This window comes from Planococcus sp. PAMC 21323 (assembly GCF_000785555.1).
Lineage (GTDB): Bacteria > Bacillota > Bacilli > Bacillales_A > Planococcaceae > Planococcus.
In genome coordinates, this window is the sequence record NZ_CP009129.1 from 1 (window position 1) to 230,686 (window position 230,686).

A 230,686-nucleotide genomic window follows, 5' to 3' on the forward strand; every position below is an offset into this window, starting at 1 on the left:
GTGTTTTCACATAAACTCAAAGTAAGTTTAAAAAATTAAAAGATAGAATATCGAACCCTTTATGTGTTTAAGCTTGAAGGATTTTTTATTGAATTAATAATTTTGATACTTACTATTTGATATGTATAAAAAGCTTGTTGTATAATTAAGTCAAATATAGTCAAAGTCAACTTTTTCAAATTATGTATCGAAGAGGTGAAAGTGATGCGGAACATTTCGGATGTAATTGAAGGTTATTTGAGGCAAGTTATCGAATTAAGCGAGAGAGACCATATTGAAATTAAACGCAGCGAAGTGGCTGAAAAATTTCAATGTGTTCCATCTCAAATAAATTATGTCATCAATACTCGATTTACTGTTGAACGCGGATACTTGGTAGAGAGTAAACGAGGTGGCGGTGGGTACATTCGCATTAAAAGAATACGACTGCATCATAAGTCAGATGTTATAGCAGGAATTATTGAGCGATTGGAACAAGGTGCCACGCAAGTAATGGCAGAAGACATCGTGTTTAGATTACTTGATGAGGAAATCATTTCTAAACGAGAAGCAAAACTGATACTTAGTGCCATTGATCGTGGGACTTTGCTTCTGCCTCTTCCGACACGTGATGAAGTTCGAGCGCGTATTCTTATAGCAATGCTCTTTACAATTAAATATCAAACGAACACATAAAGAGGTGAAAAGATGATTTGTGATCAATGCGGAGAACGTTCTGCATCAGTTATTGTTAAACAACATCAAAAAGGACAGATAGTTGAATTAAATTTATGCCATATCTGTGCTGCTGAAAACCATAGTATTAACATTGCTTTTGAACAGGATCCATTAGCTATTCACCAGCTATTATCAAATTGGTTCCCTAATTCGCAAGCATCCATTAACCCGATTAAAAAAGAAGTCGCAACTTGTCCTACTTGTGGTTTTACATTCTCTAAATTTTTACGATTAGGCAAGTTTGGGTGTGCTTCTTGTTATGATGCATTTTCACCCCAACTGAATGAAGTCTTCAAACGATTTCATAATGGGAATACCGAACACACTGGGAAAATTCCCGCTTCTTATGGAACAACTTTAAAAATAAAAAAAGAAATTGAAGAACTTCGAAAGCAAATGCAAATATCGATTCAAGGTGAACATTTTGAAGAGGCTGCTAGATTAAGAGATAAAGTAAAAATTTTAAATGCAAAGCTTGAGGGGGGTATGCCAAATGGCAGTTGAACGTTTTCTTCAACCCCGTGCAAGCAGTTGGATGGCTAACGATGGCAAAAATGTCGATATTGCTATGAGTACTAGAATCAGATTGGCGAGAAATTTGAATAATTTTAAATTCCCATATGCTTTTACAGAAGATGAAGCACTTAAAGTGGATAAAGAAATCTCTTCTGTATTATTAGATAAAGGAAATGAATTAGATTATACTTTTAGCCATATCAGTATTGAAGAGCTAACTCAGTTACAAAAAGAGATATTGGTAGAAAAACATTTAATTAGTCCATATCTAATTAATAGTCAACATTCGGGCTCTGTATTGTTATCTAATAACGAAGAGCTAAGTATTATGGTAAATGAAGAAGATCATTTGCGAATTCAAAGTCTCCAGTCAGGGTTTCAACTTCAACAAGCTTATAAAATAGCAAATGAATTGGATTCTCTGTTAGAAAAGAATTTATCGTACGCTTTTCATGAAAAGCATGGTTATTTAACTAGTTGCCCGACAAACGTAGGTACCGGAATGCGGGCATCCGTTATGCTTCATTTACCTGCATTGACTATGTCTCATCAAATTCAACGAATCATCCCTGCAATTTCTAGACTTGGGATGGTAGTCCGAGGTATTTATGGTGAGGGTAGTGAAGCTTTAGGAAATGTTTATCAAATATCTAATCAATTAACTCTTGGTAAATCAGAATATGAGATACTTCAAGATTTGGAAAATATGACAGAACAAATTATTCAACAAGAACGCAAAGCGCGTGAGGCGATTTCGTTAAATTCGCCAGTAGTATTAGAAGACAGGATATATCGCTCACTTGGTATCCTTACCCATTCGAGACTGCTGACGACAGAAGAAGCTGCAACTTGTCTGTCAGATGTTCGTTTGGGTATAGATTTAAAGTTGATTCAAGATGTTGATATGTCAATTTTGAATGAGTTAATGATTTTTATGCAGCCGGCATTTCTGCAGCAATATGCAGACAAGCCACTGCAACCGAAAGAACGTGATTTTGCTCGGGCCAAGTTGTTCCGAGAGAGGTTAAATAAAAACGGTATAAATAGTGAAGGAGAGGATCTTGCATGATGTTTAATCGATTTACACAACGCGCACAAAAAGTTCTTCAGTTAGCTCAAGAAGAGGCCATTCGTATGAAACATGAATCAATCGGTACAGAGCATATTCTTCTCGGTTTGATTCGTGAAGGTGGCGGGATTGCTGCTAAAGCTCTTGAGGCAATTGAAGTAAATACACAGTTGATCGAAGAAGGTGTTAAAGAATTGGTTGGAGTCGGCGAAAAAGAAGTCGGTCCGATTGTTCATTACACACCAAGAGCCAAAAAAGTTATTGAATTGTCAGTTGATGAGTCCCGTAAATTGGGGCACTCTTATATAGGTACAGAGCATTTACTATTAGCGCTTATTCGTGAAGGAGAAGGCGTTGCGGCTCGCGTGTTAGGAAATGCGGGTGTGAGCTTGAATAAAGCTCGTCAACAAGTGTTGCAGCTTCTAGGCAGCAATGAGCAGACGTCAACAGGCACGAGCCCGAATGCTTCAGCAAACACACCGACGTTAGATGGATTAGCTCGTGACCTGACACAAGTTGCTCGCGAAGGCGGATTAGATCCTGTAATCGGTAGAAGTGATGAAATTACACGTGTGATTGAAGTGTTGAGCCGTAGAACGAAAAACAACCCAGTCTTAATTGGTGAGCCAGGTGTTGGTAAAACGGCGATTGCTGAAGGATTGGCTCAACAAATTGTTAATAATGAAATTCCAGAAACTTTGCGTGACAAACGCGTTATGGTTTTGGATATGGGGACAGTAGTTGCAGGAACAAAATACCGCGGGGAATTTGAAGATCGTTTGAAAAAAGTGATGGATGAAATTCGTCAAGCAGGTAACGTGATTCTGTTTATTGATGAGCTTCATACATTAATCGGTGCTGGCGGAGCAGAAGGTGCGATTGATGCATCTAATATTTTGAAGCCATCATTGTCACGCGGAGAACTTCAATGTATTGGTGCGACAACTCTAGACGAGTACCGCAAGTACATTGAAAAAGATGCAGCACTTGAGCGTCGTTTCCAACCGATTCAAGTAGATGAGCCTTCAGTTGAAGAGTCTATTCAAATTATCCGTGGCTTACGCGATCGTTATGAAGCGCATCACCGTGTGAAAATTACAGATGAAGCAATTGAAGCAGCAGCTAAAATGTCAGATCGTTATATTTCGGATCGCTTCTTACCGGATAAAGCGATTGACTTGATCGATGAGGCTGGATCGAAAGTAAGACTTCGTTCTTACACGACTCCACCAGATCTAAAAGAGTTGGAATCTCGATTAGAAGCAGCACGTTCTGAGAAGAACGAAGCAGTTCAAAGCCAGGAGTTTGAAAAAGCGGCTTCGCTTCGTGATGCTGAACAAAAACTACAAAGTCAATTAGATAAAACGAAAAAAGAGTGGAAAGAAAAGCAAGGCAAAGAAGAGTCTGAGGTAACAGTAGAAGATATCGCGAAAGTTGTGTCTATGTGGACCGGTATTCCGGTTTCGAAACTGGCACAAACAGAATCAGACAAGCTATTGAATTTGGAAGCGATTCTTCATAACCGAGTCATTGGTCAAAATGAAGCCGTTACGTCAATTTCGAAAGCTATCCGACGTGCGCGTGCAGGATTGAAAGATCCGAAACGTCCAATTGGCTCGTTCATTTTCCTTGGACCAACAGGTGTTGGTAAAACAGAATTAGCACGTGCACTAGCTGAGTCTATGTTTGGTGATGAAGAAGCAATGATTCGCATCGACATGTCTGAATACATGGAAAGACATTCGACTTCACGTTTGGTTGGATCACCTCCAGGCTATGTTGGCTATGAAGAAGGCGGACAGTTAACGGAAAAAGTACGCAGAAAACCGTATTCCGTAGTACTTCTTGATGAAATTGAAAAAGCTCACCCAGATGTCTTCAATATTCTATTGCAAGTTCTTGAAGATGGTCGTTTGACGGATTCAAAAGGTCGCAGAGTCGATTTCCGTAATACGGTCATTATCATGACTTCAAACGTTGGAGCAGAAGAGCTGAAATACAATAAATACGTTGGCTTTAATTTGGATGACGCCAAAACGGATTACAAAGACATGAAAGGGAAAATGCTTGCTGAATTGAAAAAAGCATTCCGCCCAGAGTTCTTAAACCGTGTCGATGACATGATTGTCTTCCATTCTCTTGAAAAAGAAAACTTAAGAGAAATTGTGAACTTGATGACCAAACAATTGGTTGATCGTTTGAAAGAACAGGATATCGATTTGGAGTTAACAGATGCAGCGCTTGAAAAAGTAGCGAACGAAGGATATGACCCAGAATACGGGGCGCGTCCACTACGTCGTTCCCTTCAAAAACACGTCGAAGATCGTTTGTCAGAAGAGCTATTAAAAGGTACGGCTCTGTCAGGTCAAAAAATTATCTTTGATGTTGAAGGCGATGAATTTATCGTTCGAACAAATAAGCCGGAAAAAGTAAAAGAAATCGCAATCGAAAAACAATAAGAACATGCCGCTCTCCGGAGTTATTTTCCGGTGAGCGGTTTTTCTATTTAAGGAGGTACACATGGCTAAGAAAAAAACCAAATTTATTTGTCAGTCGTGTGGCTATGAATCGGCCAGATGGATGGGGAAATGTCCAGGTTGCGCATCATGGAATACCATGACAGAAGAGGTTGAAGTTCAAGCTCCTAAAGGGACGCGTGGTGCTTTTCAACATAGTGCAGCTGTTCCACAAAAAGCGACGCCGATTAATGCCATTGAAACACAAGACGAACCACGAGTAGAAACGGAACTAAGTGAATTAAACCGTGTACTTGGCGGGGGAATTGTGCCAGGGTCACTCGTGCTTATTGGGGGAGACCCAGGTATCGGGAAATCGACATTGCTGTTACAAGTTTCAGCGATGCTTGCAAATAGTGGAAACCGGGTATTATATATTTCCGGAGAAGAATCAATTCGCCAAACAAAATTGCGTGCAGAGCGTTTAGACGCATCGTCATCAGAGTTATTTATTTATGCTGAAACGAACTTAGAGTTAATTCACCATACGATAGAAGAGGTAGCACCTGACTTTGTCATTGTCGACTCTATACAAACTGTTCATCACCCGGAAGTAACTTCAGCACCAGGTAGTGTGACGCAAGTAAGAGAAAGTACGGCAGAATTAATGCGAATCGCCAAGACAAAAAATATTGCGATTTTCTTAGTTGGGCACGTAACAAAAGAAGGACAAATTGCAGGGCCTCGAATTTTAGAGCATATGGTAGATACGGTATTGTATTTTGAGGGCGAACGTCATCACACATACCGCATTTTACGCAGTGTGAAAAACCGGTTTGGTTCTACCAATGAAATCGCCATTTTTGAGATGCTTCAAGGTGGATTAAAAGAAGTGTTAAATCCATCAGAATTATTTTTACAAGAGCGATCGAGTGGCTCGGCAGGCTCAACTGTTGTTGCTTCAATGGAAGGAACAAGGCCAATTTTGGTTGAAATTCAAGCCTTAGTCACACCTTCAAGTTTTAATTATCCAAAACGGATGGCGACAGGAATCGATGTTAACCGCGTTACGCTGTTAATGGCGGTTCTAGAAAAGCGCGTAGGTATGCTTTTACAAGCGCAAGATGCTTATATCAAAGTAGCGGGTGGTGTGAAGCTTGACGAACCTGCAATTGATTTGGCAGTGTTAGCAAGCATTGTTTCAAGTTTCCGTGACAAAGCGCCAAATGTTTATGATTGTATTATTGGAGAAGTCGGATTGACTGGTGAAGTCAGACGCGTATCGCGTATCGAGCAGCGTGTTCAAGAAGCAGCGAAGTTAGGCTTTAAGCGTGCCATTATTCCGGCATCTAATTTAGGCGGCTGGGATTATCCGGAAGGAATTCGTGTAGTTGGTGTAGAAAGTGTTAACGATGCATTAAAAGAGATCTTTCCACAGTAAGGAGGCAATGTTGCCTCCTTTTATTTCTAGAAAAGTTTCTTTGGAGCGTTCTTGTTTTAAAATGTGTATAATTAAAAAAAGGAGGTGGAGCTCGTGTTAAGACCTATTATTCAAATAATGTTTTTACTTATTGGTGCGACGATTGGAATTTTATTATTACCATCAGCATTTGAACTTATTCCCCTTCTCGACAATCCGTGGATCAGTAATCCTTATGTAGCAGCTATTGTTGGTGCTCTTGTCTTTTTCTTATTGTCTTTATTATTTGTCGATTCATTGATTAACTTTATGAAATGGATGGAAGAGAAGTTATTGCGTGCCCCAACCCCAGACCTATTATTTGGAACGGTCGGGATGGTTATTGGTCTTGTAGTGGCGTTCTTAATTGGATTTGCATTGAGTACAGTTGATATTCCACTCGTAGCAACCGTAGCGCCATTAGTACTTTCTGTAGTGCTCGGTTATTTAGGATTTCAAGTTGGTTTTCAAAAGCGCGAAGAGATGTTGACGATGTTGACGCCTGCCAGATTTGTACCTACGAAAAAACAGGAAATAGAAGAACCGATTGAAAAAACGTCTTATAAATTGCTCGATACGAGTGTGATTATCGATGGTCGAATTGCGGATATTTCTGCAACTGGCTTTATGGAAGGTACATTTGTTGTGCCTCAATTTGTTTTGTCTGAACTGCAACATATTGCGGATTCGTCAGATACATTGAAAAGAACACGTGGTAGACGCGGGTTAGATATTTTGAAACGTCTTCAAAGTGAACGTGTTGATGCGATTATGATTACGGAAGAAAGTTTTGATGAAGTGAGCGAAGTCGATTTGAAATTGATGCGCGCTGCGAAAAAAATGGGCGGCAAAGTAGTAACCAATGATTTTAATCTCAATAAAGTATGTGAACTTCACAATGTTCCTGTATTGAACATTAATGATTTAGCTAATGCTGTAAAACCTGTCGTTATTCCAGGAGAAGATATGCACGTCGTGGTCATTAAAGACGGCAAAGAGCAAAATCAAGGTGTTGCTTATTTAGATGATGGAACGATGATTGTTATTGAAGGTGGCAAAGGATTTATCGGCCAGGCCATCAACGTTACAGTAACGAGTGTGTTGCAGACTTCTGCAGGCAGAATGATCTTCGCGAAACCGCGTGAAAGTAAATAACGTGCAACATATGATAAGGATGTTTTTTTATGAATTATACAGTCGTCTTACCTGCTGCTGGCAGTGGGAAACGAATGAAAGCTGATAAAAATAAATTATTACTCGAACTTTTTAATAAGCCTATTTTTCTTTATACATTAGAAGTTTTTCAACAAGATCCAAATTGTAATGCAATTTGGTTGGCGGTAAAAGAGCAAGAACAAGAGTTGATTGAAGGATATGTGAAACGCTATAACATCACAAAAGTTCAAGGGTACGCTACAGGGGGAGCAGAGCGGCAAGATAGTGTAAGAGCCTGTCTTGAAGCGATTCCACCTTGTGGCGTTGTTTTAGTTCATGATGCGGCGCGGCCTTTTATTGACCAAGCCGTCATAGCTGATTTAGTAGATACAGCGCAAACAACAGGAGCGGCAATAGCGGCTGTTCCGGTGAAAGATACGATTAAAAAAGCAGAAAACGGCATCATTTCAGAAACAGTAGACCGCAATCAATTGTGGATGATTCAAACGCCGCAAGCCTTTCGTTATGCGTTAATTTTAGAAGCAGCACAAAAAGCCCATCAAGACGGGTTTATGGGGACAGATGAAGCAATGCTTGTTGAGCGCTTAAATTACCCTGTCGCAATTGTAGAGAGTACATATGAAAATATTAAAATGACGACACCGGATGATTTGATTTATGGAAAAGCCATTCTGGAAAGTCGCTTACAGGAGGAACAGAAATGATTCGAATTGGACAAGGATACGATGTACATCAACTAGCAGAAGGACGTCCATTTATTTTAGGTGGCGTTGAAATTGAACACGACCGGGGACTTCTTGGTCATTCAGATGCAGACGTACTGTTGCATACCATCACAGATGCGGCACTGGGCGCAATTTGTGGAGGCGATATCGGTAAGCATTTTCCAGACACAGACCCGGAATTTAAAAATGCTGATTCGCGCAAGTTATTAACGCATATTTGGCAATACGTAAAAGAACAAGGTTACGAGCTCGGTAATGTGGATTGTACAGTGATTGCGCAAAAGCCAAAATTGGCTCCTTATATTGAACAAATGCGTGAATCGATTGCGAACTTGCTTGAAGCAGATATTTCACAAGTCAATGTTAAAGCCACAACTTCAGAACATCTTGGATTTGTTGGACGTGAAGAAGGAATTGCTGCACTTGCAGTAATCTTATTGACGAAGCATCCAGTTTCTCTTGATGTTCCAGAGTGATAGAATAGTAGAAGGATAAACGATATTTTAGGAGGAAATAAAATGACACAAGAAGTTCGCGTACGTTACGCACCAAGCCCGACAGGCCATTTGCATATCGGGGGCGCTCGTACAGCTTTATTTAACTATTTATTTGCGCGTCACAATAACGGGAAGTTCATCGTTCGAATTGAAGATACAGATACAGCTCGTAATATTGAGACAGGCGTTATGTCTCAACTGGATAACTTGAAATGGTTAGGCATTGAACACGATGAATCGATTGATGTTGGAGGGGAATACGGACCTTACCGTCAAATGGAGCGTTTGGATACGTATAAAAAACATTCAGACGAAATGCTTGAAAAAGGATTGGCATTTAAATGTTTCTGTACTCCTGAAGAATTAGAAGTAGAACGCGATGCACAAAAAGCAGCGGGCATTGCAGCTCCTCAATACAGCGGAACTTGCCGCAACTTAACGACTGAAGAAGTCGCTGAACGAGAAGCATCAGGTAAGACGTATAGTATTCGTGCAAAAGTTCCTACGAACGTAACTTATGAATTTAACGATTTAGTACGTGGCCCGATTTCATTTGAATCAAAAGATATTGGCGACTGGGTAATGGTTAAAACGACGGGTATTCCGACATATAATTTTGCCGTTGTTATCGATGATTATTTGATGAAGATTTCTCATGTTTTCCGCGGAGAAGAGCATTTGTCAAACACGCCAAGACAAATGATGATCTACGATGCATTTGGTTGGGATTACCCGAGCTATGGTCACATGACATTGATCATTAACGAAGACCGCAAGAAATTATCGAAACGTGACGAGTCAATTTTACAGTTTATTTCACAGTATAAAGAATTGGGTTATATTCCTGAAGCTTTGTTCAACTTCTTTGCGCTTCTTGGCTGGTCTCCAGAAGGAGAAGATGAGATCTTCTCGAAAGAAGAATTTATTCGCATTTTTGATGTAGAGCGTTTGTCTAAATCGCCATCGATGTTCGATAAGCAAAAGTTAATGTGGATGAACAACCAATACATTAAACAATTGCCGCTCGAAGAAGTTGTGAAGTTATCACTTCCTCATTTGCAAAAGGCAGGAAAATTGCCTGAAGAGATGACACCAGAACAAACAGAGTGGGCAAACAAACTTGTTGCTTTGTACCACGATCAAATGAGCTACGGTGCTGAAATTACCGAGCTATCAGAACAGTTTTTCACTGACGACTTAACATACGGCGAAGCTGAAAAAGAAGTGTTAGCTGGAGAACAAGTACCAGAAGTGATGGCTTCATTTAAAGAGCAATTAGCTGAATTAGAAAACTTTGAGCCGGCTGAAATTAAAGCAGCAATCAAAGCTGTTCAAAAAGCAACCGGTCATAAAGGTAAAAACTTATTCATGCCAATTCGTGTTGTCATTACTGGGCAAATGCACGGACCGGAACTGCCAGATGCGATTTCGTTATTAGGAAAAGACAAAGCGATTGCTCGCGTTGCACAGTATGCAAGTGCGTAACGTTGACTTATTGGGCTGACGGTGTAAAATGAATTTACTATCATTAAAACGTTGACGAGAAGAAGTACGTGCAGCAAGCTCTCTAGAGAAGATCCTCACCGGCTGAAAGGGATCTGTGCCACTGCTGCATCGAAATGCCTCTCCGAGTGCTGAGTCGAAAACAAGTAGACCAGACGTTTTGCCTGCGTTAGAGGCTTTCGAGAGAAAAGGGCGTGTTGTCCTTTTAATCAGAGTGGAACCGCGCAACTATGCGTCTCTGTCATTTACATGACAGGGGCGCTTTTTATTTTGGAACAGAAAGGAAGCGAGAAAAATGTTTAAATTACTAAAAGATGATGTTGATGTCATTTTCGAACAAGACCCAGCAGCGCGTAATTATTGGGAAGTTATCCTTACGTATTCCGGACTTCATGCCATTTGGTCGCACCGGCTGGCACATTTTTTCTTTAAAAATAAATTATTCTTTATTGCCCGCGCGATCTCGCAGATTAGTCGATTTTTCACAGGAATCGAAATTCATCCAGGTGCCGTAATTGGTCGTCGCTTTTTTATTGACCACGGCATGGGAGTTGTAATTGGGGAAACATGTGAAATCGGCGATAACGTTACGTTGTATCAAGGAGTAACATTAGGCGGCACAGGAAAAGAGCGTGGCAAACGTCACCCAACATTAGAAGATAATGTATTGGTTGCGACTGGAGCTAAAGTTTTAGGGTCTATCGTAATTGGTGCCAATTCCAAAGTTGGAGCGGGTTCAGTTGTTTTGAAAAATGTACCCGTAAACTCTACAGTAGTTGGAATTCCAGGAAAAGTGGTTATGCAAAACGGAGTCAAAGTAAAGCAAGACTTGAATCACCAAAATATGCCAGATCCTGTCATGGATAAATGCGATGGCATGGAAGCGAAAATTGCTAAGTTGCAACAAGAAATAGAACAGTTAAAAACATCAACAAAGAAAGAAGGGCGAGATTTATGAGTATCCAGATTTTTAATTCGTTGTCACGAAAAAAAGAAGCGTTTATCCCGTTAGAAGAAGGCAAAGTAAAAATGTATGTCTGCGGCCCGACTGTTTACAATTACATTCATATCGGTAACGCCCGTCCGGTTATCGTATATGATACGGTGCGCCGTCATTTGCAATACCGGGGTTATGATGTGAAATATGTCTCCAACTTTACAGATGTTGATGATAAATTGATTAAAGCAGCTAATGAACTTGGTCAAGAAGTTCCTGAAATTGCAGAGCGATTTATCGCTGCTTATTTTGAAAATACAAAAGCGCTTGGTTGTGCAGAAGCGGATGTTCATCCATTAGTAACCGATCATATGGCGCAAATTATCGAATTTATCGTAGCGTTGATCGAAAAAGGCTATGCTTATGAATCGCAAGGCGATGTTTATTACAGAACGCGTAAATTTGAAGGCTATGGCAAATTGTCTCATCAATCCGTCGACGAATTAAAAGTGGGGGCGCGAGTGGAAACGGGCGACAAAAAAGAAGATGAACTAGATTTCGTTTTATGGAAAGCTGCAAAACCAAAAGAAATTTCATGGGAAAGTCCATGGGGCAAGGGACGTCCAGGCTGGCACATTGAATGCTCAGTGATGGCACGTGAGCACTTAGGTGATACGATTGATATTCACGCAGGTGGACAAGACTTAACATTCCCGCATCACGAGAATGAAATTGCTCAATCCGAAGCGTTTACAGGAAAACCGTTTGCGCATTATTGGATGCATAATGGGTATATCAATATTGATAACGAAAAAATGTCCAAGTCATTAAATAACTTTGTGTTGGTGAATGACATATTGAAAGAACTAGATCCACAAGTACTGCGCTTCTTCATGCTGTCTGTTCATTATCGTCACCCAATTAATTACTCGCAGCAATTGGTAGAAGATGCAATAGCTGGACTCGAGCGTTTACGTACAGCTTATGCAAACTTAAAGCACCGTTTGAGTGCGTCTGCTGACTTGGGTGATCATTCGGATATTTGGGTTCATAAAATTGAAGAGATTAAGACTGCATTTATTCAAACAATGGATGACGATTTTAATACGGCCAATGCGATTTCAAGCTTGTTTGATTTGTCTCGTCTGTCGAATACGTATTTACTCGAAAAACAAACAGCGACATCAGTTTTAGAAACATTTATTGCAGTATTTGATGAATTAGCAGGTATTTTAGGATTGCCATTTAACCAACAAGAAGAATTACTGGATGAAGAAGTTGAAGCTTTGATGGCAGAGCGTATTGAAGCACGTAAAAACCGTGACTTTGCTCGTGCTGATGAAATTCGTGATTTATTCAAAGAGAAAAACATAATTTTAGAAGATACAGCGCAAGGGACACGCTGGAAGCGAGGGCAATAAATTGAATGTATTACGAAAAAATGATGTAGATCAATTAAATGCACTGGCTCTTGCTTATATGGGCGATGCGGTTTACGAACAAGCAGTACGTGAGCACTTATTGCGTTCAGGGCGTTCAAAACCAAATATTTTGCATCGTCAATCTACTACTTTTGTTTCGGCTAAAGCACAAGCAGTGGTGTTGAAGCGATTTACAGAAGAAGAATTTTTAACAGATGCGGAACTTGCGGTCATGAGGCGTGGACGCAATGCCAAGTCTGGATCTGTTCCAAAAAATACCGATGTGCAAACGTATAATTTCAGTACTGCGTTCGAAGCGGTTCTAGGTTGGTTGTATTTAAAAGAAGAGCAAGCGCGTGTAGACGAATTCATTTCTTATGCGATTGAGATTATCGAAGAGCTAGGGGGCGTATTGAAATGACAGAAGAAGAGTTGGCACCAGAAATTATTGGCGGAAAAAATCCAGTGCTTGAAGCATTAAGAGCAGACCGGGATATCAATAAAATCTGGATAGCTGAAGGCGTTCAGAAAAAAGGCATCACCGAATTATTGCAATTAGCGAAAGATAAAGGCGTCATTGTTCAATCAGTACCGAAGAAAAAAATCGATGGCTTAACAGACACCAATCACCAAGGCATTGCAGCAGCAGTGGCTGCTTATAACTACGCAAACTTGGAAGATTTGTTTGCAGCGGCGACGGCGAAAAATGAAGACCCATTTTTCTTGATCTTAGATGAATTAGAAGATCCGCATAATTTGGGATCTATCATGAGAACAGCGGATGCAATTGGCGTCCATGGGTTGATTATTCCAAAGCGCCGTGCAGTTGGTCTAACGGGTGTTGTGGCGAAAGCTTCGACGGGCGCGATTGAGCATGTGCCGGTCGTGCGTATTAATAACTTGTCACAAACTGTGGATGAGCTAAAAAAACGCGGGGTATGGATTGCCGGTACTGATGCAAAAGAATCGGTTGATTACCGAAGAATGGACGCATCATTGCCACTCGCCGTTATTATTGGCAGCGAAGGTAAAGGAATGAGTCGGATTTTACGTGAGAAATGTGATTTCTTGTATCAATTGCCGATGGTTGGGCATGTAACGTCGTTAAATGCTTCTGTAGCAGCAAGTTTATTAATGTACGAAGTTTATAGAAAGCGCAATCCATTAGGTTGATGCGATGAATATTCTGCTAGTTGATGGATACAATATCATTGGAGACTGGGTAGAACTACAAGAACTAAAAAAAGATAAATTAGCAAATGCCAGAGATCGCCTGATTGAGCGGATGGCTGAATACCGGAGCTATAAGGGATGGCGCGTCATTATTATTTTTGACGCTCATCTTGTTCCGGGTATTGAAGCCAAAAACCTACAGTACGATGTGGAAGTCATTTACACAAAAGAAAGCGAAACAGCAGATGAACGAATTGAAAAGCTGGCAACTAGTTTACATACGCGCCGCGATCAAATTTATGTAGCGACCTCAGATTTAACTGAGCAATGGGTTATTTTTGGTAAAGGTGCGTTAAGAATTTCAGCACGTGAGTTAGAAATTGAGATGGCTGAAATCCAGGAGAACATCACTAAAAAAGTAAAAGAAATCCAAGAACAGCGCGGGATTTCTAAAATACCACTGTCTGGAGAAATAGCGGAAATTTTCGAAAAATGGCGAAGAGGCTTGAAATGAACGGTTGACGCTCATTTTTTTCTTCATGTATACTGAGGATATCGAGGCTCACGCAATCGGAGGGATCACCCGTGGAAAATTATGATCAAGTTCAGACCCAACGATTCACCGACATGACAGATGAGGAACTTGTCAGTTTAGTCCACAGTGGAAACACAGAAGCACTGGATTTTTTGATAACAAAGTTCCGTCCTTTTGTACGAATGAAAGCCCGGTCGTATTTCCTGATTGGTGCTGATAAAGAAGATATTATTCAAGAAGGCATGATTGGTTTATACAAGGCGATACGGGATTTTAAGAGCGATAAATTATCTTCATTCCGTGCGTTCGCAGAATTATGCATTATCCGGCAAATCATTACCGCCATTAAAACGGCAACACGCCAAAAGCATATTCCACTGAATTCATATATTTCCTTGGACAAGCCGATTTACGATGAAGAGTCTGATCGAACGTTAATGGATGTATTAACCGGAAACGGCGTAGACGACCCGGAAGATTTAATTATTCATAATGAAGAGTTTCAGTATATGGAAGAGAAAATGGGCGAAGTACTCAGCGAGTTAGAACGAGAAGTGCTCGCGCTTTATCTTGACGGTCAATCCTATCAAGAAATCTCAGAAAAGCTTGAGCGTCATGTGAAATCGATTGATAATGCCTTGCAGCGAGTCAAGCGGAAACTAGAACGTCATTTGCAGGTTAATGAGATGCCAAGCTCTTGATGGGGCGGTTGACAGGGCTGTTTTAAGGTGATAACCTTGAAAAAGCTGTAAACTTGAATAAGGTGATAAAATGGCTAAAAAAATTGCATTAAGCTGCTCAACATGTGCATCTCGTAATTATACGGTTCCTGCGAAAGCAGAATCTAGCACACGTTTGGAACTCAAAAAATTCTGTGCTCATTGTAATGAGCATACCGTGCATAAACAAACGATATGAATTTTAACTGAATGCCGGACGATATAGAGTGATTTTGAAATTCGGAGGTTTTTAAAATAATGGGTAACATTGGCAGTTTCTTCAAAAATGTCGTTTCGGAAATGCGGAAAGTTAGCTGGCCAAAACGAAAAGAACTTACACGTTATACAATCGTTGTTCTTGCTACTTGTATTTTTATGGCTCTATTTTTCACGGTAGTCGATGCAGGTATTTCTAAATTATTCCGTTGGTTCGTAGCGCTATAAGATCGATAAGAATAATGCATAAAAAATAGCCCGTCATTCTATGAGAACGGGTTTTTTCATTTGGTAAAAAAGGAGGGATGGACGTTTAGTCCGCACGATTATGGAGAAAAATTGGTATGTAGTCCACACCTACTCAGGATATGAAAACAAAGTTAAAGCGAACTTAGAAAAGCGAGTAGAAACAATGGGTATGGAAGATCTGATCTTCCGTGTCATCATTCCTGAAGAGCAAGAAACAGATTTTAAAGACGGCAAGAAACGCACAGTTATGCGCAAAACTTTCCCGGGATATGTTTTGGTTGAGTTGATCATGACAGATGAGTCTTGGTATGTCGTTCGAAATACACCAGGTGTTACTGGATTTATCGGTTCATCAGGTGGAGGAGCAAAGCCAACACCATTGTTAGATGAAGAAGTTGAATTCATCTTGAAACAAATGGGAATGACAGAACGCAAAGTAGATATCGACTTTGCAGTTGCTGATACAGTTGAAGTAATGGAAGGGCCGTTCGCTAACTTCCAAGGGAAAGTGGAAGAAATTGATGATACAAAAGGCAAAGTTAAAGTGTCGATTGACATCTTCGGACGCGAAACCAAAATGGAACTGGATTTCGAGCAAGTTCAAAAAGTATAAAAGCCACTTGCTATTCTAAATTATTAATGGTATTATTTCATAGGTCAGACTGTCATAGGACACTCTGTACAATTTAGCTAATTCTATCAACATCGTTGACAGACAGATATTGAGTGGGAGGGGAAACCCTATTACCACATCACGGACTTAAGGAGGTGTGTTTCGTGGCTAAAAAAGTTGTTAAAGTTGTAAAATTGCAGATCCCTGCAGCAAAAGCTAACCCAGCGCCACCAGTTGGACCAGCATTGGGCCAAGCAGGTGTGAACATCATGGGCTTTTGTAAAGAGTTTAACGCGCGTACGGCAGATCAAGCAGGACTGATCATTCCAGTTGAGATTTCAGTATTTGAAGATCGTTCATTTACATTCATTACGAAAACTCCACCCGCAGCTGTTCTATTAAAAGTAGCAGCCGGTATTGAATCAGGTTCAGGCGAACCGAACCGCAATAAAGTAGCGACTGTGAAACGCGACAAAGTTCGCGAAATCGCAGAAACTAAAATGCCCGACCTAAACGCTGCTTCTGTAGAAGCTGCAATGTTGATGGTTGAAGGTACTGCTCGCAGTATGGGCATCACAATCGAAGATTAATTCGAGTAGTTGTTTTTGGATGGGTTGCGCAGTTCATCATGAGCCGCGCAGCCTTTAATCGTGGGAGGTTTAAACCGTTAGACCACAACAAGGAGGACGTTTAAAATGGCTAAAACAGGCAAAAAATTGCAAGACGCAGCAAAATTGGTTGATCGTTCTAAACTATACGAAGCGAAAGAAGCTATCGAACTTGCTAAAAAAGCAAGCACTGTAAACTTTGACGCTACAGTAGAAGTGGCTTTCCGTTTAGGAATTGACACGCGTAAGAACGACCAGCAAATCCGTGGGGCAGTAGTACTTCCAAACGGAACTGGTAAAACTCAAAGCGTTTTAGTTTTCGCTAAAGGCGAAAAACTAAAAGAAGCTGAGGCAGCTGGCGCAGATTTCGTAGGCGACGCTGAATATATCCAAAAAATCCAACAAGGATGGTTTGACTTCGACGTGATCGTTGCAACTCCTGACATGATGGGTGAAGTTGGTAAACTTGGACGCGTTTTAGGACCAAAAGGCTTAATGCCAAACCCTAAAACAGGCACAGTTACATTTGATGTAACTAAAGCTGTTCAAGAAATCAAAGCTGGTAAAGTGGAATACCGTGCAGACAAAACAGGTATCATCCATGCGCCAATCGGGAAAGTTTCTTTTGATGACAGCAAACTTGCTGAAAACTTAGAAGCAATCTATGACGTAGTATTAAAAGCGAAGCCATCTTCTGCTAAAGGTACTTACATCAAATCACTAAACGTTACTACTACAATGGGACCTGCTGTTAAAGTAGATCCATCTAAAGTAGTTGCTAAATAAAATATTGACATCGCATTTTTGCTCTGCTATACTAGCGGAGTTGTGAAATACCCATTTGTACCGCAGACAGTAGGGGCGCTAGTCGCTTAATTTAGCCCTGCCGAGGACATGATGAATTCAGTAAACATCTTTTTGATGCTGATTTTATGCCTCTGTGTCTGTAATGGACCAGAGGCTTTTCTTATGGACGGTATAAATGAAAAATCTATAGGAGGTGCCAAAATGAGCAAAGCAGTTGAAACGAAAAAAGTTGTCGTGCAAACAATCGCTGATAAATTCGGGGCTGCAGCGTCAGTTGTAGTTGTTGATTATCGTGGATTGAACGTTGCACAATTAACAGAACTTCGTAAACAGCTTCGTGAAGCAGGCGTTGAGTTTAAAGTTTACAAAAACTCAATGACTCGTCGTGCGACTGAAATGCACGGACTTGAAGCAATCAACGAACACTTTACAGGACCAAACGCAATTGCATTTTCTAACGAAGATGTAGTAGCACCAGCACGTATCATCAACAACTTCGCTAAAGCAAATGAAGCGCTTGAAATTAAAGCGGGCGTTATCGAAGGTGTAGTTGCATCAGCTGAAGACATGAAAGCATTGGCAGAACTTCCGTCACGCGAAGGCTTGCTATCTATGCTACTCAGCGTACTACAAGCTCCAATCCGCAACTTTGCAGCTACAACAAAAGCAGTTGCAGATCAAAAAGAAGAACAAGGCGCTTAATAAGTTAGCCGGCTAAGCACGACAAAAAAATTACCTATCAATAGGAGGAAACTATAATGACACAAGAACAAATCTTAGAATCAATCAAAGAAATGACAGTTCTTCAATTAAACGACCTAGTAAAAGCAATCGAAGAAGAGTTCGGCGTAACTGCTGCTGCTCCTGTTGCTGCAGCTGCTGCTGGCGGTGCTGCTGAAGAAGAACAAACTGAATTCGACGTAGTACTTGCTTCTGCTGGCGATTCAAAAATCAAAGTAATCAAAGCAGTACGCGAAATCACTGGTCTTGGTCTTAAAGAAGCGAAAGCACTTGTAGACGAAGCTCCTAAAGCAATCAAAGAAGGCGTATCTAAAGAAGACGCTGAAGAAATGAAGAGCAAACTTGAAGAAGTTGGCGCATCAGTAGAAGTTAAGTAATTTAATGACTTTATAAAAAAGGAGGAAAGTTCGTCAGTGTATACCGGCGGGCTTTTCTTCTTTTTAATTTATTTTGAAGATAGGCGATTGTCTATAATAAGGTGAATGCAAGGAGGGCTCGATATGTCTCAACATTATTATTCCAAAAATCCTCAAACAAAAAGCAATCCTCGAGAGTGGACAGACGTACTGCGAGGCGAGAAGTTCCGATTCCAGACCGATGCTGGCGTTTTTAGTAAAAACGAAGTTGATTTTGGTTCGCGACTATTGATTGAGACATTCCAAGAATCTGCTATAGATGGACCGGTACTAGATGTTGGTTGCGGTTATGGGCCAATCGGAATGACGGTCGCAAAAATATCTCCTCAAAAACAAGTTCATATGGTAGATGTCAATATACGGGCCATTGAGTTGGCCAAAATAAATGTAGAGAAAAACGATATATCAAACGTTAAAATCTATGAAAGTGATGGGTTAAGCGCTGTTGATGTTAGTGGTTTTTCTGCAATTTTAACAAACCCGCCAATACGGGCAGGAAAAGAAACGATTTTTCGTTTTTATGAAGAAGCAGCTGAGAAACTAGCAGATGGTGGATCGTTGTGGGTAGTTATCCAGAAAAAGCAGGGTGCTCCTTCTACGCAGGTGAAATTAGAAGAACTTTTCGAAGAAGTAAAAGTGGTAGATAAGAACAAAGGTTACTTTATTTTTGAAGCTCGAAAAGTTTGACTTGACAAAATCGCTGTGGTATTATAATAAAATGCAAAATTTATTATTTTGAGGTCGTTTGCCCTTTTTTGGGCTCCGCATGGCGACATAGCTAATCACGTGTAAACCGAAAATGAGCTAATATTAGTCTCGTTTTCTTTTTGTCTTTTCGATATCATACACTATTTTGTATAAATCGCAAAGACCTATAATCGTTTTATTGAGGGGTGAATAAGTTGGTAGGTCAACTAGTTCAGTACGGTCAACATCGTCAACGCAGAAGTTTTTCGAGAATCAGTGAAGTGCTGGATCTTCCGAACTTGATTGAAATTCAATCATCATCTTATGAATGGTTTCTCGAAGAAGGACTTCGCGAAATGTTCCGAGATATCTCGCCGATTGAAGATTTCACAGGAAATCTATCGCTCGAGTTTGTTGATTACAGTCTCGCGGAACCGAAGTATCCAGTCGATGAATCGAAAGAGCGCGACGTAACTTATGCAGCACCTTTGCGTGTGAAAGTACGTCTGCACAACAAAGAAACAGATGAAGTAAAAGAGCAAGATGTCTTCATGGGAGATTTCCCGTTAATGACAGAAACAGGTACGTTTGTTATCAACGGAGCAGAGCGCGTTATCGTTTCCCAATTGGTTCGTTCTCCAAGTGTTTATTTCCATGACAAGACAGATAAAAATGGTAAAAAAGGCTTTGGAGCAACTGTTATTCCAAACCGTGGAGCATGGTTGGAATACGAAACAGATGCAAAAGATGTTGTCTATGTCAGAATTGATCGCACACGTAAATTGCCGGTAACGGTTCTTTTAAGAGCGCTTGGTTTTGGATCTGACCAAGAAATCATCGATTTACTTGGAGATAACGAATTTCTTCAAAACACACTTGAAAAAGATAATACAGAAAGCACAGAAAAAGCGCTTCTTGAAATTTATGAGCGTCTGCGCCCTGGTGAGCCACCGACAGTTGAAAGTGCAAAGAGCCTGTTATACTCACGCTTTTTCGACCCAAAACGCTATGACTTAGCAAATGTTGGTCGCTATAAAATGAACAAAAAGCTTCACATTAAAAACCGTCTTTTCAATCAAACAATTGCCGAAACGTTGGCAGATCCTGAAACAGGCGAAATTTTAGTTGAAGCAGGCACATTAATTGACCGTCGTGTACTTGATCGTTTAATTCCAAACTTAGAAAACGGTGTTGGTTTCCACACAGTTTCTCAAGTAGGTGGGGTTTTAGAAGGTGAAGTTACTTTGCAATCGATTAAAATTTATGCGCCAAACAATGAAGACCAAAAAGAAATCACTGTTATAAGCAATGCTTATATAGAAGATAAGATTAAAAATGTAACACCAGCTGATATCATTTCTTCTATCAGTTACTTCTTTAACCTTCTTTACGGTGTTGGAAACACAGATGATATCGATCATCTTGGTAATCGTCGTTTACGTTCAGTAGGCGAACTTTTACAAAACCAATTCCGTATTGGACTATCTCGTATGGAACGCGTAGTGCGTGAACGTATGTCGATTAATGATACACAAGCAATCGTTCCTCAGCAATTGATCAATATCCGTCCGGTTATTGCATCAATTAAAGAGTTCTTCGGTAGTTCTCAGCTTTCTCAGTTCATGGATCAAACAAATCCATTAGCTGAATTGACACACAAACGCCGTCTGTCGGCTCTTGGGCCCGGTGGTTTAACGCGTGAACGCGCAGGCTTTGAAGTACGTGACGTTCACTATTCACATTATGGTCGTATGTGTCCGATTGAAACGCCTGAGGGCCCGAACATTGGATTGATCAATACACTTTCGACATTTGCGAAAGTAAACAAGTTTGGTTTCATTGAAACTCCTTATCGTCGCGTAGATTCTGAAACAGGTCTTGTTACTGAACAAATTGATTACTTGACCGCTGATGAAGAAGATAACTATGTAGTAGCTCAAGCCAACTCGAAATTGAATGACGATGGATCATTCGTCGAAGAAGGCATTGTGGCACGTTTCCGCGGAGAAAACACAATTTACAAACGCGGCAGCATTGACTATATGGACGTTTCTCCTAAACAGGTCGTTTCTGTAGCAACAGCTTGTATCCCGTTCCTTGAAAACGATGACTCTAACCGAGCATTAATGGGAGCGAACATGCAACGTCAAGCGGTTCCGTTATTAAATCCAGAAGCTCCTTTCGTAGGAACTGGGATGGAACATTTGGCGGCGCGTGATTCTGGTGCAGCTGTCGTAGCAAAACATGATGGTATTGTAGAATTTGTGGAAGCTAAAGAAATCTCAGTACGCCGCATTGAAAATGTGGATGGTAGTGAAGTCCGAGGCGACCTTGATACGTACCGATTGCAAAAATTCGTTCGTTCTAACCAAGGAACAAGTTATAACCAACGCCCAATCGTTAAAGTTGGAGACCGTATTTCTAAACGCGATATTCTAGCCGATGGACCTTCAATGGAACGCGGAGAGATGGCATTAGGAAGAAACGTATTGGTTGCCTTCATGACATGGGATGGTTTTAACTACGAAGATGCAATTATCATGAGTGAACGTTTAGTGAAAGACGATGTTTACACATCTGTTCATATTGAAGAGTACGAGTCTGATTCACGAGATACAAAACTAGGACCAGAAGAAATTACGCGCGACATCCCGAACGTTGGAGAAGACGCATTACGTAATTTGGATGACCGTGGAATTATCCGTGTCGGAGCTGAAGTAAAAGATGGAGATATTCTTGTTGGTAAAGTAACACCTAAAGGAGTTACAGAACTAACTGCTGAAGAACGTCTTTTACATGCTATTTTCGGCGAAAAAGCACGCGAAGTTCGCGATACTTCATTGCGAGTGCCTCACGGTGCTGGCGGTATTGTATTGGATGTTAAAATCTTCAACCGTGAAGATGGAGATGAACTACCACCGGGTGTTAATCAGTTAGTCCGCGCATACATCGTTCAGAAACGTAAAATTTCTGTTGGTGATAAAATGGCCGGACGTCACGGAAACAAAGGTGTTATTTCAAGAATTCTACCTGAAGAAGATATGCCGTTTATGCCTGATGGCACGCCAGTCGACATTATGTTGAACCCACTTGGTGTACCTTCTCGTATGAATATTGGTCAGGTACTTGAATTGCATCTTGGAATGGCTTCTCGTTCACTTGGAATTCATATGGCTTCGTCTGTATTTGATGGAGCGAATGAAGAAGATGTGTTGGAGACAATGGAAGAGTCAGGTATGCCACGTGATGGTAAAACGATTCTCTATGATGGCCGTTCTGGTGAAGCATTCGATAACCGTGTGTCTGTAGGAATCATGTACATGATCAAACTTGCCCACATGGTTGATGATAAATTGCACGCTCGTTCAACTGGGCCGTACTCATTGGTTACACAACAGCCATTGGGTGGTAAAGCACAATTCGGTGGACAACGTTTTGGTGAGATGGAAGTATGGGCACTTGAAGCATATGGTGCTGCACATACATTACAAGAAATCTTAACAGTGAAATCGGATGATGTTGTAGGTCGTGTGAAAACTTATGAAGCAATTGTTAAAGGTGAAAGTGTACCGGAACCAAGTGTACCGGAATCATTTAAAGTTTTAATCAAAGAGCTTCAAAGTTTAGGTATGGACGTTAAAATGTTAACGATTGACGATGAAGAAATTGAGTTGCGCGATTTGGATGAAGAAGAAGATCTTCAACCAGCAGACTCATTAAATATCTTGCCGATTGCAGATACAGAAGCACCGGTTGGAACAATTGATTAATAATACTTGGAATCGAACGGCTTTAATCGGCCGTTCTCCAGTTATTCATTCAGCCATTACCGAGGAAGAGCCGTACAGAAACTCGAGACAAAAGGGAGGTAGGCTCCTTGATAGATGTTAATAATTTTGAGTATATGAAAATCGGATTAGCGTCACCCGATAAAATTCGCTCATGGTCTTATGGAGAAGTCAAAAAGCCAGAAACAATCAATTACCGTACATTAAAACCTGAAAAAGATGGTTTGTTCTGCGAACGAATTTTCGGTCCTACAAAGGATTGGGAATGTCATTGCGGTAAATACAAACGTGTTCGTTATAAAGGCGTTGTCTGTGATCGTTGTGGCGTTGAAGTTACACGTTCAAAAGTTCGTCGCGAGCGCATGGGACATATTGAATTAGCAGCTCCTGTTTCACACATTTGGTATTTCAAAGGGATTCCGAGCCGTATGGGACTTATCTTAGATATGTCACCGCGTTCACTTGAAGAAGTTATTTACTTTGCTTCTTACGTAGTAATCGATCCTGCGGATACACCGCTTGAAAAGAAACAGCTTTTATCTGAAAAAGAATACCGCGCATACCGTGATAAGTTTGGTAAGAAATTCCAAGCTGCTATGGGAGCAGAAGCAATCAAACGTCTATTACAAGAAATTGACCTTGAACGCGAAACGGATTCTTTAAAAGAAGAGTTGAAAACAGCTCAAGGCCAACGTCGCACACGTGCGATCAAACGTCTTGAAGTCGTAGAATCATTCCGTAATTCAGGAAACAATCCTGATTGGATGATCTTAGATGTGCTACCTGTTATTCCACCTGAACTTCGTCCGATGGTTCAATTAGACGGCGGTCGCTTTGCGACTTCTGATTTAAATGATCTTTATCGTCGCGTAATCAACCGGAACAACCGTTTGAAACGTCTTTTGGACCTTGGTGCACCAAGCATTATTGTTCAAAATGAGAAACGTATGCTTCAAGAAGCTGTTGATGCTTTGATTGATAATGGCCGTCGTGGTCGTCCGGTTACTGGACCAGGTAACCGTCCGTTGAAATCTCTTTCTCATATGTTAAAAGGTAAACAAGGACGTTTCCGTCAAAACCTTCTTGGTAAACGAGTAGATTATTCAGGCCGTTCAGTAATTGTTGTTGGACCTAACTTGAAAATGTACCAATGTGGTTTACCAAAAGGAATGGCAATCGAATTGTTTAAACCTTTTGTTATGAAGGAATTGGTTGAACGTGGATTGGCTCATAACATCAAGAGTGCAAAACGTAAAATTGAACGTCTTCATTCTGAAGTTTGGGATGTATTAGAAGATGTAATCAAGGAGCATCCGGTTCTATTGAACCGAGCACCAACTCTTCACAGACTAGGTATCCAGGCATTTGAACCGACACTTGTTGAAGGTAAAGCAATCCGTCTACATCCGCTTGTATGTACTGCATACAACGCCGATTTTGATGGTGACCAAATGGCTGTTCACGTACCTTTATCATCTGAAGCACAAGCTGAAGCGAGATTACTAATGCTTGCAGCTCAAAACATTTTGAATCCAAAAGACGGAAAACCTGTTGTAACACCATCTCAGGATATGGTTTTAGGAAACTATTACTTAACGCTTGAGCGTAAAGGTGCTACAGGAGAAGGCGCTACTTTCTCAGGACCTGAAGAAGTCATGATCGCTTATCAAACAGGCCATGTGCATTTGCATACACGTATTGCGATTCAAGCTGGAGCTGTTAACAACCCGACGTTCACAGAAGAACAAAACAAAATGCTTTTATTGACATCTGTTGGTAAAATTATTTTCAATGAAATTCTGCCGAAGTCATTCCCATATATTAATGAACCGACTGACTTTAACTTGCAGGTGGAAACACCAGCGAAATACTTTGTTGCTACAACAACGGATATTCGCAAGCATATTGAAGAAGCAGAACTTGTAACGCCATTTAAAAAGAAAATTCTTGGTGAGATCATCGCAGAAGTATTTAAACGTTTCCATATTACGGAAACTTCGAAAATGCTTGATCGCATGAAGAGCCTTGGATTTAAATATTCGACTCAAGCCGGCATCACTGTTGGTGTGTCAGATATTGTAGTTCTTCCAGACAAGGGAGAAATTTTAATTAGCGCGCAAGAAAACGTTGATAAAGTAATGAAACAATTCCGCCGTGGATTGATTACAGAAGAAGAGCGATATGCACGCGTCATTTCATATTGGAGTAATGCAAAAGATATCATTCAAGGTAAACTGATGGCATCTCTTGATAACTTAAACCCAATCTTTATGATGAGTGATTCCGGTGCTCGTGGTAATGCTTCCAACTTTACGCAGCTTGCGGGTATGCGTGGATTGATGGCCAACCCGGCTGGACGTATTATCGAACTTCCGATTAAATCTTCTTTCCGTGAAGGATTAACAGTACTTGAGTATTTCATCTCTACCCACGGTGCTCGTAAAGGTCTTGCCGATACAGCATTGAAAACGGCCGATTCTGGTTACTTAACTCGTCGTTTAGTAGATGTTGCACAAGATGCAATCGTCCGCGAAAATGATTGTGGAACAGATAGAGGCTTATTGGTTGGAGCGTTGATGGAAGGTACAGAAGTAATTGAAGAGCTTGATGAGCGTATTGTTGGTCGTCATGCTAAGAAAACAATTCGCCATCCAGAAACAAAAGAAATTATTGTAGCAAAAGACGAATTGATCACGCAAGACTTAACTCGTCTGATTGTAGAAGCGGGTATTAAAGAAGTTACCATTCGTTCTGCATTTACATGTAATACAAAACACGGTATTTGTAAGAAATGTTACGGCACAAACTTAGCAACTGGAGACGAAGTTGAAGTGGGCGAAGCAGTAGGTATTATTGCAGCTCAATCAATCGGTGAGCCAGGAACTCAGCTTACGATGCGTACATTCCATACAGGTGGGGTTGCAGGAGACGATATTACTCAAGGTCTTCCGCGTATCCAAGAAATATTTGAGTCGCGTAATCCTAAAGGTCAAGCGGTTATTTCTGAAATTACAGGGACAGTTACTGAAATCGAAGAAATTCGCGAAGGTCAGAAGGAAGTAACGATTCAAGGTGATGTTGAAACACGTAAATATCTAGCTCCATACAATGCGCGCATCAAAGTTCAAGTAGATGACGCTATTGTACGAGGCGAAGTATTAACGGATGGTTCAATCGATCCGAAACAATTACTTCAAGTAAAAGACGTTCAAGCTGTTCAAGTTTATCTATTGAAAGAAGTTCAAAAAGTATACCGTATGCAGGGTGTAGAAATCGGTGATAAGCACGTAGAAGTTATGGTTCGTCAAATGTTCCGTAAAGTTCGCGTAATTGAAGCCGGTGATACAGAATTGCTACCAGGTTCACTATTGGATATTCACCAGTTTACTGAGGCTAATGTTAAAGCGGTTCTAGAAGGTAACTTACCAGCGACAAGTCGTCCTGTAATTCTAGGGATCACAAAAGCTTCTCTTGAAACAGAATCATTCTTATCAGCCGCATCTTTCCAAGAAACGACTCGTGTCTTAACAGACGCAGCAATCAAAGGAAAACGTGATGAGCTTCTAGGATTGAAAGAGAACGTTATTATCGGAAAACTTGTTCCAGCTGGAACAGGAATGCAACGTTACCGTCAAATTAAAATTGCTCAAAGTGAAAAAGCGGCGCAGCAGGAAATTGTCGGTACAGAATCATAAAATAGATTTCTTGGATTCCGGGGAGCTACAAAAATCTCCCCGGGATTTTTCAAGAACTTTGTTGACAGCATTATCATAGGATGATAATATGTTAAGGGTTGATGGTTAACGGTTTGGATGCTTTGGAAGATATGCAAATGTCTAATGAAAAAGTAAAACAGACAAGTGAAATAATCATCGGTACAAAGCAGACAGTAACAGCATTAAAAAGCGGTATTGTCCAAGAGGTAATAGTGGCAAAAGACGCGAACGATCGAATGACCGAACAGATCGTCCATCTAGCTTTAAAAGAAGGTATTCGGATCGGATTGCAGATTCACGATTAAAGCTTGGCAAAGCACATGACATTAATGTCGGTGCAGCTGCATTAGCTATTACTGGATAACAGTTTTTGTGTATAAATCACAAAGACTTTGTTTTTTACCCAAAAATGAACCACCTGGATATGTGGTATTAGAACACCTTTTGAGAGGAGGAAAAATCGATGCCTACAATTAACCAATTAGTTAACAAGCCTCGTAAACCAAAGAGCACTAAATCAGGTTCACCAGCCCTAAACAAAGGGTATAACAGCTTTAAAAAGTCTCAAACTAACGTTACATCACCACAGAAACGTGGAGTATGTACTCGTGTTGGTACGATGACACCTAAAAAACCAAACTCCGCATTGCGTAAATATGCGCGTGTACGTTTGACGAACCAAATTGAGGTTAATGCTTACATCGGCGGCGAAGGTCACAACCTTCAAGAGCACAGTGTAGTTCTTCTTCGCGGCGGACGCGTAAAAGATTTACCGGGTGTACGTTACCATATCGTACGTGGAGCACTTGATACAGCTGGAGTTACTGGCCGTATGCAAAGCCGTTCTAAATACGGAACTAAACGCCCTAAAGCAAAAAAATAATATCTTAAATTAACGAAGTGACTTCGTTGAAAGGAGGAACATACATGCCTCGTAAAGGTCCTGTAGCTAAACGCGACGTGTTGCCAGATCCAATTTATAATTCGAAATTGGTGACACGCTTAATTAATAAAATGATGGTTGACGGAAAAAGAGGTACTTCACAAAAAATCTTATACGGAGCGTTTGAGTTAGTTAAAGAACGCAGCGGTAAAGATCCAATTGAAGTATACGAACAAGCATTAACTAATGTTATGCCAGTTCTTGAAGTACGCGCTCGCCGTGTTGGTGGAGCTAACTATCAAGTACCGGTTGAAGTTCGTCCTGAACGCCGTACAACTTTAGGTTTACGTTACCTTGTTAACTATTCACGTCTTCGTGGAGAGAAAACAATGGAAGAACGTTTGGCTAATGAAATTTTAGATGCTGCTAACAACACTGGTGCAGCTGTTAAGAAACGTGAAGATATTCATAAAATGGCGGAAGCAAACAAAGCATTTGCTCATTACCGCTGGTAATTTCTTTCGAGATGTTTACATCTTAATCCGAAACGGAAGGAGAAAAACAACATGGCTAGAGAGTTCTCCTTAGACAAAACACGTAATATCGGGATCATGGCACACATTGATGCTGGTAAAACGACTACTACGGAGCGTATTTTATACTACACAGGTAGAATCCACAAAATCGGGGAAACACATGAAGGTGCTTCTCAGATGGACTGGATGGAGCAAGAGCAAGAGCGTGGAATCACAATCACTTCTGCTGCAACTACTGCTTCATGGAAAGAACACCGCGTTAACATCATCGATACTCCTGGACACGTAGACTTCACTGTAGAAGTTGAACGTTCATTGCGCGTACTTGATGGTGCAGTTACAGTTCTTGATGCTCAATCAGGTGTTGAGCCTCAAACTGAAACAGTTTGGCGTCAAGCTACAACTTACGGTGTTCCACGTATCGTATTTATTAACAAAATGGATAAAATCGGTGCTGATTTCCTTTACTCTGTAGGTACATTGCACGAACGCCTACAAGCAAATGCTCACCCGATCCAATTACCAATCGGTGCAGAAGATGAGTTCTCAGCTATTATCGATTTAGTTGAAATGAACGCACGTTTCTACGCAAATGATTTGGGAACTGAAATTACTGAAGGTGAAATTCCTGAAGAATACAAAGAGCTTGCTGAAGAGTGGCACACTAAATTAGTGGAAGCTGTTGCTGAGCTTGATGAAGAATTAATGGAGAAATACCTTAGCGGTGAAGAAATTACTGTTGAAGAACTTAAAGCTGGTATCCGTAAAGGAACATTAGACGTTGAGTTTTATCCAGTAGTTTGTGGTACTGCATTTAAAAACAAAGGGGTTCAATTAATGCTTGATGCAGTAATTGATTACCTACCATCTCCATTAGATGTACCACCGATGACTGGTGTTCTTCCAGACTCGGACGAAGAAGTATTACGTAAGCCTGACGAAAGCGAACCATTCTCTGCGTTAGCGTTTAAAGTAATGACAGATCCATATGTAGGGAAGTTAACTTTCTTCCGCGTATATTCTGGATCACTTAAATCTGGATCATATGTTCAGAACTCTTCTAAAGGTAAGCGTGAGCGCGTAGGACGTATTCTACAAATGCACGCAAACTCTCGTGAAGAAATTGCTGAAGTGTATTGCGGAGATATTGCTGCTGCTATCGGTCTTAAAGATACATCTACGGGTGATACTTTAAGTGACGAGAAACACCAAGTAATTCTTGAGCGTATGGTATTCCCAGAACCAGTTATTTCTCTTTCTGTAGAACCTAAGTCAAAAGCAGACCAAGATAAAATGGGTCAAGCTCTTGCTAAATTACAGGAAGAAGATCCAACTTTCCGTGCGCATACTGACCAGGAAACTGGCCAAACAATCATCGCGGGTATGGGTGAACTTCACCTTGATATCCTAGTTGACCGTATGCGTCGTGAATTCAACGTAGAAGCTAACGTGGGTGAACCTCAGGTATCTTACCGTGAGACATTCCGTCAGTCTGCTAAAGTTGAAGGTAAATTCGTACGCCAATCTGGTGGACGTGGACAATTCGGACACGTTTGGATTGAATTCTCTCCAAACGAAGAAGGAGCAGGTTTTGAATTTGAAAATGGTATCGTTGGTGGTGTTGTTCCACGTGAATACATCCCAGCAGTTGAAGCGGGTCTTCGCGACTCTCTAGACAACGGTGTTATTGCCGGATATCCATTGATTGATATCAAAGCTCGTTTGTTCGACGGATCTTACCATGATGTTGACTCGAATGAAATGGCATTTAAAGTAGCTGCATCTATGGCGCTTAAAAATGCAATCTCTAAAGTAAACCCGGTTCTTCTTGAGCCAATTATGCGCGTTGAGGTTGTTATCCCTGAGGAATACCTTGGAGATATCATGGGTGACATTACGTCACGCCGTGGCCGTGTAGAAGGTATGGACGCTCGTGGAAACGCGCAAGTTGTTCGTGCTATGGTACCACTTGCACAAATGTTCGGTTATGCAACTTCATTGCGTTCAAATACGCAAGGTCGTGGTGTGTTCTCAATGCACTTTGATCACTATGAAGAAGTACCGAAATCAATTTCTGAAGAAATCATCAAAAAAAATAAAGGTCAATAATTGAATTTTGATCTTTAATCAAGTATAAATAGTTTGTATGCCTGGAATAATAGGGCCCTATTATTCCGGCACATCAAATGAACAATCACTTACATTTCGAGGAGGATTTTTCTAATGGGTAAAGCTAAATTTGATCGCTCTAAAACACACGCAAACATTGGTACAATTGGTCACGTCGATCACGGTAAAACAACTTTAACTGCAGCAATCGCTACAGTTCTTGCTAAAAAATCAGGTGGGGAAGCTCGTTCGTACGCACAAATCGACAACGCTCCTGAAGAAAAAGAACGTGGAATTACTATCAACACTTCACACATTGAATATGAAACTGACACTCGTCACTACGCACACGTAGATTGCCCTGGTCACGCCGATTATGTTAAAAACATGATCACTGGTGCTGCTCAAATGGACGGCGGGATCTTAGTAGTATCTGCTGCTGATGGCCCAATGCCACAAACTCGTGAGCACATCCTTCTTTCACGTCAAGTTGGTGTTCCTTACTTAGTAGTATTCATGAACAAATGCGACATGGTAGATGACGAAGAACTTCTTGAGCTAGTTGAAATGGAAGTACGCGATCTTCTATCTGAATATGACTTCCCTGGCGATGACATTCCTGTTATCAAAGGTTCTGCTCTTAAAGCTCTTGAAGGAGAAGCTGAGTGGGAAGAAAAAATCGTTGAATTGATGGATGCAGTTGATAGCTATATCCCAACTCCACCACGTGATACTGAAAAACCTTTCATGATGCCTGTTGAGGATGTATTCTCAATCACTGGCCGTGGAACAGTTGCTACAGGACGTGTTGAGCGTGGACAAATCAAAATTGGTGACAACGTTGATATCATTGGTATCACTGAAGAGCCAAAATCTACTACTGTAACTGGTGTAGAAATGTTCCGTAAATTACTTGACTATGCTGAAGCTGGCGACAACATTGGCGCACTTCTTCGCGGAGTTTCTCGTGATGACGTTCAACGTGGACAAGTATTGGCTAAACCAGGCACAATTACTCCACATACTGAATTCAAAGCTGAAGTTTACGTTCTTTCAAAAGAAGAGGGTGGACGTCACACTCCATTCTTCACAAACTACCGTCCACAGTTCTACTTCCGTACAACTGATGTAACTGGTGTTTGTAACCTTCCTGAAGGTGTAGAAATGGTTATGCCTGGAGATAACATCGAAATGATCGTTTCTCTAATCTCTCCTATCGCACTTGAAGAAGGAACTAAGTTCTCTATCCGTGAGGGTGGACGTACTGTAGGCGCTGGCGTTGTTGCTACAATTACTAAGTAATAACTGCTGAGTGTTAATTTAAGACCCTGTCTCATTTTTATGAGACAGGGTCTTTTTTGTGTTTTTTTAGTCGAAATAAAGAAGAAATAAACGAAAATAGTTCTCGTTCATAAAATATTCAAACTTTTTAAAAATTCTTTTAAACCTAGTAATAGCAACAATGAAAACGGATACAAAAATATAGAATGTTCATAATTGATAAAAAACTTACTAAAAGTAGATTGACACGTTCTTCAATAGGCGATATGATAGCAACAATTTACAAAACACATACAGAATTCGATATATTGCATATTATAAAACATTCGAGAAAGAAGTGGACATCATGAATGAACAAGTAATTTATATGAATGGTGAATTCGTGAAAAAGGAAGACGCTAAAATTTCAGTTTATGACCACGGTTTTTTATACGGTGATGGAGTATTCGAAGGAATACGTTCTTATAACGGAAATGTCTTTCGACTGGAAGAACATCTTGAGCGACTTTACGATTCAGCAAAATCTGTGATGCTCGAGATTCCACACACTTTTGATGAAATGGTTGAAATTGTTGTCCGCACTTTGAGAGAAAATAAGTTTAAAGATGCTTATATCCGACTTATTGTTTCACGAGGAGTAGGTAACCTTGGATTAGACCCTTATAGTTGTTCGCACCCTAGTGTAATCGTAATCGCCGAACCTTTATCGCTGTTTCCAAAATCAATGTATGACACGGGATTAGAGATTGTTTCTGTAGCTACACGAAGAAGCAGATCGGACGTATTAAGCCCGAAAGTTAAATCATTAAATTACATGAACAATATTCTAGTGAAGCTTGAAGCTAATTTAGCAGGTGTTTCTGAAGCTCTTATGCTAAATGATCAGGGCTATGTAGCTGAAGGTTCAGCAGACAACATCTTTATTGTTCGCAAAAATAAAATAATCACACCTCCAGGTTATGTAGGAGCCCTTGAAGGAATTACGCGTAACGCAATTATAGACATAGCGAATCAAAAAGGGTATGACATTCAAGAAGGTGTCTTCACAAGACATGATGTGTATGTAGCAGACGAAGTTTTCCTGACAGGAACGGCTGCTGAAGTTATCTCCGTAGTAAAAGTAGACGGTCGAGTAATTGGCGAAGGAAAGCCAGGACCGGTTACAAACGACTTGCTAGTATCATTTAGAGAACTTGTTCAAAATGATGGCGTAAAAGTATACTCAGATCAATTAAATGTAGTTTAAGAAAACCGAATATTAGTTCAACTCAATGACGAGGTTAAAGTAAATGGAAGCTGTATTCACAGAGAGCCGGTATAGGTGGAAGCCGGTAATACAACCATTTACGACATCCCCTCTGAGTGGATTGCTGAAAGGCTTCGGCTGTTTAGGTAGTCCCGGTGACTTGCAAGTTAAAAGTGATCGTTATCAGCGGATAAGCATTGCTTATCTATGAGGCTGCGGTTGCGCAGTGAAATAGGGTGGTACCATGAAACTTTTTCATCCCTATACAAAGAACAAGTTTCTTTGTGTAGGGATGAAAAAGTTTTTTTATTTCATAAAAGTTTTAGAAAAGGAGGCGGAAAGATTGGGAGTAAACGTAAAGGTTAGAGAAGAAGTTAAACAAGAATCAACAGGCAGCGGGGCAGATGTGCTAATTCAATCTTTGAAAAATCAAGGAGTAGAAATCATTTTCGGATATCCCGGAGGCGCGGTGCTACCAATTTACGATGCCTTGCACCAAAACCCGATACGGCACATATTGGCGAGACATGAACAAGGTGCAATCCACGCAGCTGAAGGTTACGCAAGAGTGTCAGGTAAAACCGGTGTTGTACTTGCTACATCGGGTCCAGGAGCAACGAATTTAGTGACGGGTATAGCTGATGCCATGTTGGATTCCTTGCCATTAGTCATCTTTACAGGACAAGTTGCAACTTCAGTAATTGGAACGGATGCATTTCAGGAAGCTGACATCGTCGGAATCACTCAGCCGATTACAAAACATAACTATCAAGTAAAGAAAGTATCGGATCTACCAAGAATTGTGAAAGAAGCATTCTACATCGCTTCTACCGGACGTCCGGGACCCGTTCTCGTAGACATCCCTAAAAATATAGCTACAGAATTATTTTTAACTACAAAAGATGAAGAGGAAGTAAACTTACCGGGGTATCAACCAACAACCAAACCAAACTTCCTACAAATACAAAAAGCTGCTCAATTATTGTCGCAATCGAAAAAGCCGTTAATCCTAGCGGGGGCGGGAGTGCTAGCAGCAAAAGCAACTGCAGAGCTTAAAACTTTTTCGGAACAGTATCAAATTCCAATTACCAACACGCTACTCGGACTGGGAAGTATCTCAGGGGAGCACGAACTATTCTTAGGAATGGCTGGAATGCACGGAACGTATACAGCGAACACGGCGATTTGTGATTGTGATGTGCTACTAAATATCGGTGCCCGGTTTGATGACCGGTTAACTGGAAATCTAGCTCACTTTGCACCAAATGCTCAAGTAATCCATATCGATATCGATCCTGCAGAAATCGGCAAAAATGTTCCAACAGCTATTCCGATTGTCGCAGATGCGAGAGAAGCGTTAAATCAATTACTCGACCAAGCTTTTGAAAGTCCAGACACAACAGAGTGGTTGGCAAAACTATCTGTAGATAAAGCAGAATATCCACTTCAGTATCATGTGAAGGGCCGAGAAGGAATTCTTCCTCAGCAGGCTGTGGAATTGATTCATCGTTTGACTAAAGGAGATGCTGTAGTAACGACGGATGTCGGTCAACATCAAATGTGGGCGGCACAATATTACCGCTTTAACAACCCGCATAATTGGGTAACTTCAGGTGGTTTAGGTACGATGGGCTTTGGTTTTCCGGCGGCTATTGGAGCACAGCTAGCAAAACCAAATGAACAAGTTATTTCCATTGTAGGAGATGCCGGCTTCCAAATGACGTTGCAAGAGTTGTCATTACTCCAAGAACTACGCCTTCCGGTAAAAATTGTTATTTTAAACAATCAAAGCCTTGGAATGGTAAGACAATGGCAAGAAACATTTTACGAATCGCGTTATTCCCAGTCACTAATGCCTGTTCAACCTGATTTTGTTAAGTTGGCTGAAGCTTATAACGTTAAAGGTTATAAAGTAGAGACGATGGAAGAGGCAGAGGCAGTTTTTACAGAAGCATTTAATTCAAACGAGCCGGTCTTGATCGATTGCCGCGTAATTCAATTGGAATGCGTGTATCCAATGGTTGCACCTGGAAAAGGCTTGAATGAAATGATCGGAGTGAAAGGCGAATGAAGCGAGTTATTACAACAACAGTAATCAATCAAAGCGGAGTATTGAACCGCGTTACTGGATTACTGATGAAACGACAGTTCAATATCGAAAGCATCTCGGTTGGTCACACTGAACAGCCAGGCATGTCGAAAATGACTTTTGTCGTCAATGTTGAAGATAAAGGGAAATTGGAACAATTATTAAAGCAACTTCAAAAACAAATTGATGTTATCAAAGTAAACGATATTACAGATAAAGCAATGGTAATGAGAGAGTTGGCGTTGGTAAAAGTAGTCGTCCCACCAGCAGTCAGAAGTGAAATTCTCAGTATCGTTGAACCGTTCCGAGCAACAGTTGTAGACATGAGCAAAAATGTAACAACATTCCAAGTTACTGGCGACCCAGAGAAAATCGAAGCATTTATCGATTTGATGAGACCTTATGGTGTGAAAGAGTTGACCCGAACCGGAGTATCAGCTTTTGTCAGAGAAACACAAAAAGCTCAAGCACCACAATTAAACATACTTTAAAAACCCAAACTCGAGGAGGAAATTAAAAATGGCAAAAATGTATTATAACCAAGACGTAAACGAACAGGTACTTAAAGGAAAGACAATCGCGGTAATCGGCTATGGTTCACAAGGTCACGCACACGCACAAAACTTAAAGGAATCTGGATTTGATGTAGTAGTTGGCGTACGTCCAGGTAAATCATTCGAGCAAGCAGAAAATGACGGCATGAAAGTAGTAACAGTAAAAGAAGCGGCAGAAGCGGCAGACGTAATCATGCTTTTAGTACCGGATGAAAAACAAACACAAATCTATAACGCAGATATCAAACCTTCATTAAAAGCAGGTAAGTCACTTGTTTTTGCTCATGGTTTTAATGTTCACTTTAATCAAATTGTTGCACCTACAGATGTAGATGTATTCCTAGTAGCTCCTAAAGGACCGGGACACCTTGTGCGTCGTACGTACGAAGCTGGTGCTGGCGTACCTGGGTTAATCGCTATCCACCAAGACGTGTCGGGTCAAGCTAAAGAAGTAGCACTTGCTTATGCAAAAGGAATCGGAGCTACACGTGCAGGTGTTTTAGAAACAACATTTAAAGAGGAAACGGAAACAGATCTATTTGGCGAACAGGCAGTTCTTTGTGGCGGTGTAACGTCTCTAGTAAAAGCTGGATTTGAAACGCTTGTAGAAGCTGGGTATCAGCCTGAACTTGCATATTTCGAATGTATGCACGAATTGAAATTGATTGTTGATCTAATGTATGAAGGTGGCTTGTCAGGAATGCGTTATTCAATTTCAGACACAGCACAGTGGGGAGATTTTGTATCAGGTCCACGCATTGTCGATGCAGATACAAAAGCGCGTATGAAAGACGTCCTTACAGATATCCAAACAGGGAAATTTGCAAAAGGCTGGTTGCTTGAAAACCAATTAAACCGTCCAGAATTCACAGCAATCGAAAAAGCAGAAGAATCACATCAAATCGAACAGGTTGGACGCGAATTGCGTGCGATGATGCCATTCGTTAACGAAGGCAAAAAGACAAAACAAAAAGAGGTGGCTGCTAATGTCACAAATTGATATTTTCGATACGACATTGCGAGACGGAGAACAGTCGGCCGGGATCAACTTGAATACAGCAGAGAAAATCGAAATCGCCCGCCAGCTTGAACGTTTGGGAGTGACGATTATCGAATCAGGATTTCCTGCTTCATCCCCGGGAGATTTTGATGCTGTGCAACGCATTGCAGGCACAGTAAAGAATTCAATTGTAACGGGCCTTGCTCGTTCGATCCAAAGTGACATTGACAGAACGTGGGAAGCGTTAAAAGGAGCGGAACAACCGCATATCCATATCTTTTTAGCGACATCCCCTATTCATATGGAAACAAAATTATTTAAAACACCCGAGCAAGTGGTTGAACTGGCTGTGGAATCGGTAAAGTATGCGCGTAAGTTCTTCCCGCTCGTCCAGTGGTCGGCGGAAGATGCTTCTCGTTCAGACCCTGAGTTCCTAGCACATATTATTCGTAAAGTAATTGAAGCGGGAGCAACAACTATTAATCTTCCGGATACGGTTGGTTATGCGACACCTCATGAATACGGTGCGATGTTCAAATACATGACCGACAATGTAGCAGGAATTGAAAAAGTAAAACTATCTGCGCATTGTCATAATGATTTGGGAATGGCGACAGCGAATACGTTAGCAGCTATCGAGAATGGTGCAACGCAAATTGAAGGAACGATCAATGGAATCGGAGAACGTGCTGGTAACGTTGCGCTTGAAGAAATTGCTGTTGCCTTGCATATCCGCAAACAGATTTTCAATATCGAAACAGGCATCAAACTAAATGAAATTAAACGTACAAGCCAATTGGTGAGTCAATTGACAGGTAGCTTGATTCAACCGAACAAAGCTGTAGTTGGTAAAAATGCGTTTGCTCATGAATCTGGTATCCACCAAGACGGCATGTTAAAAAATCCGTTGACGTACGAAATCATTACACCGGAATTGATTGGCGACGCAGCAACTGAATTGGTACTAGGTAAACATTCGGGGCGTCATGCTTTTAAAGATCGTGCTGTAAAAATGGGCTTTGATTTGACAGAAGAAAAGTTGAATAAAGCATTTGTTGAATTTAAAAAACTAGCAGATAGCAAAAAACAAATCGTAGAAGCGGATTTGTATGTATTGCTAACCGATCAACAGATTCACGATAACGAAACACCGGTTTACAAACTAGAAAGCGTTCAAGTGCAATACGGCACAGCGAACATTCCAACAGCTACAGCTTCTGCTTATCATCCAAATGGTGAGTTAATTAACGAAGCAGCTACGGGAGCAGGTTCTGTTGAAGCGATTTTCAACACGCTCGAGCGAATTGTAGAAGGTGAAGTTCATATATTGGACTACCGAGTGACCTCTATTGGTAAAGGACGCGATGCATTGGGTGAGGCAGTTATCAACATGAGCTACAACGGAGAAACAGTTACAGGTCGAGACGTTGCACAAGATGTATTAGAAGCAACGGCAAAAGCATACTTAAATGCAGTCAATCGTCAAATTGTTCAAGTAGGTAAGAAGGTTAGAATCCCAGCCATTTAAGTGAACAAATCGAAAGAGGAGGAATTTAAAATGAAAAAAACAATAGCGGTATTGCCAGGAGACGGAATCGGACCAGAAGTAACAGATGCAGCGGTAAAAGTGCTGCAATCCATTGCAATGCGTTATGGACATACTTTTCATTTAAAGCACGCGGTAATCGGAGGTGCAGCGGTTGATCAATTTGACAATCCGCTTCCCGAGCAAACGATTGAAGTTTGTGAAGCGAGTGACGCGATTCTCCTTGGTGCGGTCGGGGGAACAAAATGGGATAACAACCCAGCTCATTTGCGTCCTGAAAAAGGGCTTTTGAACATCCGGAAGCATTTCGATTTGTTTGCAAATATTCGTCCAGTAAAAGCAATCCCGGCATTGCTAGCATCTTCCCCGTTAAAAGAAGAAGTAGCGAAAGAAGTAGATATGGTTATTGTTCGTGAATTGACGAGTGGATTGTATTTTGGTGAACCAAAACGTCGTTCTGAAAAATCGGCTGTGGATACTTTGGTTTACACGAGAGAAGAAATTGAGCGCATTGTGAACCAAGCGTTTGAAATCGCTCGAACTCGAAGAGGCAAAGTAACTTCTGTTGATAAAGCCAACGTACTAGAAACAAGTAAACTCTGGCGCGAAGTTGTAGAAGAACGCAAAGCGGCATATCCTGATATCGAAGTGGAACATATGCTAGTTGACTCAGCAGCAATGAAGCTAATCACAGACCCGCGGACTTTCGATGTTGTCGTAACAGAGAATATGTTTGGAGACATCCTGAGTGACGAAGCTTCTGTTATTACCGGTTCACTGGGGATGTTACCATCTGCTAGCGTTCGTTCAGACGGTTTTGGTCTTTACGAACCTGTACATGGTTCAGCACCTGACATCGCTGGGCAAAACAAAGCGAATCCATCAGCTGCTATTTTGTCAGCTGCGATGATGTTGAAGCATTCGTTTGGACTGCATACAGAAGCTGCTGCTATTGAACAAGCTGTAATGGGTGTGCTAGAAGATGGCTATTGCACAGGAGACTTGGCTGGTAGTGGGAAACGTGTGGTTTCAACAGAGCAATATGTAACAAAAGTGATCGAAGAGCTGGAAAGAGAATTTGTATCAGAACACATTATGTATTCTTATGTGTAAGTAAAAGGAGCGGTTCGCATGGCAAAAACAATCATAGAGAAAATTTGGGAGCAACATATCGTCTTCGAAGAGCAAGGGAAGCCGGACCTGCTCTATATTGACCTTCACTTATTACATGAGGTGACATCTCCACAAGCATTCGAGGGACTTCGGTTAAACGGACGCAAAGTTCGCCGACCGGACCTTTGCTTTGCGACAATGGATCATAACGTACCGACGCGAAACCGGGACACGATTACAGATCCGATTTCGCGTAAGCAAATCAAAACTTTGCAAGATAATTGCGATGAGTTTGGAGTTCCGCTTGCGGGCATCAACCATCCGGACCAAGGAATTGTGCATGTCATTGGACCGGAACTTGGGTTGACGCAACCAGGCAAGACGATTGTTTGCGGAGATAGTCATACTTCGACGCATGGTGCGTTTGGCGCATTGGCTTTTGGTATTGGAACAAGTGAAGTCGAACACGTTCTTTCGACGCAAACATTATGGCAATCAAAGCCTAGAACGATGGAAGTTCGAATTGATGGCAAGTTGGGCTTTGGTGTAACTGCTAAAGATGTCATCTTAGCGATTATTTCGAAGTTCGGGATCGATATGGGAACTGGATATGTGATGGAGTATACGGGCGAAGCGGTTCGTAACTTAACAATGGAAGAGCGTATGACGATTTGTAATATGTCTATTGAAGCGGGTGCACGTGCAGGCTTAATTAGCCCAGATCAAACGACAATTGAGTATTTGAGAGGGCGTAGACATGTCCCTGAAGGAGAAGCATTTGAACAGGAAGCTAATCGTTGGTTAGCGCTTGCAACAGAAGAAGGTGCGCAGTATGATGCGACTGTTTCGATCCATGCAGATGAAATTTCTCCATTCGTTACATGGGGCACAAATCCATCAATGGGCTCGGGGATTGCTGAACGTGTTCCATCTGCTGCTGATTATGAGAAGCAGTCAGATAAAGATGCATTAAAACAAGCCTTGGCTTATATGCATTTAGAAGAAGGGATGCCGCTTTCTTCAATTGCGATCCAACACGTTTTTATTGGTTCTTGTACCAATGCACGCCTAGGAGATTTGCGTGCTGCAAGTAGAATCATTCAAGGAAAGAAAGTGCATCCGTCTGTAACGGCGATTGTTGTTCCAGGATCTGAAACGGTAAAACGTGCAGCTGAACAAGAAGGACTAGATCAAGTATTTCTTGAAGCTGGTTTTGAATGGCGTGAGACAGGTTGCAGTATGTGCTTAGCGATGAACGAAGACTCGGTTCCGGCCGGTGAACGTTGTGCGTCTACTTCTAACCGGAATTTCGAAGGGCGACAAGGAGCGGGCTCAATGACGCATCTAGTAAGTCCTGTCATGGCAGCTGCCGCTGCGATTGAAGGTCATTTAACAGATGTTCGCAACTATATGGAAAGACCTGTAGCGACTGTATGATGAATGAAAGTGAGGAGACCCTTCGATGAAACCGATTAATAAAATTTCAAGCATATTGACGCCACTAGAACGAAAAAACGTAGATACGGACCAAATCATTTCAAAAGAATTTCTAAAGCGTATTGAGCGAACGGGATTCGGCAAATATTTGTTTTATCATTGGCGTTTTCATGCAGATGGTACACCAATAGAAGACTTTGTTTTAAATGACCCTCGATTCGAAAACTCCGAAATTCTAGTCGCACAAGAAAATTTCGGCTGCGGTTCTTCTCGTGAGCATGCTCCGTGGGCAATTTTAGATTATGGATTCCGTGTCGTAATTGCGCCTAGTTATGCAGATATCTTCTATAATAACTGTGTTAAAAATGGAATTTTGCCAATCCGCTTGAAAGGCCAAGAAGTAGATGAGTTGATTAGTAAAGGTCAACAACAAGACTTTAAATTAGAGATCAACTTGGAAGACCAGTCTGTTACCGGGCAAGATGGTACGCGTTTTAACTTTGAAATTGATCCTTACTGGAAAGAAATGCTGTTAAAGGGCTGGGATGAAATTGCGTTAACCTTCCAGTATGATTCGTATATTGCAGCTTATGAAGAAAAACAACGTGCTTAATATTTTAAGAGACCTTTTACGTAACCGTGAAAGGTCTTTTTTCTTTTTGAAATAAAAGCAGTAATCGTCTGTTGACAACTATTTTTTATTTTGTTAATTTTAAAAGTGTACTTTAACGCTTTAGCAAACTAAAGGAGAGTTTATTTATGAATGCAGTTATTATTGCCGTCTTAGTTATGCTCGTATTGAGCTTATTGCGTGTGAACGTCGTCTTTGCTTTATTGATCGGCGCACTTGCAGGGGGATTAAGTGGCGGATTATCACTTACTGATACAATCGCATCGTTTACAGACGGTTTAGGCGCGGGAGCGACCATTGCATTGAGTTATGCCATGCTTGGTGGATTTGCCGTAGCTATATCACGTACAGGGATTCCAGAGTTACTTGTCTCAGGAGTGCTGAAGCTAGTGAATAAAGATGGGAAAGCAACGCGTCAAAATTTAGCAAAGGCTCTCATAGTTTTAGCTTTGTTAGCAATGGCTATCTTCTCGCAAAACTTAATTCCGATTCACATTGCTTTCATACCTTTATTGGTTCCACCGATTTTGCATATTTTAAACGAACTACGAATTGACCGGCGTTTAATCGCAGCTGTCTTGACGTTCGGTTTAACAGCTCCATATATTTTATTACCATATGGCTTTGGGTTGATCTTCCATGAGATTGTTTTTACGCAAATGGAACTGGCGGGATTGTCGATTGACATGGCGGATATCCCAAAAGCAATGGCGATTCCGGTGTCAGGCTTATTAGTAGGTTTAATCATTGCGGTGTTCGTTTCTTATCGTAAGCCACGTGATTACAAAACAATTAGTTCTTCTTCTATAGAAGGAACACCGAAAAAGGCCGCTTCAATAAAAGATGTACTCGTAACGATTGCCGCGTTAGTTGCCGCATTGTTTGCTCAAGTGCAAACAGATTCAATGATCATGGGCGCACTTGCGGGTATCTTGGTACTGTATATCTTTGGTGCGATGAAATGGCGTGAAGCTGACGAAGTATTAACAGAGGGAATGCGCATGATGGCGTTTATCGGCTTTGTTATGATCACAGCGAACGGCTTTGCTTCGGTTATCCAAGCGACAGGAGCTATCTCGCCATTAGTCGATAGCGTATCCGATTTATTTGCTGGCAATAAAGGCATTGCTGCAATGGCAATGCTAATCGTTGGCTTGTTCGTTACGATGGGCATTGGCTCATCGTTCGCAACGATTCCAATCATTGCCGCAATCTTCGTACCGTTGAGTCTTGAGTTTGGATTTTCAACGATGGCCATCATCGCGTTGATCGGTACAGCGGGTGCATTAGGTGATGCTGGTTCACCAGCTTCAGACTCAACGCTCGGGCCAACAGCTGGACTAAACGTAGATGGGCAGCATAATCACATCTGGGATACATGCGTACCGACCTTCCTTCACTACAATATTCCGTTGGTGATTTTTGGTTGGGTAGCGGCGATGTTCTTAGGGTAAGCTTGAAGTGTTCCGACTATTATCATCTGGCTTGAAGTTCTAAAATATCCTGTTATACTAATAAAAGCGAATTAAAAAGAATTTCGTGGAAACACTTGCGGAATTCTTTTTTATTCTGTATAATATCTAATGTTGGTCTTTTGACTGCGATGAAGCGAGAGGTTACCGATACACCCGGCCGCTTTGCCATGGCGAGTGATTGGAAAATTTTCGTGGAGAATGTCTATCAAAAATAGGCGAAAAGGAGGGAAAATAATGGCAAAACAAAAAATTCGTATCCGTTTAAAAGCATATGATCATAGAATTCTTGATCAGTCTGCCGAGAAAATTGTTGAAACTGCAAAACGTTCAGGTGCTAGCGTATCGGGTCCGATACCGTTACCAACTGAAAGATCGGTTTACACAATCTTGCGTGCTGTTCATAAATACAAAGATGCTCGTGAGCAATTTGAAATGCGCACACACAAACGTCTAATCGATATCGTTAACCCAACACCACAAACTGTTGATGCGTTAATGAAACTTGATTTACCGTCAGGCGTTGACATTGAAATTAAACTTTAATCGGCAACGAAATAGAAAAACACAAATAATCACAGGAGGTGTGACAACATGACCAAAGGAATCTTAGGTAGAAAAATCGGTATGACGCAAGTTTTTGCTGAGAACGGTGATTTAATCCCTGTAACTGTTATTGAAGCTGCTCCAAACGTAGTACTTCAAAAGAAATCAGTTGAGGTGGACGGCTACGAAGCGATCCAATTAGGTTTTGAAGACAAGCGCGATAAGCTTTCTAACAAACCTTCTAAAGGACACGTAGCAAAAGCTAACACTGCTCCTAAGCGCTTCATTCGCGAACTTCGCAATGTAAACTTAGCTGATTACGAGATTGGTCAAGAAGTCAAAGTAGATGTATTCGCAGAAGGCGATGTAGTAGATGTCACAGGAACAACAAAAGGTAAAGGTTTCCAAGGTGTTATTAAACGCCACGGACAATCTCGAGGACCAATGACACACGGTTCGCGTTACCACCGTCGTCCTGGTTCAATGGGTCCGGTTGCTCCTAACCGCGTATTCAAACAGAAGAAATTACCTGGTCAAATGGGTGGAACAACAATTACGATTCAAAACCTTTCAATCGTGAAAGTGGATCTTGAGCGTAACTTGCTACTTATTAAAGGTAATGTTCCTGGTTCTCGCAAAGCGTTGATCCGTGTTAAATCGGCAACTAAAGCGAAATAATATATTTTTAGAGAAAGGAGGAAACAAGAATGACTAAAGTAGCTTTATTAAATCAAACAGGTTCACAAGTTGGCGAAATCGAATTGAACGATCATGTATTCGGTATCGAACCAAATGAATCAGTGTTATTCGACGCAGTAGTGTCTCAACGAGCTTCACTTCGTCAAGGTAACCATAAAGTAAAAAATCGTTCTGAAGTTGCTGGTGGTGGTAAAAAGCCATGGCGTCAAAAAGGAACTGGACGTGCTCGTCAAGGGTCGATCCGTTCACCACAATGGCGCGGAGGCGGTATCGTATTCGGACCAACTCCACGTAGCTACAGCTACAAACTTCCTAAGAAAGTACGTCGTTTAGCTCTACGCTCTGCACTTTCATCTGCAGTAGTTGGAGAAAACTTGATGGTACTTGAAGGATTAACATTTGATGCACCAAAAACAAAATCTTTCAACCAGTTGATCGCTGATCTTTCAATTGGCAAAAAAGCATTGTTTGTAACTGCTGACCTTGATGAGAACGTTGCAAAATCTGCACGTAACCTTAAAGGAATGACAGTAGTAGCAGCAGATGGTATTAACGTATTAGACTTGCTTGGACATGACAAAATTGTTATGACTAAAGCAGCTGTCGAGAAAATTGAGGAGGTGCTTAGTTAATGGAAGCACGTGATGTAATTAAACGTCCGGTCATTACTGAGCAATCATCTGAAGTAATGGCGGAGAAAAAGTACACTTTTGAAGTGGACACTCGCGCAAATAAAACACAAGTAAAACAAGCCGTACAAGAAATCTTTGGCGTGAAGGTTGAGAAAGTCAACATCATGAACTACAAAGGCAAATTCAAACGTATGGGCAAACACGCAGGATACACAAACAAACGCCGTAAAGCGATTGTTAAATTGACTGCTGAATCTAAAGACATCGAGTTATTCGAAATTTAATTTTCTATAAGTTCTTATAGGACTGTTAAAGAAGGAGGGAACTAACGTGGGGATCAGAAAATACAAACCTACCACTAACGGTCGTCGTAACATGACGAGTTCAGATTTCGCTGAAATCACTACGAACAAGCCTGAAAAATCGCTTTTACGACCTGTAAAGCGCAAAGGCGGCCGTAATAACCAAGGTAAAATTACTGTACGCCATCACGGTGGTGGACATAAACGTCAATACCGCGTGATCGATTTCAAACGTAACAAAGACGGCATTCCAGGACGCGTTGCTACAATCGAGTACGATCCTAACCGTTCTGCGAACATTGCATTGATTAACTATGCTGATGGTGAAAAACGTTACATCTTAGCTCCTAAAGGAGTAGAAGTTGGAACTCAAATCATGTCAGGTATTGAAGCAGACATCAAAGCAGGTAACGCTTTGCCGTTATCAAACATCCCAATGGGTTCTACAATCCACAACATTGAATTGAAGCCAGGTGGCGGCGGACAACTAGTTCGTTCTGCAGGAACTTCAGCTCAAGTATTGGGTAAAGAAGGTAAATACGTAACAGTTCGTTTGCAATCAGGCGAAGTTCGCATGATCCTTGCTACTTGTCGCGCAACTATCGGCGCAGTAGGAAATGAGCAACACGAATTAATCAACATTGGTAAAGCAGGCCGTAACCGTTGGAAGGGCAATCGCCCAACTGTACGTGGATCTGTAATGAACCCTAACGATCACCCACACGGTGGTGGTGAAGGACGTTCGCCAATCGGACGTAAATCACCAATGTCTCCTTGGGGTAAACCAACTCTTGGATACAAGACACGTAAGAAAACGAATAAATCCGATAAATTTATCGTACGTCGTCGTAAAAAATAATTTGATTCCGCTACGGTTCGCCAAAAGAACCGTGGTGCGATCACGAAGGGAGGATCCCACATGGGCCGCAGCTTGAAAAAAGGACCTTTTGTTGATGATCATCTTATGAAAAAAGTTGAAGCACAAAAGGACACTGAGAAAAAACAAGTGATCAAAACTTGGTCTCGCCGTTCTACAATTTTCCCGACATTCATCGGACAAACAATCGCAGTATATGATGGTCGCAAGCACATTCCTGTATACGTGACTGAAGACATGGTGGGCCATAAACTAGGCGAATTCGCTCCAACGCGTAAATACGCTAGTCATGGTGCAGACGATAAGAAAACAAGACGTTAATTGAGAGGAGGATTTCCCTATGCAAGCAAAAGCTGTCGCTAGAACAGTACGTATTGCTCCTCGTAAAGTCCGTTTAGTAGTAGATTTAATCCGAGGCAAGCAAATTGGCGAAGCTGTTGCGATTTTAAACCACACTCCAAAAGCAGCATCTGTTGTTGTTGAGAAGTTATTGAAATCTGCAGCTGCTAACGCTGAACACAACTACGAAATGGACCTGAATGACTTAGTCATCAGCGAAGTATTCGTTGACGAAGGACCAACACTTAAACGTTTCCGTCCACGTGCAATGGGACGCGCAAGCGCAATTAATAAACGCACAAGCCACATCACACTAGTGGTATCTGACCAGAAGGAGGGATAATTCGTGGGACAAAAAATACATCCAATTGGGATGCGTATCGGAATCATTCGTGATTGGGAATCTAAATGGTACGCTGAGAAAGATTATGCTACGCTTCTTCACGAAGATATTAAAATCCGTGAATATGTTGAAGCACGTTTGAAAGAAGCTTCAGTTTCTAAAATTGAAATTGAGCGCGCTGCAAACCGTGTTAACGTAACTATTCATACTGCGAAACCAGGTATGGTAATTGGTAAAGGTGGATCTGAAGTAGAAGTACTTCGCACACAGCTTAATTCTATGACTGGCAAGCGTGTACACATCAACATTATTGAAATCAAACGCGCTGATCTTGATGCAAGATTAGTAGCTGAAAGTGTTGCACGTCAATTGGAAAACCGAGTGTCTTTCCGTCGTGCACAAAAACAAGCGATCCAACGCACTATGCGTTCTGGCGCTAAAGGAATCAAAACTCAAGTATCTGGACGTCTAGGCGGCGCTGACATTGCGCGTGCTGAACACTACAGTGAAGGTACTGTTCCGCTCCATACGCTCCGCGCTGATATCGATTATGCGCATGCTGAAGCAGACACAACTTATGGTAAGCTTGGCGTAAAAGTATGGATCTACCGCGGTGAAGTCCTTCCAACTAAGAAGAAATCTGAGGAAGGAGGCAAATAATATGTTAATGCCTAAACGCGTTAAATATCGTAGAGAGCACCGTGGCAAGATGCGCGGAGAAGCTAAAGGCGGTAAAGAAATCGCATTCGGCGAATTTGGTCTCCAAGCATTAGAATCATCTTGGATCACTAACCGTCAAATCGAAGCAGCACGTATTTCCATGACTCGTTACATGAAACGTGGCGGTAAAGTCTGGATTAAAATTTTCCCGCATAAACCATATACGAAAAAGCCTCTAGAGGTTCGTATGGGATCTGGTAAAGGTTCACCTGAAGGTTGGGTAGCCGTTGTCAAAACTGGTAAAATCATGTTCGAACTTGGTGGAGTATCTGAAGAAGTGGCACGCGAAGCATTACGCCTTGCATCTCACAAACTTCCAATCAAAACGAAGTTCGTAAAACGCGAAGAAATTGGTGGTGAATCGAATGAAAGCTAATGAAATCCGTGACCTAACCACTGCTGAGATCGAACAAAAAGTGAAATCACTGAAAGAAGAGCTTTTCAACCTTCGCTTCCAATTGGCTACTGGTCAATTAGAAAACACTGCTCGCATCCGCGAAGTACGTAAAGCGATTGCCCGTATGAAAACTGTGATTCACGAAAGAGTACTCAGTGGCAATAACTGATAAATCGAGAGGAGGTTTGCAAGTATGACTGAGCGTAACCAACGCAAAGTATACACAGGCCGTGTTGTGTCTGACAAAATGGACAAAACCGTTACAGTAATGGTTGAAACTCAAAAGAAGCACGCATTCTATGGCAAACGTGTTAAATACTCTAAGAAATATAAAGCTCATGATGAGCTAAACGAAGCGAAAATGGGCGACGTAGTTCGCATCATGGAAACTCGTCCGCTATCAGCTACAAAACGTTTCCGCGTATTGGAAATTGTAGAAAAAGCGGTTATCATATAATTTAAATTATTTCGGAATCTAAGAAATTCCGGAGGGAGGTTACCTAAGTGATCCAACAGGAAAGTCGTTTAAAAGTTGCAGACAACTCGGGTGCTCGTGAAGTATTAACGATTAAAGTACTTGGTGGTTCTGGTCGTAAGACTGCAAACATCGGAGACGTAATCGTTTGTACCGTGAAAAAAGCAACACCAGGTGGCGTTGTTAAGAAGGGTGAAGTCGTTAAGGCTGTCATCGTTCGCACGAAAAGCGGAGCTCGCCGTAAAGACGGTACTTATATCAAATTTGATGAAAATGCATGTGTCATTATCCGTGACGACAAAGGTCCACGCGGAACTCGTATTTTCGGACCTGTTGCCCGCGAACTTCGCGATAACAGCTTCATGAAAATCGTATCACTTGCTCCTGAAGTTCTTTAATAAATCAATGTGCCATACCAAGGAGGTGCGACAGAATGCATGTTAAAAAAGGCGATACAGTTAAGGTAATCTCAGGTAAAGATAAAGGCAAAACAGGTGTTGTTTTGACAGCTTTACCTAAGAAAGACCGTGTGCTTGTTGAAGGTGTAAACATCATCAAAAAGCATACAAAACCGAACCAGGCAAATCCACAAGGTGGAATTGTCAGCCAAGAAGCAGCAATTCACGTTTCTAACGTAATGTTACTTGACCCTAAATCAGGCGAGCCGACTCGTGTGAGTTACAAGGTTGAAGATGGTAAAAAAGTTCGTGTTGCAAAAAAATCCGGCGAAAAATTAGATAAATAAAATTCCTGAATGAAGGGAGGTACACACATGAACCGCCTAAAAGAAAAATATGTCAATGAAATCACTCCTGCTCTAGTGAGCAAGTTTGAATATAAATCGGTAATGCAGGCACCTGCAGTAAACAAAATCGTCATCAACATGGGTGTAGGCGAAGCTGTTCAAAACACTAAGTCACTTGACTCTGCTGTTGAAGAATTACAAACAATTACTGGTCAAAAACCAGTTATTACTAAAGCTAAAAAATCAATCGCTGGCTTCCGTCTACGTGAAGGTATGCCAATCGGATGTAAAGTTACATTACGCGGAGAGCGTATGTACGACTTCCTGGATAAATTGATTGCTATCTCACTTCCACGTGTACGTGACTTCCGTGGCGTCTCGACTAAATCGTTCGACGGACGCGGTAACTACACACTTGGTGTGAAAGAACAATTGATCTTCCCTGAAATCGATTATGATAAAGTTACAAAAGTACGCGGTATGGACATCGTGATTGTAACAACTGCGAACTCTGATGAAGAAGCTCGTGAGTTATTAACACAATTCGGAATGCCGTTCCAAAAGTAAACGTGAGGGAGGCGTAAACGTGGCTAAAAAATCTATGATCGCAAAACAAAAACGCACGCCAAAGTTTAAAGTACAAGAGTACACACGCTGTGAACGATGCGGACGTCCGCATTCAGTATTACGCAAATTTAAACTTTGCCGTATTTGTTTCCGTGAACTTGCATATGTGGGACAAATTCCTGGCGTCAAAAAAGCCAGCTGGTAATCCCCTAATTTGGGAAGGAGGTAAAAGTAATGACAATGACAGATCCGATTGCAGATATGCTGACACGCATTCGTAATGCAAACATGGTTCGTCACGAGAAATTAGAGCTTCCAGCTTCTAATGTGAAAAAAGACATCGCTGAAATCCTTAAGCGTGAAGGTTTCGTTCGTGACGTAGAATACGTTGAAGATGATAAACAAGGCATGATCCGCATTTTCCTTAAATACGGAGCAAACAACGAACGCGTTATTACTGGATTGAAACGTATTTCAAAACCAGGATTACGTGTTTACGCTAAAACTAATGAGGTGCCACGTGTACTAAACGGTCTTGGAATCGCTTTAGTCTCAACATCACAAGGTTTAGTAACTGATAAAGAAGCCCGCGCGAAACAAATCGGCGGAGAAATCATAGCATACGTTTGGTAATAAGCAACAAACGAATGGAGGTGCAAAAGAATGTCACGTGTAGGTAAAAAACCAATCGAGGTTCCTGCTGACGTTACAATCACTCTTGGAGACAAGAATGCTGTAACTGTTAAAGGACCTAAAGGCGAGTTAACTCGCGAATTCCACAAAGATATTACAATCGCTCTTGAAGATAACGTGCTAACATTGACACGTCCTTCAGATTCTAAAGATCACCGCACAAACCACGGTACGACTCGTGCTTTGCTTGCAAACATGGTCACTGGAGTTTCTAAAGGATTCGAACGCACACTTGAACTAGTGGGTGTAGGTTACCGTGCTCAATTGCAAGGTGAAAAGTTGGTTCTTAACGTAGGTTACTCTCACCCGGTTGAATTCACACCGGAAAACGGAGTTACTGTTGAAGTTCCTGCTAACACTAAAGTTATTGTTAAAGGTATTGATAAAGAACGTGTTGGAGCTCTTGCTTCGAACATTCGCCAAGTACGTCCACCAGAGCCATATAAAGGCAAAGGGATCCGTTACGAAGGAGAAGTTGTTCGTCGTAAAGAAGGTAAAACAGGTAAATAATGCTGCTTAGGCAGGCTGAAAGGAGTGACCTCAGTGATTACGAAACTCGATAAAAACGCATCTCGTAAAAAACGTCATGCACGCGTACGTTCTAAAATTGCGGGTACAGCACAACGCCCACGTTTAAACGTATTCCGTTCAAATAAATATATTTACGCTCAATTGATCGACGATATGAATGGCGTTACACTTGCAAGTGCATCATCTATGGAGAAAGATTTCTCTGTAGAATCTACTGGCAACGTGGAAGCAGCAACTAAAGTCGGCGAAACAATCGCAAAACGCGCTACTGAAAACGGCTTAAAATCGGTTGTTTTCGACCGCGGTGGTTATTTATATCATGGACGTGTAAAAGCATTAGCAGAAGCTGCACGTGAAAATGGTTTACAATTTTAAAAGAAGGAGGGACACATTTCATGCGTCGTATTGATCCAAACAAACTTGAACTTGAAGAACGCGTAGTTACGATTAACCGCGTAGCGAAAGTTGTAAAAGGTGGACGTCGTTTCCGTTTCTCCGCATTAGTTGTTGTAGGCGACAAAAATGGTAATGTTGGTTTTGGTACTGGTAAAGCACAAGAAGTACCAGATGCTATCCGCAAAGCTATTGAAGATGCGAAGAAGAACCTTATTGAAGTACCAATGGTTAAGGGTACAACTCCACACTTAGTAATCGGTCGTTTTGGTGCAGGCCAAATCCTTATTAAACCTGCTTCTCCAGGTACCGGTGTTATTGCTGGCGGACCTGTTCGTGCGGTACTTGAATTAGCTGGAGTACAAGATATCTTATCTAAATCTCTAGGTTCAAGCACACCAATCAACATGGTACGTGCTACTATTAACGGTTTAACTCAATTGAAAAGTGCTGACCAAGTTGCAAAACTTCGCGGCAAATCAATAGAAGAACTGTTAGGATAGGAGGGAAAATCACATGGCAACTAAATTGGAAATTACCCTCACAAAATCTGTGATCGGTTCTAAACCGGCACAACGTAAAACTGTTCAGTCATTGGGATTGCGCAAAATGCATCAAACTGTTGAGCACCAAGACAATGCAGCCGTTCGCGGAATGCTTGATAAAGTCGCTCATTTAGTAACAATTAAAGAAGTTTAATTACGGATTTCTATAGAAGGAGGTGCCAACCAAATGAAACTTCATGAATTAAAACCAGCAGAAGGTTCACGCAGCTCGAGAAAGCGTATCGGACGCGGTATCGGTTCAGGTACTGGTAAAACAGCAGGTAAAGGTCATAAAGGTCAAAACGCACGTTCAGGCGGCGGTGTTCGTCCTGGATTTGAGGGTGGTCAAAACCCATTATTCCGTCGTTTACCAAAACGTGGATTTACCAACATTAACCGTAAAGACTATGCAGTCGTGAATATTGAAGTGTTAAATCGTTTCGACGAAGGCACAGAAGTAACACCTGCATTGTTGATTGAAACAGGTGTTGTGAGCAACGAACGTTCTGGAATCAAAATTCTCGGCAATGGTAGCTTAGAAAAGAAATTGACAGTAAAAGCTCACAAATTCTCTGGATCAGCTAAAGAAGCGATCGAAGCTGCCGGCGGACAAACCGAGGTGGTTTAATGTTTCAGACAATCTCTAATTTTATGCGCGTGACTGATATTCGAAATAAAATATTCTTTACATTATTGATGCTCATCATTTTCCGTATTGGAACTTTTGTTCCGGTACCAAATGTTGACGCATCGGTTTTGCAAGCTACTGACCAGATGGGTCTGGTTGGATTCTTAAATACTTTCGGTGGAGGTGCCCTTGCTAACTTTTCGATTTTAGCGATGGGAATTATGCCTTACATTACAGCGTCGATCATCGTGCAATTATTGCAGATGGACGTTGTTCCGAAATTTGCAGAGTGGGCGAAACAAGGTGAAGTCGGAAGACGGAAGCTTGCTCAATTCACTCGCTACTTCACAATCGTCCTTGCCTTTATTCAAGCAATCGGCATGTCTTATGGATTTAACCAAATGTACGGCGGTTCTTTAATCCAGAATGACACGATTTCAACTTATGTTGTAATTGCAATTGTTTTGACTGCTGGTACGGCGTTTCTACTGTGGCTTGGTGAGCAGATTACGGCAAAAGGTGTGGGGAACGGTATTTCGATTATCATCTTCGCAGGGATTGTCGCTGCAGTACCAGGTGCTATTAACCAATTATATGCACAGCAGATCCAAGGAGCTGGAGATCAGCTTCCGATCAATATTGCCATCATGGCATTGCTTGCATTAGCTGTTGTTGCAATTACTGTTTTAGTTATTTACGTTCAACAAGCGTTGCGTAAAATACCTATTCAGTATGCAAAACGAGTTGCTGGCCGTGGTCAGACGACAAGTGGGCAACAAACGCATTTACCTTTGAAAGTGAACGCGGCCGGAGTTATCCCGGTAATCTTTGCAGTAGCGTTTATTATTACGCCACAAACTATTGCTTCTTTCTTTGGTGCCAACGCGTTTACAGAAGCGATTCAGAATACGTTTGATTATACGCGCCCAGTCGGCATGATTATTTATGTCGCTTTGATCGTAGCATTTACGTACTTCTACGCTTTCATTCAGGTTAATCCTGAGAACGTGTCGGATAACTTGAAAAAGCAAGGGGCATATATTCCGGGAATCCGTCCGGGTAAAAATACGCAGGATTATTTAACAAGTGTGTTATATCGATTGACATTCGTTGGCGCTATCTTCTTGGCAATTATTGCTGTTCTTCCGATTTTCTTCATTAACGTAGCTAATTTACCGCAATCGGCGCAAATCGGTGGTACAAGTCTTTTGATTGTTGTAGGGGTAGCACTTGAAACGATGAAACAATTAGAATCACAACTTGTAAAACGTCATTACAAAGGCTTTATGAAATAATCAGTAGGATTTAAGGGGCGTGAAAGCGTCTCTTGTCCAATTGTTTGAGGGGGAAAACGTATGAATATCGTATTAATGGGTCTACCGGGTGCCGGAAAAGGTACTCAAGCAGACGAAATTGTTGAGAAGTACGACATCCCTCATATTTCTACAGGTGACATGTTTCGCGCTGCTATAAAAGGTGGAACGGAACTGGGCTTGAAAGCTAAATCATTCATGGATCAAGGTGCACTAGTGCCTGATGAAGTGACTATCGGCATTGTCCGAGAACGATTAAGTGCGAAGGATTGCGAAGAAGGCTTCTTATTAGATGGCTTTCCACGTACTGTCCCTCAAGCTGAGGCGTTAGAATCTCTTCTGGCCGATCTTGATAAGCGAATCGAGCATGTCGTAAATATCCAAGTCGAACAAGACGAATTGATTGCACGTTTAACAGGCCGATGGATCTGTAAAGTTTGTGGAACTGCTTACCATACTGTGTTTAACCCACCGGCAACAGCCGGAGTGTGCGACAAAGATGGCGGAGAACTCTACCAGCGCGAAGATGATAAGCCTGAAACCGTCACGAAGCGTCTAGAAGTAAATATGCAACAAACACAGCCGCTTCTTGATTTCTATGAAAGCAAAAACGTGCTGCAAAATATAGATGGACAGCAGGACATCAAAAAAGTATTTGCTGACATTGATGCTCTTCTAAAGGGCGACCGAGGATAATCCCCGGCGCCGGGCGCAGTTAGTTGCCTCCATGTGGCTTTAAGGAGCACCGGAGATATGAATTTTCGAGAGCTGCAAAAGCAAACAAGGCTCAGTATATGAAAGTCGATGTAAACGCACTTTAGTGCAATTCTGTATCGAAACTAGTATAATGGGTTTCGTGGAAGCATCTGTGTAACGGGTTTGGAACTCATCCAAGGCAGTCCGGGCAGTCGAGGATACATGAGACAGACTGGCTTTGCTGGATTAACGCCGGCCCGCTAATCTGCGGAGCTCGGATAATGTCTTTCAAATGTCACTCATGCATTTCTCGTGAATGAATGTACTACTACTATTCAATCAGCAAATACTGTTTGAAGATGAGATCCTGATTTGTATACAGAAGGGAGACTGGGTCGATGGCGAAAGACGATGTAATTGAAATCGAAGGAACTGTCGTTGAGACTTTGCCTAACGCGATGTTTAAAGTAGAATTGGAAAACGGTCACACGATTCTCGCGCACGTATCTGGCAAGATCCGCATGCATTTCATCCGCATTCTGCCAGGAGATAAAGTGACAGTGGAACTTTCTCCTTACGATTTAACACGCGGTCGTATCACATACCGTTTTAAATAATCTTTTGCACTCCGGACTACTAAGGAGGTTGGGTTAGATGAAAGTGAGACCATCTGTAAAACCGATCTGTGAAAAATGTAAAGTTATTCGCAGAAACGGTAAAGTAATGGTAATCTGTGAAAATCCGAAACACAAACAAAGACAAGGCTAATATGAAGGAGGTGCATCGCACACATGGCACGTATTGCTGGTGTTGACATTCCGCGCGACAAACGCGTTGTTATTTCATTAACATATATTTTCGGTGTTGGTAAAACAACTGCACAGAAAGTTCTTTCTGCTGCTGGTATCTCTGAAGAAACACGAGTTCGTGATCTTACAGAAGATGAGTTGAACAATATCCGTGAACAATTAGATCAATACAAAATCGAAGGTGACCTTCGTCGTGAAGTTTCAATGAACATCAAACGCTTGATGGAAATTGCAAGCTTCCGAGGAATTCGCCATCGTCGTGGACTACCTGTTCGCGGTCAAAATACGAAGAATAATGCGCGTACGCGTAAAGGTCCTCGTAAAACTGTAGCTAACAAGAAAAAATAATCAGTAAAGGAGGTTTCTTCTTAACATGGCACGTAAACAACAAACTCGTAAGCGTCGTGTGAAAAAGAATATCGAATCTGGTATTGCTCACATCCGCTCAACATTTAATAACACAATCGTTACTATCACTGATATGCAGGGTAACGCTGTTTCATGGTCAAGTGCTGGTGCATTAGGATTTAGAGGTTCACGTAAATCTACTCCTTTTGCTGCGCAAATGGCTGCAGAAACTGCTGCTAAAACATCAATCGAACACGGTCTTAAAACTCTAGAAGTTACAGTTAAAGGTCCTGGTTCAGGTCGTGAAGCTGCTATCCGTGCGCTTCAAGCTGCTGGACTAGAAGTTACAGCGATTAAAGATGTAACTCCAGTACCTCATAACGGTTGCCGTCCGCCAAAACGCCGTCGCGTATAATCGTTAATCTGAATAGGATTTTTGAACATCACGACTTACTGGATGGGTTCTGAATCGTAGCGAAAGTCTGTGACTATCGAATTCTTGATGACACGAAAAAAAACCGACGCTTTGAAGGAGGGTAAACTGAATGCTCGAAATAGAAAAACCAAAGATTGAAACGGTTGAGATCGATAATAATGCCAAGTTTGGTAAGTTTGTTATTGAACCTCTTGAGCGTGGATATGGAACCACTTTAGGAAACTCCTTACGTCGAATCTTACTTTCATCTTTACCTGGCGCAGCTGTTACTTCTATTCAAATTGATGGCGTACTACACGAATTCTCCACTGTTGAAGGTGTAGAAGAAGATGTAGCAACAATTATCTTGAATATTAAGAAGCTTGCTTTGAAAATTTACTCTGACGAAGAAAAAGTCATTGAAATTGATGTAAAAGGTGATGGAACGGTTACGGCTGCAGATATCACGCACGATAGTGACGTGGAAATTCTGAATCCGGATCTATATATTGCAACAATCGCTAAAAATGGTCACTTACGTATGCGTATGTATGCGAACAGAGGCCGTGGATATGCTCGTGCAGATCAGAACAAACGTGAAGATCTTCCAATTGGCGTTATCCCGATTGACTCTATTTACACTCCAGTTTCACGCGTAAATTTCCAAGTGGAAAACACTCGTGTGGGTCAACTTGCTCATTTTGACAAATTATCTCTTGATGTTTGGACAGATGGCAGTATTGGTCCAAAAGAAGCGATTGCACTAGGAGCAAAGATTTTTACTGAGCATTTAAATATCTTCGTAGGATTAACTGATGAGGCACAAACGGCTGAAATCATGGTTGAAAAAGAAGAAGACCAAAAAGAAAAAGTATTAGAGATGACTATCGAAGAACTTGATCTTTCGGTTCGATCTTACAACTGCTTAAAACGTGCGGGTATCAACACGGTACACGAACTAGCGAGCAAGTCGGAAGACGACATGATGAAAGTACGCAACCTCGGACGCAAATCACTTGAAGAAGTTAGAGTGAAGTTGGAAGATTTAGGCCTTGGCCTTCGCAAAGAAGACTGAGTGTTAAGATCGGATCCGAACTATTGAACAAAGGAGGGAAACTTCAATGAGAAAGCTTCAACGTACAAGTTCTCAACGTAAAGCACTATTACGTGACCTTACAACAGACTTAATCGTACATGAACGCATTCAAACGACTGAAGCTCGTGCGAAAGAAGTGCGTTCGACTGTAGAAAAAATGATTACACTTGGTAAACGTGGAGATCTACATGCTCGCCGTAAAGCAGCAGCTTGGATGCGCCGTGAGTTGGTAACAACTGCAGACGCTGAAGGCAACGAAACTACAACTTATGCATTGCAGAAATTGTTTGATGATGTTGCACCACGTTACGCTGACCGTCAAGGCGGTTACACACGCATTATGAAAATGGGGCCTCGTCGCGGAGATGGCGCACCTATCGTTATTATCGAATTGGTTTAATCAATTGAAGGGGGTTAATAGCCCTCTTCTTTTAGCATTATGATTTATACGACAATATGAAAAGCTGAGTGTTATGATGAGCGAGCCGAAAGGCGGCGTCTCGTCTAGCTCTACGCACCTCATTCAACCCTGGCTTAAGCAACCGGGGAAGCCATAGAGACAGAAAAGCGCATTTCTCTGAATGAGGTGCGCGCTTTTTTTATTTATTTTTAGTTTTACAAATGCGCATAACAACCAGTAGAGTAGAGAAGAGCCAAGCACGTGTTAGAGGAGGTCAGCTTAGATGAATTCGATTATTTTGTCATTCGAAAATGTGACATTTACATATACGCAAGAAGACGAGTCGGTAAAACCGGCCGTAAAAGATTTGTCATTTTCCATTCAAGATGGAGAGTGGATTGCTTTAGTGGGCCATAATGGTTCAGGAAAGTCGACTATCGCCAAGTTAATGAATGGATTGTTGTTTCCGCAAGCTGGAAAAGTAGAGGCGATGGGCAAGTTAATGTCAGAAGAAAGTTTGTGGGATATTCGTTCCCAAATGGGTATGGTGTTTCAAAATCCAGACAATCAATTTGTAGGAGCAACGGTTCAAGATGACGTAGCTTTTGCGTTAGAAAATAATGGTGTGCCGCATGAAGAGATGGTTGTCCGTGTTAAAGAGGCGCTACATCAAGTGAAAATGTCTGATTACCTCGATCACGAACCGCATCATTTATCAGGTGGCCAAAAGCAACGCGTGGCAATTGCGGGGGCACTTGCTTTGCGTCCGCGTTTATTGATATTAGATGAAGCAACATCTATGCTCGACCCGCAAGGCCGCATGGAAGTCATCGAAACCATTCGTGAACTTCGAAAAGAGACAGGGTTAACGGTCATCTCGATTACACATGATTTAGAAGAAGCTGCGCTCGCTGATCGTATTTTGGTAATGAATGCGGGCGAAAAGCAATTAGAAGGCAAGCCGAAAGAGATTTTTCTTTCTAGTAACGAACTAACGAGTTTAGGCCTCGATTTGCCATTCTCCATGCGCATGACACATTTATTGCGTGAAGTTGGTATTGAGTTACAAGGAGAACATATGACAGAAGACGAATTGGTGGATGAACTATGGACATTTTACTCCAAGAAGTAGGATATAGTTATGCAAAAGATACACCGTTTGAAAAACGAGCATTAACGGATGTCTCATTGCATATTCCTTCTGGTTCCTATACAGCAATCATTGGCCATACTGGGTCTGGTAAATCGACGGTTCTTCAGCACTTGAATGCGTTGTTAAAACCAACAGAAGGGTCGGTCATGATTGGTAAGCGTAAAATTGAAGCGGGAGTGAAAGCAAAAAATTTACGTGATGTGCGTCGGCAAGTCGGAATTGTCTTTCAGTTTCCTGAACAACAGCTTTTTGATGAAACGGTATTAAAAGATATTATGTTCGGGCCATTGAATTATGGAGTACCTGAAGAAGAAGCAAGTCGTCGTGCGCATGAGTTAGTTGAACAATTAGGCTTACCACCTGAAGTATTATCGAAATCTCCTTTTGATTTGTCAGGTGGACAAATGCGCCGCGTAGCAATTGCCGGTGTTTTGGCAATGGAACCGGATGTCTTAGTACTAGATGAACCAACGGCGGGGCTAGACCCGCGTGGTCGTCGCGAAATTATGGACTTGTTCCACCGGCTTCATATTGAAAAAGGGCTGACAACGGTCCTCGTGACTCATAGTATGGAAGATGCAGCGCGTTACGCAGATAACGTTGCCATTATGCATAACGGACACTGTGTAGTTACAGGCGAACCTGTAGATATCTTTTCAAATGAAGAGCAGTTACGAGATTACCGACTAGAACCGCCACGGACGATCCGTCTCCAACAGAAGTTTGAAGAAAAAATGGGCATTAAGCTCGGCGCCATTTCATTAACAGAAGAAGCATTGGCTAAAAATATTGCACTTGTTTTGTCGGAAGGACGTGATTCCGAATGATGGAGAAAATGATTTTTGGCCGTTTTATTCCTGGAGACTCATTGATTCATCAGATGGATCCGCGAGCAAAAATTGCATTTGTTTTCGTGTTTATCGCCATCGTCTTTATTGCAAATGACGCAGTGACCTATGGTATTCTTTTAGGCTTTACACTATTAGTGGTGTTTTTATCAAAAATTCGCTTGTATTTTTTAATAAATGGATTGAAACCGGTCTTTATTTTACTGATTTTTACGTTTTTCCTTCATCTATTCTTTACACGTGAAGGCGATTTACTAGTGGATATCGGGTTTATTAAAATTTATGAAGAAGGATTGAGGCAAGGGATATTCATATCAATTCGCTTTTTAGTATTGGTATTTATCACCAGTATTTTAACGTTGACGACTTCACCAATCTCGATTACAGATGGTATTGAAGTGTTGCTTGGTCCACTTAAGCGAGTTAAATTGCCTGTTCACGAACTAGCATTAATGATGTCTATTTCTCTGCGGTTTATCCCGACATTAATGGATGAGACAGGAAAAATCTTGAAAGCACAAATGGCTAGAGGATCAGACATCGGCTCAGGGCCGATAAAAGAGCGCATTAAAGCGGTTGTACCTTTACTGATCCCTTTGTTTGTTAGTGCCTTTAAACGAGCAGAAGACCTTGCCACAGCCATGGAAGTGCGCGGTTATCGCGGAGGAGAAGGTAGAACGCGTTATCGTCAATTGAATTGGCGCTTACTAGATAGTTTGAGTTTGGTGGTATTGGTGGGGCTTGCCGGAGTACTTGTCTACTTCCGTGTATAAGGGAGAGTAATTATGAAACGATTAAAAGCGACAATCTCATACGATGGTTCGGGGTTTGCGGGTTACCAAGTGCAGCCCGAAACACGCACGGTGCAACTTGAATTAATGAAAGTCTTAGAGACCATCCATAAAGGAAAAGTGGTTCAAGTAGTTGCGAGCGGACGAACAGATGCTAAAGTTCATGCGACGGGTCAAGTGATTCATTTTGATACAGAATTGTCGATTCCGATAAGTGGTTGGTTAAAGGCGCTTAATGTTTTATTGCCGGAAGATATTCGGGTCAACTCGATTGAAGAAGTGGATAGCTCTTTTCATGCGCGCTATCATACATCGGGCAAAACATACCGTTATAAATGGGATCGTAGTCAAATCATTAGTCCGTTCACGCGCAGTTTAATGGTTCACGTTAAACAGCCATTAGATGTAGAAGCTATGAGAAAAGCGTCGTTGGCCATTATTGGTACACATGATTTTTCTAGTTTTTGTGCAGCGAACACAGCGGTAGTCGATAAAGTCCGAACCATAAAGCGGTTAGATTTTGAAGAATACGGCAATGAATTGCATATGGTAATAGAAGGAACTGGTTTTTTATACAATATGGTGCGCATTATTGCGGGAACTTTGGCGGAAGTCGGCATGGGCAGAAGACACGCTGAGGAACTCGAAAAAATTGTAGCCGCAGCTGATCGAGATGCTGCTGGAATTACGGCTCCGGCGCATGGTCTATACCTAGAAAACGTGATGTATCAGAGCTGAAGCAACTTTTCCTGGTGTTTTTAGAAAAGCGCTTGACTTTTGTTGGTTTTCGTTATAACATGATGTATGGTATTTTCATTACCCCCACGATATGCCCCGGAAGGTTATTTGTGTTAAGGGATAACGAAAAAACGGAACAGCGGAACACTGTAATAGAACTTAAAAGAGACGATATATTAGGAGGACAATATACATGCGTACAACATTCATGGCTAAAGGTCACGAAGTAGAGCGTAAATGGTTAGTTGTCGATGCAGAAGGGCAAACTCTTGGACGTTTAGCTTCTGAAGTCGCTTCAATCTTACGTGGTAAATACAAACCAACATTCACACCAAACGTTGACACTGGTGATCACGTGATCATCATCAACGCTGAAAAGATTCACCTTACAGGTAACAAACTTGCAGACAAGATCTACTACCGTCACACTCAATACACTGGTGGATTGAAACAACGTACTGCACTTGAAATGCGCACAAAATACCCAACAAAAATGCTTGAAATGGCTATTAAAGGGATGCTTCCTAAAAACTCTTTAGGTCGTCAAACGTTCAAAAAGCTGCATGTCTATGCTGGCCCAGAACATAACCACCAAGCACAACAACCGGAAACTTACCAGCTTCGCGGGTAATCATTAGTAAATAAGAGGAGGATACACCTTTGGCACAAGTTCAATATATTGGCACAGGTCGTCGTAAAAACTCAACAGCTCGCGTACGTTTAGTACCGGGTGACGGCACAATTACAATTAACAACCGTGACGTAGCAGACTACGTTCCTTACGAAACACTACAACAAATCATCAAACAGCCACTAGTTGCTACGGATACTCTAGGAAGCTACGACATCCTAGTAAACGTAAACGGCGGTGGATTCACAGGCCAAGCCGGAGCAGTCCGTCACGGTATCGCACGCGCTCTACTAACTGTAGACCCTGCATTCCGTCCTGCGTTGAAATCTGCTGGGTTGTTAACACGTGACCCACGTATGAAAGAACGTAAGAAACCAGGTCTTAAATCAGCACGTCGCGCACCTCAGTTCTCAAAACGTTAATAGACTTATTGATACACCAGCGTTTACGAACCTTTATTGGTTCAAGTTGGTTCAAATCAATAATTTGTATTACAACGAATTTAAAAGATTTAAAGCATCGGCATCCTGCTGGTGCTTTTTTTCTGGCATTAATTCGAGGTAATAGTTTTGAGTCGTTTGAATATTGATATGTCCGAGTCTTTGGGAAACATAGGCAATATCAATGTTTTGGGAAAAAAGGAATGATGCGTGTGTATCCCGTAAGCCATGGAAGGTCGTTTTTGGGATCTTTAGCTGTGCTAATAGGTCTGAGAGTAATTCAGACTGTTTGAAGCCGCTAAAGCCAAAAATATAGCCATTATCCTTTGGAGGGATCTTCTTTACAAGATTGTATACTTCCTGATTAATGGAAACATCTCGTTTAGCATTTTGGGTTTTTAATGACGTATCAGCAGAGGTCGGACTAATTGAATGTCTAACTTCAATACCGAACTGATACAAGCTCTCAGGGCGTATAGCCAATAACTCACCGCGTCGCATACCTGTTTCCAATGCAAGTAATACTAATAGGTTAAATTCGTCTACTGGATGCTGTAAGAGATAGTTCCGAAGCTTTTTAAGGTTAGTGATAGATAAGGCCTTATTACGCTTAGGAAGCGTCTTACCGCGCGTTTTTACTAAGCGGGCAAAATCGTTTGCAATGTATCCCCGAGCATAAGCATCACGTAAGGACGTTTTAATCTTAAGAAGTACTTCATGTGTTGTTTTGCGTGAATGAGTTTTAGCATATTCGTCAATTTTCTTCTGAACGACAATATCATTTAAATCTTTTAATCGAATATCTTGAAACAAATTTTTCACTACTTGAGATGTCCGAAGGTAATTTTGAAACGTTGTTTCTTTTACGTCATTAATTTTTACGAGGTAAATCCATCGCTCAAAAAAGTCTGCAAATGTCGTTGTTCTCTCTGCTAGTTCTTTACCTCCTCCTTTGGCTAACTCCATTTCCAACGCCCAAAGTTCTGCTTCTTTTTTCGTTGAAAACGTTTGAGATAACTTATTATGTTTACCGTGCTTGTATAAAGAAATTTGTGCTCGATATGCTTTTCCTCTTTTTACAATGCTAGCCATACTATCAAATCCTCTCATAAAAATAGTTGATAGGATGCTAGTTGAATACAAGTGAATTGTATTCTGTACTTAGCATATTATCAACTATTAATTGTTTAAATAGATTGTTTCTCGATGAACTTTATTAAAGACTCTATGGTGTATCGTTCTTGTCGACCAATCATAAAACGATTAAGTTTATCGTGAGAGCGTATATATTTGTCAAATGACTTTGGGTCTACGCCAAGAAAGCTTGATGCTTGTTCTCGGGTTAAAAGATACGGATAATCTTTCAATATACTTAGCGTGTTCATTAGCATATCTTCTCCTTATGAAATATTTATTTGAATGGATAACCTTGCTTCGTATACAGGACAGAATACTTTTTAAGCCATGATAAAACTTCATCGGTAGGCTCGTAATTTTCAAATTCATCTTGAAGAAATGCAACGCAATTTTTAAGCCCTTCATCTCCCCAGATACGCCGGACTTTAAATAAGTAAGGAAAGAGTCCAGAACCACTTAAAATATGCATCTGTGACTGTTCGAGCAAGTTGTTCCGTGGCGAAGGGGTGTTAAATACAAAACTCCTTTGATTGAGTAAATCAATCATCTTTTTTGTATACGTGGTTGGTTTTTCTGATTTGCCATAATAGAACTGGTAACGATCAGTTAATGCTGAAACGAGTAAATCTTTTAACTCAACGTCCGTTTTTATAGTTTGCAGTTGCTCTGACAACCCATGCGCATAAGTCCCTTTAAAGACCGCTTCAAAACGCACCCAGTTTTCACATTGGATTGCTTCTTCATAACGAACACCTAATGTTTCAACTTGTTCCTTTTTCTTATCATAAACTCTCAATAGTGACTTAATATTTTTGCCTTTTGAACCTACATAAAAAGTTGATGTTATATTATTTTTTGTAATAGCTGATAGATCTGAGTGATTCTTTCTTCCAGCAGAGGTTTTAATAATTTGATTTTTTTTAGAAATTTGATTGTAAATAGTGTTTACATTCAATTTTTCATTAATAAAATCAATTGCAATATCAATTCTCGAAATTCTGGAAGTGTATAAACTGTTATTATTTACGTTTGTGAGAAACTGATGAATCTGTATGGAACTATTGAACAGTAATTCATTTTGCTCTCTGTATTCCATCCATGCTTGCGCAGAAAATTTTATGCAAATTCCCATCTGTATAAAGTCCTCGTGGTAAGCGATAGCGAAGTAATATGGCTTATTGTCGCAAACAAAACCATTTGAATATCCTTTAGGCAAAGAATATGCCACTTCTTTTAGTTCGCCTAACAAAGTTTCTAATTTTGACAGGTGAATGAATTCATCAATGAGTTTGAGAGCCATACTTTCCCAACCTTCGATATAGTCTGGTCTTTTGGTAGGCTGCAAAACTAAAGTAAACTCATCGATTTGAACATCCAACAAAGTAATCACTCCTTTCAAGACCTGAAACGTTGATAAATCAGCATTGCTGAGAATTTTATTGTTATGCGGAGCGGGGGTTATTACATAACCCCCGCTCACGATTTTAAGAGATTCACAGCCTCTAGGATGTCAAAATCCAGATAGCTGAAGTGGCAAATTTTAGGTGAGTTTGCTATGATCGGACAAGTAAAGACTCCTTGACCTAATGAAAGTTCTTTTTCGGGTACATCTACTCCTGCGCCAAATGCTGTTGTGTAAGTCTGTTTTTCAGCGTTACCAAGTACAAACTTTACTGGTAAGTTTTCACGTAAACTAGTTGGCAACAATGTAGCGTCAGACTTCTGCATAACAATCCAAATAAAAAATCCTAATTGTCGTCCCTGTAAAACTACTTGAGATAGAAGCTTCATTACTTCATCACGCTTTTTTTTATCCATCGTCTGCAATATTGTCTGAAAACTAGCAAATTCATCAAATATAAAGATATACGGCTCGTAGTGGAAATCAGCGTATGTTGCTTCCAATTTCGTACTAAGATCTTTTTTTATATCTTTTTTTCTAACTTCCATAGCTTCGTTAAAGACTTGCAGTAATTTAACAATGTCGTCTATAGAAGTGGCGGTATTTTCTTGTGAAAGTCGTTCGCCAAGAACTGCAAGACTCGAATTTTTGGGATCAGCAAAGTAAATATTGTATGGCACATTTTTAGTTAACATTTGTAGGATAAGCGAATAAAGTGCATATGTTTTACCTGAACCAGTTTGTCCGACTAACAAAGTGCCATATAATGAGATTGAGACAGATTTGTCAATAAAAAGCGTGTAATCATTTGATTTAGAAGAGTGGTTCCTTAGTTCCTGAATATTCCGGAATTTGAGCTGCTGATCAATGTTACTGTCATAAATTTCAAAGATGTAATAAAGTTCATCATTTGATAAATATGCTCTATCAACTATGAAATTATCCAAGGCAAAGGAAATGTTTACAACACTTATATCTTTGTTGAGGTTGATGTTTTCAACAAATAACTTCGCTTTTGAATATTCGTTGAAAAACACTAATTTAATTTTTGGTAGTTCTGCCACATCTGTATTAAAGTAAACTCTCTTGTTGTAATAGTTAGCGTCAAGAAAGGCTTTACGCAGCTTTAGAAGGGTAAGGTAGTGGGATATAGCGTATTTCATACCTTTATAAGCCTTGTTGCGAAATAACCATATAATTACTTGAAACATGAATATGACTGCTACAAGTGTCATAAGCGGTCTACTTAATTGTATAAAGACTCCCAACTTTAGTTGGGAGTCAATATAGTTTAGGGATAACACCAGAATACTAAGCATTAAGTAAGCACTGTTTATGAAAATACCATTCTGGTGTCGCTGCGTTCTTAACTTACTTCGTTTGAACATTAACTTTTTCCACGTTTTTAAATCGGAGGAGCAAGTCGAATCCTATAACAAACGATTTTTCTGGAACAAAATCAACTAAACGTACAAAATCGCCTTTTTGAATATCCACGTGATCTTTTCCGTTTAATATCGTGACTCCAAAATTACTTAGCGTGTTATCATCACGCTTCATGCCAGTTTTTTTATCATAACCGTAATCTGTATCGTCTTTGACAACTAACAAATTTACAAAAACTCCTGTTTCACTAGGGTCTTTTTTATTTGTATATGGTCGCTGTGAAGCAAACTTGTACAGATTATGTGTCTTTTTTAAAAATTCGTCTGCTTTAAATTTTGTTTCTGTAAATACCCACGCATTATTAATCGGCATAGTGCATAACCTCTTTCTGTCAATTTTTTAAATACTCTTCTTCAATTACGGTGAGTTCATTTAAAGTAGTTGCAGCATTATCTACATTTTCGATGATCAACTTAATATTTTCGAAATTAAGAGTAATGGGATCGAAATAGAATTCAATCAAACATTTTTCTAAAACTTTTTTAGCTTCTTCAATGTTCGTTTTATTTAAGTGATCTTTAAAATCTTGGAAAAATAATCCCACATTACTAACTTCTTTATATTTCCAATTATCTTTATGCCCATGTAAGTTCGGGTAATTAGATCGCATAGTTTTCTCCTCCTTTCTCAACTGTGACTTAAGTATATCATTTATCTAGGTTTTTATAAGGAAATTCATGAGGAAAAATTGATGGGGAAAATTAAGCGATACTATAGTATTAAAGGTGATTTTGTTATATAATTATTAAGATTCATGAGGAAAGAGGGATTAAGATGATTTGGAATTTAGATGAAGAAGTAAAACAAAAAGAAATACTTGAATATTTTGAGGGGAAATATGAAGAAAAGAGGATTGTCACTCAAAGAACAATAAGGAATTGGATGAAAGAGTTAAAAATCGAGTGCATTCAGCCAACTCCTAAAAGAAATGCAGATAGACGTTATAAAAAAGAGGATGTTTTAAAGTTAGAACAACTAAAAATGGATTTTTTATTTAAACAGAAATATAAAAGACAAGAGAAAGAATATGAAAAGCAAACATCTAATCATTTGAAACAAAAGGCGATAGATGAATTTGCAAAAGGTATCAAGCTTGAGGAAGATTATTTTAGATATTTAAATCTTCCTTCACATGAAAGAATGTCGGAAGATTTTGAACTTCAGATAGAAATTCAGGCAGATAATATAATTAAACAAGATATGCTAGAGCTGTGTTTTAAAAAACTATTTCCAGATATTCTTCTTGATAAAGAAGAGTTAAAAATGAATTTATTAATAGTAGATTCAAGTATCGATTCAAATGATACTGAGAGAGGTATTGCGTTAGATTATTTAGAAAGGAAATTATATATTAAACATTAAAAATAAAAATTATATCTAGTTATAAAATGTTATTATATTGCTAACACTACATTCAGGAGGGCTCTTTGTGAAAAATGAAACACAAACAGATATATGGGTTTATAATATGGCGAAAGAAGCTAAAATAGAATTATTTCCACAAGGTTCAAGCATAGTTCAAATTGATAAATCATTAACAAAAGCTAGTAAATCAGGTTCTGGAAATGTTGGAAGACCAGATTTTACTAGTTTAATAGAGACAGGCAATGATGAATTTTTAATATTGATTGAAAATAAAAAAGATACATCAAGACATGTTAAATACAATAGTGACGGTGTAATTGATTTAGATAGTAAGTCAGTTCAAGAGTTTGCTGTTAATGGTGCTTTGTATTATGCATTACATTTATTAAAAGATGAAAAAGTACCATTTAAAAAGATATTCGCTGTAGGGATTAGTGGAGGAGAAAAGCGCCACCGTATTACCCCTATTTTTATTGACGACAGTTTACAATATAAAGAGCTAGAAGAAGTAGAAACATTAGTTAACTTTTCAAGTAAAAATATTCATACCTATTATATGAATAATGTTCTCGACGAAGAAACTAATGTACAAAAAGAATCGACTCAGATTTTGCAACTTGCTAGGGAATTACATGAAGCACTCCGGACTTATGGCAACTTACAAGAACGTGATAAACCTCTAATAGTAAGCGGTATTTTATTGGCTTTGCGCGAAGGAGAATATGGAGGGTTTAGCGTTAGTCAGCTAACTGGAGATAAGAATAATCCAGATGGTTATAAGATCTATCAAGCTATCGAAAGTAATCTAAGACGTTCAAATATTTCTCCGGAAGCAAAACGAGATAAATTGATGGCTCAGTTTTCTATATTTAAAACGGATGCACACATAAATAATAAAAATGATGAATTAGGTATGACTTCATTAAGGTACTTCGCAGAATTTCTATGGGAAAATATATATCAAGATATTAGATTTACTGGATCTCACCATGATTACTTGGGGAATTTTTATAGTGAGTTTATGTCTTATAGTGGTGGAGATGGACAAGGGTTAGGGATTGTTTTAACGCCAGCCCATATAACACAATTATTTTGTGATTTAGCAGATTTAAAAGTAGATGATGTAGTATTTGATCCGTGTTGTGGAACAGGAGGGTTTTTGATTGCTGCTATGCATAATTTACTGTCAAAAACAGACGAAGATGATGAAGTGAAAAAAAGACAAATTCGTCAAAGGCAATTGCATGGGATAGAATTACAAGATTATATGTTTACAATTTCGACTACAAATATGATTTTACGTGGAGATGGAAAATCCAACTTAAGAAATGAAAATTTTCTAATTCAAAACTCAGCTAAAATACAAAGTGAGATCATGCCCACGATAGGCATGATAAATCCTCCTTATAGTATGGCAACGCGAACTAAAGACAAAGAGCAGTATGAGATTAACTTTATTAGTCGTATGCTTGATAGCCTTGTCGAGGGAGGGCAAGGTATAGCTATCGTTCCTCAATCTACGGTAACTGGTAAAACAAAAATTGAAAAAGAAATTATGAGAGATATCTTAAAGAAACACACACTTAAAGGGGTTATTACATTAAATAAGGAAACGTTTTATGGTGTAGGTGTAAATCCTTGTATAGTTGTATTTGTCGCCGGTATTCCACATAGTAAAAATTTCAAAAGTAAATTTATAGATTTTAGTAATGATGGATATAAAGTGGCGAAGCATATTGGTTTGATTGAAACTCCGGAAGCTAAAGATCGGAAAAATTTATTGCTAAATGTATGGAGTGGAGAAATAGAAGCGCAAAATGAATTTTGTGTAGAAACAATTATCGAACCTGAAGATGAATTATTACATAGTTTCTATTACTTTAATGAAGAACCACCTACGAGTGAGGAATTTGAAGAAACACTTGCTGACTATCTATCATTTCAGTTAGATATGGTTCTTCATGGTCGTGATTATCTTTTTGGAGGAGATGATGATGACGATGATGATAAATAAGTTTGAAACATGGGGAGAATTTGAAATTGGAAATATTTTCGATATAAAATCTTCTAAGAGTGGTATAGATAAAAACAAGTTAGTAGAAGAAAGTGGAAATGTACCATATATCACTAGAACTAATTTAAACAATGGCGTAGAAACATTTATTGGAGAAAGGCAACGAAACAGATTTCAAAAAGATAAAGGAAACGCTATTATTATTGGTTTGGATACTCAAACTATTTTTTATCAAGAAAAATCATTTTATACTGGACAAAATATTCAAGTTTTAAGAAACTCTCGTTTAAATAAATACAATGCTTTCTATATAATTCCTTTGTTGAAAAAGCAAATGAAAAAATTCAACTGGGGTGGAAATGGGGCAACCTTAACAAGGTTGAAACGTACTAAAATTATACTGCCTGTAGATCAAAGTAATGATGTCTGTTGGGGTTACATGGAGAATTATATAGAAGAAAAAGAAAATAGAGTAAGAAAAAAAATAATAAATTTTCTTGGGCAAGAATTAGCAAAGATAGATAGTGTAAATGAAATATCACTAGATGGTATAAAATGGAGCAATTTTATAGTAGAAGATTATTTTGATAATAGAATAGGGAAAAGCTTAGATGCAAACAAATTAGATGTTAAATCGGGGAGAATGTCATACGTAACCAGAAAAACAACTAATAACGGAATTGATGGGTTTTTAGAAGCACAATCTAAAAAATATCTAAATGAAGATTTCCCTGTAATTACAATAGGTAATGAAACTGCTAAACCTTTTTTGCAAAACTATCCATTTTATACTGGTACTAAAGTTAATTGTTTAAGACCCAAGGAAGAATTATCGGAATACGCATTATTATTTTTTATTAGATGCTTAGAAAATGTATGTAAAAAATATAGTTATTCATTTACTATAAATTCAACTAGGTTGAAAAAGCAGAAGGTATTACTTCCAATCAATGATGATAATGAACCTGATTGGGAATTTATGTCCAACTATATGAGATATATTATGAGTAACAAGATAAAACAAACTATTAAAGCGTGGGAAAATATAAGTGTATTCAACTAACATCTGTAAGTCTGGTTCAAAATGGTTCAAATTGCATCAATTTTCATCCTGAATTGTACTTCTGTATCCATATAATAATATCTTTCGTGACTGATACAGATGGTTGCAAACGGATGAGGTATACTCAAATTTTATAAGAGTATTTCTCAAAACGTTAATTTCGATTTTCGTTTACAAAGCACTTTCCGAAGAAATTCGGAAGGTGCTTTTTTTATGTTCAAATGCAAAGCAAGACGGGTAAAGTAGAAGAAAAGAGGAGGGGGAAAGATGAACCGAATCAACTTGATTTGTCTAGGTGTAAAAGATATGACAACAGCGGTTAAATTTTATCGGGATGGCCTTGGCTTTCAAACAGCTGAAAGAGAGAGCGATCCAGCAATTGTTTTCTTTAATTCATCTGGAACAAAATTAGAATTGTATCCATTAGAGGAGTTAGCGAAAGACATTGATGAACAAAATCCGCCGACTGGCACGGGGTTTGCAGGTATTACATTAGCGTACAACGCGAAGTCTAAAGAAGAAGTAGATCAAGTCATAGATTTGGCAAGAAACGCTGGAGGGAAAATTGTAAAAGAACCTCGAGAAGTTTTCTGGGGAGGTTATTCAGGTTATTTCACAGACCCGGACGGTTATTACTGGGAAGTGGCTTGGGGACCAGAATTTACGTACGATGACCAAGATATGTTGATCATTGACTCTTAAGTGGAGTAGCTACTCAAGTTAAGCTTAAAAAAAGAAGCCACTCTAGATCTTTCGCGTCAGGAAGAGAAGAGTGGCTTATTCATTTTTCTTATAAGACCGAATACATTAAAAATAAGATTTGCTGTGCTATACTTTATGGTGAGCAAAATTGATAGGGAGTGTATCGATATGTTAACTGAAGTACAAGTACGCGAATTACTCGGAGCGTTAGAAGATCCGTTTTTACATAGATCGTTGACTGAAACAGAGGGCATTACATCTGTAACGATCAAGGAAGAGAAAAAACACGTGAGTGTGAAGTTGGCAATTGCCAAAACAAACACACCAGAACAAATGCAACTACAAATGAAAGTAGTTGAGTTATTAAAAGGAGCGGGAGCGGATTCTGTCGGTATTCGTTTTGAAGAGTTGCCACCTGAAGCGTTAGCGAAGTTCCGCGGAACGGCAACCGAATCAGAAGCGCAAGATTTATTGTCTCCATTAAACAAAGTAGAATTTATTTCGATCGCTAGTGGTAAAGGCGGCGTTGGTAAATCAACCGTCTCTGTCAACTTGGCGATCGCGTTAGCGCGTCTCGGTAAAAAAGTTGGATTGATCGATGCGGATATCTACGGCTTTAGTGTGCCGGACATGATGGGCATCGATAAATCTCCAGTTGTTCGCGGCCAGACGATTATTCCAGTTGAACGATTTGGTGTGAAAGTTATCTCGATGGGCTTTTTCGTAGAAGATAATATGCCAGTTGTATGGCGTGGTCCAATGCTTGGTAAAGTGTTAGATCAATTCTTCCGCGATGTAGAATGGGGAGATTTGGATTATCTTCTATTAGACTTGCCACCAGGCACAGGAGATGTTGCACTCGACATTCACCAAATGCTTCCGGCTTCTAAAGAAATCGTCATCACGACGCCGCACCCGACTGCAGCATTCGTCGCAGCACGTGCTGGAGCGATGGCAATTCAAACAGATCACGAAGTATTAGGTGTTATCGAAAACATGTCATGGTACGAAAGCGCAGAGACGGGCAAGAGAGAATACCTCTTTGGTCAAGGAGGCGGACCGAAACTTGCAGAAGAATTACGTACGCCGCTACTTGGACAGATTCCAATGGGTCAGCCTGACTGGAACGAAGAAGACTTTGCTCCATCTGTCTACTTGGAAGATCATCCGACAGGAAAAATTTACGAAGACATTGCGAATCAAGTCATTAAACAATTCGCCGATAAAAAATAAAAGCTTGATCAGTCCGGAAGCCTCTATTGGTTTCCGGACTTTTATTTTGGAAGGATAACAATAGGATGTGGCGATTCAGTAACAAAGGATTCGATATTCGTGATTTGTTCACAGTCTATTGGTTACAGTGAATGGATTTTTCAATAGCCGGTTGGTACAATCTTAAAAGAACTTTAAATAACGGAGGCATTCAATTGACAATACGAAACTGGGTTAAGTTTTTCTTTAAAGCTCTTTTAATAGGTGGAATTGTAACAGGGGTACTAGGATTATTCGTTCGCTGGGAAGATGTATTTGCAGAACCATTCAGCAACGGGCAATGGGGAGAGTTTTTAGCAGGATTTGTTTGGCTCGTCATTATCGGGTTGACGATGAGTATCATTAGTCAGCTTTGTTTCTTTGCTTACTTGACGGTGCATCAAATCGGGATGAACATTTTCCGCACATTGCGCTTATGGAACTGGATACAGCTTTTAATTATTGTCGTAGTTATAACAGATTTGATCCTATTCCGTTTTGCGCCAAATGCACAAACAACAGAACAAGTTTGGTTATATGGAACATTATTGACAATTTTGATTGTTACAGGAGTCGTTACGGCTTATGTTAAAGCGAAATGGACAAACAAAGAAACTTTTATTTCTGCGTTGTTCTTTATGATTGTTATTACAACAGTTGAGTGGCTTCCTGCCTTGATGGTAGAAGCAGGAAATATCGACAGCTGGGTTACGTTGTTATTGTTCCCATTCTTAGCGGTAAACGCTTATCAACTATTGGTATTACCAAAATATAACGCACAGTCCGACGTGGATCGTCAAAAGCTAGAAGAGCGACGTGCTGCAAGAAAAGCAAAATCAGAATAATGTTTTTTTAAGAAAAGATCATTTGTCCACTGGTTTCAGCAGAGTGGACAGGTGATTTTTTATTCTTTGAAAAGTTAGCTTGATCTGAAGGGGGCGCAGGTGGCTGTAGGGGTGGAGGGTTTTTGGTGGGGTTGAAAAAGTAGAAGTACAGAAGGAAAAAGCAGGTTTCGAGAAAAACTTTCGCGAAAGTGTTGACAGGAGTCTAATCATGCTTTAATATAATAAAAGTCGCCAAGCAACGACGAACAACATAAACAAAACGGCGGCACTTAATATTAACAACTTGAACCTTGAAAACTGAACAGCAAAACGTCAACAAACAGCAACGGTCGCGCAAAACGGCCCGCGCAAAACTTACTGATCAGCATTGCGCAGATCAAAGCGAATCGTGCGTCTTTGGACGGCGATACGCCAGCAGTATTGAGCAATCAACACTACTCTATAATGGAGAGTTTGATCCTGGCTCAGGACGAACGCTGGCGGCGTGCCTAATACATGCAAGTCGAGCGGAACTTTGGGAGCTTGCTCCCATTGTTTAGCGGCGGACGGGTGAGTAACACGTGGGCAACCTGCCCTGCAGATCGGGATAACTCCGGGAAACCGGTGCTAATACCGAATAGTTTGCGGCCTCTCCTGAGGCTGCACGGAAAGACGGTTTCGGCTGTCACTGCAGGATGGGCCCGCGGCGCATTAGCTAGTTGGTGGGGTAATGGCCTACCAAGGCGACGATGCGTAGCCGACCTGAGAGGGTGATCGGCCACACTGGGACTGAGACACGGCCCAGACTCCTACGGGAGGCAGCAGTAGGGAATCTTCCGCAATGGACGAAAGTCTGACGGAGCAACGCCGCGTGAGTGACGAAGGTTTTCGGATCGTAAAACTCTGTTGTGAGGGAAGAACAAGTACCAAGTAACTACTGGTACCTTGACGGTACCTCACCAGAAAGCCACGGCTAACTACGTGCCAGCAGCCGCGGTAATACGTAGGTGGCAAGCGTTGTCCGGAATTATTGGGCGTAAAGCGCGCGCAGGCGGTTCTTTAAGTCTGATGTGAAAGCCCACGGCTCAACCGTGGAGGGTCATTGGAAACTGGAGAACTTGAGTGCAGAAGAGGAAAGTGGAATTCCATGTGTAGCGGTGAAATGCGTAGAGATGTGGAGGAACACCAGTGGCGAAGGCGACTTTCTGGTCTGTAACTGACGCTGAGGCGCGAAAGCGTGGGGAGCAAACAGGATTAGATACCCTGGTAGTCCACGCCGTAAACGATGAGTGCTAAGTGTTAGGGGGTTTCCGCCCCTTAGTGCTGCAGCTAACGCATTAAGCACTCCGCCTGGGGAGTACGGCCGCAAGGCTGAAACTCAAAGGAATTGACGGGGGCCCGCACAAGCGGTGGAGCATGTGGTTTAATTCGAAGCAACGCGAAGAACCTTACCAGGTCTTGACATCCCACTGCCCGGTGTAGAGATACACTTTTCCCTTCGGGGACAGTGGTGACAGGTGGTGCATGGTTGTCGTCAGCTCGTGTCGTGAGATGTTGGGTTAAGTCCCGCAACGAGCGCAACCCTTGATCTTAGTTGCCAGCATTCAGTTGGGCACTCTAAGGTGACTGCCGGTGACAAACCGGAGGAAGGTGGGGATGACGTCAAATCATCATGCCCCTTATGACCTGGGCTACACACGTGCTACAATGGACGGTACAAAGGGTTGCCAACCCGCGAGGGGGAGCCAATCCCATAAAACCGTTCTCAGTTCGGATTGTAGGCTGCAACTCGCCTGCATGAAGCCGGAATCGCTAGTAATCGTGGATCAGCATGCCACGGTGAATACGTTCCCGGGCCTTGTACACACCGCCCGTCACACCACGAGAGTTTGTAACACCCGAAGTCGGTGAGGTAACCCTTGTGGAGCCAGCCGCCGAAGGTGGGACAGATGATTGGGGTGAAGTCGTAACAAGGTAGCCGTATCGGAAGGTGCGGCTGGATCACCTCCTTTCTAAGGATAAATTCGGAACCGAGTTTTCTCGGGGTTGACGTTTTGCGTTCAGTTTTGAAGGTTCACCTTCAGGCGGCAACGCCTTTTTTTGTGACTTTCAAACTTGTTCTTTGAAAACTGGATAAAACGACATTGAAACAAATGCAAGAAATTCAAGTACGCGTGACCATTGGTCACAACTTTTTAATTAACCATTGGTTAAGTTAGAAAGGGCGCACGGTGGATGCCTTGGCACTAGGAGCCGAAGAAGGACGGCACTAACACCGATATGCTTCGGGGAGCTGTAAGTGAGCGATGATCCGGAGATTTCCGAATGGGGGAACCCACTACCTTTAATCGGGTAGTATCCATGTGTGAATCTATAGCACATGAGAAGGCAGACCCAGGGAACTGAAACATCTAAGTACCTGGAGGAAGAGAAAGCAAATGCGATTCCCTGAGTAGCGGCGAGCGAAACGGGATCAGCCCAAACCAAGAGGCTTGCCTCTTGGGGTTGTAGGACACTCTATACGGAGTTACAAAAGGTAGGATTAGGCGAAGCGACCTGGAACGGTCCGCCACAGCGGGTAACAGCCCCGTAGCCGAAAACCCTACCCCTCCAGAGTGGATCCTGAGTACGGCGGAACACGTGAAATTCCGTCGGAATCTGGGAGGACCATCTCCCAAGGCTAAATACTTCCTAGTGACCGATAGTGAACCAGTACCGTGAGGGAAAGGTGAAAAGCACCCCGGAAGGGGAGTGAAATAGATCCTGAAACCGTGTGCCTACAAGTAGTCAAAGCCCGTTAATGGGTGATGGCGTGCCTTTTGTAGAATGAACCGGCGAGTTACGATTACATGCAAGGTTAAGCTGAGAAGGCGGAGCCGCAGCGAAAGCGAGTCTGAATAGGGCGCCAGAGTATGTAGTTGTAGACCCGAAACCAGGTGATCTACCCATGTCCAGGGTGAAGGTAAGGTAACACTTACTGGAGGCCCGAACCCACGCACGTTGAAAAGTGCGGGGATGAGGTGTGGGTAGCGGAGAAATTCCAATCGAACCTGGAGATAGCTGGTTCTCTCCGAAATAGCTTTAGGGCTAGCCTCAAGATAGAGAATCCTGGAGGTAGAGCACTGTTTGGACTAGGGGCCCATCCCGGGTTACCGAATTCAGACAAACTCCGAATGCCAGTGATTTATGCTTGGGAGTCAGACTGCGAGTGATAAGATCCGTAGTCAAGAGGGAAACAGCCCAGACCACCAGCTAAGGTCCCCAAATATCCGTTAAGTGGAAAAGGATGTGGCGTTGCTTAGACAACCAGGATGTTGGCTTAGAAGCAGCCATCATTTAAAGAGTGCGTAATAGCTCACTGGTCGAGTGACACTGCGCCGAAAATGTACCGGGGCTAAACGGATTACCGAAGCTGTGGATGGATCTCGTAAGAGATCCGTGGTAGGAGAGCGTTCTAAGGGCGTAGAAGTCAGACCGGAAGGACTGGTGGAGCGCTTAGAAGTGAGAATGCCGGTATGAGTAACGAAAGACGGGTGAGAATCCCGTCCACCGAATGCCTAAGGTTTCCTGAGGAAGGCTCGTCCGCTCAGGGTTAGTCGGGACCTAAGTCGAGGCCGATAGGCGTAGACGATGGACAACAGGTTGATATTCCTGTACCACCTCCCCGCCGTTTGAGCAATGGGGGGACGCAGAAGGATAAGGAGAGCGTGCCGTTGGTTGTGCACGTCCAAGCAGTGAGGCGTGGAATGAGGCAAATCCCATTCCTGATACGTTGAGCTGTGATGGCAAGAGGGTTTACCCTTAGAGTCCCTGATTTCACACTGCCAAGAAAAGCCTCTAGCGAGGCGGGAGGTGCCCGTACCGCAAACCGACACAGGTAGGCGAGAAGAGAATTCTAAGGTGAGCGAGTGAACTCTCGTTAAGGAACTCGGCAAAATGACCCCGTAACTTCGGGAGAAGGGGTGCTCTGGTAGGGTGAATAGCCCGAGAGAGCCGCAGTGAATAGGCCCAGGCGACTGTTTAGCAAAAACACAGGTCTCTGCAAAACCGTAAGGTGACGTATAGGGGCTGACGCCTGCCCGGTGCTGGAAGGTTAAGAGGAGTGCTTAGCGCAAGCGAAGGTGCGAATTGAAGCCCCAGTAAACGGCGGCCGTAACTATAACGGTCCTAAGGTAGCGAAATTCCTTGTCGGGTAAGTTCCGACCCGCACGAAAGGCGTAACGATCTGGGCACTGTCTCAACGAGAGACTCGGTGAAATTATAGTACCTGTGAAGATGCAGGTTACCCGCGACAGGACGGAAAGACCCCGTGGAGCTTTACTGTAGCCTGATATTGAATTTTGGTGCAACTTGTACAGGATAGGTAGGAGCCTGAGATTCCGGAGCGCCAGCTTCGGAGGAGGCGTCAGTGGGATACTACCCTGGTTGTATTGAAATTCTAACCCACAAGCCTGATCGGCTTGGGAGACAGTGTCAGGCGGGCAGTTTGACTGGGGCGGTCGCCTCCTAAAGAGTAACGGAGGCGCCCAAAGGTTCCCTCAGAATGGTTGGAAATCATTCGTAGAGTGTAAAGGCAGAAGGGAGCTTGACTGCGAGACGTACATGTCGAGCAGGGTCGAAAGACGGGCTTAGTGATCCGGTGGTTCCGCATGGAAGGGCCATCGCTCAACGGATAAAAGCTACCCCGGGGATAACAGGCTTATCTCCCCCAAGAGTCCACATCGACGGGGAGGTTTGGCACCTCGATGTCGGCTCATCGCATCCTGGGGCTGTAGTCGGTCCCAAGGGTTGGGCTGTTCGCCCATTAAAGCGGTACGCGAGCTGGGTTCAGAACGTCGTGAGACAGTTCGGTCCCTATCCGTCGCGGGCGCAGGAAATTTGAGAGGAGCTGTCCTTAGTACGAGAGGACCGGGATGGACACACCGCTGGTGTACCAGTTGTTCTGCCAAGGGCATCGCTGGGTAGCTATGTGTGGCCGGGATAAGTGCTGAAAGCATCTAAGCACGAAGCCCCCCTCAAGATGAGATTTCCCATTGCGCAAGCAAGTAAGATCCCTCAAAGACGATGAGGTAGATAGGTTCGAGGTGGAAGCGTGGCGACACGTGCAGCTGACGAATACTAATCGATCGAGGACTTAACCAACAAATTGTAGGCGAAAATCTTGCACGTTCCAATGTCGTTTATCCAGTTTTGAGTGAACAAGCACTCAACCAAATAGTCCAGTGATGATGGCAAAGAGGCCACACCCGTTCCCATCCCGAACACGGCAGTTAAGCTCTTTTGCGCCGATGGTAGTTGGGGGTTTCCCCCTGTGAGAGTAGGACGTCGCTGGGCTATTCTATGTTTATTTTTTATTCCTAATGATTCTTTTACCTTGCTTCCATAGCTCAGCAGGTAGAGTGCTTCCATGGTAAGGAAGAGGTCACCGGTTCGAATCCGGTTGGAAGCTTTTGTTTTTTTTACAGAGTTTCTCTAAATGGAAATTAAATAAACGATTTTATTAGGCAAGGCCCCTTGGTCAAGCGGTTAAGACACCGCCCTTTCACGGCGGTAACACGGGTTCGAATCCCGTAGGGGTCACCATATCGGAGGATTAGCTCAGCTGGGAGAGCATCTGCCTTACAAGCAGAGGGTCGGCGGTTCGATCCCGTCATCCTCCACCATTTTTTCATAACTTTATACGGTGGGGTAGCGAAGTGGCTAAACGCGGCGGACTGTAAATCCGCTCCTTCGGGTTCGGCAGTTCGAATCTGCCCCCCACCACCAGTTTTCTTATCATAATTAATGGGGTATAGCCAAGCGGTAAGGCAACGGGTTTTGATCCCGTCATGCCCTGGTTCGAATCCAGGTACCCCAGCCATTTTTATTATGAGCCATTAGCTCAGTTGGTAGAGCATCTGACTTTTAATCAGAGGGTCGAAGGTTCGAATCCTTCATGGCTCATTCTTTTAACATCCTTGCGCCTGTTCAGCGCGGGGCCTTAGCTCAGCTGGGAGAGCGCCTGCCTTGCACGCAGGAGGTCAGCGGTTCGATCCCGCTAGGCTCCATTGTTCCATGTGTATTTGTACTATCCATGTGTAAAAAACCCGTATCCATTCATTTGGATACGGGTTTTTTTTAGGTTTTGATGTATTCGGATTGTGGTCTGAAGATGACGTTATTTTCTTGTTGTTCGAGTGTGTGCGCTGTCCATCCAATGATGCGCGCCACACTAAAAGTGGGTGTAAACAATTGAGTCGGCATTTTGATAGATCGCATAATCGCCGCTGCATAAAACTCTACATTGGTGTACAGTGCACGTCCGGGCTTGTGTTCGTTAAGCTTTTTAACAATATAGGCTTCTGCTGCAACTGCTAAATCGAGCCACGGATCTTCTCCTTGAAGTTCTAAACATTTTTCTCGCAAGATTACAGACCGTGGATCTTCTGTACGGTAAACTCGATGACCAAAGCCCATAATTTTTTCTCCGCTATTTAACTTGTCTTCAATAACCGGAGCAATCTGGTCTTGTGTTTTTATTTGGTCGAGTAAATCAATCACGCCTGACGGGGCACCCCCGTGAAGTGGACCTTTCATCGTGCCAAGCGCTGACGTGATGGCGGATACTATATCGGATTCGGTTGAAATGGTCACACGTGCTGCAAAAGTCGAAGCATTCATGCCGTGTTCCATTGTTAATTTTAAATAAGTTTCGAGCGCTTCTGTTTGTACAGCAGAAGGTTCTTGTTCGTTGATCATCCAAAGATAATTGGCGGTGTGACCTAAATCATCTCGTGGTTTTACGGGTTGTTGTCCGTTTTGAATGCGGTAAAAAGCAGCGGTCATTACTGGCAATGCTGCTGTTAATGCAATGGCTTGTTGTTGAGAAGACAATTGTTGAAATTCGGTATGCGTATATGCGGATACTAAGGTCCGCATTGCGTCCATTAAAGAAATCTCCTTTGGTAAAAGCTGTGAAATTAGAACAAGATGTTCTGGCAGTTTGCGATAGGAAAGCAATTGTTGTTTGATATGTTGCAATTGACGAGTGTCAGGTGACACTCCGTACCAAAGAAAATAAGCAGTTTCCTCAAATGACTTTCCTTGAATAACTGTGTTTACAAGTTCGCCACGATAGCGCAATTCACCTATATCTCCATCCACAGAAGCAATCGCAGTTTGAACAGCTACTACACCTTTTAATCCTTTTTGAAACATGTAAAACGCCTCCTTTTCTTTTAGTTTACTCCTCTAGATTGATAAAAAAAATTAAAGATATATAATTAAGACAATTAAGAATATTAATCGAAATGAGGGGTGTTATGGAAGTTCAATGGTTGAGAACCTTTGTGGATGCGGCAGAAACCTTGAATTTCAGAAAAACGTCAGAGCGTCTGTTAATGTCGCAGCCTAGTGTGACCGTTCATATTCGATTATTGGAGGAAAGTTTAGGAATTTCTTTATTCAAGCGGAGCCATAACCGAGTTTCTTTAACAGAAGAAGGGCGTCATTTTAAAGAGAAAGCCGAAAAAGTAATAGCGCAATTAGATGGTAGTGTGGAAGAATTACACGCTTACGCTCAAGGGTACCGAAAAAAATGGACATTGGCGATTTCTCCTTTAATGGCCGAAACGGTTTTGCCTTATGTACTGCGGTCTTTTACAGAACAACATCCAGAAGTCGAGTTTATAATCCGTGTGGAAGAATCAGAAGCTATAGAGGACTTAGTTGAATCAGAAGAAGTGTCTGCTGGAATTTCTGCTCTAGCACCTATTGGTCGGACGATTGAACCACTTGTGGTTTATGATGACCCTTTGTTATTTATTTTGCCAAGAGATGCTTATGATGATGAAACGGGACCAGCGATTTCAGTCGAAGACACCTTGCGGAACTCGATCTTGTTTACGCATCATCATCCTGTTTTTTGGGAAGAGTTGTTAGAGAAGTTACGCTTACACATGCCCGGTATTCGAACAATGAAAGTCACACAAGCGCATATTGTAAAACGTTTTATTCAAGAAGGGCTCGGCACATCATTTTTACCCAAATCAATGGTGCGACGAGAATTGGTGGAAGGCCGTTTAATGGAAGCGCATTTCGATTTATTTCCACTGCCCACGGTCTCTACTTATTTTTTAGCCAAACAAATGGGAGTGCTAGAACAAGATTTTTTGGAGCGCATTCAGTCAGTATACTTTACTTAAAAAGGAGAGGTCAGCATGATTATAGAAGCAGATGGCGTTCGATTGCGGTTATTAAAAAGAGATGATTTTGAAGCGTTATGGGCTTTGTATACGCCGAAAATTTTTGAGCATATGCTCAATCAAGTTGAGGTGTTTGAAGATATGGTGGCGTGGTTAGAAGCGGGGATGAACCAGTCGAATGTACTTATTTTTGCTGTGGAAAATCCTGAAACGTCGGAAATCGTCGGAACTACACGTATATATGCAATTGATGAAACCAATAAAAGCTGTGAGATGGGTGCAACATTTTATGCACTGTCAGCACAACGGACACATGTTAACACAACAGTTAAACGCGCATTACTCAGCTATTGCTTTGAAGAACGGGGCATGATTCGTGTTCAGTTTAAGACAGATGCTGAAAATATACGGTCGCAGAAGGCGATTGAACGCATTGGGGCAGTTAAAGAAGGTGTGTTGCGAAACGAGCGAATTCGCTCAAATGGCAAGCCGAGAGACGCAGTTGTCTACTCAATTATTGATAAAGAGTGGCCAAAAGTGAAAAAAGATTTGACGAAAAAAGCGAATAAATATACGTAAAATTGTGCAGTTGAGCCAAAGAGACCTTAGCGGTTACAATAAGTCTATCTTGCTAAGGGGGTATAAAATAATGAATAAATTAAATATTTCTATTATCGGAGTTCCAATGGATCACGGTCAAAATCGTCGTGGTGTTGATATGGGACCAAGCGCTATCCGTTATGCAGGTGTTGTAGACCGCATCGAAGAGTTAGGCCATCGCGTTACAGATGAAGGGGACATCCAGATTGGTCAAACAGACGGCAGTGTAGATACTGATACAAACTTACGCAACTTGAAAGCGATTACTGAAGCAACAGAAGCACTTGGCGATAAAGTATTTACCGTAGCAGAAGCGGGTAATTTCCCGTTAGTACTAGGCGGCGATCACAGTATTGCAATCGGTACACTTGCTGGGATTTCAGAACGCCACGAAAACTTAGGCGTTATTTGGTATGATGCACACGCAGATATGAACACAAGCGATACGTCACCATCAGGCAATATCCACGGCATGCCGCTTGCAGCAAGCTTTGGACATGGTCATGAAAAGTTGACGAATATTCGCGGCTATTCACCAAAAGTAAAACCTGAAAACATCGTCATCATTGGAGCACGTTCAGTTGACCCAGGCGAGCGTGAATTGATCAAAGAACACGGAATCCGCGTTTACAGCATGCACGAAATTGATAAAATGGGTATGCATGCAGTCATCGAAGATTCGATCCGTTATTTGAAAGAAGAACGCAAAACAGATGCGGTTCACTTGTCACTCGATCTTGATGGCATTGATCCAATGTACACACCAGGCGTCGGCACACCAGTTCCAGGTGGCATTAGCTACCGCGAAAGTCATTTAGCAATGGAAATGTTGTATGATGCAGACATTATTACTTCTGCTGAATTCGTAGAAGTTAACCCGATTCTTGACGAGAAAAACAAAACTGCTGATGTAGCTGTTGCGTTGATCGGTTCATTGTTCGGCGAAAAATTAATGTAATAGCAAGTAGGTGAAAGCCTATTAGACTGTAGATTGACTCAATTGAGTTGTCTGCAGTCTTTTTTGTTTTTCATCGTTTTTGGTTATCAAAATAAAAATAGCAAAAACTAGCAACTTTTTAAAGTGACAATCGTTTAAAAATAAGATGGATTTATTTGGGTATTGTCTGATACGATAGAATAAGAAAAAATAAGTGAAACTTTTTCAATAGAGATACGTATATAAAGTACAGCCGCATAGGCGGAGGGAAATGAGATCATGGATGCGTTAGTTAATAAACGAATAGCGAAAGTAATAAAAGGCGATCAGAACGCATTCGCCGAAATCGTGGAGCTTTACCAGCACCAGCTTTATCATATTTGTTACCGTATGCTTGGCAATAAGCAAGAAGCAGAAGATATTGCTCAAGAAGCTTTTATGCGTGCGTATGTTAATATTCGCACGTTTGATCAGAATCGGAAATTTTCAACCTGGTTGTACCGGATCGCTACCAATTTATGCATCGACCGAATCCGCAAGAAAAAGCCGGATTATCATTTAGATGCTGAAGTGCGCGGGACGGAAGGCTTGAATATGTATTCGAAAATTGCCAATGATGACGAACTTCCAGAAGAAGAGCTAATGAGGATGGAAGTTCAAGAGCGTGTACAGTACGAAATCAGTCGCTTGCCAGATAAGTACCGTGCCGCTATTGTATTAAAGTATATTGAAGAATTGCCACTTGCGGAAATCAGTGAAATTCTGGATTTGCCATTAGGAACGGTAAAGACGCGTATACACCGAGGGCGAGAAGCTCTTCGCAAGCAATTGAGCAATTTGTAGGAGGCGAGCACGATGAATACGTGTCCGGAAAACGTGTTAGAGTTAATGAATCATTACCTTGATGGGGATATTAATCCAAGCGAGGAAAAACAATTAAAAGAGCATTTGGAAAGCTGTAGCGATTGCAGAGAGCAGTACCAGGCTTTAAGTAAAACTGTTGCGTTTATCCAAAGTGCTTCCCATATACAAGCGCCTTCTGACTTTGTCCAAAAGACAATGGGCCGCCTACCGAAAGAAAGACAGCGTGCGGGTGTTCAGCGTTGGTTAAGAAGACACCCGATGCTTGCTGCTGCCGCGCTGTTTTGTCTGTTAATGAGCACAGCGTTGTTTTCAAACTTTAATGACGATCAACAGTTTTCATTTACGAAGCAACCGAATTTAGTTGTAGAAGGACAGACTGTTATTGTTCCTGAAGGGGAAACAGTGGTAGGCAATTTAACTGTACGTAATGGTGATTTACGAGTAGAAGGTGAGCTTCAAGGCGATGTTACAATCGTTAATGGTCAGTATATGGCATCGAGCGGTGTTATTACCGGAGAAGTAGAAGAAATTGATAAAGCTTTTGAATGGTTATGGTATACCATTAAAGAAGGATTTAAAGATGCAGCCTCTATTTTTGAAACAAATGACAATCAAACAAACGAATAAACCTCAGGTGGTAGACAAAAGAATTGTTATGTTAGTTAACGAACGACTATTCATCTTATCCTCTATACGGGATCCTTCGCTCCATGCGGACGCTTTCCGCGGACGAAGCGCTGAGCCTCCTCGTCGCAAGCTCCTGCGGGGTCTCATCACTCCGTTTTTCCGCAGGAGTCGCCGCATTGCGCTTCGGATCCGTGTGTGATTACTCATTAATCTTCTTGAAAAGTAGATTCGCTGGTTACTCTCTCTAATTAGAGCTATATGCCAACAGCCGTTCTGGCCACGAAGACTCCCGTGGGATAGCGAAAGCTGAAGACCCCGCAGGAACGTTAGTGACGAGGAGGCTGAAGCTGAGCCCACAGGAAAGCGTAGTGGCTAGAACGGTTGTGGGTATACACAACGATACATTTTGAATAGACTTTGTCTACAATCTATAAACCCATCCTCTCCTAAAGGATGGGTTTTTTCTATGAAGGCAAGCCCAATTCACTTGTGATATACTAAATGTATATGCAGATGTAGAAAAGCGAGGGTTGCAGATGCCTTTTTTTGAAAGTTTAACAGACCAAACATCATTTAGACTTCTAGGGAATATCATCGACATTTTATTGGTTTGGTTCGTTGTTTATAAATTGATAACAGTCATCAAAGGGACAAAAGCCGTTCAATTGCTGAAAGGAATCTTTGTCATTATTATTGCACGCCTCGTGACGCAAGCGCTCAACCTAGAAACACTGGGTTGGATTATGCAACAGGTATTGGAATGGGGCTTTTTAGCAATCATTATTATTTTCCAACCAGAGCTGCGTCGTGCACTTGAACAGCTTGGTCGTGGGAGATTGTTCTCCAGCAGTACGTTGAACGAAGAATCTGAACGCAACCGATTGATCGAAGCAATGTCCAAGTCTGTTAGTTATATGGCCAAACGTCGAATCGGAGCATTAATATCGATTGAACGCGAAACTGGTTTGAGCGAATATATTGAAACGGGAATACCGATGAATTCAGACCTGACATCTGAACTGATGATTAATTTATTCATTCCGAATACGCCGTTGCACGATGGAGCGGTAGTTGTTCAAAAAAACCGGATTGCCGCAGCCGCTTGTTATTTGCCGCTGTCTGAAAGTCCGTTTATTTCAAAAGAGCTTGGAACACGTCACCGTGCCGCTCTTGGCATTAGTGAAGTAACCGATGCGATTACAATAGTCGTGTCAGAGGAAACAGGCGCCATTAGTTTAACAGCAAATGGTGATTTGCACCGTAATTTATCACTTGAAGACTTTGAAGTAAAGCTGCGCCGGATTTGGTTCGGCGTAGCACAGCAAGAAGTCGCTTCTTCTTGGTGGAATTGGAGGAGGAAAAAGAATGGATAAGATGATGGACAATCGCTGGTTTTTACGTATTACGGCGCTGTTGTTAGCCTTCCTTTTGTTTTTCTCCGTTCAAGCGGATGACAATTCCACGGGGTCAACGGACACGAGTCGCGTGTCGGAAGTGATTGAAGATGTAGAAATTGAGGTATACCATGATAATGATCTCATGGTTAGCGGTGTGCCAAAAACGGCTGACTTGCATTTAACGGGTGCAGTTAGCATTGTTCAAGCTGCTCGACAGTTAGAAGATTTTACGTTGTTTGTGGATTTGCGTAATTTGCCGCTCGGCGAACACCAAGTCCCGATTCAAACTGAAAATGTCTCGGAACAATTAACAACGCGTGTAGATCCAGCTTTTGTCAATGTAGTAATTGAAGAGCGGGTCTCGCAGGAATTCCGGATTGACCCAGATATTAATGATCGCATGCTGGCAGAAGGCTTTGTTTTAGATAAAGTCACGGTCGACCCAGAAACTGTTATTGTGACAGGACCTAAAAGTATGATCGACGCAATCAGCTTTGTAAAAGCCACGGTTTCCGGAGAGCAAGGTGTAAGTGAATCTTTTACAACCCCGGCAAGTGTACGTGTACTAGCAGAAGATTTAACGAAACTGGAAAATGCGGAAATCGAACCGGAAGAAGTTGAAGTCTCTGTGAAAGTTGTCGAATACAGCAAAACAGTACCTGTTAGAATTGAACCAACTGGAGAAGTTCGAGCAGGAATTCGTATCAACAACTGGACTACAGCCACCAACGAAATCCGGATTTTCGGTCCGAAAACAGTGGTCGATGAAATTACAGAATATGTAGTGGAAGCGGACGCAAAAAGCATCACAGCTGAAGATAGTACAATAGACGTCGAGTTAAAAATTCCGTCTGGCGCTTCAGCAGTTTCACCAGCTCAAATAACGGTAGAAGCAGAAGTGTTAAGTGATGATTCTGCACAGCTACCAGTAGACTAATAAATAAAAAAACAACTAAAAAAATAGTAGCAACTGACTGAAGGAGCGAATAGTTAAATGGGAAAATATTTTGGAACTGATGGAGTACGAGGAGTTGCCAATAGCGAGCTAACACCTGAACTAGCTTTTAGATTAGGACGTATAGGTGGATATATTTTAACACAAAGCGCGAAAGACAAACCGAAAGTACTGATTGGCCGTGATACACGAATTTCAGGTGAAATGTTAGAAGGCGCTTTGGCTGCCGGACTATTATCTGTTGGAGCGGAAGTGATGCGCCTCGGCGTTATTAGTACTCCAGGCGTTTCGTATTTGACGCGTGTCATGAGTGCAGAAGCGGGCGTGATGATTTCAGCTTCACATAATCCTGTAGAAGACAATGGCATTAAATTCTTCGGTTCAGACGGCTTTAAATTGTCGGATGCACAAGAAGCAGAAATTGAAGCATTACTAGATAGCGATGAAGACACTTTGCCACGCCCAACTGGCGGCGATCTTGGAAGCATTACGGATTATTTTGAAGGCGGACAAAAATACCTTCAATACTTAAAACAAACAGTTGATGAAGAATTCGACGGCATCTTAGTAGCGCTTGATTGTGCACACGGTGCAACGTCTACACTCGCGACGCATGTATTTGCTGACTTGGATGCAGACATCACATCAATGGGGGCTTCACCAAACGGCTTGAACATTAACGCTGGAGTAGGTTCTACGCATCCTGAGAAATTAGCAGAGCTGGTCCTTGAAAAAGGTGCAGATATTGGCTTAGCATTTGATGGAGACGGCGATCGCCTGATTGCAGTAGATGAAAAAGGAAATATCGTAGACGGCGACCAAATTATGTACATTTGTGCGAAGCATTTGTATTCAGAAGGTCGTTTGAAAAAAGATACAGTTGTTTCAACGGTAATGAGCAATATGGGCTTTTACAAAGCATTGGAAAGCCATGGCATGAAGAGCAACAAAACAGCTGTTGGTGACCGTTACGTAGTAGAAGAAATGCGGAAAAATGAATACAACTTGGGCGGCGAACAATCAGGTCACATCATTTTCCTTGATTACAATACAACGGGTGATGGCTTGTTAACAGGTCTTCAGTTGGTTAATATCATGAAAATTACTGGCAAGAAGTTGTCTGAATTGGCGTCTGAAATGACGATTTTCCCACAAAAGCTTGTAAATATTCGTGTGACGGATAAACATGCGGTAACAGACAATGCGAAAGTGGCAGAAGTTATTGCAGAAGTTGAAACAGAAATGAATGGCAACGGCCGTGTGCTTGTGCGTCCTTCAGGTACCGAGCCATTGGTACGTATTATGGTAGAAGCAGCTTCAGCAGAAGACTGCGAAAACTATGTAGAACGCATTGCAGTGGTTGTACGCAGCGAAATGGGTTTAAACTAATCAAATCAAAGGTTTCTAGTCCGTGAGCATCTTTGCTTACGGGCTTTTGTTTGTCTAAGAGTGTTGGATAAACGTATTTTCCGAAGCTTATCGCACGACTCCGTGGGGTGGGAATCGAGCGATATGTTTCTCCAAATACGAAGGTAGCTTATTTTTTTAGTTATGTTGGTTCTTTAATCGAGTTTTTGGGTAAATGAGTGGAAAGGGTAAACGAAGAAAGCGCTCCAGGCGGACGCTTTCTTCTGAGTGTAGCTCTCTAGCTATTCCGCAAAGTAGCTACGCTTTCCTGCGGGCTTGCGCCGAACTAACTCGGGCTATGCGCCCGAGTGGATTTCGGCACTTCGCTATCCCGCGGGAGTCTCCGCTATTTTGCTACATAGCTTTTAGGAGAGTGGTTTTAGAAATAGCAAAAGCGATAAAACTAACAACAATCCATATTACATCAAATTTTTAAAGTGGAGATAATGGATATAGGCAGACAAATAGACCAGTATACGGAAAAAGGTGATAAAATAGACCTAAATGACTATCTGCTTTAATTGACGTGATTGTGTTGAGACTGTATGATAGTAAAGTCGGTTTACGACCACTGGAAAAGGAGGATAGAAGTTGAGTGAGAGAAAAACAATTATAGCGCCTGTACTGGAGAAATTGGACGGACAAGTCATCTCTAGTAGACGAGGAGAAGGAGTATCGAATTTTCGGCGGATCCCTTCCGGCCATGAAGCCTGGTCGTGATGTCCATTCTTAAAACAATCGAGCGATCGATTGGACAACAAGATGGATAGGCTCAAACAAAAGTGTTTGCGAAAGACATAAACACTTACTTGATTTAAACAAATGGAGGAATTTAATTATGTGTGGAATTGTAGGATATATTGGTGAAAATGATTCAAAGGAAATTTTGTTAAAAGGCTTAGAGCGTTTGGAATACCGCGGTTATGATTCAGCAGGAATTGCAGTTCGTAACGGCAGTGGCGTAAAAGTATTTAAAGAAAAAGGACGTATCGCGGATTTACGCGGCGTTGTCGAAAATGATGTTATGGGTTCAACTGGAATCGGCCATACACGTTGGGCGACTCACGGTAAACCAACTCGTGCGAATGCTCACCCGCATCAAAACACTTCTGACCGTTTTACACTTGTGCATAACGGCGTAATCGAAAACTATCACCACATTCAGCGCGATTATTTGGCTGACGTGGAAATGGAGTCAGATACGGATACAGAGATTATCGTTCAATTGATTGGTAAATTTGTTGAAGAAGGCATGACAACTCAAGAAGCATTTACTAAAGCTCTTACTTTATTGAAGGGTTCATATGCGATTGCGTTGCTTGATGCTGAAGAAGAACAAACGATTTTTGTAGCGAAAAACAAAAGCCCGCTATTAGTTGGACTTGGCGAAGACTTTAACGTTATCGCATCAGATGCAATGGCAATGTTGCAATTGACTGATCAGTTTGTTGAATTGATGGACCAAGAAATCGTTATCGTTCGCAAAGACAGTGTCGATATTTTAACAATGGATGGCAAGTCGGTTAGCCGTTTGCCGTTCACTGCAGAAATTGACATGAGCGATATTGAAAAAGGCACATACCCGCATTATATGTTGAAAGAAATTGACGAGCAGCCAGCAGTTGTCCGCAAAATCGTTCAAGCATATCAAAATGAAAATGATAAATTGACAATCAAACCTGAAATTTTAGAAGCGATGCAAGCGGCTGACCGTATTCACATTATTGCGGCTGGAACGAGCTACCACGCTGGATTAATTGGTAAAGAATATATTGAAAAACTAGCAGGCATTCCGGTAGAAGTGCATGTATCAAGTGAATTTGGTTATAACATGCCATTGTTATCGGAAAATCCATTGTTCATCTTTATTTCTCAATCAGGTGAGACAGCGGATAGCCGTCAAGTGTTGGTGAAAATCAAAGAGATGGGTCATGCGTCATTAACAATTACAAACGTTGCAGGATCTACACTTTCACGTGAGTCTGACCATACGTTATTGTTGTTTGCAGGCCCTGAAATTGCGGTTGCTTCTACAAAAGCATATACAGCGCAATTGGCTGTGTTGTCGATTTTAGCAGCTGTAACAGCTGAAGCACGTGGCATCGATATCGGATTTGACTTGGTGCAAGAACTTGGAATTGTTGCCAATGCGATTCAAGCACAAGTCGATTCAAAAGAAGAAATGGAGCAAATTGCGACAGATTTCTTGTCGACAACACGCAACTGCTTCTTTATCGGCCGCGTAATGGATTATTTCGTTGGACTTGAAGGTTCATTGAAATTAAAAGAGATTTCGTATATCCAAGCAGAAGGATTTGCTGGTGGCGAATTGAAACACGGAACAATTGCATTGATCGAAGAAGGTACGCCAGTAATCGCACTTGCAACGCAAGAAGCGGTAAACTTGAACATCCGTGGTAACGTGAAAGAAGTAGCGGCACGCGGAGCAAACCCTTGTATCATTTCAATGGAGGGCTTACAAGAAGAAGGCGATAGCCTTGTCTTGCCAAAAGTGAACGAATTGCTATCACCGCTTGTATCGGTTATCCCGATGCAGTTGATCAGCTATTACGCAGCGCTTCACCGCGACTGTGACGTTGACAAGCCACGTAACTTAGCGAAATCAGTAACAGTTGAATAATAGCTTTTGTAAAATGCCCTTTTGGATACATTCCAAAAGGGCATTTTTTTGATACCCAATATTGGTGATTAATTGCCATTCTTTGTCTTAGTAAATGGTATAATTAAAGCAACATAAGAAAAGGTGTGAAACAAATGTCCTCTTTTAATGATTTTTCCAGGTACATAAGTGAAAACGCTGAATCGTTGTCAGCGGAAGTGGTTAAATCGGTTGTGCAGGAAATGAACCTGACAATTCCGGAGTGGGAAAAAGAGCGGGCTGCGGCTATGTATGTTCAGTTGCTTGGATTTTTTGGACAAGCTCTTCTCGACGGTGGACAAATTAAAGTTCCTGAAGCTTTAATTGCGTGGAGTAAGGAAAATGCGGAAATGCAAGTAGCTTCAGGTGGCGCCATTTCGGCGATTGTCGTTCGCTACCCAGCAACGCGCCAAGTGTTTTCAGAGATCTTTACGCGTTTGAGCGTGGAATTTGATTTAACGGTTGTCGAAAGCGCCAAAGCGATTCGTGCGATCAATGCAGTTCTCGATGTCAGTTTAAACGAGACTTTTTATGCGTACGAACGACTTTCGGAAAGCAAGCAAGCGGAAACGCGTGTCGAGCTATTAAATCTATCAGCACCCATTGTGCCGGTGTTAGACGATGTTGTAGTGCTGCCATTAATCGGGGTGATGGACAGTTACCGGATTGCCCATATTATGAATGATGTCATTCCAAGAGTTGCGGAGAAAAATGTGAGTCACGTAATTATCGATTTTTCCGGTGTTTTGACGATTGATGATCATGTAGCTCTATCGCTTCAGCAAATTGGCGGCACGCTTCAATTGATGGGCATTCATGTTATTATAGCGGGACTGCGACCAGACCTTGTCCAAGCAATTGTTCGGAGCGGGATTGATATGCTCGATGCAGAGACGTATGCTACGGTGAAACAAGCATTAGAAAGTGTGAATAAATAAGTAAAGCCACGTCCTTCAAGCGAAGGAGGTGGCTTTTTTTAGTCAGTTTGCGAAGCTGCTGGTTGATAGAGCAGTTCGATTTCTTCGGGTGGCAGCGGGCGGTTAAAGAAATAGCCCTGCGCTTGATTGCATTTTTTTTGTTTCAAAAATTCGAGCTGCTCGATTGTTTCAACACCTTCAGCGATAACGTTCAATTGTAAGTTATCGGCCATTTTGATAATGGTATCAACGAGTGATGCATCTTTTGGATCTGTAATAATATTACGAATAAAGTACTGGTCGATTTTCAACGTATCGACTGGGAATAGTTTTAAATAACGGAGCGATGAAAAGCCGGTTCCAAAATCATCGATCGATAAGTGAATGCCCATGGCTTTTAGTTTTTGCATCGTCGCAAGGGCGCTAGTAGAACTTTGAATAATGCTCTCAGTCAGTTCAAGCTCTAAATATTTAGGATCGAGTCCAGATTCAGAAAGTGCCACATCAACTGTTTCCATCAAATTGCATCGGGAAAATTGATGAGACGAAATATTAACCGCGACGCGAAAATATGGCAAACCTGCCTGTTGCCATGACTTGTTTTGAAGACAAGCCTCGCGCAATACAAATTCGCCTATTTGAATAATGCTACCGGTATCTTCTGCCACAGGAATAAATTCACCGGGTGAGATATTCCCAAGTTTCGGATGGACCCAGCGAACTAAAGCTTCCACACCGACTAGTTTTTCCGTTTTCAAATCAACTTGCGGTTGATAATGGATAAAAAATTCACCGTTGTCCAAGCCTTTGCGAATATCAATGGCCAGCTTCGATTTTCGAAGGGCAATTTGGTTTGATTTTTCTGTGAAAAACTGAAAATTATTTTTTCCTAGATTTTTTGCTTGTGAAAGGGCGATATCCGCATTTTTTACTAAGCTATCCAAATCAGTTCCGTCAGTTGGGAAAATGCTAATGCCGATGGAAGGGGTTACAAATAAATCTTCTTGTTGGAAGCGAAACGGTTGTTTAAACAACTCTATTATTTTTTGTGCATGAACGCTTGCTTTAAAACTATCAGTATTCGGCAATAACAATATAAACTCATCTGCACCAAGGCGAGAAATTGTATCATCAACATGAGCAATGCTCTGGAACCGCTTGGCCACTTCGATCAGCATTTGATCACCTGTGTAATGTCCATAGGTGTCATTGATCAACTTAAAATGGTCTAAATCGATATACAATACAGAAAAGTTGTGGATGCTGTCAGTTACTTTTTGGAGCTCTGATTCTAATTGATCGCTAAACAAACGACGATTCGGTAAGCCGGTTAAAGGATCTAAGTACACAAGACGATTAATTTTTTCTTCCGTTTCTTTTCGTTCTGAGATGTCGCGAATGATATTGCTGAAAAACAATCCGTCATCTGTTTTCCATGTACCTATAGACATTTCAATCGGAATCTCTTGTCCATCTTTGCGACGGCCGACCAATTCAATGCTTTCGCCAACAACAGTAGGGACACCCGTATCGATATAACGTTGTAAGCCCTTACGATGACCTTCGATTAAAGTTTCCGGAATGATAATTTCTAGGTTAACGCCAATTACTTCTTTTTTACTAAAACCAAAAATTGTCTCAGCACCTAAATTCCACTGCAAGATAATGCCATGTTGATCAGCAACGATCACAGCATCGGAGGTAGATTCGAATACCGATTCGAACTTTAACTCTAATTCAGTGGAATTATGTTTAAGTTTGAGCTTCTGGATATTTCGAATATATACAAAGAGTAATATAAGTAATAAAAGGAGTGCTAAACAAATAAAGGATAAGAGCAATATAAACAAATCACTAGAAGGTAAAAGCGATACCATGAAAAAGAAGAGCCTCCTTTACGAAATGATGTGTGATGAGCTTAGTTTAGAAGGTTAACCAAATTGCTGTTTATTGTTTACATATCATATCATAAAACTATCTATAAACTAATAATATAGCATGAGATATAACAGTGTAATACTAATTTTAGAACAATAACTATTTCGATTAAGGTTTGTTGGAAAAGGTTGTAGAAGAGAAAAGTATAAAAGAGATAAATTCCTATCTGTTACAAAAACAAGTATAGCTTAAAATGATTTTAAAAAGTCAAAAAATCTTAACTATAAAAGCAAATAATTTACTATATTTTTTATTTTTATTAAAAAATAGGGATTATTGCATAAAATTATGTATCAAGCTATGATCGACAAGATACAATCAAGATAAAAGCTATCGGAGGAGTTTCATGACACAAATAAAAGAGTTAGAATCCAAAGTGCAAGAATTGGTGATGTTACTAGAAGCCTCCAAGCAATTAAATTCAAATTTGGAAATGGGCGAGGTGCTCCAAAGCATTTTGCTTCAGATGGTGCAAGTAGTCGGTGCCGAAGCAGGAACGTTATGGGTAGTCGACCAGGAGCGAAAAATGATCAGAGTAGAGGCTGCGTACGGGCCGTCCTCTTCAAATATTCTTAACATTGAACTAGCAATCGATGAAGGCATTGTCGGCAAAGTTATTGGCTCAGGCGAAGCTCAGCTAATTGAAAACGTTGCGATTCATCCCAACTGGGCAAATCGTGTAGATCATTCTAGTGGATTTGTCACCAAGTCGATGATCACTGTCCCACTAACCGTAAAAGGACGAGTAATCGGTGCTTTGCAATTATTAAATAAAAAGAACATTGCTTTTTTCTCGGAACAAGACATTAGTTTAGCCGTAGCGCTTGCCAACCAATCGGCGCTGGCCTTACACAATAGCCAAATGTACGACGAATTGCAGCGCATGTTGCTGAGCATGATCCGGACACTGGCAAAAGTATTAGATGCGCGCGATCCGTATACAGCGGGTCATTCAGAGCGAGTAGCAAAGTATTCGTTGTGGATTGCTGAGGCGCTCGGGTATGACACACCAACTTGTGAAGAATTGTATAAAGCGGCGTTATTGCACGACATTGGAAAAATTGGTATACCGGATGACATTTTGAGAAAGCCTGATCGTTTAACTAATGACGAATACGACGCAATTAAACGTCATACCATTATCGGAGCGGATATTTTATCTAATATCGAACCAAAAGGTGCCATGGTACACGCCATTCAAATTGCCATGTCGCATCATGAACGATTAAATGGTTCCGGCTATCCGCACGGCTTAATAGGAGAAGACATTCCGTTTTTTGCACGAATTGTTGGAGTAGCAGATGCGTTTGACGCAATGACAACAGCACGTTCGTATAGTAAAGGTGCATCTTTTGCCTCTGGTGTGGAAGAATTGCTTCGCTGCAAAGATACCTTGTTCGACAGCCGAGTAGTCGATGCATTTGCCGGCATATTGCAGGGCTGTGATTTTAAAATCGATCAATATGAAGCGCATCAAGGAAGAGGCTACCATCTATGAATCAGTTTGATTTATTATTGATCGGCCATTTAATCGGCGATTTTTTACTGCAAACAAGTTGGATGGCGAAGAATAAAGCAACCAAATGGCTGCCGTTATTAACGCATGTATCCATTTATACAGCGGTTATTGCGATCTTTGGCATGCTGTCAGGTGGATTATCTTTTTCTGCTCTCGCCATCGTATTTCTAGGTCATATTGTATTAGACCGGAAAACCTTTGTTATGTTCTGGGTAAAACAGGTTCAAACCGCTAAAGGCCCCGAGAAAGTGTGGCTGTCGATTATGGCAGACCAAATTTTCCATATCCTATTACTAGCCATTGCCATCGCGATTTCTTAGGAGTGAAAACATGAAATTCAACACTAAAACTTACGTACTTGAAAAAACAGTGGCACTCGACCGAAAAATGGTTTGGCAGCTGTTAGCAGATAATAACCGTATGAACGCTTATGTTGGGTTATTTCCCGTAACATTCAGTCCAGCCACAAAACAAGGAGCGGAAGTTTTTTACCGAGAAGCACAAGCCAAATTATTGGGGTTGGTGGCATTAAAGTGGCAAGAGTTTCCGTTTCAATGGCAAAAATACGAAAGCTATATTGTGGAGCGTCGCTATTTATCAGGTCCTCTAAAACAGTACAGCATGCAAGCAGAGTTATTTGATACAACAGATGGCGGCACGCGTATAAAATTAACCGCAACATTTTTACCGCTAAATCTGGCAGGCTACGTTGGTGCTTTAGCAAATGGCGTTCCCGCTGTTAAAAAAATGATTGTTTATTTAAATGACTATTTGGCGTCCGGAGCGGAAAGAATATCGGAAGCTCCACAAAAGCCAAACGATGCCAAAGTCAATTTACCTGAATTAGAGCGATTATCAGCGCTACTTGCTAAGTCACCGGTAGATCAAAACTATGTGAAGTTGTTGCATCATTATTTAATCGACCGTGAAAACAGAGACGTTGCACAAATCGAACCGGTGCAACTCGCAAACCATTGGCGAGCGGATGTAGACGAAACCTTACGTGTTTTGCTGTACGCCACAAAAGTGGGGATGTTAAACCTGAGTTGGAATGTCATTTGTCCGAATTGCCGCGTTTCAAAAGAGGAACACAGCTCACTGTCAGAACTAGAAGAGCAATTTCACTGTGATTTATGCGGAGTCAATTACGATGCGGATTTTGATCAATTTGTCGAACTTAATTTTTCAGTACACCCTGCTGTGCGAACAGCGTATGCAGAAGTATATTGTGTGGGTGGCCCTACCATCACGCCACATATCCAAGCGCAACAAATTATCGTGTCAGGCGAAACCAAGAGTTTCAAGGTTCCTCAAAATGAAGAAGCCTTTCGTTTACGTGTGATTCAAGCCAATCACCAAGTGGCCATCAAACAGAACGGAGAATCCCATCCGCTTGTTTACACCGACCACGGGTGGTCAAAAGAGCTAGTGTCTGGAGAAGCTGACATTGCTGTGACCAACTCGAGCAGCGCAGACATCGTCGTGGCGTTAGAAAACGCAGACTGGACGACGCAAACCGTAACCGCCGCGAAAGTCACGGCGATGCAGGAATTCAGAGACTTGTTTTCATCGGAAGTCTTGTCACCCGGTCAGAAAATCAGCGTGGGACACGTGACGATCTTGTTTACCGATTTAAAAGGCTCGACAACGCTGTACGAGACAGCAGGAGACTCGAGTGCTTACGGGCAAGTTCGCAATCATTTTGACTTTTTAGCTGACCATATTGCTGGAAATTCAGGAAGTATCGTTAAAACCATTGGTGATGCGGTCATGGCAATTTTCCATAGGCCTGAAGACGGGTTGAAAGCGGCGCTCGCCATTCAGAAAAATTTAGCAGTATTTAACGAGACAGCAACAGAAGCACTCGTCTTGCGAATTGGGTTATACAGCGGAGCGGCGATTGCTGTGAATTCCAACGACCGCCTCGATTACTTCGGACGCACCGTAAACATCGCGGCGCGCATTCAAGGGCAAGGCGAAGGCGGAGATATTGTACTTAGTAAAAGAGTACTCGCACAACCCGAATCAGCGATGTTGCTTGCGAGCGCTGGTATAGAGCTAGAAGAGTTTTCAGCCGAGTTAAAAGGCATTGATGCCGCAGTGGAGTTGGTGCGGGTTCGGTTAGCGAAAGGTTTAGTAGTGGAAGAACTCGCGAGTCAAGTAGTTTCCAATAGATAAAAATTGATTGTTACTAAATGCCTGTTGAGATATCTTTATTGTAATCGGCATTTTTTGTTAGTGAGGTCTTGTTAGGTAGATATACAGAATGGAGCTATCTAAGTGGAGAAGCAATCCTTAAATTTAATGCAGTTTTTCGAAGGTTATGTTCGGAATTATCGAAGAATGAACTTGTCCGAGCAGCACAATCTTTCGATGTTTACTCAGAGAGAAATAAACCATTTTGCTGAGTTAGGTGAAATGTTGGGGTTCGATGCTTTTGTTGAAGATGGTAAGAAGGATAAACTCAAAGGATTTTCAAGACCGATGGATTTATCTTGGTGGAAATGGGATGCAAGAAAAAGTAGGGAAGAATATCAATATCTGGCTCTGCATCTCGAAAGAGAAAACTTATTGAGTAAAGATGTCGAAACGATAGAAAAGCTTTTCGCGGAAACAGAAGAAGGTTTTGTTCCTCACAATGTAATAGGTATTCAATTTGTAGAGTCTGTTGAGCGGATACATATACTCAACGAGTTAGTGAAAAAAAAAACAGCACTCAAAATTCAACCGTTTTAATGATTTATCGCTATTTTGATCTTGAGGAAAAGCTTCAACGAGTTGATGCTTATTATTCTAGTCCCAATCGACAAGAATATAGAAAAGCATTTTGCTTAGTGGACGATTATGATTATAGGTTTATGATATTTGAAGAAGAACATTTGTCAAAAGCAGTTAACAGATAAATCCAATATAAAAAAATCGCTTTAAGGGTAAGGAGAGTATCATATGAAAATTCAAACAGAGCAATTTGGGGAAGTAGAAATCGCAGAAGAACGTGTCATTACATTTGATAAAGGCATTCCAGGATTTGAAGAGGTTAAAGACTATATATTAATCCCAGCAGACGCAGAAGGCGAGTCGCCATTCTTTTTCTTACAGTCAGTAGAGCAGATGGAAGTCAGCTTTTTCTTAGTCGATCCGTTTACGTTTTTCAAAGACTACGACATCAAGCTAGAAGAGCAAATGGTGGAGCGGCTTCAACTAGAAGAGCCGACAGATGCCATCGTCTTAACGACAGTAACAGTTAAAGGCGACATCAGCAGTGCCACGACCAACTTAAAAGCACCCCTCATCATCAATAACAAAAAACAGCGAGGCATGCAAATTGTCTTGAACAACAAAGACTACGAGATCAAACAGGCGTTATTCCAAGCAGACAACACCGCTGCAAGGCAGGTGTAGAAGATGTTAGTACTCGGACGCAAAAAAGGCGAAACCATCGTCATCAACGACGACATTGAAATCACAGTCACGTCAATTGAAGGCGACATGGTGCGTCTTGGCATCAACGCACCAAAGCAAATCACCATCCACCGAAAAGAAGTGTATTTAGAAATTCAAGAAGAAAACAAACAAGCCACGTCAAATGTTATCAACTTGAGTGATTTTTTGAGTATGCGAAAGAAATAGCTCGAAGCCTGCAGAATTTGCAGGTTTTTTCTATGCCTATCGCTCCACGGTGGCAGACTTAATTGTTCCTCAAATTGTGGCTGCCGCGCGGGCGCAAAAAAGTTTCTAAATCTTTTTTCAAAAAACACTAAACATTTGGTAAAGCCCTCCGATAATAACTTATGTAAGGCAGTGCAAAAGGATTTGGACGCTTACAAAAAACAAAAAAACATTACACGGAGGTAATACACAATGATTATCAATCACAATATCGCAGCACTTAACACACACAGACAAATGGGCTCGGCTCAAAGTGCACAAATGAACAGCATGGAGAAGTTGTCCTCAGGACTTCGCATTAACAGCGCAGCGGATGATGCGGCTGGACTTTCAATTTCTGAGAAAATGCGCGGACAGATTCGTGGGTTGGAGCAAGCTTCAACAAATGCTCAAGATGGAATTTCTTTAATGCAAACTGCTGAGGGAGCTTTGAATGAAACTCATTCCATTCTTCAGAGAATGCGCGAATTATCTGTTCAATCTGCAAATGATACGAATACAACAGATGATAGAGACGAAATTCAAAAAGAAATACAACAATTAACAGCGGAAGTCGACAGAATTGGTAATGCCACGGAGTTTAACTCTAAAAAGTTATTGAATGGTGGAGCTGGAATCGAAGCTACTCAAACAACTGGCACAGGTTTAAAAGTTTTAGAAGGATCTGAAGGTGTTAGAGCTGGAGGAGACTTGGTATTGACAGGTGTTGCTGCTGCTAAAGCTGCTAGCGTTACAATTGATGGTGCTTCGGCCATGACTGTAGGTTCGGATACTGATATCTCTATTAATGGAGTCACGGTTTCTTTTACAATAGGAATGACTGGATCACAAGTTGAAGAGGCTATTAATGCAGTATCGTCTAAAACAGGTGTTACCGCTGCTTACGATACGAGCGCTTTTTCATTAACATTTTCAACAACCGATACTGGTTCAGACGCTAAACTTGAGATTACGGATTTGACATTGAATAGTGGTGGGGCTGCAAGTGATACATTTGTAGGTGGAGCTATGACAATGGTAGATCAAAATGCTAATGACTTGCTTACTGGTCCTAGAACAGATGCAAGTGTAGCAACAGTTATGGGTAATGATGCTGCAGTTACTGTAAATGCTGCTACAACTGGTGCTACAGATCCTACTTTCTCTGCAAATGGAAATAAAGTAACTTTCCATGGCGGGCAGTTTGATGGGCTAGTATTAGATGTGAAAAATGCTTCTGCAGCTAGCACTTTGCACATTGATGCTAATAATTCATTAGGTCTACAGATTGGTGCAAATGAAGGACAAGACATTAATGTTTCAATTAGTGATATGAGATCTTCTGCATTAGGAGTTGATTCACTTGATGTTACTTCTACAGCTGGAGCTTCTCAATCAATCACGACAATTGATGCTGCAATTAAGTCGGTATCTTCAGAACGGTCGAAATTAGGCGCTGTTCAAAACCGTCTTGAGCACACAATCAACAACTTGAATACATCTGCAGAAAACCTAACAGCTGCGGAATCACGTATCCGCGACGTTGATTATGCCGAAGCCGCGTAAGCGAGTGGAGGTACAGTCGTCCTGGCCGGTAACAGCCAGAGATTACGACCGGGTGAATTGCTGGAAAGCCCTGATAGCTTTTATTGCCACAACGTAGTTGGAAACGACAAGCGTGACGGCCTGAGAAAATAAAAGATTGGGCAATCAGCAGCCAAGCTCCTGTCTCGAAAGAGTGGAGAAGGTTCAACGACTAGGATAGACCATCTAAGGCGCAAGCTATGGTGATGAAATCCGTAGGTGAGACAGTATACATCAGTACTGTGGATCCGAAGTGCCCGGCCCCTACTAACACTAGAGGGTGAAGATATAGTCTAGTCATTTATGAAAGTAAATGTTCGCACGATGGCGAAAGAAATGATGGAACAAACAAAGAACTCGATTCTTGCACAAGCATCACAAGCAATGTTGGCTCAATCCAATCAAATGACTCAATCAGTATTACAACTATTGAGATAATTGATTTTAGGGCGTCTAACCGGGTAACGGGTTAGAGTATAACTGGGTGAATTGCTGGAACTTCCTAAAGCCCCATCAACCACAACGTAACTGGAAACGGTCGGCGTGACGGTTTGAAAATGATGAGGATACACCAATGGATAATCAGCAGCCAAGCTCCTGTGAGGAAACTCTGGGGAAGGTTCAACGACTAGGATAAACCGTCTAAGGCAAAAGCTATGACGATGAAATCCGTAGGGTGGCAAGCGCCATTCGAAGTGCCCAGCCCCTCAAATGTGAGGGTGAAGATATAGTCTATTCTATGATCGAAAGACATAGTGGCAAAGCAAGCCAACCAAGCACCACAGCAAGTATTACAATTACTACGTTAATTTTAAGAAATCGAGGAGCCTGAGTTTAGGCTCCTTTTTCTATAAGGAGACGCGTCTATGGATATCGCTGCGTTATCAATGGCAATGAGTCAGGCGAGCGTAAAGACTGAAGCGAATGTTTCGGTGATGAAAAAGACGATTGATCAAGCGGAGACGAATGGTCAAGAGGTTGTGAAGATGCTCGAGCAATCTGTTCGACCTCATGTGGGAAGTTCGATTGATTTTAGAGCTTAATATGAAAAGAGTTTCCTCAAAAGGTCATGAAAAATGACTTTTGTAGGAAACTCTTCTTTCTTCTTAAAGTAGTGGCTCATGTCCATTGCGCCGGACGCTTTCCGCGGGCACGGCCTCAGCCGGTTACACCGTCTTCACCGCGGGCTGTTCCCACTGGAGTCGCCTTCTCCATTACCATTCGCTATATATGTCTTACAATCTGATGGTATGAGGGTGACGCTGTTTTCACGTAACTCTCTCCATTTGTAAACAATAGACCAGTACGTGCGGTTCAAGTGAAGGGCAATTTCTTTATCTGTTTTTCCTTCTTTTTTCATTTGGTATAGTATTTCACATTCTTCGTTTGTATAATTTTTTCGCCGATCTGAAGAACTCGCAATCACTTCGTATCCAGGGTGAGATTCCTCGTACCGATCAATTTCTTTTTGAAAACGAAAATCCCAATCGGTTTTATAATACATAGAAGGACAGTCCTTTGAGGCATCGCCGACTACTTTCAGGAACTTCATAGTTTCACTAACTTTGGTCGTTTTTAATATATATCCAAATCCATCAGACCTTTTACTAGTATTAAATTCGACTCCGAAATAAGTGCTTATGTGTAATTTTAATTTGCATAAATCTTCAAAAGACAGAGACTGTAAATATAGATAAATGTGTGGTGTCAAATAGATGGTTTTCTTTAATTCGTTTCGATTCATAGAAATGCATAGTGAACCGTCATCTAAATACAAAGTCGTGAGAAACAAAGGGGATTTACATAACTCAAGCATTGTTAAAGAGACTATCTTATCTCCGCTAGAATTGTAAAAGTGGTCAAACATTTGTGTTAACAAGGGGAGCGATGGAGAAAGTAGTAAAGAACGTGATTGATTAAAATAGAAAGCAGATGGCAATAGATTTCGTTTCCAAATACGATAGTCTAGTTGCTGGATGCTAAAGTGTTCTCTATAACTATTATTTTTTCGACGAGATCCTGGATATCTTTTTGTGATTTCACCGTCTCCTAAAATACTTGCGATCAAGACATTTTGTTCAGTTGATGTTAGTGAAAGTAAATTCATCCCATCACTCCTATCTAAAATAAGAACGTTTGTTCTTTTTATTTTACGACGAAATAGTTATAGTGTCTATTCCTGCTCGAGTTTTCAGATATTAATATAAAAAAGGCTTTCTTCCCACAATTATCCTATTCTTTTTTCTCTCAATATCTTGTACACTAAACAAGATTACTCTAACAAAGGGTGTGAGAACCGATTGACCAGTCCAATTTCTTCGAATTTCCTTTTATATAATACAATCGCGACGATGGCGAAATCGATGCCGGCTATGGGGCAAACTGGCAGTGATAGTAATTCTATCGGCAGTTCGACTAGTCCAAGCACGTTTTTTGCGTTGCTGATGAACGCTATGATGGAAAGCATGCAAGAAGCGAATACCGGTGTGATTCCGCAAGCAGGCGCTCAAGTTTCATTGCCTACTTTGACGACACCGTTAACTGCTCCATTATCCAATTCTTATAATCCTGCAATTCCTCCGCTCAACACGCAAGAAGTGCCAACAGCTGCGAGCGATACGAGTGATTTGAAGTTTAAACCGACACAATTTATTAAATTAGACAATACATTAGACGGCAAACTGAGTGGAACAGCTGCTCACTTTATCAATGCAGGAAAAAAATACGATTTGGATCCGAACTTATTGTCCGCAATTGCCATTCACGAAACGGGCAATGGTTCATCGCGTGCAGCACATGATAAAAATAATGTGGCCGGTATGATGGGAAAAAACGGTTTACGTAGCTATGCTTCTGTAGAAGATAGCATTTTTGATATGGCGCGTAACTTGCGTCAAAATTACTTGAACCAAGGCAAAGACACCATCGCTAAAATCGGAGCGAAATACGCGCCAGTTGGAGCAGCGAATGATCCAACCGGGTTAAACAACCACTGGACAAACGGTGTCAGCAGTCAATATTCTAAATTGACATAACATAGATTTTCGAAAATATGAGCGTGTAAACAAAAGAGGTATTGGGACGAACTTGTTCCAATACCTCTTCTTTATATTTTTTAACCCAGACGCTAGCGGTGGCGCATCTACGGGGTAGACGGAGTAAGAAGACAGGTGGTTTTCCTGGCTTCTTGCGGGAGTCATCCCCAAAGCGACCAGCGCGGTTCGATTTTCACAAACCTGTCTTATTTTTTTTTGCTTTTTTACTAAAAAAATCTGCTTTTCTGCCGATAACTATTATATAGAGCCCTTTAGTCGATTTGAAGGAAGAGGAGTGTAACCTACATGGGAATAAATGGATTGCCTTCGATAGAATTCCCGAAAGTTAGCGAACCAACATCAATCGTATCAAAACAACCTATCGCTTCAGAAGAAAACAAACACCAAGAAGCGGACAAACACATCACGAAAGAAGCACTTACCGATAAAGTCGACAGCATGAACAAGTTTTTAGAGTCAGCTGCGACAAATGTGAAGTTTCAATTTCACGAAGACATGAACGTTTATTATGTTCAAGTCGTAAATTCATTAACAGAAGAAATTTTACGTGAGATTCCAAATAAGAAGTTTTTAGATATGTACGCCTCGATGGCCGATTTTGCAGGCCTCATGGTGGATGAGAAATTATAAGATTGGAGTGAGTCAACTATGCGCGTGGGTGGATTAGCATCAGGTATGGATACCGAATCAATCGTTAAAGATATGATGAAAATCCAAAAGCTACCTTTAGATAAATTAATGCAAGAAAAGACATTTACTGGTTGGCAGCAAGAAGCAATTCGCGAAACCAATTTGTCTATGTCGAGCTTGCGGACGAGTGCGAGTAGCTTACGACTACAATCGTCGTTTAATGCTTATAGTGCCGTGTCGCCGAATCCAACAAGCTTTACCGTTGCCACTACTCCTACTGCGATGAGTGGATCGTATAAAGTAGAAGTAGTGAGGGTCGCGAGTGCGGCGAAACTGACTTCGACTAATGCGGTACAAAACTCTGCGGGGACCGCTGCTAAGTCGACAGACCAAATTGGAACGGCTGGAAAAATAACAATAGCTAGCGAAGGAAGAAATATCGTTGTTGATGTTAATAGTACCGATACCTTTGCAGACATAGCTAAAAATATTCAAGACCAGACAGCAGCCTCAATTCCAGCCTTAAGAGCAAGTTTTGACAATACAACTTCTCGCTTTTTCATCGCTACAAAGGGGATGGGAAGCGAACAAGCTTTTAGAATGGACTTTACGGCAGAGGATGGAACTACTGCTAACGCAGATCTTGCTAACAAAATCATTAATAACGGTACTGCTACAGCGACGGCTGATGGAGCTACAGACGGCGCCATTAAATTTGATGGCATTGAAGTAAATGGACTAAAAACTAACCAAACAACAGTAAACGGTTTAACAATTAATCTATTACAGGCTGGAACAGTTGAAACAATCAATGTTCAATCAAACCCTGAAAAACCACTAGCGATGATCAAAGAGTTTGTTGATAAATACAACGAAACCATCGATACCTTGCAAAAACAAATTATCGAAAAGCGCTACCCAGATTTCCAACCCTTATCTGATGAACAGAAAAAAGAGTTAACAGAAACGGAAATTGAATTATGGGAAGAAAAAGCGCGTAGTGGATTGTTACGCAACGACCCGATAATGAAGTCGGCCTTACAAGATTTGCGAAGAGCCTTTATGGATACAGTATCAGGAGTGGCAGATGGCAACCTCAATCATTTATCGCAAATTGGTATTAATACCGGCTCTTATACAGAGGGTGGTAAATTATTCATCGATGAAGAAAAGTTAAAAGATGCACTAACGAAAAAACCAGAAGAAGTTATGGCTTTGTTCACGACGCGAGACGCAGCAGGAGACGGCGTAGGCGCACGCGTTTATGACACCCTAAACTCAATTGTTACAAAACTCAGCGCAAAAGCGGGAAGCTCTTCAAGCTCGGTCGATAACAGTACACTTTCTCAAAAATTAAAACGAATGGATACGGAAATTAGTCGCTGGCAAGACCGGTTGTCACGCGTTGAAGATCGCTACTGGAAACAATTTACCGCGATGGAAAAAGCGTTAAGTAAAATGAACTCACAAAGCACATGGATGCAGCAAAGCTTATTCGGTGGATCATAATGAGTGATTCTAAACCAATTATGTATGCCTTTTTAAAACAGACACGTGAGCTATACGAAAGAGCGCAACACATCAATGCTCGAATGGAAGACAACGAAGAAGGAATCGTCGAATCACTAGAAACTTTATTCGACAACCGGCAAGAATCTATCCATCAATTGGATACCTTCATGAAACAACGAAACTTCCGTTGGTCAGAAGAAGAGCATTCCATCATCGAACAACTAAAAGAAATCGATCAACATTTACAACCATTGATCAATAACTTGCATCAATCATTTTTTGCACAAATTCAACGCATTACACAAACAAAGGAAATATCCAAAAAATACAGCGGAGCCTATCAAGAAATGGCTACTGCCGGTTCATTTATCGACAAGCGTAATTAAGCAAGGGGGAAATTGAATGGCAATTATCAATCCGTACCAAACTTACCAACAAAACTCAGCAATGACCGCATCACCACAAGAACTGACGTTAATGCTTTACACAGGTGCTGTGAAATTTATGAAAATGGCAAAACGCGCAATGAACGATAAAAATTTCGAAGAAAAAAACACCAACATCATCAAAGCACAAAACATCGTCCAAGAACTGCGTAGCACATTAAACACAGACATCGACATGTCGGCAGGCCTTGAGCAAATGTACGAATACATGTACAACCGTCTGGTAGAAGCAAACATGAAAAACGATATAGAAGCATTAGAAGAAGTAGAAACACTTATGGCAGATATGCGCAACACATGGAAACAAGCGATGGCGTTAGCGAAGAAATAAGTAAATCTAACAAGCCGCATCTGCGCTTTGGGCATAGCTCCCGCAAGAAGCCAGGCAAAGAACGCCCGTCTTCTTGCTTTGCTTAGCCCGTGGACGCGCCGATGCTAACTATACCTTTGGAAATTAGAATAAAGAGCGTAAGGCGGCGACTCCTGCGGGAACAGCACTAGCTGCATGACCCACATCCTGTGGGCCCGAAAGCGTCCACCTGAAGAGAATTCTTTAGAAACTTTGCACTCTAACTTAAAAATATGAAATTTATTATTTTTGAAAACTAGATATGGAGTTAAACAACGGAGACTCCCGCGGGATAGCGAAGTGTCGAAATCCACTCGGGCGGTGAGCCCGAGTTAGTTCGGCGCAAGCCCTTGGCAGCTGGTATCGCGACGTCCTGTCGCACCAGCTGCATGACTCACATCCTGTGAGCCGGAAAGCGCAGTTGTTTAACGGAATATCAATGAAACTACACCCGTAAAACGAAATGAGGTATAAACGTGGACAAGACATCTTGGATAGGAGTCATCATGGGATTTGTCGTGTTGATTGGTGGAATGATCTTAAAGGGTTCTAATCCAATCGCTTTATATAACCCGGCGGCATTGGTAATTATTTTTGCAGGGACGGTCGCCTGTATCCTCGTTGCTTTCCCAATGGAAGAGGTTAAGAAAATTCCGAGTTTTTTCAAAGTAATCTTTGGTGAAGACAAAATGGTAACGGTTAAAGAACTGATTCCCATGTTTACTGGCTGGGCTACATTAGCTAGAAAAGAAGGATTACTTTCACTGGAAGAAAAAGCAGATGCGGTTGAAGATCCATTTCTACAGCGGGGACTAAAAATGATTGTTGATGGACAGTCTCAAGAATATATCCGTGAAATGATGGAAGAAGAAATTGCAGCTATGGAAGAGCGCCATGAATTGGGAGCGAAGATTTTTTCGCAAGCTGGAACATATGCGCCAACACTCGGCGTACTAGGAGCAGTTATTGGTTTAGTTGCTGCCTTAGGACACCTAGATGATGTGGCTTTGTTAGGTAAGTCTATTTCAGCAGCTTTTATCGCTACATTGTTTGGGATTTTCTCGGGATATGTACTATGGCATCCTTTCGCCAACAAACTCAAGCGGAAATCCGAAAAAGAAGTGAAAATGAAAATGATTATGCTTGAAGGATTATTATCTATCCAATGTGGACTTCCGGTCCGAACTGTAGAAGAAAAACTATTAACTTACTTGTCAGCAAAAGATCGAATTTTTGATGCAGAACCAGAGGTACGAGAAAAAGAAGGTGTTCGCGTTGAAGCGTAAAAAAAAACACGAAGAACATGTGGATGAAGCTTGGTTACTGCCATACGCTGATATTTTAACATTATTATTAGCTCTTTTTATTGTGTTATTTGCAGCAAGTGAAGTAGATTCTAGGAAATTCCTAGCAATTTCTAGTTCATTTAATAGCGAGTTGCAAGGTGGGACCGGAGTTTTGGAAAACGAAGCACCAGTTGAAAGTATAGAACCAACCAAGCCGCTGCAAGATTTGAAAACTGAAGATCCTATAGAAAAAGATGAAATCGAAATCTTGGAGAAAGAAGACCAAGAAGAGTTAGAAGAGTTTAAGAAAAGAATTGATCGTTATATAGATGAAAAAGGACTCTCGCCAAAACTTAAAACAGAACTTACGTCTAAAGGGTTAATGTTAACGATTACTGAAGGTGTTCTATTTCAATCAGGAAAATCCGATATAGTTGAACAATCTAGGACAATTGCTAAAGAGATTTCTGAATTATTGACTACAGATACGCCGCGAATGATTTATATAGAAGGCCATACCGATAACGTTCCAACTGGAACAATGGAATTCCCAAGCAATTGGGAGTTAAGTTCAGCTAGAGCTATTACATTCATGAAAATTCTTCTTGAAAATAAAGAACTAGATCCGCGAAAGTTCAGCGCTACCGGATACAGCGAATACCATCCCATTGCTTCAAATGATACGAAAGCAGGGAGGGCGAAAAATCGCCGTGTAGAAGTGCTGATCTCCCCTTATCAAGAAGAAACTAAAGACTAAGAGGTGTATACAGCATGAAAAAATTCAAGAACATTTTGATTATCCTTGTTTTAGCGCTAGCAATTGGGGGCGGGGGAGCTTTTTTCTTTTTAAAGAAACCAGTAAGTTCAGAAGATGCTCCGTTGACTGCAGAAGAATTAGTAGAGTTAAGCATTGATACAGACACAATTACTACTAACCTAGCATCTGTTGGTAGTTTCGCAGTTGTTCAGTTCAATATCGCATTAAATAATAAAAAAGCAAAAGAAGAAACAGAGAAGCGTACTTCAGAAGTGCGAGCGGCTGTTATTTCTACAATTGCTGGTTTTCAGAAAGAAGAATTGATTAGCAAAGAAGGTATTGAGTCACTAGAAAAACAACTAACACTAAAGTTAAATGACATGCTTGAAAAAGGAAAAGTTGAACGAGTATTAGTTACAGAATTTAAAGTGCAATAATTGCAGATTTTACTTAACATTTAGCAAAAGTTGCCGATATAAAACTATAGAAGAGAACAGGTGAAGTAAATGCAGGTAGGTCAATTGGGAAATTGTAGTGTTTGCGGCATGTTATTTAATAAAAGTTATTCGGACCATTGTATGGAGTGTCATAAAGAAATCGAAGAAGATTTTAAACGTGTAGCGGACTTTCTAAGAAACGTTCACCATCATGGGGCAACCATTGATGAAGTTAGTGAAAGTACAGAAGTCTCGAAAAAGAGAATTAAGGACTTTATTCGCAACGATCATCTTTACGCAGTAGATTATCCTAATCTGGGTTATCCATGTTCTCGTTGTGGTAAAGTAATAAAAAAAGAGGATTTATGCACAGAGTGTTCTAATGAATTTTCAGCGGAGCTTAATAATTCGCTTGAAGCAGATAAGGGTATAAAGCAAATGAGTACAAAGACAACGACGGTTAGTAATAAGTACTGGAAGTTAAGGAAATAAAAATAGACGACTGGGTGGTGAAGGAATGAATATCGATAAAACAAATAGTTCTTCCTTTATTCAATCTTATCAAAAAATGCAAGTAGCTCCGGCAGCTAAAACAAAGTCGTTGCAAAAAGAAGATGAGCTACAAATTTCAAATGAGGCGAAAGCGATGTTCGAAAAAAATGCCAGTGTGGACATTGAAAGACAAGAGAAAATCCAGCTGTTAAAAGCGCAAGTGGCATCTGGTGAATACCAAGTAGATGCAGGAAAAGTAGCCGATAAAGTTCATCAATTTTGGTTCGATAAATAAAAGAATGTTTTTTAAAAAAGAGGAGGATATCGGATGCTGAACTTAGTAGTAAATACGCTGGACGAATTGATCAGCATACAAAAACAGCTTATCCGTTATGCCGAACGCAAGCAGACGGTGTTGATCGAACGAAAAGTCGATGAACTAACAGAGCTTGTGAAAGAAGAAGCAAAGCTGGTTAAGCAGCTTGGCCAATTGGAAGACGAACGGCAACAACTCGTGGCCGACGTATTGGAAGAGCACCCTGGACTGACATTCAGCCAGTTTGCCGAACAAATTCCAGATGAACAAGTAAAACAAGAGCTTCACTTACAATTGAAAACTTTACAAATGCTTTTAACCGAGCTTCAAGCGAAAAACAAGACGAATGAAACACTACTTGAAGACTCGATGAGCTTTGTTCAACATATGATTACTGAAGTGACAAAGTCTAAGCAACAGCACTTCAATTATCAGTCACCGCTAGATCAGAAAAAATCACAAACAAACAATCAAGGCTTTTTTGATACAAGAGCTTAGAAATTGTTGGGGGGAAAGGAAATTATGGTTTCTACTTTTCACGGATTAGAATTAGGAAAACGCGGGTTATCCGTTGGCCAAGCGAGCATTGCGACGACTGGACAGAATATCGCCAACGTCAATACAAAAGGCTATTCACGCCAGCAAGTAAACTCAAGTGCTTCCAAATCGGTTGATATATGGACAAATAGTGGAGCAAACTCCGGTCAACTGGGAACAGGTGTTAATCTAGATTCGATTACTCGAGTTAGAGACCAATTTCTCGATCAACAATATCGTGACCAATCTGGGAACTTAGGGCAGTGGGAAGCAAAGCAGGCGACCCTTGATCGACTTGAGACCGTGATTAACGAACCGAGCGATACTGGCTTAAATTCAGCAATGGATCAACTATGGAATGCTTGGCAGGATTTAGGAAACGAACCAAACAACTTGTCCGCGCAAGCAGTTGTCAAAGAACGCGCGCAAGCTTTCATAGAAGTTGCTCAAACAATGGATACATCGATGGTAAATTTAAAAGAAGACCTAGTTCAACAATCTCAAGGAGCAATTTCAGAAGCCAATGAATATTTAAAGGAAATTGCCGATTTAAACACTAGTATTCTTCGTAGCGGAAGCCAATCAAATGATTTGCGAGATAAGCGAGACACAGCAGTTGAAGGATTATCGAAATTAATGTCAGTAAAAATTAAAGAAGAAGTTGATGGTTCTTACAGTATTAAGTTGAAATCGACAGATGCCGAATTGGTTACAAAAAGTCAATTCGACAAAATCATATATACAGATGACAGTGTTCAAAACAAAGCATACGGAGGCAAGCTAGCGGGTCTAAGTCAATCATTGGAAATTGCCGAGAAATATCATGAAGAATTTAAGGCAGTAACAGAAAGTTTTGTTAAGGCTAATGGTATATCAGCAACAGGTGGTATAGACAACCCGCTGTTTGTTGGGGACTCTGCCAATTTTAATATCACGAATATAACTGTCAATGACACGATGAAGAATCCCAAAGCGCCTTCTACAATGGAAAGTGGTTCAGAAACTGCTAAACAAAGCTTCCGTAAGTTAGTTAGTAAACTTGGTGCCGAAAGCCAATCTTCAACTAATGCGGTTACTAATCACGAAACGACTTTGCTAGCAACTGAAAATCGTAGACAGTCAGTGACAGGTGTATCACTTGATGAAGAAATGGCTAATTTGATCAAATATCAACATTCATTTAATGCAGCAGCTCGCCTGGTTTCGATGACAGACCAAATATTGGATACCATTATCAATCGTATGGGTAGCTGATAGTTGAAGGAACATGGAGGGAAGCAAAATGAGAGTTACGCAACAAATGCTCCAGCAAAATTCGATTCGCAACATGAATCAAAATTTGAGTCGATTTGAAAAAATGAACAATCAAGTTTCGACTGGGAAATTGCTTCATCGTCCGTCCGATGATCCTAACGGTGTCAGTAAATCAATGAGTTTAAAAAGTTCATTAGTTGCCAATGAGCAGTTTGAAAGAAATACTGGGGCGGCAAAATTATGGATGGAAGAAACAGATCAAAATATTAATGCAACAGTTAATGTTATGCAGCGGGTAAGAGAACTTGGCGTTCAAAGCAATAATGATACCTTGTCCGACTCAGACCGAAATGCAATTGCTGCAGAGATCGAGCAATTGACAGAACAGGTAAGAGAATTTGCTAATACGAAAGTAAATGGTAATTACTTGTTTAATGGGCAGCAAACAGACCAAGCGCCGTATCCGCAATCGGATTCCTATCTTACAACGACGTTTGCAGTTAATCCAAAAACTATTTCTATCGGAGATAAAGTGACAATTGAAGTCAGTGTTACACCGGACAAGTTGTTTGGGAATGCAGGAGATTCAAACAATTTATTCACAACGTTAAACGACATGGTAAATAGTCTTAAGTCTAATGGAAAAGTCGATTTGGAAAAAATCGATGCTGGTATTGAACGATTACTGACCGTCTCAGCAGAGAATGGTGGGCGCCAGAATAGAGTAGAGGCAGTAGAAAATCGGCTATTAGATAGCAATCTTGAACTAAAATCAATGTTATCAAAATTGCAAGATGTCGATTATGCTGAAGCAATTATTAAACTAAAGAGTGAAGAAAGTGTTTACCAAGCAAGCCTCGCTGCCACATCAAAAATTATCCAACCAAGTTTAATGGACTTTTTGAGGTAACGAGTGAGTAGAAATCGCTCCAGGCGGACGCTTTCCGGGGGGCACGGCTTCAGCCGCTTCCCTCGCTCTGCTCAGTCCAGGGTCTTCAGCTCGTGTCGCTCTGTCGCTTTGCTCCATCACTGCTCCCCCAGGAGTCGCCGCCTTCCGCTCTTTCTTCTAAGAGTGATAAAATAATAGAAAAGTATAACTTCAAACTAGTAGGATATGGAGCAAAATAACGGAGACTCCTGCGGAATAGCGAGACCCTTGGCAGCTAGAAGCGTGACTTCCTGTCACACTAGCTGCATGACCCACATCCTGTGGGCCCGAAAGCGTTCGCCTAGAGCGATTTCTTCCAAATAGAATACATAGAAAAAAGCAGGCACCCCGCGGGGTGCCTGCTTTTTTTTGTTATCCTTTAATTGTATTAACTAAGCCCATCATATCGTCTGCATAAGAAATGGCTCTTCCTTGTGATTGGAACAGGCGTTGAGTTGTGATCAATTCGGTCATTTCGTCAGTCAAATCGACATTGGACATTTCCAAAGCATTTTGCTTAATTTGGATAGATCCATCATTTGGTTGTGACAAATTAATAAGTTGTAAATTGCCGTTCGCAATTTGTTCAGCTTCCGTACCTGTTAGGCGGAACTTATTTTCACCGACTTTTGCTAGTGAACTTTGTCGGTTAATTTGTGCCAGACCCATTTGGATTTCAGTCGGTTGCTTGTCTGGGTCTTTATAAGAAATCTCCAAAGCGCCACGTCCATTTAAGTGGATATTGTCAAAATCAGCATCGAATACAATCGGTTGGTTATTCGCGCCTAATACCGCATCCCCATTCGCTGTTACTAAGCTCACTTGTGGAGAATTCAAAATTGGTTGTACTTGGAAAGATCCATCTTTTGTATAAAGGGTATTGCCATCTGATTCAATACGGAAGTAAGCAGATTCTCCTTGAATCATAAAATCTAGTGGTCGATCGGTTTGTTTAACGGAACCTTGATCATTGCGGACAGCTGTTTGTGAAAGAATTGCACCAGCACCAATGCGCAAACCGTAAGGCGTAATTCGTCCAACTTCATTTTTTTGACCCACTTGTTTTTCGAGAGACAAGACAAGTGCATCTGAGAAACTAGCTTCTTGTCGTTTGTAACCATTGGTGTTGACGTTCGCGATATTATTGCTAATCAAATCTAGTTTTTTTTGTAATTCGCTCATCGTGTTACTGGCTGTATTCATCTGGATATTCAACTCGTAAAACTCCTCCTTATACGCGTCCGATTTCATTGACGGCTTTTTCCATGCTCCGATCATAGGCTTGAATTACTTTTTGGTTAGATTCAAATCCGCGGTATGTCGTCATCATGTCTGTCATAGTTTTTGTTAAATCCACATTCGATTGTTCGATAAACCCTTGTTTCATAAAGCTCGGTGTTCCATCAAGTAAATCGACGTTGTCGATAAATTGAGGAGCTGCTTCAGGATTGCCGGTCCAACGTAAAAGATTCTGTCCTTCTTTTACAAACTGTTGAGGATTTTCTGAATACCCAACCCATAAGCGATTTTCTTGTGTGCCATTAGCTAAAAGAATTTCACCATTATCTTGTACTGTAAAGTCGGAAGACCCCACTTGGATTGGTTGTAAGTTTTCACCTAAAACAGCAAAACCGTCGCTCGTTGTTAAAAAGCCTTGGGTATCGACAGCAAACGATCCATTTTTTGTGTAACGCACTTCGCCATCTTCTGCAGCTACCGCAAATACCATCGAACCTTTTTGTTGGGTCTCAGGATTTGTTGGCAATAACTCATCTAGCAATGCCACATCTGTCTGATTTCCCGTTTCTTTTAAAGGACCTTGAAGAAAAGATGGAATTCCTTCTTGCGTGTACACTCCAGTAGTTAAAGAACCGATATTCTGTGGTACTATTGTACCTTTTTTGCTGTTTTCAATTGCTTGAATTAATTGTTTAGGAAAAGCGCGAAAAACAGTTTGATCTTCTTTAAATCCAGGAGTATTCGCATTTGAAAGATTATTCGTTAATACTTGTTGTTGTCTATTATTTGCCATCATGCCTGATGTAGCAGTATATAATCCACGAAACATGTAGTTTCTTCCTCTCATAACCGAATCTTATATTTACCGCGTATCATAACATTTTAAATATAAAAAAAATAGTGATTTTTATATTAATATGGAAAAAATATCATTAAAAAATCTAAAAAGAAAAATATACAAAATTATTGAAACATGATACTATCACTTTGATATATCCTTTTTGAAAGTAGTACAAAATAATTAGTTTAATAGTAAAATAGGTCATTTTCGTTACATAAATGGCAAAAAAATTAAGTGATGAAAGCGTAATCTATATTCCTCATTTTAGATTATACTAAACAATAGGATTGCAATGAGTGGTAGATTTTTGATCCATCTTTTCCTATAGATGGATTTTTATTTTAATGATAAATGTTAAAAAAAGGAGTTTATCAATGAATATATTCCCTAAATCAATTGAATCAATGGAGCAAGCTTTATCAGCTGCAACACTTAAACAGCGCGTTCATTCGGCAAATATTGCTAACGTGGATACAGCTAATTACAAAAGTAAAAAAGTTGATTTTCAAGCAGCTTTAGACACAGCGATCTCCAAGCAAAGTCTTTCAAGTTATAAAACAAATAGTCGCCACGTGTCGTTTATTAACGAATCGTTAGTAGGCACTACGCGAGTTGTGACTAACAATTCAACTCAATATAATCACGATGGCAATAATGTCGATATGGATGTAGAAATGGCCGAACTGGCGAAAAACCAATTATGGTATAACGCTGTGACGGAACGAGTCAACGGTAAACTCAACAGTCTCAGTTCAGTAATTAATGGAGGGAGATAAACCAGATGGGCTTATTTACGGGCTTTAATATCAGTTCGTCAGGGCTGACAGCAAACCGCCTTCGGATGGATGTTGTATCTGCCAATATTGCCAATGCCAACACAAATCGCGCCGAGTTAGTAGACGGCGAATGGATGCCTTACCGCCGAAAAACGGTGGAATTGTCTCAAAGCGGCACATCACCTTTTGCTAACCAATTGCAATCTGCCATTAATAGAGGAAATACGGGTGTGACGGGTGTCAAAGCTTCAGGAATTAAGGAAGATCAAACGCCTTTCACATTAAGATATGATCCAGAACATCCAGATGCCGGAGAAGATGGATATGTCCGCATGTCCAATGTCGATCCGCTTCAAGAAATGGTGGATTTGATGTCAGCAACTCGTTCATATGAAGCAAACGTCACCGCATTAAACGCATCAAAAAGTATGTTCATGAAAGCTTTAGAAATCGGGAAGTAATTCACTGGTTTTCGTCATCGATATTCCGCAACCCAGCTGCGCTTTCGGGCCCGCAGGATGTGGGTCATGCAGCTAGTGTGACAGGAAGTCACGCTTCTAGCTGCCGAGGCTTTCGCTATCCCGCGGGAGTCTACGCTGGATTGCTCCATATCTTTGTAAAGTAGTAATAAATAGTTATCTCTAAGATTCATCCAAATCTTTAAGCGCCGGCGCGTCAACGGGCTAGGCGTAGTAAGAAGACAGGCGTTCTTTGCCTGGCTTCTTGCGAGAGCCATGCCCAGAGCGACCGAAGCGACATGTAGAAAGAAGATTTATCCTATTATAAATACCTAGGAGGCATCATGGAAAAAATTAGCGGGATTCAAACGCCTTTTATTCAAAACCAATTGTTCAATAATGTGAAACCTGAAAATAAAGTGGAGGGATTTGGACAAGTACTGAAAGATGCTTTAAAAGAAGTAAGTGCAGCACAAAACGAATCCGATAAATTGACTAACCAGTTGATAACGGGAGAAGTGCAAGACGTCCATGAAGTCATGATTGCTTCGCAAAAAGCCAGTTTGTCATTGCAAATGACGATGCAAGTACGCAATAAAGTGGTTGAAGCATACCAAGAAGTTATGAGAATGCAAGTATGATTAAGACTGGTAGGATGATGATGAAATGAAAGAGAAGTTTTCAACATATAAATTAAAAATGAGTGAATCGTGGACCAGTTTTTCTCCTGTAACAAAATGGTCTGTTATTGGCTCATTTTTTATCACCTTAATTATTCTTGGCGTCTTTGTTTTTTTCAGCAATCAATCGAATTTTTCCGTATTATATTCCGACTTGACGCCAGCTGAAGCAGGAGAGATCAAAACAGCCATCGAAGCTCAGGCCATACCGGTAGAAGTGTCGAGTGACGGCAAAACGATAAGTGTGCCAGAAGAACATTTGGCTAATCTGAAAGTGAGTTTAGCTGCAGAAGGCATTCCGAAAAACGGGAATGTCAATTACGGTACATTTAGTGAAAACATGGGGCTTGGTATGACCGATCGTCATTTTGACGTGGTTGAGCGAGATGCTATGCAAAATGAATTGGCGTATTTGATCAAGCAAATTGACGGGGTAACAGAAGCGAATGTCATGATTACGTTGCCAAAAGAAAATATTTGGATCACAGACGAAGAGCAAACTTCGACTGCTTCTATTGTTGTGAAAGGCGATTCGACGCTGCAATTAGACCAAAAGCAGATTAACGGTTTGTATCACTTGATCAGTAAATCTGTTCCAAGCTTACCGCCAGATCAAATTGTTATTATGGATCAAAATGGTCAAGTGTTTGAAGTGCAAGATGAGAACCAGTTAGATACGAATTTATCTGTTTATCAGCAGCACCGTGAAATTCAAAAAGGCATTGAGCAAGATATTCAGCGTGAATTGCAACAAATGCTTGGTTTATTGCTTGGACAAGATAAAGTCGTCGTGTCAGTTATGACAAATATCGATTTTACAAAAGAGAAGCGAGAAGAGCAATTGGTTGAACCGGTTGATGTTGAAAACAATGAAGGTTTGGATATTAGCGTGGAACGAATTATTGAAACCTATTCAAGTGAAGGTGTCGTGATTGAAGATGCTGCGGGTACTGGTGAAACTGAAATTGCAAACTATCCAGGTTTGGATGGTGCTGGAAACAGTGAATCTGAACGCACTGAAGAACGTATCAACAGCGAAGTAAATCGGATCAATCGTCAAATCGAGATGAGTCCATATGTGATTGATGATATTACGATCAATGTAGGGGTAGAACCACCAATTGCTGATAATCCAGCTAGTTTGTCTCAGGAAAATATTACGGATATCAGCAACTTATTAAAAAATACAGTGAGTACATCATTGAGTATGAGTGGCGTTGATGCAAATGAGATGGCACTTGATGATCGGATTTCTGTTTTTGCAACGGAATTCCAAGGGCGTCCAGAGATTGAAGACGAGAAGCCGGAAGTAAGGTTTTTTAAAGATATTCCGAATAATCTTCTGATGGTAATCGGTGCAGCTGCAGTTTTGTTGATGGTGATTATAATCAGTGTGTCCATGTTAGTACTTAGAAGAAAAAGAAAGAGAAAAGAAGAAGTGGAAGAATATGATTATGAAGGGTTTGAAGCAGCGCTAGCAAAATCAAATCAAAAAGATCTTGAGGATATTGATTTAACTAGTTTTGCATCAAAATCAAGTCCTAAACAAAAAACCATTGAAAAACTTGCCCAAGGAAGACCGGAAGATTTTGCTAAGTTGTTACGAACATGGATGGCAGATGATTAGGAGCGAAACCAATGGTTAAAACTAAAAGAGAATTAACCGGAATACAAAAAGTAGCTGTACTATTGGTGGGCCTTGGTCCTGATACAGCAGTGAATTTATTTAAACAATTGACTGAAGCAGAAATTGATTTATTAACAATGGAAATTGCGAATGTACGCCAATTACCAAGCAGTGAAACTGAAGCAGTGATTAATGAGTTTTATGACATGATGATGGGGCAAGATTATTTAAATGAGGGAGGGTTGGTTTATGCCCGAGGTATTTTAGAAAAAGCCCTTGGAAAAGAAAAGGCTATTGAAACTATTGGACGATTATCAAATCGTCTACAAGTAAAGCCTTTTCATTTTGCTAGAAAGGCAGACCCCAACCAACTATTAAATATCTTGCAGCACGAACACCCCCAAACCATTGCACTTGTTCTTTCATATCTAGAAGCAAAGCAGTCTTCGGAAGTGCTGTCACAACTTCTACCCGAAAAACAAGCAGAAGTTGCACGAAGAATTGCATTAATGGAAAGTGCTTCTCCTGAAGTTATTTTTCAAATTGAACAAATATTAGAACGAAAACTATCTGCAACAGGAACCCAGGATTATACTGCCGCTGGGGGGGTTGAAGCTATTGTTCGGGTGTTGAATAAAATTGATTTGGGAACTGAAAGAGCGATCTTATCAGAATTAGAAAAAGAAAATCCGGACTTAGTTGCTGAAATTAAAAAACGCTTATTTGTGTTTGAAGATATCATTAATTTAGATTCTCGCTCAATTCAGCGTGTTGTTCGAGATGTTAACGACTCGAATCTTACTTTCGCATTAAAAGTGGCAAGTGATGAAGTGAAGGATTCCATATATGCAAATATGTCAACAAGACGTGCAGACCTTATTCGCGAAGAAATTGATGTAATGGGACCAGTGAAGCTAAAAGATGTGGAAAATGCTCAAACAAGTATAGTTTCACTTATGAGAAGTTTAGAAGAAAAAGGTGAAATTACAGTTTCTCGCGGTAAGGGAGATGAGTTGATTGTCTAATATTATTCGTAATTATGCTCAAGAGACATCACCAAACTCTAAAAAAATTATTGAAACAAGAAAAGTTGAAATGAGAAAAATAGATTATATCGAAAGAGATATAGATCCTCAACAAGAGAGGTTGAACATAAAGAAAAGTATTGCGCAATTGAACGCGGAACAAGAGCGATTAAAAATACAGTTAGAAGTTCAAAAGCAGGAAGCTAGTGAAATGATTGATCAATGGTGGATAGAAAGAAAGGAAGAAGCAGAGCAAGAGGCACAAAGATTAGCTGAAGAAGCAGCTATTGAAGGATTTCAGGCAGGTTATGATAAGGGAATGGTAGCAATAAAAGAGCAATTTGAACAAAAAAATCAAGAAATGACTCAGCTACTAGAACTGGCTTATTCAGAAAAAGCAAATATTATCCAACAAGCAGAACCTTTTTTACTGTCTTTAAGCGTTACCATTGCTGAAAAAGTGATTCACAATGAATTGCAACAAGATACACAACAAGTGATTCACATAATTCAACAGGCATTAAAGCAAGTAGAAGAATCAGAAGACGTGACAATGCAAGTTTGTCCAGAAGATTATCCATTGATTATTCCATTTTTAGAAGAACTAAAAACCTATATTAAAGCAGATTCGGAATTGAAAGTGATTCCGGTAGCAAATTTAACACCAGGTGGCTGTCGAATTCATACAGCGAGCGGTTCTTACGATGCTATGGTCGACAATCAGCTAGAGGAAATCAAAAACAAATTGCTCGCTTACTGTGAGGAGAAAACCAACGATGAACTTGTGGGAAGATGAGTACCTGGAACTGCTAGATGAAGTTGAGCCGATCAAAAAGCATGGCAAAGTCATTCAAGTCATTGGTTTGACGATTGAATCGCGCGGGCCGAATGCGAAAATTGGAGAGCTATGTTTGTTGTATCCTAATCGCAACGAGCCACCTATTGAAGCAGAAGTGGTTGGCTTTAAAGAAAATAAAATCATGCTGATGCCGTTGCAAGATTTATCACAAGTGGGACCAGGTTGCTTGGTCGTTGCAACAGGTGGTCCACTTCAGATTAAAGTGGGTCCTTCTATATTAGGGAAAGTTTTGGATGGAACGGGCATGCCGCTGGACGAAAGTTTATTGCCGCGTGGACTGAAAAAGTATTCAACTAACAATGCACCTCCTAATCCGTTAAAACGGCCTAGAATTGATAAGCCGCTAGAAGTTGGCGTTCGCGCGATTGATGGGTTATTAACGGTCGGACAAGGTCAGCGAATTGGGGTATTTGCCGGAAGTGGTGTTGGAAAAAGTACGTTGATGGGCATGATTGCTCGTAATACTGAAGCAGATATTAATGTCATTGCTTTAGTTGGAGAGCGTGGACGTGAAGTGCGTGATTTTATCGAACGTGATTTAGGTCCTGAAGGGCTGAAGAAATCAGTAGTAGTTGCCGCAACGTCCGATCAAACCCCAATGCAGCGTATTAAAGCAGCGCTCACGGCAACCGCAATTGCCGAATATTTCCGAGACCAAGGAAAAAACGTCATGTTGATGATGGATTCGGTGACACGCTTTGCGATGGCACAACGAGAAGTTGGTTTGGCGGTAGGTGAACCACCAACGAGTAAAGGCTATACACCGAGCGTTTTTGCTTTGTTACCAAAACTACTCGAGCGATCAGGTACATCAAGTAAAGGCACAATCACTGCTTTTTATACCGTGTTAGTTGACGGGGATGACATGAATGAACCGATTGCAGATGCAGTACGAGGAATTTTAGATGGCCATATCGTTTTAGACCGAAAAATTGCTCAAAAAGGTCAATTTCCGGCAATTAACGTAATGGCTAGTGTAAGTCGTGTTATGCACGAGGTAGTCTCAGAGGAACACCAACTAGCCGCAAGAGATTTCAAGCGCTTGTTGGCCGCTTATGAGACGTCTGAAGACTTGATCAATATTGGAGCATACAAGAGCGGTGCCAACAAAGAAATTGATGATGCCATTCGGGCATACCCAGTGATTAAAGAATATTTGCAACAAGACATATATGAAAAAGCGAAGATCGAAGAAAGTGTAGAACGGCTATCAGCACAATTTGGGGGGATTTAAACTGACACAATTCAACTTTCGATTTCAAAAGATATTGGATTTAAAAGAAAATGAAAAGGGCTTTGCGCAGATCCAAATGGCTGAAGCCATGAAACAACAAGAAGTAGGACATCAGCGAAACCGCGTGATTCAAAAGAAAATTAACGAAGCTGAGCAATTGAGAAATAGTAAGCAACAAAGCGGAGTCAATATTTCAGAACTGAGGATGTTAGAAGATTATTTATACCATCTTCAAGATGAATCGCTTTCTTCTAAGCGAGAGTTAGAACATTTACAGCATAAAGTTTCCACTTCCCAGGGATTATTGCAAAAAAAAGCACAAGAAGAAAAGACATGGGAAAACTTAAAAGAGCAAAAGTTAACGCATTTCCAAGAAGAAAGTAAAGCAGCTGAACAAAGCTTTTTTGACGAAATGGCCAGCACACGGTTTTACCGCTTAGCCAAAGCAAATAATTTAGTAGAAGGAACATAAGCGGATGGAAGCATTGAAACCAGCACTTCAACAACCCATTATCCCTCCTAACAAAGCTGCTACTGCACTAACTCAAGGTCAAACGATATTTGCTTCTTTATTTGAGTCATTGCATTTAGGAGTAGAGTTACCGAATACGGAGCAGGAGCCTGCCGAAACTGTGTTAGAAAGTCTAGAGTCGTTAGTAGAATCTTTGCAAAGATTGACTGTTGAAGAGCAGCCAGCTGAATTACAAGAAATTCAGTATGCAGTTCTTCAGCTAGAAGAACTGCAAGTCCAAGTCCAACAGCCGATTTTTGCGGTAAGCAATCAAACGACAGAAAGTGTAGAAAACACAACAGATGTTAACAGTAAGATAATTGAGTTGCTCGAAAAAATTCAACAGAAGTTGCAGACTTTAACAGAAGCAATGACGAGAGAAGTTCAAAAAGCTTCAGGGTTTGCTGAGTTTGAAGAAAATAAAGCTATAAGTTTTATCGAAATAACGCAAATTTCTAAGCAACTTGATAAACTGCTTGGCATGCTTGAGCAAGGTGCGCAAACTAAAAAAGGAATTGAAGAAAGCATAGTATTGCCGGAGATTCCAAGGTTTATTAGTGAAATGCTAAAGCCTGTGAAAGAAACATCAAAAGTACCTGTCGACATACAAGAAACTCCTGGAAAATCAGCTGTTCACTCTGTTTCGAAAATCAATACAGGAGAAGAACTTCAAGCTCCTAAAATACCGGCTGAAGTGAGAGCTACACAAGAGGCACCTTCTCAAGCTTTAGCTTCATTAACAGGTGATGTTAGCAAAGCGACAGCAAATATTGCCCGCACAGAAGCTAGTTCGCAAACCGCGCCATTTGTTCGCTTAGAAAATTTATTGGATGATTTAGGCGGGATGATGAAAAGCTCGATGCGTTTAGCAGAAACTCAAGAAGGCATGAAGATGCGCATCAATATTTTTCCGGAACATTTGGGGCATTTAGAAATTTTATTAACGTCTACAAACGGTAAATTGGCCGCTCAAATAATGGCAAGCACGCCGATGGCAAAAGAAGCACTTGACCTTCAGTTAAACCAGCTAAGAATGTCATTGTTTCAGCAGGGTGTCGAAGTAGAAAAAATTGAAGTGCTTCAACAAACGTCTCAACAGCCTTTTAATCAGCAACAACCACAATCCGGACAACGCTTTACACAGCCGCAACAAAGAAACAGTAAAGCAAATGACAGCAACGGATATTTACAGGTTGAAGATGAAAAAAGAGCAGAACAACAGCCGTTAATAGGTGACATGATAAAAGTGGATTATACCGTATAAAAGAGAGGGTGTTTTAATGAACATCACGACAGTAACAACCGCAGCTGCGACTGCACAATCGCCAGCCGCTAAAACGGAAACAAGTAATGCACTTGGTCAAGATGCTTTCCTAAAAATCTTAGTAACTCAAATGAAGCACCAAGATCCAATGGAGCCTTTAAAAGACACGGAATTTATTGGTCAGATGGCACAGTTTACAAGCCTCGAGCAATTAACAAATTTAAATAAAACAATGAGTCAATTTGTGACCAACCAATCAGCTTCTTCTTTAGCAGATTACGCGCATTTAATCGGAACATCCGTTAAATGGGAGTCAGAAACGGGGTCAGGTGAAGGAATCGTGAAAGCTTTGTCTAGCAAAAATGGGGAATTGTTAGCTGAGCTTGAAGGGGCTGAAGTAAAAGTGCCGATCAACTCGATTATCCATATTGAAAAAAATACAAGCTCATCAAATGAACAAGAAACTGTTTAATCCATTTTGGATCTAATGCAGTTCTTGAAAGGGGAAATTTAAATGTTACGTTCAATGTATTCAGGTGTGTCAGGTATGAAAAATTTTCAAACGAAATTAGATGTAATCGGGAATAATGTTTCTAACGTAAATACTGTAGGTTATAAAAAAAGCACAGTAAATTTCCAAGATCTTTTAAGCCAAAATATGTCGAATAGTGGGGCAAATCCGATGCAAGTTGGGTTAGGATCGTCAACTGCTACGATTGGCGTAAACCATAATGGAGGATCATTAATGTCTACGGGAGTTGGAACAGATCTTTCCATGATGGGAGACGGATTCTTCATTGTTCAAGATCCAGAAGCTCAAGGAACGGCGGGAAGATACTTGACGCGTGCAGGGAACTTTACTGTAACAGCTGGCGGAGAATTAGTTACAGCACAAGGTTATAAAGTTTTAGATAGTGTTGGGAATGCTATCGACGTATCTGAGTACGACTCATTTACTATCAATCGCTCTGGGGAAATAACAGGGAAAATGGCCGATGGAAGTATAATTGCAGGTCAATCCATCGGTGTTTCTAATCCTCCAAATCCAGAAGGTCTTCGCAAGTTTGGTGGATCGTTATATGAAATGACTGGGGCTGCTGGCGGAGCTATTACAATAGGAAGTGCTGCTGCCAACAACACTGAAATCGGTTCAGGTATGCTTGAAATGTCGAACGTTGACTTAACTGAAGAGTTTACAGAAATGATTATTGCGCAGCGTGGATTCCAAGCGAACTCACGATCGGTGACTACTTCTGATGAAATACTACAAGAAATTATGAACTTGAAACGCTAATAGAGGAGGCTTAGGTTGAGAAAAGTATCAACTTTTCTCGACACGGCAAATATGATCCAATTAACTAGGTTAAACCGGTCAACTATTGTATTGAATGCAATCTATATTGAACGACTAGAATCGACACCCGACACAGTGGTGACATTAACAACAGGTAGGAAAGTTCATGTACTTGAAACAATAACCGAAGTGACTGAAAAAGTAACGAACTACTATCGAAATATAAATATTTTGCCTTGTTTGAATGAACCAAACTTGATGGAATGAGGAGGGTAATACCCTTGGCTGGGAGTTTGAATGATAAAAATATGAATACTATTCTTTCAGCAATAGAAGCTGAAATACCGTCTCAAAAATTAAAAAATCGAAATGTACGAACATATGATTTCAAAAAAGCATTACGTTTTTCTCAGGATCAAACACGTACATTAACAAGAATACATGAAAATTTTGCGCGTTTATTAACTTCATATTTTTCAATCCAATTACGGACATTTGTTCAAATTACAGTGTCAGCTGTTGAGCAGATTTCATATGAAGAGTTTGTTCAAAATGTGCAAAAAAAGTCAATACTTGGTGTGTTCGAAGCGGCACCTCTTCAAGGAAGAATGGTCATGGAATTTTCACCTGATGTTGCAAACGCGATGTTCGATCGTTTACTCGGTGGACAAGGTAACGCACTACAGAAAAACAGTGACTTAACTGAAATTGAAATCACTATAATTGAAAGAATATTTGTAAAGGCACTTGAGAGCTTTCGAGAAGTTTGGGAGTCAGTAATCGAATTAACTCCTGAATTGAGAGAAATAGAAATAAATCCACAATTCTTAACAATATCTCCACCTAATGAAACCGTAATATTGGTTTCGTTAATGACAAAGATTGGAGACATAAACGGAATTATCAATATTTGCCTACCACATGTAGTGTTAGAACAAGTATTACCAAAATTGTCTGCCCGACATTGGTTAGCTAATCAGAAAAAAGAAATTGAAAATCATGAGTTAGAAGCTTTAGAACAAAAATTGCAAAGCACAAAGTTAGAAATTAAGGCTATTTTAGGAAAGACAAAAATTGATATAAACGACTTTTTGGATCTTAAAGAAGGCGATGTCATTCGCTTAAACGAATCATACAACTCTTTAGTAACCGTTCTGATTGATGGAAAGCAAAAATTTCTTGCGCAGCCGGGAGTCTCTAAAGGTCGATTGGCAATCCAAGTAACAGACGTTTTTACAGAAGGAGCTTTATTTGATGACGATTGAAAAATTATCTCCAGATGAAATCAAAGAATTGCTAGGACAAAAAAACAGAGAGGTTAAGTCTAAAAACACGAACTCATTATCTCAAACTGAAATGGAAGCACTGACAGAGCTAATGAGTGTATCGTTAGGTGGAGCTGCAGCTGTAATATCTCCTATGTTTAATGAAAGTGCAAAGGTAACTTCACCTAGACTTGCCATCATCCAAAGAGAGAAATTATTTTCAGAAACAGTGGCGCCTTTTTTTATTGTTTTGGGAGAATATACCGGTGACGTAAAAGGGATCCAATTGCTTTCTATAAACCAAGAAGAAATGTCGGCAGTAATAGAGTTGATGGATGAATATGTGACAGAAAATAAAGATAAGCAATTTGAAGTAGTTCAAAACTTTATACAGCATATGTTTGAATCTGTCTCAAGTTCCTTGGCAACTATATTAGAGTGCGAGGTTACTTATTCGTTATCTGGAATGGATTCGGTTGAGAGACATGAAGATTTTCGAGTAGCAAATTTTACTAGAGAAGATTGGTTCATAGAAGTTGCGTTTGGAATAGCAATCGGTAGTCATCATAAATTAAACCTCCACTTATGTATCCCTGTTCAGTTAGCGAAGCAGATGATCGGAACTTTGGCTGATACATTTGAAGAGGAAGATATAGAGGAGAATCAGGAAATGTCATTCTCAGAAGATAGTAAACTTATCGGTCAAGAAACCTCAACAGATGTGAATAATGTGAAAGCCCAAGGGACTAATCATAAAGTCCAAAACGTCCAGTTTTCTAGTTTCGATCATACGGAATCTACTCAATCTGAACCGAATAACTTGAACATGCTTTTGGATATTCCGCTTCAAGTAACAGTAGAACTGGGACGCACAAAACGTATCGTTAAAGAAATATTGGAAATTTCACAAGGGTCTATTATTGAGTTAGATAAATTAGCCGGGGAACCTGTTGATATTTTGGTCAATAATAAGTTGATCGCAGTTGGAGAAGTCGTTGTCATCGATGAGAATTTCGGTGTCCGCGTAACGGATGTACTAAGTACGGCTGAACGCATTTCGAAATTGCGTTAATGCTTGATAGAAGGGGTTTACCAAGAGTGAACAAATCAATGTATTTACATATTATGCTGCTCGTGGCTGTTCTATTTACTGGCCTCATATCGGAGCCTCTTCCTGTTCAAGCAAATCCCAACGTTGTGGACTGGCTGAATAACGAAGAGCCGGTAGAAGAGACACCTGCAGAAACTACAGAAACTGCACCGATAGAAGAAAAAAGCTTAGCTGGAATTCTTGTTCAATTGGCACTTTATACGCTGTTGATTGTGGTGATGATTTACGGACTGATTAAATTTTTGGCGGCACGTCAGAAAAATCTTCAGCCTAATCATGGAATCCGCTTAATGGGCGGCACGCCGCTAGGCAATAATAAGTCGCTGCAAGTCGTCAAAGTTGGCGGACAAATTTACTTGATCGGTGTTGGAGATGAAGTAACGCTGATAAAAGAGTTTTCAGATGAGGCAGAAATTAATAGCATCGAAGAAGATTTTGAACAACAACCGGCACTTTCTAAAAGTTTACGAGCCTTTTCGAAAAAGAAAGAAAAAGCGACACAAGCATCAAAAGCAACTAGCTTTGATGAGTTATTTAACCAAAGCATAGACAAACAAAAAAACAAGCAACACCAGCTCGAAAATGAGTTTGGCAGTAAATCGCACAATAAGGAAGGGCGTCCGTTATGATTCCGGAAATTTTATCATCAATCAATATTCCGGGCATTGATTTTGGCGCAGAGTCACCAGAAGATGTCTCAACAACACTGCAATTATTTTTCTTATTAACGGTGCTTTCATTAGCTCCAGGCATCTTGATTATGATGACCAGTTTTACACGAATTATCATCGTTTTGTCGTTTGTCCGAACGGGACTTGGGACACAATCAATGCCGCCAAACCAAGTGTTGGTAGGTCTTGCATTATTTTTAACATTTTTCATTATGTCGCCAATCGTTACAGAAATGAACGAGACGGCGTTGCAGCCTTATTTGGACGGTGAAATGGAACAACAAGAAGCATTAGACACAGCGATTGTGCCGTTAAAAGAATTTATGGCAAAAAACACGCGTGAAAAAGATTTGGCGTTATTTTTTAAATACGCAGAACTTGAAAAACCGAACAGTATTGAAGAAATACCGCTAACTTCACTCATTCCGGCATTTGCTATTAGTGAGATGAAAACTGCTTTTCAAATCGGCTTTGTTATTTTCATTCCTTTTTTGATCATCGATATGGTTGTGGCTAGTACATTAATGGCGATGGGAATGATGATGTTACCGCCAGTCATGATTTCGTTGCCATTTAAAATCTTACTATTTGTTCTTGTAGATGGCTGGTATTTAATAATCGAATCGCTGCTGGTCAGCTTTTGACGAAAGGAAGAAAACGATGACTCCAGATATGGTGATCAAACTAGCCGAACAATCGATTTTTACTGTTATTCTTATATCTGCTCCGATGTTGCTCATTGCGCTAGCTGTTGGTTTGTTGGTCAGTGTCTTTCAAGCGATGACACAAATTCAAGAGCAAACGCTGGCATTCATCCCCAAAATATTGGCAGTGTTTATCGCACTCGTCGTTTTTGGACCTTGGATGCTAACCTTACTGCTAGATTACACACGAGATTTGTTTGAGCAATTGCCGAGAATTATCGGGTAAGCGGACATGGAGAATATTTTTGACATACTGCCTTACTTCTTACTCATGCTTATTCGTTTAACTGGTTTTTTTCTGCTCGCTCCGATTTTCTCGATGCGTGGTGTACCCAATCAATTTAAAGTGGGCATCGCCGCATTTTTAGCCTTTGTCGCGGTTTCGACCTTGCCAATGGGAGAAACCATTCTTTTAGACTCAACGTATCTGTTGTTAATCATAAAAGAGCTTGCCATTGGTTTAGCACTTGGCTTCACAGCTGCTTTAATCTTATATACAGTTCAAATTGCAGGTGCTTTTATCGATTTTCAAATGGGCTTTTCTATGGCCAATGTATTGGATCCTCAAACAGGGGCACAAGTACCGATTATTGGTCATTTCAAGTACATGATGGCGTTATTATTTTTACTCACGGTAAACGGTCACCATTTAATGCTCGATGGTGTCATGCAAAGTTTACGTATTTTTCCGGTAGAGCGATTAGCTGTTTCTGTAAAAGCTGAAGATATTGCACAGTTTATGACCAGTTTGTTTGCGGAAATGTTTATGATTGCGCTGCAAATTGCGTTGCCGATTGTGGGTGCGTTGTTTTTAGTAGATATTGCGCTTGGAATTTTAGCAAAAACAGTGCCTCAGCTAAACATATTTGCTGTTGGTTTGCCGTTAAAGATTTTTGTCGGTTTTATCATGCTTTTCCTGACGATGCCTGTGTTTTTCTATATTTTGCAGATTCTCTTTGAGAAACTCTTGGAGAGCATGGCGCAACTGATCAGTATATTAGGGGGAACGTAAGTGGTGAAACGATATCCATTGGATCTGCAATTTTTTGCCGGTGAAAAAACTGAAAAAGCAACGCCGCAAAAACGTCAGGAATCCAAGCGGAAAGGACAAGTTGCTAAAAGTCCTGAAGTCGCGGCCGCTATGATTATTATCGGTGGGATTGTACTCTTAAACTCACTGGGCGGTTGGATGTTGGACCGGATTTTGGCCATTTACCGCATTCATTTTACCCAATATATTTCCTGGGAAATAACACCGGCCACGATTCGGACTTTGTTTGAACAAATGGCCATGAATGCCTTTTGGTTAATGGTCCCGATCATGCTCGTTGGAATGGTATTTGGTTATTTAGGAAATTTTATTCAAGTGGGTGTCATTTTTTCGTCAGATCCCATTATGGCAAAGTTTGAACGATTAGATCCTATTAAAGGCGCGAAACGAATATTTTCAGTACGTGCACTTGTTGAACTAGGGAAATCGCTCTTGAAAATTGCTATTATTGGTGGCGCTGCATTTGGCGTTTTGTGGATTGGCAAAGATGAATTATTTACCTTGTCACAAAAGAGTGTTGGGCATTCGTTTTCTTTTATCGGCTCGTTAGTTTTTCAAATGGGCTTGATTGCAGGACTTATTTTACTTAGTTTGTCGATTCTCGACTATATTTATCAAAAGTACGAATTTGAAAAAGGCATTAAAATGTCGAAGCAAGACATTAAAGATGAATACAAAAAAGCGGAAGGCGATCCGCTCATCAAATCTAAAATAAAAGACAAGCAACGCCAAATGAGCATGAACCGAATGATCCAAGATTTGCCAAGCGCAGATGTATTGATCACCAATCCAACTCATTACGCTGTCGCCATCAAATACGATGCCGAAACAATGGAAACCCCAATCGTCATTGCGATGGGGAAAGATCATCTCGCTTTAAAGATTAAAGAAAAAGCGAAAGAATTTGGAATTGTGACGATGGAAAATAAGCCTCTTGCACGTGCCTTGTATGCCCAAGTTGAAGTTGGGGATGCTGTACCGGAAGAACTGTTTCTCGCCGTGGCTGAGGTTTTAGCATATATTTACCGTTTAAAAGGAAAAGTTCGATAATTAGGAAGAGGAGGGGACCCGCGTGAAATTTAGAGATTATGCCATCATGGTAGCTGTCATTATGATTGTGGTGATGATGGTCATCCCTCTTCCGCCGCTCTTATTAGATGTATTAATCATGATCAATATTAGTCTCGCTTTAACAATCTTGTTAGTAGCGATGAATACAAAAGAACCCCTGCAATTTTCTATTTTCCCTACCTTACTGCTATTAACAACTTTATTTCGTTTAGGATTGAACGTATCAACAACCCGATCGATTTTAACCAACCAAACCGGTGGACAAGTTATCGAGACATTTGGTTCGTTTGTGGTCGGCGGCAGCGCGATTATCGGTATTTTAGTGTTCTTGATCTTGGTTATTATTCAATTTCTTGTTATCACGAAAGGATCAGAGCGAGTGGCAGAAGTTGCTGCACGTTTTACGCTCGATTCGATGCCTGGTAAACAAATGAGTATTGACGCCGATCTTGGCGCTGGTATGATTTCAGATCAAGAAGCTAAAAACCGTCGTGAAAAAGTCGGCTCAGAAGCGGATTTCTACGGAGCTATGGATGGTGCTAGTAAATTCGTTAAAGGAGATGCCATTGCCGGCATTATTATTACCATCATCAATATTATTGGTGGATTGCTAATTGGAGTTATCGTCCACGGCTTGCCGTTTGGAGAAGCAGCTCAATTGTTTGCGCTATTATCTATCGGAGATGGGTTAGTTTCGCAAATTCCGGCATTGTTGATTTCAACGGCGATGGGTATTGTTGTGACACGTGCGGTATCAGACGGCAACTTAGGGTCTGATATCACAAAACAACTATTTGCTTATCCGAAAATGCTTTATATTGTTGCTGGAACTTTAGTGATGTTTGCGGTCTTTACACCGATTAGCCCAATGTTAGTGGTACCGATTGCGGGAGTGATCTCCTACGGTGCATTCCAAATGCAACGAACTTTGAAGTCGGAAGAAAAACAAGAACTTGAAGTAAGTAAAGACGATAAAGAAATCGAAGGAATGAAAAGTCCTGAAAGCGTCATTGATTTATTGCATGTAGATGCCATTGAATTTGAATTTGGCTATGGACTGATTCCGATTGCGGATAAAAACCAAGGAGGCGATTTACTCGATCGCGTCATCATGATTCGTCGACAATGTGCAATGGAGCTTGGCATTGTCGTTCCGGTTATTCGCATTCGTGACAATATCCAACTACAACCAAACGAATACATGATAAAAATTAAAGGCAACCGCGTAGCGTCAGGCGAAATTATGCTCGATCATTACTTGGCTATGAGCCCGGGCGTTGACGACGAATCAGTTGAAGGCATCGAAACTATTGAGCCGGCTTTTGGCATGCCAGCGTTATGGGTTGATGAAGATATGAAAGAAGAAGCGGAAATGGCGGGCTACGCGATTGTCGATCCACCTTCTGTCGTATCAACGCATTTAACCGAAGTGATTAAACGTCATGCGCATGAATTGATCGGTAGACAAGAAGTGAAATCGCTTATTGAAAACATGCGTGAAACGGCACCAGCGGTAGTAGAAGAATTAGTGCCAAACTTGATGACCATAGGTGAAGTGCAAAAAGTACTGATGAAGTTATTGAAAGAAAAAGTATCGATTCGCAATTTATTAGCGATTTTAGAAACCTTAGCTGATTATTCGACTCAAACAAAAGATAGTGATTTATTGACGGAATATGTTCGTCAATCGTTGTCTCGTCAAATCACTTTGCAATACGCAATGCAAAAAGAGCCGCTGCAAGTTATAACGGCAGGAGCAAGTTTAGAGAAAAAATTCGCAGATTCTGTTCATCGCACAGAACAAGGCAACTATTTGTCAATCGACCCAGAATCTTCGCAAACCATTTTCCAAAAGATTACAGAACAAGCATCACAGCTTCAACAAACCGGCGTTCAGCCAATTTTGCTAACGTCTCCGGCCATCCGTATTTACATGAGACAGTTTGTCGAGCGATTTGCCCCTGATTTACCGGTACTTTCTTATAACGAGTTAGAGCCTGACGTTGAAATTCAAAGTGTTGGAGTGGTGAATATCTAATGAGACTGAAAACATATATTGTCAGTACGATGGCCGAAGCAATTCCGCTAATCAAAAAAGATCTTGGCCCAGATGCTTTAATATTGAACACGAAAAAAATAAAAACTGGTGGATTTTTAGGGTTTTTCCGTAAGGATAAACTGGAAGTTACAGCGGCAATTGACCCAGTCGCTTCACCAAAATACGAAAAGCCAGAATCTCCAAAACCAGAGTCGCCTAAAGAAGTTGAAATTCAAACAGATTCATCAGCTGAACTGATCAATGAATTAAAAAACATCAAACAGTTTATGGTGCAGCAAATAAAAGAAGAGCATCTCCCTAAAGCACTTCAAGTACTAAAAGAACAATTGGTGCAACAAGAAGTAGCAGCAGATATCCAAGCAAGCTTGTTTGAAAAATTGATGGCAAAAATTGATTTAAATAAAGAGCAATCACCAGAAGTGATGTGGCAAACGAGCCGCGAAGAATTAGTGGCGATGATGAAAGAGAACCAAACAGACCCTTTTAAGGATGACCCAAAAATTATTTGTTTTATCGGACCTACAGGAGTCGGGAAAACAACGACTATCGCAAAAATTGCAGCCGGTCATATGTTAGCGAAAAATAAAAAAGTAGGATTAATTACCGCGGATACATACCGTATTGCAGCAGTTGAACAACTAAAAACCTACGGAAGCATTTTAAACATCCCAGTTAAAGTTGTAGAGTCTTCAGCAGACCTTACAAAAGCAATTGCCGATTTTCAAGACTGTGACATCATCTTGATGGATACAGCAGGACGAAATTATCAGCAAACGCAGTATATCGAAGAACTTAAACGATTATTGCCACCAAATAGCGATGTACAAATTCATCTAGTCTTGAGCCTGACTGCAAAATATGAAGACATGAAAAAAATCATTGAAAATTTCCGGTCGATCTCTATGGATGAAATACTTTTAACCAAAAAGGATGAAACTGGTTCTGCAGGAGCCATCATGAACTTGATTTGTCATTACGGCATTCCAATTCGCCACATTGCGAATGGACAAAATGTACCGGATGATATATTGCCCTTAACTCCTGAATTGGCAGCGGACTTTATTATGGGGGAAGAAAACCATGCTTGATCAGGCGAATCAGTTGAGAGAAAAGATGAGAGCGAAAAAGTTGGAAAAAGCTGAAGCGAAATCTAATAAAAAAACGCGCGTATTAGCCGTCACAAGTGGCAAAGGCGGTGTGGGCAAGACAAATTTCGCCCTGAATTTTGGTTTAAGCTTAGTCGAACAAAATAAAAAAGTATTGATTTTTGATGTAGATCTTGGTTTTGCCAATATTGATGTCTTGCTTGGCCGGATGCCACGGGAAACGATTGCTTCCATGATTGAAAAAGATTTATCAGCCCATGACATCATTGAAGAAGGACCCAATGGCTTGTTATTTATTTCAGGTGGAAACGGCTTTAATGATATGTTCCGAATGGATGATTTTAAACTGCAGAAGTTTTTCCAAGAACTAAGTACGTTACAAGGAAAAGTAGACTATATCATTTTGGATACAGGAGCGGGTTTATCTTACGAGAATCTTCGCTATATACTCGCTGCCGATGACGTCATTCTTGTAACGACGCCCGAGCCAACATCTGTTACCGATGCTTATTCGATTGTAAAGATGGTTCACGGAAAAGATCCAAATGTTCATATGAAGCTAGTAGTAAATCAATGCACGAGTATTAAAGAAGGACAGCGTACTGCCGAAAACTTTAAGCAGGCAGCTCACCAATTTTTAGAAAAAGAAATCGGTATACTCGGATCTATACCGAGCGATTCGCACATACCAGAAGCTGTGAAAAAACAGCAAGCTCTAATGCTCGCTTATCCAAATAGCGAATCAGCTATAGCGATTCGTAAAATGACTAATGAGTTTTTAGAACTTCGTATGCCGTATAAATTAGGTCTTAAAGGGTTTATCATGAAAATTCTTTTTAAATAAGAGCGGCTTGGCTGCTTGGAAATGGTGGTGAAAATCATGCTGAATCATAAATTATCAAAAGAAGAGCTTGGGTACTGGAGCGATTGGCAACAACATCAAGATCCAGAAGCTGGCGAATACTTGGTTGAACAGTATCTTCCTTTGGTCGATTACGTGATTCAACGCTTCATGATCAGTTTGCCTAAAACTGTGGAAAAAGACGATGTCCGCAGCTATGCCTATGAAGGGTTGCTCGATGCATTAAGCAAATTCAATATTGAAAGAGATTTAAAGTTTGAAACGTACGCTTCTTGGCGTATTCGAGGAGCGATTATAGATGGCTTACGACAAAGCGACTGGCTTCCACGCTCAGTAAGAGACAAAGTTAAGAAAATCGAAAAAGCTTATCTCTTGTTAGAACAACAAAACAGCACCTCAGTGTCCGATGATGAAGTGAGTGCGTATTTAGGCATCACCAAGGCCGAGCTGAATAAAACGGTCTCTGAAGCCGCTTTATCGACAATGATTTCAATGGACGACGAACATTTTGAAGAACGGGGCTCAGGCGAACATTATCATACCGATTCACCAGAACGTCATTTATCCGACCAATTAACAAAAGAATCGTTAGTACTCGCCATTGAACGCTTACCAGAAAAAGAGAAAATCACCGTTTCCCTATGTTATTTTGAAGAAATGAAACTTACCGAAATCGCAGAAATTTTGGGTGTCAGTGTCTCAAGGGTTTCACAACTACATTCAAAAGCAATGCTTCGTCTACATGCTTCAATTTTATCTGTTCATGATAATTACTAACGGTTAACGAACAAACTGGAGGACAGAGTGATGACCACAGAATGGCTATTGATCGGAATCAGTGTTTTCTTATTGTTGGGGAACATGATCTTAATACTAATGCTAACAATTACTAAAAAGCGAAAAAGAAGAGAGACTTCTGAAGTATACGAAAGTATGTCTCGATTTGTAGCGCAGCTTGAAAATGAAAACGATGAACTTTACGATAAATTAATTGCCTATATAAAAAATAGCGAAACACAGCTGTCAGATCGACTCGACCGATTAGAAAAAAGCAATACGCCCGAATTTCAAGAAGTAGAAATTCCACATGAAACTTCTATGGAAATTGATAAAATTATGCAGCTATCTAAACAAGGTTTTTCTTCTAGACAAATCGCTAAAGTTCTTCAAATCGATTATGGCAAAGTGGAATTGGTCATTCATATGAATAATATGCGACGCGATAATTTTATGGAGAACGGGGTGTTGTAAGTGCGCATCGACAGCCAAAACACAATTCCAAACGACCGATTTTCAAAACAAGCTGTAGGCAATAAGGCGAGTGAACTTTTCTCGAATGCGATGAAAAACTCTCAGTCCAAATTGCAAAATGATTCATTAAATCATTTAATGGCACGTGTAGGGGCGCAAGGAGAAAAATTAGCAAACCAACGAACATTTGAAAATTTAGTGAGTTATAAGCAAGCAGTAAAACAATTTATCACTGAAACCGTGCGCGGTGGATTGTATTTATCAGATGAACAAAGCCATTCTCCAGGTGGAAGTATGAAGCCTCAACAAATTATTAAAGTAATTGATGAGAAATTGATTGAAATTCAAGACCAAGTGTTGAATAATGAAGAAGATGGTATTGGTACTTTAGATCTAGTAGGTGAGATTAAAGGCTTACTGATCAATTTGTATATGTAATTAAGGATGGAGGGGCCGAATGTCAGAAAATCGTCGCGAGTTTTTTCGGGTAATTTTCAATCAAGCTGTAAATGGAAAAGTTTCAATTTCTAGAGGCGCATTTTTGCCGATTGAAATTTATAATGTTAGTGCTGGAGGACTTTTCTTCATTTCTTCGCTTAATATTCCCTTAGAAGAAAGCCTCTACTGTAGCTTTGAAATACTAGATAGTTCCTTTTTGCTAGAGGGTACTGTTGTTCGGAAGTCAACAGGAGCAGAAATGATAGAATACGGCGTTGAATTTTCTGTAGACCAAGGAACATCTTCAGAATTATTTAAACAACTTAATTACTCACAAATGCGTAAGCGTAAGCGAAAAGGTTCTCGAGTTGAGTAATTCCATAACCTTACGAGAAAGAGCAGGCCTTGAGCCTGCTCTTTTTCTATTTGTAAAACAAATTGGGGAGTGCTTGTTAGGAAGAGAAGGAATTTCCAAAGAAAAAATAGAAGTAATAGCCAAGCGAATAAGAAAAAAGAAGATAGAGACGATAGAAGCACCGAGAGCAATCAATACGAATGCATCTAAAAACGAAGTACAGAAAGAAAAGGTAGGTGAACCACGCATGGAACTCAAGACGCAATTGCAATTTGAACTGACAGAGTTTGAAGGAAACCGAGGAGAAGATCGAATACCAGTTAGCGGAAATTACGATTATTGGCTCTTGCTAATGGAATATTTTTTAGCCAAGTCAGACACGTTTGAAATTCATTGTTGGAATGAAGAAGCGGCTAATATAGATGAGCTGACATCTAAACTTCCAGGGCTATTCGAAATTACGAAAGAAAGCCAAATGACAATCTTTATAGGGTTATTAACTGAAGAAATTGTTGATTTTTTATTAACACATCACGTAGGTAAAGATGGAAGACTAGCGTGGTTTTCGGTGTTTTTAAGTAAAAAAGAGCAACATATTTTTTCTTCAGAGCATTGGGGTACTGAGTTTTTTGTGCCAGATGTTACAGAAGAAGATTTGGTATTTATCAAACACGTTGCACCAGACGAGACAAATTTTAATCGGTACACATAATACGAAAATGAGGCAATGAGTATGGAGACCGAAAAACTACGTATTTACGATGAACATAGAGTGGCACAAGGTGTAGCTAGTCGACAAACGGTTCATGAAAAAGGATATTGGCATGAAACGTTTCATTGTTGGGTAGTGAGTCGTGAAAACGATCAGGACCTTATTTATCTGCAGTTACGCAGTAGAGACAAAAAGGACTTTCCTGGTCTGTTTGACATTACAGCAGCTGGACATTTATTAGCAGACGAATCGGTAGAAAATGGCGTACGAGAAGTGCGCGAAGAGTTAGGGCTAAACGTGAGCTTGAATGAGTTGGTCGCTCTTGGCACCATTAAAGATCAATTAAAAAAAGACAAATTCATCGACAACGAGCACTGCCATTGCTTCTTATACCACAAAAACGACAACAATGACGCAAGGTTTGAGTTGCAAAAGGAAGAAGTATCCGGCATAGCAAAAGTTGATTTTGAGGAATTTGCTGCTTTGATCGCAAGAGCAAAAGACCGAGTAGAGGTTGAAGGGTTTATATCAACGCTAGAAGGCAAAGAAACTTTCAAGAAAGAGATTAGCTTAACGGATTTAGTACCGCATAGCGCTCTTTACTGGCAGAATATTATTGAGCAAATCGAATTGGTGTTGAGACGAATTTGATTGGATACCACTTCTATCCCATCAACACTTAATCATCTGAAATACGCCTATTTATAAGGACGTTAGCGATGGCGCGTCCACGGGGTAGACGGAGCAAAAAGACAGGTGGTTTTCCTGGCTTTTTGCGGGAGTCATCCCCAAAGCGACCAGCGCGGTTTTACTATCTTATCCTATAAAAGCAGACAAACCTAGGGCACAATCTCTTAATAGCTTGTGCTCTTTTATCTAGCTAACTAACTCAAGAAATAGATAGCGGAAGAAACGAGTAAGCTACCAATGGAAAAAAGGAGTCCTATTTGTAAAAAAGCTGAGCGGTGAGGAAATTCTCTGCGAAAACTTACGGATTCTAACGAACGTTTTTCACTTTCTCGAATAAGTTGATCTTTTTTATTTGTTTTTGCAAAAAAGTTTCTAGTGCTTTTTAAAAACGCTGAAAAAAACTCACCTTCAATCAATATCATCCCCGAATAAATCATCATCAATAGAAGTCCTATCAAAAATAAAGCGTCGAACCAAGTTGCGAGAGTCCATTGCTCATATAGAAGGAACGGCAAAACAAAGGAGATGCTTAATGAAACGAAAAACAAAATAAGCTTAAAATTCATGTGGTTTATTCCTTTCTGTGCTTATTTAAAGATTACCATGCATGATATATATTTGAAAATTTGAACATCTTGTTGCCTAATTGTGAAATAACAATTATGATTAATAGGAATTATCAAAATAATTGGGGGTAGGAATATGTGGAGAAATAGAAAAACGCAAATTTTCATGGTCATGATTGCATTTGTTTTATTCTTAGCAGGTTGTAACTTTAACTCTTCGGATAGCTCGAAAGAAGAAAGTGGCGGCTCAGAAGGAGATGCTGGACAAGTATTAAATATCTCAACAACAGCAGACATCCCTACTTTAGATTCTACAAAAGCACATGACGGCATTGCCTTTACGGTACTGAATAACGTTAATGAAGGTCTTTATCGTCAAGATGAAAACCACGAACCAATCGAAGCTTTAGTAACAGAACATACAGAGAACGAGGACAAAACTGTCCATACATTTACATTGCGCGATTCAAACTGGAGTAACGGAGATCCTGTTACGGCACAAGATTTCGAATACGCTTGGAAACGTGTAATGAAAGATGCAAGCCCTTATAATTTCATGTTTGTAACAGCGGGTATCAAAAACGCTGAAGCCATAATGAACGAAGAAATGGATGCAGAAGACTTAGGAGTTAAAGCAATTGACGAGAAGACATTGGAAGTGACATTAGAAGCAGCAAACCCATTGTTCCAATCGTTAATGACGTTCCCAACATTTTTGCCTCAAAATCAAAAATTTGTTGAAGAACAAGGCGATCAATATGCACTAGAAGCAGAAAACATCCTGTTCAACGGACCATTCACTTTAGTGGACTGGACGCATGAACAAGGTTGGAAATATGAAAAGAATGCTGACTACTGGGATGCAGATGCAGTTAAGTTAGATACGATCAATGCATACGTTGTAAAAGACCCAGCAGCTGGTATCAACCTTTACGAAACAAACAAAGTTGACCGTATCGTGTTAAGTTCAGAAGCGGTTGATCAAAACAAAGACGATGAAAACTTTGAAACTATTTTAGAGCCAGAAATTCTTTTCCTACGCTTTAACCATACTCACCCGGTATTAGGAAATGAAAATATTCGTAAAGCTGTTAACATGGCAATCGACAAAAAAAGTTTAACAGAAGTTATTTTGAAGAATGGATCAACGCCATTAAATGGTGTCGTTCCAAAAGGATTCTTTAAATCTCCAGCGGGCGAAGATTTCCGTGACATAAACGGAGATTTTAACACCGGCACAGTTGAAGAAGCACAGAAACTGTGGGAACAAGGACTTAAAGAAACTGGAGCTACAGATGTGACAGTCTCAATCAACATTGCAGACTCAGAAGATCATAAAAAAGTAGCTGAGTATATTCAAGCACAATTAGAAGACAACCTTCCAGGATTCAAATTAGACATTAAAGCCGTTCCATTCGCTCAACGTCTAGAAATCGAAAAAGCAATTGAATATGATCTATCTCTATCTTCATGGGGACCCGATTACAGCGATCCAATGACTTACTTGGATATGTGGTTAGAAGGTGGATCGGCTAACCGTATGGATTATTCAAATGAAAAAATTCAAGAATTAGTCGCATCAGCAAGAACGGAAACGGATCTTGAAAAACGTTACCAAATGTTATTGGACATTGAAAAAGTCTTGCTAGAAGAAGATGCAGCAATCGCACCTCTTTACCAAGATGGAACAGCAGTATTAATGAGAAGCAAAATTAAAAATCTATTAGTGCACCCAACAGGCGCTTCATTCTCTTACAAATGGGTGACGATCGAAGAATAAAACAGGTTTGCAGCTTATAGATACGAGGGTGTAGCCGGTTTACCGGGCATCCTCGTATTTTTGATGGTTGCGAGAGATTGTTATTACTGCAGTTTTCTTTAATCATTTTCCCGCATCTTGCTTGTCTAGCTCCAGCTGCCAGGTTCTCGGGGTCATAAGCCACCTCGGCTATGCGATTGAAAACACATCGCTTCGCCGAGGCGCCTTATGCCCGTCGAATCTATCGGGCAGCTTGCGCTTTTCATTTCACCCTATAGAACTGAGGTGTTCACATGAAACGTTATTTACTGCAGCGAATTGGCTTTATGCTTCTTACACTTTTCATAATTGTGACAGCAACATTTTTCTTAATGCAGCTATTACCAGGTACACCGTTTACCAATCCTGAAAAATTAACCGATAGCCAATTGGCGATTTTGAATGCCAAATATGGACTAGACCAACCAGTTGCCATGCAATACATACAATACATTGGAAACTTGCTTCAAGGGGACTTAGGATATTCGTTCCAGCACGAAGGACGGACCGTTACAAGCATGATCAGTGACCGTATTGGGCCATCTGCGTTTATTGGCTTACAAGCATTAGTATTTGGTGCCATTGTTGGTCTGTTACTTGGAATTGTTTCTGCTTTAAAACATAACTCTATTTTGGATTATGGTTCTGTGACATTGGCCGTACTAGGAATGTCGATTCCGTCATTTGTCTTTGCGGCGTTGTTGCAGTATTATGTGGGCGTTAAATTAGGCTGGTTGCCTGTTGCCTTATGGGAAGGCTACTCCAGTACGCTATTACCATCCATCGCTTTATCGGTGACCGTCACAGCGACTGTTGCCCGGTTTATCCGCAGTGAGATGCTTGAAGTAATCGGACAAGATTACATCATCACGGCTAGAGCAAAAGGATTAAAAGAAAACCAAGTAATCGTCAAGCACGTCATCCGCAATGCGCTTATTCCGGTAGTGACTATGCTTGGTCCACTAGCTGTATCGATCATGACGGGGACGTTAGTTATTGAAAAAATCTTTGCTGTGCCTGGACTGGGTGAACAATTTACGTTATCGATCTTAGTGCTTGATTATAGCGTAATTATGGGGATTACCATTTTCTATAGTGCATTATTTATTTTCGTCGTCTTTGTTGTCGATATTGTCTATAGCCTATTAGATCCACGCATCAATTATAAAGGGGGAGCAGCATGACAAAAAATACACCGCATCTTCCCCCGCACCAAGATTTGCAGGTGCAAAACCAATATGCTTATGATGACATTCCATCAGATTTGTTTGTAAAGGCACCACTCGATCAACGAAAAAGTGAAGAAATCGGAACGCCTGCTGTTTCTTTTTGGAAAGAAGCGTTTCAGCGTTTACTTAAAAACAAAGGCGCGATGATTTCGTTAATCTTGCTTGTTTTCTTAATTATTCTTGCGTTAATCGGACCTGGAATGAACGAGTTTTCTTACCGCGAACAAAATTTAACGCATTCGAATTTGCCTCCGAAAGTTGAAGGCTTGGAATGGATGGGCTTTAATGGCTTGAACTCGCAAGGCACTGATGAATATGCAGAGCGAGATGTACAGATCAATTACTGGTTTGGAACAGATGAATTTGGACGTGATCTTTGGACACGTGTATGGAGAGGTACTCAAATTTCGCTATTTATCGCGTTAGTAGCAGCGGCACTCGATTTAGTGATTGGAGTTATTTACGGCGGCATCTCTTCCTTTTACGGAGGACGAATAGATAACGTCATGCAGCGAATCATTGAAATATTGATGGGGATTCCAAATTTGATCGTGATTATTTTATTTATATTAGTTTTAGAGCCGGGGATTACGTCCATTATTTTGGCAATGGTCATCACTGGATGGGTCGGAATGGCACGTGTTGTGCGCGGACAAGTATTGCAGTTAAAAGGGCAAGAGTTTGTTTTAGCTTCACGGACATTAGGTGCTTCAAACCCAAGACTCATTTCTAAGCATCTTTTACCGAACGTCATGGGACCGATTATTGTCACAGTGATGTTCACGATTCCAACAGCCATTTTCTTTGAAGCGTTTTTGAGTTTTATCGGACTTGGCTTACAGGCGCCGCTGGCATCTCTTGGTGTACTGATTGAAGATGGCTACAAATCCATGCGTTATTTCCCATATAAATTGATTTTCCCGGCTTTGGTGATCAGCATCATCATGATTTCTTTTAATTTGCTTGGCGATGGACTGCGTGATGCACTCGATCCGAAAATGAGAAAATAAAGGAGTTCCGACCATGACCAATACCATTTTGACAGTCGAAGACTTGCATGTAGCGTTTAAAACTCAACACGGTAAACTGACAGCGGTACGGGGCGTGAACTTTGAGTTAAAAAAAGGGGAAACACTCGCGATTGTTGGGGAATCGGGTTCCGGTAAATCAGTAACAGCGAAATCTATTATGCAATTATTACCTGCAGCCACGACCGAAGTAACAAAAGGCGATATTAGCTATAATGGTGAAAGTTTATTGAAGATGACAAAAAACCAAATTACTGATTTACGTGGCTCAGAAATCTCAATGGTGTTTCAAGATCCAATGACTTCCTTAAATCCGACAATGAAAGTCGGTAAGCAGATTATGGAAGGCGTTCAGCGTCATGAGCGTTTAACAAAAGCTCAGGCGCGTCAACGTGCGCTAGATATGTTAAAGCTAGTTGGAATTCCACAAGCAGAAAATCGACTTGATAATTATCCACATCAGTTTTCGGGAGGCATGAGGCAGCGTGTTGTCATCGCGCTCGCACTTGCTTGTAATCCGAAAGTGTTAATCGCGGATGAACCAACGACTGCACTCGATGTAACAATTCAAGCACAAATTCTTGAATTGATGAAAGACTTACAAAAGAAAACCGAAACCGCCATTATTTTGATTACGCATGACTTGGGTGTGGTGGCCAATATGGCAGATCGGGTAGCGGTGATGTATGGCGGAAAAATCGTCGAGCAAGGAACGCTAGATGAGATTTTTTATAACCCACAGCATCCATATACGCTTGGACTTTTACGTTCTATGCCAAAACTAAACGAAGATCGCGGGCAGCCGTTAATGCCGATTGCCGGATCACCACCAAATTTAGCGACTCTTGGAGAAGGCTGTTCATTTGCTGCAAGGTGTCCACATACGATGGCGGTATGTCATACGTACACTCCACAAGACATCGTTACAGAAACAGGCCATTCCGTGGCGTGTTGGCTTCAGGACTCACGAGTATCAAAAGCACCTGCTGGAGCGAAAGCTGTAGACTCAGGAAACTTTTCATCTTGAACACAAAAAACCAGTAAGGCCAACTATGGCTTTACTGGTTTTTATTTTGCGTTTTTATTTGAACAAGGCTGGAATGCCATTCATTAAGGTGTAAATTCCCATCCATGCCATAGAAACCACAATGATGAGTCCGAAAATAGTCATCCATAGCGGATGTTTATAGTCGCCAACAATTTTAACTTTATGTGCAGCGATTAACATAACACCGAGCGCAATCGGTAAAATCAAGCCATTTACGGAACCGACAAGTACTAGAATTAGCACAGGCTTACCGATGAAGACGAAAACAGCTGTAGAAATAATGATAAAGCTAATAGTCATCGCGCGATGGTATTTTTCAAGAGTTGGGCTGAATGTCCGAATAAATGACACAGATGTGTAAGCAGCACCTACAACGGAAGTAACAGCTGCAGCCCACATAACAATCCCAAACATTTTGTAGCCGACGTTTCCAGCAGCTAATTGGAAAACAGAAGCAGGAGGGTTGTCTGGGTCTAGCGAAAGCCCTTGAGAAACAACGCCCAGAACTGCAAGAAACAGAATGATGCGCATAAGTGAAGCGATGACGATCGCGTAAATTGAACTTCTTGTAACTTCGGGCAGTGCTTCTTTACCCGTTAGTCCGGCATCAATTAAACGGTGACCACCGGCAAAGGTGATGTATCCGCCAACTGTACCGCCGACTAAAGTGACGATGGCAAAAATATTAATGTTATCGGGAATAAATGTTTTCGTAATGGCTTCACCAACAGGTGGTTGAGCTGTAATCATGACATACACGGTTAAACCGATCATAACAAAGCCAAGAATTTGTGCAAAGCGGTCCATCGCACGTCCAGCTTCTTTGACGACAAAGATTCCGATGGCAAGCACGCCGCTCAAGATGGCACCGGTTTTAGGGTCGATTCCAAATAAAACATTCGTACCGAGTCCAGCGCCACCGATGTTTCCAATATTAAAAGCAAGGCCGCCCATTACTACCAGCAAGGCGAGGAAATACCCAAGACCAGGTAAAACATCGTTAGCTATGTCTTGAGCGCGTTTGCCGGATACAGCGATGATGCGCCATATATTTGTTTGCGCACCGATATCAATAATAATCGAAATTAAAATAACAAATCCAAAAGAGGCGAGTAAGGTTTCTGTGAAAACAGTTGTTTGTGTTAAAAATCCAGGCCCAATCGCTGAAGTAGCCATTAGGAAAGCGGCGCCAAGCAAGACACTACGATTGGTATTTTTCATTTTTGGTGTACTCTTCATCAAACTCCCCCTAAATATGTGTTAAACAAATTCTCCTACTTTGACCATGTTAATGTCTGCTCTTTTTAATGATTTTGAAATTTGAACTGCAAAATCGAGTGCATGAACACCATCACCATGAATGCAAATCGTATCTGCTTGTAGCGAAGCATCTGTTTGATCAACAGTTGTGACTTTATTTTCTTTTACCATGCGAATAACTTGATCGATCGCGATTTGAGAATCAGTAATTAAGGCATTGCTTTGTGTTCGTGGTGTTAACGAGCCGTCTTGTTGGTACGTACGGTCTGAAAATACTTCATTTGCTGTGCGCAATCCGATATTCTTTCCGGCTTTTACAATCTCACTGCCAGACAATCCAAACAGCACAAGTTCTGGATCAATTTTGTAAACAGCTTCTGCAATTGCTTCTGATAATGCGGCATCTTTTACAGCCATATTGTACAAAGCACCGTGCGCTTTGACATGCTGCAAGTGACCGCCTTCTGCTTTCACAAAACCTGATAAAGCACCAATTTGATAAACGACCAAGTCATAAGCTTCTTGAGGTGATAATGCAAGGTTACGGCGTCCAAAGCCAACTAAATCTTGAAGTCCTGGATGTGCGCCGATGCCAACATTTTTCTCAAGCGCTAATTTGACCGTTTTGCGCATCGTGGTTGGGTCACCCGCGTGAAATCCGCAAGCAATGTTTGCAGATGTTACATAATCAAGAATTTCTTCGTCGTTGCCCATTTTATAAGCACCAAAACTTTCTCCCATATCACAGTTTAAATCCACTTTAAAAGTCATTTCCATTCCTCCTGTTTTAATCGGATTGAGGCTTTTATTTCACGAATGTGTTGTTCTTGTTCAATATAACGTTGTTGTGCATCGGCTAAAGAAATTTCCTTAAAGCGTAAACCTTGTCCTTGCTTTAATTGAGCAATAAGCGGCAAGTCGATAGATGCAACTTGGCCGATTTTGGGATAACCGCCAGTCGTTTGGCGATCGGCCATTAAAACAATCGGATTGCCATCACTCGGCACTTGAACAGAACCAAAAGCGACCGCTTCTGAAATCAATTCAGTTGGATTTTCTAACGACAAATTCGGACCATTTAACCGGTACCCCATGCGGTCAGAGTTGCCGGATACATGGAAAGCTTCCGTGAAAATCCGTTCTTTACTAGAATCATTAAACAACTCGAATTGCTTTCCTTTAATCATCCGGATCATCGGTTCTTCAAAATAACGCACAGGCGGAATTAGCCAATCAAATCCATTATCGCTGTTTCGTTCTAAAGCTTTACGTTGTATTGGCGTTGTCTCGCCAGTATGTATTTCATCGCCTTTAGTTAAAGAACGTCCTTGAAAGCCGCCGATTCCAGCACGTAAATAAGTAGAGCGGCTACCCATTAATTTTTCGACTTGAATCCCACCTGCAACGGCTAAATAACAGCGTGCACCTATGCGAGGCTCACCAAACGTTAGGGTACTATCTTTTTTTACTACGAGCATTCGCCACATTTGAATTGGTGTGCCATCTACTTTGGGGCTTAAATCTCCACCACATAAGGCGATAACCGTATTTTTAGTAAATTGAATTTGAGGTCCAACTAATGAAATTTCAAGCGTTGCCCACTGCTCATCATTCCCGACTAATAAATTAGCTAATCGGTGCGCGACAGGATCCATCACGCCGCTCGCAATAACGCCATATTTTTGAAATCCACTACGTCCTAAGTCTTGAACCGAGGTTTGCAAGCCACCTTTACGTATTTTCAGCATTTGGCTCTTCCTCCCATGCATGATACTCTGTTTCTGAAATTTCCTTAAAAATAATTTTGTCGCCTGCTTGAAGCAAACTCGGGATATCGTCTTCTGGTCGGAACAGTCGAGTCGGTGTTCTCCCGATTAATTGCCAACCACCAGGAGTTTCAATAGGATAAGCACCGGTTTGATTGCCAGCAATGCCGACCGTTCTTTCTGGAATGCGGAGACGTGGTGAATCGCGCCTTGGTGCTGAAATTTTTTCAGACATGCCTCCGATAAACGGAAAGCCTGGAGCAAAGCCAATCATATGTACGGAATAATTACCGGATGTGTGAATATCGATTACTTCACGTGTCGTTAAGTTGTTATGTTGTGCGACAAATTCCAAGTCGGGGCCGAAATCGCCGCCGTAACATACGGGAATTTCAATGGTTCTTGATTTGATCGGGAGGTCTTCACCCAAGTGTTCAAGGAGTTGTTCGATTTCTCTTTTTACGACATCGTATGTTGCGATACATGGATCGTAAAACACAGATACCGTAACAAAGGCTGGAATAACTTCAATCAACCATTTCGGTTGCCGATTTTCTAGAAGGACAGAAAGTTTTCGTACTTGTTTTTCAGTTTCTTCGTCGATTTTATTGCCAAGTTCAACAGCAATCGCCTGGTCACCGAGCGGCGAAAAAAGAGCTTTCATCAACATTCCTCCATATCCAGATAATTCTTACTTATTCATTCTAGTATACGAGTTAGCTAGGTGTACAGGATAGATTAGAAAGGCGCATATTAGGTTTGGACAGTATTTTCTAGGATCTGGACAGTATTATAGCCAATTTGGATAGTATTTTATTGAAATGGACAGTATTTGAACGAACTCCGACAGTATATCCAAATAAATGGAAAAATACATATAAAAAAGCTGCTCAAACGATGAGCAGCTTTCCACGATTATTCTTCAATATCTACTTTTTGAGTTACATCGGCACCGTTGAAGAATTCAGCTGAGATTTCAGCGATTGTGCCGTCTTCTAGCATTTCGTCAATCACACGGTCTACGTTTTCTGCTAGTTCAGAGTTGTCTTTGTTCATCACAACGCCAACTTCAGAAGGGCTGTATTTCAAGTCTGGGTGGATCGTAATTTCTAGCTCTGGAAATGCAGCTAGCGCTAAAGTTTGTAAGTAATAGTCATTTAAAATGACGTCTGTACGCCCGATTGCTACATCGCGCAAGTACGTTTCGTTTGTTGCGTTGTCGTATACTACTTCTTCAGCACCGTATTCACGAGCCATTTCCATATAAACAGAAGTTGAAGCACCTGCAGCTTTTTTGCCTTCTAAATCTTCCAATGTCTCAATGCCTGACAAATCTCCTGAACGCACAATGGCTGTTCCGTAAGAATATTTGATTGGCGTTGAGAAGAGGAAGTTTTCTGCACGATCTTCTGTAATTTCGATGTCGTTCGATGCAAGGTCAACTTGACCTGTTTGAACAGATGTTAACATTTCATCAAAACCAAGTTCTGTAAACTCAATCTCCAGTTCAAGACGATCTCCGATTTCACGTACAACTTCTACTTCAAATCCAGTTAGCTCGTCAGATCCTTCAGAGCGGTAAGATGTAGGGAATAATGTACCTGATGTAGCGACCGTTAAGCTGCCGTTTTCTTGGATTTCATCCCAAGCCGATTTTTTGTCTTCTGTTGCTGTATCTTCGTCATTTCCACAAGCGCTTAAAAGCGATAACACCGCTAAACTGGCAATTATGGACAATTTTTTACTCCAATATAATTTTTTCAACTGTAATTCCCCCTATAGTTTTTATAGCTAATAAAACATAGCATTATTGCCGAGCGGAGACAAGATGTTCATGATTAACTATCCATAATATAAATATAAACAGAAAAATCAGATAACTAAGACTGATCTGTGGACTGCCGTATCTAATGGTTGTATTCTAAAATAGAAGACTTCTGTGAAAAAGTGACCGGGTTAGGTTTGGAATCATATTGGTTAAGTTTTACGAATATCAAGATATTCGGCAGAAAAGCTTTTATACCAGTAAGGAGGAAGAATCATGACAGTTTTAAGAACCTTTGATTTGACGAAAAAGTTTGGTGATTTTTCGGCATTAGATAAAGTGAATATTGAAGTAGGCGAAGGTGAAGTATATGGCTTTATTGGACCCAATGGTGCAGGGAAATCGACAACATTGCGCGTTCTTCTTGGTATTTTAAAAGCGACAGAAGGACGAGCTGAAATTTTTGGTAAAGATTCATGGAAAGACGCGGTGGAAATTCATAAGCGTGTTGCTTATGTGCCAGGAGAAGTAAGTCTATGGCCAAACTTAACAGGCGGAGAAGTTATTGATTTATTGGTTAAGTTGCGCGGCGGCAACGATTACAATCGCCGAGAAGAGTTGATCCAAAAGTTTGATTTGGATCCAAGCAAAAAATGTCGAACGTATTCCAAAGGGAATCGTCAAAAAGTAGCATTGATTGCGGCGCTGTCATCAGATGTCGATTTATATATATTAGATGAACCCACTTCTGGTCTCGATCCGTTAATGGAACGAACCTTTCAAGAATATATTATTGAAGAAAAAAAACAGGGAAAAAGCATTTTATTGTCCAGCCATATTTTATCTGAAGTCGAAAAGCTTTGCGACAAGGTAGCAATTATTCGTGAAGGGAAAATTATTGAAACAGGGACATTAAAAGATCTGCGCCATTTGACTGGCACGATTTTATTGGTGGAAACAAAAGAGCCGATTTTGGATTTGGCAGGAGTAAGAGGTGTGAGTGGGATTCAACCAAGAGAAAATGCAGTGTCTTTTCAAGTGGATAGCGGGGAAGTGGCTGGTGTCATTAGTTATATTAGCCAGTTTGGAATTGTCCGCATTGAAAGCTCGCCGCCGACATTAGAACAATTGTTTATGCGTCATTACGAAGTTACGGATAAAACGATGGGAACAGGAGCAGGGGGCGAAGCTTAATGAACCGGCATCTCTTTGAAGGTACAGGTACACTGATTCGATTTGTTTTGCGTCGAGATCGATTGAGGTTACCCATATGGCTCGCCTCGTTTATTGCGATATCCGTGATAGTGGCGCTTGCCTTTGCTGGGTTATATCAAACCAATGCAGAAAGGCTAACTATAGCTGAAACTATGCAAAATCCGGCCGTGATTGCCATGCTTGGTCCAGGATACGGCTATGGTCTTGAGAATTATCCGATTGGAGCGATCACAGCTCATGAAATGCTGTTAATGACTGCGATTGTGGTTGGGTTGATGAATATCTTACTGGTGATTCGCCATACGCGGACAGATGAAGAAGATGGCCGTATCGAAATGGTCCGCTCATTACCAGTAGGACGCTTGTCTAATTTGTTATCAGTTTTAATTGTATTGACCGGCGCAAATATGTTGTTGGCATTATTACTAGGAGTTTCATTAACGATACTTGGTATAGAAGGCATGGGGCTTGTTGGGTCACTCGTATACGGTTCAGCTTTGGGAGCAAGTGGGCTAATTTTTGCGGGAGTCGCCGCGGTGTGTGCGCAATTGTCTTCTAATGCCAGAACCGCATTAGGGCTATCTTTTACCGTTTTATTAATGGCCTATATCATTCGTGCAATTGGTGATTTGAAAAGCGAGACCTTATCATGGTTTTCTCCACTTAACTGGGTTTTGAGAACAGAAGTGTATGTCAATAATTATTGGTGGCCAATTTTATTAACGGTATCGGCAGCGTTGTTATTAATGGGATTGGCTTTATACCTAAACTCGATTAGAGATTTGGGTTCAGGTTTTATTGCGTCACGATCCGGAAAAGGCGAGGCTTCAAAAGCGCTTCTTAGTTCGTTCGGTCTTGTCTTCAGGCTTCAACGTGCCGGTTTGATCGTTTGGGGAATGGGACTATTGGCTGTCGGGGTTATATATGGTTCACTTTTTGGAGAGTTGGAAACCTATTTTAATCAAATCGATTTGATGCAGCAAATGATTATTTTAGTAGAAGGATTTTCGCTAACCGAACAATTTATCCCGTTACTAATGTCCATCATCGCTATTTTATCTACTATTCCAGTATTAACTTCTATTTTAAAAATGAAAACCGAAGAGAAAAACGATCGACTCGAGCACATTATCAGTCGAGCAGTTTCTAGAAATCGACTGATGGGCAGTTACTTGGCGATGTCAATTTTAACAGGATTTATCATGTTGACCTTATCGTCTATCGGTTTGGGCGTGATGGGAAATATAGTAATGGAGGAAAACTTGTCACTTGGCATCTACTATGGCTCGGCAATGATTTACTTTCCAGCAATTCTTATGATGATTGGAATAGCTGTAATATTATTTGGGTGGATTCCTAAGTGGACAGGTCTAGTATGGCTGTATTTGGCTTTGGCATTTTTCATCGTCTACATGGGAAGTTTGTTCCAATTTGCAGACTGGGTGGAAAAACTAACACCATATGGCTATATCGCTAAATTTCCGATTGAAAATATGGATTATCCGAGTGCAGCTATTATGGTTTTATTAGCAGCTTTTTTAATCGTAATAGGCATGATTGGCTTTAACCGGAGAGATATTGGAAGATAAAAAAGGCCCTCTTTTGGTAGTGACCCCTTAAAGTTAGAGTTTTAGTTTATGCAGCTAATTGGCTGGCATGCGTTCGGTATTCCACCGGACTCATGCCGGCCAATTTTTGTTTGATGCACTCATTGTTGTAATAGAAGATGTATTGGTCGATCCGGCGCTTCAATTCGTCGTAGGGTACCCATGGTTCTCCATAATACATCTCCTGTTTCAAGAGGCCGAAGAAATTTTCCATGGCTGCGTTGTCGGCACACGTCCCTTTTCGGGACATGCTTTGGAAGATCTGTTGCTTCTTCAACGCCTTCACCCAAGCTGCGTGCTGATAATGCCACCCTTGGTCGGAATGGATGGTGGTTCGGTAGACAGCCTGCCCAGTAATCGTTGGCAGGGCTTCATGAAGCGATTCCATGACGAAGTCGAGGGTTGGCCGTTTTGCCATACTCAACCCGATAATTTCGCCGTTATACAGGTCCATGATCGGACTCAAATAAAGCTTTTCCTCGCCTGTACATTTGAATTCGGTGACGTCTGTCGTCAGTTTCTGCAAGGCATGTGGGGTGGAAAACCTGCGGTTCATTCGATTTTTAGCGATGGTTCCGACTTTGCCCTTATACGATTTGTAGCGAGACTTCCGAATGAATTTCACACATTTCAACGCCAGTACACCCATGAGCCGTTGAACTTTCTTGTGATTGATGACGTATCCCTGTGCTTGTAATTCCAAGTGAATCCGTCGATACCCGTAACGGCCTTCGTGTTTCTCAAATAGCGATTGGATCACGGTTTTCCACTCGTGGTCCATGTCTTCCGAACCGAATCGCTGGCGGTGGTAATGGTACGTCGCTTCCGGAAGATTAACAATCTTCAACACGTCCTTTAGTCGGAATCCTTCTTCGTGGAGTTCGAACGCCAGCGCTGCTTGTGCTTTTCGAGGAAGGCATCCGGATTCTCCTGGAAAGCTTTTAACTTTTTTAAATACGCCACTTCTAAACGGAGAAGCTCATTCTCCCGTTCCAGTTGTTCTTCTCGGGATAGCGTCTTTTCTGGTTTGATGGGTTTCTGTTTCGGTTTTTTTGACATGGAGGGTCGTCCTTTCGCTTGTTCTTCCAGGCCTTTTACCCCTTTCGCCAAAAATTCACGATTCCACCTCGCAACGATTGATGGCTCGTTCATCTCAAATTCGATCGCAGTATCTTGGTAGGAAGCACCTGTTTGTTTCATAAAGTGTAATACATCCACCTTGAATTGAACAGAATACACCTGTTTCGTCTGCTTCCTCCGCAAGCCGTTTTTTCCAAAAACCCTCCACATTCGAACCCACTGTTTGATTGGCGTGCTGCTTGGAATTCCATGTTTTTCGGCTAACCGATCATAACCTAACCAGCCATTCAGATACTCATTCACAATCATCCGTTTAAATTCTTCACTGTACTTTGCCATATAAAAAACACCCCAAAAGTTAGATTTGAACTCTAACTTTTGGGGTGCACTACCTTTCCATGTGAAAATGGAAAAAAGGGTCTTTTTTGTTATAACAGCAATAACCATGCAGCAACCGGTCCTAGTAAGGCCCCGAGAACAGCGCTTAACGTCATCGCAACAGAACTCATCGAAGCTTCTTGTTGTCCGTATTCAAATGCTTTTGCTGTGCCCATACCATGAGCAGAAGTACCGAGGCCAATGCCTCGACCAATCGCCGAATCAATATGCAACCAATTTAATAATACGGGTCCAAAAATATAACCTGTGAAACCAGCTACCATAACAAAAACGGCTGCTAAGGAAGGAATGCCTCCCAGATTGCTAGCTACTTGCATTGCTACTGGAGTCGTTAATGATTTTGGTAAGACAGTCAGAACAAGTTGTTCTGAAAATCGAAATAATTGAGTGAATAAGACGCCACTTGTCATACCTACTGTTACTCCAGCGACAATGCCTGAAAGGACAGGGATCAAGTTCGTGAAAAGCAAGTCGCGTTGTTTATATAAGGGAATCGCTAACGCTACTACTGCCGGGCCTAGCAAGGTTCCAATCCAACTACCACCTGTCATATACGTTTCGTAAGGGACATTGGCGATTACTAAAATAATGGCGAGAATGGCAGTAGAAGCAAGTACAGGATTTAGCAAAGTTTTCCGATACCGCAAATAAACGATATTCGTTAGAAAATAAGTAGCTACAGTTAAAATAGCAAAAAAAGCAGCGAGTAAGTTAAATTCCATCAATCGGAGCGCTCCTTTCGTTTGGCAACATATTGACTAACCCAGCCAGCTGCAGCCATAGTGAAAAGCGTACTAACACCGACGATGGGAATTAACAACATCCCTTTTCCCGAAAATAGCTCGCCGTATTCAATAACACCGACAGTTGCCGGGATAAAATAAAGCGGCAAAAAAGCTAATACGAAATGAGCACCGGATTCAATCCATTCTAAACGATAAACTTTCAGCATTAGCGCGGCAAAAAGCAAAATAAAACCGATAATGCTGCCAGGTAAAGGAATATTGAAGAAGCTCTGTAATAGTTCACCTATCAGGTAAAATCCAATAATGACAAAAATGTGGAGAGAGATATACATATATTTCAAAAGAGACGCCACCTTTCGGATAGAGTAAGGTAAATCCCGATTCTTTCCGTAATAAATTATTTTACAGCATTATGCTTGAAAAGCGAGAGCCGAGGAAGAGCTTTTAGGATTTGTTGAAAAATTGTTGTAAAAAATCGAACAAAAAATAAAGAATTTTAATAAAAATAATGTAATTTTGAAAATGAATATGTGATGAATAGTATTTTACCTTTTAAACAGTTAATCCCTGTGATGACGAACCAAAAGGGGTGGGAAAATAAGTAATATTTCTGATTTTTATGCATTTAAAAGTATATGTAGTATATCGGGATAACAATTGCATAATAATGAATTGATAAAATAGCAAGAAATTTTAAAAATTACCCAGTAGAATACTTGCATTTAGAATGACATATTGTATTATTACTTTATGCAATATATCGCAATCTTTTTTGAAAAGATAAATGTATTATATTGGAATAGATAAGGTGTGCGTTTTATCGTTACAATTTTAGGAGGAAATAGCAGTGGATAGTAAATTATCATTTAAGTCATATGCAGTAGTAGGAATGATGTTGTTTGCGCTGTTCTTTGGAGCAGGTAACTTAATCTTCCCTGCACAGCTAGGACAATACGCAGGAACAAATGTCTGGATTGCCATTTTTGGCTTTCTAATTACGGGTGTAGGTCTACCTTTACTTGGTATCTTAGCAATTGGTTATTCGAAAAGTAATGATCTACAGGACTTATCAAGTCGTGTGCATCCAGTTTATGGACTGGTTTTCACAGCGATGTTGTATTTAACAATTGGGCCATTTTTCGCTTTACCTAGAACCGGCGCAGTGTCTTATGAAGTCGGTATTGCACCATTTATTGGTGATGGCAATGCAACAATCGGTTTACTTATCTTCTCTCTCATCTTTTTTGGTATTTCACTTATTGTTTCATTAAATCCAACAAAAATAGTGGACAGTATCGGTAAAGTTTTGTCACCCGCTATTTTAGTAACTCTAGGTGTGTTGTTGGTCGCCGCTTTTGTAAAACCAATGGGCAATCAACAAGCACCGCAGCCAGCGTACACAGACGGGGCTTTCTTTACGGGGTTTACAGAAGGGTATAACACAATGGATGCGCTGGCTTCTCTTGTTTTCGGGATAATTGTGATTTCAGCGGTTCGTAAAATGGGTGTAACATCACCTAAAGGCGTCTTAATGGCAACCATGAAAAGTGGTGTTGTCGCGTCGGCATTATTAGCCATCGTCTATACAGGGATTGCTTATTTAGGTTCAACAAGTACGTCGACTTTAGGTGTTATGGAAACCGGTGGTCCTGTGTTGAGCGGCGCTTCAACTTATTATTTTGGAACATTTGGTGCTACTTTGCTAGCTGCCATCATCATTCTGGCATGTTTGACAACAGCTATTGGTTTAACAGTAGCCAATGCTGAATTTTTCAATAAATTAACGCCAAAAATTGGTTATAAAACATATGTGGTTATTTTCTCTGTCTTTTCATTGATTGTAACCAATGCAGGACTTGCAAATATCATTACGTATTCGATTCCGGTATTAATGTTCTTATATCCATTAGCTATCGTATTGATCATGTTAGCGTTCTTGTCGCCGTTATTTAAACATGCTCAATTGGTATATGTATCAACCATTATCGTTACTTTCTTTATTAGTATTATCGATGGATTGAAAACACTGACTTCTTCTTTAGGTGTTGAAAATCCGGCATGGCTTCAGTCAATAGTTGATTTTTACTCAGCTATATTGCCGCTTTATAGCAATGGACTTGGTTGGCTCTTACCAGCGATTATTGTCATCGCCATCACGACGATTATTGCTCGCAGTAAAAAGAATGTAAAAGTTCAAGCAGCTCAGCAAAACTCATAATTTCAGTAATAAAAGTAGGCTCGGAAAACCGGATTTGCTTCAAAAAAAGCTGTATCAAAAGCGCTAGCGCTTTTGATACAGCTTTTTATAATGGCTTATAAACTTTTCTCTGTTGAAAGTTCAGCTATTGTTCGATCCCAGTTTGTCTTCATCAGATGTGCGACTTTTTCCGGATTTTTTTCTTTTAAGGTTTGGATAATCTCTACATGTTCGTCGTAAGAGCTTTTCGTCAGCATTAATGAATGATGGAAAAATTGTCTTCTAACATGAGATTGAAGACTGCTGAGTATGCTGTATATATAAGGATTATTGGCTGCATCAACAATGATTTGGTGGAATTCTTGATCGATCTTTAAAGCTGAAAAACCATCTTGTTTTTCAATGGCTTCAAGGAATCGTTGGTTTGTTTCTTCTAATAAAGCGAATGTGTCTTGGTCGAGATTAGGGATAGCGAGTTCTGCTGATAGAGCTTGCAAAACAGCAAGAGGCGGAAGTAAGTCTTTCAAGTCACCTTTTTTAACGTTAGTGACTCGTGTAGCTTTGCCAGGGAACATTTCTACAAAACCTTGTACTTCAAGTAATTGCAATGCTTCACGGATAGGGGTTCTACTTAAGCTCAATGCTTGTGCCAAATCCGTATCGATTAGTTTTTCTTCAGGTTGTAGCGTGCCGTCTATAATCCATTGTTGCAGTTGAAGATAGGCACTTTCTTTAGCTGAGACGCGGACAGGCTTCGTGTAATTCACTGGAATAGGCATTGCGAACTCTCCTTTTCTACTGCTTTATTCCTCCTATTATACAGTATTTTAAGTTTCCGACAAAATATATTATGCAATATATCGGTATTTACCTAAAAACAGTCTGCATTTGGCTGTTTGTCGTCGTTCAAATTGGGAATAATAAAAGTATGAATAGATTAATACACTGAGGGGGAATAAGAATGCTATCAATTGTTCCAAGCAAGGACGTTGAAACTATTGCAATTGAATTTGAAGGTGCTGTAACACATGAAGATGCCATGAAAGTTGATAAAATCATTCAGGACAAATATGTGGATAAAGGACAGTTTAATATTTATGCAATTATAAGTGAAGAAAAAGGTGCTTCTTTTGAAGGGCTTGAAGAAAGTATGCGCATGCATACAGAGGCTTGGGATCACTTTCACAAGTTTGCTGTTATTAGCTCGAATCACGGAGAAGAACAATTGGTCGAGATGAAAAGGTTATTACCGAACATCGAAGTGAAATACTTTACGCTTGATGAAATGAACGATGCATGGGAATGGATTCAAGAGTAGAAAACCATTCGAAAAGAAGAGGTAATGGAACAGATCTGTTCCATTACCTCTTTTGTCTACCAGCTCATCGTTTTTTACAATAATTCTCTACAGAATCGTGTAAGGAAATTCACATGACAAGGGTGGGCATCTGTTCGGCTATCGTATACACTAATTATAAAGCAAAACGATGTTTTACAGATAGGATGAGAGACGATGAAATCGGAAATGTCTATAAAAATAAATGATAAGTTTAAAGCGGATTATGCTAAAGGCTATCCGTTGATCACAAAAGAAGCGTTAGAAAATCCAGATACGTTGAATTCGGAAGGTAGCATTCTAAAACTAGTAGATAAGCAAGGTCGATTCTTAGCAAAGGGTTACTATGGTCGTCAAAACAAAGGATACGGATGGGTTTTAACAAACAATGAAAGTGACACGATTGATCAGGGCTTTATTGAACAAAAGCTAGCGACTGCGATTTCTCGTCGCCAAGCATTTTTTAATAACCCAGAGACAACGGCTTTCCGAGTATTTAACGGAGAAGGTGATGGGTTTGGCGGATTGATCATTGATTATTACGATGGCTTTTATTTGTTGAGCTGGTATAGCGAAGGGGTATATACGTTTAAAGATCATGTGATTGATGCACTTCAAAACGTTACGAAATGCAAAGGCATTTACCAGAAAAAACGCTTTGATACAAAAGGTCAATATATTGAAGAGGACGACTTTGTTGCGGGCGAACGTGGTGAATTTCCATTGGTCGTTAAAGAGAACGGCGTAAACTTTGCCGTTTACTTGAATGATGGGGCAATGACGGGCATCTTTTTAGATCAGCGCGAAGTGCGAAATACCATTAAGCAAAAGTATGCTAAAGGAAAAACTGTACTCAATACGTTTTCCTATACGGGTGCATTTTCAGTAGCTGCGGCACTTGGTGGAGCGACGAAAACGACGAGCGTTGACTTGGCGAAAAGAAGCTCGAGCAAAACCATTGAGCAGTTTAGCGTGAATGGTATCGATTTCGAGAGCCAAGATATTTTGGTTATGGATGTCTTCAATTACTTTAAGTACGCCAAACGAAAAGAATTGAAATTCGATTTAGTTGTTTTGGATCCTCCAAGCTTTGCACGCTCGAAAAAATACACGTTTAGCACATCAAAAGACTACACAAACTTGATGAAAGAAGCGATTGCCATTACAGAAAAAAATGGCGTCATTGTAGCTTCAACAAATAGTGCTTCTTTCGGAATGAAAAAGTTTAAAGGGTTTATTGATAAAGCTTTTAAAGAAATTGGAGGAAAGTACAGCATCGTTGAAGAATTTACATTGCCAAGTGATTTTCGTGTGCAAAAAGAATTTAAAGAAGGGGATTATTTGAAAGTGCTTTTTGTGAAATTGGGTTAATTCGAAATAAAAACGACTAGTTTGTGACGAAATGTTTTGTGTGCTTATAAAAACAATCGAATCGCCTTCCCAATCTCTGTACAGTGTTCGTTATGACTTCTATAATTGATAGCAGATTGAGAGGGATAATTGATGTTTAAAGACCCATTACGTACGTTTCGTTTTATGGGACTTCTTGAAGGAAGTTCATTGTTAATCTTACTTTTCTTAGCAATGCCGCTAAAATACTTTTTTGACTTTCCAGAAGCAGTTAGTGTAATTGGACCGATTCACGGTGCTTTGTTTAGTCTTTATATTTTAATCACAATTTATATGACATTTGTCTTTAAATGGCCATTTCGTTTCTCAGTAGGAGCTGTTGTTTCTGCGTTCTTACCATTTGGAAACTTCGTTTTAGATAAACGTCTCGAACAATGGCAACAGGTTAACACTTCTGCTGCATGACCTAACACTTGTGGAATTTTCTGCAAGTGTTTTTTTTATGGAACCATAAGGAATTTAATTATAATGAAGTTATAAAAAGAATAAATCTGTATTGAAAAGTATATAGATATAATGAACAGGAGTTTTTAACATGAAAAACAAAGAAGTCGGTTTGAAACCGTTTTTGTCCTTATTATTAACATTAAAGATTCCGAAATGGGCACTAGCTATTGGGTTAGTTGCAAGTTTGATCACGACGCTTGTTGGCTTGGTCGTTCCATTGCTGACGAAAAACTTAGTTGACGGGTTTTCATTAGAATCTTTAAGTGTGCCGTTAATGGTGGGAATTGCTGTGGCTTTTATTGTACAAGCTGTAATTAATGGTGTTTCGATTTACTTACTCAGCATGGTAGGTCAGCGTGTCGTTGCAGGGTTAAGAGAACGAATGTGGGCTATGTTAATCCGATTACGTGTTGGCTATTTTGATCAACATTCGAGTGGAGAAACAGTAAGCCGTGTTGTAAATGACACGGGGATTGTACGGAATTTGATTACGGATCATTTTCCATCGTTTATTACCGGGATTATCTCGATAATTGGTGCAGTGATCATTTTAGTTGTTTTGGATTGGAAGATGACGCTCTTCATGATGATTTCTGTTCCGTTGACGATGGCGGTTATGTTTCCTTTAGGACGCAAAATGGCGAAAATTTCTCGGAATTTACAAGATGAGACGGCTCATTTTACAGGTCACGTTCAGCAAACCTTAGGTGAAATTCGATTAATGAAATCTTCGACAGCAGAAGATACAGAAGAAGCTAGAGGCGTAGAAGGCATTGGTAAACTATTTAAGCTGGGTATGAAAGAAGCAAAAATTTATGCGTTGATTGCACCGCTCATGTACTTAGTCGTTATGGTGGTTATCGTGTCGATTATTGGCTATGGCGGAATTCGTGTTGCGAACGGTGAAATGTCAACGGGATCGCTCGTTGCTTTTCTATTGTATTTATTTCAAATCATCGTTCCAATGGCAACATTTGCACGGTTTTTTACAGAACTGCAAAAAGCCAAAGGAGCAACAGAACGCATTATTGGCATTTTAGAATTGCCACTTGAAGAGCAGACGAAACAAGCAGCCATAGACATTTCAGGAAAAACATTACGTGTAGAAAATCTGAGCTTTTCGTATGATCAAGGAGAGCCTGTACTACAAGACGTATCGTTTAAAGCAAAGCCTGGTGAAATGATCGCTTTTGCAGGGCCAAGCGGAGGCGGGAAAACGACCGTTTTTGGTTTACTTGAGCGGTTTTATGAACCAACATCAGGAACGATTTGGATTGGTGAGATTCCGATTCAAGACATTTCTATCGCTTCTTGGAGAGATCAAATCGGCTATGTGTCACAAGAAAGTGCCATGATGGGTGGAACAGTTCGAGAAAACTTAACGTATGGTTTGTCAAAAACTGAGACGATTCAAACGGAAGAACTATGGCGTGTTGCGCGTATGGCATATGCCGAAGAGTTTATTCGTGAATTTCCAGATGGGCTAGATACAGAAGTTGGAGAACGTGGGGTTAAGTTATCAGGTGGACAGCGCCAACGAATTGCTATTGCGCGTGCTTTTTTACGAGACCCTAAAATTTTGATGATGGACGAAGCGACTGCGAGTTTAGACAGTCAGTCAGAAGGCATTGTGCAACAAGCATTAAGTCGCTTGATGGAAGGGCGTACTACTTTAGTGATTGCGCACCGCTTATCGACAATTGTAGATGCAGACAAAATAGTCTTTATTGAAAAAGGACGGGTTACCGGAATCGGTACGCACCAAGAATTGATCGCCACGCATTCACTTTACCGGGATTTTGCAGCACAGCAATTAACTTGACCTTGACGCAACGTCAAGGTGTAAGCTGTGTTTATCAGGGGGTGGAGAAATGGAGTACACCGTGAAAAAACTCGCGAATCTATCTGGAATCAGTACGAGAACATTGCGTTATTACGATGAACTTGAGTTGTTAAAGCCAGCTCGGAAAAATTCCTCGGGCTACCGACTATATGGCGAGTCAGAAGTCGATAAGCTGCAGCAAATTTTGTTTTACCGTGAACTGGGACTTGAGCTCGAACAAATCAAACACATCGTCAATGATCCTAAATTCGACAGCGCACATGCTTTAGTAGAACACCGAGAAAAGCTTCTCGATAAGCGAATGCAACTAGACCTCTTGATTACTAATGTGGAAAATACCATTTCCGCAAAAAAGGGAGTGAGCATCATGGCAGACAACGAGAAATTCCAAGGCTTTAAGCAAAAGCTAGTAGACGATAACGAAAAGCAATATGGCAATGAAACCCGCGGTAAGTATGGAGACGAGTTAGTCGATCGATCCAATGCGAAAATGTTAAATCTCAGCGAGGAAGACTACCAGGAGTTTATGCGTCTCGAGCAAGAAATTTTGAGTAGTTTGGTTGAGGCGATGAAAACCGGTGATCCAACGAGTGAGGCCGCGCAAAAAACGGTGGATTTGCATCGTCAATGGTTGAGTTTTACATGGCCAACTTATAGTAAGGAAGCGCACCGAGGCTTAGCGGAAATGTATGTAGCAGACGAGCGGTTTGCTGCGTATTATGACAAAGTCCAACTAGGTGCTTCTCAATTTTTACGAGATGCGATTAGGGTGTATACGTCGTAGAATGAGCTTTTTTAGCAGGTAGTCCGTTGTTTCGGGCTGCCTGTTTTTTTGTGGAAATTTGTACTGTGCGCGCGTAAACTTTTTTTACCGCGCATAAATTCTGTGGAGCGCGCGTATATTTCGTCAAGTGAGCATAAATTTTCTGGAACGCGCATAAATTTCGACCAACGCGCGTAAGCCTAAAATTCTACAGAAAATAGTACGGGAGGCGTCTGTTTTTCATGTTTACAAACCTTTAACAAATGTTTACACGCATGTCACAGCAACTTCATAAACACTTGTTATACTAAAGCCAATTAAGCAACTGCCAACGATTCGTTTTAGTCGAAAAGGAGAGGTTTGCATGAACGGAAAGAATAAGAAATCGCCAATTGTAAAGGTCATGTCGTTCAATATAGCTCATGGATTAGGGATGAATGGGAAAGTCGATTTAGAGAAAACAGCACAAGTGATTGAAGATTCGTGTGCAACCATCGTCGCCTTGCAAGAAGTCGATCGTCATTTTTCAATCCGTAGTTCGTTTGTTGACCAAGTGGGCTGGCTCAGTGAAAGACTAGGTATGTATGCAGCATATGGAGCCAATATGGATGTTGCACCTCTTGATTCTGAACGTCCGAATCAGCAATACGGCAATGTGATTTTGAGCAAATATCCAATCAAGTACAGCGAAAATCATTTGTTAACACAGGTGCATTGTCCGTTCGGCAATAATGAACAACGAGGCATATTGGAAACGGTCATCGAAGTGGACGGCAGTTATGTAAGTATCTTTAATACGCATTTGGCGCTCAAAGATGAAGAATTAGAAGTGAGCATCGATGAAATTTTAGCCATTACTGGGAAAAGCCATTTCCCGCGTATTCTAACAGGTGACTTTAATGCGCCTCCTTCAAATAGATATGTCCAAAAGCTCAACCCACATTTTCGAGATGCTTTTCTTAAAATGAAAAGAGGGGATGCCTACACGTATCCTGCTCCTTATGTAAATAAAGAAACGGGTGAAGTTTACCGACCTGCTACGCGTATTGATTATATTTTTGCTGATTATCATTTAGATGTCGTACAAGCGGCGATTATCGAAACGGCGGTTTCTGACCATTTGCCGATAGCGGTTGATATGATCTTATCGGATGTTAAAGCGCCCGATAAAGTTCATGCTCGCAAAGCGCGTGTAACTATATAGGTTTATTCAAATAACTAAAAAACCGGAAGCTCTATAGGAGAGCTTCCGGTTTTTGAACTATCGAAAAAGTCCTGAATAATTGTATTTTCCGAAGCTTATCGCTCGCTTTCCGTGGGGCGGGAATCGAGCGAACGCTTCTACAAATACGCAGATAGTTTTCTTTTTTCGTAGTAAAAGTTCATATTTTTTGTGAAATATAGTAGGAGATTAACTTATTCGACAATCTGAATCGGAAGCTCTATAGGAGAGCTTCCGGTTTTTGATATCCATACAGTTTTGGGTCTTCTTGTTGGCGTCTGCACAACTTTACGAGTAAATAAACAATAGGTGTGTCGGCAACTGCAACAATCCATTTAAAGATGTACTGCGTTAAAATCATGCCTAGCAATACACTTGTTGGCATCGTACCGTAAAAGGCGATGGTGATAAAAAGACTCGTATCGACCAATTGGCTTGCCATTGTTGAAGCGTTATTGCGTAACCATAATCGAGAGTTGCCATGTTTATTTTTCAGTTTGTGAAAAATACTGACATCAAGGTTTTGGCTAATAAAATAAGAAATGAGGCTAGCTAAAGTTACTCGGAAACCTGCTGAGAAGATGGTTTCAAATGACTCTTGATTTGCGAAAAAAGGTGCAGCGGGCAAATGAATCGCAAAGAAAATAAAAGCCAATGCGCAAAGTTGTGTGACAAAGCCAGCGGTAACGGTTTGACGCGCGGCTTTTTTGCCGTACACTTCTGCAATTGTATCTGTTATCGGGAACGTGAAGACATAAACGATAACAGCGGCCGGTAACACAGCCCATTCACCAATGCTAAATAATTTGACTGCTAAAATATTTGAAAGGATTAAGAGACCGACAAATGCGCCGTTTAAGTAAAGTAACATGTGCGGGCTCCTTTAGCGATTAGTAATCGTTTCAGGATTTAAATCATGATTCATCATCCGGTACGATGCCATTTCTTCGTATTTTGTTCCGGGCTTGCCGTAATTTGTGTAAGGGTCAATTGAAAGACCACCGCGTGGCGTGAATTTCCCCCATACTTCAATATAACGAGGATCCATCAATTTGATTAAATCGTTCATGATGATATTGACGACATCTTCATGAAAATCGCCGTGGTTACGGAAGCTGAATAAATAAAGCTTAAGTGATTTACTTTCTACTAATGTTTTATCAGGGATAAAGCTTAAGTAGATGGTCGCAAAATCAGGTTGCCCAGTTTGGGGACACAGTGAAGTAAATTCAGGGCAATTAAATTTCACAAAATAATCGCGAGTGTGTAGATTATCAATGGGCTCTAACACGCCTGGATCGTATTCAAATTTATACTTTGTGTTTTGGTTGCCGAGCAATGATAAATGATCTAATGTATCTTCGTTTCTTCCTGCCATAAAAAACGGCCTCCTTTTAGATGAGCGACTGGGAAGAGGACTATAAAAAAACGGACAAAAGAAAAAGCCAAATCGCATGTGGATTTGGCTGAGTTTCGACAATCCATAGTTTTTTATAGAGGGTGAAATGCTATGAACCTCTCCCGTTGCCGGGTTATTAATTTTTTTACTAATTTATCTTATAAGACATCCTATTCGTTGTCAATCAGTCAAATTTGTTAAAATAACAGCATGAATATAAGGAGCTGATAGCATGAGTCACGATCACGATCATTTTGAAATCACGCGGAACAATAATAGAAAAGCATTAACAATCGCGCTTGGCATAACAGCTGGAATTATGTTCCTAGAATTTTTTGGTGGAATTTTCACGAACAGCCTTGCTTTGATCGCAGATAGCGGTCATATGCTGTCGGATACGGTATCGCTCGTACTCAGCTTGTCCGCAATTTGGTTTGCTGGAAAAGCAGTGTCTACTCAAAAAACGTACGGTTATTACCGCTTTGAAATCCTCACTGCTTTTTTTAACGGCATTACTTTATTTATTATGGCAGGTTTTATTATTTATGAAGCTATCCAGCGATTATATGAACCTTCGGAAGTTCAGGGAGGCTGGATGCTCGTTATTGCAGCAATAGGTCTCATCGCCAATGTATTGAGCGCTTGGGTGTTGAATCGGGGAGCGGATGTTCATGGTAACTTGAACATGAAAAGTGCTTATATGCATATTATTGGTGATGCGTTAGGTTCAGTCGGAGCCATAGTAGCCGGACTATTAATCCTGCTATTTGACTGGACGATCGCCGATCCGATTATTTCTGTCGTAGTTGCTTTGTTGATTTTGCGAAGTGCATGGAGTATTCTCCAAAACAGTTTGCACATTTTGATGGAAGGAACACCGAGAGATCTTGATTTAGAAGAAATAACAACCCATCTCCTCAAAATTGATGGGGTGGTGGATGTTCATGACCTGCACATTTGGACCATTACGTCCGGCTTGGATCAATTTACGTGTCATATTGATATAGATGAGAACGTCAACGAACAACAAGTTTTGCAACAGGCAATAAAATTGGTACATGAGATTTGTGACATAGAACATGCCACGATACAAATTGAAAAACCAGGCACTGACCACGCTTCATTAAAGGTGTAAAGTTGTCATAAAGAAGACTTTTATACAAAGAAAAGTACGCGGTTTTGGCTTATTTGAGAAATGATGGAACCTCTATTTTTTCATGGTAAACTAAAGCTAAAAGCAACGCAGAAAGGAGCGACAAGGATGGCAGAAAACGATGGGCATGGATTGCAGGAGCAATCCGTTGAATGGGTAAAAGCACAATTTGACGAACCAGTAGAAGTTAAGAACGTTAAGCCGCTGACAGGTGCAACTTCCTCAACGCTGTATGAATTAGTTGTTAGTAAGGAAAGTTTAGAGTGTTCTTATGTATTACGACTTTTTCACAAAGCAGATTGGTTGGCAAAAGAACCTGATTTGGCAAAGCATGAAGCAACTAGCCTTCAATACGCAGAAAAAATGGGTCTACCTACTCCACATTTAATAGCTTATGACGAAACTGGAGAAAAAAGTGGGATTCCTTCTGTATTGATGTCTAAAATGCCTGGGTCTGTCGTTCTTCAACCTTCGAATGATGAAATCTGGTTAGACCAATTAGCTGCTGCTTTAGCTATGCTGCATCAAAAAGATGCAACCGAATTTCCTTATGAATACTCTCCTTATAATGATGCGTTTCTTTTAGAAAAACCGACATGGTCTAAAGTTCAAAATGATTGGATGCGTGCTTTTTACATCGTTTCTGGTAGCCGCGCAGTATCCCGAGAATGTTTAATCCACCGCGATTTTCATCCGGCTAATGTGCTATGGGAAAATCGACAAGTGAGCGCCATCGTCGATTGGGTAAATGCTTGTCGAGGACCAGCGGGAATTGATGTAGGACATTGTCGCGTTAACTTGGCACAAATGTACGGTATTTCTGTGGCCAATGATTTTTTAGCGGCTTACGAACGTTATGCAGGCAGTAACTTTACGTATGATCCTTATTGGGATCTTGTCTCGTTGACAGATATTTTAGATGGATCGCCTACTGTTTACCCCGGATGGAAAGCTTTCGGGATGAAAGGTTTATCTAATGAGTTAGTACGCCACCGATTAGATGATTATTTATTGAGTTTACTAGACCGATTTGATGATTTTTAAGTCGTTCTCTAAAGGTGTTCATTAAAATTCTAGGTTTGATTTCTCCAATAAAGGCAATATACAACAATAAGTGAGTTTTTGAGGAGGAAATCAAATGACAGATGGTCAATTAGATCAATTAAAAAAACAATTAGAAGAACAAGCGGCATCTTTAGAAGAACGCGTTGAACAAACAGAAGAATATGAGTCAACAGAGCTTTCAAATTATGACAATCATCCAGGTGATAATGCAACAGAGCTATATGACCAAGAGCGTGATTTAGCGATGGCGCAGTTTAAAGAAGGCGAACTGGAAAAAACAAAAGCAGCACTGGCTGCAATTGAAGACGGTACTTACGGAAAATGTGCAGTTTGCGGTAAGGATATTCCGTTCGAGCGCTTAGAGGCATTGCCAACAGCGCTTACGTGCATCGATCACGCAGACCAAGAGCCTGATTTGGAAAGCCGCCCATCGGAAGAGGATGTACTGCAAGCCTCTACAAAACAGCCCGTTGAAAAAGAAGACGGTGCTATACGAGATTACGAAGATAGCTTTGAAGATGTTGAAGATTTCGGCTCATCAGATACGCCGCAAGATCAGCCAAATGAAGACCCACAGAAATTTTTCAAAGACGAAAAGTAATAGCAATCCCCTCCTGCCTATAGGTATGGAGGGGTTTTAGATAATGTTCGTATTTCCCGGGAAATACGAACGGAGGAGAGTGCTAATGGATACGTTAGAAAAAGAAATTTATGTCTTAGAATGCAGTCATTTAAAGCCGGATGTTCGGGTGTCAGCCCAAAAACTTGCTAAAGTGTTGGATGATGAATTTTTTGAATTTGGTAGTTCTGGTGGCGTCATCAAACGTTCAAATTATAATGGCGATCATGCGTTAAATCCAGACCCAATGGAGATTAAGTTCTTTACTATGCATCCATTAGGGCCGGAAGCTGTGTTGACGACTTATCAAGTACATAATCATAAAACAGGAAGGCTGACGAATCGGAGTTCAGTGTGGAAGAAAAGGCAAAATGGATGGAAGTTGTTTTTTCATCAAGGAACCGTTTCAAACAGCGAGGTGTTTGAATAAGCGGTGAATAGGCTATTCACATAACAGTACTATTTATTGGTGAAGGAGGAAACGATATGGAACATGCCATCGTATTATTTGATGGAGATTGCAATTTTTGTGATTCGAGCGTTCAATTTATCATAAACCATGATTCGGCGGGTTATTATCAATTTGCATCACTGCAAAGTGAAATTGGCCAAGAACTCTCTAAAAAGCACAATGTACCGGATGATGTAGACAGCTTAGTATTGATAGAAGATGGTCAAGCCTATGTAAAATCTGAAGGTGCCTTAATGATTTCACACCATTTAACAGGTCTTTGGAAATTAGCGCATTATTTGAAGCCTTTTCCTCGTGCACTGCGAGACGGGGCATATGATGTCATCGCTAAAAACCGTTATAAAGTGTTTGGGAAATTAGACAGTTGCATGTTGCCACCGCCCCACATACGCAAACGATTTTTAGATAAGTAAATGCAAAAACCCGAATCTGGAAGTGCACCAGTTCGGGTTTTTTTGTAACTATTTTAAAACTAATAAAAGTTAGATAGTCGCCAATACTTATTGGCGGTTGGCCCAGCCATAAAAGTAAGACCTTCACTTTCAGATTGATGAATTTCTGTCCATTGATGATCTTCCCCGTACTTTAAATAAACTTCATGATTTGGTGATTGATCATGCATGCCCATAATAGTGTAGGTGCCATCACGGTAAAAATCAGCCGAAAGATTATAGTCGATATTCGGTGAAGTGGTGAGTGGATTTCCTACGCAATGTGTTAGCGCGACAGAAATTTTCTGGTCGGACTCGACAGTTTTTGTTAACTCAATTTTTTCCGCTGAAGCAACGTCTGATTTGCTGAATTTTTTAAGCCAATTGTAACCAATCGTCGGACCCACTTGTTTGTCCCAAGATAGTGGGGGCTCGTTGTCATTAAACGACACTGTGAAATTCACATGAGTTCGGTACTCGAGTGAATCGGGGTCAAATGCTCGATCATCGCCTTTGAAATAATGAAAAGGAGAGAGCAGGTTTGGATTTTTCAACAAAGTATCCGGTAAAAAAGTATTATAGCGGAAATGCCATACAGGTTGAATCTCTTTTGTATTTTGATCAGCTAAAAGTGAGTGCAAAGGAGCTAGTTTTTGTGTAATCCAAAAATCTTCCATTGCTGCTTTTTCTTTAGAAGAGTTATGTTGCAATGCACCAAAAAGCTTATGCAACGACAAGTTTTGTTTGCTAAACTTTCTGCCTGCCCGTGAAACGGGACGTTTGCCACGAATCCAGTACGTGCATGGTTGCTCGTTTGGAACTCCGTAATCTGTATACTGATTTTTTTCAACGGACTCAATAAATTGACCATTGCGGTAAATATCAAATGCAGTAATGCCTTCAATTTTCCCCCATGCTAAAGAGATCCGACTATCGGAAACAATTGTCGTCAAAACGATTTCTGCTAAAAGGTTTTCACTATTTGTTTTCCTATTTTCTGTACCGGTTTGCAACTTAATTTTATCTGTCCAATTGCCTGAAGAATCCAGACGTTCAAGGGTATACGTGTATAACTCACCTTCATCAACTTCTTCATCTTTAAGAAGGTTTTGGGTGCCAGTATAAATAATTTGCTCGTCTCGTTTGACTCGGCAAACGTCTTCTGTAGCTGTCCATGTAAAGGAAATCATTGAATTGGATTGCTCCAAAAGAAGTATATCTAACACAGTCATTTCCACACCTCCCGTTTCTACTGTTAGAGATATACCCTTTTGCACAGAAAAATGAACATCCTTTTGCAAGATTAATAAATCGTGAGAAATTTAAAAAAGCTCTTTTCAAAGCTGACAATTAGGAAGTTAGAAATTTAACTGTATAATTAAAATAGTGAAAAAGAGAGTAGATAAAAGTGGAGGAATAGTAGTGGAAAATACGCATCAAATAAAACGTTTTGCTGATTTTGATGAAGCAGCTGCCTATATATTAGAATTGCTAGGAAAACATATTGATATTAGTACTTTGTTTATTGCTAAAAACGATGGAAAGACAAACAATATCATTAAGGCACGTAATACGAAAGCAAAGCTAGTAGAAGAAGGAAGTGCCATGCCTCTTCCTCAGTCCTACTGCAGTTTGAGTCTTAACCACGGTCCTAAACCTTTAGTGATCGAGGATTTATCCCGAAATGAGCTAACACAATCTATGGAGATTACTAAAAGTTTTGGCCAAGGAACGTTCGTTGGCGTACCGGTTTATTATAGTGATAATACGATTTATGGAACAATTTGTGGACTGGATGATCAGTTCTATAAGCTTACAGAAGAAGATCTGTCCACTTTTGAAACAATGTCGACATTATTAACTTACGTACTTGAGCTCGAAAAAGCAAATCAACAAATACAAACATTGACTGCTCCTATTGTTCCTGTTGCTAAGGGGATAGCTATCGTTCCTGTGATTGGCGATATTACAGCTTCTCGCGCACAAATGATTATCAAGCATGTACTTGAAAAATGTAGCGCTGAAACAATGGATCATTTGATTATTGATCTCTCTGGGGTTTTAGAAATCAATGCGGTAGTCGCAGAATATTTATTAAAACTAGTAAATATTTTAAAAGTGGTTGGTGTTACACCGGCAATTACAGGAATTCAACCTCTTATGGCCATAAAAGTTCCTCATTTTGCAGCTGAATTGAAAGACGTAATGATCGAAGTTAATGTAGAGGTAGCTTTAAAAAAGCTAGGGCTTATATTAGTAACAGAAGACATAAAAAAACCAGACTTTCGTTGAGAAAGTCTGGTTTTTTGTCAAATGTATAAAACGATTCAACCTTTTACTCTACTAGCTTTCTTTATCAAAAAAAACATGTTTGAGTTCCCAAGAGTCACCAATCTCCAACACACCAAACGAAAATTGTGCTTGTCGTCTTTTATCAGTGGGCGATCCTGGATTGAATAATGTGACACCGTCAACTTTTTTCATGACGGGTGTATGAGAATGTCCGAAGACAATAATATCAACATTATCACTAGCAAATGTATCATACGCATGTTGTTCAGTAGGTTTTTGGTTACTATCCCCATGAACAACACCAATTTTCAACTCACCAAATGTTAAAATCTTTGTACGTCCAAACTTATCTAGTATATCCCATGGATCAACGTTGCCAGTAACACCGTCGATTTCCGCATATGCAGCAAGTTCGTGATAAACGTCCATTGTTTGCCAATCCCCCGCATGGATAATGAAATCTGCTTTTTCACATGCTTCTATTAATTGTTTCGGCAGTTTTTTGGCGCGGAATGGAATGTGAGTATCTGAAACAATAACAATGTTCTTCATCTAAACGCCTCCAGTCTCTTTCTTTCACTTTACCAAATAAAATCCTCAAGGTCGAAATCTAACTCTAGTTTTTCGTCAGCAGTATAAAAGAGCTTAAGCCTGCAGTCTTGTGTGTGAAAAGACCTGTTATTTAGAAAAATAAAAACCGTATTTTTTGCAAAATATCAATAAAATATTGAAATCAGCTATTTTTCTGCAAGTTAAAAGTAGTTATGAAGGATTGAATTCATATAGTTCCAATTATATACTAGGAATAAGAATCTTTGGTTGATTCTTGGAAAAGAAGGGAGAGAGAGCATGAAGAAGTTTAAAGTTTTGTTATTTGCCTTATTTACTATTTTATTCTTAGGTTTTTCTCAAACCTCTGCTGAAGCACATTCTCCAAATTTGCATGTAGGTGTTTCTGGGGAAGATGTAAAAGAGCTTCAACTTAAATTGAAAAAACTAGGTTATTTCAATACAACTGCTACAGGCTATTATGGTCCCATCACGGAAAAAGCAGTTATCCAGTTTCAACGTGATTTTAATGTAGTGGATACAGGTTTTACCGGTCCATTAACACGTGGGAGACTTGCAGAAGTTGATATGATGGCTCATGTTGTCAATGGAGAAGCGCGAGGAGAAAGCTATACAGGACAAGTAGCAGTAGCGGCTGTCATTTTGAACCGTATCGAATCGTCTAAATTTCCAAACAGTACATACAATGTTATTTTTCAGCGTAATGCATTTACTGCAGTAAATGACGGACAATACAATTACGAGCCGAATGCTTCGGCTTATCAAGCTGTAAAAGCTGCTTTTAAAGGGTCAGACCCTTCTCTTGGAGCGACTTATTACTACAATCCAAGAGGCGTTACAGATACTTGGATTTTCTCACGTACAACAATTACAAAAATCGGCAAACATGTATTTGCAAAATAACTTCTTGAATCGTCCTGTTTTTAAAGGACGATTCTTTTAATACGTGAATAGTAGTAAGGAATAAGGTTATACTGAAACAGAATAAGGAAAGGTGGAATAATAATGACTGAAAATAATGCGCAGCAATTGCCGCCAAAAACATGTAGTATCGAAAGACTAGTAACGAATAAACAAGACGTGGAGAAAGTGTTACTCGGTAAGAAAGTAGCGACACGTCGAAATGGACGTTATGCAGATGTTGGAGAAATTATGGTACTTGAAGATAAAAAATTCATAGTAGATCGGGTGTACCAACAAACACTTGGGGAGTTAACGGATGAAATCGTAGCAGGAGAAGGTTATGCGACGGTTGAGGAATACAAACAAGCGATCTTGTCTACTCACGCGGGTATGCCTTGGTTGCCACAGATGACTGTTTGGGTTCACGAATTTCATTTAATGGAACAGTAAATACAAGATGTACACAATCATTTTGTTTGCTCATATCCTAAGTGCGGTTTTATCGATTGGACCGTTCTTTGTGCTCCTTCCTTTAGTCAAGCGAATGGAGACTGCCTCCGGCGATGTTCTTCTGTCACATATCATTACGTTTAAATCGGCAACACGTCTTGTCAAACATGCAGGTCATGTATTAGTGACAACAGGTGCTTTGTTGATTTGGCAAGGCCCATGGGGATGGGGAACTTCGTGGATAGTAGGCACTATAGGAGTCATGGTGGGATCTGTGTTTTTCTTAGCACGTGCATTTACCCCGACTCTTCGGAAATTTAATGATGAAAAATTTGACCATTTATCATTGGTTAAAAAGTTAAATCGTTCTTTATGGATTTATATCTTTTTATTATTGCTGATGATGTGGTTTATGGTAGATAAGCCAATGTTGTGGTAATAAATCGGACGGCTCTATAGAGTCGTCTTTTTTGTGTTAAAGAAAAGCTATCAACGCTCTTAGAGTTGACAAATGTCTCTGGATTTAATACGATGGGCACAACCTTTTTGTACGGATTACGGTAGCAGGTGTCGGGAGCGATGCCGCCGAATTCTAGTTGAGAAGAGCATAGCAGAGCTAAATCGATGAATAAGAAAAGTAGCGCAGGTGTACCTCTCAAAGAGAGCCAGTGGCAGGTGGAAACTGGTGGGGTATCTGAGTGAATGGGCTTATGAGTGATTCTTTGAACCGCAAGTAGAAGAATCCGTTCCCCCACGTTATCAGGGATAGAGTAAAAGCTGTAATAGCTTTAACATGAGGTGGTACCACGGTCAATCCGTCCTCTGTAAGGAACATGTCTGTTTCTTGCAGGGGACTTTTTTGTTTTTTAATAGGTGCGGAAAAATACGGTATTCGTAGCATTTTTCAGAAATGGAGATGAGTTGAGATGAGTAAAAAGATGAAGACGAGAAAAATTGATGGAGATTCGTTAACACCCATCGCGGTGTTTAATCGATTAGCAGGAGAGCGCAAATTTCTACTTGAAAGTTCATTAAAGACTAGTATGACAGGTCGTTATTCTTTTATTGGCGCGAACCCAACGGCCGGTTATATCGGCCATGGCCATCAATTGCGAGAAATAGATTTCCGGACCGGTACGGAAACCATACATGAAGGAAAACCGTTAGAACTCATCAAGAAGTTAATGCCGCGGTATGATGCAGAAGTAGAGGGACTTCCCTTTACGGGTGGAGCTCTTGGCTATATTGGGTATGATGCGATTCAGGTTTACGAACCAATTAAAGCACCAAAAGTAGATAGTCTTCAAATGCCGGATATTCATCTGCAAATTTACGAAACAATTGTCGTATTTGATCATGTAAAAAATGATGTCACCATTTTGTCGTTTGAAGACAAATTAGATGAAATTGAACAGCAATTAGCAATTCCTGAAAAGTCAGCGGTAACCGATCAACAATCACTCCAATTCCATTCCAAAACAAGTGATGCCTTTTTCCGCAACCAAGTAGAGCAAGCAAAAGACCACATCCGTAAAGGTGATGTGTTCCAATTGGTCTTGTCTCAGCGTTTATCTGCTAGTTATAAAGGAGACGCATTTACTCTGTACCGTAAATTGCGCAAGCAAAACCCATCGCCTTACCAATTTTTCATTGATTTTGATGGCTACGCAGTTGTCGGAGCTTCGCCAGAGAGTCTTTTGACGATACGTGATAATCATATGATAACCAATCCAATAGCTGGTACTCGTAAACGTGGAAAAACAGATAGTGAAGACAACCGTTTGGCAGAAGAACTAGCTGGCGATGAAAAAGAACAAGCGGAACATAAAATGCTTGTCGATCTTAGTCGTAACGATGTGGGGCGAGTTGCACAAATTGGAACAGTAGAAGTGCCAAAGTATATGGTCATTGAGAAGTATCAACATGTCATGCACCTGGTGTCAGAAGTAACAGGAGAGCTCAATCAAAAAATGCATCCATTAGATGCGTTGGTATCGTGCTTACCTGCTGGAACGGTTTCGGGGGCACCTAAAGTTCGCGCCATGCAATTGATCCAAGAGTTTGAAGAAGAACGAAGAGGCGTATATGGGGGAGCCATTGGTTATTTAGGCTTTAATGGCAATCTTGACGTTGCACTAGCTATCCGGACTTTTGTTGTTAAAGATGATATGGTTCATGTTCAAGCAGGAGCGGGTATCGTGTTTGATTCGGACCCGCAAGCAGAATACGAAGAAACGCTTCATAAAGCACGTTCGCTTACGGAGGTGTTCGGATGATTTTACTAATCGATCATTATGACTCATTTACGTATAATATTTATCAAGCTATCGCGGCAATGGACGTCGAAGTCGAAGTGGTGCGTTACGGTGTTTTAACACTCGAAGAAATTAAAGAAAAAAACCCGCAAGCAATTATTCTTTCACCTGGACCTGGTCATCCAAGAGAGCTGCCAGAATCGATCGCGTTGATTCAACAGCTGCATAAATCTGTTCCAATTTTGGGTATTTGTCTGGGCCAACAATTAATTGGAGAAGCATTTGGTGGGAATATTGTTGAAGCGCCGTTTATTCGCCATGGCAAAGTATCAGATGTAACACATAGTCAGCAGGGGCTGTTTAAACACATGCCGTTGCCGTTGCCGGTCATGCGCTATCACTCATTGGTGTTAGAACCTGAAACATTAGCTGATTGTTTAGAAGTACAATCACGAGCACTTGATGACGATACGATTATGGCAGTGAAGCATAAAGAGTATCCAGTTTATGGTATCCAATTTCATCCGGAGTCGATCGGTACGCCAGATGGAGTCGAGTTAATGAGAGAATTTGTTGTACAAAGTTGTCAAGAAGCGACGAATCAGCGATAGAACATAAATATCCCTCAAGCCAAATAGGCTTGAGGGGTATTTTTTAAGATCGAATTAATGGCATTGTACAGCAACGAAAAGCGCCGCCCGATTTAATGATTTCAGAATAATCGACTTCGATAACGTTAAAACCGCGAGCGATCAAATGCTTATTCACTTGCACATTTTGTGGTTGGCTAAATACTTTTCGATCGCCAATCGACAACACATTTGTACCTAGTGCAAACTGTTCTTTCTCGTTAACGCGTATTAACGTATAGCGTTCGGCAAGCAGGCGAATCGTAGCTGCATCGAGTGCTTCAGGGAAAATTAAAGCCTCAGTTGGAGATAAAATATTGAACACACAATCTAAGTGTAAGTATTTTTCATTAAAAGAAACAGGGATGACTTCGAAATTAGGTAATTCAAGCTGCAAATCACGGATTGCTTGCTTAGAAGTCCGGCTACTGATTCCAACAAAGACGGTGTCGCGATCGATGATAACGTCGCCACCTTCAATGCGATGACCGGCTAGTCGCTTGAAACTGACGTGATGTGCTTCCATCCACTTCTGAAGTTCTTGTTCTTCGCCTTGTCGAACATCAGAAGCCATTTCACTAATGAATACCGTGTCACCGATGGTAAATCCAATGTCGCGTGTGAAAACTTGTTCTGGGTAATTTTCTGAAGGCTCGATTAAATCTGTCTGAACACCGTGAGAGATTAACGCCTGAACAAATTTATTGTGTTGATCAAGTGCTTTGTCGACATCAATATTTTCATCTTTGTATCTTTTTTGAACGTCATTGATGACGTCTTTGATCTCCATAAAGCGTGGAGGACATAACAAAACCCGTCGAAGCGGATCGTATTCACTTTGGCTATGAGCAGATAAACTTTCTTTTATTATTGAAGACATATGATTTCCTCCAAAGAACATAGTTGGTACTTCACTATTCCTTTTGATTGGAGAATTAAAACATTTTAAGTAACGCGACTAAATTTATTTTAAATAATAACAGGGCAATAAAAAAAGAAAGCCCGCGGGCTTTCTTTTTTTATTATTCTTGATCTTTATAAAACACTTTATCTACATTGTAGAGTGCTTTTTCTGCGTTGATCAAATACGTTTCGTAAATTTCTCGTTCCATTGGATCTTCAACAAAAGAAACCGTAATGCGGTAAACTTCGTCGCGGTGGTTTTTCAATGGTGATACCGAATCTTCGAAATGCTTTTTCACACGTTGGCGTAGCTTGCGGGCTTTTCCGACAAACAATAGCTCACCGCTATGGTTAAAGAATTGGATGATGCCGCCTTTATCGCGTGGAATATCGTGCAAATCGATAAAGCCGAATAATGGTTTGATGACAGCTTCGTCACCTGTAATTTCTTGTTTGCGCTGTGTAATCGTCACATCAGCTTTTGGTGGTTGAATATTAATCATGCTTATCACGTCCTCTAATTATCGTATTGCCTATTTTAACATAAAAAAGAGCGAAAATCCATTCGCTCTTTTATACTTTAGATTCGAGTCTTTCCTATAAGGAATTTAATTGGTCGCTTGCAGGTTGATCGCCTTGCAGCACTTCAAATACTTTGCGATAAGTGTTGTTGCGATCTAGTACATCTACTAGCACATGTGCAACATCGGCTCTTGGAATCGATCTTCCTTCCAATGAACTAAAGCCATCGAGAGAGACTTCAATCTTGCCAGATTTTTCTTCATCAGAAAGTGCACCTGGGCGGACAATTGTATAATCTAAATCAGTTGTTTTCAACAAATCATCAGCTGTGCGTTTAGCGACAAGATACGGTTTCATTGCTTCGCCACCGGCATCTGGATTGTCTGATCCGACTGATCCGAGTTGAACAAAGCGTTTTACACCTTTTTCTTGTGCGTATTGAGCTGCTTTTACAGAACCCCATAAATCAATGGTTAAAGTTTTGTCTGCGCCTGTTTTTGGCCCTGACCCTGCTGCGAAAATAACGGCATCTACGCCATCGTATGCGCCGCTAAAATCTTTTTCTAGATCTCCCAATACCACATTGGTAGCGCCTAGTTTTTTCATTTCATCTATTTGTTCTTCTTTACGAACCATTGCAGTTGCTTTGTGGTTTGTTTCAGCTAGTTCTTTGACAATGTTGCGGCCGACTTGACCGTTTGCTCCAATAACTAATACGTTCATTCGATTCCACTCCTTTTATTGTCTTCACTTTCTTTATGTTCCCTTTTAGTAGTAGAGTAAACGTTTTATTTCAACATGTAACTGTCCAAAAAGCGTGAGACAAGCTAGAATAGAAGAACGGAGGTGTTACAATGCAAATTACAGATTACGTATTTCACAAAATTAATGACCCAACAGGTATTATGGTGGGAGATCGCTATGAATTCTTGTTAAACGTCGAAGTGGACGAAGATGATGAACTATATACGGAAGGCGGCTTAGAGCTGCGCGTTATTATCGCTGCAGAAGAAGCTGGTACCCGCATCGCACATTATAACTTTATCGATAAGCAAACAAGAGGCGCACTTGAATTTGGACTTGAAGATGAGGAAGAAGAAGAAATCCTTGCTTACTGTTCAGAAAAATTAGCTTAACAAAAAACATCCTGCTCAATACGAGCAGGATGTTTTCGTTTATATTTGAACATCAATTTCATTAAATGCCGCGTCTTGTGTTTTTTGATCTTCTAAAGATTGGCGGATTGTTGGTTCCATTTCTTCCATTAATCTGTCTGTTTAACAGTTAACCACATTATTTTATCCGATACAAATACTGTGTATGTTTGTGCAAATAATGTTGCAATTCTGTATAATGGGAGTGGGAAGAAGCTAGATACATTTATACTTGGAATAACGTAAAGACAATTGGATTTGAAATGTTTTATGACAATGGTATGATTATAAAAATACATAGATAAAAATACATTTTTTATACTTTTGGAGGAATCCCTATGACAAGCTCAAGCAAAATTACAGCACGTAAAACCTTGGAGAAAATCCAACCTTACTCACCTGGAAAACCAATTTGGGAAGTGCAAAAAGAATTAGGATTAGACCGTGTTGTTAAGTTGGCGTCTAACGAAAATCCGTTAGGACCTTCACCTAAAGCAGTAGCCGCCATCCAAAATGGATTAGCAGAGTTAAACCGTTATCCTGATGCGGATGCTAGCGCATTAAAGAAAGCGATAGCGGAAAAATATCAAGTAACGCCAAAACAAATTATTACCACAAATGGTGCGGATGAATTGATCACGTTAATCTCTGAGGCTTTTCTAGAAGCAGGAGATGAAGTCATCGTTCCATCACCATCGTTTAGTGAATACGATTTTGGCGCACATATCATGGGTGCTACAGTTGTACCCGTTAAATTTAAAGAAGACTTTGAGTATGATGTAGACGCATTAATTTCTGCAGTTACAGAGAAAACTAAAATTATCTATATTTGTACGCCGAACAATCCAACAGGTACGTATATGCCGAAATCAGATTTGGATAAATTGGTAGAATCAATTGGTGATGTATTAGTAGTGATTGATGCAGCATATGATCATTTCGCAGATGCAGCAGATTACACAAATGGTGTTGAATACGTTAATGCCGGGTACCCGGTTGTCACATTAGAAACTTTTTCGAAAATATACGGTATTGCTGGCGTACGCGTAGGTTTCGGAATTGCTCCTGAATCGATTATCCAATCGATTTTGAAAGTAAAAGAGCCTTTTAACGTCAATACATTAGCGCAAACTGCAGCAGTTGCAGCTATTGGCGATACGGAGCACGTAGAAACTTCTCAAGAAACCAATAAAGCGGGTCGTCAACAATTATATAAAGCTTTTGACGAGCTAGAATTGCCGTATATTGAAAGTATGGCCAATTTTGTATTGGTGCAAATAGGTGAAGATGGTGAAAACCTATACAAACAACTAATGGCAAAAGGTGTTATCGTCCGTCACGGAAAGATTTGGGGATTACCTGATTACGTGCGTGTTTCCGTTGGGACAGGAGAAGAAAACCAATTCTTCATTGATGCGTTAACGAGCTTATTAGTTAAACAAGCATAAAGAAAAAAAAGCTTCCGTAATGGGAAGCTTTTTTTGTGCTTACTATTACATTACGTCATTCTTGGTGAATCGCATAGTGGGTTCACGAACGCTTAACGAATTTATGAAACAGTACGTATTGGATGAAAAATAACGCAAAAGTGGTTAAGCAAAGATTAATGTAATACCAGATACCTTCCCCAAAAAAGTCTAACGGAGAAGTAGTTGTAGGACGCTGCATTAGAAAAAGAAAATTAGAATCAGTCCATGGATTGATAAAAAAGCCAACCAAAGCAGCGTAAACAAGAAGTAAACTATAGACTCCGAAAAAAGAGCGAATCGTAATAACTTGTGGTCGACTTAAAGCAAGAAACAGACAAGCCCATGTTATAGCCATATGGTGAATAAAGAATTTCCAGAAACGAAAATGTTGATAATCATAAGGCAATTCAGGAGTGAATAGCGCTAAAAAAGCAGGTAGTATGCCGATGAAAAAAGCAAGTTGAATCCAGAAAGGGCGCATAGTTATTAACCCAATTATGGAAACCACAGAAGCGACCCCGCATAAATGAAAAGGCATTTGGTTATGGAAGCGCCACACGTCATTAACGATCGCCCAATAATGAAAAGAGAATTCCGATAGGACGAGTAAAGCTAATAGGATCCAGCGTAACCAATTCCTCCCTTTGCTACTATCTCTCAACTTATTTTTAAACAAAAAAAGAAGAATAGTTCCGATAAGAGCAATAGTGAGTACGATTAAATGACTCGTAGAAAAAAGATTAAAATAATGAGTAGATGTCGCACCAAACCAGCTTTCCATAACACCTCTCCTTTATCCAGAAGATATTGTGAGAATAGTTTAACATTAATAGTGTGTTTAAGTTACTTGAAGATATTTATTTTTACATAGACATTTAGTAGTCTTATATATGCCTATACACAATAGTCACTAGTGTGGTTTTATTACTTTAAACACTGTAGAAGCGGACTTTGTCTTATAGCCTCTATAAACAGATGTTTTGCTTTAAGTATGCTTTTTACGATAAACTGCTTTAAAAGTTCTTTAGGAGGAATGCCAACGTGGATCACTTAAAGTTATTGTCATCCATCACTTACATTGACACAGAGCGTTCCATTGAGGCTGGTGAAATGAAGGTTGTTGAAACTGAACGCAATATAGATTTATATAAAGATACATTGATAACACCAGGTACACAATTTCATGTTGAAAATGTATGGGATATCTCTTACAAATCTTTTTCTTCAGAAGCCAGATTGCTGTATCTTCATACGCACCGTGGTGTATTGACCTATATGATCTACACGGATCCAGATAAATTTGTAAAAACGTTTAAAAAATTGAAAAACGAGAATTACTAAAGAAGATAGGTTTTTCCTGTCTTCTTTTTTGACTTTATAGAGCTGCATGGGAAGCGTGGATGCAATTTATAGGAAAGGAGAAAAGAACATGGAGAACACCATCGATATTGCAAATCAATGGATTGCAAGAGTTAACGATAAAGACATTAAAGCCGTGCTAGAAGTTTCAGATCCTCATATTGAATTGGTCGGACCAAGAGGTGTCGCAGAAGGCCATGATATTTTGCAGAAGTGGATTGAACAGTCGGGCATTCATATGGAGACTCAAGATTATTACGCTAAAGATGAAGAAGTGATTTGCGTTCAAAAAGCCACATGGGAAAACCAAAGTGGTCATGTGACGATATATACGTATATGCAAATAAGAAATAAGAAAGTTCATCGCTTAGGGAGATACGATACATTGGATGATGCCTTCGGACAATGTCTGTTAAGTGAAGAGGATTTAGTTAAATAAAAAGAGGCTATTACCAAAGGTCAGTACAACTGATATTTGGTGATAGCTTTTTATTTCCAAGGAATTGAGACTTTTAGAGTGTTTCGACAATTTATATAAATTATCTGAAAAAACTATTGATTTATAAAATTATTTCAATTATACTTTCCTAAACAGCTTACTAAACCGGTTTAGTAATAGGAGGAAACATGAAGAAAATAACAATGCAAGATGTAGCGCTAAAAGCGGGTGTTTCCAAAAGCACTGTTTCCCAGTATATAAATAGCCGTTTTGAGTTTATGAGTGTGGCGACCAAACTTCGAGTTGAAGAAGCGATTAAGGAATTAGGTTATATTCCCAATCATATAGCTAAAAGCTTAAAACAGAAAAAAACGGGAACAATTGGTGTAATCGTAGCCAATATCCTTCATACATTTTCTACAGAAATTATTCGAGCAATCGAAGATGAATGCGAAAAAAATGGTTTCCACTTGTTTGTTTGTAACGCAGACGATCAACCAGCAAAAGAACGTTTGTATATCGATATGTTAGTGGCGAAACAAGTTGATGGATTAATCATTTTTCCAACAAACGGTAATAACGATTATTATAAACAATTAAAAACTGCAGAATTCCCGATTGTGTTTGTTGACCGAGTCATCAATGAGCCAATTTTCCCCACATTATTGCTAGACAATGAAAGCGCTTCACAGATTGCGGTGGATTTATTGGTGAAAAAAGGGCGAAGCAAAATCGGTTTAGTATCAACTTCTATTGCGGAAAACGTAACACCTCGTGTCGAGCGAATCAAAGGTTTTAGAAAGACCATAGCTTCGCATAGCTTGAGCATAAAAGAAGATTGGATTATAGCTGCGAAGCGGCAAGAGATTGGAAGTAAGCTTCAAGAGCTATGGGACTCTGGCAATCGGCCAGAAGCATTTTTTGCTACAAATGATTTAGCTTTAATTGAGTTATTAAAGTTTATCAAAAGCAATAACTTGGCCATTCCTGAAGATATCGGTGTAATAGCGATTGATGACTCACCGTTTCTAGAAATTGCCACAACCCCGATTTCAGTTATTAAGCAGCCAACTTTTGAAATAGGGCAAAATGCAGCCGAGACCTTGCTGCAACTAATTGTCAGTAAAGATTTCAAAAACCAATATGAAGAACGACGGTATCAGCCGATTTTGATAGAAAGAGAATCCATATAAAAAAGGGAGGTGAGATTTTGCTTAAAGAGTTTGGCGTATTAACAATTGGAGATGCCATGATTACGATGAATCCTATGACGACTGGACCACTAAAGTATGTAACGCAGTTTGAGCGTAAAGTCGGTGGTGCTGAGATGAATTTCGCGATTGGCTGTGCACGATTAGGGCTTACTAGCAAATGGATCAGTAGGTTGGGCAAAGATGAATTCGGGCAAGTTATTTATAATTTTGCTCGCGGAGAAGGCATTGATGTATCATCAGTCGGCTTTGTTGAAGGCGTTGCAACTTCAGTGAACTTTAAAGAAATCCATGCAAGTGGCTCGGGGAAAACCTATTATTACCGGAGTCCATCTCCTATCGAGTCGCTTACAGAAGAAGACATCACAGAAGAAATGTTCGACGGCATTCAAGTTGTTCATTTAACAGGGGTTTACTTAGCCCTCGGGGAACGAAACTTAACGATTGCTAAAAAAATACTAACGATAGCGAAACAAAAAGGAATTACGGTGTCTTTTGATCCGAATATTCGCTTGAAACTATGGAGTATTGAAAAAGCACGTACAGCTTATGAAACGATTTTTCCAGAAGTTGATATTTTATTAACTGGTTTAGATGAAATTCAAATGATTTCAGGCAAAGAAAGTTTGGACGAACTTGTAGCATACACTGCCAAGTTTGCTATACAAGATCTTGTCATTAAAGACGGAGAAAAAGGATCGAAACTGTATCGAAACGGACAATGGATTGCGGCACCCGGATTTTCGGTAACGCCTGTTGATACTGTCGGTGCTGGAGATGGATTTGACGCAGGATACATATATGGGGTTTTAAATCATTTTGATGAAGAAACCTTATTGCGTTTTGCAAACTGTGTAGGCGGACTTGTCACTACCGTCACGGGAGATAATGAAGGGCTGCCTTATTTAGCGGAAGTGGAAAACTTTCTTAACGGCAGCAAAGTGATTGAACGCTAACCTAAACATACTGAGAGTAGATTTTCTTGGAAAAGGAGGAACGCTGTGGCGACAGTAACTGTACCGTTTCAAGAAGTTCAAGAATTAATCGAAGAAAAGCTAAAAAGCGCTGGCGTTAGCTCAGCACATGCTGCTAAAGTTGCTGAAATTCTTATTCATGCAGATTTACGAGGTGTGAACTCGCATGGCGCACTTCGGACAGAGCATTACATGAAGCGTCTCAATGCAGGTGGGATCAATCCTAATCCGACTATTCTATTTAACCAAACCGGTCCAGCAACGGGTGTAGTCGATGGAGATGATGGGTTTGGTCATGTTGTAGCCGACTATGCGATAAAACATGCGATCGAAATGGCTAAGGAAAATGGGGTAGGCATGGTAACGGTGATGAACAGCAGTCATTGTGGAGCACTTAGTTATTTTGTAGAAACTGCGACAAAACATAAACTAATTGGCATAGCAATGACCCATACCGATAAAATTGTAGTTCCATTCGGAGGAAAAGAATCCTTCCTCGGTACAAACCCAATAGCTTATGGAATACCTGGAAAGCGTGAAAAGCCGTTTATTTTGGATATGGCTACTTCAAATGTTGCGTTAGGTAAAGTCCTTCAACATAAGGAAGAAGGCAAAGAAATTCCCAACGGATGGGGAGTCGATGAAACAGGTGCATCCGTCACCGATCCGGCAAAAGTAGTTTCTTTAACGCCGTTTGGTGGTCCGAAAGGTTCTGGCTTGTCTATGGTTATTGATATTTTTTCAGGACTGCTGGCAGGTATGGCGTTCGGTCCTCATATTACTCCAATGTACCAAGAATTCGAGAAAAAAAGAAAGTTGGGCCATTATTTCTGTATGGTTAATCCTTCTTACTTCACGAATACGGAAGTCTTTTTGGAGCAAGTCGACAAGATGATGAAGGAAATCCGAGAGGTGCCAGCTGCAGAAGGGTTTGAAAGCGTTCTCGTACCAGGGGAAATCGAACAAAGGAACGAAGAGCGTAATAGACAAGAAGGCGTTCAGATTGCTGCAACTACGTATGCGTATTTAAAAAATATTAAACACAAAAGGGGAGAATAGAAAATGAAAAAGAAATGGTTAACAGGAATTTTTGCATCTGTATTGGTATTGGGAGCTTGTGGTTCAAATGAGGGAGCAGAAGAAGAAGGCGGTTCAGAGTCAGGCGATAAAGTTGAATGGCGTTTTGGACATTTAGCTGATGAAAATCACATTTGGCATAAAACAGCTTTGAAATTTGAAGAGCTAGTAGAAGAAAAATCAGATGGTCAAATGGAAATTACCATTTACCCGAATAACTCGCTTGGTGGCGAAACAGATACAATCAACTCGATTCAAGCAGGGACAGCGGACATGGTTATTTCAGGTGAAACATTGCAAAACTGGGCTCCTAATGCGGCTTTGATGGCAGTACCTTATGCTTTCCGTGATTTAGATCATGTAAAGTCTGTGGTTGAAGGTGAGATTGGCGAACAAATCAAACAAGAAATTGGTGAAGAAGCGGGATTGAAAGCTCTTTACTACCATACGCGTGCTCCGCGTAACTTAACATCGAACAAAGCGATTACTTCTCCAGATGACTTGAAAGGATTTAATATGCGCGTGCCAAACGTTCCATTGTTCTTAGATGTATGGCAAGCTGCTGGTGCATCTCCACAAGTAATGGATTTTAACGAAGTATTTACTGGATTACAACAAGGTGTAATTGATGGCCAAGAAAATCCAGTAGATTTAATCAAAAGTGGTGGGTTAGCTGAAGTTCAAGACTTCGTGAACCGTACTGAGCACGTTTACTCATGGATTTACATTTTAGTAGGAAACGATCAATACGATGCACTTTCTGATGAGTTGAAGCAAGTGGTTCAAGATGCTGCTGCAGAAGCACAAACTTTCGGTGATGATCTTTACGAAACGGAAATTGCTGCAGTCGAGCAAGACTTGATGGATGCAGGTATGGAATTTGTAGACGTTGACCAAGATGCTTTCCGTGAAGTCATGACACCAGCTGTTGAAGCTTCGTTATCAGAAGAGCAATTAGAATTATACAAACAGATCCTTGCAGTTGAATAATATGTGAGTAGGGCATATTTGGCTGCGATAGCCAAATATGCTTTTCCATTGAGGAAGGAATGAGTTCGGATGTCACAATTCCGGAAATTAATCGACCAAACGCTCGCTTTTTTGACAGTCCTCAGTTTTGCGGGCGTTATCATCATTGTTACCATTCAAATCATTTCACGCTTTACTCCAATGTCCTTTATTTGGACAGAAGAATTGACGCGTTATCTTTTCTTGTACGGTATTAGTTTTGGTGCACCATTGGCTTTAATGCGCAATGAATTTATCAATGTAGATATGATTCTTAACAGAATGCCAGACAATTTCCGTAGATATTATGAAGTCGTCATATACATGGCTGTTATATTATTGAGTTCGGTAATGGTTGTTCAAGGATATAATTTTACACTGCTTGGTGACAAGCAAAGTTCAGCTACGATGCCTTTCCAAATGTCCGTAATCCATGCATCGTTATTGATCATGAGTGTATTCCTAGTGTTTTATGCCGTTATAAAAATTATCGACCTCATAAAAAATAAACAAGACTATAGTCAGAATTACGGAGGTGACGATAACTAATGGCTACACTTCTCTTTGTATCCTTTATCGCTTTGATTTTTCTAGGTGTACCGGTTGCTTTTAGTTTAGGATTGGCATCGTTTATCTACCTAATGATAGCAGGCATTCCACTCAATATTATTCCACAGCGAATGTTTGGGGGATTAAATTCATTTGTGTTGTTATGTATTCCAGGATTTATCTTGGCGGGAAATTTGATGAATGCGGGTGGTATCACGCAAAGAATTATTAAATTTGCTAACGATCTTTTTGGTCATATCCGCGGTGGATTAGGGCTTGCAAACGTAGGAGCTTCGATGGGCTTTGCTGGGATATCAGGTACAGCACTTGCAGATACAGCAAGCATTGGTTCTATTTTAATACCAGCGATGAAAAAAGAAGGTTATGGTTCAGGATTTTCAGCAGCTGTAACTGCATCTTCTTCAACTGTTGGTCCAATTATTCCACCGTCTCTTCCGATGATTATTGTTGGAACCTTGGCATCGTTGTCGATTGGAGATCTGTTTTTAGCCGGAGCACTTCCGGGACTGCTCCTTGGTATAGGCTTAATGATTCCTACTTACCTTATTTCGGTTAAACGAAACTATCCGAAAGGTGATCGTCAGCCGATTAAAGTCATTTGGAAAAGCTTCACGGGAGCTTTTTGGGCATTATTAATGACGTTTATCATTCTTTACGGAATTTTAGGCGGTTTCTTTACACCAACAGAAGCATCTATTATTGCTGTTCTTTATGCATTTGTTATTGGTATTTTCGTATACAAAGAATTGCCAATTAAGAAAATACCAGAAATTATGTTGTCTTCTATGACAGCGACAGCGTCGATTATGTTGTTAGTCGGCTTTGCTAATTTATTTGGCTGGATTATGGTGCGTGAACAAATTCCACAATTGGTTGCAGAATCGATTTTGGGCATTTCAACAAATGCGATTATTGTTATCTTATTGATCAACCTCTTGTTATTGTTTGTTGGGACGTTTATGGAAACGATTGCGGCTTTAGTTATTTTGTTCCCTGTCTTGTTGCCAGTTGCGCTAACAGTTGGGATGGATCCTATTCAATTCGGCGTTATGATGGTCTTGAATTTGGTGATTGGATTGGTAACTCCGCCGGTAGGTGTGTGTCTCTTTGTGGCTTCTCAAATTGGGAAAGTATCTATCGGGAAAACCTCAAAAGAATTGTTGCCATTTTTAGGAGTCAGTTTAGCGGTGCTGATGCTAGTCGCATTTGTACCTCAAATTACGTTGTTCTTACCAAATTTATTTGAATAGGCGGTTGTAAATATGAAAGCAGTGCAAGTTCCAGAAGCACATAAAATACAAATTATTGAACAAAAAAAACCGGAAATTCAGCAAAGTAATGAGGTTTTAGTGAAAGTGAAACGCGTAGGTATATGTGGTTCAGATATGCATATTTACCACGGTACGAACCCACTCGCGACTTTGCCACGCGTTGTTGGACATGAAGTAACTGGTGAAGTAGTAGAAGTTGGTAATGCTGTTGAACAGTTGAAAGTGGGCGATCATGTCGTAGTAGAGCCGATAAATTATTGCGGCGAGTGCTACGCTTGTAAAAAAGGTCGTCCAAATGTTTGTGGGAAATTATCTGTTTTTGGTGTTCATGAAGACGGAGGCATGCGTGAATTTATCGTCTTACCTGAAAAACAATTGCACGCTGTGGACAAAGAATTGGATTGGGACGAAGCTGTTTTGGCAGAGCCGTTTACAATCGGGGCTCAAGCAGTATGGCGTGGAAATGTTGAAAAAGACGACACCGTATTTATTCAAGGATGCGGCCCAATCGGAATTTGTATCTTGAAGCTTGCGAAAATAGCAGGAGCGACCGTTTACATGACGGATTTAAATGAAGAGCGTTTAGCTTTTGCGAAAAAGAGTGGAGCAGATGAAGTCATTCATGCGGGCAATGAATCGATAAAAGATCGTCTTCTCGAATTAACTTCTGATGAAGGAGTCAATGTCGTAATTGATGCAGTTGGGATTCCGACTACAGTAGAACTGAGCATTGATGTAGTTTCGCCAGCAGGTAGTGTGGTCATTCTTGGGTTTGACGAGCGACCTTCTGCAATTGCACAATTACCAATTACCAAAAAAGAAATTAACATCGTTGGTTCAAGGTTACAAACCAACCAATTTGGAAAAGTCGTAAGCTTGATGAACAGTGGTGCATTAAAGTCAGATGGATTAATCACGCATAAGTTTTCATTAGATGACGTACAAGAAGCATTTACATTTGTTGAAAATAATCCGGATAAAGTAAGAAAAGCATTAATCGTATTTGAGTGAGGAGAAATGTAGATGATACCTAAAATGGAAGTGTACCAACAACTTTTAGATGCAAAAATCGTTGCGGTCATACGCGGAAAAGACGCAGACGAGGCAATTGCGATTGCAGAAGCTGCTGTTAATGGTGGGTTAAAAGCAATCGAACTAACGTATACAACGCCTAATGTTGCTCGCGTTTTTGATAAACTAGCGGGTTCTTCATCTGCATTAATTGGTGCAGGGACAGTACTAGATGCTGAAACAGCTCGACATGCATTGTTACACGGAGCAGAATTTATTGTAAGTCCAAATTTTAATCCGGAAATTGCTAAAGTCTGCAATCGTTATAATGTGCCTTACTTACCAGGCTGCATGACGATTAAAGAAATGGTACAGGCTACTGAGTGGGGCTGCGATATTCTCAAACTGTTTCCCGCTAACGGATTTGAGCCATCTTTTGTCGGTTCAGTCAACGGCCCATTACCTAAAGTTCGCATCATGCCGACAGGAGGCATCAATATTAACAATATGAATGCTTGGCTGGATGCAGGTGCGGTAGCAGTTGGAATCGGTAGTGATTTAACAAAAGCCTATCGTTCAACTGGAGAACAAGGTGTAACTACATTAGTTAAAGATTATTTAAACGAGCTAACTTAACAGAGGAGGGCACTCATGGATATTACATTTCGTTGGTATGGACGCGATAATGATAGCGTGCAACTAGAACAAATTAAACAAATTCCAGGAACGAACGGCATTGTTTGGGCACTTCATCAAAAGCCTGCTGGAGAAGTTTGGACGAAAGAGGAAATAGCTTCAGAAGTAGACTATATTAAGTCTCACGGCTTTCATGCGGATGTTGTGGAAAGCGTTAATGTTCATGAATCCATTAAATTGGGCAATGAAGAACGCGATCAGTATATTGAAAATTACAAAGAAACGATCCGCAATTTAGGCGATGCTGGCGTTAAAGTCATCTGCTATAATTTCATGCCAATATTCGACTGGACACGTACTTCTTTGTATCATCCACTACCTGATGGATCAACGGCTTTGTTTTTTGAAAAAGAAAAGATTGAATCTCTAGAGCCAGCAGAACTGATTGAAACAGTTGCTTCTGCTTCTGATTTAACACTTCCAGGCTGGGAACCAGAAAAAATGGCACGGATTCAAGAACTTTTTGCTGCATATGAAGGAATGGATGAAGAAAAGTTGTGGGAAAATCTCGCATATTTCCTAAAAGCGATTTTACCAATAGCGGAAGCGAGTGGTATTCAAATGGCGATTCATCCGGACGATCCACCATGGTCGATTTTTGGATTACCACGCATTATGACAGGAGAAAAAAGTTGGGAACGACTGATTTCTATTTCGGATTCTCCTGCTAATGGCATCACATTCTGTACAGGATCGATGGGTGCGAATCCAGATAATAATATGGTCGATTTGGCTTCAAAATATGCTAAACATTCACCATTTGCACATTTGCGGAACGTTAAAATTTTCGATAATGGCGACTTTATCGAAACCTCCCATTATACACAAGACGGCTCAATTGATTTGAATGGTGTGGTTCGTGAATTGTCGAAACAAAACTATACCGGCTATGCGCGTCCAGATCATGGGCGTCATATTTGGAACGAAGAATGCAGACCGGGATATGGTTTGTATGACCGGGCACTTGGAATTATGTATCTTCTAGGCTTATGGGATGCATACCAAACAAAGTAGAGGAGGGATATCATGTTTTCATCTCATGAAAATATCGCAGGACGAACAGCCGTAATTACAGGAGGGAGTGGCGTCCTTTGTTCAGAAATGGCGCGTCAGCTCGCTAACCAAAAAGTAAATGTGGCGATTTTGAACCGGACTGTTGAAAAAGGTCAAGACGTAGCAGATGAAATCAATAAAGCGGGCGGACAAGCAATTGCTGTAGCTGCTGATGTGTTGAACCGAGAATCTTTAGAAGCGGCAAAAAAGAAAATTCTTGAAGCTTATGGTCGAATCGATATCCTTATTAATGGTGCGGGAGGCAATCATCCAGACGCTGTGACAGATATTGAAATTCATGAAGAGGAAGCATCAGGAAAATCATTTTTTGAACTAGAAGAAGATGGGTTTTCGCGCGTATTCGCAAGTAACTTCACGGGTACGTTCTTAGCTAGTCAAGTTTTCGGTAAAGAATTATTGAAGCAAACTTCACCCGTCATTTTAAATGTTTCTTCAATGAGTGCTTATGCACCGATGACAAAGGTACCGGCATATAGTGCTGCTAAATCAGCGGTCAACAACTTTACGATGTGGATGGCTGTTCATTTTGCAGAAGAAAACTTACGCGTCAACGCAATTGCACCTGGTTTCTTCCTGACAAAACAGAACAAAGACTTATTGACCCATCCGGATGGATCATTAACGCCGCGTTCTGGAAAAATCATGGCGAGTACGCCTATGAAGCGCTTTGGCAAACCTGAAGATTTAATAGGAACGATGCTATGGCTAATCGATGAAAATTATTCCGGTTTTGTAACAGGAATTACAGTTCCTGTAGACGGCGGATTTTTAGCTTACTCAGGAGTATAATAACAGTATTTTAGTGACTGTACAAAGGGGTGTTGGAATTTATTCCAACACCCCTTTGTTTTTGTTATCACCAAAAAAAGACTGTAGAAACTCGATTTAAACGAATATCCTACAGTCTGAACATAAAATTACTTTATTTCACTATTCATCAAATCGCCTAGCTCATCCCAATTTTTAACGCGTGGTAATTCTAAATGACGGTTATAAGATTGATCTTTAACAATTACATTCACAGGTTCATGTACTAACGTATTTAAAACGGCAGGCTTGTCATCGAAATAATAGTCTAGTTGTAAATCTTTAATGATATCCACTTTTTCCGAATCTTTCATGCCGCAGAAAAAGTTTTCCCTTATGATCGGGAAACCTTGTTTAACCATCCAGCTGAATGTATCTTCCGTGTACGCGATTGGACGCGATGTGATATAGAAGATTTCATGACCATCCGATTCGAGCTGCTTTAATAACTCAAGTGCCCCGGAATACAGCGGGCATTCAGTGAAATACAAAAAATCTAAAGAGCGATTCCACATATCCTTACCTTCTTCGTCACTCAAACCGAATGCCTCATGTATTTCTACACGATTTAACTCATGGAAAATCGCGCTATCTACTTGTTGACCAAATTGCTTTTGGTAATAATGAAACGCGTATTCACGCAAATTAATCAATGTATCATCTATATCAAAACCGAATTTCATTTGCTGCTGCCTCGCTTTTCAGGATAGCCTGTAAATTTAAAGTCTTTGCCTACTTTACTAAACTCACCATCACGCAAATCAATGGCATCTTTCATCCATTCCACACCTGTTCCTTCAATAAAGGTAGGAGCCATTTTCCCACCCACTATTTTAGGGGCAAAGTAAAACACGACTTTATCGATTAAGTCATTTTCTAAGAATGCGGCGTTGATCGTACCGCCACCTTCGATAAACAGAGAAGAAATGCCTTTTTCACCAAGTGTCCGAACAACATCTAAAACATCGACTTGCGTGTCGTGACTTGTTTCGAAAATAGAAACACCTAACTTCTCTAATGCTTGTCGTTTATCGGTATCATAATTTTTACTGGTAAAAATCCACGTGTCAACAATGCCATCTGTAACGAGTTTGGAAACGAGGGGGATACGCAATGTGGAATCTAGTACGATGCGTATTGGATTGCGGCCATTTGAAATGCGTGCCGTCAATTCAGGGTCGTCTTCAATAACCGTACCGACGCCAACTAGAATGGCCATGTTTTGACTACGCATCAAGTGAACATCTAATCTTGCTTCTTCTGCTGTAATCCATTTACTGTCCAGAGAGTGTGTAGCAATTTTGCCATCAAGTGTAGATGCTGCTTTTAATGTCACAAAAGGAGTTTTGCTTACGATGAATTTATTAAAAACTTCATTCATCTGTTGTGATTCTTCTTCGCGAACGCCAACAATTACTTCGATGCCTGCTTCTTTCAACATCCGAACACCATTTCCTGCAACAATTGGATTAGGATCTAAAGTGGCGATTACTACTTTTTCAATTCCTGCATCGATAATGGCTTGTGCGCAAGGACCAGTACGACCAAAATGAGAGCAAGGTTCAAGTGTTACGTAAATTGTAGCGCCACGACTCATAGCACCTGCCATGCGAATCGCATGAATTTCAGCGTGTGGTTCACCAGCTTTTAGGTGAGTTCCGATGCCGACTATTCTATTGTCGTTAACAATCACGGAACCAACGAGAGGGTTCGGATCTGTTTGTCCTTTTAAGGTTTTCGCATTCGTAAGTGCAAGGTCCATATAAAAGTCATGGTTTGACATGCAAAATATCCTCCTCGTCCTTTAGGTGTCCAGAGCGTTCTATTTTTGTTTTTAAGTAGTCTTTATTGTATTTGGATTCATCTCCCCAAAGAGAGATTCTTGAAGCAATTTGTAACCCTGCTTTTTCGATAGCCGCGACTTTTTTAGGGTTGTTCGTCATCAACGTTACAGGCTTAGTACGGAGTGCTTGTAAGACAGCAATCGCGTCCCCGTAATTTCTAGAGTCATCCACGTAGCCCAATTGTTCATTTGCTTCGACTGTATCATAGCCATTTTCTTGTAGCACGTATGCCATTGCTTTACTGAATAAACCGATGCCGCGTCCTTCATGATTTGCTAAATAAAACAATGCGCCTGTGCCGTGGTCGGTAATTCGCTTCATTGATTGTTTTAATTGATAGCCGCAATCGCACCGTTTACTGCCAAAAATATCACCGGTATGACAAATAGAGTGCATGCGAACCAATGCTTCTTCATCATTTTGAAAATCTCCGTAAACAAGAACACTCGATTGCTGGTATTCAGCAAGGTTTGCTGAGTTAAGTTTTTCGATAATGCTCTCGTAATCTTCCGTAACCTCGTCAAGACTCAACCAGCAATACCAATTGAATACAAAGGTTTCTTCGTATAAATTCACAGGCAACCGAATTGGACCTACTAAGTAAACGGCACTCTCGTCAGTTTTAATCATTTTAATTTTTTCTTTTAAAATCGCGAAAACTTTTGGATCTAATTTCATATCTGTCATTCCAGTTGCCCCCTATATGACTATCTAGTTAATATCGTACTACATCTGGTTACTATAAGTAATTCATTAAGCTCGGCCTGTTTTTAATGATAATAATTATTGTTTAGAAAAGGGTGTTCACTGTTATAGTTGATATTAGTTATCAATTAGAAAGATAAATTCTCATTTGACTTGAATGTTCATTAAAGCTGTGTTATATTAACTACATTATAATAATTCTAAATAAGAAATAGGAGGAATAAACATGTTATCAGAAAAACTAACAAATGCATTGAACGACCAACTCAACAATGAATTGCAAGCGGCACATGCGTATACCGCAATGGCAGCCTATTTTTCGGAAAAAGGATATCATGGTTTTGCAAACTTCTATTTAATCCAATCAAAAGAAGAGCATTTTCATGCCATGAAGTTTTATCAGTACTTAGTGACGATGGATAAAAAACCAGTATTACAGGGATTGACTGAACCGAAAAACCATTTTAACAGTGCATTAGACGTTCTTGAGAATTCATTGGCTCAAGAGAAAAGTGTGACGAGCAATATTTACGCATTGGTCACATTGGCTAGCGAATTAGAAGAGCATGCGACATTATCGTTCCTCGATTGGTTTATCGAAGAACAAATGGAAGAAGAAAAATCGTTCCGTGATATTATCGCGAGAGTAAAAGCCATTGAAGAAGGCGGAGAGTACTTCTTGAAAATGGATGATGAATTTTCACAACGTAAGTTAGAAGCTTAATAGCAACAAAGCAGCACACCATAAAACGTGTGCTGTTTTTCTGCCTGAAAGGAAGTGAACTGTATGTCTGTAAAATATAAACCGGCTATTCATTTTAATCATGTGGATTTTTCATTTGGAACAACGCCTGTATTAAATGGTATTACCGGTTCTTTTCCAGAAGGAAAAATAACTACGTTAGTTGGTCCATCGGGAGCAGGGAAAACAACTTTATTGAAATTGTGCAACGGATTATTATCGGCACAATCCGGGGAAGTCTATATTAAAGACCGCGCTATTGAAAGCTACGAGCCAGTTGAATTGCGTCGTTTAGTCGGTATCGCACTTCAAAGTGCTCCTATGATTACAGGTAGCGTGTATGAAAACTTAACTTTGCCTTTAGAACTTCAAGGAGAATCGCTGTCGAAAGACGATGCGCTTGAATTACTACATGATGTTGGATTGGAAAAAGAACTTCTGGAGCGGAAAGTGAAAGATTTATCCGGTGGTCAACGTCAAAAAGTTTCCATTGCTAGAACCCTTGTTAATAAGCCTGAAGTTTTGCTGCTTGATGAAATTACTTCTTCTTTAGACCGTACTTCTTTAAGAGAAATCGAAGAATTAATTGTTAAAATCAATCGGAAATACCACACGACCATTATTTGGATTACCCATAACTTGCAGCAAGCGCTTGAAATTGGTGATTACACATGGGTCATGATGGACGGCGAAGTAGTAGAAACCGGTGAAAGTGAATTGCTTAAAGATCCGGTAAATGACAAGGTCAAACGGTTTGTCAGGGGGGAATCTGAATGAGCTATTTGACGTTATCGATTACCTTAATTTTTGTGTTGATCCCGCTGCTATTATCTAAAACTTTAAAGCTTGGATTAGAGAAAGACACCATTATCGCAACGCTACGTTCGATTGTTCAATTATTGGCCGTTGGTTATGTATTGAAATTTGTATTTGACTCAGACAGCTTGCTTTATATCTTTATGATGGTTGGTTTGATGGTCGCAGCAGCTACGCATAACGCGCAGAAAAAAGGAGCGGCAATTCAAGGCATTACAACGAAAGTTGCTGTTACTTTAATCTCTGTAGAGGTGCTTACGCAAAGTATTTTACTTGGCTTTAATATTACGCCAGCGACTGCACAATACATTATCCCAATCAGCGGCATGGTCATTGGTAACTCAATGGTGCTGTCGATTTTGTTCTTAAATCGTTTTACAGCTGAAGTCGAGTCAAACCAAGATCAAACAGAGTTGATCTTGTCTCTCGGTGGAACACCTAAACAGGCGATCCATAGACAATTAATCACATCGATCAAAGCGAGTATGATTCCGACGATTGAAAGTCAGAAAACGGTAGGACTTGTTCAGTTACCGGGGATGATGAGTGGTCAAATTATTGCTGGGGCAGACCCGATTCAAGCAGTTCAATTTCAGTTGCTCATTATGTTCTTACTCTTAACAACTGCTGCCGTGACGAGTGTCATGCTTGGGTTTTTATCGTATCCGACTTTATTTAATCAGCGAATGCAATTAATAAAAGATAAATAAATTTAACGAAAAAAGCCAAATTCGAATTACTCGAATTTGGCTTTTTTTATTAAGGATAAAACGTATCGATTTCAAACGCTCCTGAACCAGGTAATTTTTCTACTAAACTTGAACCGAAAAGACCGGCGGGCGTATAATAGCCGCCATCGATTTTTTCACTCAACAGACGACGAACGATATCAAGTGAACCATATACGGTTAAATCATAAACATTAGCGGTTTGAATACGAGCGACTTTCACAATACCCTCCGCATTTCTGGCCTCACCCCAAATATAAGCAGGTGTGTTAGCCCGGAATTCATTATCCGGACCTTTTACTCGTTTTGTTACTTGTTTCTGCAGTTTTTCTTTCATCCAATCGGACGCAAACAAAGGACCGGCTACTCCCATTAAACGAGCGCTTCGAACTTTTGATTTGCTCATCGGAATCCAAGTGGAAATGGTTGGGATACCAGTTGTATAGAAAGCGGTCGAAACATCCCCCCAAGGAATTCCCATAGCAGAACGCGAACCACGCCCAAAATCAACGGTTCGGTGTTGGCTGCCAAGTGCGACAGGTTCAAGTACGCCATTTTTTCGATGCATGCCGCTTGAGCCGAGACCTTGGATCATTGTTTTAAACGTACCCGGTGAAACACCAGAATCTGAATCGAACCCAAGAGATAATTCAATCGCATCGGGCAATTCTTCTTTTAACTTTAAAGCGGTACAGTCTGTTGGAATAACGTCAAAACCGACGCCAGAACAAAGAATAATATCTTTTTCTACTGCTTGAGCATGCTGGGAATGTGTATATTCAAACACAGAAATTTCACCTGTAATATCTAGGTAATGCGTCTTAGCTTGTAAGCACGCTCTAATCATTGGGTTACTCGTCTGTTCAAAAGGGCCTGCACAGTGAAGCACCAATTCAATGTCCTTTAATTGATCTACGGCCTGTTCATCTAACGGGAATACTTGGAATGCTAGAGACAGTTCCTCAGCTAAGTGCTTAACTTTATTGGCATTGCGTCCTGCAAGTATAGGTGACAATCCTCTCTTTACAGCTTCTCTAGCAATCAATTCTCCTGTATAGCCATTTGCTCCATAAATCATCCATTTTTTCATTTTATCGACTCCTTGTATTTCTCTATCTTACTTCATTCAATAAGAAAGATTAAAATCCTTTGTTTAATAATGATGCAGACAATTACTGGGAGAAAAAAGGATTCAGCGAAAATAGATCGAATTAGGAAAGGAAGAATAAAATCGGAAACTAAAGGGAGCGAGTTAAATGGCAAAGCTAAAGTTAATTCCTTACCGAGTAGAAGAAATAGCCGATCAAGCACCGCGAATTCCTAGAGGGGTACGGATGATTCAAGCGCCAGAAGTATGGCAATGGGCAGAGAAAGGAAAAGGGAAGGTTATTGCCATTCTAGATACGGGATGCCAGCCAGATCATCCCGATTTAGATGGTCAAATTATAGACGGCAAAAACTTCACGCCTGATTACAATGGAGATACGACGAACTTTGATGATAATAATGGCCACGGCACACATGTCGCAGGGACAGTTGCTGCTTCTTATCGAGAAAGCGGAGGCATAGCAGGTGTCGCTCCAGAAGCGCAGTTACTCGTTTTAAAGGTATTGTCTGGTGAAGGTGGCGGGGAGTATCAAGGAATTATCGACGGTATTCAATTTGCAATTGATTGGAGAGGTCCCAACGACGAACGTGTGCATGTGATTTCCATGTCTTTAGGTGGTCCAGAAGATGTTAAAGAATTACACGCAGTAGTGAAGCGGGCCGTAGATGCAGGAATTCCCGTCGTTTGTGCAGCAGGAAACGAAGGCGATGACAAATACGATACAAATGAATACGCTTATCCTGGAGCTTACGGGGAAGTGATTCAAGTAGGGGCTGCAGATTTTAACCGTAAGATTGCCAACTTCAGCAATACGAATGATGAAATCGATTTGGTAGCTCCAGGTGTCGATATTTATTCAACATTTCCGGGTGGCAAGTATGCTAGCCTTTCAGGAACTTCAATGGCGACACCGCATGTTTCAGGAGCGTTGGCACTAATTAAGAACATTGCCGAAAAAGAATTTGCTCGTGAACTGACAGAAGCTGAACTATATGCACAACTCGTTCGGCGTACCATGTCTATCGGCTACCCGAAAACCGCAGAAGGCAATGGTTTATTGGCATTAGATATATTGAATAAAATCGAACAATTATTTAAAGTGATCAACCAATCGTATAATACCGATGAAAAAATGGACCCAAGAAAATTTTAATCAGAGAAGCCACCCAACTTAAGCAAAAAGGGTGGTTTTTTTGATTCAAAAGAAATTACTTAATGTCAATTCTGATTCGAATGTTTGTAATTATTTGATTTGCGTAAAAAAACTAATAACTGTTTGATATATTGTATACAAGCGTTTATAATTGAATCTATATTACTTTTGTTCGTTCTTTAAACATAAGTTCGAGGAGATTATAGAGGAGGGAATAATGTGCAGAAAAAATTACATACTTTGTTGTATTTTTTACTTGTTTTTGTTTTATTGTTGTCAGCGTGTTCCGGAAATACCGAAACGACAACTACAGAAAACAATGGAAAAGAAATGACGGAAGAAGATAAGCACGGAGGTACATTAATTTATGGGCGTGGAGCGGATTCTGTTGGATTAGACCCGATCAATGTCACAGACGGTGAATCGATTCGTGTTACGCATAATATCTTTGAAACTTTATTGGAATACGACCACAATTTAGAATTACAACCAAAACTAGCAACAGAATACAGTTCGAGTGAAGATGGTTTGACTTGGACATTCCAATTACGTGAAGGCGTTAAATTCCATGATGGAACTGATTTTAATGCAGAAGCTGTTGTTTTTAATTTTGACCGTTGGATGGACCCAGAAAACAAATATCACCAAGGAGATTTTCCTTATTACCCATTTCTTTACGGTGGGTTTAAAGGAGATGAAAATCATTTAATCGAACATGTCCTAGCGACAGGCGATCATGAGCTTGAGATTAAATTGAAACGAAAAACAGCACCATTTCTTAGTTATTTAGCAATTTCCATGTTCGGGATTGCGAGTCCAGCTGCGATTGAGCAGTATGGAGCGGAATTATATGAACACCCTGTAGGAACAGGGCCATTCATGTTTGAAGAATGGAGTCGCAACAGCACCATTACATTGGCGAAAAATCCAGAATATTGGATGGATGGAAAGCCGTATCTAGACAAACTTGTTTATCAAGTCATCCCTGAAAATTCAGCGCGTTTAAACGCATTGCAAACAGGCGAAATTGATGTTTTAGATGGCATGAATGCAGGGGACACTACTATTGTAGAAGAAGCACAAGGATTAGAATTGCAAAAGCGTCCAAGTTTCAATATTGGTTATATGGCTTTTAATATGGAGAAAAAACCTTTTGATAATCCATTGGTACGTAAAGCGATTAATTTGGCCATTAACAAAGAAGAAATTGTCGATGCATTTTATAACGGCATGGCTGATTCGGCAACAAGTCCATTGCCGCCATCGTTATGGAGCCATGATGATACGTTAAAAAAATATGATTATAATGTCGAAGAAGCGAAAAAGCTATTAGCTGAAGCCGGCTTAGAGGATGGCTTTGAGACAGAATTATACACAATGAGCAATCCGCGTCCTTATTTGCCCGAACCCGTTAAAATAGCTGAAGCGATTCAATCGGACTTAGCCGAAATTGGCGTCACAGCAAAAATTGTTTCCTCAGAATGGGCAACATATTTAGATGATACGAAAAATGGCAAGCACAGTATGGCGATGTATGGGTGGACGGGTGTAATGGCTGATCCTGATAATTTCCTATATCCCAACTTAAGCAAAACAAACGCGGAAGTTCCAGCACAAAATATTGCCTTCTATAAGAGTGATGAGTTTACTTCTTTAATTACAGAAGCGCGTGAAACAATTGATCATGAAAAGCGGACAGAGCTTTATAAGAAAGCACAGCAGCTATTTCAAGAAGATGCACCTTGGGTGATGTTGGCATATACAACGCCTCCACTTGCGCAAAGTGATTATGTAAAAGGCTACAAGCCGCATCCAATGAGTAACGACTTAATGACAGATGTGTATTTAACAAACTAATAAGTTGAGGTGGATGGTCTTTGTACAATTTATTGAAAAAGCTATGTGAACTGGTAGGACCAAGTGGATTTGAACAGGACGTTCAACGTTTTATCAAAAATGAAATACAAGACAAAGTGGATAAAATTGAAGTAGATGCTTTAGGAAATCTAATCGCTGCTATAAAAGCGACTGATCCACAGATGCCATCAATTTTACTAGCAGCACATGCAGATGAAATTGGTTTTATCGTCAAAAAAATTGAACCGAATGGCACATTACGCTTTGAACAGCTTGGGGGATTTGATAATCGAATCTTGCTAGCACAACCTGTTACGATTAAAAGCTCTGAAGGTTATATCGAAGGTGTCATTGGTGCTTTAGCTGTCCATTACGTAAAATGGGATGATCCGAGCAGAATTGCTTCGCATCGTGATTTGTATATTGATGTCGGTGCAAGCTCGGCCACAGAAGTTCTTGAGATGGGGATCAAGGTTGGTCAACCGATAAGTTATGGGAGTGGCCTAAAGTTGGCAGGTGACAAAAAACGCAATCGAGTAATCGGAAAAGCATTAGATGATCGCGCCGGTTGCGCTGTCTTAATCAGTCTGATTAATAAGCTTCAGGCTAACCCAAAAGCACAACATGGTGAGATTTACTGTGTTTTCACAGTCCAAGAAGAAGTAGGATTACGAGGAGCTTCTGTATTGTCGCAAGGCATTAAACCAGATTTTGCATTAGCCGTAGATACAACACCAACAAGCGATACTTACGATGTATTGATGACAGGAACTAGGAAACTCGGTGAAGGACCCTGTATTAAGATTGCAGATAAGTCATTGATTTCGCATCCACTTGTGACAGGCCTTTTGGAAGAAGTTGCAATTGAACAAAGCATTCCATACCAACAAGAAATTTTTATGGGCATTGGTACAGACGCCGGAGCTATTCATATGACATCAACCGGAGTGTCAACTGGAGTCGTATCTATTCCTTCGCGTTATACACATACACCAACTGAAATTATCGACTTAGAAGATCTTGAAAATACGGTTCTTTTAGTAGAAGCATTTATTTTTGCTTCAAAAAAATTAAAAGGGAAAAACTTTTTAGATACATGAATAGAATGGAGAAAAACCGAGTGCCCACAAGGCATTCGGTTTTTCTATTGGTAGTTTTAAATAACGATTAAGCAATATGAAATAATGAATTCAAATTAATTTCAAAAAAGTGATCTAAAGTGAATCCCTTTGCGTTATGCCTGTATAACGAAAAAAAAACAAAACAAAGGGAGCGATTTTAGATGAAATTAAACAAAGTACTTTTAGCCTTACCACTCAGCCTAGCATTATTGGTACCAACGGCGGCACTTGCCGACAGCCACGGAGGACATTCAACAGCGAGCGAAGCTTCAATGGAAATGGCCACAGCAACACCGGCTGGAGAACTACGCATCGCCCTTGATACGACGTTAACCGAGCATGCATTCCTTGCAATCGAAGCGATGCGTAAAGGCGTCGACGGCGCAGAAGATTTTGACCAAGCAGCAGGCGCGTTACTAGCGAACGCTGACGACTTATCAGCAGCAGTTGGATCGGTTTATGGCGAAGAAGGCGCAGCGCAATTTGACGAAGTATGGAAATCACATATCGGGTATTTCGTGGATTACGTAACAGCAACTGCTGAAGACAACCAAGAAGGCAAAGACCAAGCACTAGCAGAACTGGAAAAATACAAAGTTGAACAATCTGAGTTTTTTGACACAGCAACAGGTGGCTTACTGCCAGCGGCAGCTGTTCAAGAAGGATTGGACATGCACGTTGATCAGTTGATCATGGCATTTGACGCATACGTGGCGGGCGATTTCGAAAAAGCTTACTCATTAGAGCGTGAAGGAATTCAACACATGAGCATGTTCGCAGAAAGCTTGTCTATTGCGATCACAACTCAATTCCCAGACAAATTTGAAAACACAAGTGCGGATACACCGGCAATTGACTTGCGTGCGACCTTGAACCAAACGTTCACTGAACATGCAGGACTTGCGGTAATGGCAATGCAAGACGGCGCTGACGGCGCAGAAAGTTTTGACCAAGCAGCAGGCGCGTTACTAGCGAACGCTGACGACTTGTCGGCAGCTGTTGGTTCGGTATACGGCGAAGAAGCCGGTGCACAATTTGACGAAACATGGAAGTCGCACATTGGCTACTTTGTGGATTACGTAACAGCAACAGGTGAAGGCAACAAAGAAGGGCAAGAACAAGCACGTGCAGAACTTGACCAATACATCGTCGACCAAGCCGCATTCTTAGATGCAGCAACAGAAGGACGCGTACCAGCCGATGCACTTGAAGAAGGCTTGACAGCACATGTTGGCCAACTCCTAGCCGCATTTGACTCATACGTAGCCGGCGATTTTGATGCAGCGTACAGCTCGATTCGCGAAGCATACGCACATATGCAAATGCCAGCAGCTGGCTTGTCAGCAGCAATCGTAGATCAGTTCCCAGACCAATTCGGTGCAACTGAAATGCCATCTGAAATGCCAAAAACAGGCATGGGCGGAATGGCTGACGAAGGTTCATTCCCAATCATGTGGGTACTAATCGGCTTAATGCTTGCGACATTGACAACAGTTGTAGCAGTTCGTACACGCAAACAATAATTAGACAGATAACAAAAAAGCTAGCCTTTTTGGCTAGCTTTTTGTTTGTCTAAATAATGGATAAGAGACGTTTAGTTTTTACTATATTGTGTCGGAAACTCCGAAATAAGTAATAGTTTTGGATTTAGAAATAAGTTAAAGAAAAATATACCTGAAGTTATTGTAAGATAGAAAAAAGAAATGGAGATGAATTGTATGAAAAAAATAATGATTTTATTCGTATTGGCTATTTTTGCATTACCAGTAGTTGGACAAGCACACACGACATTATCTTCCTCAACACCTGCACAAGGTTCTGTTGTTACTGAGAGTTTAGAAGAAATAGTTCTGACTTTCGGAACGGTTATAGAACAAGGAAGTACAATGACTTTGGAAAGTGCAGGAGAAACTTATGATTTTGAAGAAGTCACTCTTTCAAGCGAAATTATGACTGGAGTTATAAAAGAAAAGCTGCCAAATGGCTCGTATACAATTCAGTGGAAAATCATTGGAGTAGACGGCCATCCAATTGAAGGAGAAGTTCCATTTGAAGTAGCTGTAGAAGTAGTTGAAGAAGAACCAGTAGAAGAAACAGTAGTCGAAACTGAAGAAGAGCCTGTTGTTGAAGAAGAATTAGCTACAGAAGAACAATCTGTTCAAGCTACAGAAAGCACTGAAGAAGCTGGCGGCAATATGCTAACCACCATCCTTCTTATTTTAGCAGTTGTGGTTATTGGATTTGTTGTCTTCAGATTGATGAAGAAGAAATAAGGTTATTATTGAAAGAGAAGACTTCTGAGGAAGTGTTTCTCTTTTTTTATTCTCAGAAGTAGAAAGACGTATTATTGATGAAATTGTAGCCGCATATATGTTATAAAGGAAAAGGAATAGATATGTCTTAATTGCAAGAGAAAATGGGAAGGATGATTTTTTGTTAGACTTAGGAAATTTTGAATGGGAAAAGCTTCTTATTGGAGCAGGAGTCATTGCTGCACAAATAATTGGAATTTTAATCGCTTTTCTTTTAGTAAGAGCAATTGGGAAAAAATTGATCAATCGCTTTTTTGAAAGGTTATTGGAGAAGAAGGACGTTACGAAGGGGCGTGCTTTAACACTTCAAAGCTTATCGGAAAATATTTTATCTTATGTTTTGATCTTTATCCTGATCACAACAATTTTTAATATATTTGGTTTGTCCGTAGCAAGCTTGATTGCAGGCGCTGGAATTATCGGATTGGCAATAGGTTTTGGGGCACAAGGCTTAGTGAGTGACGTCGTAACTGGTTTCTTCTTACTCCTAGAAAAACAGTTGGATGTGAACGACTATGTAACGGTTGGAAGCATTGATGGCATTGTAGAAGCAGTTGGTTTGAGAACAACTCAAATCCGCAGTTTTGATGGTACATTGAATTACATTCCGAACCGGGACATTTTAACAGTGAGCAATCATTCGCGTGGGAATATGCGTGCACTTGTAGATATCGGGATCTCTTACGATGAAAATATTGATGAAGCCATGGCGGTTATACAAGATGCTTGTACGCAAATGGCGGCAAAAGACATTGGTATTGTTGAAGGACCAGATGTAATTGGGGTACAAGCATTTGGTGCGTCAGATGTTACGTTACGAGTGATTGCAAGAGCGGAAAATGGCGAGCAATGGGCCGTAGAGCGACAATTGCGTAAAGCTATCAAAGAAGCACTTGATGCAAAAGGAATTGAAATTCCATTCCCGCACCAAGTTAATATTCAAAAAAATGTAGGTGTTTTAGAAAGTTAATCATTTACTAAATAACTGAACATAAAAAGGCAGCCAATTAGGCTGCCTTTTTGTTCTACCATTGTTTATTCTCATGTACAGAGCTTGAAGAGTAAGTAGAGCGATTACTCTCGGTACGTCTTTGGTTTTCCCATAACGTGAGAAGGTTAACAGCACCATTGCTCCATTCGTTAACTTGTGCAATGTTTTCTCGATCATGATCAACCCTTGATGAAATATTCCCTGTAATTGCACGAACTGAAGCATTCAAGTCGATGACTGAATTCAGCGTTCCTTTTGCAGCATCAACGAGCACAGTAACTTTTTCAGATTTTATTTGAACATCTTCTTTAAGTTCGTTGGCGCGGTGAGACAAGCTTGTTGCTTCAAATTGAAGTTTATCTGTGCGCTCTTTCAATTTGTTTACAGAACCTTTTATTTCTTTCATGGGTTCTTTAATTCCTACTATGAGCATAACAACGCCAATTATTGCAATAATAATACCTGCTAAAAAGATGACGAGTGCTATGTATAGCCACGTTGTAGAGTCCATTTGATTTCCTCCTCTTTTATATGGATGTCTTGAATATGCTATACCCGCAAAGCTTGTATGATTAACATAATAGAAGCAATAGATCTTTGAAGTTTGCTAATCTACAAACAACTCCCATAATATAAACGAGTATGGTAGAATTTTATCACATATGTATAAATTATCTGGCATTTTTTAAAATGTGAGAAAGAGCAGGTGCAAAAATGATTGTCGGAATAGATGCAGGCGGTACATTGATTAAAGTGGCGTATACCAAAAAAGGGGAGGTCCATTTTGATAAGTATCCAATTGCTGAAATCGAGCAGGTTGCCAACTGGATAAATAATTTGGGTGACTGCAAAGTTTGTGTAACAGGAGGAAGGTCGGGAGTTCTTGTTTCATTACTCAATCAACCCGCACAAGAAATGGTGGAATTTGAAGCTACGCATCTGGGAGTACAAGTTCTTTTAGAGAAGAGCGGGACTTTGGAAGACGCTTATTTAGTGACTAATGTTGGAACCGGCACATCAATTCATTGTATACAAGATAATATGCAAGAGCGGTTAGGGGGTACAGGTGTCGGTGGTGGTACATTAATCGGCTTAAGCCATTTATTGACTGGCGTTACTCGGTACGATGAAATTGTGGAGTTGGCAAGCCAAGGTTCGCGTGATCGCCTTGATTTAAAAGTTAAACATATATACGAAGACAAAGAGCCACCGATTTCAGGGGAACTCACAGCCAGTAACTTTGGACAAAATTTGTTTGCAGTTTCAGATGATTTGTCGAAGGAAGAGTTGTTAGCGGCAGTTATAGGCTTAGTTGGTGAAACAGTTAGCACAGTAAGTGTTCAAGCAGCTCGCCAATGCAGAAGTTCTACTATTGTTTATATCGGTTCGTCGTTTATCGATAATCCCTTACTCAAAGAAGTAGTGACAAGCTATACTATTTTGCGCGGCTCTGTTCCTGTATTTCCTGAAAACGGAGAATTTTCAGGGGCAATGGGCGCGATGACGGCTTTGACTAAAAAAACAGTATGATTTAGTACTTCAAAGAGCCTTACTCGATCGGTATACCGATCGAGTAAGGCTCTTTTATGATTACTTTTATTCTTTAGCTGTTTTTAATTTTAATGCCAGTATTCCACTCCCAGCAAAGACGAGTGAAGCGACATAAAAAATACTAGCAATCGTTAAAAAGTCAATGAGATAGCCGGTAGCAATTACGGCGATCGCTGCAGCAACAGATGTCCAAACGTGATAACGGCCAATTTGGGCTCCGGCAATTTCTTTTGTGACGTAGCGTGCCAATATTGTTTTTTCTGAATTTTTTTGTACCGCGCCTAATATCCCCATAAGTACTTGCAAAATATAAACATGCCACACTTCAGAAGCGAGTGGGAAAAATAATAACAGTATGGCCATGCCCCAAGAATAAATCGCGAGTAGGGATTTATCTCCGACGCGATCTGCGTATTTCCCAACTACCGGATAACAAAGTGCCGCTGTCAATGCAAATAAACCATAAGCCCATCCAAACTGAGCGTAACTATCTCCAACATTCCGAATTAGTAAAATGTAAAATGGAAAAATCATGCTTGAGGACATTCCTACAATGCCTTGATAGTAGATAAAGCGTCTATAATTCATGGCCGGTACTCCTCATAAAAAAGATTCATAAAACGATGCTCTGGATCATAATGTTCTTTTAACGCGAAGAATTCATCGGTTTTAGGATAAGCTTTTTGCATTTGTTTTTTGGTCGGATAGCCGAAATAAGGAAGGTAATAACTGCCGTCATGTGCAAGGGTGACATCAATCATTTCGCGCACCACATCTTGTGTGGCTTGGACACTTTTTTTATCGGTTCCTTGATTAATTAGTAAAACGAGTGAGAACATATCTTGTTTTGCATACGATAAAACGGCATCTTCATTTCGTTCAACATACCGAATGGTCACATTTAACAAATTAAAGTCCGGATGGTCTTCGAGTACCTTTTTTAACTCTGGAATATAGTTCTCGAACTGATTTACGGGAACAAAATACTCTTGTAAGATTTCCGTTTTTCGACTATTTTCGTACTCCATAAATTCTGAATCTGAACGCATGACATTGTTCCGAGATACAAGGTTTCCGTCGATTTGTTGCGTATATACTTTTTGTGCATTCCAAAAACGATCTTTCCCCGCATCATTAATGCGTGAAAGACCTAGAAAAAATTTGGGCACGGCAACCAGGTTTTCTGTTTTTAATGTTTGGTAACGTGCAAGTTCACTTTGATCTTCCTCTGATTTGTACGTAATCGCATACATGTCTTCCATAAAAGAATCGGGGGCAATGGATATGCGTGCTAAATGCATTTTAGCCTGAGGGTTTTCTTTAACTTGCTCAGCAAAGTAAGATGGATAGTCACTATACGACATGCTCGCTGTTTCAGTTTGGAGCAATTCATCATCCGTCAACTGAAACGTGACATCTAAAATAATGCCAAACAATCCATAACCACCAAGAACAGCATAAAACAATTTGTTATTTTCTGTAGCACTTAGTTGGAGAATGTCGCCTTGAGCATTCAAAAAACGCATCGATAAAACCGTATCTGTCATTCCTCCATGCCGAATGTCTAATCCATGTGCATTCACACTGAGCGAACCGCCTACTGTGAAGATGTTTTGCGACTGACTGACTTTTAACGACAAACCGTGTGGATTAATGGCTTCTTGAATGTCTGCCCATGTCGCACCGCTTTGTACTGTCACGGTTTTGGCATGTGAATCGACTTCCAAAACTTGATTATAAGGTTTCATATCAATCATAACGCCATTGGGGTAAACGGTTTGACCGCCTTGACTATGTTGCATACCGGCAATTGAAAGCACATCTCCATTGTTCTTAGCATCAGTAACAATTTTCTGAAGTGCGTCGTCCGTCATACCAGACGTTATGGTTTTTATTTCTACAGGTAAAAGTCGTTCATGCAGGTCGTTGTCGGGACGATTTAGTTGTGTAGCGTACACGTAGACAGACAATCCGAAAATTAGTAAGTATACAAGAGCTAACCAAGCTGTTTTCATCACACTTCACCTCTTGCATGATTAGACTGGAATAGTGCCAATTAGTTCCTTTAATACGAAAAAAAGATATCGCTGAATGCGACATCTTTTAAAATAAAAACTATTCATTAATAATCGTCAATTTTTCGCGAATATCGGTACGTTGTTGTTTTGCAGGGATATGAGCAGGATAGCCGATCATCATGGTCGCGACAATTTTTTCGCCCGGGTTTACACCAATTGCTTCGCGGAATACGGGGTTGTATATCCAGTCGTTAGAGCGCCAAATCATGCCGATGCCACGTTCCCAAGCAGCGAGTTGGAAATTTTGAAGCATAGAAGAAATGGCGCCGTAATCTTCGTCCCATCTTCTTTGTCTCGGATCTTCAGGCATAATCACTACTAAATGAAGCGGAATGCTGCGGAAATAATCCGCTTTATTAAATGCTTTTGCAGGCGTTTCTCCATCAGGTGTTTGCATAGCTTTAAGAAATGCTTGAACGAACTTTTCTTTTCCGGCACCAGTATAAAGCTGGAAACGCCAAGGTTCATTGACTTTATGGTTAGGCGCCCATTTGGCGACATTTAACAGCTCAATAATTTCTTCTGTATTGACGGCATCAACTTTGAACTTCTTGATTGAACGTCTCTCTATAATGTTTTGGTCGATAAGATTCATTAGTAAACAGCTCTCCTTTTCGTATAAAAATTACAAGTACGTGTCTTTAATCCTAACATGGCTCACAAACAAAACGTATTAAAACAGACAAAAAGAACAATGTGGATAGGCGGAAATATTGGTAGAATAGAAGCATAAGCAAGGAGTGGATCGAGTTGAAGAAGATTGTAGTCATCGGAGGAGGCATTACAGGCCTTTCTACCATGTATTATTTGCAAAAACTAAACATGCAGGAAAACCTCGGACTAGAGTTGGTTCTGATCGAACGTTCGCATCAATTAGGCGGCAAGATTAAGACAGTAACGAACGAAGAATTCGTTATGGAAGTTGGGGCAGACTCAATTGTTGCCCGTCATGCCAGTGTCATGCCGCTAATTGAAGAGTTGGGATTAAAACAGAAGATGGTTTATAACGGTACGGGAATTTCTTATTTATACGCGAATAATGTGCTGCATGCCATTCCAAAAGACAGTGTTTTTGGTATTCCCATGAGCAAAGAGTCGCTATTTAGTTCAACGCTGGTTTCTGAAGAAGGCAAACAGGCAGCATTGAAAGATTTTACTAGCCCAAACGAAACCTATACACGTGATAGTTCAATTGGAGAGTTTCTTGAAGCTTTCTTAGGGAAAGAATTGGTTGAAAATCAAATTGCCCCTGTCCTGTCTGGAGTGTACTCGGGAAATCTTTATGAATTAACCCTATCATCGACTTTGCCTTATTTAGTTGATTATAAAAACAAATATGGCAGTATCATCAAAGGTTTTGAAGAAAACAAAGAATTTTTCCAAGGTGCCGCAAATAAAAAATTCATTTCATTTGATAACGGTATGGAAGTATTGATTGATACATTAGAAGACAAACTAAAGAAAAATCAAATCATCAAAGGTATTGGTACCAGGTCTATTAAAAAAGACAAAGATGGCTATCTTGTAGAGCTTGAAAATGGTAAGACCTTAGAAGCAGATTATGTGATTTTGGCAACCCCTCATCAAGTGGCACAAGAGTTGTTGGATTTGCCTGAACTAGATGCTGAATTTGATCAGTTTTTAAATTCTTCGTTGATCAGTGTTTATCTTGGTTATGACATTCCAGACGAACGCTTGCCAGAAGATGGTACCGGATTTATCGTATCGCAAGAAAGTGATTTGCACTGCAATGCATGCACATGGACAAGTCGAAAATGGCAGCATACATCCAAAAGCCAAAAACTATTAGTTCGGTTATTTTACAAAAGCTCACACCCATCATATGGCCAGTTGAAAGATTTGTCTGAAGAAGAATTAGTGGAAGTGGCCATGGAGGATATCCAAAAAAGTTTGGGTATTAGTGAGAGACCATTAACTGCTGAAGTAACAGGGTGGAAAAACTTAATGCCTAATTATCATATGGATCATAAAAAGGCGATTAATGCATTAGAGTTGAAGATGGAAGAAATGGTGCCTCGTATTAAGCTGGCAGGTTCTTCTTACTTTGGGGTAGGAGTTGGCGCATGCATTCAAAACGGTGCTGATTTGGCGAAGATTATTACGAATAACCTAGCTGAAAGAAATGAAGCGTAAAAAGAGACTTATTAGAGTCTCTTTTTTTCGTACAAATAGAAAAAGCCTTTTATCCAATTGGATAAAAGGCTTACTAAAAACTATTTTGTTTCAGTAAGATCTGGAACAGCTAAGCCAAGACCTTCTGCAACACGCGTACCAAAATCAGGATCTGCTTTATACAAATGGCTGATTTGACGAAGTTTGATGTCTTCTTTATCTACAGCGCTTAAGTTACCGACAAAAGTTGCCACAAGACGTTCTTGTTCTTCGGCACTTTGCAAACGGTAAAGATCGCCTGGTTGTGTATAATGATCATCTTTAAAGTAAGAAACTGAATCAGTTACACCCGATACTTCAAGTGGAGCGGGTTTTGCAGCTGCCGTTTCAGTAGGGCCACCGTAACTGTTTGGCTCGTAATAAACAGAACCGCCACCGTTATTGCCAAAGTTCATTTGACCATCACGCTGGTAATTGTTTACTTGGTTTTTTGCTGCGTTAATTGGCAGCATATGGTGGTTAGCGCCTACACGGTAGCGATGAGCGTCATGGTATGCGAACAAACGGCCTTGAAGCATTTTATCTGGTGAAACATCGATTCCTGGAACCAAAGTACCTGGAGAGAACGTTGCTTGTTCTACTTCAGCAAAGTAGTTTTCGGGATTGCGATTTAGTACCATGCGTCCAACTTCCATTAACGGATAGTCTTTATGAGACCATGTTTTTGTCACATCAAATGGGTCGAAGCGATACGTATTGGCATCTTCTAAAGGCATAATTTGAACATACATCGTCCAGGCTGGGAAGTCGCCTTGTTCAATTGCATTAAACAAATCTTCTGTATGGTAATCAGGGTTTTCCCCAGCAATTTTATCTGCCACTTCTTGAGTGATATTTTTAATGCCTTGATCTGTTAACATATGGTATTTTACCCACACAGATTCGCCTTCAGCATTTGTCCATTTAAATGTATGGCTACCGAAACCGTGCATATGACGCCATGTAGCAGGAATTCCGCGGTCGCCCATCAAATAAGTAACTTGGTGTAATGATTCTGGTGACAATGACCAGAAGTCCCATACTGCGTTAGGATTTTTCAAATGCGTACGTGGATCGCGTTTTTGTGTATGGATAAAGTCAGGAAATTTAAGCGCATCTTGAATAAAGAAGATAGGCGTGTTGTTACCTACTAAATCATAGTTACCTTCTTCAGTATAAAATTTTAACGAAAAACCACGTGGGTCGCGAAGTGTATCCGCTGATCCAAGTTCACCAGCGACTGTAGAGAAGCGTGCGAACATATCCGTTTTCTTGCCAACTTCAGATAAGAAAGCGGCTTTCGTATATTTTGTCACGTCTTGAGTTACTTCGAAATAACCATGTGCACCGCCACCTTTAGCATGTACGACACGTTCAGGAATACGTTCTCTATTGAAATGAGCAAGCTTTTCAAGAAGATGTACGTCTTGTAAAAGGACTGGCCCACGTTGTCCGGCCGTTTGTGAATTTTGGTTGTCTCCGACTGGGGCTCCCCAACTAGTTGTTAAACCTGTTTTGTCTGTACTCATTAATCGAACACCTCTTTTTTATTTTATATAAAACACTACACTACTAATGATATCATCTTTCAGATTAAAATCAATTTTAAGAGATAATCATTATTAACAAAGGAATATTCAAAAAATTTAAATGAAAAAAACCAGCAACCTAGAACTCAACTAGGTCACCGGTTTTTGTTTTATAAGTAGTTTTATTTCATGACATTTAAACGTTGATAACTATCGAATTTTGAACCCCAGTATTTATCATTCAAACTTGTAATTTGAACGCGATCACCACCGGCGTGAATAAAGCTGTTATTTCCAATGAAAATTCCCATATGTGAGATACCCGGGCGATAAGTATTCTTAAAGAAAACTAAGTCGCCGATTTCAGGAGAGCTTACAGGCGAAGATAACGCGTAAAAACCGGTTGTGTTTGTTCTTGGAACTTTAAATCCAGCTTGATTATAAACATAGTAAATATAACCACTGCAATCAAATCCGCCTGGAGCAGAGCCACCCCATTTGTAAGGAGTACCTAGGAAAGAATTTGCTGATGCTATTAGTGTAGAAATCGCTCCAGAATTAACAGGAGGAGTTACCACTGGATTCGAAACAGGTACCAATGAACCAGTTGCTGATTTTACATCTACCTTTAAAACTTGACCAACACGGATTGAGCTAGATTTTAAGCTGTTTGAGCTCATCAATTGAGAAACAGATGTATTATAACGTTTAGCGATATTGGTTAATGTATCGCCACTAACTACGCGATACGTGCTCGTGCTAGAGACTGTAGGTGCAGTTGCAGGAACTTTAATTGTCGGTGTTGGAGCGGAAGTGACTGCTTTACCGCTAACTACTAGTTTTTGATTAGGAAAAATATTACTTCCGGATAGTTTGTTTAATTGTTGGATTGAGCTAACACTCGTACTGTGAAGTCGAGCTATATGTGACAATGTATCTCCTGACTTTACTGTATATGTATTTGTCGAGCTTACTGAGGTAGTTGAGACAGTAGTTTTTGGCGAAGTAGCGACTGTCGTTGAAGCAGCTGAAACTTTGATCGACTGATTTGGAAAAATGGAATTTGATGATAGGTTATTCCACTGAAGCAATTGATTGACGGAGGTGTTATTGCTTGTTGCGATTTTCCATAATGTATCTCCTGGTTTTACTGTATAAGTACTTGCCTCTGTACTTGAAGTCCCAATCGCCATTGATAACGCTGTAGCTGCAAATAAAGTGAAAAAAATCTTTCTCATCCTCAAACCCCTTTTTGTTGTTTTATTTATCAATAATTTGGTCTTTTTTTGTGAGTTACTTAATTCTATATAATTAATGCAATATAGGCAATACGATTCAATATTACAATTGTGTTACAAAGATGAAAGTAATGAAAATAGGAATTATGAATTTTAAAGTAACACGATAATGGAAAATTAATGAATTATATACTTTCACAAATACTATATCGACTGTTTTTGATAAAAGTTAATAGTTTTTATTAAAAAATTGTTTATTTAAAAATACAGAGAACTTTTTAGGAGAATACTATTTTTCTTACGAGATTAATAATTATTGCAATATTACCTTTTTTCTGACATTATGAAGAGATATGATGCATAAAGTTAGAAGGAGGCGGAGCAAAGAATGTATGCAACACTTGGAAGTATCTTCGATCAGACAGTGAGCATGTATCCGAACAAGGAAGCGCTAGTTGATATAAGAAGAGGACAAAGATGGACTTATTCTCAATGGAGTGACGAAGTTCATCGTTTAGCGAATGCACTCATTGCAGCAGGTGTCTGCAAAGGAGATCGGGTTTCAAGTTTTCTTTTCAATAATAGTGAATTGCCAACTGCGCTGTTCGCCTGCGCAAAAATCGGAGCTGTATTTAATCCTATCAACTTCCGTTTAAAGCCCGAGGAGTTGATCTATATATTAAACGATGCAACACCCGAAATTGTCCTTTTTGAAGAAGCATTAAAAGAGACGGTTGAAAAAGTGGCTGACCAATTTCCAAGTATCCAGTTTTGGTTTATAGACGAAGATGTTCCAGAATATGCAGTAAGTTATCAAGAACAGGTTAATGCAGCCACACTGATAGATCCTCTTGTAGAAGTAGAAGAAACAGATATTTATGCAATCATGTATACGAGCGGAACTACCGGGCGGCCTAAAGGAGTTATCCACTCTCACCGCAACATGGCAGAACAAAGTATGGCATGTATTGCGATGCTAAAATATACTAAAAATGACGTAGGTCTAGTGATTGCGCCGATGTTCCACTGTGCCGAACTGCATTGTTGCATCATTCCGCGTGTCCAAGCAGGTGCTTCAAGCATTATTATGCACCAGTTTAATCCTCAATTAGCAGTCGATACCGTCGAAAGTGCAAAGGTTACAGTTATGTTCGCAGTACCAACAATGTGGAGCATGATGACAGAAATAGCTGGTGCAAATTCGAAAGTGCAAACCTTGAAGCGTGGATTATATGGAGCAGCTCCAATGGCACCTGTTCTCGTTAAACGAGTTAAAGACATTCTTGGAATTGAATTAATCCAAGCGTATGGCCAAACGGAAATGGGACCAGCTATAACTTTTCTAACTGAGGATGAGCAGCTAACTAAAGCGGGATCTGCAGGTAAACCTGCTTATAATCATGAGATTCGAATTGTTCGGCCACAAGACCATGGACCTTCAGAACCAGATGATCAACTAGAACCATTTGAAGTGGGTGAAATCATTGTTCGGGGTCCGAGTATGATGTTAGGATATTTTCATCGTGCGCAAGCTACAGCTCGGGTCATGTATAAAGATTGGTATCATACTAGCGACTTAGGATATATGGATGAAGAAGGCTATTTATATGTGTCCGACCGAGTCGATGACATGATTATTAGTGGTGGGGAAAATATTTATCCGCGTGAAGTAGAAGATGCACTGCATGGACATGAGTTGGTTCAAGATGTTGCTGTATTAGGCATACCCGACGAAAAGTGGGGAGAGTCGGTAATAGCATTTGTCGTCGTGAAAAATGAGTTATTGACTAAAGATCAGTTAGAGGAATATTGCTTGAACAACGAAAACTTAGCGCGATTCAAAAGACCTAGAACGTATCACTTTGTTGAAGAGTTACCTCGAAATGCTAGTGGAAAAATACAGAAATTTTTATTGCGCGAGTTATACGCAGATCAAAAGCTTAAAGAAAATGACGAAAATTGAAGGTATGTGTTGAGAAGGAGAATGTTAACATGGAAATGAAGCCGATGGATGAAACTATTATTGGCATATTGGGGATTGAACTAGGTGAAATGACTTCAGAAAAAGCAATAGCTACTATGCCGGTACATGGACCTACGCATCAAGTTTTTGGCCAACTTCATGGAGGAGCATCTGTAGTTTTGGCAGAAACAGTTGCGAGTTTTGGCACTTGGAATTTAATCGACCAAGAAAATGAGACTGCAGTAGGTTTGGAAATCAACGCCAACCATTTACGTGGAAAAAGTGAGGGCATCGTGACTGCGATTGGTACACCTCTTCATAAAGGAAGAACGACAATGGTCTGGGATGTTAAAATTGTTGATGAAGAAGATAAATTGATTTGTGTTTCTAGATGCACAGTAGCTATTGTTCAAAAGAAAAAGTAGTGTAAAAAGACAAAGTCTTAATAAGATGAATAGTGGTGTATAAGCTCCAATCGATCTGACCACTTTGCTTTCCTGTGGGATAGCGAAGCGACGAAATCCACTCGGGCGACTAGCCCGAGTTAGTTCGGCGCAAGCCCGCGGAAAGCGTCCGCCTGGAGTGCAGAATACGGAATAAACAAGTTGAAAAAAATATTCATTCTCTAACTATCATGAATATCCTTTTGTCTACAAGCTGAGACAATCCCTTACTCAGGAGAGTAAGGGATTGTCTTTGCCTATAGAGAGTTTTTCGTTTAAAGGCATGTTAGTATATACAATAAAGAAATGTAAAGTGAGAGTGGTTTATATGTTCAATTCTTTAACTGAATTAATGGAAGCAAAAAACTTGAAAGACAAACGTTCAGTTCCGTGGAACCAAATTTGTCAAGAAGAGCAATTGTCCGAGCAATTTATTAAAGAAAATGTAGACCAGGTAAATTGGCAGTTAATCTCTGGTCACCAAGAGTTGTCGGAAGGTTTTATCCAGAAATATAAAAATCGCTTATTTTGGGACAAAGTGATCCAAACACAAAAACTCTCGGAAAGTTTTATTGAGAAATATGCCAATAAAAAGAAATGGCAACCAATCGCTATTGAAGAATTAAGCAAAAAGCAGCAAAAAACCTTTGAAAAAGAAAGTCGACCATTTGAGGCAACATATTATTGGAAGCTTGTTTCAAAAAAACAACAATTAGCAAATGCTAAAGGCTTGTCACCGATGTTTATCGAAAAGCATCAAAAAAAATTAGACTGGACTGAACTTAGTCGTCATCAGCATTTACCGATGCCGTTAATCTATCGTCATGCTCATCAAGTAGACTGGATTTTGGTTACGCGTCATCAAGTCTTATCTGAACGCTTTATCGAAAAGTACAGCAATCACGTTGAATGGGAAACGATCTCGTTTCACCAGTCTTTGTCCGAGCGTTTTATCAATCGGCATCATGGAAAAATGAGTTTTATTTCAGCACAAGAGAGACGTTCTGAAACGTTTCTTTTCACACATTTAGATAAAATGGATGCTGCATCGATCATAGAGCATCAACAGTTAGCTAATGTGAAAAGATACGAGCCATTTGATGTTTATATCCTGACAAAAGGTGATCAACGAAAATACATGATTAAATTTCATAAATCGACTGAAGCTTTGGAAGCAATTCGCAAAGTTGATGAAGAAGAGTTGTATGAACACTTGGAAGAGAATGGTTTATTAATAGTGATTGAAGAAGACTTTCCAGAACTAACGATTATTGGAGATATGCGGTTCTAATGATCTATTTAGACAGTGACTGACAATTGAACGCTGATTTTTAATGAGAATCGGGTTATACTAAAGAAAAAATTGAAAGTTGGGATTTTATTCATGGCTTTTACGGACTTATCGATTGCGAGCGAAGCGACTATACAGCCGATTTTAGAAATTGCACAACAAGCAGGTATTCCTAAAGAGGCTTTAGAACTTTACGGAAACTTTAAAGCAAAGATTAATGTAGATCAATTAAAACCTGTTCAAAAAATGGGACAAGTTGTTCTAGTAACGGCAATTAGTCCAACTCCTGCTGGAGAAGGTAAGTCTACTGTAACTGTAGGATTAGCAGATGCTTTTAAGCAATTGAAAGAATCAGTAGCGGTAGCGCTTCGTGAACCATCTTTAGGTCCTGTCATGGGCGTAAAAGGCGGTGCTACTGGAGGCGGCTTTGCACAAGTTTTGCCAATGGAAGATATCAATTTGCATTTTACGGGTGATATTCACGCGATTACTTCAGCGAATAATGCGTTAGCCGCCTTAATAGACAATCACTTGCACCAAAAAAATGTTTTAAATATTGACCCACGCCGAATTACTTGGAAACGAGTGTTGGATATTAACGACCGTGCGCTTCGACAAGTAACGATTGGGCTAGGTGGTCCTGGACAAGGGATTCCTCGTCAAGATGGCTTTGATATTACCGTAGCTTCGGAAATCATGGCAGTTTTATGTTTAGCGACTTCTCTTGCTGATTTGAAAGAACGATTGGCACAAATGGTTATTGGCTATACCTATGACAGAGAGCCAGTTACGGTTAGAGACCTTGAAGCAGAAGGCGCGTTAACTTTATTGTTAAAAGAGGCTTTCAAACCAAATTTAGTTCAAACGATTGAAGGAACTCCAGCTATCATCCACGGCGGTCCTTTTGCCAATATCGCTCATGGCTGTAACTCGCTAATTGCAACAAACACAGCAAGACAGATAGCGGATATTGTCGTAACAGAAGCAGGCTTTGGGGCTGATTTGGGTGCTGAGAAGTTTATGCACATCAAGTCGAGAAAAGGTGGGTTTAATCCAGATGCCGTTGTTATTGTGGCAACTATTCGAGCACTTAAAATGCATGGTGGGGTAGCGAAAGATCAGTTGAAAGAAGAAAATGCGAATGCTGTAGAACGCGGAATGGTCAATTTGGCCAAGCATGTAGATACGATTCAACAATTCGGTATTGAGCCTGTTGTTGCATTAAATCGCTTTGCTGGTGATAGTGAAGAAGAATTAGCCACAGTACTCGATTGGGCAAAGCAACAAGGTGTGGCGATTGCTTTAACAGAGGTTTGGGGAAAAGGCGGGCAAGGTGGAGTAGCTTTAGCTAAACTTGTAAAGCAAGAACTACAACGTCCAACAAACTTTCAACTACTTTATAAAGAAGAAGATTCAATCGAAGAAAAACTTCGGACAATTGTTCAAAAAGTGTATGGAGGAGCAGATATTCAATTATCCGACCTTGCACAAAAGCAACTTGTGGAATTGAAAAAATTCGGTTGGGATTCTTTGCCAATCTGTATGGCGAAAACGCAGTATTCATTATCGGATCAACCTAAGTTATTAGGGCGTCCAGAAGGATTCATCATTACCATCCGAGAGATTATGCCAAAACTCGGCGCAGGTTTTTTGGTGTGCTTAACAGGCGATATTATGACGATGCCTGGTCTTCCTAAAAAGCCTGCCGCATTGAGCATGGATGTTACTGCAGATGGAAGCGCAGTTGGTTTATTTTAAGTAAGAAAAACTTGGTATTAATCTCAAGTCAACTAGTAAGAGGTATTGGAATGATTCATTCCAATACCTCTTTTTATTCATCGACATGTATTTTAAAGTCAACAATAAATTAATGTGGTTGAAGTATCAGTTAAATAAGACGCGTTGTGAAGATGGATGGTAGAATATAGGGACTAACAATGAACGATACGAAGATACCAGTCTAGTTGATATTACAGGAGGAACGAATATGAACTGCCAAATTGCTGTCACAGATTTTATTGAGCAAAACACAGCGATTTATATAAAAGTAGAGCTTTATGACCCACAAACAAATCAACGTTATCAAGAAGAGCTTCGATTTTTAGGCGATTTATTATATGGCGATTTGGTACATGAGAAAAAATCTCCTTTAACAGAACCTTGTCGACTCGAGACCATTGCATATTTGAAAACTTATTTTAACCGATAAATGAGGGGGGATTTGGATGGAATTCCAATCAACAAACCAACATTTACTATCTCAAAGAATAACTGTATATAACGATGGGTTTGGATTGGTTAAGGAAGTAAGGCAAGTTCAAGGGAAAAAAGATGTGAATAAAATCCGATTTTTAGATATCTCCCCCGAAATTGAAGCAGATTCTATTTTGATAGAAGGACTCCATGTATTAGAACAAAGCTATACCTCAAACTTGGTCAGTAAAGAAAAATTATTGGAAAAGTATATTGAAAAAATCATATTAGTGAAAAATGAAAAGCAAAATGAGGAAATGGAAATACGTCTATTAAGTGGGGCTGACCCGATTATTGCTGAACGAATTGATACGGGAGAGATCATCATTAGTCCAAGTGGACAGTTGATTTTTCCATTATTGCCAGAAGGGCTATTCACAAAACCAGCATTAGTTTGCAAAATAACCGCGATGGAAGCAGATTCGGAAGTGGAAATTTCCTATTTAACAAAGGGGCTAGAATGGCGAGCAAATTATGTTGCAAAAATCTGTGGCTCGGCAATCAACCTTACCGGATGGTTTCAAATCACTAATAATAGTGGCATGAATTTCTCTGGAAGTCAGTTTAAATTGGCTGCCGGAAAAGTAAATCGGTATATAGATGGTTCCGCTCTGCAAATGCATTCTAAGCTATTTTCAATAGCGGGGGAACCGGACTCTAGCTTTCAAAAACATCGTGTTGCCGACTCCCATGTGTATAGCATGAATCGTCCGGTGACTATTTTAAACAACCAAATAAAACAAATTAGTTTCTTAACGATAGAGGAAGTTGTTTTCCGGAGATTATATAAAGTAGATGCTCACAGTCACCAGGCTAAGATCGTGGTTGAATTCGACAATATTGAAGCTAATAAGTTAGGGATTCCACTGCCTCTCGGTATTGTAAAAGTGTACGAACAAGACATGGGCGACGAAATGATGTTTGTCGGGGAAGATGCCATCCAAAATACAGCTATAGGGCAAAAGGTATGTTTATCAATAGGAAAAGCTTTTGATATTATTAGCGAAAGTTGGGAGAAAAAACGAGAAAGAAGCGATCACTTTGACTGTATTACTTATATTTATAAAGTGCATAACCAAAAATCAGAGCATATTCGAGTAGACGTAAAACACGAAGTTTTCGAGCAAATCTGGGAGATGGAATCGTCTAGTCACGACTACGAGTTGAAGCAATCTAACGAGTTAGAGTTTCGTGTACACATCTCGGCCGGGAAAAAAGTAGAGGTAGAGTTTACTTATAAAGTAGATAGAAGAATAATTTAAATGAGTTTTGATAAAATAAGATGGTCAGAGGAAGTATTTTAAAAATAAAGGAGAAGAGATATGTTCAAAAAAATGGCTTCAGAAGCGCTAGGATTATCGGATATTGGGAAAATAATCGACCCGCAAGACTTTGATAAAACAGATTCGGATGATTACGTTATGCATGAAGATGGGGAAAAAATCTATTTTTTGATCAAAACAAAAGCAGATGAATATTGCTTTACTAATCTCGCGATTATTCATGTAGATGGAGATAGTGCGATGTCGTCTAAACGGACCTTAAAGCGCTATCCTTATTCTCAACATACCATTTCGAGCGTTGTGCTTGAAACGGCAGGGAAGATCGATTTAGACGTCGAACTTGCTTTTGTAGTAGGAGCGATACCTTTTAAAATAGATGTTCAAAAACAGCAGGCCAATCGCTTAACAGATTTGTATAAGTCTTTGTTGAGAATTGCTGAAATTACTCATGAAAATGCCATTATTACAGATATGGCAAGTGATAGCTTGAATAAAGCGGTGACTATTTTACAAAATTCCCGAGCGAGTGATGTAGTGCTCGATGATCAATATTCAAAACTAACGGATTTTGGTTTTACATGGATGACTTCTGTTCGCAACCAATACCATGTAAAAGATTTTGGAGACGTATTTGAAAAATATATCAATAATTGAAAATCGCTTTTGGGAAATGAAAACGTATAAAAAACCTAATAAATAGATGGATGCTCAAACGGCACCATCTATTTATTATTTTAGTGTAATAATAAATGACATTTGGTGTCTGAATTAAATGAATATTTTTTTAAAAAGCCACTCTCTTGAAAAGAGTTAACAGCGTGCTATAATTAGACCATTCAAATAGATTCACTCATATAATAGCGGAAATAGGGTCCGCGAGTTTCTACCGGTTTGCCGTAAACAAACTGACTATGAGAAGCAACGAAGCAGAGGGATTTTGCCTTTTTTAGGTGATAATTCTTTTTGTTTCCTTTCGAATTCAAGCTCGAAGGACATTGCTCCACTCATGGTATGAATGGATGCACGTTCTGAGGGCTTTTTTTCATGCCTTCAGTCGTGACAGAAGAGGAGCTGACAGCATGAAGAAATTACAGGACAAAATTTTATCGGACGGCAAAGTCTTGTCGGAATCGGTATTAAAAGTTGATTCATTTTTAAATCACCAAATAGATCCACCGTTAATGCAAGCAATTGGAGAAGAATTTGCATTGCGGTTTAAAGGCAACGGCATCACAAGAATTTTGACGCTCGAATCGTCAGGAATTGCGCCGGCCATGATGACAGGACTCGTTCTAGGTGTTCCTGCGGTATTCGCAAGAAAACGTAAATCACTGACATTGGTGGATCATATGTATACAGCAAATGTTCATTCATTTACTAAAAATGAAACCAATGAAATTTCTGTATCGAAAGACTTTATCAAAAAAGAAGATGTTGTCTTAGTAATGGACGACTTTCTTGCGAATGGCCAAGCGGCTTTAGGTTTATTAGATATCGTGAAACAATCAGGAGCTACGCTAGCGGGGATTGGCATCGTGATTGAAAAAGGATTTCAGCCAGGCGGAGACTTACTTCGTGAACAAGGGATCCGTGTTGAAACATTGGCACATATTGCGTCTTTAGAAAATGGGCAAGTGACATTTTTGGCGGAGGCTGATATACAATGAAAAAAGCATTAGGCGAAACAGCTTTAGGATTTCAACATGTATTAGCGATGTATGCGGGAGCAGTATTGGTACCGTTAATCGTTGGCGAAGCACTTGGACTGACAGCAGAACAATTAACGTATCTCGTAGCGATTGATATTTTACTTTGTGGAGTTGCAACAATACTACAAATTGTCAGCAACCGTTTCTTTGGTATTGGACTTCCGGTTGTACTCGGGTGTACGTTTACTGCGGTTGGACCAATGATTGCCATTGGTGGTCAATACGGGATATCGGCAATTTATGGAGCTATTTTAGTATCAGGACTATTTGTTGTTTTAATAAGTGGATTTTTTGGTAGTTTGGTTCGTTTTTTCCCACCGGTGGTTACAGGAACCGTGGTTACAATTATCGGAATTACCTTAATCCCTGTAGCGATCAATAATATGGGAGGCGGACAAGGCGCTAGTGATTTCGGTTCGCTTAGCAATATCGGTTTGGCTTTCGGAACACTTTTGTTTATTGTAATCCTCTTTAGGTTCTCTAGCGGTTTTATGAGAGCTATTGCTATTCTATTAGGGTTAGTTGTTGGTACGGTAGCAGCGACTTTCTTAGGTAAAGTCGATGTTTCTCCTATTGCAGACGCTTCGTATTTCCATATGGTAGAGCCATTTTATTTCGGCATGCCGACATTTGAGTTGCCCGCTATTTTAACGATGATTTTAGTAGCAATGGTGTCATTGGTTGAATCGACAGGCGTGTACTTTGCACTCGGAGATATTACGAAAAAGAAAATTACAGAAAAAGACTTGGCGAAAGGCTATCGTGCAGAAGGCTTGGCCATTGTTCTGGGCGGGATATTCAATTCATTTCCGTATACTGCGTTTTCACAAAACGTTGGTCTCATTCAAATGTCTGGTGTGAAATCACGAAAAATTATCTTTATTACAGGTATGATGTTAATCACACTAGGATTTGTACCGAAAATTGCTGCTGTGACTACGATTATTCCACCTTCAGTTTTAGGGGGCGCAATGATTGCGATGTTCGGGATGGTAATCGCACAAGGCATTAAAATGTTGAGTACGGTAATCACGGATTCGCAAGACAACTCCATGATTATTGCTTGCTCTGTCGGAATTGGACTGGGTGTGACAGTAGTACCGGAATTATTTGTTCAATTGCCATCAAGCATTCAAATTTTAACGAGTAACGGGATTGTCGCGGGAAGTGTGACTGCTATTGTCTTGAATATCTTATTCAACATGTTGCCTTCTAGAAAGCGCAAGTCTGTTCCAGCAGTTGGAAAAGAAAGTGCCATCAACCAAGGATAAAATAAAATGAGCAAGTCGCATACGCGGCTTGCTCATTTTTTATTGGCTATAAAAGGCAAGAAAATCGAGTGTTTTTTGAAGCGTTTCTCTTGCATCGTCTGTATATAAATCATATTGATACTGGTGTTTCAAGTTTTTTTGAGTGCCTTCAAAGAAGGCAGAAGCCACTTGAACCTCGTAAGATTGTAGAACATCAACCAACTCAGTGGATTGAGAAACGAAAGGGTCTGCATCACCTACGGTTATAAAAACTGGCGGAAATTCCGAGTTAATATGTTGAACTGTGGAAAGTTCATCAATCTTGGAGAACGATTCAAAAGGTTTTACTCCTGTGTAAGCTGTTAAAAAAAGATCAATATTTGGAAACGCAGAAGCTCTTAGTGTATTCATATTGTATATCCCACCTAGTAATACCGCTCCTTGAAGCTGAGTGTTGGATATGGCAGGCTCGATCGCCATAGAGGTAGCGAGTTCTGCATTAGATACAAGAGCAGCAACTTGGCTAGCAATCTGGGCACCTGCAGAATCTCCCCCGACAAATACTTGCTCTATATCGCCTCCGTATTCACTCGCGTGAAGTGTTAAATAAGCAAGTGCTTCATTTGCCTGCGCAACAGGACCCGGGTAAAGAGATTCTGGAGCTAAAGAATAATTAATATTCGCCACGACGTAGCCAGCATTCGCAAGTGACATGGCATAATCTTGTCGGCTATCTTTAGATCCACCGACGTATCCTCCACCGTGTATCCATAAGATTACAGGCATTGAATCAAGAGCATCTTTAGGGTAGTAAATATCCAAGAGACTATTAGCAGAATCGTGGTAAGACAAGTTTTTCACAACTGCAACTCGCTTAGTAATCTCATGCATATTTGGCGGCGCGCTAAAAGCAGCAGAACCTGATATGTGAATAGATGCTGAAACATCAGGAGGAGCAGTAGTCTCTTCGAAAACAACGATTATACATAGAAGAGAGATGAAAAAAGCAAAGGCAATCCATTCTTTTTTGGTTCGATGTCTCTTTTTTGCTGCCATGGTAGTCTCCTTTAAAGTGAGTTTTCGTTAGGAAATTATATTGAACGCTTGTTGTTTTGGGTATAGGTTAATTACGTATCAGTTTTGTCTAACATATGTATTAGATATGCTAACACGAATAAACAAAATGACCAATGGGTATAAGTCTTGAAATTGAAATATACTTGTGACAATGAAAGAGCGGATTTGCAATACAAGATGGGTACAGTAGGTATAGAAAGTTAAAGAGAAAGGAGTGAAGATGTGTTTGGACTATCCGATTTAATCTCATTAATCATTTCAGCATTCATCATTTTACCAGTTGTTGTGTTTTTAAGAGAATCCGGTTATTTGTTGATGAGTTTACTATTGGGGGTAAAAAATCCGAGGCTCACGATTGGATCGGGTACTAGGATTTTTAAAATAGGAATGTTCGATATACGAAAGTATTATCATTTATATAGTTGGTACTCGTATGATTCTTTAAAACGAGAAGGAAAGTTTGCCTATATTGCACTTTATGCGAGCCCGATTTTAGTGAATGTTATTGTTGCTGTTACATTAAATGCTATGGTAGCTAATGGCATGTTTGAAGAACGGGCAACTTTTTTCAATCGATTTGTTTTTTATGCATTTTACTATATATTGTTTGATGCAATCCCGATGAAAACAGCAAATGGGATGCCAAACAATGGAATGATTATTTATGAAATGCTTCGTTATGGCAAAAGAACCGACTTTAACAATGAACCTTTTCTTCCTTCTACATCAGAAGTGGAAGAGCAATATCACGAGGATGTTGAGAAAATAGAAGAGCTTAAAGAACATCAAAAAGATCAAGTAGAAGAAGAACGGAAAAAAGATAATATCTCTAGGGCGGAAGAAAAAGATAAGAAAGAAGAAATTGAAGAAGACAAACAAGAAAGTAAAGAAGATTTAGAAGAGATAAAAGATCAAAAGAAAGAACAATTAGAAGAATACGAAGACAATATTCCAAAATAAAATACTGGGAAATTAATGGTTTTAGAAAATCTATAAATATTTTAGTTAGAGGTAGGAGAATGCTAAGATTAGCATGTAGATTTATTAACAAAAGGAGTGCTCTAAATGACAAAGAAATCAATGGGGATTCATCATATTACGGCAATTGTTGCAGATCCTCAAGAAAATGTAGATTTTTATGCCGGGGTATTAGGATTACGTTTAGTCAAAAAAACTGTGAATTTTGATGATCCAGAAACGTACCATTTATATTTCGGTGACAAAAGTGCAAAACCAGGCACCATTATGACTTTCTTTCCGTGGGGCAACGCTTATAAAGGGAAGATTGGCGATGGCCAAGTAGGTGTCACGACTTTTGCGGTCCCTGTTGGCGCTTTAACATTCTGGGAAAAAAGATTAGAAAAGTTTAATATCCCTTTTTCAAAAGTCTCGCGTTTTGAAGAACAGTATTTAGCGTTTGATGATCCTCATGGTCTTCATTTAGAGTTAGTCGAAAGACAAGAAGGAGAGCCGAATGCTTGGAAAACTCAAGAGGTGGCAAAGGAAGTTGCGATTAAAGGATTTGGTGGCGCAACGCTATACACAGCTAACGCAGAAAAAACGGCTGAGTTATTAGAAATAGTTATGGGACTAGAAAAAGTTGGAGAAGAAGATGACTTGTTGCGTTTCCGTGCAGCGAGTGAAATCGGAAATATCATTGATGTGAAACTAACTCCTGTAGGCGTAGGGCAAATGGGAGTAGGGACCGTTCATCATATTGCATGGCGTGCACAAGATGATGCTGATCAATTGGATTGGAAAGAGAAAGTAGAAACATATGGCTTAGGCGTAACACCGGTTCAAGATCGTCAGTATTTCAATGCAATCTATTTCCGTGAATATGGGGATATCTTATTTGAAATTGCGACAGATCCACCTGGATTTGCGATAGATGAAACACCAGAATCTTTAGGAGAATCCTTAATGCTACCGGAACAGTATGAACAACATAGAAAAAATATTCAACGTCTATTACCACCCATTCAAGTACGGAATTTGGATGAATAAAAGAAGAAGCACCTCTGATTTTGTATCAGAGGTGCTTCTTTATGTTTATTTCGAAATCATGCTTTTTAAAAACAAATTGATGTTTTGGGGTCTTTCGGCGAGTCTTCTCATATAGTACGCATACCAATCTTGTCCAAAAGGAACATAGGTTGTAAAAGCAAAGCCTTCTTTTGCCAAGTCTTTTTGCATTTCAGAACGGAAACCGTATAACATCTGAAATTCAAATCGATTTAGCGGAATGTTTTCTTCTTTTACAAATGCTTTTACTTGTTCAATAATATGATGGTCATGTGTTGCGATTGATGTAAATCCAGGACATTGAAGGTGGATTTTAATGAGCTTTAAATAATTTTCATCGACTTCATGCTTTTCCTGGAATGAAACTTCTGCACTTTCTTTGTAAGCACCTTTTACAAGGCGTAGTCGCACATTTTGTAGATTTTCTAAATCTTTTTCGGAGCGGTATAAGTAAGCTTGGATAACTGTACCGACATTATCATACTCTGCTCGTAAAGCTTCAAGAATATCGAGTGTTTGTTGTAAGTGAGCGTAATCTTCCATATCTAGGTTAATGAATATGTCGTAGCGGGAAGCTTCAGCCACAACTTCCTGAATGTTTTTCAAACAAAAGTCAAAATCTACATCTAAGCCAATTTGTGTTAATTTAACCGACATATGTGCATTTACACCATGAACTTGAATAGCTTCAAGTGTTTCTATTATAGCTTCTTTGGCTTTTGTTGCTTCTTCTTTCGTATGGACAAATTCACCAAGACTATCGATTGTAGCGCTAATTCCGTTAGCATTCAGTTCCTTTACTGACTGCATCATACTGGTGATGTCAGTTCCTGCCACGACTTTTCCAGCGCCTAATTTTAGTCCCCATTTTTTAGCGGCACTATTTAATGGTTGGTTTTTGGACAATGCAATAAAGAAGTTTTTTGTTACACCCACGTTTGATTCCCCCTATACTGTTAAAGCACTTTGTCGATTAGTTAAGATTTTATATAGGAATGTCCTATTGGCCTAAATTCCAAGGGAGTTGATGAATAATCCTTTGTTAACTCAGAGCATATCATACATTAACTGAAAACTAAAAACTTGAGGAAATAGATGACTTTATAAAAATCACGTGTTTGCTTTCTTGAGGTTAATTGGAATATATCTAATGTGAAAATATAAAAGTGCAAAAACGTGTAGAATAGAACCAATGATGGAAAATAAGTGAGGGGGGATAAAGTGAATCAAAAAGCTGCCAAAGGCTTTATATTTTCGGTTATGAGCTATGGCTTGGTGCATTTTATCACCTATTTTTATGAAAGTGCAGTGTTAACTTTAATCCTTTCTGTTTTAGGTGTAGTGTTGCTACTATTTGCTGCAATCTTGTTGCCTTTTAAGAAGTTTCAATTACAAATGTGGTTAGTGATAATGGCTATAGCTATGTTGTTTTTCACGAGTGATTCATTTAGCGCAGATTTGATCAAAGGCTTGCAACAAATGAGAAATCTAGTTGGTTTGCTATTAGTTGTGCCAATGATTAGCTGGGTTTTAAAAGAAGAACCTTATATCGAAGAAATTATGAGTTATGCTCATAATTTTTTAAATCAAAGTCAGAAATTTTATTTTGGTCTTATGGCAATGACACAAGTTATTTCGCATTTTCTATTGTTTGGTGTCGTGCCGATGATGTATCATTTTATTGATAATTTTTTAAAAGATCATAAAGGGGAAGCATGGGAAAACTTTAAAGGGACCGCAATTCTACGTGGTTTTGGACTTTCTACATTATGGGTAATTAGTATTCCGAGTTTCATTTTTGCGGTAGAAGCATTGGATGCGACACTTTGGAAGTCTATGGCATTAGGATTTGTCTTTGCCCTAGCGGGGACAGTTTTATCGGTAATCTTTTCTTATTATCAAGAGAAGAAATACGGAGTGGACTTTTCTGGAATCTTAGGAGATGAAATCGCAAAGGCGATGAAAAATTCTCGGAATCAAGGAAAGTGGAATAAAGATGTAGCGGAATTTGTCTTTTTGTTTATCTCTTTGTTTGGAACCATTTTCTTTATTCATGAGATTACAGGACTCGAGTTTTTATTGACTATCCCGTTAGTCATAGTTGTTTGGACCTTTCTCTATTTTCTCATTAAAAGGAAACTGCCGAGCTTTGTTGTTGAAAGCCAGTATTATTTTTCAAAAGGAGTCGCAAAGCAAGCTCAACAATACAGTATATTAGTCGCTGCGGGCTTATTGATTTATATTTTAAATCAATCAAATGTTGGGGAGTATGTTATTAATGGCATGAACTTTTTAACTGGAATAATACCGCTATTGAATATATTGTTGCTATTGCCGTTTATTGTGATTTTCCTTGGATTTATTGGGTTAGGTCCTCTACCTGTTATCGTTTTAGTAACAGGGATATTAGAGGCGATCCCGTTTCCGTATCCACCGGAATTGGTTGTGTTAGCAGTTACTTCAGGAAGTGTTATTTCTATTATTTTGTCGCCATTTGTTATGCCGGTCATCATTTTAAGTAGTGTTAATGGATTGAGCGGAATCCGCAATGGTCTTCAGTTCAATTTAAAGTTTGCTATCGCGTTTTATGTGATGGTCCAATTGTTTATTCAAACAGCTATTCATTTATAGTTAAATGAGTAATGCACGTAAAAGTCTTTCTAGTCTTTTACGTGTATTTTCAAGTTCAAAAGTAGAGCCATTGAAAGCCTGTCATCCTTAGCGTATAATTCAAAATGACTGAATATTAAAACGAATAATGTATGCAGAGTAAAAGTGAAACTCTAAATAAAAAAACCGCCACGTCTAAGTGGCGATCTCCGTATTACTTTGGTTGAGGTGCGTGAATTTCCCAAGACAGTTTCAACGCATCTGCCAAATAATCGGCGGCTTCATCGGCTTTAAAGTTATCGATTTGGAATTTAGAGTGATTTAGTGAATAACTATTTTGCCGTTCAAGAAATAACGCTTTAATATCTTCAAGAGAACGTCCTTTTAACAAGGGACGGTTGTCCGTGAGAATGTGGATTCGGTCTTTCCAGGATTCCCATGAAATATCGAAAAATAAGACGATGCAATTGGTCATACAAATGTCTTGAATTTCTTTTTGTAAAAAGGCACCACCTCCAACAGAAATGATGTTGAGTGGTTGTTTACTGTATTTCACAATCAATTCTCTCTCTTTGTCGCGGAAAACCTGTTCGCCATAGAGCTCGAATATTTGTGGGATTGGCATATCAAACTCTTTCTCGATTTCAGCATCGATATCGACAAAATTCCGATAGAGTTTTTGGGCTAGTAACTTTCCGACAGTAGTTTTCCCAACCCCCATAAAGCCAATGCACACAATGCTTTTTTCACGGATAGATAAACCGAAGTTTCTCATGGACAGCCTTCTTTCTTTTTAAAATGATTGGTCGGGTTCATAGCCTACTTTACCTTATCTGTATTGAAAATTCATCGCATTTATTGAATATATAAGTTTTATCCGTGAAGTCCTATTGAAATATATGTAGACGAGGATTTTTGAACTGTTTTCAAATAGAAACTTATTTAGTCTAGGGGGTAGTTTGATGGCAACGAGTTATTTACTGACAGGATCGTATGCATCCAAAATAGAGAAAGGTATTAAACTCTGGGAATTTGAAGAAAGCGATGGGAAGTTAACAGAGTTAACAAGTATTGGAGATATTGAACGTCCTTCGTTTATCGCTGTTCATCCAAACAAAACGAGCTTTATTGCTACAAGTGAAGTGGGGAGTGGTGAGCTTGTTAGCTATTGGGTTCACCCAACTACTAAAAAAATTAGGGAAACCAACCGACAATCTTCGAATGGCGATCACCCAGCTCATGCGACTATCGATGAAACAGGAAACTGGCTATTATCAGTTACTTATTCAGGAGCAACGATTAATGTCCATCCACTCCTTTCAGACGGAGCAATTGGAGAGCTAGCGTTCTCTATAAAACACGAAGGCTCTGGACCAAATAAAGAGCGACAAGATGCGGCTCATCCCCATTCTATTATACAAATGCCGGGTAAAAACTTATTCTTAGTATCCGATTTAGGAACCGATACAATCGCTACTTATAAGTTAGATCCCGATAAAGGAAAATTAACACTTCAATATACTGCTCAAACAGAAGCGGGAGCAGGGCCGCGACATGTAAGTTTTCATCCGACAAAGCCTTTTGTTTACTCAGTAAATGAATTGAACTCGACATTAATGGTTTACAAAATAAGCCATGAAGGGCAATTAGAGTTTCTTCAATTATTGCCTTTAGTGCCAGACAGTTACGAAGGAGAAAATACGAGTGCAGAAATTTCAGTATCAAGCGATGGTAAATTTGTTTATGCATCTAATCGGGGGCATGACAGTATTGCTTCTTTCGCAGTTCAAGAGAATGGGACTCTGGAAAACTTGGGATTAGCAGGATCCGGAGGAGAAGGTCCAAGGCATTTTTCTTTAATGCCAGGAAACGGCTGGTTAATAGTAGCAAATGAAAATTCTCATACACTTACCGTCTTGAAAATGGGAAATGCAGGTACCCCGTGCACAGTAGAAAGTATTATTCAAACAACGGCTCCCGTTTGCGTAAAAGTAATTTAATAAAATGTATGAAAAAACACCTAAAGTCGAAGGCTAGAAAGCCTTTGACTTTAGGTGTTAATTTATTTACCAATCCGTTGATTCTTTTTCAACAATGCCAAGCTCTTTCATCAAACGCGTAAAACCGCTGTCGCGATTTCCTGCAAAGGCTATTTCAGTACAAGTGGAGTGAGGAGGATAATTAAGCTCTTGAGCCTCTTCTAAAGTAGCTTCTTCTAAAAAATTTGTAGCATCAGCTTGTTCAAAGCAAGAAGGAGCGATATATGTTCTGAATGTATGTTCAAGGATTACGCGACTTTCCGGTGCGGGTTCATTTTCTCTTGGCAAAAAGAATAACAGCAACAACACAGCAACAGCTAGAAGCAGAGCGCTCATCCAAATTTCTTTTTTCTTCATCAGCTTATTCCTCCGTCAGTAAAATTTCCGCATCCGCTAGAATATCTTCTACCGGTGGATTCAGCCCTTCGTAAGATTTCATGATGACCCCTTCTTGGTTGACTAAGTAAAAATAAGTACCATGAATAACTTGATCGTCATTTTCAGGCTTTCTAGCTAAAGTACGAAAATTATCCATCGCAAAATCATCAATTTCTTGTGGAGTATAACCTGTGAGCAAGTTCCAAGTCGATAAATCTGCACCGTAATTTTCAGCATAGGATTTGAGAACTTCGGGTTTATCAAACACAGGATCCACACTAAATGAAACAATTTGAACATCTAGTCCTTGTTCTTTTAATTGTTCTTGCAAACCCGTCATATTCGCCATCATTGGCAAGCAGACGGTAGTGCAGTTCGTAAAGACGAAATCGGCAAGCCATACTTTTCCTTCTAAATCGGCCGAGCCAAATTCTTCATTATTTTGATTTGTAAAAGAGAAATCTTCAATTTCCCAATTAAGCGGATCTTCAATACTTGGGCTACATGCACCCAAAAAAATACTGACTAATACAGCTAATAAAAGATTTTTATAATTTCGCAAAAACGT

At 40.3% G+C, this 230,686-nt stretch carries 246 protein-coding genes, 7 tRNA genes, 3 rRNA genes, 1 pseudogene, 2 riboswitches and 3 other annotated features; of the genes and pseudogenes, 212 read left to right on the forward strand and 45 right to left on the reverse strand.

Annotated elements, in window-relative coordinates:
- The first annotated feature begins 204 nt into the window (after positions 1-204).
- From PLANO_RS00005 to rpsI, 74 genes and pseudogenes are all read left to right on the forward strand, one after another.
- Entirely contained in the window at positions 205-675 is a 471-nt protein-coding gene (locus PLANO_RS00005; RefSeq protein ID WP_038701831.1) for a CtsR family transcriptional regulator, read from the forward strand.
- A 12-nt stretch (positions 676-687) separates the two neighbouring features.
- Complete coding sequence (locus PLANO_RS00010; protein ID WP_038701833.1) at positions 688-1,221, forward strand: UvrB/UvrC motif-containing protein; 534 nt, start codon at positions 688-690, stop codon at positions 1,219-1,221.
- A complete protein-coding gene (locus PLANO_RS00015) occupies positions 1,211-2,302 on the forward strand; it encodes a protein-arginine kinase McsB (RefSeq protein WP_038701835.1) in 1,092 nt (363 codons plus the stop codon). The genes PLANO_RS00010 and PLANO_RS00015 overlap by 11 nt, the downstream gene beginning before the upstream one ends.
- A complete protein-coding gene (clpC, locus tag PLANO_RS00020; protein ID WP_038701838.1) occupies positions 2,299-4,761 on the forward strand; it encodes an ATP-dependent protease ATP-binding subunit ClpC in 2,463 nt (820 codons plus the stop codon). The genes PLANO_RS00015 and clpC overlap by 4 nt, the downstream gene beginning before the upstream one ends.
- 61 nt (positions 4,762-4,822) lie before the next feature.
- A complete protein-coding gene (radA, locus tag PLANO_RS00025; RefSeq protein ID WP_038701841.1) occupies positions 4,823-6,199 on the forward strand; it encodes a DNA repair protein RadA in 1,377 nt (458 codons plus the stop codon).
- A gap of 93 nt (positions 6,200-6,292) precedes the next feature.
- A complete protein-coding gene (locus PLANO_RS00030) occupies positions 6,293-7,372 on the forward strand; it encodes a PIN/TRAM domain-containing protein (protein WP_038701843.1) in 1,080 nt (359 codons plus the stop codon).
- 29 nt (positions 7,373-7,401) lie between these two features.
- The gene (ispD, locus tag PLANO_RS00035; RefSeq protein WP_038701845.1) at positions 7,402-8,097 is read left to right on the forward strand and encodes a 2-C-methyl-D-erythritol 4-phosphate cytidylyltransferase; all 696 of its coding nucleotides are present in this window, start codon (positions 7,402-7,404) and stop codon (positions 8,095-8,097) included.
- Positions 8,094-8,594 carry a 2-C-methyl-D-erythritol 2,4-cyclodiphosphate synthase gene (ispF, locus tag PLANO_RS00040; RefSeq protein WP_038701847.1) on the forward strand — a complete coding sequence of 167 codons (501 nt, stop codon included), beginning with the start codon at positions 8,094-8,096 and terminating at the stop codon, positions 8,592-8,594. The genes ispD and ispF overlap by 4 nt, the downstream gene beginning before the upstream one ends.
- Before the next feature lie 42 nt (positions 8,595-8,636).
- Entirely contained in the window at positions 8,637-10,100 is a 1,464-nt protein-coding gene (gene gltX, locus PLANO_RS00045; protein ID WP_038701849.1) for a glutamate--tRNA ligase, read from the forward strand.
- Between the two features lie 42 nt (positions 10,101-10,142).
- Positions 10,143-10,361 (forward strand) — a binding site (T-box leader).
- A 52-nt stretch (positions 10,362-10,413) separates the two neighbouring features.
- Positions 10,414-11,076 carry a serine O-acetyltransferase EpsC gene (epsC, locus tag PLANO_RS00050; RefSeq protein WP_038701855.1) on the forward strand — a complete coding sequence of 221 codons (663 nt, stop codon included), beginning with the start codon at positions 10,414-10,416 and terminating at the stop codon, positions 11,074-11,076.
- Positions 11,073-12,476, forward strand: a complete 1,404-nt coding sequence (gene cysS / locus PLANO_RS00055) for a cysteine--tRNA ligase (protein ID WP_038701857.1) — start codon at positions 11,073-11,075, stop codon at positions 12,474-12,476. Before epsC ends, cysS begins: the two co-directional genes overlap by 4 nt.
- A gap of 1 nt (position 12,477) precedes the next feature.
- Positions 12,478-12,897 (forward strand): Mini-ribonuclease 3, encoded by a 420-nt coding sequence (locus tag PLANO_RS00060; RefSeq protein WP_038701859.1) that lies wholly within the window; start codon positions 12,478-12,480, stop codon positions 12,895-12,897.
- Positions 12,894-13,649 carry a 23S rRNA (guanosine(2251)-2'-O)-methyltransferase RlmB gene (gene rlmB, locus PLANO_RS00065; protein ID WP_038701861.1) on the forward strand — a complete coding sequence of 252 codons (756 nt, stop codon included), beginning with the start codon at positions 12,894-12,896 and terminating at the stop codon, positions 13,647-13,649. The genes PLANO_RS00060 and rlmB overlap by 4 nt, the downstream gene beginning before the upstream one ends.
- Before the next feature lie 4 nt (positions 13,650-13,653).
- Entirely contained in the window at positions 13,654-14,163 is a 510-nt protein-coding gene (locus PLANO_RS00070) for an NYN domain-containing protein (protein WP_038701863.1), read from the forward strand.
- Positions 14,164-14,234: 71 nt separating this feature from the next.
- Positions 14,235-14,885, forward strand: a complete 651-nt coding sequence (sigH, locus tag PLANO_RS00075; protein ID WP_038701865.1) for an RNA polymerase sporulation sigma factor SigH — start codon at positions 14,235-14,237, stop codon at positions 14,883-14,885.
- A gap of 70 nt (positions 14,886-14,955) precedes the next feature.
- Positions 14,956-15,102: a 50S ribosomal protein L33 gene (rpmG, locus tag PLANO_RS15745; RefSeq protein WP_081976604.1), complete on the forward strand. Its 147-nt coding sequence runs from the start codon at positions 14,956-14,958 to the stop codon at positions 15,100-15,102.
- 59 nt (positions 15,103-15,161) lie between these two features.
- Positions 15,162-15,347, forward strand: coding sequence for a preprotein translocase subunit SecE (secE, locus tag PLANO_RS00080; protein WP_038701867.1), 186 nt, complete (start codon positions 15,162-15,164; stop codon positions 15,345-15,347).
- Positions 15,348-15,447: 100 nt separating this feature from the next.
- A complete protein-coding gene (gene nusG, locus PLANO_RS00085; protein ID WP_008432469.1) occupies positions 15,448-15,981 on the forward strand; it encodes a transcription termination/antitermination protein NusG in 534 nt (177 codons plus the stop codon).
- Positions 15,982-16,145: 164 nt separating this feature from the next.
- Positions 16,146-16,571, forward strand: a complete 426-nt coding sequence (gene rplK / locus PLANO_RS00090; RefSeq protein ID WP_006828906.1) for a 50S ribosomal protein L11 — start codon at positions 16,146-16,148, stop codon at positions 16,569-16,571.
- Positions 16,572-16,676: 105 nt separating this feature from the next.
- Positions 16,677-17,375, forward strand: coding sequence for a 50S ribosomal protein L1 (rplA, locus tag PLANO_RS00095; protein ID WP_038701872.1), 699 nt, complete (start codon positions 16,677-16,679; stop codon positions 17,373-17,375).
- A gap of 42 nt (positions 17,376-17,417) precedes the next feature.
- Positions 17,418-17,566, forward strand: a sequence feature (ribosomal protein L10 leader region).
- A 31-nt stretch (positions 17,567-17,597) separates the two neighbouring features.
- Positions 17,598-18,098: a 50S ribosomal protein L10 gene (gene rplJ / locus PLANO_RS00100; protein WP_038701874.1), complete on the forward strand. Its 501-nt coding sequence runs from the start codon at positions 17,598-17,600 to the stop codon at positions 18,096-18,098.
- A gap of 56 nt (positions 18,099-18,154) precedes the next feature.
- Positions 18,155-18,514, forward strand: coding sequence for a 50S ribosomal protein L7/L12 (gene rplL, locus PLANO_RS00105; RefSeq protein ID WP_038701876.1), 360 nt, complete (start codon positions 18,155-18,157; stop codon positions 18,512-18,514).
- A gap of 123 nt (positions 18,515-18,637) precedes the next feature.
- Positions 18,638-19,240, forward strand: coding sequence for a class I SAM-dependent methyltransferase (locus tag PLANO_RS00110; RefSeq protein ID WP_038701878.1), 603 nt, complete (start codon positions 18,638-18,640; stop codon positions 19,238-19,240).
- A 215-nt stretch (positions 19,241-19,455) separates the two neighbouring features.
- A complete protein-coding gene (rpoB, locus tag PLANO_RS00115) occupies positions 19,456-23,010 on the forward strand; it encodes a DNA-directed RNA polymerase subunit beta (RefSeq protein ID WP_038701880.1) in 3,555 nt (1,184 codons plus the stop codon).
- Between the two features lie 107 nt (positions 23,011-23,117).
- Entirely contained in the window at positions 23,118-26,723 is a 3,606-nt protein-coding gene (gene rpoC, locus PLANO_RS00120; RefSeq protein WP_038701882.1) for a DNA-directed RNA polymerase subunit beta', read from the forward strand.
- 137 nt (positions 26,724-26,860) lie between these two features.
- Positions 26,861-27,108 (forward strand): annotated as a pseudogene (locus tag PLANO_RS00125) (ribosomal L7Ae/L30e/S12e/Gadd45 family protein).
- 99 nt (positions 27,109-27,207) lie between these two features.
- Positions 27,208-27,627, forward strand: coding sequence for a 30S ribosomal protein S12 (rpsL, locus tag PLANO_RS00130; protein WP_038701884.1), 420 nt, complete (start codon positions 27,208-27,210; stop codon positions 27,625-27,627).
- Positions 27,628-27,671: 44 nt separating this feature from the next.
- Entirely contained in the window at positions 27,672-28,142 is a 471-nt protein-coding gene (rpsG, locus tag PLANO_RS00135) for a 30S ribosomal protein S7 (RefSeq protein ID WP_008432480.1), read from the forward strand.
- 51 nt (positions 28,143-28,193) lie between these two features.
- On the forward strand, positions 28,194-30,272 hold the full coding sequence (gene fusA / locus PLANO_RS00140; RefSeq protein ID WP_038701886.1) for an elongation factor G: 2,079 nt from the start codon (positions 28,194-28,196) through the stop codon (positions 30,270-30,272).
- Between the two features lie 114 nt (positions 30,273-30,386).
- Entirely contained in the window at positions 30,387-31,574 is a 1,188-nt protein-coding gene (gene tuf / locus PLANO_RS00145; RefSeq protein ID WP_038701889.1) for an elongation factor Tu, read from the forward strand.
- Between the two features lie 325 nt (positions 31,575-31,899).
- A complete protein-coding gene (gene ilvE, locus PLANO_RS00150) occupies positions 31,900-32,799 on the forward strand; it encodes a branched-chain-amino-acid transaminase (protein WP_038701891.1) in 900 nt (299 codons plus the stop codon).
- A gap of 343 nt (positions 32,800-33,142) precedes the next feature.
- A complete protein-coding gene (gene ilvB, locus PLANO_RS00155; protein ID WP_038701892.1) occupies positions 33,143-34,870 on the forward strand; it encodes an acetolactate synthase large subunit in 1,728 nt (575 codons plus the stop codon).
- The gene (ilvN, locus tag PLANO_RS00160) at positions 34,867-35,379 is read left to right on the forward strand and encodes an acetolactate synthase small subunit (RefSeq protein WP_038701894.1); all 513 of its coding nucleotides are present in this window, start codon (positions 34,867-34,869) and stop codon (positions 35,377-35,379) included. The genes ilvB and ilvN overlap by 4 nt, the downstream gene beginning before the upstream one ends.
- A 28-nt stretch (positions 35,380-35,407) precedes the next feature.
- The gene (ilvC, locus tag PLANO_RS00165) at positions 35,408-36,442 is read left to right on the forward strand and encodes a ketol-acid reductoisomerase (protein WP_038701895.1); all 1,035 of its coding nucleotides are present in this window, start codon (positions 35,408-35,410) and stop codon (positions 36,440-36,442) included.
- Complete coding sequence (locus PLANO_RS00170) at positions 36,429-37,970, forward strand: 2-isopropylmalate synthase (RefSeq protein WP_038701896.1); 1,542 nt, start codon at positions 36,429-36,431, stop codon at positions 37,968-37,970. Before ilvC ends, PLANO_RS00170 begins: the two co-directional genes overlap by 14 nt.
- 30 nt (positions 37,971-38,000) lie before the next feature.
- Complete coding sequence (gene leuB / locus PLANO_RS00175) at positions 38,001-39,101, forward strand: 3-isopropylmalate dehydrogenase (protein WP_038701897.1); 1,101 nt, start codon at positions 38,001-38,003, stop codon at positions 39,099-39,101.
- A gap of 18 nt (positions 39,102-39,119) precedes the next feature.
- Complete coding sequence (gene leuC / locus PLANO_RS00180) at positions 39,120-40,538, forward strand: 3-isopropylmalate dehydratase large subunit (RefSeq protein WP_038701899.1); 1,419 nt, start codon at positions 39,120-39,122, stop codon at positions 40,536-40,538.
- Positions 40,539-40,563: 25 nt separating this feature from the next.
- Positions 40,564-41,151: a 3-isopropylmalate dehydratase small subunit gene (gene leuD, locus PLANO_RS00185; protein ID WP_038701901.1), complete on the forward strand. Its 588-nt coding sequence runs from the start codon at positions 40,564-40,566 to the stop codon at positions 41,149-41,151.
- A 146-nt stretch (positions 41,152-41,297) separates the two neighbouring features.
- Entirely contained in the window at positions 41,298-42,623 is a 1,326-nt protein-coding gene (locus PLANO_RS00190) for a Na+/H+ antiporter family protein (RefSeq protein ID WP_038701903.1), read from the forward strand.
- Positions 42,624-42,878: 255 nt separating this feature from the next.
- On the forward strand, positions 42,879-43,187 hold the full coding sequence (gene rpsJ, locus PLANO_RS00195; protein WP_006828927.1) for a 30S ribosomal protein S10: 309 nt from the start codon (positions 42,879-42,881) through the stop codon (positions 43,185-43,187).
- Positions 43,188-43,235: 48 nt separating this feature from the next.
- Entirely contained in the window at positions 43,236-43,865 is a 630-nt protein-coding gene (rplC, locus tag PLANO_RS00200; protein WP_038701907.1) for a 50S ribosomal protein L3, read from the forward strand.
- A 29-nt stretch (positions 43,866-43,894) separates the two neighbouring features.
- Complete coding sequence (gene rplD, locus PLANO_RS00205) at positions 43,895-44,518, forward strand: 50S ribosomal protein L4 (RefSeq protein WP_038701909.1); 624 nt, start codon at positions 43,895-43,897, stop codon at positions 44,516-44,518.
- A complete protein-coding gene (gene rplW / locus PLANO_RS00210; protein WP_006828930.1) occupies positions 44,518-44,802 on the forward strand; it encodes a 50S ribosomal protein L23 in 285 nt (94 codons plus the stop codon). Before rplD ends, rplW begins: the two co-directional genes overlap by 1 nt.
- Positions 44,803-44,848: 46 nt before the next feature.
- Positions 44,849-45,679 carry a 50S ribosomal protein L2 gene (gene rplB / locus PLANO_RS00215; protein WP_038701911.1) on the forward strand — a complete coding sequence of 277 codons (831 nt, stop codon included), beginning with the start codon at positions 44,849-44,851 and terminating at the stop codon, positions 45,677-45,679.
- 60 nt (positions 45,680-45,739) lie between these two features.
- Positions 45,740-46,018, forward strand: a complete 279-nt coding sequence (gene rpsS / locus PLANO_RS00220; protein ID WP_038701913.1) for a 30S ribosomal protein S19 — start codon at positions 45,740-45,742, stop codon at positions 46,016-46,018.
- Positions 46,019-46,037: 19 nt separating this feature from the next.
- Positions 46,038-46,379 (forward strand): 50S ribosomal protein L22, encoded by a 342-nt coding sequence (rplV, locus tag PLANO_RS00225; protein WP_008432509.1) that lies wholly within the window; start codon positions 46,038-46,040, stop codon positions 46,377-46,379.
- A 3-nt stretch (positions 46,380-46,382) separates the two neighbouring features.
- Positions 46,383-47,039, forward strand: coding sequence for a 30S ribosomal protein S3 (rpsC, locus tag PLANO_RS00230; RefSeq protein WP_008497438.1), 657 nt, complete (start codon positions 46,383-46,385; stop codon positions 47,037-47,039).
- Position 47,040: 1 nt separating this feature from the next.
- On the forward strand, positions 47,041-47,475 hold the full coding sequence (rplP, locus tag PLANO_RS00235) for a 50S ribosomal protein L16 (protein ID WP_038701916.1): 435 nt from the start codon (positions 47,041-47,043) through the stop codon (positions 47,473-47,475).
- Positions 47,465-47,665 (forward strand): 50S ribosomal protein L29, encoded by a 201-nt coding sequence (gene rpmC / locus PLANO_RS00240; protein WP_006828936.1) that lies wholly within the window; start codon positions 47,465-47,467, stop codon positions 47,663-47,665. Before rplP ends, rpmC begins: the two co-directional genes overlap by 11 nt.
- 24 nt (positions 47,666-47,689) lie before the next feature.
- The gene (gene rpsQ, locus PLANO_RS00245) at positions 47,690-47,953 is read left to right on the forward strand and encodes a 30S ribosomal protein S17 (protein WP_008432511.1); all 264 of its coding nucleotides are present in this window, start codon (positions 47,690-47,692) and stop codon (positions 47,951-47,953) included.
- A 47-nt stretch (positions 47,954-48,000) separates the two neighbouring features.
- Positions 48,001-48,369 carry a 50S ribosomal protein L14 gene (rplN, locus tag PLANO_RS00250; protein WP_006828938.1) on the forward strand — a complete coding sequence of 123 codons (369 nt, stop codon included), beginning with the start codon at positions 48,001-48,003 and terminating at the stop codon, positions 48,367-48,369.
- Between the two features lie 35 nt (positions 48,370-48,404).
- Positions 48,405-48,716: a 50S ribosomal protein L24 gene (gene rplX, locus PLANO_RS00255; protein ID WP_038701918.1), complete on the forward strand. Its 312-nt coding sequence runs from the start codon at positions 48,405-48,407 to the stop codon at positions 48,714-48,716.
- Between the two features lie 27 nt (positions 48,717-48,743).
- Positions 48,744-49,283 (forward strand): 50S ribosomal protein L5, encoded by a 540-nt coding sequence (rplE, locus tag PLANO_RS00260; RefSeq protein ID WP_038701920.1) that lies wholly within the window; start codon positions 48,744-48,746, stop codon positions 49,281-49,283.
- 19 nt (positions 49,284-49,302) lie between these two features.
- Positions 49,303-49,488: a 30S ribosomal protein S14 gene (rpsN, locus tag PLANO_RS00265; RefSeq protein WP_006828941.1), complete on the forward strand. Its 186-nt coding sequence runs from the start codon at positions 49,303-49,305 to the stop codon at positions 49,486-49,488.
- 29 nt (positions 49,489-49,517) lie between these two features.
- Positions 49,518-49,916 (forward strand): 30S ribosomal protein S8, encoded by a 399-nt coding sequence (gene rpsH / locus PLANO_RS00270; protein WP_006828942.1) that lies wholly within the window; start codon positions 49,518-49,520, stop codon positions 49,914-49,916.
- Positions 49,917-49,946: 30 nt separating this feature from the next.
- Positions 49,947-50,486 carry a 50S ribosomal protein L6 gene (gene rplF, locus PLANO_RS00275; protein ID WP_038701922.1) on the forward strand — a complete coding sequence of 180 codons (540 nt, stop codon included), beginning with the start codon at positions 49,947-49,949 and terminating at the stop codon, positions 50,484-50,486.
- A 33-nt stretch (positions 50,487-50,519) separates the two neighbouring features.
- The gene (gene rplR, locus PLANO_RS00280) at positions 50,520-50,882 is read left to right on the forward strand and encodes a 50S ribosomal protein L18 (protein WP_038701924.1); all 363 of its coding nucleotides are present in this window, start codon (positions 50,520-50,522) and stop codon (positions 50,880-50,882) included.
- A gap of 20 nt (positions 50,883-50,902) precedes the next feature.
- Positions 50,903-51,403, forward strand: a complete 501-nt coding sequence (gene rpsE / locus PLANO_RS00285; RefSeq protein WP_008497444.1) for a 30S ribosomal protein S5 — start codon at positions 50,903-50,905, stop codon at positions 51,401-51,403.
- A 13-nt stretch (positions 51,404-51,416) separates the two neighbouring features.
- Positions 51,417-51,599 carry a 50S ribosomal protein L30 gene (gene rpmD / locus PLANO_RS00290; protein ID WP_038701926.1) on the forward strand — a complete coding sequence of 61 codons (183 nt, stop codon included), beginning with the start codon at positions 51,417-51,419 and terminating at the stop codon, positions 51,597-51,599.
- Between the two features lie 33 nt (positions 51,600-51,632).
- Positions 51,633-52,073 (forward strand): 50S ribosomal protein L15, encoded by a 441-nt coding sequence (gene rplO / locus PLANO_RS00295; protein WP_038701928.1) that lies wholly within the window; start codon positions 51,633-51,635, stop codon positions 52,071-52,073.
- On the forward strand, positions 52,073-53,368 hold the full coding sequence (gene secY / locus PLANO_RS00300; protein ID WP_038701930.1) for a preprotein translocase subunit SecY: 1,296 nt from the start codon (positions 52,073-52,075) through the stop codon (positions 53,366-53,368). Before rplO ends, secY begins: the two co-directional genes overlap by 1 nt.
- 60 nt (positions 53,369-53,428) lie before the next feature.
- On the forward strand, positions 53,429-54,082 hold the full coding sequence (locus tag PLANO_RS00305) for an adenylate kinase (RefSeq protein ID WP_038701932.1): 654 nt from the start codon (positions 53,429-53,431) through the stop codon (positions 54,080-54,082).
- Between the two features lie 398 nt (positions 54,083-54,480).
- The gene (gene infA, locus PLANO_RS00310; RefSeq protein WP_006828950.1) at positions 54,481-54,699 is read left to right on the forward strand and encodes a translation initiation factor IF-1; all 219 of its coding nucleotides are present in this window, start codon (positions 54,481-54,483) and stop codon (positions 54,697-54,699) included.
- 37 nt (positions 54,700-54,736) lie between these two features.
- A complete protein-coding gene (gene rpmJ, locus PLANO_RS00315; RefSeq protein ID WP_006828951.1) occupies positions 54,737-54,850 on the forward strand; it encodes a 50S ribosomal protein L36 in 114 nt (37 codons plus the stop codon).
- A gap of 23 nt (positions 54,851-54,873) precedes the next feature.
- On the forward strand, positions 54,874-55,239 hold the full coding sequence (gene rpsM / locus PLANO_RS00320) for a 30S ribosomal protein S13 (RefSeq protein WP_006828952.1): 366 nt from the start codon (positions 54,874-54,876) through the stop codon (positions 55,237-55,239).
- 25 nt (positions 55,240-55,264) lie between these two features.
- Positions 55,265-55,654, forward strand: a complete 390-nt coding sequence (gene rpsK, locus PLANO_RS00325) for a 30S ribosomal protein S11 (RefSeq protein ID WP_006828953.1) — start codon at positions 55,265-55,267, stop codon at positions 55,652-55,654.
- Between the two features lie 130 nt (positions 55,655-55,784).
- On the forward strand, positions 55,785-56,729 hold the full coding sequence (locus PLANO_RS00330) for a DNA-directed RNA polymerase subunit alpha (protein ID WP_038701934.1): 945 nt from the start codon (positions 55,785-55,787) through the stop codon (positions 56,727-56,729).
- A gap of 46 nt (positions 56,730-56,775) precedes the next feature.
- On the forward strand, positions 56,776-57,150 hold the full coding sequence (rplQ, locus tag PLANO_RS00335; protein ID WP_008432531.1) for a 50S ribosomal protein L17: 375 nt from the start codon (positions 56,776-56,778) through the stop codon (positions 57,148-57,150).
- Positions 57,151-57,433: 283 nt separating this feature from the next.
- Positions 57,434-58,282, forward strand: coding sequence for an energy-coupling factor ABC transporter ATP-binding protein (locus tag PLANO_RS00340; RefSeq protein ID WP_038701936.1), 849 nt, complete (start codon positions 57,434-57,436; stop codon positions 58,280-58,282).
- Positions 58,258-59,130, forward strand: coding sequence for an energy-coupling factor ABC transporter ATP-binding protein (locus PLANO_RS00345; protein ID WP_038701938.1), 873 nt, complete (start codon positions 58,258-58,260; stop codon positions 59,128-59,130). Before PLANO_RS00340 ends, PLANO_RS00345 begins: the two co-directional genes overlap by 25 nt.
- The gene (locus tag PLANO_RS00350; RefSeq protein WP_038701940.1) at positions 59,127-59,924 is read left to right on the forward strand and encodes an energy-coupling factor transporter transmembrane component T family protein; all 798 of its coding nucleotides are present in this window, start codon (positions 59,127-59,129) and stop codon (positions 59,922-59,924) included. Before PLANO_RS00345 ends, PLANO_RS00350 begins: the two co-directional genes overlap by 4 nt.
- 12 nt (positions 59,925-59,936) lie before the next feature.
- Positions 59,937-60,680, forward strand: a complete 744-nt coding sequence (gene truA, locus PLANO_RS00355) for a tRNA pseudouridine(38-40) synthase TruA (RefSeq protein WP_038701942.1) — start codon at positions 59,937-59,939, stop codon at positions 60,678-60,680.
- Positions 60,681-60,873: 193 nt separating this feature from the next.
- On the forward strand, positions 60,874-61,311 hold the full coding sequence (gene rplM, locus PLANO_RS00360) for a 50S ribosomal protein L13 (protein WP_038701944.1): 438 nt from the start codon (positions 60,874-60,876) through the stop codon (positions 61,309-61,311).
- 29 nt (positions 61,312-61,340) lie between these two features.
- On the forward strand, positions 61,341-61,733 hold the full coding sequence (gene rpsI / locus PLANO_RS00365; protein WP_038701946.1) for a 30S ribosomal protein S9: 393 nt from the start codon (positions 61,341-61,343) through the stop codon (positions 61,731-61,733).
- A gap of 69 nt (positions 61,734-61,802) precedes the next feature.
- Here rpsI and PLANO_RS00370 read toward each other — a convergent pair whose 3' ends face one another.
- The 6 genes from PLANO_RS00370 to PLANO_RS00395 form a co-directional block, all read right to left on the reverse strand.
- The gene (locus PLANO_RS00370; RefSeq protein WP_038701948.1) at positions 61,803-62,843 is read right to left on the reverse strand and encodes a tyrosine-type recombinase/integrase; all 1,041 of its coding nucleotides are present in this window, start codon (positions 62,841-62,843) and stop codon (positions 61,803-61,805) included.
- A 95-nt stretch (positions 62,844-62,938) separates the two neighbouring features.
- A complete protein-coding gene (locus tag PLANO_RS00375; protein WP_231554739.1) occupies positions 62,939-63,136 on the reverse strand; it encodes a helix-turn-helix domain-containing protein in 198 nt (65 codons plus the stop codon).
- Between the two features lie 26 nt (positions 63,137-63,162).
- Positions 63,163-64,269 (reverse strand): replication initiation factor domain-containing protein, encoded by a 1,107-nt coding sequence (locus tag PLANO_RS00380; RefSeq protein ID WP_038701952.1) that lies wholly within the window; start codon positions 64,267-64,269, stop codon positions 63,163-63,165.
- A 95-nt stretch (positions 64,270-64,364) separates the two neighbouring features.
- The gene (locus tag PLANO_RS00385; RefSeq protein WP_197053096.1) at positions 64,365-65,501 is read right to left on the reverse strand and encodes an FtsK/SpoIIIE domain-containing protein; all 1,137 of its coding nucleotides are present in this window, start codon (positions 65,499-65,501) and stop codon (positions 64,365-64,367) included.
- A gap of 160 nt (positions 65,502-65,661) precedes the next feature.
- On the reverse strand, positions 65,662-66,048 hold the full coding sequence (locus tag PLANO_RS00390; protein WP_038701954.1) for a hypothetical protein: 387 nt from the start codon (positions 66,046-66,048) through the stop codon (positions 65,662-65,664).
- Between the two features lie 19 nt (positions 66,049-66,067).
- Entirely contained in the window at positions 66,068-66,346 is a 279-nt protein-coding gene (locus PLANO_RS00395; protein WP_038701956.1) for a hypothetical protein, read from the reverse strand.
- A gap of 164 nt (positions 66,347-66,510) precedes the next feature.
- Here PLANO_RS00395 and PLANO_RS15750 point away from each other — a divergent pair, with 164 nt between their 5' ends.
- From PLANO_RS15750 to PLANO_RS00475, 16 genes are all read left to right on the forward strand, one after another.
- Positions 66,511-67,098, forward strand: a complete 588-nt coding sequence (locus PLANO_RS15750) for a MerR family transcriptional regulator (protein WP_081976605.1) — start codon at positions 66,511-66,513, stop codon at positions 67,096-67,098.
- A 67-nt stretch (positions 67,099-67,165) separates the two neighbouring features.
- Entirely contained in the window at positions 67,166-69,115 is a 1,950-nt protein-coding gene (locus PLANO_RS00405) for an HsdM family class I SAM-dependent methyltransferase (RefSeq protein WP_038701958.1), read from the forward strand.
- The gene (locus PLANO_RS00410) at positions 69,096-70,178 is read left to right on the forward strand and encodes a restriction endonuclease subunit S (RefSeq protein ID WP_038701961.1); all 1,083 of its coding nucleotides are present in this window, start codon (positions 69,096-69,098) and stop codon (positions 70,176-70,178) included. The genes PLANO_RS00405 and PLANO_RS00410 overlap by 20 nt, the downstream gene beginning before the upstream one ends.
- 267 nt (positions 70,179-70,445) lie before the next feature.
- Positions 70,446-70,880 (forward strand): VOC family protein, encoded by a 435-nt coding sequence (locus tag PLANO_RS00415; protein WP_038701963.1) that lies wholly within the window; start codon positions 70,446-70,448, stop codon positions 70,878-70,880.
- 168 nt (positions 70,881-71,048) lie between these two features.
- Positions 71,049-72,113, forward strand: coding sequence for an Mrp/NBP35 family ATP-binding protein (locus PLANO_RS00420; RefSeq protein WP_038701965.1), 1,065 nt, complete (start codon positions 71,049-71,051; stop codon positions 72,111-72,113).
- Positions 72,114-72,307: 194 nt separating this feature from the next.
- Positions 72,308-72,976, forward strand: a complete 669-nt coding sequence (locus PLANO_RS00425; RefSeq protein ID WP_038701967.1) for a KinB-signaling pathway activation protein — start codon at positions 72,308-72,310, stop codon at positions 72,974-72,976.
- A 441-nt stretch (positions 72,977-73,417) separates the two neighbouring features.
- A 16S ribosomal RNA gene (locus PLANO_RS00430) occupies positions 73,418-74,967 on the forward strand.
- Positions 74,968-75,163: 196 nt separating this feature from the next.
- Positions 75,164-78,097: ribosomal RNA gene (locus tag PLANO_RS00435) — 23S ribosomal RNA — on the forward strand.
- Between the two features lie 76 nt (positions 78,098-78,173).
- Positions 78,174-78,289, forward strand: a 5S ribosomal RNA gene (gene rrf / locus PLANO_RS00440).
- The 16S, 23S and 5S rRNA genes sit together here with 7 tRNA genes alongside, the layout of an rRNA operon.
- A gap of 42 nt (positions 78,290-78,331) precedes the next feature.
- A tRNA-Thr gene (locus PLANO_RS00445) sits at positions 78,332-78,404 on the forward strand.
- A gap of 59 nt (positions 78,405-78,463) precedes the next feature.
- Positions 78,464-78,538, forward strand: a tRNA-Glu gene (locus tag PLANO_RS00450).
- A 4-nt stretch (positions 78,539-78,542) separates the two neighbouring features.
- Positions 78,543-78,618: transfer RNA gene (locus PLANO_RS00455), tRNA-Val, on the forward strand.
- 19 nt (positions 78,619-78,637) lie between these two features.
- Positions 78,638-78,721 (forward strand) — tRNA-Tyr (locus PLANO_RS00460).
- A 19-nt stretch (positions 78,722-78,740) separates the two neighbouring features.
- Positions 78,741-78,815, forward strand: a tRNA-Gln gene (locus PLANO_RS00465).
- Between the two features lie 10 nt (positions 78,816-78,825).
- A tRNA-Lys gene (locus PLANO_RS00470) sits at positions 78,826-78,898 on the forward strand.
- A 31-nt stretch (positions 78,899-78,929) separates the two neighbouring features.
- Positions 78,930-79,002, forward strand: a tRNA-Ala gene (locus PLANO_RS00475).
- A gap of 70 nt (positions 79,003-79,072) precedes the next feature.
- Here PLANO_RS00475 and PLANO_RS00480 read toward each other — a convergent pair.
- Complete coding sequence (locus PLANO_RS00480) at positions 79,073-80,152, reverse strand: citrate synthase/methylcitrate synthase (protein ID WP_038701969.1); 1,080 nt, start codon at positions 80,150-80,152, stop codon at positions 79,073-79,075.
- A 104-nt stretch (positions 80,153-80,256) separates the two neighbouring features.
- On the opposite strand from PLANO_RS00480, the gene PLANO_RS00485 reads away from it, so the two are divergent.
- The 10 genes from PLANO_RS00485 (at position 80,257) to PLANO_RS00530 (ending at position 91,522) form a co-directional block, all read left to right on the forward strand.
- Complete coding sequence (locus PLANO_RS00485; protein WP_038701971.1) at positions 80,257-81,138, forward strand: LysR family transcriptional regulator; 882 nt, start codon at positions 80,257-80,259, stop codon at positions 81,136-81,138.
- Between the two features lie 15 nt (positions 81,139-81,153).
- Positions 81,154-81,717: a GNAT family N-acetyltransferase gene (locus tag PLANO_RS00490; protein WP_038701973.1), complete on the forward strand. Its 564-nt coding sequence runs from the start codon at positions 81,154-81,156 to the stop codon at positions 81,715-81,717.
- Positions 81,718-81,787: 70 nt separating this feature from the next.
- Positions 81,788-82,696: an arginase gene (rocF, locus tag PLANO_RS00495; protein WP_038701977.1), complete on the forward strand. Its 909-nt coding sequence runs from the start codon at positions 81,788-81,790 to the stop codon at positions 82,694-82,696.
- A gap of 258 nt (positions 82,697-82,954) precedes the next feature.
- On the forward strand, positions 82,955-83,518 hold the full coding sequence (gene sigW, locus PLANO_RS00500; RefSeq protein WP_038701978.1) for an RNA polymerase sigma factor SigW: 564 nt from the start codon (positions 82,955-82,957) through the stop codon (positions 83,516-83,518).
- A gap of 12 nt (positions 83,519-83,530) precedes the next feature.
- Complete coding sequence (locus PLANO_RS00505; protein WP_038701980.1) at positions 83,531-84,166, forward strand: zf-HC2 domain-containing protein; 636 nt, start codon at positions 83,531-83,533, stop codon at positions 84,164-84,166.
- A 536-nt stretch (positions 84,167-84,702) separates the two neighbouring features.
- Positions 84,703-85,539: a diadenylate cyclase CdaA gene (gene cdaA / locus PLANO_RS00510; protein WP_038701982.1), complete on the forward strand. Its 837-nt coding sequence runs from the start codon at positions 84,703-84,705 to the stop codon at positions 85,537-85,539.
- A complete protein-coding gene (locus tag PLANO_RS00515) occupies positions 85,532-86,500 on the forward strand; it encodes a CdaR family protein (protein ID WP_038701984.1) in 969 nt (322 codons plus the stop codon). Before cdaA ends, PLANO_RS00515 begins: the two co-directional genes overlap by 8 nt.
- Before the next feature lie 57 nt (positions 86,501-86,557).
- Positions 86,558-87,907 carry a phosphoglucosamine mutase gene (gene glmM / locus PLANO_RS00520; RefSeq protein ID WP_038701986.1) on the forward strand — a complete coding sequence of 450 codons (1,350 nt, stop codon included), beginning with the start codon at positions 86,558-86,560 and terminating at the stop codon, positions 87,905-87,907.
- 856 nt (positions 87,908-88,763) lie between these two features.
- A complete protein-coding gene (glmS, locus tag PLANO_RS00525; RefSeq protein ID WP_038701988.1) occupies positions 88,764-90,566 on the forward strand; it encodes a glutamine--fructose-6-phosphate transaminase (isomerizing) in 1,803 nt (600 codons plus the stop codon).
- A gap of 134 nt (positions 90,567-90,700) precedes the next feature.
- Entirely contained in the window at positions 90,701-91,522 is an 822-nt protein-coding gene (locus tag PLANO_RS00530) for an STAS domain-containing protein (RefSeq protein ID WP_038701990.1), read from the forward strand.
- 38 nt (positions 91,523-91,560) lie between these two features.
- On the opposite strand, the gene PLANO_RS00535 is transcribed toward PLANO_RS00530, so the two are convergent.
- Complete coding sequence (locus PLANO_RS00535) at positions 91,561-93,378, reverse strand: putative bifunctional diguanylate cyclase/phosphodiesterase (protein ID WP_038701992.1); 1,818 nt, start codon at positions 93,376-93,378, stop codon at positions 91,561-91,563.
- Positions 93,379-93,785: 407 nt separating this feature from the next.
- Here PLANO_RS00535 and PLANO_RS00540 point away from each other — a divergent pair, with 407 nt between their 5' ends.
- The 9 genes from PLANO_RS00540 (at position 93,786) to PLANO_RS15755 (ending at position 101,233) form a co-directional block, all read left to right on the forward strand.
- Positions 93,786-94,937, forward strand: a complete 1,152-nt coding sequence (locus tag PLANO_RS00540) for a GAF and HD-GYP domain-containing protein (RefSeq protein WP_038701994.1) — start codon at positions 93,786-93,788, stop codon at positions 94,935-94,937.
- Positions 94,934-95,278, forward strand: a complete 345-nt coding sequence (locus tag PLANO_RS00545; RefSeq protein WP_038701996.1) for a DUF3307 domain-containing protein — start codon at positions 94,934-94,936, stop codon at positions 95,276-95,278. The genes PLANO_RS00540 and PLANO_RS00545 overlap by 4 nt, the downstream gene beginning before the upstream one ends.
- Positions 95,279-95,288: 10 nt before the next feature.
- A complete protein-coding gene (locus PLANO_RS00550; RefSeq protein WP_038701998.1) occupies positions 95,289-97,136 on the forward strand; it encodes an adenylate/guanylate cyclase domain-containing protein in 1,848 nt (615 codons plus the stop codon).
- Positions 97,137-97,238: 102 nt separating this feature from the next.
- Positions 97,239-97,694 carry a hypothetical protein gene (locus PLANO_RS00555; RefSeq protein ID WP_231554740.1) on the forward strand — a complete coding sequence of 152 codons (456 nt, stop codon included), beginning with the start codon at positions 97,239-97,241 and terminating at the stop codon, positions 97,692-97,694.
- A gap of 210 nt (positions 97,695-97,904) precedes the next feature.
- Positions 97,905-98,360, forward strand: a complete 456-nt coding sequence (gene fliW / locus PLANO_RS00560) for a flagellar assembly protein FliW (protein WP_038702000.1) — start codon at positions 97,905-97,907, stop codon at positions 98,358-98,360.
- A 3-nt stretch (positions 98,361-98,363) separates the two neighbouring features.
- Positions 98,364-98,588, forward strand: coding sequence for a carbon storage regulator CsrA (csrA, locus tag PLANO_RS00565; RefSeq protein WP_008431704.1), 225 nt, complete (start codon positions 98,364-98,366; stop codon positions 98,586-98,588).
- Between the two features lie 231 nt (positions 98,589-98,819).
- Complete coding sequence (locus PLANO_RS16225) at positions 98,820-100,172, forward strand: flagellin N-terminal helical domain-containing protein (protein WP_038702004.1); 1,353 nt, start codon at positions 98,820-98,822, stop codon at positions 100,170-100,172.
- Positions 100,173-100,493: 321 nt separating this feature from the next.
- Complete coding sequence (locus PLANO_RS00575) at positions 100,494-100,628, forward strand: flagellin (RefSeq protein WP_038702006.1); 135 nt, start codon at positions 100,494-100,496, stop codon at positions 100,626-100,628.
- A 428-nt stretch (positions 100,629-101,056) separates the two neighbouring features.
- Positions 101,057-101,233 (forward strand): YjfB family protein, encoded by a 177-nt coding sequence (locus PLANO_RS15755; RefSeq protein ID WP_081976607.1) that lies wholly within the window; start codon positions 101,057-101,059, stop codon positions 101,231-101,233.
- A gap of 134 nt (positions 101,234-101,367) precedes the next feature.
- Here the strand turns inward: PLANO_RS15755 and PLANO_RS00580 are convergent, their stop codons facing one another.
- Complete coding sequence (locus PLANO_RS00580) at positions 101,368-102,297, reverse strand: SANT/Myb-like DNA-binding domain-containing protein (RefSeq protein WP_081976608.1); 930 nt, start codon at positions 102,295-102,297, stop codon at positions 101,368-101,370.
- Between the two features lie 193 nt (positions 102,298-102,490).
- Here PLANO_RS00580 and PLANO_RS00585 point away from each other — a divergent pair, with 193 nt between their 5' ends.
- The 13 genes from PLANO_RS00585 (at position 102,491) to flgL (ending at position 112,172) form a co-directional block, all read left to right on the forward strand.
- Positions 102,491-103,225, forward strand: coding sequence for a glucosaminidase domain-containing protein (locus PLANO_RS00585; RefSeq protein WP_038702008.1), 735 nt, complete (start codon positions 102,491-102,493; stop codon positions 103,223-103,225).
- Between the two features lie 306 nt (positions 103,226-103,531).
- A complete protein-coding gene (gene flaG, locus PLANO_RS00590; RefSeq protein ID WP_038702010.1) occupies positions 103,532-103,876 on the forward strand; it encodes a flagellar protein FlaG in 345 nt (114 codons plus the stop codon).
- Positions 103,877-103,894: 18 nt separating this feature from the next.
- Positions 103,895-105,385, forward strand: a complete 1,491-nt coding sequence (fliD, locus tag PLANO_RS00595; RefSeq protein ID WP_038702012.1) for a flagellar filament capping protein FliD — start codon at positions 103,895-103,897, stop codon at positions 105,383-105,385.
- Entirely contained in the window at positions 105,385-105,774 is a 390-nt protein-coding gene (locus PLANO_RS00600) for a flagellar protein FliT (RefSeq protein WP_038702014.1), read from the forward strand. The genes fliD and PLANO_RS00600 overlap by 1 nt, the downstream gene beginning before the upstream one ends.
- Before the next feature lie 16 nt (positions 105,775-105,790).
- Positions 105,791-106,165, forward strand: a complete 375-nt coding sequence (gene fliS / locus PLANO_RS00605) for a flagellar export chaperone FliS (RefSeq protein ID WP_038702016.1) — start codon at positions 105,791-105,793, stop codon at positions 106,163-106,165.
- Positions 106,166-106,659: 494 nt separating this feature from the next.
- Positions 106,660-107,469: a flagellar motor stator protein MotA gene (gene motA / locus PLANO_RS00610; protein ID WP_038702018.1), complete on the forward strand. Its 810-nt coding sequence runs from the start codon at positions 106,660-106,662 to the stop codon at positions 107,467-107,469.
- Complete coding sequence (motB, locus tag PLANO_RS00615; protein ID WP_052124265.1) at positions 107,420-108,226, forward strand: flagellar motor protein MotB; 807 nt, start codon at positions 107,420-107,422, stop codon at positions 108,224-108,226. Before motA ends, motB begins: the two co-directional genes overlap by 50 nt.
- A gap of 14 nt (positions 108,227-108,240) precedes the next feature.
- The gene (locus PLANO_RS00620; protein WP_038702022.1) at positions 108,241-108,663 is read left to right on the forward strand and encodes a flagellar basal body-associated FliL family protein; all 423 of its coding nucleotides are present in this window, start codon (positions 108,241-108,243) and stop codon (positions 108,661-108,663) included.
- A gap of 69 nt (positions 108,664-108,732) precedes the next feature.
- Positions 108,733-109,155 carry a hypothetical protein gene (locus tag PLANO_RS00625; RefSeq protein WP_038702024.1) on the forward strand — a complete coding sequence of 141 codons (423 nt, stop codon included), beginning with the start codon at positions 108,733-108,735 and terminating at the stop codon, positions 109,153-109,155.
- Between the two features lie 25 nt (positions 109,156-109,180).
- A complete protein-coding gene (flgM, locus tag PLANO_RS00630; protein WP_038702026.1) occupies positions 109,181-109,450 on the forward strand; it encodes a flagellar biosynthesis anti-sigma factor FlgM in 270 nt (89 codons plus the stop codon).
- Positions 109,451-109,483: 33 nt separating this feature from the next.
- Positions 109,484-109,969: a flagellar protein FlgN gene (locus PLANO_RS00635; protein WP_038702028.1), complete on the forward strand. Its 486-nt coding sequence runs from the start codon at positions 109,484-109,486 to the stop codon at positions 109,967-109,969.
- A gap of 24 nt (positions 109,970-109,993) precedes the next feature.
- Positions 109,994-111,262, forward strand: a complete 1,269-nt coding sequence (flgK, locus tag PLANO_RS00640; protein WP_038702031.1) for a flagellar hook-associated protein FlgK — start codon at positions 109,994-109,996, stop codon at positions 111,260-111,262.
- Positions 111,263-111,290: 28 nt separating this feature from the next.
- Positions 111,291-112,172, forward strand: coding sequence for a flagellar hook-associated protein FlgL (gene flgL / locus PLANO_RS00645; RefSeq protein ID WP_038702032.1), 882 nt, complete (start codon positions 111,291-111,293; stop codon positions 112,170-112,172).
- Between the two features lie 390 nt (positions 112,173-112,562).
- Here the strand turns inward: flgL and PLANO_RS00650 are convergent, their stop codons facing one another.
- Positions 112,563-113,405: a flagellar hook-basal body protein gene (locus tag PLANO_RS00650; RefSeq protein WP_052124266.1), complete on the reverse strand. Its 843-nt coding sequence runs from the start codon at positions 113,403-113,405 to the stop codon at positions 112,563-112,565.
- 16 nt (positions 113,406-113,421) lie between these two features.
- Positions 113,422-114,258 (reverse strand): flagellar hook-basal body protein, encoded by an 837-nt coding sequence (locus PLANO_RS00655; RefSeq protein WP_038702034.1) that lies wholly within the window; start codon positions 114,256-114,258, stop codon positions 113,422-113,424.
- 386 nt (positions 114,259-114,644) lie between these two features.
- Here PLANO_RS00655 and flgB point away from each other — a divergent pair, with 386 nt between their 5' ends.
- The 28 genes from flgB to PLANO_RS00795 all read left to right on the forward strand — a co-directional run bounded on the left by flgB (position 114,645) and on the right by PLANO_RS00795 (position 137,305).
- The gene (gene flgB / locus PLANO_RS00660; RefSeq protein ID WP_038702036.1) at positions 114,645-115,046 is read left to right on the forward strand and encodes a flagellar basal body rod protein FlgB; all 402 of its coding nucleotides are present in this window, start codon (positions 114,645-114,647) and stop codon (positions 115,044-115,046) included.
- Between the two features lie 5 nt (positions 115,047-115,051).
- Entirely contained in the window at positions 115,052-115,507 is a 456-nt protein-coding gene (gene flgC / locus PLANO_RS00665; RefSeq protein ID WP_038702038.1) for a flagellar basal body rod protein FlgC, read from the forward strand.
- Between the two features lie 341 nt (positions 115,508-115,848).
- Complete coding sequence (gene fliE / locus PLANO_RS00670) at positions 115,849-116,145, forward strand: flagellar hook-basal body complex protein FliE (RefSeq protein ID WP_038702039.1); 297 nt, start codon at positions 115,849-115,851, stop codon at positions 116,143-116,145.
- 25 nt (positions 116,146-116,170) lie between these two features.
- Positions 116,171-117,811, forward strand: a complete 1,641-nt coding sequence (gene fliF, locus PLANO_RS00675; protein ID WP_038702041.1) for a flagellar basal-body MS-ring/collar protein FliF — start codon at positions 116,171-116,173, stop codon at positions 117,809-117,811.
- 11 nt (positions 117,812-117,822) lie between these two features.
- The gene (gene fliG / locus PLANO_RS00680; RefSeq protein WP_038702043.1) at positions 117,823-118,836 is read left to right on the forward strand and encodes a flagellar motor switch protein FliG; all 1,014 of its coding nucleotides are present in this window, start codon (positions 117,823-117,825) and stop codon (positions 118,834-118,836) included.
- Positions 118,829-119,632, forward strand: coding sequence for a FliH/SctL family protein (locus PLANO_RS00685; RefSeq protein WP_038702045.1), 804 nt, complete (start codon positions 118,829-118,831; stop codon positions 119,630-119,632). The genes fliG and PLANO_RS00685 overlap by 8 nt, the downstream gene beginning before the upstream one ends.
- The gene (gene fliI / locus PLANO_RS00690) at positions 119,613-120,929 is read left to right on the forward strand and encodes a flagellar protein export ATPase FliI (RefSeq protein ID WP_038702047.1); all 1,317 of its coding nucleotides are present in this window, start codon (positions 119,613-119,615) and stop codon (positions 120,927-120,929) included. Before PLANO_RS00685 ends, fliI begins: the two co-directional genes overlap by 20 nt.
- The gene (gene fliJ / locus PLANO_RS00695) at positions 120,916-121,401 is read left to right on the forward strand and encodes a flagellar export protein FliJ (RefSeq protein ID WP_038702049.1); all 486 of its coding nucleotides are present in this window, start codon (positions 120,916-120,918) and stop codon (positions 121,399-121,401) included. Before fliI ends, fliJ begins: the two co-directional genes overlap by 14 nt.
- Before the next feature lie 4 nt (positions 121,402-121,405).
- Positions 121,406-122,704 (forward strand): flagellar hook-length control protein FliK, encoded by a 1,299-nt coding sequence (locus tag PLANO_RS00700; RefSeq protein WP_038702051.1) that lies wholly within the window; start codon positions 121,406-121,408, stop codon positions 122,702-122,704.
- Between the two features lie 16 nt (positions 122,705-122,720).
- Positions 122,721-123,176: a flagellar hook assembly protein FlgD gene (gene flgD / locus PLANO_RS00705; protein ID WP_038702053.1), complete on the forward strand. Its 456-nt coding sequence runs from the start codon at positions 122,721-122,723 to the stop codon at positions 123,174-123,176.
- Positions 123,177-123,218: 42 nt separating this feature from the next.
- Positions 123,219-123,998, forward strand: a complete 780-nt coding sequence (locus tag PLANO_RS00710) for a flagellar hook-basal body complex protein (protein ID WP_038702055.1) — start codon at positions 123,219-123,221, stop codon at positions 123,996-123,998.
- Between the two features lie 15 nt (positions 123,999-124,013).
- Positions 124,014-124,265, forward strand: a complete 252-nt coding sequence (locus PLANO_RS00715; protein ID WP_442956639.1) for a flagellar FlbD family protein — start codon at positions 124,014-124,016, stop codon at positions 124,263-124,265.
- Positions 124,266-124,279: 14 nt separating this feature from the next.
- The gene (gene fliM / locus PLANO_RS00720) at positions 124,280-125,263 is read left to right on the forward strand and encodes a flagellar motor switch protein FliM (protein WP_156108873.1); all 984 of its coding nucleotides are present in this window, start codon (positions 124,280-124,282) and stop codon (positions 125,261-125,263) included.
- Positions 125,253-126,335, forward strand: a complete 1,083-nt coding sequence (gene fliY / locus PLANO_RS00725; RefSeq protein WP_038702057.1) for a flagellar motor switch phosphatase FliY — start codon at positions 125,253-125,255, stop codon at positions 126,333-126,335. Before fliM ends, fliY begins: the two co-directional genes overlap by 11 nt.
- Positions 126,336-126,361: 26 nt before the next feature.
- Positions 126,362-127,003: a flagellar biosynthetic protein FliO gene (locus tag PLANO_RS00730; RefSeq protein ID WP_038702059.1), complete on the forward strand. Its 642-nt coding sequence runs from the start codon at positions 126,362-126,364 to the stop codon at positions 127,001-127,003.
- Positions 127,000-127,689, forward strand: coding sequence for a flagellar type III secretion system pore protein FliP (fliP, locus tag PLANO_RS00735; protein ID WP_038702061.1), 690 nt, complete (start codon positions 127,000-127,002; stop codon positions 127,687-127,689). Before PLANO_RS00730 ends, fliP begins: the two co-directional genes overlap by 4 nt.
- A 16-nt stretch (positions 127,690-127,705) precedes the next feature.
- The gene (gene fliQ, locus PLANO_RS00740) at positions 127,706-127,975 is read left to right on the forward strand and encodes a flagellar biosynthesis protein FliQ (protein ID WP_008431772.1); all 270 of its coding nucleotides are present in this window, start codon (positions 127,706-127,708) and stop codon (positions 127,973-127,975) included.
- 6 nt (positions 127,976-127,981) lie between these two features.
- Positions 127,982-128,761 carry a flagellar biosynthetic protein FliR gene (gene fliR, locus PLANO_RS00745; RefSeq protein ID WP_038702063.1) on the forward strand — a complete coding sequence of 260 codons (780 nt, stop codon included), beginning with the start codon at positions 127,982-127,984 and terminating at the stop codon, positions 128,759-128,761.
- Positions 128,762-129,850 carry a flagellar biosynthesis protein FlhB gene (gene flhB, locus PLANO_RS00750; protein ID WP_038702065.1) on the forward strand — a complete coding sequence of 363 codons (1,089 nt, stop codon included), beginning with the start codon at positions 128,762-128,764 and terminating at the stop codon, positions 129,848-129,850.
- 22 nt (positions 129,851-129,872) lie between these two features.
- Positions 129,873-131,909, forward strand: coding sequence for a flagellar biosynthesis protein FlhA (flhA, locus tag PLANO_RS00755; protein WP_038702067.1), 2,037 nt, complete (start codon positions 129,873-129,875; stop codon positions 131,907-131,909).
- Positions 131,909-133,018, forward strand: a complete 1,110-nt coding sequence (flhF, locus tag PLANO_RS00760; RefSeq protein ID WP_038702069.1) for a flagellar biosynthesis GTPase FlhF — start codon at positions 131,909-131,911, stop codon at positions 133,016-133,018. The genes flhA and flhF overlap by 1 nt, the downstream gene beginning before the upstream one ends.
- Positions 133,011-133,880 carry a MinD/ParA family protein gene (locus PLANO_RS00765; RefSeq protein WP_038702072.1) on the forward strand — a complete coding sequence of 290 codons (870 nt, stop codon included), beginning with the start codon at positions 133,011-133,013 and terminating at the stop codon, positions 133,878-133,880. Before flhF ends, PLANO_RS00765 begins: the two co-directional genes overlap by 8 nt.
- A gap of 36 nt (positions 133,881-133,916) precedes the next feature.
- Entirely contained in the window at positions 133,917-134,675 is a 759-nt protein-coding gene (locus PLANO_RS00770; protein ID WP_038702074.1) for a FliA/WhiG family RNA polymerase sigma factor, read from the forward strand.
- Between the two features lie 30 nt (positions 134,676-134,705).
- Positions 134,706-135,149, forward strand: a complete 444-nt coding sequence (locus PLANO_RS00775) for a DUF6115 domain-containing protein (protein ID WP_038702076.1) — start codon at positions 134,706-134,708, stop codon at positions 135,147-135,149.
- Positions 135,150-135,587 (forward strand): YaaR family protein, encoded by a 438-nt coding sequence (locus PLANO_RS00780; protein ID WP_038702078.1) that lies wholly within the window; start codon positions 135,150-135,152, stop codon positions 135,585-135,587. It abuts the gene before it with no gap.
- A 19-nt stretch (positions 135,588-135,606) separates the two neighbouring features.
- Positions 135,607-135,963: a PilZ domain-containing protein gene (locus PLANO_RS00785; protein WP_038702080.1), complete on the forward strand. Its 357-nt coding sequence runs from the start codon at positions 135,607-135,609 to the stop codon at positions 135,961-135,963.
- Positions 135,956-136,654, forward strand: coding sequence for a hypothetical protein (locus tag PLANO_RS00790; protein ID WP_231554742.1), 699 nt, complete (start codon positions 135,956-135,958; stop codon positions 136,652-136,654). The genes PLANO_RS00785 and PLANO_RS00790 overlap by 8 nt, the downstream gene beginning before the upstream one ends.
- A gap of 21 nt (positions 136,655-136,675) precedes the next feature.
- Positions 136,676-137,305, forward strand: coding sequence for an NUDIX hydrolase (locus PLANO_RS00795; RefSeq protein ID WP_038702082.1), 630 nt, complete (start codon positions 136,676-136,678; stop codon positions 137,303-137,305).
- A 233-nt stretch (positions 137,306-137,538) separates the two neighbouring features.
- Here PLANO_RS00795 and PLANO_RS00800 read toward each other — a convergent pair whose 3' ends face one another.
- On the reverse strand, positions 137,539-137,910 hold the full coding sequence (locus PLANO_RS00800; RefSeq protein ID WP_038702084.1) for a DUF3899 domain-containing protein: 372 nt from the start codon (positions 137,908-137,910) through the stop codon (positions 137,539-137,541).
- A gap of 136 nt (positions 137,911-138,046) precedes the next feature.
- On the opposite strand from PLANO_RS00800, the gene PLANO_RS00805 reads away from it, so the two are divergent.
- From PLANO_RS00805 to PLANO_RS00820, 4 genes are all read left to right on the forward strand, one after another.
- A complete protein-coding gene (locus PLANO_RS00805) occupies positions 138,047-139,690 on the forward strand; it encodes a peptide ABC transporter substrate-binding protein (protein ID WP_038702086.1) in 1,644 nt (547 codons plus the stop codon).
- A 272-nt stretch (positions 139,691-139,962) separates the two neighbouring features.
- Positions 139,963-140,892: an ABC transporter permease gene (locus PLANO_RS00810; RefSeq protein WP_038702088.1), complete on the forward strand. Its 930-nt coding sequence runs from the start codon at positions 139,963-139,965 to the stop codon at positions 140,890-140,892.
- On the forward strand, positions 140,889-141,947 hold the full coding sequence (gene opp3C, locus PLANO_RS00815) for an oligopeptide ABC transporter permease (RefSeq protein WP_052124267.1): 1,059 nt from the start codon (positions 140,889-140,891) through the stop codon (positions 141,945-141,947). Before PLANO_RS00810 ends, opp3C begins: the two co-directional genes overlap by 4 nt.
- 13 nt (positions 141,948-141,960) lie before the next feature.
- The gene (locus PLANO_RS00820; protein WP_038702090.1) at positions 141,961-142,992 is read left to right on the forward strand and encodes an ABC transporter ATP-binding protein; all 1,032 of its coding nucleotides are present in this window, start codon (positions 141,961-141,963) and stop codon (positions 142,990-142,992) included.
- A 54-nt stretch (positions 142,993-143,046) separates the two neighbouring features.
- Here the strand turns inward: PLANO_RS00820 and PLANO_RS00825 are convergent, their stop codons facing one another.
- The 5 genes from PLANO_RS00825 to PLANO_RS00845 all read right to left on the reverse strand — a co-directional run bounded on the left by PLANO_RS00825 (position 143,047) and on the right by PLANO_RS00845 (position 147,803).
- The gene (locus PLANO_RS00825; protein WP_038702092.1) at positions 143,047-144,252 is read right to left on the reverse strand and encodes an NRAMP family divalent metal transporter; all 1,206 of its coding nucleotides are present in this window, start codon (positions 144,250-144,252) and stop codon (positions 143,047-143,049) included.
- Between the two features lie 21 nt (positions 144,253-144,273).
- Positions 144,274-145,044 carry a LamB/YcsF family protein gene (locus tag PLANO_RS00830; RefSeq protein ID WP_038702093.1) on the reverse strand — a complete coding sequence of 257 codons (771 nt, stop codon included), beginning with the start codon at positions 145,042-145,044 and terminating at the stop codon, positions 144,274-144,276.
- Positions 145,041-146,021, reverse strand: coding sequence for a 5-oxoprolinase subunit C family protein (locus PLANO_RS00835; protein ID WP_038702094.1), 981 nt, complete (start codon positions 146,019-146,021; stop codon positions 145,041-145,043). The genes PLANO_RS00830 and PLANO_RS00835 overlap by 4 nt, the downstream gene beginning before the upstream one ends.
- Positions 146,005-146,703, reverse strand: coding sequence for a 5-oxoprolinase subunit PxpB (gene pxpB / locus PLANO_RS00840; RefSeq protein WP_038702095.1), 699 nt, complete (start codon positions 146,701-146,703; stop codon positions 146,005-146,007). The genes PLANO_RS00835 and pxpB overlap by 17 nt, the downstream gene beginning before the upstream one ends.
- A gap of 251 nt (positions 146,704-146,954) precedes the next feature.
- Entirely contained in the window at positions 146,955-147,803 is an 849-nt protein-coding gene (locus PLANO_RS00845) for a transporter substrate-binding domain-containing protein (protein WP_038702096.1), read from the reverse strand.
- 277 nt (positions 147,804-148,080) lie between these two features.
- Here PLANO_RS00845 and PLANO_RS00850 point away from each other — a divergent pair, with 277 nt between their 5' ends.
- Positions 148,081-148,998 (forward strand): ABC transporter ATP-binding protein, encoded by a 918-nt coding sequence (locus PLANO_RS00850; RefSeq protein WP_038702097.1) that lies wholly within the window; start codon positions 148,081-148,083, stop codon positions 148,996-148,998.
- Positions 148,998-150,608, forward strand: a complete 1,611-nt coding sequence (locus PLANO_RS00855; protein ID WP_038702098.1) for an ABC transporter permease — start codon at positions 148,998-149,000, stop codon at positions 150,606-150,608. Before PLANO_RS00850 ends, PLANO_RS00855 begins: the two co-directional genes overlap by 1 nt.
- Before the next feature lie 46 nt (positions 150,609-150,654).
- Here the strand turns inward: PLANO_RS00855 and PLANO_RS00860 are convergent, their stop codons facing one another.
- The 4 genes from PLANO_RS00860 to PLANO_RS00875 all read right to left on the reverse strand — a co-directional run bounded on the left by PLANO_RS00860 (position 150,655) and on the right by PLANO_RS00875 (position 153,183).
- A complete protein-coding gene (locus PLANO_RS00860; RefSeq protein WP_156108874.1) occupies positions 150,655-151,518 on the reverse strand; it encodes an IS3 family transposase in 864 nt (287 codons plus the stop codon).
- Positions 151,482-152,045: a helix-turn-helix domain-containing protein gene (locus PLANO_RS00865; RefSeq protein WP_038705332.1), complete on the reverse strand. Its 564-nt coding sequence runs from the start codon at positions 152,043-152,045 to the stop codon at positions 151,482-151,484. The genes PLANO_RS00860 and PLANO_RS00865 overlap by 37 nt, the downstream gene beginning before the upstream one ends.
- A gap of 89 nt (positions 152,046-152,134) precedes the next feature.
- Positions 152,135-152,827 carry an LrgB family protein gene (locus PLANO_RS00870; RefSeq protein ID WP_038702101.1) on the reverse strand — a complete coding sequence of 231 codons (693 nt, stop codon included), beginning with the start codon at positions 152,825-152,827 and terminating at the stop codon, positions 152,135-152,137.
- Complete coding sequence (locus PLANO_RS00875; RefSeq protein ID WP_231554768.1) at positions 152,827-153,183, reverse strand: CidA/LrgA family protein; 357 nt, start codon at positions 153,181-153,183, stop codon at positions 152,827-152,829. The genes PLANO_RS00870 and PLANO_RS00875 overlap by 1 nt, the downstream gene beginning before the upstream one ends.
- Positions 153,184-153,698: 515 nt before the next feature.
- Between PLANO_RS00875 and brnQ the strand changes: the two genes are divergently transcribed.
- The gene (gene brnQ, locus PLANO_RS00880) at positions 153,699-155,069 is read left to right on the forward strand and encodes a branched-chain amino acid transport system II carrier protein (protein WP_038702105.1); all 1,371 of its coding nucleotides are present in this window, start codon (positions 153,699-153,701) and stop codon (positions 155,067-155,069) included.
- A gap of 95 nt (positions 155,070-155,164) precedes the next feature.
- On the opposite strand, the gene PLANO_RS00885 is transcribed toward brnQ, so the two are convergent.
- Positions 155,165-155,827, reverse strand: coding sequence for a GntR family transcriptional regulator (locus PLANO_RS00885; protein WP_038702106.1), 663 nt, complete (start codon positions 155,825-155,827; stop codon positions 155,165-155,167).
- A 182-nt stretch (positions 155,828-156,009) separates the two neighbouring features.
- Between PLANO_RS00885 and PLANO_RS00890 the strand changes: the two genes are divergently transcribed.
- The 6 genes from PLANO_RS00890 to PLANO_RS00915 all read left to right on the forward strand — a co-directional run bounded on the left by PLANO_RS00890 (position 156,010) and on the right by PLANO_RS00915 (position 162,051).
- Positions 156,010-156,366, forward strand: a complete 357-nt coding sequence (locus tag PLANO_RS00890) for a SpoIIAA family protein (protein ID WP_038702108.1) — start codon at positions 156,010-156,012, stop codon at positions 156,364-156,366.
- 195 nt (positions 156,367-156,561) lie between these two features.
- Positions 156,562-157,755 carry a class I SAM-dependent rRNA methyltransferase gene (locus tag PLANO_RS00895; protein WP_038702110.1) on the forward strand — a complete coding sequence of 398 codons (1,194 nt, stop codon included), beginning with the start codon at positions 156,562-156,564 and terminating at the stop codon, positions 157,753-157,755.
- Between the two features lie 132 nt (positions 157,756-157,887).
- Positions 157,888-158,199, forward strand: coding sequence for a DUF3817 domain-containing protein (locus PLANO_RS00900; RefSeq protein ID WP_038702112.1), 312 nt, complete (start codon positions 157,888-157,890; stop codon positions 158,197-158,199).
- Positions 158,200-158,329: 130 nt separating this feature from the next.
- The gene (locus PLANO_RS00905) at positions 158,330-160,063 is read left to right on the forward strand and encodes an ABC transporter ATP-binding protein (RefSeq protein ID WP_038702115.1); all 1,734 of its coding nucleotides are present in this window, start codon (positions 158,330-158,332) and stop codon (positions 160,061-160,063) included.
- Positions 160,064-160,112: 49 nt separating this feature from the next.
- Positions 160,113-160,868: a MerR family transcriptional regulator gene (locus PLANO_RS00910; RefSeq protein ID WP_038702116.1), complete on the forward strand. Its 756-nt coding sequence runs from the start codon at positions 160,113-160,115 to the stop codon at positions 160,866-160,868.
- A 343-nt stretch (positions 160,869-161,211) separates the two neighbouring features.
- A complete protein-coding gene (locus PLANO_RS00915) occupies positions 161,212-162,051 on the forward strand; it encodes an endonuclease/exonuclease/phosphatase family protein (RefSeq protein WP_038702119.1) in 840 nt (279 codons plus the stop codon).
- Between the two features lie 238 nt (positions 162,052-162,289).
- Here PLANO_RS00915 and PLANO_RS00920 read toward each other — a convergent pair whose 3' ends face one another.
- Complete coding sequence (locus PLANO_RS00920) at positions 162,290-162,940, reverse strand: queuosine precursor transporter (protein WP_038702121.1); 651 nt, start codon at positions 162,938-162,940, stop codon at positions 162,290-162,292.
- 12 nt (positions 162,941-162,952) lie between these two features.
- The gene (queF, locus tag PLANO_RS00925; RefSeq protein ID WP_038702123.1) at positions 162,953-163,447 is read right to left on the reverse strand and encodes a preQ(1) synthase; all 495 of its coding nucleotides are present in this window, start codon (positions 163,445-163,447) and stop codon (positions 162,953-162,955) included.
- Positions 163,448-163,546: 99 nt separating this feature from the next.
- A riboswitch (PreQ1 riboswitch) is annotated at positions 163,547-163,594 on the reverse strand.
- A 106-nt stretch (positions 163,595-163,700) separates the two neighbouring features.
- On the opposite strand from queF, the gene PLANO_RS00930 reads away from it, so the two are divergent.
- From PLANO_RS00930 to PLANO_RS00950, 5 genes are all read left to right on the forward strand, one after another.
- Positions 163,701-164,603 (forward strand): cation diffusion facilitator family transporter, encoded by a 903-nt coding sequence (locus PLANO_RS00930; RefSeq protein WP_038702125.1) that lies wholly within the window; start codon positions 163,701-163,703, stop codon positions 164,601-164,603.
- A gap of 126 nt (positions 164,604-164,729) precedes the next feature.
- Entirely contained in the window at positions 164,730-165,665 is a 936-nt protein-coding gene (locus PLANO_RS00935) for a phosphotransferase family protein (RefSeq protein ID WP_038702127.1), read from the forward strand.
- A gap of 94 nt (positions 165,666-165,759) precedes the next feature.
- Positions 165,760-166,287 carry a TraR/DksA C4-type zinc finger protein gene (locus PLANO_RS00940; RefSeq protein ID WP_038702130.1) on the forward strand — a complete coding sequence of 176 codons (528 nt, stop codon included), beginning with the start codon at positions 165,760-165,762 and terminating at the stop codon, positions 166,285-166,287.
- 85 nt (positions 166,288-166,372) lie between these two features.
- Positions 166,373-166,735, forward strand: a complete 363-nt coding sequence (locus PLANO_RS00945; protein WP_038702132.1) for a nuclear transport factor 2 family protein — start codon at positions 166,373-166,375, stop codon at positions 166,733-166,735.
- Between the two features lie 56 nt (positions 166,736-166,791).
- The gene (locus PLANO_RS00950; protein ID WP_038702134.1) at positions 166,792-167,190 is read left to right on the forward strand and encodes a thiol-disulfide oxidoreductase DCC family protein; all 399 of its coding nucleotides are present in this window, start codon (positions 166,792-166,794) and stop codon (positions 167,188-167,190) included.
- 59 nt (positions 167,191-167,249) lie between these two features.
- Here PLANO_RS00950 and PLANO_RS00955 read toward each other — a convergent pair whose 3' ends face one another.
- Positions 167,250-168,440 carry a DUF3238 domain-containing protein gene (locus tag PLANO_RS00955; protein ID WP_038702136.1) on the reverse strand — a complete coding sequence of 397 codons (1,191 nt, stop codon included), beginning with the start codon at positions 168,438-168,440 and terminating at the stop codon, positions 167,250-167,252.
- A 190-nt stretch (positions 168,441-168,630) separates the two neighbouring features.
- On the opposite strand from PLANO_RS00955, the gene PLANO_RS00960 reads away from it, so the two are divergent.
- Entirely contained in the window at positions 168,631-169,500 is an 870-nt protein-coding gene (locus PLANO_RS00960; RefSeq protein WP_038702137.1) for an STAS domain-containing protein, read from the forward strand.
- A gap of 51 nt (positions 169,501-169,551) precedes the next feature.
- Here the strand turns inward: PLANO_RS00960 and PLANO_RS00965 are convergent, their stop codons facing one another.
- Positions 169,552-170,052, reverse strand: a complete 501-nt coding sequence (locus tag PLANO_RS00965) for a metallophosphoesterase family protein (RefSeq protein ID WP_038702139.1) — start codon at positions 170,050-170,052, stop codon at positions 169,552-169,554.
- Between the two features lie 297 nt (positions 170,053-170,349).
- Between PLANO_RS00965 and PLANO_RS00970 the strand changes: the two genes are divergently transcribed.
- The 5 genes from PLANO_RS00970 to PLANO_RS00990 all read left to right on the forward strand — a co-directional run bounded on the left by PLANO_RS00970 (position 170,350) and on the right by PLANO_RS00990 (position 174,289).
- Positions 170,350-170,973, forward strand: coding sequence for a cell wall hydrolase (locus tag PLANO_RS00970; RefSeq protein ID WP_038702141.1), 624 nt, complete (start codon positions 170,350-170,352; stop codon positions 170,971-170,973).
- Positions 170,974-171,075: 102 nt separating this feature from the next.
- On the forward strand, positions 171,076-171,423 hold the full coding sequence (locus PLANO_RS00975) for an ASCH domain-containing protein (RefSeq protein WP_038702143.1): 348 nt from the start codon (positions 171,076-171,078) through the stop codon (positions 171,421-171,423).
- A 7-nt stretch (positions 171,424-171,430) separates the two neighbouring features.
- Complete coding sequence (locus tag PLANO_RS00980; RefSeq protein ID WP_038702145.1) at positions 171,431-171,862, forward strand: hypothetical protein; 432 nt, start codon at positions 171,431-171,433, stop codon at positions 171,860-171,862.
- A gap of 176 nt (positions 171,863-172,038) precedes the next feature.
- Positions 172,039-172,249, forward strand: a binding site (T-box leader).
- Positions 172,250-172,349: 100 nt separating this feature from the next.
- Positions 172,350-173,699, forward strand: coding sequence for an anthranilate synthase component I (gene trpE / locus PLANO_RS00985; RefSeq protein WP_038702147.1), 1,350 nt, complete (start codon positions 172,350-172,352; stop codon positions 173,697-173,699).
- The gene (locus tag PLANO_RS00990) at positions 173,696-174,289 is read left to right on the forward strand and encodes an anthranilate synthase component II (protein WP_038702149.1); all 594 of its coding nucleotides are present in this window, start codon (positions 173,696-173,698) and stop codon (positions 174,287-174,289) included. Before trpE ends, PLANO_RS00990 begins: the two co-directional genes overlap by 4 nt.
- 43 nt (positions 174,290-174,332) lie before the next feature.
- Here PLANO_RS00990 and PLANO_RS00995 read toward each other — a convergent pair whose 3' ends face one another.
- The 3 genes from PLANO_RS00995 to PLANO_RS01005 form a co-directional block, all read right to left on the reverse strand.
- Positions 174,333-175,187, reverse strand: coding sequence for a dimethylarginine dimethylaminohydrolase family protein (locus PLANO_RS00995; RefSeq protein WP_038702151.1), 855 nt, complete (start codon positions 175,185-175,187; stop codon positions 174,333-174,335).
- 142 nt (positions 175,188-175,329) lie between these two features.
- Entirely contained in the window at positions 175,330-175,713 is a 384-nt protein-coding gene (locus PLANO_RS01000) for a nucleotide excision repair endonuclease (RefSeq protein ID WP_038702153.1), read from the reverse strand.
- Between the two features lie 94 nt (positions 175,714-175,807).
- Positions 175,808-176,455, reverse strand: a complete 648-nt coding sequence (locus tag PLANO_RS01005) for an SDR family oxidoreductase (protein ID WP_038702155.1) — start codon at positions 176,453-176,455, stop codon at positions 175,808-175,810.
- 131 nt (positions 176,456-176,586) lie between these two features.
- On the opposite strand from PLANO_RS01005, the gene PLANO_RS01010 reads away from it, so the two are divergent.
- Both PLANO_RS01010 and hisC read left to right on the forward strand, forming a co-directional pair.
- Positions 176,587-176,868 carry a DUF6509 family protein gene (locus PLANO_RS01010; protein ID WP_038702157.1) on the forward strand — a complete coding sequence of 94 codons (282 nt, stop codon included), beginning with the start codon at positions 176,587-176,589 and terminating at the stop codon, positions 176,866-176,868.
- Positions 176,869-177,224: 356 nt separating this feature from the next.
- On the forward strand, positions 177,225-178,334 hold the full coding sequence (gene hisC / locus PLANO_RS01015) for a histidinol-phosphate transaminase (RefSeq protein WP_038702159.1): 1,110 nt from the start codon (positions 177,225-177,227) through the stop codon (positions 178,332-178,334).
- Between the two features lie 82 nt (positions 178,335-178,416).
- On the opposite strand, the gene PLANO_RS01020 is transcribed toward hisC, so the two are convergent.
- Positions 178,417-179,136, reverse strand: a complete 720-nt coding sequence (locus PLANO_RS01020) for a YwaF family protein (RefSeq protein ID WP_038702161.1) — start codon at positions 179,134-179,136, stop codon at positions 178,417-178,419.
- Between the two features lie 260 nt (positions 179,137-179,396).
- On the opposite strand from PLANO_RS01020, the gene PLANO_RS01025 reads away from it, so the two are divergent.
- The 12 genes from PLANO_RS01025 (at position 179,397) to PLANO_RS01080 (ending at position 189,834) form a co-directional block, all read left to right on the forward strand.
- The gene (locus tag PLANO_RS01025) at positions 179,397-179,696 is read left to right on the forward strand and encodes a hypothetical protein (RefSeq protein WP_038702163.1); all 300 of its coding nucleotides are present in this window, start codon (positions 179,397-179,399) and stop codon (positions 179,694-179,696) included.
- Between the two features lie 88 nt (positions 179,697-179,784).
- On the forward strand, positions 179,785-180,153 hold the full coding sequence (locus PLANO_RS01030; RefSeq protein ID WP_038702165.1) for a hypothetical protein: 369 nt from the start codon (positions 179,785-179,787) through the stop codon (positions 180,151-180,153).
- Between the two features lie 188 nt (positions 180,154-180,341).
- Complete coding sequence (locus tag PLANO_RS01035; protein WP_038702167.1) at positions 180,342-181,346, forward strand: LacI family DNA-binding transcriptional regulator; 1,005 nt, start codon at positions 180,342-180,344, stop codon at positions 181,344-181,346.
- 56 nt (positions 181,347-181,402) lie between these two features.
- Positions 181,403-182,320, forward strand: a complete 918-nt coding sequence (locus PLANO_RS01040; protein WP_052124352.1) for a sugar kinase — start codon at positions 181,403-181,405, stop codon at positions 182,318-182,320.
- A 45-nt stretch (positions 182,321-182,365) separates the two neighbouring features.
- On the forward strand, positions 182,366-183,397 hold the full coding sequence (gene allD / locus PLANO_RS01045) for an ureidoglycolate dehydrogenase (protein WP_038702172.1): 1,032 nt from the start codon (positions 182,366-182,368) through the stop codon (positions 183,395-183,397).
- Positions 183,398-183,400: 3 nt separating this feature from the next.
- Positions 183,401-184,405, forward strand: coding sequence for a TRAP transporter substrate-binding protein (locus PLANO_RS01050; protein ID WP_038702174.1), 1,005 nt, complete (start codon positions 183,401-183,403; stop codon positions 184,403-184,405).
- Positions 184,406-184,474: 69 nt separating this feature from the next.
- Positions 184,475-184,972 carry a TRAP transporter small permease gene (locus PLANO_RS01055; RefSeq protein WP_038702176.1) on the forward strand — a complete coding sequence of 166 codons (498 nt, stop codon included), beginning with the start codon at positions 184,475-184,477 and terminating at the stop codon, positions 184,970-184,972.
- Positions 184,972-186,243: a TRAP transporter large permease gene (locus PLANO_RS01060; protein ID WP_038702178.1), complete on the forward strand. Its 1,272-nt coding sequence runs from the start codon at positions 184,972-184,974 to the stop codon at positions 186,241-186,243. The genes PLANO_RS01055 and PLANO_RS01060 overlap by 1 nt, the downstream gene beginning before the upstream one ends.
- A gap of 12 nt (positions 186,244-186,255) precedes the next feature.
- Positions 186,256-187,275: a zinc-binding alcohol dehydrogenase family protein gene (locus PLANO_RS01065; protein ID WP_038702180.1), complete on the forward strand. Its 1,020-nt coding sequence runs from the start codon at positions 186,256-186,258 to the stop codon at positions 187,273-187,275.
- Positions 187,276-187,287: 12 nt separating this feature from the next.
- Positions 187,288-187,911, forward strand: a complete 624-nt coding sequence (locus PLANO_RS01070; protein WP_038702182.1) for a bifunctional 2-keto-4-hydroxyglutarate aldolase/2-keto-3-deoxy-6-phosphogluconate aldolase — start codon at positions 187,288-187,290, stop codon at positions 187,909-187,911.
- A gap of 15 nt (positions 187,912-187,926) precedes the next feature.
- The gene (gene uxuA / locus PLANO_RS01075) at positions 187,927-188,985 is read left to right on the forward strand and encodes a mannonate dehydratase (RefSeq protein ID WP_038702184.1); all 1,059 of its coding nucleotides are present in this window, start codon (positions 187,927-187,929) and stop codon (positions 188,983-188,985) included.
- Positions 188,986-188,997: 12 nt separating this feature from the next.
- A complete protein-coding gene (locus tag PLANO_RS01080; RefSeq protein WP_038702186.1) occupies positions 188,998-189,834 on the forward strand; it encodes an SDR family oxidoreductase in 837 nt (278 codons plus the stop codon).
- A gap of 128 nt (positions 189,835-189,962) precedes the next feature.
- Here PLANO_RS01080 and PLANO_RS01085 read toward each other — a convergent pair whose 3' ends face one another.
- The 3 genes from PLANO_RS01085 to PLANO_RS01095 are packed head-to-tail and all read right to left on the reverse strand — an operon-like array spanning position 189,963 to position 192,383.
- Entirely contained in the window at positions 189,963-190,535 is a 573-nt protein-coding gene (locus PLANO_RS01085) for a 5' nucleotidase, NT5C type (protein ID WP_038702187.1), read from the reverse strand.
- Complete coding sequence (ribD, locus tag PLANO_RS01090; RefSeq protein ID WP_038702189.1) at positions 190,532-191,635, reverse strand: bifunctional diaminohydroxyphosphoribosylaminopyrimidine deaminase/5-amino-6-(5-phosphoribosylamino)uracil reductase RibD; 1,104 nt, start codon at positions 191,633-191,635, stop codon at positions 190,532-190,534. The genes PLANO_RS01085 and ribD overlap by 4 nt, the downstream gene beginning before the upstream one ends.
- Complete coding sequence (locus PLANO_RS01095; RefSeq protein ID WP_038702190.1) at positions 191,622-192,383, reverse strand: GTP cyclohydrolase II; 762 nt, start codon at positions 192,381-192,383, stop codon at positions 191,622-191,624. Before PLANO_RS01095 ends, ribD begins: the two co-directional genes overlap by 14 nt.
- A gap of 244 nt (positions 192,384-192,627) precedes the next feature.
- Here PLANO_RS01095 and PLANO_RS01100 point away from each other — a divergent pair, with 244 nt between their 5' ends.
- The 3 genes from PLANO_RS01100 to PLANO_RS01110 all read left to right on the forward strand — a co-directional run bounded on the left by PLANO_RS01100 (position 192,628) and on the right by PLANO_RS01110 (position 194,669).
- Positions 192,628-193,125, forward strand: coding sequence for a ferritin (locus tag PLANO_RS01100; RefSeq protein ID WP_038702191.1), 498 nt, complete (start codon positions 192,628-192,630; stop codon positions 193,123-193,125).
- 63 nt (positions 193,126-193,188) lie between these two features.
- On the forward strand, positions 193,189-193,920 hold the full coding sequence (locus PLANO_RS01105) for an ABC transporter ATP-binding protein (protein WP_038702192.1): 732 nt from the start codon (positions 193,189-193,191) through the stop codon (positions 193,918-193,920).
- Positions 193,917-194,669: an ABC transporter permease gene (locus tag PLANO_RS01110; RefSeq protein WP_038702193.1), complete on the forward strand. Its 753-nt coding sequence runs from the start codon at positions 193,917-193,919 to the stop codon at positions 194,667-194,669. The genes PLANO_RS01105 and PLANO_RS01110 overlap by 4 nt, the downstream gene beginning before the upstream one ends.
- A 49-nt stretch (positions 194,670-194,718) precedes the next feature.
- Here PLANO_RS01110 and PLANO_RS01115 read toward each other — a convergent pair whose 3' ends face one another.
- Entirely contained in the window at positions 194,719-195,777 is a 1,059-nt protein-coding gene (locus tag PLANO_RS01115) for a saccharopine dehydrogenase family protein (protein ID WP_038702194.1), read from the reverse strand.
- Between the two features lie 166 nt (positions 195,778-195,943).
- Here PLANO_RS01115 and PLANO_RS01120 point away from each other — a divergent pair, with 166 nt between their 5' ends.
- The 6 genes from PLANO_RS01120 to PLANO_RS01145 all read left to right on the forward strand — a co-directional run bounded on the left by PLANO_RS01120 (position 195,944) and on the right by PLANO_RS01145 (position 203,208).
- The gene (locus PLANO_RS01120; RefSeq protein WP_038702196.1) at positions 195,944-196,948 is read left to right on the forward strand and encodes a S8 family peptidase; all 1,005 of its coding nucleotides are present in this window, start codon (positions 195,944-195,946) and stop codon (positions 196,946-196,948) included.
- Between the two features lie 219 nt (positions 196,949-197,167).
- Positions 197,168-198,805 (forward strand): ABC transporter substrate-binding protein, encoded by a 1,638-nt coding sequence (locus PLANO_RS01125; RefSeq protein WP_038702198.1) that lies wholly within the window; start codon positions 197,168-197,170, stop codon positions 198,803-198,805.
- Positions 198,806-198,825: 20 nt separating this feature from the next.
- Positions 198,826-199,905 (forward strand): M42 family metallopeptidase, encoded by a 1,080-nt coding sequence (locus tag PLANO_RS01130; RefSeq protein ID WP_038702200.1) that lies wholly within the window; start codon positions 198,826-198,828, stop codon positions 199,903-199,905.
- A gap of 182 nt (positions 199,906-200,087) precedes the next feature.
- On the forward strand, positions 200,088-201,449 hold the full coding sequence (locus PLANO_RS01135; protein WP_038702202.1) for a hypothetical protein: 1,362 nt from the start codon (positions 200,088-200,090) through the stop codon (positions 201,447-201,449).
- Between the two features lie 195 nt (positions 201,450-201,644).
- The gene (locus PLANO_RS01140; RefSeq protein ID WP_038702204.1) at positions 201,645-202,199 is read left to right on the forward strand and encodes a copper resistance CopC family protein; all 555 of its coding nucleotides are present in this window, start codon (positions 201,645-201,647) and stop codon (positions 202,197-202,199) included.
- A gap of 160 nt (positions 202,200-202,359) precedes the next feature.
- Positions 202,360-203,208: a mechanosensitive ion channel family protein gene (locus PLANO_RS01145; protein WP_038702205.1), complete on the forward strand. Its 849-nt coding sequence runs from the start codon at positions 202,360-202,362 to the stop codon at positions 203,206-203,208.
- A 55-nt stretch (positions 203,209-203,263) separates the two neighbouring features.
- Here PLANO_RS01145 and PLANO_RS01150 read toward each other — a convergent pair whose 3' ends face one another.
- Positions 203,264-203,740, reverse strand: a complete 477-nt coding sequence (locus PLANO_RS01150; protein WP_038702208.1) for a DUF948 domain-containing protein — start codon at positions 203,738-203,740, stop codon at positions 203,264-203,266.
- Positions 203,741-203,943: 203 nt separating this feature from the next.
- On the opposite strand from PLANO_RS01150, the gene coaW reads away from it, so the two are divergent.
- Positions 203,944-204,759, forward strand: coding sequence for a type II pantothenate kinase (gene coaW / locus PLANO_RS01155; RefSeq protein ID WP_038702210.1), 816 nt, complete (start codon positions 203,944-203,946; stop codon positions 204,757-204,759).
- Positions 204,760-204,825: 66 nt separating this feature from the next.
- Here the strand turns inward: coaW and PLANO_RS01160 are convergent, their stop codons facing one another.
- From PLANO_RS01160 to PLANO_RS01170, 3 genes are all read right to left on the reverse strand, one after another.
- Positions 204,826-205,368: an MFS transporter gene (locus tag PLANO_RS01160; RefSeq protein WP_038702211.1), complete on the reverse strand. Its 543-nt coding sequence runs from the start codon at positions 205,366-205,368 to the stop codon at positions 204,826-204,828.
- Entirely contained in the window at positions 205,365-206,795 is a 1,431-nt protein-coding gene (locus PLANO_RS01165) for an FAD-binding oxidoreductase (RefSeq protein WP_038702213.1), read from the reverse strand. Before PLANO_RS01165 ends, PLANO_RS01160 begins: the two co-directional genes overlap by 4 nt.
- Positions 206,796-206,895: 100 nt before the next feature.
- A complete protein-coding gene (locus PLANO_RS01170; protein ID WP_038702214.1) occupies positions 206,896-207,453 on the reverse strand; it encodes a nitroreductase family protein in 558 nt (185 codons plus the stop codon).
- Positions 207,454-207,608: 155 nt separating this feature from the next.
- Here PLANO_RS01170 and PLANO_RS01175 point away from each other — a divergent pair, with 155 nt between their 5' ends.
- Positions 207,609-209,012 (forward strand): protoporphyrinogen oxidase, encoded by a 1,404-nt coding sequence (locus PLANO_RS01175; protein WP_038702216.1) that lies wholly within the window; start codon positions 207,609-207,611, stop codon positions 209,010-209,012.
- Positions 209,013-209,092: 80 nt separating this feature from the next.
- Here PLANO_RS01175 and katA read toward each other — a convergent pair whose 3' ends face one another.
- The gene (katA, locus tag PLANO_RS01180) at positions 209,093-210,559 is read right to left on the reverse strand and encodes a catalase KatA (protein WP_038702218.1); all 1,467 of its coding nucleotides are present in this window, start codon (positions 210,557-210,559) and stop codon (positions 209,093-209,095) included.
- Positions 210,560-210,741: 182 nt separating this feature from the next.
- Positions 210,742-211,797 carry a C40 family peptidase gene (locus tag PLANO_RS01185; protein WP_038702221.1) on the reverse strand — a complete coding sequence of 352 codons (1,056 nt, stop codon included), beginning with the start codon at positions 211,795-211,797 and terminating at the stop codon, positions 210,742-210,744.
- 388 nt (positions 211,798-212,185) lie between these two features.
- On the opposite strand from PLANO_RS01185, the gene PLANO_RS01190 reads away from it, so the two are divergent.
- From PLANO_RS01190 to PLANO_RS01230, 9 genes are all read left to right on the forward strand, one after another.
- A complete protein-coding gene (locus PLANO_RS01190) occupies positions 212,186-213,760 on the forward strand; it encodes a fatty acid--CoA ligase (protein ID WP_038702222.1) in 1,575 nt (524 codons plus the stop codon).
- 29 nt (positions 213,761-213,789) lie between these two features.
- On the forward strand, positions 213,790-214,185 hold the full coding sequence (locus PLANO_RS01195) for a hotdog fold thioesterase (protein WP_038702225.1): 396 nt from the start codon (positions 213,790-213,792) through the stop codon (positions 214,183-214,185).
- 346 nt (positions 214,186-214,531) lie between these two features.
- Positions 214,532-215,494 (forward strand): hypothetical protein, encoded by a 963-nt coding sequence (locus PLANO_RS01200; RefSeq protein ID WP_038702227.1) that lies wholly within the window; start codon positions 214,532-214,534, stop codon positions 215,492-215,494.
- 93 nt (positions 215,495-215,587) lie between these two features.
- Entirely contained in the window at positions 215,588-217,252 is a 1,665-nt protein-coding gene (locus PLANO_RS01205; protein ID WP_038702229.1) for a formate--tetrahydrofolate ligase, read from the forward strand.
- Between the two features lie 229 nt (positions 217,253-217,481).
- The gene (locus tag PLANO_RS01210; RefSeq protein WP_038702231.1) at positions 217,482-217,703 is read left to right on the forward strand and encodes a hypothetical protein; all 222 of its coding nucleotides are present in this window, start codon (positions 217,482-217,484) and stop codon (positions 217,701-217,703) included.
- A 16-nt stretch (positions 217,704-217,719) separates the two neighbouring features.
- Positions 217,720-219,009, forward strand: a complete 1,290-nt coding sequence (locus tag PLANO_RS01215) for a DUF4139 domain-containing protein (protein ID WP_038702233.1) — start codon at positions 217,720-217,722, stop codon at positions 219,007-219,009.
- Positions 219,010-219,069: 60 nt separating this feature from the next.
- Positions 219,070-219,684: a PH domain-containing protein gene (locus PLANO_RS01220; RefSeq protein ID WP_038702235.1), complete on the forward strand. Its 615-nt coding sequence runs from the start codon at positions 219,070-219,072 to the stop codon at positions 219,682-219,684.
- Between the two features lie 176 nt (positions 219,685-219,860).
- Positions 219,861-219,962: riboswitch (purine riboswitch) on the forward strand.
- A 147-nt stretch (positions 219,963-220,109) separates the two neighbouring features.
- Positions 220,110-220,697, forward strand: a complete 588-nt coding sequence (locus PLANO_RS01225; protein ID WP_038702237.1) for a xanthine phosphoribosyltransferase — start codon at positions 220,110-220,112, stop codon at positions 220,695-220,697.
- A complete protein-coding gene (locus tag PLANO_RS01230; RefSeq protein WP_038702239.1) occupies positions 220,694-222,010 on the forward strand; it encodes a nucleobase:cation symporter-2 family protein in 1,317 nt (438 codons plus the stop codon). Before PLANO_RS01225 ends, PLANO_RS01230 begins: the two co-directional genes overlap by 4 nt.
- A 39-nt stretch (positions 222,011-222,049) precedes the next feature.
- Here the strand turns inward: PLANO_RS01230 and PLANO_RS01235 are convergent, their stop codons facing one another.
- Positions 222,050-223,045: an alpha/beta hydrolase gene (locus tag PLANO_RS01235; protein ID WP_038702241.1), complete on the reverse strand. Its 996-nt coding sequence runs from the start codon at positions 223,043-223,045 to the stop codon at positions 222,050-222,052.
- 243 nt (positions 223,046-223,288) lie between these two features.
- Here PLANO_RS01235 and PLANO_RS01240 point away from each other — a divergent pair, with 243 nt between their 5' ends.
- A complete protein-coding gene (locus tag PLANO_RS01240; RefSeq protein WP_038702243.1) occupies positions 223,289-224,026 on the forward strand; it encodes a hypothetical protein in 738 nt (245 codons plus the stop codon).
- A 105-nt stretch (positions 224,027-224,131) separates the two neighbouring features.
- Entirely contained in the window at positions 224,132-225,073 is a 942-nt protein-coding gene (locus tag PLANO_RS01245; RefSeq protein ID WP_038702245.1) for a ring-cleaving dioxygenase, read from the forward strand.
- A gap of 45 nt (positions 225,074-225,118) precedes the next feature.
- Here the strand turns inward: PLANO_RS01245 and PLANO_RS01250 are convergent, their stop codons facing one another.
- Positions 225,119-226,027, reverse strand: a complete 909-nt coding sequence (locus PLANO_RS01250) for a proline dehydrogenase family protein (protein WP_038702247.1) — start codon at positions 226,025-226,027, stop codon at positions 225,119-225,121.
- Between the two features lie 285 nt (positions 226,028-226,312).
- Between PLANO_RS01250 and PLANO_RS01255 the strand changes: the two genes are divergently transcribed.
- Entirely contained in the window at positions 226,313-227,722 is a 1,410-nt protein-coding gene (locus tag PLANO_RS01255; protein WP_038702249.1) for a hypothetical protein, read from the forward strand.
- A gap of 193 nt (positions 227,723-227,915) precedes the next feature.
- Here the strand turns inward: PLANO_RS01255 and PLANO_RS01260 are convergent, their stop codons facing one another.
- On the reverse strand, positions 227,916-228,476 hold the full coding sequence (locus PLANO_RS01260; protein ID WP_038702251.1) for a shikimate kinase: 561 nt from the start codon (positions 228,474-228,476) through the stop codon (positions 227,916-227,918).
- A gap of 187 nt (positions 228,477-228,663) precedes the next feature.
- On the opposite strand from PLANO_RS01260, the gene PLANO_RS01265 reads away from it, so the two are divergent.
- Entirely contained in the window at positions 228,664-229,701 is a 1,038-nt protein-coding gene (locus tag PLANO_RS01265) for a lactonase family protein (RefSeq protein WP_038702253.1), read from the forward strand.
- 66 nt (positions 229,702-229,767) lie between these two features.
- On the opposite strand, the gene PLANO_RS01270 is transcribed toward PLANO_RS01265, so the two are convergent.
- Together PLANO_RS01270 and PLANO_RS01275 are read right to left on the reverse strand one after the other, a co-directional pair.
- The gene (locus tag PLANO_RS01270; protein ID WP_038702255.1) at positions 229,768-230,097 is read right to left on the reverse strand and encodes a hypothetical protein; all 330 of its coding nucleotides are present in this window, start codon (positions 230,095-230,097) and stop codon (positions 229,768-229,770) included.
- A gap of 4 nt (positions 230,098-230,101) precedes the next feature.
- Positions 230,102-230,680 (reverse strand): SCO family protein, encoded by a 579-nt coding sequence (locus PLANO_RS01275; RefSeq protein WP_038705333.1) that lies wholly within the window; start codon positions 230,678-230,680, stop codon positions 230,102-230,104.
- Positions 230,681-230,686: the final 6 nt, after the last annotated feature.

Coding starts and splice junctions, on each gene's coding strand:
- PLANO_RS00935 (WP_038702127.1), top strand. CDS start 164,730: ATGGCAGAAAACGATGGGCATGGATTGCAGGAGCAATCCGTTGAATGG.
- fusA (WP_038701886.1), top strand. CDS start 28,194: ATGGCTAGAGAGTTCTCCTTAGACAAAACACGTAATATCGGGATCATG.
- PLANO_RS01065 (WP_038702180.1), top strand. CDS start 186,256: ATGAAAGCAGTGCAAGTTCCAGAAGCACATAAAATACAAATTATTGAA.
- PLANO_RS01215 (WP_038702233.1), top strand. CDS start 217,720: ATGGAATTCCAATCAACAAACCAACATTTACTATCTCAAAGAATAACT.
- rpsG (WP_008432480.1), top strand. CDS start 27,672: ATGCCTCGTAAAGGTCCTGTAGCTAAACGCGACGTGTTGCCAGATCCA.
- fliY (WP_038702057.1), top strand. CDS start 125,253: ATGACGATTGAAAAATTATCTCCAGATGAAATCAAAGAATTGCTAGGA.
- PLANO_RS01260 (WP_038702251.1), bottom strand. CDS start 228,476: ATGAGAAACTTCGGTTTATCTATCCGTGAAAAAAGCATTGTGTGCATT.
- fliF (WP_038702041.1), top strand. CDS start 116,171: ATGAAAGAGAAGTTTTCAACATATAAATTAAAAATGAGTGAATCGTGG.
- PLANO_RS00575 (WP_038702006.1), top strand. CDS start 100,494: ATGAAAGTAAATGTTCGCACGATGGCGAAAGAAATGATGGAACAAACA.
- rocF (WP_038701977.1), top strand. CDS start 81,788: ATGAATAAATTAAATATTTCTATTATCGGAGTTCCAATGGATCACGGT.
- secY (WP_038701930.1), top strand. CDS start 52,073: ATGTTTCAGACAATCTCTAATTTTATGCGCGTGACTGATATTCGAAAT.
- coaW (WP_038702210.1), top strand. CDS start 203,944: ATGATTGTCGGAATAGATGCAGGCGGTACATTGATTAAAGTGGCGTAT.
- queF (WP_038702123.1), bottom strand. CDS start 163,447: ATGGCAGGAAGAAACGAAGATACATTAGATCATTTATCATTGCTCGGC.
- PLANO_RS00170 (WP_038701896.1), top strand. CDS start 36,429: ATGTCACAAATTGATATTTTCGATACGACATTGCGAGACGGAGAACAG.
- PLANO_RS00005 (WP_038701831.1), top strand. CDS start 205: ATGCGGAACATTTCGGATGTAATTGAAGGTTATTTGAGGCAAGTTATC.
- PLANO_RS00795 (WP_038702082.1), top strand. CDS start 136,676: ATGGAGACCGAAAAACTACGTATTTACGATGAACATAGAGTGGCACAA.
- rplW (WP_006828930.1), top strand. CDS start 44,518: ATGGAAGCACGTGATGTAATTAAACGTCCGGTCATTACTGAGCAATCA.
- flgK (WP_038702031.1), top strand. CDS start 109,994: ATGGTTTCTACTTTTCACGGATTAGAATTAGGAAAACGCGGGTTATCC.
- PLANO_RS00870 (WP_038702101.1), bottom strand. CDS start 152,827: ATGGAATTTAACTTACTCGCTGCTTTTTTTGCTATTTTAACTGTAGCT.
- PLANO_RS00775 (WP_038702076.1), top strand. CDS start 134,706: ATGACCACAGAATGGCTATTGATCGGAATCAGTGTTTTCTTATTGTTG.
- PLANO_RS00905 (WP_038702115.1), top strand. CDS start 158,330: ATGAAAAACAAAGAAGTCGGTTTGAAACCGTTTTTGTCCTTATTATTA.
- PLANO_RS01080 (WP_038702186.1), top strand. CDS start 188,998: ATGTTTTCATCTCATGAAAATATCGCAGGACGAACAGCCGTAATTACA.
- rplV (WP_008432509.1), top strand. CDS start 46,038: ATGCAAGCAAAAGCTGTCGCTAGAACAGTACGTATTGCTCCTCGTAAA.
- PLANO_RS00635 (WP_038702028.1), top strand. CDS start 109,484: ATGCTGAACTTAGTAGTAAATACGCTGGACGAATTGATCAGCATACAA.
- rplD (WP_038701909.1), top strand. CDS start 43,895: ATGACTAAAGTAGCTTTATTAAATCAAACAGGTTCACAAGTTGGCGAA.
- rpsK (WP_006828953.1), top strand. CDS start 55,265: ATGGCACGTAAACAACAAACTCGTAAGCGTCGTGTGAAAAAGAATATC.
- fliR (WP_038702063.1), top strand. CDS start 127,982: ATGGAGAATATTTTTGACATACTGCCTTACTTCTTACTCATGCTTATT.
- PLANO_RS00950 (WP_038702134.1), top strand. CDS start 166,792: ATGGAACATGCCATCGTATTATTTGATGGAGATTGCAATTTTTGTGAT.
- ispF (WP_038701847.1), top strand. CDS start 8,094: ATGATTCGAATTGGACAAGGATACGATGTACATCAACTAGCAGAAGGA.
- PLANO_RS01210 (WP_038702231.1), top strand. CDS start 217,482: ATGAACTGCCAAATTGCTGTCACAGATTTTATTGAGCAAAACACAGCG.
- rplE (WP_038701920.1), top strand. CDS start 48,744: ATGAACCGCCTAAAAGAAAAATATGTCAATGAAATCACTCCTGCTCTA.
- PLANO_RS01030 (WP_038702165.1), top strand. CDS start 179,785: ATGGAGAACACCATCGATATTGCAAATCAATGGATTGCAAGAGTTAAC.
- PLANO_RS00865 (WP_038705332.1), bottom strand. CDS start 152,045: ATGGCAAAGTACAGTGAAGAATTTAAACGGATGATTGTGAATGAGTAT.
- PLANO_RS15750 (WP_081976605.1), top strand. CDS start 66,511: ATGATTTGGAATTTAGATGAAGAAGTAAAACAAAAAGAAATACTTGAA.
- rlmB (WP_038701861.1), top strand. CDS start 12,894: ATGACAGAAGAAGAGTTGGCACCAGAAATTATTGGCGGAAAAAATCCA.
- PLANO_RS00965 (WP_038702139.1), bottom strand. CDS start 170,052: ATGAAGAACATTGTTATTGTTTCAGATACTCACATTCCATTCCGCGCC.
- PLANO_RS01115 (WP_038702194.1), bottom strand. CDS start 195,777: ATGAAAAAATGGATGATTTATGGAGCAAATGGCTATACAGGAGAATTG.
- leuB (WP_038701897.1), top strand. CDS start 38,001: ATGAAAAAAACAATAGCGGTATTGCCAGGAGACGGAATCGGACCAGAA.
- PLANO_RS00900 (WP_038702112.1), top strand. CDS start 157,888: ATGTTTAAAGACCCATTACGTACGTTTCGTTTTATGGGACTTCTTGAA.
- PLANO_RS00910 (WP_038702116.1), top strand. CDS start 160,113: ATGGAGTACACCGTGAAAAAACTCGCGAATCTATCTGGAATCAGTACG.
- PLANO_RS00515 (WP_038701984.1), top strand. CDS start 85,532: ATGGATAAGATGATGGACAATCGCTGGTTTTTACGTATTACGGCGCTG.
- PLANO_RS01005 (WP_038702155.1), bottom strand. CDS start 176,455: ATGAACGTATTAGTTATTGGAGCAAACGGTCAAGTCGGCCGCAACATT.
- PLANO_RS00885 (WP_038702106.1), bottom strand. CDS start 155,827: ATGCCTATTCCAGTGAATTACACGAAGCCTGTCCGCGTCTCAGCTAAA.
- clpC (WP_038701838.1), top strand. CDS start 2,299: ATGATGTTTAATCGATTTACACAACGCGCACAAAAAGTTCTTCAGTTA.
- fliW (WP_038702000.1), top strand. CDS start 97,905: ATGAAAATTCAAACAGAGCAATTTGGGGAAGTAGAAATCGCAGAAGAA.
- PLANO_RS01085 (WP_038702187.1), bottom strand. CDS start 190,535: ATGAAATTCGGTTTTGATATAGATGATACATTGATTAATTTGCGTGAA.
- fliS (WP_038702016.1), top strand. CDS start 105,791: ATGGCAATTATCAATCCGTACCAAACTTACCAACAAAACTCAGCAATG.
- leuD (WP_038701901.1), top strand. CDS start 40,564: ATGAAACCGATTAATAAAATTTCAAGCATATTGACGCCACTAGAACGA.
- PLANO_RS01235 (WP_038702241.1), bottom strand. CDS start 223,045: ATGGCAGCAAAAAAGAGACATCGAACCAAAAAAGAATGGATTGCCTTT.
- PLANO_RS00375 (WP_231554739.1), bottom strand. CDS start 63,136: ATGAACACGCTAAGTATATTGAAAGATTATCCGTATCTTTTAACCCGA.
- glmS (WP_038701988.1), top strand. CDS start 88,764: ATGTGTGGAATTGTAGGATATATTGGTGAAAATGATTCAAAGGAAATT.
- PLANO_RS01070 (WP_038702182.1), top strand. CDS start 187,288: ATGATACCTAAAATGGAAGTGTACCAACAACTTTTAGATGCAAAAATC.
- rplJ (WP_038701874.1), top strand. CDS start 17,598: ATGAGCAAAGCAGTTGAAACGAAAAAAGTTGTCGTGCAAACAATCGCT.
- PLANO_RS00530 (WP_038701990.1), top strand. CDS start 90,701: ATGTCCTCTTTTAATGATTTTTCCAGGTACATAAGTGAAAACGCTGAA.
- truA (WP_038701942.1), top strand. CDS start 59,937: ATGAAACGATTAAAAGCGACAATCTCATACGATGGTTCGGGGTTTGCG.
- PLANO_RS00580 (WP_081976608.1), bottom strand. CDS start 102,297: ATGAATTTACTTTCACTAACATCAACTGAACAAAATGTCTTGATCGCA.
- PLANO_RS01205 (WP_038702229.1), top strand. CDS start 215,588: ATGGCTTTTACGGACTTATCGATTGCGAGCGAAGCGACTATACAGCCG.
- PLANO_RS01245 (WP_038702245.1), top strand. CDS start 224,132: ATGACAAAGAAATCAATGGGGATTCATCATATTACGGCAATTGTTGCA.
- PLANO_RS00070 (WP_038701863.1), top strand. CDS start 13,654: ATGAATATTCTGCTAGTTGATGGATACAATATCATTGGAGACTGGGTA.
- PLANO_RS01110 (WP_038702193.1), top strand. CDS start 193,917: ATGAGCTATTTGACGTTATCGATTACCTTAATTTTTGTGTTGATCCCG.
- radA (WP_038701841.1), top strand. CDS start 4,823: ATGGCTAAGAAAAAAACCAAATTTATTTGTCAGTCGTGTGGCTATGAA.
- PLANO_RS01105 (WP_038702192.1), top strand. CDS start 193,189: ATGTCTGTAAAATATAAACCGGCTATTCATTTTAATCATGTGGATTTT.
- trpE (WP_038702147.1), top strand. CDS start 172,350: ATGAGTAAAAAGATGAAGACGAGAAAAATTGATGGAGATTCGTTAACA.
- PLANO_RS00835 (WP_038702094.1), bottom strand. CDS start 146,021: ATGCTGAAAATACGTAAAGGTGGCTTGCAAACCTCGGTTCAAGACTTA.
- PLANO_RS01135 (WP_038702202.1), top strand. CDS start 200,088: ATGAAATTAAACAAAGTACTTTTAGCCTTACCACTCAGCCTAGCATTA.
- PLANO_RS00765 (WP_038702072.1), top strand. CDS start 133,011: ATGCTTGATCAGGCGAATCAGTTGAGAGAAAAGATGAGAGCGAAAAAG.
- rplP (WP_038701916.1), top strand. CDS start 47,041: ATGTTAATGCCTAAACGCGTTAAATATCGTAGAGAGCACCGTGGCAAG.
- PLANO_RS00975 (WP_038702143.1), top strand. CDS start 171,076: ATGACTGAAAATAATGCGCAGCAATTGCCGCCAAAAACATGTAGTATC.
- rplQ (WP_008432531.1), top strand. CDS start 56,776: ATGAGAAAGCTTCAACGTACAAGTTCTCAACGTAAAGCACTATTACGT.
- PLANO_RS00700 (WP_038702051.1), top strand. CDS start 121,406: ATGGAAGCATTGAAACCAGCACTTCAACAACCCATTATCCCTCCTAAC.
- fliP (WP_038702061.1), top strand. CDS start 127,000: ATGATTCCGGAAATTTTATCATCAATCAATATTCCGGGCATTGATTTT.
- flgL (WP_038702032.1), top strand. CDS start 111,291: ATGAGAGTTACGCAACAAATGCTCCAGCAAAATTCGATTCGCAACATG.
- PLANO_RS01200 (WP_038702227.1), top strand. CDS start 214,532: ATGTTCAATTCTTTAACTGAATTAATGGAAGCAAAAAACTTGAAAGAC.
- PLANO_RS00995 (WP_038702151.1), bottom strand. CDS start 175,187: ATGTCTTCAATAATAAAAGAAAGTTTATCTGCTCATAGCCAAAGTGAA.
- PLANO_RS00550 (WP_038701998.1), top strand. CDS start 95,289: ATGAAATTCAACACTAAAACTTACGTACTTGAAAAAACAGTGGCACTC.
- flgB (WP_038702036.1), top strand. CDS start 114,645: ATGAATATATTCCCTAAATCAATTGAATCAATGGAGCAAGCTTTATCA.
- rpsL (WP_038701884.1), top strand. CDS start 27,208: ATGCCTACAATTAACCAATTAGTTAACAAGCCTCGTAAACCAAAGAGC.
- PLANO_RS00540 (WP_038701994.1), top strand. CDS start 93,786: ATGACACAAATAAAAGAGTTAGAATCCAAAGTGCAAGAATTGGTGATG.
- PLANO_RS01185 (WP_038702221.1), bottom strand. CDS start 211,797: ATGAGAAAGATTTTTTTCACTTTATTTGCAGCTACAGCGTTATCAATG.
- PLANO_RS00410 (WP_038701961.1), top strand. CDS start 69,096: ATGACGATGATGATAAATAAGTTTGAAACATGGGGAGAATTTGAAATT.
- ilvE (WP_038701891.1), top strand. CDS start 31,900: ATGAATGAACAAGTAATTTATATGAATGGTGAATTCGTGAAAAAGGAA.
- PLANO_RS00805 (WP_038702086.1), top strand. CDS start 138,047: ATGTGGAGAAATAGAAAAACGCAAATTTTCATGGTCATGATTGCATTT.
- PLANO_RS01035 (WP_038702167.1), top strand. CDS start 180,342: ATGAAGAAAATAACAATGCAAGATGTAGCGCTAAAAGCGGGTGTTTCC.
- nusG (WP_008432469.1), top strand. CDS start 15,448: ATGGAGAAAAATTGGTATGTAGTCCACACCTACTCAGGATATGAAAAC.
- flgM (WP_038702026.1), top strand. CDS start 109,181: ATGAATATCGATAAAACAAATAGTTCTTCCTTTATTCAATCTTATCAA.
- motB (WP_052124265.1), top strand. CDS start 107,420: ATGCAGAACCAGAGGTACGAGAAAAAGAAGGTGTTCGCGTTGAAGCGT.
- PLANO_RS00830 (WP_038702093.1), bottom strand. CDS start 145,044: ATGACTTTTAAAGTGGATTTAAACTGTGATATGGGAGAAAGTTTTGGT.
- fliE (WP_038702039.1), top strand. CDS start 115,849: ATGGAAAAAATTAGCGGGATTCAAACGCCTTTTATTCAAAACCAATTG.
- PLANO_RS00370 (WP_038701948.1), bottom strand. CDS start 62,843: ATGGCTAGCATTGTAAAAAGAGGAAAAGCATATCGAGCACAAATTTCT.
- PLANO_RS00895 (WP_038702110.1), top strand. CDS start 156,562: ATGAAATCGGAAATGTCTATAAAAATAAATGATAAGTTTAAAGCGGAT.
- PLANO_RS01225 (WP_038702237.1), top strand. CDS start 220,110: ATGAAGAAATTACAGGACAAAATTTTATCGGACGGCAAAGTCTTGTCG.
- PLANO_RS00620 (WP_038702022.1), top strand. CDS start 108,241: ATGAAAAAATTCAAGAACATTTTGATTATCCTTGTTTTAGCGCTAGCA.
- PLANO_RS00415 (WP_038701963.1), top strand. CDS start 70,446: ATGAACCGAATCAACTTGATTTGTCTAGGTGTAAAAGATATGACAACA.
- PLANO_RS01120 (WP_038702196.1), top strand. CDS start 195,944: ATGGCAAAGCTAAAGTTAATTCCTTACCGAGTAGAAGAAATAGCCGAT.
- PLANO_RS00485 (WP_038701971.1), top strand. CDS start 80,257: ATGGAAGTTCAATGGTTGAGAACCTTTGTGGATGCGGCAGAAACCTTG.
- PLANO_RS00480 (WP_038701969.1), bottom strand. CDS start 80,152: ATGTTTCAAAAAGGATTAAAAGGTGTAGTAGCTGTTCAAACTGCGATT.
- PLANO_RS01190 (WP_038702222.1), top strand. CDS start 212,186: ATGTATGCAACACTTGGAAGTATCTTCGATCAGACAGTGAGCATGTAT.
- rplF (WP_038701922.1), top strand. CDS start 49,947: ATGTCACGTGTAGGTAAAAAACCAATCGAGGTTCCTGCTGACGTTACA.
- cysS (WP_038701857.1), top strand. CDS start 11,073: ATGAGTATCCAGATTTTTAATTCGTTGTCACGAAAAAAAGAAGCGTTT.
- PLANO_RS01040 (WP_052124352.1), top strand. CDS start 181,403: ATGATTACGATGAATCCTATGACGACTGGACCACTAAAGTATGTAACG.
- rpsQ (WP_008432511.1), top strand. CDS start 47,690: ATGACTGAGCGTAACCAACGCAAAGTATACACAGGCCGTGTTGTGTCT.
- rpsJ (WP_006828927.1), top strand. CDS start 42,879: ATGGCAAAACAAAAAATTCGTATCCGTTTAAAAGCATATGATCATAGA.
- fliQ (WP_008431772.1), top strand. CDS start 127,706: ATGACTCCAGATATGGTGATCAAACTAGCCGAACAATCGATTTTTACT.
- csrA (WP_008431704.1), top strand. CDS start 98,364: ATGTTAGTACTCGGACGCAAAAAAGGCGAAACCATCGTCATCAACGAC.
- PLANO_RS00850 (WP_038702097.1), top strand. CDS start 148,081: ATGACAGTTTTAAGAACCTTTGATTTGACGAAAAAGTTTGGTGATTTT.
- PLANO_RS15755 (WP_081976607.1), top strand. CDS start 101,057: ATGGATATCGCTGCGTTATCAATGGCAATGAGTCAGGCGAGCGTAAAG.
- PLANO_RS01140 (WP_038702204.1), top strand. CDS start 201,645: ATGAAAAAAATAATGATTTTATTCGTATTGGCTATTTTTGCATTACCA.
- PLANO_RS00545 (WP_038701996.1), top strand. CDS start 94,934: ATGAATCAGTTTGATTTATTATTGATCGGCCATTTAATCGGCGATTTT.
- infA (WP_006828950.1), top strand. CDS start 54,481: ATGGCGAAAGACGATGTAATTGAAATCGAAGGAACTGTCGTTGAGACT.
- PLANO_RS00875 (WP_231554768.1), bottom strand. CDS start 153,183: ATGTATATCTCTCTCCACATTTTTGTCATTATTGGATTTTACCTGATA.
- PLANO_RS00655 (WP_038702034.1), bottom strand. CDS start 114,258: ATGTTTCGTGGATTATATACTGCTACATCAGGCATGATGGCAAATAAT.
- rplO (WP_038701928.1), top strand. CDS start 51,633: ATGAAACTTCATGAATTAAAACCAGCAGAAGGTTCACGCAGCTCGAGA.
- rpsH (WP_006828942.1), top strand. CDS start 49,518: ATGACAATGACAGATCCGATTGCAGATATGCTGACACGCATTCGTAAT.
- PLANO_RS00385 (WP_197053096.1), bottom strand. CDS start 65,501: ATGTTTCAAGTAATTATATGGTTATTTCGCAACAAGGCTTATAAAGGT.
- rpsS (WP_038701913.1), top strand. CDS start 45,740: ATGGGCCGCAGCTTGAAAAAAGGACCTTTTGTTGATGATCATCTTATG.
- PLANO_RS00305 (WP_038701932.1), top strand. CDS start 53,429: ATGAATATCGTATTAATGGGTCTACCGGGTGCCGGAAAAGGTACTCAA.
- secE (WP_038701867.1), top strand. CDS start 15,162: ATGGGTAACATTGGCAGTTTCTTCAAAAATGTCGTTTCGGAAATGCGG.
- PLANO_RS00970 (WP_038702141.1), top strand. CDS start 170,350: ATGAAGAAGTTTAAAGTTTTGTTATTTGCCTTATTTACTATTTTATTC.
- PLANO_RS01150 (WP_038702208.1), bottom strand. CDS start 203,740: ATGGACTCTACAACGTGGCTATACATAGCACTCGTCATCTTTTTAGCA.
- PLANO_RS01220 (WP_038702235.1), top strand. CDS start 219,070: ATGTTCAAAAAAATGGCTTCAGAAGCGCTAGGATTATCGGATATTGGG.
- rplM (WP_038701944.1), top strand. CDS start 60,874: ATGCGTACAACATTCATGGCTAAAGGTCACGAAGTAGAGCGTAAATGG.
- PLANO_RS00395 (WP_038701956.1), bottom strand. CDS start 66,346: ATGCGATCTAATTACCCGAACTTACATGGGCATAAAGATAATTGGAAA.
- PLANO_RS00625 (WP_038702024.1), top strand. CDS start 108,733: ATGCAGGTAGGTCAATTGGGAAATTGTAGTGTTTGCGGCATGTTATTT.
- epsC (WP_038701855.1), top strand. CDS start 10,414: ATGTTTAAATTACTAAAAGATGATGTTGATGTCATTTTCGAACAAGAC.
- PLANO_RS01060 (WP_038702178.1), top strand. CDS start 184,972: ATGGCTACACTTCTCTTTGTATCCTTTATCGCTTTGATTTTTCTAGGT.
- gltX (WP_038701849.1), top strand. CDS start 8,637: ATGACACAAGAAGTTCGCGTACGTTACGCACCAAGCCCGACAGGCCAT.
- fliD (WP_038702012.1), top strand. CDS start 103,895: ATGCGCGTGGGTGGATTAGCATCAGGTATGGATACCGAATCAATCGTT.
- rpmC (WP_006828936.1), top strand. CDS start 47,465: ATGAAAGCTAATGAAATCCGTGACCTAACCACTGCTGAGATCGAACAA.
- PLANO_RS16225 (WP_038702004.1), top strand. CDS start 98,820: ATGATTATCAATCACAATATCGCAGCACTTAACACACACAGACAAATG.
- PLANO_RS00785 (WP_038702080.1), top strand. CDS start 135,607: ATGTCAGAAAATCGTCGCGAGTTTTTTCGGGTAATTTTCAATCAAGCT.
- PLANO_RS01195 (WP_038702225.1), top strand. CDS start 213,790: ATGGAAATGAAGCCGATGGATGAAACTATTATTGGCATATTGGGGATT.
- PLANO_RS01160 (WP_038702211.1), bottom strand. CDS start 205,368: ATGAATTATAGACGCTTTATCTACTATCAAGGCATTGTAGGAATGTCC.
- PLANO_RS00920 (WP_038702121.1), bottom strand. CDS start 162,940: ATGTTACTTTACTTAAACGGCGCATTTGTCGGTCTCTTAATCCTTTCA.
- PLANO_RS00350 (WP_038701940.1), top strand. CDS start 59,127: ATGATGGAGAAAATGATTTTTGGCCGTTTTATTCCTGGAGACTCATTG.
- opp3C (WP_052124267.1), top strand. CDS start 140,889: ATGACAAAAAATACACCGCATCTTCCCCCGCACCAAGATTTGCAGGTG.
- glmM (WP_038701986.1), top strand. CDS start 86,558: ATGGGAAAATATTTTGGAACTGATGGAGTACGAGGAGTTGCCAATAGC.
- PLANO_RS01265 (WP_038702253.1), top strand. CDS start 228,664: ATGGCAACGAGTTATTTACTGACAGGATCGTATGCATCCAAAATAGAG.
- PLANO_RS01170 (WP_038702214.1), bottom strand. CDS start 207,453: ATGAATCTTATCGACCAAAACATTATAGAGAGACGTTCAATCAAGAAG.
- PLANO_RS01000 (WP_038702153.1), bottom strand. CDS start 175,713: ATGATTAATATTCAACCACCAAAAGCTGATGTGACGATTACACAGCGC.
- sigW (WP_038701978.1), top strand. CDS start 82,955: ATGGATGCGTTAGTTAATAAACGAATAGCGAAAGTAATAAAAGGCGAT.
- PLANO_RS00340 (WP_038701936.1), top strand. CDS start 57,434: ATGAATTCGATTATTTTGTCATTCGAAAATGTGACATTTACATATACG.
- PLANO_RS00980 (WP_038702145.1), top strand. CDS start 171,431: ATGTACACAATCATTTTGTTTGCTCATATCCTAAGTGCGGTTTTATCG.
- rplL (WP_038701876.1), top strand. CDS start 18,155: ATGACACAAGAACAAATCTTAGAATCAATCAAAGAAATGACAGTTCTT.
- PLANO_RS00535 (WP_038701992.1), bottom strand. CDS start 93,378: ATGGTATCGCTTTTACCTTCTAGTGATTTGTTTATATTGCTCTTATCC.
- PLANO_RS01165 (WP_038702213.1), bottom strand. CDS start 206,795: ATGAAAACAGCTTGGTTAGCTCTTGTATACTTACTAATTTTCGGATTG.
- rplX (WP_038701918.1), top strand. CDS start 48,405: ATGCATGTTAAAAAAGGCGATACAGTTAAGGTAATCTCAGGTAAAGAT.
- PLANO_RS00015 (WP_038701835.1), top strand. CDS start 1,211: ATGGCAGTTGAACGTTTTCTTCAACCCCGTGCAAGCAGTTGGATGGCT.
- fliI (WP_038702047.1), top strand. CDS start 119,613: ATGAACTTGTGGGAAGATGAGTACCTGGAACTGCTAGATGAAGTTGAG.
- PLANO_RS00820 (WP_038702090.1), top strand. CDS start 141,961: ATGACCAATACCATTTTGACAGTCGAAGACTTGCATGTAGCGTTTAAA.
- rpmD (WP_038701926.1), top strand. CDS start 51,417: ATGGCAACTAAATTGGAAATTACCCTCACAAAATCTGTGATCGGTTCT.
- leuC (WP_038701899.1), top strand. CDS start 39,120: ATGGCAAAAACAATCATAGAGAAAATTTGGGAGCAACATATCGTCTTC.
- PLANO_RS00345 (WP_038701938.1), top strand. CDS start 58,258: ATGGACATTTTACTCCAAGAAGTAGGATATAGTTATGCAAAAGATACA.
- flhF (WP_038702069.1), top strand. CDS start 131,909: ATGAGACTGAAAACATATATTGTCAGTACGATGGCCGAAGCAATTCCG.
- PLANO_RS00940 (WP_038702130.1), top strand. CDS start 165,760: ATGACAGATGGTCAATTAGATCAATTAAAAAAACAATTAGAAGAACAA.
- rpsM (WP_006828952.1), top strand. CDS start 54,874: ATGGCACGTATTGCTGGTGTTGACATTCCGCGCGACAAACGCGTTGTT.
- PLANO_RS00770 (WP_038702074.1), top strand. CDS start 133,917: ATGCTGAATCATAAATTATCAAAAGAAGAGCTTGGGTACTGGAGCGAT.
- PLANO_RS01270 (WP_038702255.1), bottom strand. CDS start 230,097: ATGAAGAAAAAAGAAATTTGGATGAGCGCTCTGCTTCTAGCTGTTGCT.
- cdaA (WP_038701982.1), top strand. CDS start 84,703: ATGCCTTTTTTTGAAAGTTTAACAGACCAAACATCATTTAGACTTCTA.
- katA (WP_038702218.1), bottom strand. CDS start 210,559: ATGAGTACAGACAAAACAGGTTTAACAACTAGTTGGGGAGCCCCAGTC.
- PLANO_RS00990 (WP_038702149.1), top strand. CDS start 173,696: ATGATTTTACTAATCGATCATTATGACTCATTTACGTATAATATTTAT.
- rpmG (WP_081976604.1), top strand. CDS start 14,956: ATGGCTAAAAAAATTGCATTAAGCTGCTCAACATGTGCATCTCGTAAT.
- PLANO_RS00825 (WP_038702092.1), bottom strand. CDS start 144,252: ATGAAGAGTACACCAAAAATGAAAAATACCAATCGTAGTGTCTTGCTT.
- flgC (WP_038702038.1), top strand. CDS start 115,052: ATGGGCTTATTTACGGGCTTTAATATCAGTTCGTCAGGGCTGACAGCA.
- PLANO_RS00505 (WP_038701980.1), top strand. CDS start 83,531: ATGAATACGTGTCCGGAAAACGTGTTAGAGTTAATGAATCATTACCTT.
- fliG (WP_038702043.1), top strand. CDS start 117,823: ATGGTTAAAACTAAAAGAGAATTAACCGGAATACAAAAAGTAGCTGTA.
- flaG (WP_038702010.1), top strand. CDS start 103,532: ATGGGAATAAATGGATTGCCTTCGATAGAATTCCCGAAAGTTAGCGAA.
- PLANO_RS01010 (WP_038702157.1), top strand. CDS start 176,587: ATGCAAATTACAGATTACGTATTTCACAAAATTAATGACCCAACAGGT.
- PLANO_RS01100 (WP_038702191.1), top strand. CDS start 192,628: ATGTTATCAGAAAAACTAACAAATGCATTGAACGACCAACTCAACAAT.
- PLANO_RS01020 (WP_038702161.1), bottom strand. CDS start 179,136: ATGGAAAGCTGGTTTGGTGCGACATCTACTCATTATTTTAATCTTTTT.
- PLANO_RS00110 (WP_038701878.1), top strand. CDS start 18,638: ATGTCTCAACATTATTATTCCAAAAATCCTCAAACAAAAAGCAATCCT.
- PLANO_RS00945 (WP_038702132.1), top strand. CDS start 166,373: ATGGATACGTTAGAAAAAGAAATTTATGTCTTAGAATGCAGTCATTTA.
- PLANO_RS00600 (WP_038702014.1), top strand. CDS start 105,385: ATGAGTGATTCTAAACCAATTATGTATGCCTTTTTAAAACAGACACGT.
- PLANO_RS00810 (WP_038702088.1), top strand. CDS start 139,963: ATGAAACGTTATTTACTGCAGCGAATTGGCTTTATGCTTCTTACACTT.
- PLANO_RS00955 (WP_038702136.1), bottom strand. CDS start 168,440: ATGACTGTGTTAGATATACTTCTTTTGGAGCAATCCAATTCAATGATT.
- PLANO_RS00190 (WP_038701903.1), top strand. CDS start 41,298: ATGAATGCAGTTATTATTGCCGTCTTAGTTATGCTCGTATTGAGCTTA.
- PLANO_RS00800 (WP_038702084.1), bottom strand. CDS start 137,910: ATGAATTTTAAGCTTATTTTGTTTTTCGTTTCATTAAGCATCTCCTTT.
- hisC (WP_038702159.1), top strand. CDS start 177,225: ATGACAAGCTCAAGCAAAATTACAGCACGTAAAACCTTGGAGAAAATC.
- ispD (WP_038701845.1), top strand. CDS start 7,402: ATGAATTATACAGTCGTCTTACCTGCTGCTGGCAGTGGGAAACGAATG.
- PLANO_RS00930 (WP_038702125.1), top strand. CDS start 163,701: ATGAGTCACGATCACGATCATTTTGAAATCACGCGGAACAATAATAGA.
- PLANO_RS01230 (WP_038702239.1), top strand. CDS start 220,694: ATGAAAAAAGCATTAGGCGAAACAGCTTTAGGATTTCAACATGTATTA.
- rplC (WP_038701907.1), top strand. CDS start 43,236: ATGACCAAAGGAATCTTAGGTAGAAAAATCGGTATGACGCAAGTTTTT.
- PLANO_RS00890 (WP_038702108.1), top strand. CDS start 156,010: ATGCTATCAATTGTTCCAAGCAAGGACGTTGAAACTATTGCAATTGAA.
- PLANO_RS00915 (WP_038702119.1), top strand. CDS start 161,212: ATGAACGGAAAGAATAAGAAATCGCCAATTGTAAAGGTCATGTCGTTC.
- pxpB (WP_038702095.1), bottom strand. CDS start 146,703: ATGAAAGCTCTTTTTTCGCCGCTCGGTGACCAGGCGATTGCTGTTGAA.
- PLANO_RS00010 (WP_038701833.1), top strand. CDS start 688: ATGATTTGTGATCAATGCGGAGAACGTTCTGCATCAGTTATTGTTAAA.
- uxuA (WP_038702184.1), top strand. CDS start 187,927: ATGGATATTACATTTCGTTGGTATGGACGCGATAATGATAGCGTGCAA.
- ilvN (WP_038701894.1), top strand. CDS start 34,867: ATGAAGCGAGTTATTACAACAACAGTAATCAATCAAAGCGGAGTATTG.
- PLANO_RS00490 (WP_038701973.1), top strand. CDS start 81,154: ATGATTATAGAAGCAGATGGCGTTCGATTGCGGTTATTAAAAAGAGAT.
- rpmJ (WP_006828951.1), top strand. CDS start 54,737: ATGAAAGTGAGACCATCTGTAAAACCGATCTGTGAAAAATGTAAAGTT.
- PLANO_RS00330 (WP_038701934.1), top strand. CDS start 55,785: ATGCTCGAAATAGAAAAACCAAAGATTGAAACGGTTGAGATCGATAAT.
- ribD (WP_038702189.1), bottom strand. CDS start 191,635: ATGTCAAACCATGACTTTTATATGGACCTTGCACTTACGAATGCGAAA.
- PLANO_RS00390 (WP_038701954.1), bottom strand. CDS start 66,048: ATGCCGATTAATAATGCGTGGGTATTTACAGAAACAAAATTTAAAGCA.
- PLANO_RS00710 (WP_038702055.1), top strand. CDS start 123,219: ATGTTACGTTCAATGTATTCAGGTGTGTCAGGTATGAAAAATTTTCAA.
- PLANO_RS00420 (WP_038701965.1), top strand. CDS start 71,049: ATGTTAACTGAAGTACAAGTACGCGAATTACTCGGAGCGTTAGAAGAT.
- rpsE (WP_008497444.1), top strand. CDS start 50,903: ATGCGTCGTATTGATCCAAACAAACTTGAACTTGAAGAACGCGTAGTT.
- PLANO_RS01095 (WP_038702190.1), bottom strand. CDS start 192,383: ATGACAGATATGAAATTAGATCCAAAAGTTTTCGCGATTTTAAAAGAA.
- tuf (WP_038701889.1), top strand. CDS start 30,387: ATGGGTAAAGCTAAATTTGATCGCTCTAAAACACACGCAAACATTGGT.
- PLANO_RS01055 (WP_038702176.1), top strand. CDS start 184,475: ATGTCACAATTCCGGAAATTAATCGACCAAACGCTCGCTTTTTTGACA.
- ilvC (WP_038701895.1), top strand. CDS start 35,408: ATGGCAAAAATGTATTATAACCAAGACGTAAACGAACAGGTACTTAAA.
- rplA (WP_038701872.1), top strand. CDS start 16,677: ATGGCTAAAACAGGCAAAAAATTGCAAGACGCAGCAAAATTGGTTGAT.
- PLANO_RS01050 (WP_038702174.1), top strand. CDS start 183,401: ATGAAAAAGAAATGGTTAACAGGAATTTTTGCATCTGTATTGGTATTG.
- flgD (WP_038702053.1), top strand. CDS start 122,721: ATGAACATCACGACAGTAACAACCGCAGCTGCGACTGCACAATCGCCA.
- PLANO_RS00855 (WP_038702098.1), top strand. CDS start 148,998: ATGAACCGGCATCTCTTTGAAGGTACAGGTACACTGATTCGATTTGTT.